This window comes from Hymenobacter sp. BT18 (assembly GCF_012273015.1).
Taxonomy (GTDB): domain Bacteria; phylum Bacteroidota; class Bacteroidia; order Cytophagales; family Hymenobacteraceae; genus Hymenobacter; species Hymenobacter lutimineralis.
In genome coordinates, this window is sequence record NZ_CP050954.1 from 2,552,606 (window position 1) to 2,778,405 (window position 225,800).

The 225,800-nt window shown below is 60.9% G+C and carries 207 protein-coding genes, 2 tRNA genes and 1 pseudogene (1 of these 210 cut by a window edge); 108 read left to right on the forward strand and 102 right to left on the reverse strand.

Going from position 1 to position 225,800, the window contains the following annotated elements; translation table 11 throughout:
- The 5 genes from pgmB to HER32_RS10765 form a co-directional block, all read left to right on the forward strand.
- Positions 1–92, forward strand: the 3' portion of a protein-coding gene (gene pgmB, locus HER32_RS10745) for a beta-phosphoglucomutase (protein ID WP_168681872.1). It extends 571 nt beyond the left edge of the window; the window shows 92 of its 663 coding nt (coding positions 572–663); its start codon lies beyond the left edge, outside the window; its stop codon occupies positions 90–92.
- A gap of 41 nt (positions 93–133) precedes the next feature.
- The gene (locus tag HER32_RS10750; protein WP_168681873.1) at positions 134–2,437 is read left to right on the forward strand and encodes a glycoside hydrolase family 65 protein; all 2,304 of its coding nucleotides are present in this window, start codon (positions 134–136) and stop codon (positions 2,435–2,437) included.
- 98 nt (positions 2,438–2,535) lie between these two features.
- The gene (locus HER32_RS10755) at positions 2,536–3,243 is read left to right on the forward strand and encodes an SDR family oxidoreductase (RefSeq protein WP_168681874.1); all 708 of its coding nucleotides are present in this window, start codon (positions 2,536–2,538) and stop codon (positions 3,241–3,243) included.
- A 134-nt stretch (positions 3,244–3,377) separates the two neighbouring features.
- Positions 3,378–5,216, forward strand: coding sequence for an alpha-amylase family glycosyl hydrolase (locus tag HER32_RS10760; protein ID WP_168681875.1), 1,839 nt, complete (start codon positions 3,378–3,380; stop codon positions 5,214–5,216).
- Positions 5,217–5,269: 53 nt separating this feature from the next.
- Positions 5,270–6,892 (forward strand): MFS transporter, encoded by a 1,623-nt coding sequence (locus HER32_RS10765; protein ID WP_168681876.1) that lies wholly within the window; start codon positions 5,270–5,272, stop codon positions 6,890–6,892.
- A 79-nt stretch (positions 6,893–6,971) separates the two neighbouring features.
- Here HER32_RS10765 and HER32_RS10770 read toward each other — a convergent pair whose 3' ends face one another.
- A complete protein-coding gene (locus HER32_RS10770) occupies positions 6,972–7,385 on the reverse strand; it encodes an STAS/SEC14 domain-containing protein (protein ID WP_149070201.1) in 414 nt (137 codons plus the stop codon).
- A 305-nt stretch (positions 7,386–7,690) separates the two neighbouring features.
- Here HER32_RS10770 and HER32_RS10775 point away from each other — a divergent pair, with 305 nt between their 5' ends.
- Together HER32_RS10775 and uvrA are read left to right on the forward strand one after the other, a co-directional pair.
- On the forward strand, positions 7,691–10,744 hold the full coding sequence (locus HER32_RS10775; protein WP_168681877.1) for a M16 family metallopeptidase: 3,054 nt from the start codon (positions 7,691–7,693) through the stop codon (positions 10,742–10,744).
- Positions 10,745–11,021: 277 nt separating this feature from the next.
- Positions 11,022–14,099, forward strand: a complete 3,078-nt coding sequence (gene uvrA / locus HER32_RS10780) for an excinuclease ABC subunit UvrA (RefSeq protein ID WP_232066230.1) — start codon at positions 11,022–11,024, stop codon at positions 14,097–14,099.
- A 77-nt stretch (positions 14,100–14,176) separates the two neighbouring features.
- Here uvrA and HER32_RS10785 read toward each other — a convergent pair whose 3' ends face one another.
- Both HER32_RS10785 and HER32_RS10790 read right to left on the reverse strand, forming a co-directional pair.
- Complete coding sequence (locus HER32_RS10785) at positions 14,177–14,842, reverse strand: DUF4142 domain-containing protein (RefSeq protein WP_149070198.1); 666 nt, start codon at positions 14,840–14,842, stop codon at positions 14,177–14,179.
- Between the two features lie 49 nt (positions 14,843–14,891).
- On the reverse strand, positions 14,892–15,485 hold the full coding sequence (locus HER32_RS10790; protein WP_168681878.1) for a DUF4142 domain-containing protein: 594 nt from the start codon (positions 15,483–15,485) through the stop codon (positions 14,892–14,894).
- 160 nt (positions 15,486–15,645) lie between these two features.
- On the opposite strand from HER32_RS10790, the gene HER32_RS10795 reads away from it, so the two are divergent.
- Positions 15,646–16,494: a hypothetical protein gene (locus HER32_RS10795; RefSeq protein WP_168681879.1), complete on the forward strand. Its 849-nt coding sequence runs from the start codon at positions 15,646–15,648 to the stop codon at positions 16,492–16,494.
- Between the two features lie 74 nt (positions 16,495–16,568).
- On the opposite strand, the gene HER32_RS10800 is transcribed toward HER32_RS10795, so the two are convergent.
- From HER32_RS10800 to queA, 3 genes are all read right to left on the reverse strand, one after another.
- Positions 16,569–17,369, reverse strand: coding sequence for an enoyl-CoA hydratase-related protein (locus HER32_RS10800; protein ID WP_168681880.1), 801 nt, complete (start codon positions 17,367–17,369; stop codon positions 16,569–16,571).
- 54 nt (positions 17,370–17,423) lie between these two features.
- On the reverse strand, positions 17,424–18,149 hold the full coding sequence (locus HER32_RS10805) for a 2-C-methyl-D-erythritol 4-phosphate cytidylyltransferase (RefSeq protein WP_168681881.1): 726 nt from the start codon (positions 18,147–18,149) through the stop codon (positions 17,424–17,426).
- Positions 18,150–18,274: 125 nt separating this feature from the next.
- Positions 18,275–19,324 carry a tRNA preQ1(34) S-adenosylmethionine ribosyltransferase-isomerase QueA gene (gene queA / locus HER32_RS10810; protein WP_149070193.1) on the reverse strand — a complete coding sequence of 350 codons (1,050 nt, stop codon included), beginning with the start codon at positions 19,322–19,324 and terminating at the stop codon, positions 18,275–18,277.
- 187 nt (positions 19,325–19,511) lie between these two features.
- Between queA and HER32_RS10815 the strand changes: the two genes are divergently transcribed.
- The 3 genes from HER32_RS10815 to HER32_RS10825 all read left to right on the forward strand — a co-directional run bounded on the left by HER32_RS10815 (position 19,512) and on the right by HER32_RS10825 (position 23,254).
- Positions 19,512–20,774: an ABC transporter permease gene (locus HER32_RS10815; protein WP_149070192.1), complete on the forward strand. Its 1,263-nt coding sequence runs from the start codon at positions 19,512–19,514 to the stop codon at positions 20,772–20,774.
- Positions 20,775–21,005: 231 nt separating this feature from the next.
- Positions 21,006–21,869 carry a TIGR00730 family Rossman fold protein gene (locus HER32_RS10820; RefSeq protein WP_149070191.1) on the forward strand — a complete coding sequence of 288 codons (864 nt, stop codon included), beginning with the start codon at positions 21,006–21,008 and terminating at the stop codon, positions 21,867–21,869.
- Positions 21,870–22,060: 191 nt separating this feature from the next.
- Positions 22,061–23,254, forward strand: a complete 1,194-nt coding sequence (locus HER32_RS10825) for a lycopene cyclase family protein (protein ID WP_168681882.1) — start codon at positions 22,061–22,063, stop codon at positions 23,252–23,254.
- A gap of 37 nt (positions 23,255–23,291) precedes the next feature.
- Here the strand turns inward: HER32_RS10825 and HER32_RS10830 are convergent, their stop codons facing one another.
- The 3 genes from HER32_RS10830 to HER32_RS10840 form a co-directional block, all read right to left on the reverse strand.
- Positions 23,292–24,035 (reverse strand): ABC transporter ATP-binding protein, encoded by a 744-nt coding sequence (locus tag HER32_RS10830; protein WP_168681883.1) that lies wholly within the window; start codon positions 24,033–24,035, stop codon positions 23,292–23,294.
- A 77-nt stretch (positions 24,036–24,112) separates the two neighbouring features.
- Positions 24,113–24,334 carry a DUF2795 domain-containing protein gene (locus HER32_RS10835; RefSeq protein ID WP_019948259.1) on the reverse strand — a complete coding sequence of 74 codons (222 nt, stop codon included), beginning with the start codon at positions 24,332–24,334 and terminating at the stop codon, positions 24,113–24,115.
- A 120-nt stretch (positions 24,335–24,454) separates the two neighbouring features.
- Positions 24,455–25,768, reverse strand: a complete 1,314-nt coding sequence (locus HER32_RS10840) for a DUF349 domain-containing protein (RefSeq protein WP_168681884.1) — start codon at positions 25,766–25,768, stop codon at positions 24,455–24,457.
- 328 nt (positions 25,769–26,096) lie between these two features.
- Between HER32_RS10840 and ettA the strand changes: the two genes are divergently transcribed.
- The gene (gene ettA / locus HER32_RS10845) at positions 26,097–27,764 is read left to right on the forward strand and encodes an energy-dependent translational throttle protein EttA (RefSeq protein ID WP_168681885.1); all 1,668 of its coding nucleotides are present in this window, start codon (positions 26,097–26,099) and stop codon (positions 27,762–27,764) included.
- Between the two features lie 88 nt (positions 27,765–27,852).
- Here the strand turns inward: ettA and HER32_RS10850 are convergent, their stop codons facing one another.
- The 6 genes from HER32_RS10850 to HER32_RS10875 form a co-directional block, all read right to left on the reverse strand.
- On the reverse strand, positions 27,853–28,335 hold the full coding sequence (locus HER32_RS10850; protein WP_168681886.1) for a hypothetical protein: 483 nt from the start codon (positions 28,333–28,335) through the stop codon (positions 27,853–27,855).
- A gap of 140 nt (positions 28,336–28,475) precedes the next feature.
- Positions 28,476–29,174, reverse strand: a complete 699-nt coding sequence (locus HER32_RS10855; protein ID WP_168681887.1) for a DNA-binding domain-containing protein — start codon at positions 29,172–29,174, stop codon at positions 28,476–28,478.
- Between the two features lie 136 nt (positions 29,175–29,310).
- Complete coding sequence (locus tag HER32_RS20230) at positions 29,311–29,946, reverse strand: response regulator transcription factor (protein ID WP_168681888.1); 636 nt, start codon at positions 29,944–29,946, stop codon at positions 29,311–29,313.
- 214 nt (positions 29,947–30,160) lie between these two features.
- Positions 30,161–30,475: a hypothetical protein gene (locus HER32_RS10865; RefSeq protein ID WP_168681889.1), complete on the reverse strand. Its 315-nt coding sequence runs from the start codon at positions 30,473–30,475 to the stop codon at positions 30,161–30,163.
- A 54-nt stretch (positions 30,476–30,529) separates the two neighbouring features.
- Positions 30,530–31,960, reverse strand: a complete 1,431-nt coding sequence (gene nrfD / locus HER32_RS10870; protein WP_168681890.1) for an NrfD/PsrC family molybdoenzyme membrane anchor subunit — start codon at positions 31,958–31,960, stop codon at positions 30,530–30,532.
- A 343-nt stretch (positions 31,961–32,303) separates the two neighbouring features.
- On the reverse strand, positions 32,304–33,926 hold the full coding sequence (locus HER32_RS10875; protein WP_168681891.1) for a Na+/H+ antiporter: 1,623 nt from the start codon (positions 33,924–33,926) through the stop codon (positions 32,304–32,306).
- 223 nt (positions 33,927–34,149) lie between these two features.
- On the opposite strand from HER32_RS10875, the gene HER32_RS10880 reads away from it, so the two are divergent.
- From HER32_RS10880 to HER32_RS10895, 4 genes are read left to right on the forward strand one after another with little or no spacing between them, the layout of a single operon-like run.
- Positions 34,150–35,481, forward strand: coding sequence for a hypothetical protein (locus tag HER32_RS10880; protein ID WP_168681892.1), 1,332 nt, complete (start codon positions 34,150–34,152; stop codon positions 35,479–35,481).
- 2 nt (positions 35,482–35,483) lie between these two features.
- Complete coding sequence (locus HER32_RS10885; RefSeq protein ID WP_168681893.1) at positions 35,484–36,485, forward strand: SPFH domain-containing protein; 1,002 nt, start codon at positions 35,484–35,486, stop codon at positions 36,483–36,485.
- A gap of 12 nt (positions 36,486–36,497) precedes the next feature.
- Complete coding sequence (locus tag HER32_RS10890) at positions 36,498–36,737, forward strand: hypothetical protein (protein WP_168681894.1); 240 nt, start codon at positions 36,498–36,500, stop codon at positions 36,735–36,737.
- Positions 36,738–36,782: 45 nt separating this feature from the next.
- Positions 36,783–37,727 carry an HNH endonuclease gene (locus HER32_RS10895; RefSeq protein ID WP_168681895.1) on the forward strand — a complete coding sequence of 315 codons (945 nt, stop codon included), beginning with the start codon at positions 36,783–36,785 and terminating at the stop codon, positions 37,725–37,727.
- A gap of 67 nt (positions 37,728–37,794) precedes the next feature.
- Here HER32_RS10895 and HER32_RS10900 read toward each other — a convergent pair whose 3' ends face one another.
- The 6 genes from HER32_RS10900 to thrA all read right to left on the reverse strand — a co-directional run bounded on the left by HER32_RS10900 (position 37,795) and on the right by thrA (position 45,684).
- A complete protein-coding gene (locus tag HER32_RS10900) occupies positions 37,795–39,066 on the reverse strand; it encodes a protoporphyrinogen/coproporphyrinogen oxidase (protein WP_168681896.1) in 1,272 nt (423 codons plus the stop codon).
- Between the two features lie 127 nt (positions 39,067–39,193).
- Positions 39,194–39,868 carry a phosphoribosylanthranilate isomerase gene (locus HER32_RS10905; protein WP_168681897.1) on the reverse strand — a complete coding sequence of 225 codons (675 nt, stop codon included), beginning with the start codon at positions 39,866–39,868 and terminating at the stop codon, positions 39,194–39,196.
- A gap of 33 nt (positions 39,869–39,901) precedes the next feature.
- A complete protein-coding gene (locus HER32_RS10910; RefSeq protein WP_168681898.1) occupies positions 39,902–40,576 on the reverse strand; it encodes a DUF3365 domain-containing protein in 675 nt (224 codons plus the stop codon).
- A gap of 70 nt (positions 40,577–40,646) precedes the next feature.
- The gene (gene thrC / locus HER32_RS10915) at positions 40,647–41,972 is read right to left on the reverse strand and encodes a threonine synthase (protein ID WP_168681899.1); all 1,326 of its coding nucleotides are present in this window, start codon (positions 41,970–41,972) and stop codon (positions 40,647–40,649) included.
- A gap of 168 nt (positions 41,973–42,140) precedes the next feature.
- On the reverse strand, positions 42,141–43,082 hold the full coding sequence (locus tag HER32_RS10920; RefSeq protein ID WP_168681900.1) for a homoserine kinase: 942 nt from the start codon (positions 43,080–43,082) through the stop codon (positions 42,141–42,143).
- Between the two features lie 157 nt (positions 43,083–43,239).
- Positions 43,240–45,684: a bifunctional aspartate kinase/homoserine dehydrogenase I gene (thrA, locus tag HER32_RS10925; protein ID WP_168681901.1), complete on the reverse strand. Its 2,445-nt coding sequence runs from the start codon at positions 45,682–45,684 to the stop codon at positions 43,240–43,242.
- Positions 45,685–46,256: 572 nt separating this feature from the next.
- Between thrA and prfA the strand changes: the two genes are divergently transcribed.
- From prfA to HER32_RS10945, 4 genes are all read left to right on the forward strand, one after another.
- The gene (gene prfA / locus HER32_RS10930) at positions 46,257–47,327 is read left to right on the forward strand and encodes a peptide chain release factor 1 (protein ID WP_168681902.1); all 1,071 of its coding nucleotides are present in this window, start codon (positions 46,257–46,259) and stop codon (positions 47,325–47,327) included.
- 141 nt (positions 47,328–47,468) lie between these two features.
- A complete protein-coding gene (locus HER32_RS10935) occupies positions 47,469–48,980 on the forward strand; it encodes a right-handed parallel beta-helix repeat-containing protein (protein ID WP_168681903.1) in 1,512 nt (503 codons plus the stop codon).
- Between the two features lie 4 nt (positions 48,981–48,984).
- Positions 48,985–49,407, forward strand: a complete 423-nt coding sequence (locus HER32_RS10940) for a secondary thiamine-phosphate synthase enzyme YjbQ (RefSeq protein ID WP_197748832.1) — start codon at positions 48,985–48,987, stop codon at positions 49,405–49,407.
- A gap of 106 nt (positions 49,408–49,513) precedes the next feature.
- Positions 49,514–50,098, forward strand: coding sequence for a hypothetical protein (locus HER32_RS10945; protein ID WP_168681904.1), 585 nt, complete (start codon positions 49,514–49,516; stop codon positions 50,096–50,098).
- 10 nt (positions 50,099–50,108) lie between these two features.
- Here HER32_RS10945 and HER32_RS10950 read toward each other — a convergent pair whose 3' ends face one another.
- Positions 50,109–50,675, reverse strand: a complete 567-nt coding sequence (locus tag HER32_RS10950) for a hypothetical protein (RefSeq protein ID WP_168681905.1) — start codon at positions 50,673–50,675, stop codon at positions 50,109–50,111.
- On the reverse strand, positions 50,668–52,215 hold the full coding sequence (gpmI, locus tag HER32_RS10955) for a 2,3-bisphosphoglycerate-independent phosphoglycerate mutase (protein ID WP_168681906.1): 1,548 nt from the start codon (positions 52,213–52,215) through the stop codon (positions 50,668–50,670). The genes HER32_RS10950 and gpmI overlap by 8 nt, the downstream gene beginning before the upstream one ends.
- 137 nt (positions 52,216–52,352) lie before the next feature.
- Here gpmI and HER32_RS10960 point away from each other — a divergent pair, with 137 nt between their 5' ends.
- The 7 genes from HER32_RS10960 to HER32_RS10990 all read left to right on the forward strand — a co-directional run bounded on the left by HER32_RS10960 (position 52,353) and on the right by HER32_RS10990 (position 56,837).
- Positions 52,353–52,754, forward strand: coding sequence for a DUF4783 domain-containing protein (locus HER32_RS10960; protein WP_168681907.1), 402 nt, complete (start codon positions 52,353–52,355; stop codon positions 52,752–52,754).
- A gap of 195 nt (positions 52,755–52,949) precedes the next feature.
- On the forward strand, positions 52,950–53,810 hold the full coding sequence (nadC, locus tag HER32_RS10965; protein ID WP_168681908.1) for a carboxylating nicotinate-nucleotide diphosphorylase: 861 nt from the start codon (positions 52,950–52,952) through the stop codon (positions 53,808–53,810).
- Positions 53,811–53,928: 118 nt separating this feature from the next.
- Complete coding sequence (locus HER32_RS10970; protein ID WP_149071008.1) at positions 53,929–54,549, forward strand: hypothetical protein; 621 nt, start codon at positions 53,929–53,931, stop codon at positions 54,547–54,549.
- Between the two features lie 55 nt (positions 54,550–54,604).
- On the forward strand, positions 54,605–54,952 hold the full coding sequence (locus HER32_RS10975; RefSeq protein WP_168681909.1) for a hypothetical protein: 348 nt from the start codon (positions 54,605–54,607) through the stop codon (positions 54,950–54,952).
- A gap of 25 nt (positions 54,953–54,977) precedes the next feature.
- Positions 54,978–55,235, forward strand: coding sequence for a heavy metal-binding domain-containing protein (locus tag HER32_RS10980; RefSeq protein WP_168679485.1), 258 nt, complete (start codon positions 54,978–54,980; stop codon positions 55,233–55,235).
- A gap of 38 nt (positions 55,236–55,273) precedes the next feature.
- Positions 55,274–56,014: a class I SAM-dependent methyltransferase gene (locus HER32_RS10985; RefSeq protein ID WP_308418675.1), complete on the forward strand. Its 741-nt coding sequence runs from the start codon at positions 55,274–55,276 to the stop codon at positions 56,012–56,014.
- Positions 56,015–56,108: 94 nt separating this feature from the next.
- A complete protein-coding gene (locus tag HER32_RS10990) occupies positions 56,109–56,837 on the forward strand; it encodes a ZIP family metal transporter (RefSeq protein ID WP_149071011.1) in 729 nt (242 codons plus the stop codon).
- A gap of 7 nt (positions 56,838–56,844) precedes the next feature.
- On the opposite strand, the gene HER32_RS10995 is transcribed toward HER32_RS10990, so the two are convergent.
- Both HER32_RS10995 and HER32_RS11000 read right to left on the reverse strand, forming a co-directional pair.
- Positions 56,845–57,168, reverse strand: coding sequence for a chaperone modulator CbpM (locus tag HER32_RS10995; protein WP_149071012.1), 324 nt, complete (start codon positions 57,166–57,168; stop codon positions 56,845–56,847).
- 53 nt (positions 57,169–57,221) lie between these two features.
- Complete coding sequence (locus HER32_RS11000) at positions 57,222–58,139, reverse strand: DnaJ C-terminal domain-containing protein (RefSeq protein ID WP_168681910.1); 918 nt, start codon at positions 58,137–58,139, stop codon at positions 57,222–57,224.
- A gap of 184 nt (positions 58,140–58,323) precedes the next feature.
- Between HER32_RS11000 and HER32_RS11005 the strand changes: the two genes are divergently transcribed.
- A complete protein-coding gene (locus HER32_RS11005; RefSeq protein WP_149071014.1) occupies positions 58,324–58,746 on the forward strand; it encodes a DUF6799 domain-containing protein in 423 nt (140 codons plus the stop codon).
- 67 nt (positions 58,747–58,813) lie between these two features.
- Here HER32_RS11005 and HER32_RS11010 read toward each other — a convergent pair whose 3' ends face one another.
- From HER32_RS11010 to HER32_RS11020, 3 genes are read right to left on the reverse strand one after another with little or no spacing between them, the layout of a single operon-like run.
- A complete protein-coding gene (locus HER32_RS11010) occupies positions 58,814–59,011 on the reverse strand; it encodes a hypothetical protein (RefSeq protein ID WP_149071015.1) in 198 nt (65 codons plus the stop codon).
- A 15-nt stretch (positions 59,012–59,026) separates the two neighbouring features.
- Positions 59,027–59,392, reverse strand: coding sequence for a septal ring lytic transglycosylase RlpA family protein (locus HER32_RS11015; protein ID WP_168681911.1), 366 nt, complete (start codon positions 59,390–59,392; stop codon positions 59,027–59,029).
- Positions 59,393–59,412: 20 nt separating this feature from the next.
- Positions 59,413–60,246 (reverse strand): glycoside hydrolase family 25 protein, encoded by an 834-nt coding sequence (locus tag HER32_RS11020; RefSeq protein WP_168681912.1) that lies wholly within the window; start codon positions 60,244–60,246, stop codon positions 59,413–59,415.
- 118 nt (positions 60,247–60,364) lie between these two features.
- Between HER32_RS11020 and HER32_RS11025 the strand changes: the two genes are divergently transcribed.
- The 3 genes from HER32_RS11025 (at position 60,365) to HER32_RS11035 (ending at position 61,576) form a co-directional block, all read left to right on the forward strand.
- Entirely contained in the window at positions 60,365–60,637 is a 273-nt protein-coding gene (locus HER32_RS11025; RefSeq protein WP_149071018.1) for a VF530 family DNA-binding protein, read from the forward strand.
- Between the two features lie 144 nt (positions 60,638–60,781).
- The gene (locus tag HER32_RS11030) at positions 60,782–61,165 is read left to right on the forward strand and encodes a hypothetical protein (protein WP_149071019.1); all 384 of its coding nucleotides are present in this window, start codon (positions 60,782–60,784) and stop codon (positions 61,163–61,165) included.
- A gap of 87 nt (positions 61,166–61,252) precedes the next feature.
- The gene (locus HER32_RS11035; RefSeq protein WP_149071020.1) at positions 61,253–61,576 is read left to right on the forward strand and encodes a hypothetical protein; all 324 of its coding nucleotides are present in this window, start codon (positions 61,253–61,255) and stop codon (positions 61,574–61,576) included.
- 93 nt (positions 61,577–61,669) lie between these two features.
- On the opposite strand, the gene HER32_RS11040 is transcribed toward HER32_RS11035, so the two are convergent.
- Positions 61,670–62,053: an Hsp20/alpha crystallin family protein gene (locus tag HER32_RS11040; RefSeq protein WP_149071021.1), complete on the reverse strand. Its 384-nt coding sequence runs from the start codon at positions 62,051–62,053 to the stop codon at positions 61,670–61,672.
- Positions 62,054–62,353: 300 nt separating this feature from the next.
- On the opposite strand from HER32_RS11040, the gene HER32_RS11045 reads away from it, so the two are divergent.
- Together HER32_RS11045 and HER32_RS11050 are read left to right on the forward strand one after the other, a co-directional pair.
- Positions 62,354–63,610, forward strand: a complete 1,257-nt coding sequence (locus tag HER32_RS11045; protein WP_149071022.1) for a TCR/Tet family MFS transporter — start codon at positions 62,354–62,356, stop codon at positions 63,608–63,610.
- Between the two features lie 21 nt (positions 63,611–63,631).
- Positions 63,632–64,138, forward strand: coding sequence for a GNAT family N-acetyltransferase (locus tag HER32_RS11050; RefSeq protein WP_168681913.1), 507 nt, complete (start codon positions 63,632–63,634; stop codon positions 64,136–64,138).
- A gap of 117 nt (positions 64,139–64,255) precedes the next feature.
- Here HER32_RS11050 and HER32_RS11055 read toward each other — a convergent pair whose 3' ends face one another.
- Positions 64,256–65,113 (reverse strand): pirin family protein, encoded by an 858-nt coding sequence (locus HER32_RS11055; protein WP_168681914.1) that lies wholly within the window; start codon positions 65,111–65,113, stop codon positions 64,256–64,258.
- Between the two features lie 123 nt (positions 65,114–65,236).
- Here HER32_RS11055 and HER32_RS11060 point away from each other — a divergent pair, with 123 nt between their 5' ends.
- The 3 genes from HER32_RS11060 to HER32_RS11070 all read left to right on the forward strand — a co-directional run bounded on the left by HER32_RS11060 (position 65,237) and on the right by HER32_RS11070 (position 68,368).
- Positions 65,237–66,304, forward strand: a complete 1,068-nt coding sequence (locus HER32_RS11060; RefSeq protein ID WP_149071025.1) for an NADH:flavin oxidoreductase/NADH oxidase — start codon at positions 65,237–65,239, stop codon at positions 66,302–66,304.
- A gap of 163 nt (positions 66,305–66,467) precedes the next feature.
- The gene (locus HER32_RS11065) at positions 66,468–66,836 is read left to right on the forward strand and encodes a BlaI/MecI/CopY family transcriptional regulator (RefSeq protein ID WP_168681915.1); all 369 of its coding nucleotides are present in this window, start codon (positions 66,468–66,470) and stop codon (positions 66,834–66,836) included.
- Positions 66,833–68,368: a M56 family metallopeptidase gene (locus HER32_RS11070; RefSeq protein ID WP_168681916.1), complete on the forward strand. Its 1,536-nt coding sequence runs from the start codon at positions 66,833–66,835 to the stop codon at positions 68,366–68,368. The genes HER32_RS11065 and HER32_RS11070 overlap by 4 nt, the downstream gene beginning before the upstream one ends.
- Positions 68,369–68,449: 81 nt before the next feature.
- Here HER32_RS11070 and HER32_RS11075 read toward each other — a convergent pair whose 3' ends face one another.
- Complete coding sequence (locus HER32_RS11075) at positions 68,450–70,024, reverse strand: alpha/beta fold hydrolase (protein WP_149071028.1); 1,575 nt, start codon at positions 70,022–70,024, stop codon at positions 68,450–68,452.
- A gap of 112 nt (positions 70,025–70,136) precedes the next feature.
- The gene (locus HER32_RS11080; RefSeq protein ID WP_168681917.1) at positions 70,137–71,108 is read right to left on the reverse strand and encodes a fasciclin domain-containing protein; all 972 of its coding nucleotides are present in this window, start codon (positions 71,106–71,108) and stop codon (positions 70,137–70,139) included.
- A gap of 173 nt (positions 71,109–71,281) precedes the next feature.
- Between HER32_RS11080 and HER32_RS11085 the strand changes: the two genes are divergently transcribed.
- Complete coding sequence (locus HER32_RS11085) at positions 71,282–72,172, forward strand: hypothetical protein (protein ID WP_168681918.1); 891 nt, start codon at positions 71,282–71,284, stop codon at positions 72,170–72,172.
- Here HER32_RS11085 and HER32_RS11090 read toward each other — a convergent pair.
- Positions 72,169–72,777, reverse strand: coding sequence for a DUF4269 domain-containing protein (locus HER32_RS11090; RefSeq protein WP_168681919.1), 609 nt, complete (start codon positions 72,775–72,777; stop codon positions 72,169–72,171). The two genes, HER32_RS11085 and HER32_RS11090, sit on opposite strands and share 4 nt — an antisense overlap.
- A gap of 9 nt (positions 72,778–72,786) precedes the next feature.
- Complete coding sequence (locus HER32_RS11095) at positions 72,787–73,146, reverse strand: VOC family protein (RefSeq protein WP_168681920.1); 360 nt, start codon at positions 73,144–73,146, stop codon at positions 72,787–72,789.
- 153 nt (positions 73,147–73,299) lie between these two features.
- On the opposite strand from HER32_RS11095, the gene HER32_RS11100 reads away from it, so the two are divergent.
- Positions 73,300–74,955, forward strand: coding sequence for an MFS transporter (locus tag HER32_RS11100; protein ID WP_149071033.1), 1,656 nt, complete (start codon positions 73,300–73,302; stop codon positions 74,953–74,955).
- 155 nt (positions 74,956–75,110) lie between these two features.
- Positions 75,111–75,416, forward strand: a complete 306-nt coding sequence (locus HER32_RS11105; RefSeq protein WP_149071034.1) for a hypothetical protein — start codon at positions 75,111–75,113, stop codon at positions 75,414–75,416.
- Positions 75,417–75,511: 95 nt separating this feature from the next.
- On the opposite strand, the gene HER32_RS11110 is transcribed toward HER32_RS11105, so the two are convergent.
- Positions 75,512–75,910 (reverse strand): hypothetical protein, encoded by a 399-nt coding sequence (locus HER32_RS11110; protein ID WP_149071035.1) that lies wholly within the window; start codon positions 75,908–75,910, stop codon positions 75,512–75,514.
- A 390-nt stretch (positions 75,911–76,300) separates the two neighbouring features.
- Here HER32_RS11110 and HER32_RS11115 point away from each other — a divergent pair, with 390 nt between their 5' ends.
- Positions 76,301–79,177, forward strand: a complete 2,877-nt coding sequence (locus HER32_RS11115; RefSeq protein ID WP_168681921.1) for a PAS domain-containing protein — start codon at positions 76,301–76,303, stop codon at positions 79,175–79,177.
- Positions 79,178–79,277: 100 nt separating this feature from the next.
- Here the strand turns inward: HER32_RS11115 and chrA are convergent, their stop codons facing one another.
- Both chrA and HER32_RS11125 read right to left on the reverse strand, forming a co-directional pair.
- Positions 79,278–80,615: a chromate efflux transporter gene (chrA, locus tag HER32_RS11120; RefSeq protein ID WP_149071037.1), complete on the reverse strand. Its 1,338-nt coding sequence runs from the start codon at positions 80,613–80,615 to the stop codon at positions 79,278–79,280.
- Between the two features lie 103 nt (positions 80,616–80,718).
- Positions 80,719–81,576, reverse strand: a complete 858-nt coding sequence (locus HER32_RS11125) for a chromate resistance protein ChrB domain-containing protein (protein WP_168681922.1) — start codon at positions 81,574–81,576, stop codon at positions 80,719–80,721.
- A gap of 82 nt (positions 81,577–81,658) precedes the next feature.
- On the opposite strand from HER32_RS11125, the gene HER32_RS11130 reads away from it, so the two are divergent.
- On the forward strand, positions 81,659–81,889 hold the full coding sequence (locus HER32_RS11130) for a hypothetical protein (RefSeq protein ID WP_168681923.1): 231 nt from the start codon (positions 81,659–81,661) through the stop codon (positions 81,887–81,889).
- A 261-nt stretch (positions 81,890–82,150) separates the two neighbouring features.
- Here HER32_RS11130 and HER32_RS11135 read toward each other — a convergent pair.
- From HER32_RS11135 to pheS, 4 genes are all read right to left on the reverse strand, one after another.
- Positions 82,151–82,224: transfer RNA gene (locus HER32_RS11135), tRNA-Asn, on the reverse strand.
- 96 nt (positions 82,225–82,320) lie between these two features.
- Positions 82,321–82,749 carry a hypothetical protein gene (locus HER32_RS11140; protein ID WP_232066231.1) on the reverse strand — a complete coding sequence of 143 codons (429 nt, stop codon included), beginning with the start codon at positions 82,747–82,749 and terminating at the stop codon, positions 82,321–82,323.
- Positions 82,736–83,620: a 3-hydroxyacyl-CoA dehydrogenase family protein gene (locus HER32_RS11145; RefSeq protein ID WP_168681924.1), complete on the reverse strand. Its 885-nt coding sequence runs from the start codon at positions 83,618–83,620 to the stop codon at positions 82,736–82,738. The genes HER32_RS11140 and HER32_RS11145 overlap by 14 nt, the downstream gene beginning before the upstream one ends.
- 52 nt (positions 83,621–83,672) lie before the next feature.
- The gene (gene pheS, locus HER32_RS11150) at positions 83,673–84,707 is read right to left on the reverse strand and encodes a phenylalanine--tRNA ligase subunit alpha (protein WP_149071041.1); all 1,035 of its coding nucleotides are present in this window, start codon (positions 84,705–84,707) and stop codon (positions 83,673–83,675) included.
- 235 nt (positions 84,708–84,942) lie between these two features.
- On the opposite strand from pheS, the gene HER32_RS11155 reads away from it, so the two are divergent.
- On the forward strand, positions 84,943–85,476 hold the full coding sequence (locus HER32_RS11155; RefSeq protein ID WP_168679487.1) for a hypothetical protein: 534 nt from the start codon (positions 84,943–84,945) through the stop codon (positions 85,474–85,476).
- Positions 85,477–85,795: 319 nt separating this feature from the next.
- Here HER32_RS11155 and HER32_RS11160 read toward each other — a convergent pair whose 3' ends face one another.
- Both HER32_RS11160 and HER32_RS11165 read right to left on the reverse strand, forming a co-directional pair.
- Positions 85,796–86,944 (reverse strand): S1C family serine protease, encoded by a 1,149-nt coding sequence (locus HER32_RS11160; protein WP_168681925.1) that lies wholly within the window; start codon positions 86,942–86,944, stop codon positions 85,796–85,798.
- Positions 86,945–86,994: 50 nt separating this feature from the next.
- Positions 86,995–87,582 (reverse strand): RNA polymerase sigma factor, encoded by a 588-nt coding sequence (locus tag HER32_RS11165; RefSeq protein WP_168681926.1) that lies wholly within the window; start codon positions 87,580–87,582, stop codon positions 86,995–86,997.
- A gap of 135 nt (positions 87,583–87,717) precedes the next feature.
- Between HER32_RS11165 and HER32_RS11170 the strand changes: the two genes are divergently transcribed.
- Entirely contained in the window at positions 87,718–87,954 is a 237-nt protein-coding gene (locus tag HER32_RS11170; protein ID WP_168681927.1) for a hypothetical protein, read from the forward strand.
- A 125-nt stretch (positions 87,955–88,079) separates the two neighbouring features.
- Here HER32_RS11170 and HER32_RS11175 read toward each other — a convergent pair whose 3' ends face one another.
- The 5 genes from HER32_RS11175 to HER32_RS11195 all read right to left on the reverse strand — a co-directional run bounded on the left by HER32_RS11175 (position 88,080) and on the right by HER32_RS11195 (position 95,647).
- Positions 88,080–89,876, reverse strand: coding sequence for a hypothetical protein (locus tag HER32_RS11175; RefSeq protein ID WP_168681928.1), 1,797 nt, complete (start codon positions 89,874–89,876; stop codon positions 88,080–88,082).
- Positions 89,877–89,884: 8 nt separating this feature from the next.
- Positions 89,885–92,110: a DUF4175 domain-containing protein gene (locus HER32_RS11180; protein ID WP_168681929.1), complete on the reverse strand. Its 2,226-nt coding sequence runs from the start codon at positions 92,108–92,110 to the stop codon at positions 89,885–89,887.
- Positions 92,107–93,627, reverse strand: a complete 1,521-nt coding sequence (locus tag HER32_RS11185; protein ID WP_168681930.1) for a BatA domain-containing protein — start codon at positions 93,625–93,627, stop codon at positions 92,107–92,109. The genes HER32_RS11180 and HER32_RS11185 overlap by 4 nt, the downstream gene beginning before the upstream one ends.
- Positions 93,628–93,693: 66 nt before the next feature.
- On the reverse strand, positions 93,694–94,569 hold the full coding sequence (locus HER32_RS11190) for a DUF58 domain-containing protein (RefSeq protein ID WP_168681931.1): 876 nt from the start codon (positions 94,567–94,569) through the stop codon (positions 93,694–93,696).
- Between the two features lie 100 nt (positions 94,570–94,669).
- Positions 94,670–95,647 carry an AAA family ATPase gene (locus tag HER32_RS11195; protein ID WP_149071050.1) on the reverse strand — a complete coding sequence of 326 codons (978 nt, stop codon included), beginning with the start codon at positions 95,645–95,647 and terminating at the stop codon, positions 94,670–94,672.
- 173 nt (positions 95,648–95,820) lie between these two features.
- On the opposite strand from HER32_RS11195, the gene HER32_RS11200 reads away from it, so the two are divergent.
- Entirely contained in the window at positions 95,821–96,483 is a 663-nt protein-coding gene (locus HER32_RS11200) for a hypothetical protein (protein WP_149071051.1), read from the forward strand.
- An 827-nt stretch (positions 96,484–97,310) separates the two neighbouring features.
- Here HER32_RS11200 and HER32_RS11205 read toward each other — a convergent pair.
- Positions 97,311–97,937: a DUF4159 domain-containing protein gene (locus HER32_RS11205; protein ID WP_149071052.1), complete on the reverse strand. Its 627-nt coding sequence runs from the start codon at positions 97,935–97,937 to the stop codon at positions 97,311–97,313.
- Between the two features lie 196 nt (positions 97,938–98,133).
- Here HER32_RS11205 and HER32_RS11210 point away from each other — a divergent pair, with 196 nt between their 5' ends.
- Positions 98,134–98,772, forward strand: a complete 639-nt coding sequence (locus tag HER32_RS11210; RefSeq protein WP_168681932.1) for a porin family protein — start codon at positions 98,134–98,136, stop codon at positions 98,770–98,772.
- A 73-nt stretch (positions 98,773–98,845) separates the two neighbouring features.
- On the opposite strand, the gene HER32_RS11215 is transcribed toward HER32_RS11210, so the two are convergent.
- The 7 genes from HER32_RS11215 to HER32_RS11245 form a co-directional block, all read right to left on the reverse strand.
- The gene (locus HER32_RS11215) at positions 98,846–100,171 is read right to left on the reverse strand and encodes a TldD/PmbA family protein (protein ID WP_168681933.1); all 1,326 of its coding nucleotides are present in this window, start codon (positions 100,169–100,171) and stop codon (positions 98,846–98,848) included.
- A gap of 159 nt (positions 100,172–100,330) precedes the next feature.
- The gene (locus tag HER32_RS11220; RefSeq protein WP_232066232.1) at positions 100,331–100,654 is read right to left on the reverse strand and encodes a four helix bundle protein; all 324 of its coding nucleotides are present in this window, start codon (positions 100,652–100,654) and stop codon (positions 100,331–100,333) included.
- Between the two features lie 87 nt (positions 100,655–100,741).
- Complete coding sequence (locus tag HER32_RS11225) at positions 100,742–102,388, reverse strand: TldD/PmbA family protein (protein WP_168681935.1); 1,647 nt, start codon at positions 102,386–102,388, stop codon at positions 100,742–100,744.
- Between the two features lie 167 nt (positions 102,389–102,555).
- Positions 102,556–103,890 (reverse strand): TldD/PmbA family protein, encoded by a 1,335-nt coding sequence (locus tag HER32_RS11230; RefSeq protein WP_168681936.1) that lies wholly within the window; start codon positions 103,888–103,890, stop codon positions 102,556–102,558.
- Positions 103,891–103,997: 107 nt separating this feature from the next.
- A complete protein-coding gene (locus tag HER32_RS11235; RefSeq protein WP_168681937.1) occupies positions 103,998–105,644 on the reverse strand; it encodes a TldD/PmbA family protein in 1,647 nt (548 codons plus the stop codon).
- A 108-nt stretch (positions 105,645–105,752) separates the two neighbouring features.
- Positions 105,753–106,784 (reverse strand): 5-methylcytosine restriction system specificity protein McrC, encoded by a 1,032-nt coding sequence (locus tag HER32_RS11240; protein WP_168681938.1) that lies wholly within the window; start codon positions 106,782–106,784, stop codon positions 105,753–105,755.
- A 68-nt stretch (positions 106,785–106,852) separates the two neighbouring features.
- Entirely contained in the window at positions 106,853–108,133 is a 1,281-nt protein-coding gene (locus tag HER32_RS11245; RefSeq protein ID WP_168681939.1) for an AAA family ATPase, read from the reverse strand.
- A 297-nt stretch (positions 108,134–108,430) separates the two neighbouring features.
- Between HER32_RS11245 and HER32_RS11250 the strand changes: the two genes are divergently transcribed.
- Entirely contained in the window at positions 108,431–110,911 is a 2,481-nt protein-coding gene (locus HER32_RS11250; RefSeq protein ID WP_168681940.1) for a M1 family metallopeptidase, read from the forward strand.
- A gap of 75 nt (positions 110,912–110,986) precedes the next feature.
- On the opposite strand, the gene HER32_RS11255 is transcribed toward HER32_RS11250, so the two are convergent.
- Complete coding sequence (locus tag HER32_RS11255) at positions 110,987–111,130, reverse strand: hypothetical protein (protein ID WP_168681941.1); 144 nt, start codon at positions 111,128–111,130, stop codon at positions 110,987–110,989.
- Positions 111,131–111,237: 107 nt separating this feature from the next.
- On the reverse strand, positions 111,238–113,343 hold the full coding sequence (locus tag HER32_RS11260; protein WP_149071063.1) for a sigma 54-interacting transcriptional regulator: 2,106 nt from the start codon (positions 113,341–113,343) through the stop codon (positions 111,238–111,240).
- A gap of 209 nt (positions 113,344–113,552) precedes the next feature.
- Here HER32_RS11260 and HER32_RS11265 point away from each other — a divergent pair, with 209 nt between their 5' ends.
- From HER32_RS11265 to HER32_RS11280, 4 genes are all read left to right on the forward strand, one after another.
- Complete coding sequence (locus HER32_RS11265) at positions 113,553–114,881, forward strand: TolC family protein (RefSeq protein ID WP_168681942.1); 1,329 nt, start codon at positions 113,553–113,555, stop codon at positions 114,879–114,881.
- A 101-nt stretch (positions 114,882–114,982) separates the two neighbouring features.
- Positions 114,983–115,417 (forward strand): universal stress protein, encoded by a 435-nt coding sequence (locus tag HER32_RS11270; protein ID WP_149071065.1) that lies wholly within the window; start codon positions 114,983–114,985, stop codon positions 115,415–115,417.
- Positions 115,418–115,465: 48 nt separating this feature from the next.
- Entirely contained in the window at positions 115,466–116,584 is a 1,119-nt protein-coding gene (locus tag HER32_RS11275; RefSeq protein WP_187632081.1) for an HlyD family secretion protein, read from the forward strand.
- 93 nt (positions 116,585–116,677) lie between these two features.
- Positions 116,678–118,249: a DHA2 family efflux MFS transporter permease subunit gene (locus tag HER32_RS11280; protein ID WP_149071066.1), complete on the forward strand. Its 1,572-nt coding sequence runs from the start codon at positions 116,678–116,680 to the stop codon at positions 118,247–118,249.
- 189 nt (positions 118,250–118,438) lie between these two features.
- Here HER32_RS11280 and HER32_RS11285 read toward each other — a convergent pair whose 3' ends face one another.
- From HER32_RS11285 to HER32_RS11295, 3 genes are all read right to left on the reverse strand, one after another.
- Positions 118,439–118,723: a hypothetical protein gene (locus HER32_RS11285; RefSeq protein WP_168681943.1), complete on the reverse strand. Its 285-nt coding sequence runs from the start codon at positions 118,721–118,723 to the stop codon at positions 118,439–118,441.
- 378 nt (positions 118,724–119,101) lie between these two features.
- Positions 119,102–121,825, reverse strand: a complete 2,724-nt coding sequence (locus HER32_RS11290) for a PAS domain S-box protein (RefSeq protein WP_149071068.1) — start codon at positions 121,823–121,825, stop codon at positions 119,102–119,104.
- A gap of 123 nt (positions 121,826–121,948) precedes the next feature.
- The gene (locus tag HER32_RS11295) at positions 121,949–124,996 is read right to left on the reverse strand and encodes a CheR family methyltransferase (protein ID WP_168681944.1); all 3,048 of its coding nucleotides are present in this window, start codon (positions 124,994–124,996) and stop codon (positions 121,949–121,951) included.
- Between the two features lie 225 nt (positions 124,997–125,221).
- On the opposite strand from HER32_RS11295, the gene HER32_RS11300 reads away from it, so the two are divergent.
- Entirely contained in the window at positions 125,222–126,235 is a 1,014-nt protein-coding gene (locus HER32_RS11300) for a chemotaxis protein CheB (RefSeq protein ID WP_168681945.1), read from the forward strand.
- 39 nt (positions 126,236–126,274) lie between these two features.
- Here HER32_RS11300 and HER32_RS11305 read toward each other — a convergent pair whose 3' ends face one another.
- Both HER32_RS11305 and HER32_RS11310 read right to left on the reverse strand, forming a co-directional pair.
- The gene (locus tag HER32_RS11305; RefSeq protein WP_149071072.1) at positions 126,275–126,922 is read right to left on the reverse strand and encodes a response regulator transcription factor; all 648 of its coding nucleotides are present in this window, start codon (positions 126,920–126,922) and stop codon (positions 126,275–126,277) included.
- A 217-nt stretch (positions 126,923–127,139) separates the two neighbouring features.
- Complete coding sequence (locus HER32_RS11310; RefSeq protein ID WP_197748833.1) at positions 127,140–128,177, reverse strand: hypothetical protein; 1,038 nt, start codon at positions 128,175–128,177, stop codon at positions 127,140–127,142.
- A 397-nt stretch (positions 128,178–128,574) separates the two neighbouring features.
- On the opposite strand from HER32_RS11310, the gene HER32_RS11315 reads away from it, so the two are divergent.
- Positions 128,575–129,789 carry an alpha/beta hydrolase family protein gene (locus HER32_RS11315; protein WP_410503876.1) on the forward strand — a complete coding sequence of 405 codons (1,215 nt, stop codon included), beginning with the start codon at positions 128,575–128,577 and terminating at the stop codon, positions 129,787–129,789.
- Between the two features lie 89 nt (positions 129,790–129,878).
- Here HER32_RS11315 and HER32_RS11320 read toward each other — a convergent pair whose 3' ends face one another.
- The 3 genes from HER32_RS11320 to HER32_RS11330 form a co-directional block, all read right to left on the reverse strand.
- Positions 129,879–130,262 (reverse strand): hypothetical protein, encoded by a 384-nt coding sequence (locus tag HER32_RS11320; RefSeq protein WP_149071073.1) that lies wholly within the window; start codon positions 130,260–130,262, stop codon positions 129,879–129,881.
- 23 nt (positions 130,263–130,285) lie between these two features.
- The gene (locus tag HER32_RS11325; RefSeq protein ID WP_168681946.1) at positions 130,286–132,724 is read right to left on the reverse strand and encodes a penicillin acylase family protein; all 2,439 of its coding nucleotides are present in this window, start codon (positions 132,722–132,724) and stop codon (positions 130,286–130,288) included.
- 155 nt (positions 132,725–132,879) lie between these two features.
- Complete coding sequence (locus tag HER32_RS11330; protein WP_168681947.1) at positions 132,880–133,689, reverse strand: septal ring lytic transglycosylase RlpA family protein; 810 nt, start codon at positions 133,687–133,689, stop codon at positions 132,880–132,882.
- Positions 133,690–134,041: 352 nt separating this feature from the next.
- On the opposite strand from HER32_RS11330, the gene HER32_RS11335 reads away from it, so the two are divergent.
- Together HER32_RS11335 and HER32_RS11340 are read left to right on the forward strand one after the other, a co-directional pair.
- Positions 134,042–134,950, forward strand: a complete 909-nt coding sequence (locus HER32_RS11335) for a DUF72 domain-containing protein (protein ID WP_168681948.1) — start codon at positions 134,042–134,044, stop codon at positions 134,948–134,950.
- Between the two features lie 90 nt (positions 134,951–135,040).
- Positions 135,041–137,155, forward strand: coding sequence for a matrixin family metalloprotease (locus HER32_RS11340; RefSeq protein WP_168681949.1), 2,115 nt, complete (start codon positions 135,041–135,043; stop codon positions 137,153–137,155).
- A gap of 3 nt (positions 137,156–137,158) precedes the next feature.
- Here the strand turns inward: HER32_RS11340 and HER32_RS11345 are convergent, their stop codons facing one another.
- Positions 137,159–138,106, reverse strand: coding sequence for a 3-oxoacyl-ACP synthase III family protein (locus HER32_RS11345; protein WP_149071078.1), 948 nt, complete (start codon positions 138,104–138,106; stop codon positions 137,159–137,161).
- 156 nt (positions 138,107–138,262) lie between these two features.
- On the opposite strand from HER32_RS11345, the gene HER32_RS11350 reads away from it, so the two are divergent.
- Complete coding sequence (locus tag HER32_RS11350; RefSeq protein WP_168681950.1) at positions 138,263–138,835, forward strand: hypothetical protein; 573 nt, start codon at positions 138,263–138,265, stop codon at positions 138,833–138,835.
- 66 nt (positions 138,836–138,901) lie between these two features.
- Here HER32_RS11350 and HER32_RS11355 read toward each other — a convergent pair whose 3' ends face one another.
- The 3 genes from HER32_RS11355 to HER32_RS11365 form a co-directional block, all read right to left on the reverse strand.
- Positions 138,902–139,957, reverse strand: coding sequence for a DUF3667 domain-containing protein (locus HER32_RS11355; RefSeq protein WP_168681951.1), 1,056 nt, complete (start codon positions 139,955–139,957; stop codon positions 138,902–138,904).
- Between the two features lie 139 nt (positions 139,958–140,096).
- On the reverse strand, positions 140,097–140,810 hold the full coding sequence (locus HER32_RS11360) for a head GIN domain-containing protein (protein WP_168681952.1): 714 nt from the start codon (positions 140,808–140,810) through the stop codon (positions 140,097–140,099).
- 121 nt (positions 140,811–140,931) lie between these two features.
- Positions 140,932–141,333: a winged helix-turn-helix transcriptional regulator gene (locus HER32_RS11365; RefSeq protein WP_149071082.1), complete on the reverse strand. Its 402-nt coding sequence runs from the start codon at positions 141,331–141,333 to the stop codon at positions 140,932–140,934.
- 179 nt (positions 141,334–141,512) lie between these two features.
- Here HER32_RS11365 and HER32_RS11370 point away from each other — a divergent pair, with 179 nt between their 5' ends.
- The gene (locus tag HER32_RS11370) at positions 141,513–142,421 is read left to right on the forward strand and encodes an NAD(P)H-binding protein (protein WP_168681953.1); all 909 of its coding nucleotides are present in this window, start codon (positions 141,513–141,515) and stop codon (positions 142,419–142,421) included.
- A gap of 74 nt (positions 142,422–142,495) precedes the next feature.
- Here HER32_RS11370 and HER32_RS11375 read toward each other — a convergent pair whose 3' ends face one another.
- Positions 142,496–144,553: a M13 family metallopeptidase gene (locus HER32_RS11375; protein ID WP_168681954.1), complete on the reverse strand. Its 2,058-nt coding sequence runs from the start codon at positions 144,551–144,553 to the stop codon at positions 142,496–142,498.
- Positions 144,554–144,647: 94 nt separating this feature from the next.
- Here HER32_RS11375 and HER32_RS11380 point away from each other — a divergent pair, with 94 nt between their 5' ends.
- From HER32_RS11380 to HER32_RS11390, 3 genes are all read left to right on the forward strand, one after another.
- The gene (locus tag HER32_RS11380) at positions 144,648–145,079 is read left to right on the forward strand and encodes a hypothetical protein (protein ID WP_149071085.1); all 432 of its coding nucleotides are present in this window, start codon (positions 144,648–144,650) and stop codon (positions 145,077–145,079) included.
- A gap of 131 nt (positions 145,080–145,210) precedes the next feature.
- On the forward strand, positions 145,211–145,618 hold the full coding sequence (gene arfB / locus HER32_RS11385; RefSeq protein ID WP_168681955.1) for an alternative ribosome rescue aminoacyl-tRNA hydrolase ArfB: 408 nt from the start codon (positions 145,211–145,213) through the stop codon (positions 145,616–145,618).
- 98 nt (positions 145,619–145,716) lie between these two features.
- Positions 145,717–146,130 carry a hypothetical protein gene (locus tag HER32_RS11390; protein WP_149071087.1) on the forward strand — a complete coding sequence of 138 codons (414 nt, stop codon included), beginning with the start codon at positions 145,717–145,719 and terminating at the stop codon, positions 146,128–146,130.
- A gap of 73 nt (positions 146,131–146,203) precedes the next feature.
- Here HER32_RS11390 and mgtE read toward each other — a convergent pair whose 3' ends face one another.
- The gene (gene mgtE, locus HER32_RS11395) at positions 146,204–147,589 is read right to left on the reverse strand and encodes a magnesium transporter (RefSeq protein WP_149071088.1); all 1,386 of its coding nucleotides are present in this window, start codon (positions 147,587–147,589) and stop codon (positions 146,204–146,206) included.
- 244 nt (positions 147,590–147,833) lie between these two features.
- Between mgtE and HER32_RS11400 the strand changes: the two genes are divergently transcribed.
- From HER32_RS11400 to HER32_RS11420, 5 genes are all read left to right on the forward strand, one after another.
- On the forward strand, positions 147,834–148,673 hold the full coding sequence (locus tag HER32_RS11400; RefSeq protein WP_149071089.1) for a cyanophycinase: 840 nt from the start codon (positions 147,834–147,836) through the stop codon (positions 148,671–148,673).
- Positions 148,674–148,754: 81 nt separating this feature from the next.
- The gene (locus HER32_RS11405) at positions 148,755–150,020 is read left to right on the forward strand and encodes an OmpP1/FadL family transporter (protein ID WP_149071090.1); all 1,266 of its coding nucleotides are present in this window, start codon (positions 148,755–148,757) and stop codon (positions 150,018–150,020) included.
- 20 nt (positions 150,021–150,040) lie between these two features.
- A complete protein-coding gene (locus HER32_RS11410; RefSeq protein ID WP_168681956.1) occupies positions 150,041–151,405 on the forward strand; it encodes an SGNH/GDSL hydrolase family protein in 1,365 nt (454 codons plus the stop codon).
- A 247-nt stretch (positions 151,406–151,652) separates the two neighbouring features.
- Positions 151,653–152,135: a hypothetical protein gene (locus HER32_RS11415; RefSeq protein WP_149071092.1), complete on the forward strand. Its 483-nt coding sequence runs from the start codon at positions 151,653–151,655 to the stop codon at positions 152,133–152,135.
- 149 nt (positions 152,136–152,284) lie between these two features.
- Positions 152,285–152,770 (forward strand): hypothetical protein, encoded by a 486-nt coding sequence (locus HER32_RS11420; RefSeq protein ID WP_168681957.1) that lies wholly within the window; start codon positions 152,285–152,287, stop codon positions 152,768–152,770.
- Positions 152,771–152,782: 12 nt separating this feature from the next.
- On the opposite strand, the gene HER32_RS11425 is transcribed toward HER32_RS11420, so the two are convergent.
- The 3 genes from HER32_RS11425 to folP form a co-directional block, all read right to left on the reverse strand.
- Positions 152,783–153,802, reverse strand: coding sequence for a YpdA family putative bacillithiol disulfide reductase (locus HER32_RS11425; RefSeq protein ID WP_168681958.1), 1,020 nt, complete (start codon positions 153,800–153,802; stop codon positions 152,783–152,785).
- Between the two features lie 148 nt (positions 153,803–153,950).
- Complete coding sequence (gene cdaA / locus HER32_RS11430; RefSeq protein ID WP_149071096.1) at positions 153,951–154,787, reverse strand: diadenylate cyclase CdaA; 837 nt, start codon at positions 154,785–154,787, stop codon at positions 153,951–153,953.
- Positions 154,784–155,575, reverse strand: a complete 792-nt coding sequence (gene folP / locus HER32_RS11435; RefSeq protein ID WP_232066234.1) for a dihydropteroate synthase — start codon at positions 155,573–155,575, stop codon at positions 154,784–154,786. The genes cdaA and folP overlap by 4 nt, the downstream gene beginning before the upstream one ends.
- A 220-nt stretch (positions 155,576–155,795) precedes the next feature.
- On the opposite strand from folP, the gene HER32_RS11440 reads away from it, so the two are divergent.
- The 6 genes from HER32_RS11440 (at position 155,796) to HER32_RS11465 (ending at position 160,832) form a co-directional block, all read left to right on the forward strand.
- Positions 155,796–156,350, forward strand: a complete 555-nt coding sequence (locus tag HER32_RS11440) for a DUF1599 domain-containing protein (protein WP_149071098.1) — start codon at positions 155,796–155,798, stop codon at positions 156,348–156,350.
- A 204-nt stretch (positions 156,351–156,554) separates the two neighbouring features.
- Positions 156,555–157,655, forward strand: a complete 1,101-nt coding sequence (locus tag HER32_RS11445; RefSeq protein WP_149071099.1) for a BT_3928 family protein — start codon at positions 156,555–156,557, stop codon at positions 157,653–157,655.
- A 126-nt stretch (positions 157,656–157,781) separates the two neighbouring features.
- The gene (locus HER32_RS11450) at positions 157,782–158,837 is read left to right on the forward strand and encodes an ABC transporter permease (RefSeq protein WP_168681960.1); all 1,056 of its coding nucleotides are present in this window, start codon (positions 157,782–157,784) and stop codon (positions 158,835–158,837) included.
- Positions 158,838–158,869: 32 nt separating this feature from the next.
- Positions 158,870–159,520 (forward strand): HAD family hydrolase, encoded by a 651-nt coding sequence (locus tag HER32_RS11455; RefSeq protein ID WP_168681961.1) that lies wholly within the window; start codon positions 158,870–158,872, stop codon positions 159,518–159,520.
- 69 nt (positions 159,521–159,589) lie between these two features.
- Positions 159,590–160,111, forward strand: a complete 522-nt coding sequence (locus tag HER32_RS11460; RefSeq protein WP_168681962.1) for a shikimate kinase — start codon at positions 159,590–159,592, stop codon at positions 160,109–160,111.
- Positions 160,112–160,181: 70 nt separating this feature from the next.
- A complete protein-coding gene (locus tag HER32_RS11465; protein WP_149071103.1) occupies positions 160,182–160,832 on the forward strand; it encodes a sterol desaturase family protein in 651 nt (216 codons plus the stop codon).
- A 69-nt stretch (positions 160,833–160,901) separates the two neighbouring features.
- On the opposite strand, the gene HER32_RS11470 is transcribed toward HER32_RS11465, so the two are convergent.
- The 3 genes from HER32_RS11470 to HER32_RS11480 all read right to left on the reverse strand — a co-directional run bounded on the left by HER32_RS11470 (position 160,902) and on the right by HER32_RS11480 (position 164,172).
- Positions 160,902–161,078, reverse strand: coding sequence for a hypothetical protein (locus HER32_RS11470; RefSeq protein WP_168681963.1), 177 nt, complete (start codon positions 161,076–161,078; stop codon positions 160,902–160,904).
- A 114-nt stretch (positions 161,079–161,192) separates the two neighbouring features.
- On the reverse strand, positions 161,193–162,122 hold the full coding sequence (yedA, locus tag HER32_RS11475; protein WP_149071104.1) for a drug/metabolite exporter YedA: 930 nt from the start codon (positions 162,120–162,122) through the stop codon (positions 161,193–161,195).
- 76 nt (positions 162,123–162,198) lie between these two features.
- On the reverse strand, positions 162,199–164,172 hold the full coding sequence (locus HER32_RS11480) for a sialate O-acetylesterase (RefSeq protein WP_168681964.1): 1,974 nt from the start codon (positions 164,170–164,172) through the stop codon (positions 162,199–162,201).
- Between the two features lie 157 nt (positions 164,173–164,329).
- Between HER32_RS11480 and HER32_RS11485 the strand changes: the two genes are divergently transcribed.
- From HER32_RS11485 to lpdA, 3 genes are all read left to right on the forward strand, one after another.
- On the forward strand, positions 164,330–165,991 hold the full coding sequence (locus tag HER32_RS11485) for a M1 family metallopeptidase (protein ID WP_168681965.1): 1,662 nt from the start codon (positions 164,330–164,332) through the stop codon (positions 165,989–165,991).
- 66 nt (positions 165,992–166,057) lie between these two features.
- On the forward strand, positions 166,058–167,587 hold the full coding sequence (locus HER32_RS11490) for a dienelactone hydrolase family protein (RefSeq protein WP_168681966.1): 1,530 nt from the start codon (positions 166,058–166,060) through the stop codon (positions 167,585–167,587).
- Between the two features lie 222 nt (positions 167,588–167,809).
- A complete protein-coding gene (lpdA, locus tag HER32_RS11495; RefSeq protein ID WP_168681967.1) occupies positions 167,810–169,216 on the forward strand; it encodes a dihydrolipoyl dehydrogenase in 1,407 nt (468 codons plus the stop codon).
- A 151-nt stretch (positions 169,217–169,367) separates the two neighbouring features.
- Here lpdA and HER32_RS11500 read toward each other — a convergent pair whose 3' ends face one another.
- On the reverse strand, positions 169,368–170,216 hold the full coding sequence (locus HER32_RS11500) for a DUF5694 domain-containing protein (RefSeq protein WP_168681968.1): 849 nt from the start codon (positions 170,214–170,216) through the stop codon (positions 169,368–169,370).
- A 270-nt stretch (positions 170,217–170,486) separates the two neighbouring features.
- The gene (locus tag HER32_RS20430; protein WP_410503898.1) at positions 170,487–170,666 is read right to left on the reverse strand and encodes a hypothetical protein; all 180 of its coding nucleotides are present in this window, start codon (positions 170,664–170,666) and stop codon (positions 170,487–170,489) included.
- Here HER32_RS20430 and HER32_RS20235 point away from each other — a divergent pair.
- Positions 170,601–170,798, forward strand: a complete 198-nt coding sequence (locus HER32_RS20235) for a hypothetical protein (protein WP_232066235.1) — start codon at positions 170,601–170,603, stop codon at positions 170,796–170,798. The genes HER32_RS20430 and HER32_RS20235 overlap by 66 nt on opposite strands.
- Before the next feature lie 231 nt (positions 170,799–171,029).
- Here HER32_RS20235 and HER32_RS11510 read toward each other — a convergent pair whose 3' ends face one another.
- Both HER32_RS11510 and HER32_RS11515 read right to left on the reverse strand, forming a co-directional pair.
- Positions 171,030–172,508, reverse strand: coding sequence for a TPM domain-containing protein (locus HER32_RS11510; protein WP_168681970.1), 1,479 nt, complete (start codon positions 172,506–172,508; stop codon positions 171,030–171,032).
- 337 nt (positions 172,509–172,845) lie between these two features.
- Positions 172,846–173,730, reverse strand: a complete 885-nt coding sequence (locus tag HER32_RS11515; RefSeq protein WP_168681971.1) for a hypothetical protein — start codon at positions 173,728–173,730, stop codon at positions 172,846–172,848.
- 236 nt (positions 173,731–173,966) lie between these two features.
- Between HER32_RS11515 and HER32_RS11520 the strand changes: the two genes are divergently transcribed.
- From HER32_RS11520 to HER32_RS11530, 3 genes are all read left to right on the forward strand, one after another.
- Positions 173,967–174,575 (forward strand): YdeI/OmpD-associated family protein, encoded by a 609-nt coding sequence (locus HER32_RS11520; protein WP_232066236.1) that lies wholly within the window; start codon positions 173,967–173,969, stop codon positions 174,573–174,575.
- A gap of 118 nt (positions 174,576–174,693) precedes the next feature.
- A complete protein-coding gene (locus HER32_RS11525; protein ID WP_168681972.1) occupies positions 174,694–175,092 on the forward strand; it encodes a hypothetical protein in 399 nt (132 codons plus the stop codon).
- 92 nt (positions 175,093–175,184) lie between these two features.
- Positions 175,185–175,457 (forward strand): hypothetical protein, encoded by a 273-nt coding sequence (locus tag HER32_RS11530; protein WP_149071115.1) that lies wholly within the window; start codon positions 175,185–175,187, stop codon positions 175,455–175,457.
- A 99-nt stretch (positions 175,458–175,556) separates the two neighbouring features.
- On the opposite strand, the gene HER32_RS11535 is transcribed toward HER32_RS11530, so the two are convergent.
- The 3 genes from HER32_RS11535 to rlmF all read right to left on the reverse strand — a co-directional run bounded on the left by HER32_RS11535 (position 175,557) and on the right by rlmF (position 178,404).
- Positions 175,557–176,528 (reverse strand): phosphatidylglycerol lysyltransferase domain-containing protein, encoded by a 972-nt coding sequence (locus HER32_RS11535; RefSeq protein WP_168681973.1) that lies wholly within the window; start codon positions 176,526–176,528, stop codon positions 175,557–175,559.
- Between the two features lie 191 nt (positions 176,529–176,719).
- Complete coding sequence (locus HER32_RS11540) at positions 176,720–177,103, reverse strand: DUF805 domain-containing protein (RefSeq protein ID WP_149071117.1); 384 nt, start codon at positions 177,101–177,103, stop codon at positions 176,720–176,722.
- A gap of 308 nt (positions 177,104–177,411) precedes the next feature.
- Positions 177,412–178,404 carry a 23S rRNA (adenine(1618)-N(6))-methyltransferase RlmF gene (gene rlmF, locus HER32_RS11545; RefSeq protein ID WP_168681974.1) on the reverse strand — a complete coding sequence of 331 codons (993 nt, stop codon included), beginning with the start codon at positions 178,402–178,404 and terminating at the stop codon, positions 177,412–177,414.
- Between the two features lie 209 nt (positions 178,405–178,613).
- Between rlmF and HER32_RS11550 the strand changes: the two genes are divergently transcribed.
- Positions 178,614–178,988, forward strand: coding sequence for a hypothetical protein (locus tag HER32_RS11550; RefSeq protein WP_149071119.1), 375 nt, complete (start codon positions 178,614–178,616; stop codon positions 178,986–178,988).
- Between the two features lie 90 nt (positions 178,989–179,078).
- Here the strand turns inward: HER32_RS11550 and HER32_RS11555 are convergent, their stop codons facing one another.
- The 4 genes from HER32_RS11555 to HER32_RS11570 form a co-directional block, all read right to left on the reverse strand.
- Positions 179,079–179,537, reverse strand: a complete 459-nt coding sequence (locus tag HER32_RS11555; RefSeq protein WP_149071120.1) for a cold-shock protein — start codon at positions 179,535–179,537, stop codon at positions 179,079–179,081.
- A 314-nt stretch (positions 179,538–179,851) separates the two neighbouring features.
- Positions 179,852–180,061, reverse strand: a complete 210-nt coding sequence (locus tag HER32_RS11560; RefSeq protein ID WP_168681975.1) for a zinc ribbon domain-containing protein YjdM — start codon at positions 180,059–180,061, stop codon at positions 179,852–179,854.
- Between the two features lie 79 nt (positions 180,062–180,140).
- Complete coding sequence (locus HER32_RS11565) at positions 180,141–180,755, reverse strand: pseudouridine synthase (protein WP_168681976.1); 615 nt, start codon at positions 180,753–180,755, stop codon at positions 180,141–180,143.
- On the reverse strand, positions 180,742–181,329 hold the full coding sequence (locus HER32_RS11570; protein WP_149071123.1) for a phospholipid scramblase-related protein: 588 nt from the start codon (positions 181,327–181,329) through the stop codon (positions 180,742–180,744). Before HER32_RS11570 ends, HER32_RS11565 begins: the two co-directional genes overlap by 14 nt.
- 133 nt (positions 181,330–181,462) lie before the next feature.
- Here HER32_RS11570 and HER32_RS11575 point away from each other — a divergent pair, with 133 nt between their 5' ends.
- Positions 181,463–182,326 (forward strand): SDR family oxidoreductase, encoded by an 864-nt coding sequence (locus tag HER32_RS11575; RefSeq protein ID WP_168681977.1) that lies wholly within the window; start codon positions 181,463–181,465, stop codon positions 182,324–182,326.
- Positions 182,327–182,473: 147 nt separating this feature from the next.
- Complete coding sequence (locus HER32_RS11580) at positions 182,474–183,562, forward strand: M23 family metallopeptidase (protein ID WP_168681978.1); 1,089 nt, start codon at positions 182,474–182,476, stop codon at positions 183,560–183,562.
- A 75-nt stretch (positions 183,563–183,637) separates the two neighbouring features.
- On the opposite strand, the gene HER32_RS11585 is transcribed toward HER32_RS11580, so the two are convergent.
- Genes HER32_RS11585 through HER32_RS11595 form a run of 3 tightly spaced genes read right to left on the reverse strand, consistent with a single transcriptional unit; the run spans position 183,638 to position 186,868 of the window.
- Positions 183,638–184,960: a serine hydrolase domain-containing protein gene (locus HER32_RS11585; RefSeq protein ID WP_168681979.1), complete on the reverse strand. Its 1,323-nt coding sequence runs from the start codon at positions 184,958–184,960 to the stop codon at positions 183,638–183,640.
- A gap of 32 nt (positions 184,961–184,992) precedes the next feature.
- Positions 184,993–185,697, reverse strand: a complete 705-nt coding sequence (locus HER32_RS11590; protein WP_187632092.1) for a LytR/AlgR family response regulator transcription factor — start codon at positions 185,695–185,697, stop codon at positions 184,993–184,995.
- Between the two features lie 58 nt (positions 185,698–185,755).
- Entirely contained in the window at positions 185,756–186,868 is a 1,113-nt protein-coding gene (locus HER32_RS11595; protein ID WP_168681981.1) for a sensor histidine kinase, read from the reverse strand.
- Positions 186,869–187,095: 227 nt separating this feature from the next.
- Between HER32_RS11595 and HER32_RS11600 the strand changes: the two genes are divergently transcribed.
- Positions 187,096–188,421, forward strand: coding sequence for an erythromycin esterase family protein (locus HER32_RS11600; protein WP_168681982.1), 1,326 nt, complete (start codon positions 187,096–187,098; stop codon positions 188,419–188,421).
- A 181-nt stretch (positions 188,422–188,602) separates the two neighbouring features.
- On the forward strand, positions 188,603–189,262 hold the full coding sequence (locus tag HER32_RS11605; RefSeq protein ID WP_168681983.1) for a T-complex 10 C-terminal domain-containing protein: 660 nt from the start codon (positions 188,603–188,605) through the stop codon (positions 189,260–189,262).
- A 130-nt stretch (positions 189,263–189,392) separates the two neighbouring features.
- On the opposite strand, the gene HER32_RS11610 is transcribed toward HER32_RS11605, so the two are convergent.
- Both HER32_RS11610 and HER32_RS11615 read right to left on the reverse strand, forming a co-directional pair.
- Entirely contained in the window at positions 189,393–190,472 is a 1,080-nt protein-coding gene (locus HER32_RS11610) for a hypothetical protein (protein ID WP_168681984.1), read from the reverse strand.
- 55 nt (positions 190,473–190,527) lie between these two features.
- Positions 190,528–191,379 (reverse strand): helix-turn-helix domain-containing protein, encoded by an 852-nt coding sequence (locus tag HER32_RS11615; protein WP_149071132.1) that lies wholly within the window; start codon positions 191,377–191,379, stop codon positions 190,528–190,530.
- 143 nt (positions 191,380–191,522) lie between these two features.
- Here HER32_RS11615 and HER32_RS11620 point away from each other — a divergent pair, with 143 nt between their 5' ends.
- Positions 191,523–191,915, forward strand: a complete 393-nt coding sequence (locus HER32_RS11620; RefSeq protein WP_149071133.1) for a hypothetical protein — start codon at positions 191,523–191,525, stop codon at positions 191,913–191,915.
- Positions 191,916–191,938: 23 nt separating this feature from the next.
- On the opposite strand, the gene HER32_RS11625 is transcribed toward HER32_RS11620, so the two are convergent.
- Together HER32_RS11625 and HER32_RS11630 are read right to left on the reverse strand one after the other, a co-directional pair.
- Positions 191,939–192,361, reverse strand: a complete 423-nt coding sequence (locus HER32_RS11625) for a hypothetical protein (RefSeq protein WP_168681985.1) — start codon at positions 192,359–192,361, stop codon at positions 191,939–191,941.
- A gap of 133 nt (positions 192,362–192,494) precedes the next feature.
- The gene (locus HER32_RS11630) at positions 192,495–193,076 is read right to left on the reverse strand and encodes a DinB family protein (protein WP_168681986.1); all 582 of its coding nucleotides are present in this window, start codon (positions 193,074–193,076) and stop codon (positions 192,495–192,497) included.
- 57 nt (positions 193,077–193,133) lie between these two features.
- On the opposite strand from HER32_RS11630, the gene HER32_RS11635 reads away from it, so the two are divergent.
- The 9 genes and pseudogenes from HER32_RS11635 to HER32_RS11670 all read left to right on the forward strand — a co-directional run bounded on the left by HER32_RS11635 (position 193,134) and on the right by HER32_RS11670 (position 203,062).
- Positions 193,134–194,582: an aldehyde dehydrogenase family protein gene (locus tag HER32_RS11635; protein WP_168681987.1), complete on the forward strand. Its 1,449-nt coding sequence runs from the start codon at positions 193,134–193,136 to the stop codon at positions 194,580–194,582.
- Positions 194,583–194,978: 396 nt separating this feature from the next.
- A pseudogene (locus HER32_RS20435) lies at positions 194,979–195,443 on the forward strand (Kelch repeat-containing protein); the annotation flags it as partial.
- Between the two features lie 405 nt (positions 195,444–195,848).
- A complete protein-coding gene (locus HER32_RS20240) occupies positions 195,849–197,090 on the forward strand; it encodes a hypothetical protein (RefSeq protein ID WP_232066237.1) in 1,242 nt (413 codons plus the stop codon).
- Positions 196,985–197,719: a T9SS type A sorting domain-containing protein gene (locus HER32_RS11645; protein WP_168681989.1), complete on the forward strand. Its 735-nt coding sequence runs from the start codon at positions 196,985–196,987 to the stop codon at positions 197,717–197,719. The genes HER32_RS20240 and HER32_RS11645 overlap by 106 nt, the downstream gene beginning before the upstream one ends.
- A gap of 443 nt (positions 197,720–198,162) precedes the next feature.
- A complete protein-coding gene (locus HER32_RS11650) occupies positions 198,163–200,169 on the forward strand; it encodes an FAD-dependent oxidoreductase (protein WP_168681990.1) in 2,007 nt (668 codons plus the stop codon).
- A 69-nt stretch (positions 200,170–200,238) separates the two neighbouring features.
- Entirely contained in the window at positions 200,239–200,676 is a 438-nt protein-coding gene (locus HER32_RS11655; protein ID WP_168681991.1) for a hypothetical protein, read from the forward strand.
- A 61-nt stretch (positions 200,677–200,737) separates the two neighbouring features.
- Entirely contained in the window at positions 200,738–201,841 is a 1,104-nt protein-coding gene (locus HER32_RS11660) for a DUF3616 domain-containing protein (protein WP_168681992.1), read from the forward strand.
- Positions 201,842–201,888: 47 nt separating this feature from the next.
- Entirely contained in the window at positions 201,889–202,413 is a 525-nt protein-coding gene (locus HER32_RS11665) for an acyl-CoA thioesterase (RefSeq protein WP_149071141.1), read from the forward strand.
- Positions 202,414–202,507: 94 nt separating this feature from the next.
- A complete protein-coding gene (locus HER32_RS11670) occupies positions 202,508–203,062 on the forward strand; it encodes a type 1 glutamine amidotransferase domain-containing protein (RefSeq protein WP_168681993.1) in 555 nt (184 codons plus the stop codon).
- 71 nt (positions 203,063–203,133) lie between these two features.
- Here HER32_RS11670 and HER32_RS11675 read toward each other — a convergent pair whose 3' ends face one another.
- Positions 203,134–203,835, reverse strand: coding sequence for a porin family protein (locus HER32_RS11675; protein WP_168681994.1), 702 nt, complete (start codon positions 203,833–203,835; stop codon positions 203,134–203,136).
- A 197-nt stretch (positions 203,836–204,032) separates the two neighbouring features.
- Between HER32_RS11675 and HER32_RS11680 the strand changes: the two genes are divergently transcribed.
- Together HER32_RS11680 and HER32_RS11685 are read left to right on the forward strand one after the other, a co-directional pair.
- Positions 204,033–204,107 (forward strand) — tRNA-Val (locus tag HER32_RS11680).
- A 120-nt stretch (positions 204,108–204,227) separates the two neighbouring features.
- Entirely contained in the window at positions 204,228–205,136 is a 909-nt protein-coding gene (locus HER32_RS11685) for a histone deacetylase (protein WP_168681995.1), read from the forward strand.
- Positions 205,137–205,141: 5 nt separating this feature from the next.
- On the opposite strand, the gene HER32_RS11690 is transcribed toward HER32_RS11685, so the two are convergent.
- The 3 genes from HER32_RS11690 to HER32_RS11700 all read right to left on the reverse strand — a co-directional run bounded on the left by HER32_RS11690 (position 205,142) and on the right by HER32_RS11700 (position 208,135).
- Entirely contained in the window at positions 205,142–205,849 is a 708-nt protein-coding gene (locus HER32_RS11690) for a methyltransferase domain-containing protein (RefSeq protein WP_232066238.1), read from the reverse strand.
- Positions 205,842–206,954 (reverse strand): type III polyketide synthase, encoded by a 1,113-nt coding sequence (locus tag HER32_RS11695; RefSeq protein ID WP_149069981.1) that lies wholly within the window; start codon positions 206,952–206,954, stop codon positions 205,842–205,844. Before HER32_RS11695 ends, HER32_RS11690 begins: the two co-directional genes overlap by 8 nt.
- A gap of 65 nt (positions 206,955–207,019) precedes the next feature.
- Entirely contained in the window at positions 207,020–208,135 is a 1,116-nt protein-coding gene (locus tag HER32_RS11700) for an NAD(P)/FAD-dependent oxidoreductase (RefSeq protein ID WP_168681996.1), read from the reverse strand.
- 177 nt (positions 208,136–208,312) lie between these two features.
- Between HER32_RS11700 and HER32_RS11705 the strand changes: the two genes are divergently transcribed.
- Complete coding sequence (locus tag HER32_RS11705) at positions 208,313–208,687, forward strand: T9SS type A sorting domain-containing protein (protein WP_149069979.1); 375 nt, start codon at positions 208,313–208,315, stop codon at positions 208,685–208,687.
- A 468-nt stretch (positions 208,688–209,155) separates the two neighbouring features.
- Here the strand turns inward: HER32_RS11705 and HER32_RS11710 are convergent, their stop codons facing one another.
- Both HER32_RS11710 and HER32_RS11715 read right to left on the reverse strand, forming a co-directional pair.
- The gene (locus tag HER32_RS11710; protein ID WP_168681997.1) at positions 209,156–209,356 is read right to left on the reverse strand and encodes an Hpt domain-containing protein; all 201 of its coding nucleotides are present in this window, start codon (positions 209,354–209,356) and stop codon (positions 209,156–209,158) included.
- Positions 209,357–210,107: 751 nt separating this feature from the next.
- Positions 210,108–210,683, reverse strand: a complete 576-nt coding sequence (locus HER32_RS11715; RefSeq protein WP_149069978.1) for a DUF4468 domain-containing protein — start codon at positions 210,681–210,683, stop codon at positions 210,108–210,110.
- A gap of 744 nt (positions 210,684–211,427) precedes the next feature.
- Here HER32_RS11715 and HER32_RS11720 point away from each other — a divergent pair.
- The 13 genes from HER32_RS11720 to HER32_RS11780 all read left to right on the forward strand — a co-directional run bounded on the left by HER32_RS11720 (position 211,428) and on the right by HER32_RS11780 (position 225,213).
- Positions 211,428–211,649 (forward strand): hypothetical protein, encoded by a 222-nt coding sequence (locus tag HER32_RS11720; RefSeq protein WP_149069977.1) that lies wholly within the window; start codon positions 211,428–211,430, stop codon positions 211,647–211,649.
- Positions 211,650–211,864: 215 nt separating this feature from the next.
- The gene (locus HER32_RS11725) at positions 211,865–212,713 is read left to right on the forward strand and encodes a dihydroorotate dehydrogenase (RefSeq protein WP_149069976.1); all 849 of its coding nucleotides are present in this window, start codon (positions 211,865–211,867) and stop codon (positions 212,711–212,713) included.
- Positions 212,714–212,777: 64 nt separating this feature from the next.
- Positions 212,778–213,539 (forward strand): orotidine-5'-phosphate decarboxylase, encoded by a 762-nt coding sequence (gene pyrF, locus HER32_RS11730; RefSeq protein ID WP_149069975.1) that lies wholly within the window; start codon positions 212,778–212,780, stop codon positions 213,537–213,539.
- Between the two features lie 149 nt (positions 213,540–213,688).
- Positions 213,689–214,312 carry an orotate phosphoribosyltransferase gene (gene pyrE / locus HER32_RS11735; protein ID WP_232066239.1) on the forward strand — a complete coding sequence of 208 codons (624 nt, stop codon included), beginning with the start codon at positions 213,689–213,691 and terminating at the stop codon, positions 214,310–214,312.
- A gap of 124 nt (positions 214,313–214,436) precedes the next feature.
- Positions 214,437–217,472 carry a phosphoribosylformylglycinamidine synthase subunit PurL gene (locus HER32_RS11740; protein ID WP_168681998.1) on the forward strand — a complete coding sequence of 1,012 codons (3,036 nt, stop codon included), beginning with the start codon at positions 214,437–214,439 and terminating at the stop codon, positions 217,470–217,472.
- Positions 217,469–218,530 (forward strand): phosphoribosylformylglycinamidine synthase subunit PurQ, encoded by a 1,062-nt coding sequence (locus HER32_RS11745; protein WP_197748834.1) that lies wholly within the window; start codon positions 217,469–217,471, stop codon positions 218,528–218,530. Before HER32_RS11740 ends, HER32_RS11745 begins: the two co-directional genes overlap by 4 nt.
- Before the next feature lie 46 nt (positions 218,531–218,576).
- Positions 218,577–219,506, forward strand: coding sequence for a phosphoribosylaminoimidazolesuccinocarboxamide synthase (locus tag HER32_RS11750; protein WP_149069972.1), 930 nt, complete (start codon positions 218,577–218,579; stop codon positions 219,504–219,506).
- A 13-nt stretch (positions 219,507–219,519) separates the two neighbouring features.
- A complete protein-coding gene (locus tag HER32_RS11755; RefSeq protein WP_149069971.1) occupies positions 219,520–219,903 on the forward strand; it encodes a nuclear transport factor 2 family protein in 384 nt (127 codons plus the stop codon).
- 18 nt (positions 219,904–219,921) lie between these two features.
- Positions 219,922–220,419, forward strand: coding sequence for a GNAT family N-acetyltransferase (locus HER32_RS11760; RefSeq protein WP_149069970.1), 498 nt, complete (start codon positions 219,922–219,924; stop codon positions 220,417–220,419).
- A 4-nt stretch (positions 220,420–220,423) separates the two neighbouring features.
- A complete protein-coding gene (gene purD, locus HER32_RS11765) occupies positions 220,424–221,701 on the forward strand; it encodes a phosphoribosylamine--glycine ligase (protein WP_232066240.1) in 1,278 nt (425 codons plus the stop codon).
- A complete protein-coding gene (gene purN / locus HER32_RS11770) occupies positions 221,685–222,404 on the forward strand; it encodes a phosphoribosylglycinamide formyltransferase (RefSeq protein WP_232066241.1) in 720 nt (239 codons plus the stop codon). The genes purD and purN overlap by 17 nt, the downstream gene beginning before the upstream one ends.
- Positions 222,405–222,465: 61 nt before the next feature.
- Positions 222,466–223,971 (forward strand): amidophosphoribosyltransferase, encoded by a 1,506-nt coding sequence (purF, locus tag HER32_RS11775; protein WP_168682001.1) that lies wholly within the window; start codon positions 222,466–222,468, stop codon positions 223,969–223,971.
- 144 nt (positions 223,972–224,115) lie between these two features.
- On the forward strand, positions 224,116–225,213 hold the full coding sequence (locus tag HER32_RS11780) for an AIR synthase-related protein (RefSeq protein ID WP_168682002.1): 1,098 nt from the start codon (positions 224,116–224,118) through the stop codon (positions 225,211–225,213).
- The last annotated feature ends 587 nt before the right edge of the window (positions 225,214–225,800 follow it).

Consider the following 225,800-nt stretch of genomic DNA (forward strand, 5'->3'; position numbering starts at 1 on the left):
ATGTAACTATCTTAGCAGAAGCCGATTTTGTGATTCCCGGCTTTGAAGATATGACGGTAGCGCGCCTCCACGAATTAGAAGTCTGCCACTAGCCCCTTCCACTGAAAACTCTCCCCTTACTTTCCCTTATCCAATGAAAGATTACATCAAAATAGACGAGTGGCGGATTATTGAAGAAGGCTTCGATCCGCACCTCAACAAAGTGTCTGAAAGCATTTTCTCGTTGGGCAACGGGCGGATGGGGCAGCGCGCCAACTTCGAGGAGCAGTACTCAGGGCCTTCCCTGCAGGGTAACTACGTGGCCGGTGTGTACTACCCCGATAAAACCCGCGTGGGCTGGTGGAAAAATGGCTACCCCGACTACTTTGCCAAAGTGCTGAACGCCGCCAACTGGATTGGCATCGGCGTAGAAATCGATGGTACGGAAATCGACCTGGCCAAGCTGCCCGTAGAGGATTTCCGCCGCGAGCTGAACATGCGCGAAGGCTACCTGCTGCGCACCTGCACCGTGGTGCTGGAAGAAGGCCGCAAGCTGAAAATCGAGGCTAAGCGCTTCTGCAGTATCGTGGATGATGAAGTAGGGGCCATCCGCTACGCCATTACGCCCCTGGGCTTCTCGGGCAAAGCCACGCTCACGCCCTACATCGATTTCGATGTTAAAAACCAGGATGCCAACTACGATGAGAAGTTCTGGGAAGAAGTAAGCCGCGAAATGGAAGACCAGGCTGCCTACGTGACGGCCCGCACCCGCAAAACGGGCTTCGACGTGTGCACCGGCATGACCTTCGCCCTCACCCAGGCCGGCACGACGGTTACGCCCCGCACCATTCCCATCGAGAGCGAGAAATACACGGCCCACATCTTCACGGTGAGCATTCTGGATGGGGAAGAAACCGTGCTGACGAAGTTTGCCGCCAACATTTCCTCCGAAAACCACGACCGCAGCCTGCTGCAGGAAGTGTGTCAGCGCGCCGTGGAGCAGGCCCACACCAAGGGCTTCGACAAGATGCTGGAAGAGCAGGCCGCGGCCTGGGCTGCCAAGTGGGCCGAGAGTGACATCATCATCGAAGGCGACGCGGCCGCCCAGCAGGCTATTCGCTTCAACATCTTCCAGCTCAACCAGACCTACACCGGCGAAGACCCGCGCCTGAACATCGGGCCCAAGGGCTTTACGGGGGAAAAATACGGCGGCAGCACCTACTGGGACACCGAGGCGTACTGCCTGCCCTTCTACCTAGCCACCGCCGACCCGCAGGTGGGCCGCAACCTGCTGCTGTACCGCTACAAGCAGCTGGGCAAAGCCATTGAAAACGCGCAGAAGCTGGGCTTCACGGATGGGGCCGCGCTCTACCCCATGGTGACCATGAACGGGGAGGAGTGCCACAACGAGTGGGAAATTACCTTCGAAGAAGTGCACCGCAATGGCGCCATTGCCCACGCCATCTACGACTACGTGCGCTACACCGGCGACGAAAGCTACCTGGCCGACTACGGCGTGGACGTGCTGGTGGCCATTTCGCGGTTCTGGGCCCAGCGCGTGAACTTCTCCGAGGAGAAAGGCCAGTACGTGATGCTGGGCGTAACCGGCCCCAACGAGTACGAAAACAACATCAATAACAACTGGTACACCAGCACCATTGCCCTCTGGACGCTGAACTACACGCTGGAAGTACTGGAGAAGATTAAAGCTGAAAACCCGGCCCGCTACGCCGTGCTCGACATGGAGCTGGGCCTGGATGAAACCCGGGAGTTTGGCACCTGGCGGGCCATCATCGGCAATATGTTCCTGCCCGAGGACCCCAAGCGCGGCATCAAGCTGCAGCAGGAAGGCTACCTCGACAAAGAACAGATTCTGGTAAAAGACCTGCCTGCCTCCGAGCGGCCCCTCAACCAGAAGTGGAGCTGGGACCGGATTCTGCGCTCCTGCTTTATCAAGCAGGCCGATGTGCTGCAGGGCATGTTCCTGCTTGAAGATCAGTTCGACATCGACACCATCCGCCGCAACTTCGAGTTCTACGAGCCGCGCACCGTGCACGAGTCGTCTCTTTCGCCGTGCGTGCACGCCGTACTGGCGGCCCGCCTGGGCATGGAGGAGAAGGCCTACGAGATGTACCTGCGCACCGCCCGCCTCGACCTCGACGACTACAACAACGACACCGAAGATGGCTGCCACACCACCAGTATGGCGGGCACTTGGATGGCGGTAGTACAGGGTTTTGGTGGCATGCGCGTGCGCGACGGGCAGCTCCACTTCCGCCCCATGCTGCCGGCCAAATGGTCGGGCTTCAGCTTCCGTATCCGCTTCCGGGGCGCTGTGGTGAAGGTGCACGTGGGCCGCGACGGGGTGCACATTGAGGCCGATAAGCCGCTGACTGTGTTCGTAAACGACGAGCCCGTGGCCGTAGGGCAAACCTCGGTGACGGAGCTGGTAAGCTAACTAGCCGCCGCCCGGCAGCCCTGGTGGTTGCCGGGCGGCTACTTAGGCTCGTTGCCCGGCCGGTATGATTTGCGTACGTTAAACTAAACGACCTAGCTATGACAGATCTGACCAACCAGGTAGCCATTGTAACCGGCGCAAGCCGGGGCATCGGGCGCGCCATCACGTTGCTGCTGGCTATGCAGGGAGTGCGCGTAGTCGCCCTCGCCCGCGGGGCCGAGGAGCTGGACGATGTAGCGCAGTCGGGGCAGATTTTGCCTTTGGCAGCTACCGTCACCGATGAGGCCGATGCCCAGCAGGCCGTAGACATTGCCTTACAGCATTTTGGCCGGCTGGATATCGTGGTGTGCAACGCTGGTGTGGGGTCGTTTAACCTGCTGGAAAACATTGCCGCCACCGACTGGGACCAGATGTTTGACGTGAACGTGAAAGGCACCTTTCTGCTGTGCAAAGCGGCCGTGCCCCACTTCAAGGCACAGAAGCGCGGCCACATCGTGGGTATTACCTCCGACGTGGCCCGCCGCACCTTCGAGCATGGCACCGCCTACGGAGCCAGCAAGTACGCCCAGGATGCCCTGCTGGGCTCGTTGCGCAAGGAAGTGCGGCCGTTTGGCGTCAAAGTCAGCACCATTTACCCCGGCTTGGTTGATACCTACTTCAACAACTCCCGGCCCGGTAGTGCTGAGGCCGAAGCCACCCACCTGCGCCCGGCCGAGGTGGCTCAGGCCGTGCGCTACGTGCTGGAAGCCCCAGCCCATGTGGTGATAGATGAGCTCATGCTTCACCCGCTTAGCCAGGAGTGGTAGGATGGGAGGAAGACTGCATGGGAACCCGGCATTAGCGCCTTCGGTTTGGCAGCCATGCCCCTCTGTGTAGGTTCGCTGAATCGACCACTAAAAATACCGCCTCTAACCGGCAACTGCCTATCTTAGGCCACCCTATGAAGAAGTTCCTGCCGGCTGCCGGCGTTTTCCTGGCATTAGCCTCTTTTCAATCTGTTTCTCCGGCCGATCCGGCCCGTGCTGTGTCTACCGTTTCTTTCTCTGACCCCAATACCACCGACGAAGTCCCGCAGGACAACAAGATCATCATCTACCAGATGATGACGCGCCTGTTCGGGAACAAGTCCACCACCAACAAGCCCCACGGCACCATTGCCGAGAACGGGGTAGGCAAGTTCAACGACATCAACAGCACGGCCCTGCAGGCTATTAAGCAGCTGGGCGCTACGCACGTGTGGTACACCGGGGTGCTGGAGCACGCCACCATGACGGACTACACCAAGGAAGGCATTCCGCTGGACGATGCCGACGTGGTGAAAGGACGCGCCGGCTCGCCCTACGCCATCAAGGACTACTACGACGTGTCGCCGGACCTAGCGGTGAACGTGAAAAACCGCATGCTGGAGTTTGAGGGTTTGGTGAAGCGTACCCACGCCAACGGCCTCAAGGTCATCATCGACTTCATTCCCAACCACGTAGCCCGCACCTATAAGTCGGACGCCAAGCCCCTGGGCGTGGTGGACCTGGGCGAGCGGGACGACAAGACGAAGGCCTTTGCACCCAACAACAACTTCTACTACCTGCCCGGCCAAAGCCTGGTAGTGCCGAAAGCCAACAACCCCTTGGGCGCGGCCCAGGGCCCGAAGGAAGATGGCAAGTTTGCGGAAACACCCGCCAAGGTGACCGGCAACGACGTTTTCTCGGCCACGCCCAGCATCGACGACTGGTTTGAAACCATCAAGCTCAACTACGGGGTCGACTACCAGAACCACCGCCAGCTCCACTTCGAGCAGGTACCCGATACCTGGGTGAAGATGCGCGACATTCTGGTGTACTGGGCCAAGAAAGACGTGGACGGCTTCCGGTGCGACATGGTGGAAATGACGCCCGTGGAGTTCTGGGCCTGGGTGATTCCGGAAGTGAAGAAGGTGAAGCCGGACATCCTGTTCATGGCCGAAGCCTACAATCCCAAGGAGTACAAGACCTACCTCGAAAAAGGCCACTTCGACTACCTCTACGACAAAGTAGGCCTCTACGACGGGCTGCGCCGCCTCATGCGGGGCGAGGGCAATACCGAAGACATTTCCCGCGTGTGGCGCGAGGAAAGTCGCGGCTTCTCCTCCCACATGCTGCGCTTCCTGGAAAACCACGACGAGCAGCGCATTGCCTCCAAAGACTTTGCCGGCGACCCCCGCACCGCTATTCCGGCCATGACGGTAACTGCCACCTTGGCCTCGGGCCCCGTGATGGTGTACTTTGGCCAGGAAGTAGGGGAGCCCGCCCACGGCGCGGAGGGCTTCTCGGGCGAGGACGGCCGCACCACCATCTTCGACTACTGGGGCGTGCCCTTTCACCAGCGCTGGGTGAATGGCGGCAAGTTCGACGGGGGCAAGCTCGACGAGGGCCAGAAGGAGCTGCGCAGCTTCTATGCCCGCCTGCTTAACCTGACCGGCTCCAGCGACGCCATCCGGCGCGGCAAGTTCTACGAGCTGCAGGACGCCAACAACCTGGGCCGCGAGTACGACCAGAAGCAGGTGTACAGCTACCTGCGCTACACCGATAAGCAGAAGCTGCTGATTGTGGTCAACTTCAGCCGCGACAAAACCCTGCATCCTACCCTGCGCATCCCGGTCGAAGCTCAGGCAGCTATGGGCCTCGACCCCAACCGTGTGTACACCTACACCGACCTGCTCAACAACACCCCCGCCGTTACGTCGCTGGCCCTCACGCTGGCCCCGCTCAGCGCCCACGTGTTCGAGATTCAGCCGCGCAAATAGACCGGCCTTTTCTATTCTCTGATCTTCCCCTTTATTCTCCCACGCACAAGCGAATGGCAACGACCGTAGCGCCCGTCAGTACCCGCGAAAAACCCCGGCTGAGCTTCTGGCAAATCTGGAACATGAGCTTCGGCTTCCTCGGCATTCAGTTTGGCTTCGAGCTGCAGAACTCCAACGTTAGCCGGATTTTTGAAACCCTGGGCGCGAACAAAGATGACATTCCAATTCTGTGGATTGCGGCCCCGCTTACCGGTCTGCTGGTGCAGCCCATCATTGGCTATTTCTCCGACCGCACCTGGCATCCGTTCTGGGGCCGACGGCGGCCCTACTTCTTCATTGGTGCTATTCTGGCCACGCTGGCGCTGTTTGTGATGCCAAACTCCTCGGCACTGTGGATGGCCGGTGGCATGCTCTGGATTCTGGATGCCAGCATCAACATCTCCATGGAGCCTTTCCGCGCTTTTGTGGGCGACAAACTATCGAGCGAGCAGCGGACAAGCGGCTTCGCCATGCAGAGCTTCTTTATCGGGGTGGGGTCGGTTATTGCGGCCCTGCTACCCTGGGTGTTCACCAACTGGTTTCACCTGAGTAATACGGCCGCCAACGGGGAAATCCCGCCTTCGGTGAAATGGTCGTTCTACGTGGGGGCCCTGGCCTTCCTGGCCGCGGTGATGTACACGGTGTTTACCACCAAGGAGTTTCCGCCGGAAGACATGGAGGAGTTCCGCAAGGAAAACGCCCAGGCCGGCATCTGGGACGGCATGAAGGAATCCTTCCTGGGAATATTCCGCATGCCCGTAGCCATGCGCCAGCTGGCCCTAGTGCAGTTCTTTACCTGGTTTGCGCTCTTCTCCATGTGGATTTACGCAACCAACGCCGTCACGAGCAACATCTACAACATGCGGGTGACGACGCCCCTCTACCAGCGCATTACCAGTTACATTGCTACGGCCGCCCAGCAGGAAACGGATGCGAAAAAAAGCAAAACGCTGGCTTCCCTGCAGAAAGACATTGATGAAATCAACCAGTTTCAGGCCGGCAACCCTGACAAAACCCTCACCCTGAACCTGGCCAACTACTACCTCGACAGTGCCAAGCCCACGGGCGCGGATGCGGTGGATCTGAAGCGGGTAAAGCAGCAGTATAACGATGGCGCCGACTGGCTGAGTTTGGCCTCTTCGGTACGCAACGGGGTGGCCGCCATCTTCGCGTTTATCATTCCGCTGATTGCCAGCCGCACCAGCCGGCGCCGCACCCACATGCTGTGCCTGCTCACGGGCGGGGTAGGGCTGTTATCATTGAAGTTTATTCAGAACCCCGACCTGATCATGGTTTCTATGGCCATGGTGGGCGTGGCCTGGGCCAGTATCCTGTCTATGCCCTACGCTATTCTGGCCGGCTCCCTGCCCGCCAACAAAATGGGGTATTACATGGGCGTGTTCAACTTCTTCATTGTAATTCCGCAGATTGTGGCTGCTACCATCCTGGGCTATTGCACCATGCACTTCTTCCACGGCAATACCCTCAATACCCTGGCTCTGGGTGGCGCCTCCATGATTCTGGCCGGCGTGCTCACGCTGTGGGTGCGCGACGACGAGAACGGGGCCAAGGCCGCGCTGCTGCCCGCTGATGCTCCCGGCTACGATACGCCCACAGTAGTGGTGCCGCGTACCTGAGTATGCTCCTGCGCAAGTACAACGCCCCGTCGATGTCTGTTTCGGCGGGGCGTTGTGTGTTAATAGGAATAAGCAGGGCTTACGCCTGCAACCATTCCAATGCCGTATGCTCTTCCGTAAAAATGCGGAAGGCCACCGCCGTACGCACGGCGGCAGGAATATCGGGCTCCAACTCCGCGAGGCGGCCCAGGATAGTAGGCGCGTTGTTGGGCGTGACGAGGTAAGCAATGCGGTGCTCGGCCCCGGCAACGCCCTGCGCCAGCCGCGCCCGTACGTCGTGCACAATCCAGGCGAAATCCGCGGGGTCGGCCAGGCTGCGGCGGCGCAGGTCGATAAGCCAGCGGCCGGCCTGCTCCTGCCGGGCCAGCTCCAGGGTTTGGTCATAAGCCGCCCGCAGCTCCTGCGAAGTGGTTTGCCGCGTCCAGCGCAAAAACAGTACGCGCAGATCGGGGCGGTAAGCCAGGTCCATGTACGCGGGAGAGAGGTTGCTCATGCAAGGAGAGGACGTAAGAGTTGGGGCCGCGTCATCAAGGAGTGTGCCCGAATAGAAAAAGAGGGGCGCCGCCGGGAAAAAGTAGCGCCAATTCTGTTTTTCCGGGGCACCAGCATCCCACCGCCGAGGCCTTCGGGCCAGGGGCTGCCAGAAAGCCCGACCGTAAAACCAAATTCAATGCAAAAATGGCAGCCAGCCCCGGAAAAAATTAGGGCAATGCGTGGCGCTCAGCCAACCTCGGCACGCGTGGTGTGTCTGTTGTGCTTACATTCACCCCATCCATTCTCTTACCTCTTCCCCTTCGTATGAAGCTAAAACAGTTAGGCTTGCTCGGGCTAAGCGTGGCGCTGGCCATGCCGGCCGCTCTGGCTCAGCAAAAAACCGCTCCCAAAACCACGACCACCAAAGCCACCGGTGGCACGCGCCTGGTGGAAAAAGTAACCGCCAAGCCCGGGGAAGTGGTTATTCCCTACGAGAAGTACGTGCTGCCCAACGGCCTCACGCTGGTCGTGCACGAAGACCACTCCGACCCCATTGTGCACGTAGATGTGACCTACCACGTGGGCTCGGCCCGCGAAACCATCGGCAAGTCGGGTTTTGCCCACTTCTTCGAGCACATGATGTTCCAGGGCTCCGACAACGTGGGCGACGAGCAGCACTTCAAGCTGGTATCGGCCGCCGGGGGCACGCTCAACGGCTCCACCAACCGCGACCGGACCAACTACTTCGAAACCCTGCCCAACAACCAACTGGAAACGGCCCTGTGGCTGGAAGCCGACCGCATGGGCTTTCTGCTGGATGCTGTAACGCAGACCAAGTTTGAAAACCAGCGCTCCACCGTGAAAAACGAGCGGGGCCAGAACTACGACAACCGCCCCTACGGCCTGGCCGGCGAGATGGTGTCGAAGAACCTGTACCCCTACGGTCACCCCTACAGCTGGATGACGATTGGCTACCTCGAAGATCTGGACCGCTCCGACGTAAACGACCTCAAAAACTTCTTCCTGCGCTGGTATGGCCCCAACAATGCTACCCTGACGGTGGGCGGCGACGTGAAGCCCGCCGAGGTGGTAAAGCTGGCCGAGAAGTACTTTGGCTCCATCAAGCGCGGCCCGGCCGTGCAGAACATGAAGCTGCCCGCTCCCAAGCTCACCCAGGACCGCTACGTGAGCTACGAGGACAACGTGCGCTTTCCCATGCTGCGCATGGTGCTGCCCACCGTGCCCCGCTACCACCCCGACGAAACGGCCCTGGACGCCCTGGCCGAAATCCTGGGTGGCGGCAACAACTCCCTGCTCTACCAGAACCTGGTAAAAAATCAGAAAGCCATTCAGGCGAATGCCTCGCACCCCACGGCCGAGCTGGCCGGCGAGTTTTCCTTCACGGCCGTAGGCTTCCCCGGCAAAGGCCTCGACAGCCTGGAAATGGTGGTGCGCCGGTCTTTGACGGAGTTTGAGAAGCGCGGCGTAACCGACGAAGACCTCCAGCGCTTTAAAGCGACCCGCGAAGCCCAGATCATCGACGGCCTGGCCAGCGTGAGCGGGAAGGTGTCGGAGCTGGCCGCTGCCCAGACGTTTTCCGGCTCGCCCAACCGCATCACCCAGGACCTGAAAGAGCTGCGCGCCCTCACCAAAGCCGACGTGCTGCGTGTGTACAACCAGTACCTCAAAGGCAAAAAGGCCGTCATCCTGAGCGTGGTGCCCAAAGGCAGCAAAAACCTCGTAGCCCGCGCCGACAACTACACCATTTCCAAGGACGGCTTTACCATGCCCAAGGACGAGTACGCGGGCCTTACCTACGTGAAGCCCACCGATACCTTCGACCGCAAGCAGCAGCCCAAAGCGGGTACCAACCCCGTGGTGCAGGTGCCCGCCTTCTGGCAGCAGACGATGCCCAACGGGCTGAAGGTAATCGGCTCCCGTAATGCCGAAATTCCGAAGGTGACCATGCAGCTCACCATTCCCGGCGGCCACCGCCTGGCCCAGCAGAACCCCGGCAAGGCCGGTCTGGCTGGTCTCACGGCGGCTATGCTGGGCGAAGGCTCGCAGAAATACACGCCCGAGCAGTTTAGCGCAGCCCTGGAAAAGCTGGGTAGCTCCATCGACGTAGTGGCCGGCGACGACAACACGACCATCTACGTGGAGTCGCTCACCAAAAATCTTGATGCCACGCTGGCCTTGCTGGAGGAAAGCCTGCTGCACCCTCGCTTTGACGCCCAGGATTTTGCCCGCGTGAAAAAGCAAACCCTGGAAGGCATTGCCAACCAGAACGTGCAGCCTGTGGCCATTGCCAACAACACCTTTGCTCGCCTGATTTACCCCAGCGGCGACATTATGCGTGTGCCCACCAGCGGCTCCGTGGCTACCGTGCAAGGCCTCACGCTGGATGATGTAAAGCAGTTCTACCAGCAAAACTACGCCCCCAACATCTCGAACCTGGTAGTGGTAGGCGACGTGGCCGAGGCGCAGGTACTGCCCAAGCTCAAGTTCCTGCAAACCTGGGCCAAGAAGGACGTGGCTCTGCCCGCCCCCGCGGCGGCAGCTATGCCCACCGAAAAGACGCGCATTTATTTCGTGAACAAGGACGGCGCTGCGCAGTCGGAAATCCGCATTGGCTACCTGGGCATGCCCTATGATGCTACCGGGGAGTACTACCGCGCCGGCCTGGCCAACTACCTGTTGGGGGGCGCCTTCAACTCGCGCATCAACCTGAACCTGCGCGAAGACAAAGGCTACACCTACGGGGCCCGCTCCGGCTTCCGGGGCAGCAAGTACGCCGGGCCATTCACGGCCCAGGCCGGCGTGCGTGCCGATGCCACGGCCGCCTCGGTGAAGGAGTTCATGAAAGAGCTGCAGAACTACCGCAACGGCATCTCGGACGAGGAGCTGCAGTTTGTGCAGGCCTCCATCGGGCAGAGTGACGCCCTGCGCTACGAAACCGGCCGGCAGAAAGCCGCTTTCCTGGGCCGCATTGTGGAGTATGACCTCGACAAAGGCTACGTGCAGCAGCAGAGCGACATCCTGCGCAACCTGAAGAAGGAAGACGTGCAGGCCCTGGCTCAGAAGTACCTGCCTACAGACAACATGTACATCGTGGTAGTCGGCGACCGGGCCAAGGCTTTCCCCGGCCTCAGCGAGCTGGGCTACGAAGTAGTGGAGCTGGACCTGGAAGGTAACCCCGTAGCTTCGGCCGCCCCGGCTGCCGCTCCCGCTGCTGCTCCTGCCGCCGCCCCGGCTGCCGACCCTTCGACCACCATCAAGAAGGCAAAAAGCAAAACCAAGGACGAAGACGGCAGCAAGAAAAAGCGCAAGCAGAAAGCCGACGAAAACAGCGAAAAAATCAAGGAGAAGAGCGAATAGTTAATCGGCCTTCCACTTATTTGACAGCCCGGTTCCGCGAAGGAACCGGGCTGTTTGCATGATGGTTATAGCAGACTGCCAAGCGCCGCGCCGCCAAACCGTGTCTTGCGTTGTTTAGCAATTCTCTCCCCTCTTAAGTTACGTGTTCAGCACCTATGTTCCGGGGGCCTTTCGCGCTGTTGGGTTTCCTCGTGCTTCTCACCAAGGTCTTTCGTGATTGGCTAGCCGCCGGGGGCTGATTTACGTACCTTTGCAGACTTATTCGCTTCGCTTTTGCATGGCTAAAAAATCAACGGCTACTTCTTCTGTTTCTTCTTCGGCTGCTGCCAAGCCCAAGTCTGCTCCCAAGGCAGAACGTGCGGCAAAAACGGCCAAGCCTAAAAAAACGGCCGCTGCCGTGGCCGATAACGCCACCGAGCAGGCCACGGCCGCTGTGCAGGCGGTGCCCCTGGCCGAGCAGGTAAACGAAACGGTAGTGGAAAACTACGTGGCCACCCGTGGGCAGCTAACGGGCCCCGCCGACCTGGAAGCCCCCTACATTGAGGTGTATGGGGCCCGGGAGCATAACCTTAAGAATGTTTCCGTTCAGATTCCGCGGGGGCGGCTGGTGGTGTTTACCGGCATTTCGGGCTCGGGTAAGTCGTCGTTGGCTTTCGATACGATTTACGCCGAGGGGCAGCGCCGCTACATGGAGACGTTTTCGGCCTATGCCCGCTCCTTTATGGGCGGCCTGGAGCGCCCCGACGTCGATAAGATTGAGGGCCTGTCGCCGGTGATTAGCATCGAGCAGAAAACGACCTCGCGCAACCCCCGCTCCACGGTGGGCACCATCACCGAGATTTACGACTTCCTGCGCCTGCTCTACGCCCGCACGGCCGAGGCCTTCAGCTACGCCACGGGCCAGAAGATGATCCGGCAGAGCGACGACCAGATCATTAACTACATCCTGAAGGAGTACGACGGCCGCAAGCTGGTGGTGCTGGCGCCGGTAGTGAAGGGCCGCAAAGGTCACTACCGGGAGCTGTTCCAGCAGGTAGCCAAGCTGGGCTTCACCAAAGTGCGCGTGGATGGCGAACTACTCGACATCACGCCCAAGATGCAGGTGGACCGCTATAAAATCCACGACATCGAAATCGTCATCGACCGGCTCGTGGTGAAAGAGGAAGACCGGTTCCGCCTTTCCGGCTCGGTGCAGAATGCGCTGACCCAAGGCAAAGGCACTATGCTGGTGCTCGATGCCGACAAGAAGAAAGACAACACCCAATTCTTTTCCCGGTTCCTGATGGACCCGGCCACCGGCATTGCCTACGACGACCCGGCGCCCAACACGTTCAGCTTTAACTCGCCCTACGGCGCCTGCCCTACCTGCAACGGCTTGGGCGAAGTGCAGGAAATAACCGAGGACTCGGTGATGCCCGACAAGAAGCTGAGCATCAGCCGCGGCGGCATTGCGCCCCTGGGCGAGTACCGCGACATCTGGATTTTCCAGCAGCTGGGCCTCATCGTGAAAAAGCACAAAGCCAGCCTGAGCACGCCCATCGAAAAGCTGCCTGCCGAGCTGGTGGAGCGCCTGCTACACGGGGTGCCCGAAGAAGAAGAAGCCGACCCCAAAAAGGCCAACTACGCCGAGCCCTTCGAGGGCATCATCCCGTTTCTGCGCCGCCAGATGGAGTCAGACTCGGAGAACATTCGGGAGTGGATTCAGCAGTACACCCAAGCCCAGGAGTGCCCTGAATGCCAGGGCTACCGCCTCAAAAAAGAGTCGTTGCACTTCAAGATTGCCAACCACCACATCGGGGAGCTGTCGGTGATGGACCTCAGCGACCTGGCGGCTTGGTTTGAGGGCCTGGAAGCCCGCCTCTCCGAGCGCCAGAACCTGATTGCGCGCGAGCTGCTGAAGGAAATCCGCAAGCGCATCGGCTTCCTGCTGGAAGTGGGCCTCGATTACCTGAACCTGCACCGCTCGGTGCGCACGCTCTCGGGCGGCGAAAGTCAGCGCATCCGGCTGGCTACGCAGATTGGTACCCAGCTGGTCGGTGTGCTCTACATCATGGACGAGCCCAGCATTGGCCTGCACCAGCGCGACAACGAGCGGCTGATCAAGGCTCTGCAGCACCTGCGCGACCTGGGTAACTCGGTGATTGTGGTGGAGCACGACAAGGATATGATCATGCACGCCGACCACGTGCTGGACATTGGCCCCGGCGCGGGCATTCACGGCGGGCAGATTGTGGCGGCTGGTACGCCCACGGAAATCTTCAGCAGCGGCTCCCTCACTTCCCAATACCTCAGCGGGCAAAAGCATATTGAGCTGCGCAAGAAAAAGCGCACGGGCGAAGGCAACGAGCTGGTACTGCGCGGGGCCAAAGGCCACAACCTCAAGAACGTGACGGCTAAGTTTCCCTTGGGCAAGCTCATTGCCGTCACGGGCGTGTCGGGCTCCGGCAAGTCGAGTCTGATTCACGATACGCTGTACCCCATCCTCAACCAGCACTTCTTCAACGCTAAGCGCGAGCCGCTGGCGTATGACAAGCTTGAGGGGCTGGAGTTCATCGACAAGGTTATTGAGGTAGACCAGTCGCCGATTGGGCGCACCCCGCGCTCCAACCCGGCCACGTACACCGGCGTGTTCACCGAAATCCGCCAGCTGTTTTCTTCGCTGCCCGAGGCCAAAATCCGCGGGTATGGGCCCGGCCGCTTCTCCTTCAACGTGAAGGGCGGGCGCTGTGAAACCTGCGAGGGCGCCGGCATGCGTACCATCGAAATGAACTTCCTGCCCGATGTGCACGTGCCCTGCGAAACCTGCAAAGGCCGCCGCTACAACCGCGAAACGCTGGAAGTGCGCTTCAAGGGCAAGAGCATTACCGACGTGCTGGACATGACGGTCGAAAAGGCCGTGGAGTTCTTTGAGTTTCAGCCCCGCATCCTGCGCAAGATTCAGACCCTAAACGAAGTGGGCCTGGGCTACCTTACCCTGGGCCAGCAGGCCACTACGCTGTCGGGCGGCGAAGCCCAGCGCGTGAAGCTGGCTACGGAGCTCAGCAAGAAGGACACCGGCAAGACATTCTACATCCTCGACGAGCCCACCACCGGCCTGCACTTCGAAGACATCAACCACCTCTCCGTCGTCCTGCACAAGCTCGCCGACAAGGGCAACACCGTCCTCATCATCGAGCACAACCTCGACCTCATTAAGGTGGCCGACCACCTGATTGACATCGGGCCGGAAGGTGGCGCGGGCGGCGGCACCATTGTAGCCCAGGGCACGCCGGAACAGGTTGCCAAGTCGGGGAAAGGTCATACCAGCCGCTTCCTGGCCGAGGAGTTGAAAATAAGTAAGTACGCTGAGGCATAACCACGGCTACAAACACAGAAAACCCGCCGGAGAGCTTCTCTCCGGCGGGTTTTCTTATTATCCAGCAGGCTGGCAGCTTACATGGCCGCGTGTTGCTTGAACATGTTCAGGTGGCTCTGTACTACGGGCGTTACCTTCTGAATAAAGCCCTGCAGGTCCGCATCCTTGGTCATCTGGGCGTGGGCCTGTAGTGTGTTGAAGGTCTTCTGGTGGTCGGCCAGCATCTGCTCCATATACTTTTTCTCGAAGTCCTTGCCCGAGAGCTTACGCATGTCGGCGGCTATGGTCTTGTGCTCGGCGTCCATGTCGGTGGGCAGGGTCACGTTTTTCTTCTGGGCAATGGGCTTCAGGTCGGCCGTCGACTTGGTGTGGTCCTTAATCATCATGTTGGCGTGGTCTTTCACCATGCCCGTTACGCCTTTTTCAAGGGCCAGCTTGCTGAGCTGAATTTCGTTCTGGTCGCTATGCGCCGCCGACTGCATAAACTCGGGGTCGGTGGAGTGGGGGGCCGTAGGGCCCGCAGCGGCAGCGCCAGCTGAGTCGGTATCGGCCGTCACGGTGGGGCCGGCATTGTTGTCGATAACGGTGGCATCGGCCTGGACGCCGCCGTCTTCTGCGGCTTTGTCCATATCACTCACGGCTTCACCGGCTGTTCCATCGGTGCGGTTGTTGGCGTCGCCGCAGCTGGTGTTCAGGGCTAGCAAGGCTACCAGGGGCAGCGTAGCAAACAGGGTCTTTTTCATGTTGGTTGTGTTGTGGTTGGAGGTAGAATAAAAGAGAAAGAGTAAGGCGCTAGGGTAGCTTTTCGGTCTGATCTGCCAGTTGCTTGGCCTGGGTAAGATGGTCGTTCAGCAGGGGGTAGTACTTAGCGGCAAAGCCGCGGATGTCCCCATCATAGGCATCTTCGCGCATGTCATCGAAGGCATCTTCCTGCTTTTCGTGCAGCTCGGTCAGCAACTCGGCATACTGCTTATCGAAGGCCGAGCCGGACGCGGCCGTCAGCTGCTGGTACTCTTCCTGCTGCTCACTGCCGAGGGCCTGGGGCACCGTAATGCTTTTTTGCTGGGCTACCGTCTGCAGGCTTTGCGTGACGGCTACGTGCTCTTTCAGGAGCTTGGCCGCGAAGTCGCGCACGGCCGGCACGGTGGCTTTCTGCTGGGCCAGACGGCTGGCCTCTGTGATAAGCTGGCCACGCACCGCCGCCGTTACCAGAAACTCGGCGTCCTGCTCCTGCTTGCGCGTCACGTCGGCCTCGCCAATGCGGCGTTCATTCTCGAAGCGGGCCGCCGCCACGGGGTCCTGCTGGCTGCTATTGGAGGAACATGCTCCCACCAAAGCCAGGCTGGCTAGGGCTACAAGCGCGTGGGCAGAACGGCGCGCTAGCATAGGTAGATGATACAACATGAGCTCCTATACGCGCTGGCCGGCTGGTTGTTATTTTGGAGCTTTGGCGGGAGGTAAGAAAATTCGGGCAGGGTGATTAAACCAAGCCGCCTAGTGTCATTCCAAAGGCCGAAAAAAGTTCCTCACTCCTAACCTTTTGTTTATGAAACTGCTTACCCTCCGCGCCGCTCGTTTCTCGGCCTTCGCCGCTGCCCTCCTCCTTACGGCCAGTTGCGCCAAAGACAGCGACCAGGCGGCGCCGCTGGAAAGTACCGTTTCGGCCGAAGACCACGGCGCCGCCGAAGAAAGCTCCGCCGATTTGTTGGACCTGGTTAATGCCGCGGCCCCGGAAACTGCCGCTAACGCCACCGGCACCGAGGCGGAAGCCGACGACCTGGCCCGCGTAGCCGGGGGCTGCCTTACCCGCACCTACGACCCCGCTACTCGCACCCTTACCCTCGACTTTGGCCCGGTAAACTGCGCCGGCCCCAACGGCCGCCTGCGCCGCGGAAAAATCGTGGCCGTGTTCAGCCCCCAGCTGCGCCAGGCAGGTGGCACCATCACGGTTACGCTGGTTGATTACTACGTAAACGACCGGCAGCACACTGGCACACGGCTGTACACCAATTTAGGCCAGGGCTCCTACTCCCTGGAGGTGCAGGGCGCCAGCATCATCACGCCGGAAGGCACCGCTCAGTGGACTTCGCAGCGCACGTATACCCGCACGGCTGGCTTCGGCACCCGCGCCCTGCGCGATGATGCCTACTCTGTTACCGGCACCGCCACGGGCACCAACCGGAAGGGCGTGAGTTACACGGCCACTATAGAGCAGCCCCTGATGAAATCATTTGCCGAAGGCTGCGCCCGTCACTTTGTGGCCGGCACCGTGCGCATCACCAACAGCAAGGGAAAGGAGCTGCTACTAAACTACGACCCGGCTGGTACTGCCACCTGCGACAACCAGGCCAGCGTAACCGTCAACGGCCAGACCCGCGTGATTACACTGCCCTAAGCACCATACCGCGTGCATTTACCCACAAAAAAGGCTCCCGCAGGAGCCTTTTTTGTTTGGTTGAAGCGTTAGGACTACTGGCCCTTGAAAGCGGGCTTGCGCTTTTCGGCAAACGCCCGCACCCCTTCCTGGTAGTCCTCCGATTCGCCGGCAATCTGCTGGCACAAAGCCTCGTAGTCCAGCATCTGATCCAGGGTAGCGGCTCCCGATTTATTCAGCATCTGCTTGATAAGGCCGATGGATTTGGTTGGGGCCGCGGCGTAGCGGGCAGCCAGGCCGTAGGCGGCTTCGTCCAGCTGGTCGGCCGGCACCACCTGGTTTACGAGGCCCAGGCGCAGGGCTTCATCGGCGGGAACTTTGGAGCCCAGGGCACAAAGCTCAAATGCCTTCAACGAGCCTACTAGTCGCGGCAGGAAGTAAGACGAGCCCGAATCCGGCACTAGGCCAATGTTAATGAATACCTCAATCAGGGAAGCTTCAGCCGAAGCGACAATGGCGTCGCAGGCCAGGGCCAGGGAGCAGCCGGCGCCGGCAGCCACGCCGTTGAGGCGGCAGATGATGGGCTTCGGCAGGGCCCGCATGGCCCGAATGATGGGGTTGTAGCGCTTGTGCAGCGAGTCGTAAAACGAGCGTTTTTCGCCGCTGGTCGCACTTTTCAAATCCTGACCCGAGCAGAAGGCCCGGCCGGCCCCGGTCAGCACCACCGCCCGCACGCGCGCATCGCGAGCCACTTGTTTAAGCGCATCCTGCAGCTCATAGCTCTGCGGGTCGTTGAAGGCGTTAAAGACGTCGGGGCGGTTTAGGGTGATGGTGGCCACGCCGTCGGGGCGGACGTCGTAGAGCAGGCAGGTATACGTGGGCAGGGTGTCGGGCATGGGTAGGAAAGAGTGTGGAGCCGGCAAAATACGCCGAATAGCTTAAACCCGCCGCTACTCCGTCGGCTGCTCGGCCCGCAGAATGGCCTCCGCCACCAGCAGGTCCTCCGGCGTCGTGATTTTCAGGTTGCGGTAGTCGCCCTCCACCAAGTAGATGGGATGTAGGTCTTCCACCACGCTGGCGTCGTCGGTGAAAGTCGTTAGCTCGGGCAGCTGGTAGGCGCGCTGGAGCAGCTCCAGGTCAAAGCACTGGGGCGTCTGGACCAGGCGCAGTCGGGCCCGGTTCAGGGCATAGGAACCCTGCTGGTTCAGGCCTCGCACCGAGTCTTTGGGCACTACGGCGGCCACGGCGGCTCCGTGGTTGTGGGCCGCCTGAAACGTAGCCTCAATAACCGAGCGGGGCGTGAGGGGGCGCACTCCATCGTGTACCGCTACCACGCCGGCCGGCTGCCCCGCCAGGTGGGCCAGCCCATTGCGCACCGAGGCCCAGCGGGTAGCTCCCCCGGCCACGATGGTGTGCGGAATCTGCACCTGGTGCTGGGCGCAGAGCTGGTGCCAGGTGGTAAACTGGTCCTGCGGCAGCACCAGCACGCACTGCTGGATGCCCAGGGCGTGCTCCGAGAAGCGCCGCAGGGTGTGCAGCAGCACCGGTTCTCCCAGCAAGTTCAGAAACTGCTTGGGCTGGCTGGCCCCCATGCGCGTACCGCTGCCGCCCGCCACCAGGATGGCATATCTCGGAGGCTTGGAATCTTGAGGTCTTGGGGTCTTGGGGTCGTTCATACCGGGGCGGGAAGACTGAAGGAAGGTTCGCGTAATGATAGGGCAATAAAAAACGCCGGATGCGCTAATGAAAGAGCATCCGGCGTAATCAGTAAGCCAAGTAAAACCTACAGCTAAGTCCCCTACTACAAAATTAGCATGGCGTCGCCGTAGCTGAAGAAGCGGTATTTCTCCTTGATGGCCAGCTTGTAGGCTTCAATGAGGAAGTCGTAGCCCGCGAAGGCGGCCGACATCATCATGAGCGTGCTTTCCGGCGTGTGGAAGTTGGTGAGCAGGCAGTTGGCAATCTTGAAATCATACGGAGGGAAGATAAACCGGTCGGTCCACCCTTCCGTGGGCTTCAGGCGCGCATTGGCCGACACCGACGACTCCATGGCACGCATAGAGGTGGTGCCGATGGCACAGACCCGCTTTTTGTTATCGAGGGCCCGGTTCACGATGGTGGCCGTACCGGCCGGCACCACAAAGTTCTCCGAGTCCATCTTGTGCTTGGTCAGGTCTTCCACGTCCACGGGCCGGAACGTGCCCAGGCCCACGTGCAGGGTTACCGGGGCCATGTCTACCCCCTTGATTTCAAGGCGCTTCATCACCTCGCGGGTGAAGTGCAGGCCAGCCGAAGGGGCCGCTACGGCGCCGGTGTTCTTGGCGTAGATGGTCTGGTACCGCTCCTTGTCGGCGGCTTCCGTATCCCGCAAAATGAACTCCTTGGGAATGGGCGTTTCGCCCAGGTCGTGCAGAGCCTTGTAGAACTCTTCGTCGGAGCCATCGAACAGGAACTTGATGGTACGGCCGCGGGACGTGGTGTTGTCGATTACCTCAGCTACCATATCCGACTCGCCGAAGTACAGCTTGTTGCCCACCCGGATTTTACGGGCGGGGTCTACGAGTACATCCCACAGGTGAATTTCCTTGTTAAGCTCCCGCAGCAGGAATACTTCAATTTGTGCCCCGGTCTTTTCCTTGTTGCCGTAGAGGCGGGCCGGAAAAACCTTGGTGTCATTCACGACCATCACGTCGCCATCCTCAAAATATTCAATGATATCTTTGAATACCCGGTGCTCGATTTTGCCCGTGCTGCGGTGGAGCACCATGAGGCGCGATTCGTCGCGGTTTTTGGTAGGATGCTGGGCCACGAGGGCCTCAGGCAGGTCAAACTTGAACTCGGACAGTTTCATGGGCCAAAAAGGGCAATAGGAGGGGAACCTAACGAAAAATTTGAGGGTGCGAAAGTACACACAATGGCTGGATAAATCGTTACTTTCCGCCCGAAAACGCTGAAATGGAGTAGGGGCAAAGCGGAGAAGTTATATTCTGTTGTCCAGCACCGCCCATTTCGTTCTGCACCCCCGCCACACGCCTGCTATGAAAACCATACGTCTGACATTTGAAAGTTTCCGGTTTGCTTGGCAAGCCCTTCGCGCCAACCTGCTGCGTACGGTGCTGTCGTTGCTGGGCGTCACGGTGGGCATCTTCGCCATCATTGCCGTGTTTGCCGTCGTCGATTCGCTGGAGGCCAACGTGCGGCAGAGCATGAGCTTTGTGGGCGACAAGGTGATTTACGTGCAGAAGTGGCCCTGGGCGTTTGGTGGCGACTACCCCTGGTGGAAGTACTTCAACCGGCCCAATCCGTCCGTTCAGGAGTTTCGGGAGCTGCAGCGGATGCTGTCGACGGAAAACCAGCGGGGCGTGGCCCTGTTTGCGGCCCGGGGTGGCAATACGCTCAAGGCCGGCAACAACAGCGTGGAAAGCATTGCCCTGCAGGGCGTCACCTTCGATTACCGTCTGGTGTCGGATGTGCCCGTGCAGGAAGGGCGCTACTTTACGGCGCAGGAAATGGATGCGGCGCGCAACGTGGCCGTGGTGGGGTACGATATTGCCCACAACCTGTACCCCAACGGCTCGGCCCTGGGCAAGGAGTTCCGCACCCACGGGCAGAAGTTCAACATCATTGGGGTGATGCAGAAGGAAGGCAAAAAGCTGCTGGACACGCCCAGCAACGACACCAACTGCCTGGTTCCGCTCTCAGCGTTTACGAAAATATTTGCCCTAAGCATCGGTAACTCGGGTGGGGCCCAGGCCACCATCGGCGTGAAAGGCGTTGACACCGACCCCGGCATGCTGAACCTGGAGTCGGAAATCCAGGGGGCTATGCGCACCATCCGGGGGCTGAAACCCCGCGAAGAAGACAACTTTGCCCTGAACCGCCCCGAAATGCTGGCCAATGCCATTTCCCAGCTGTTCTCCATCATCGGGGTGGCCGGGGCCGTTATCGGCTCGTTTGCCATCCTGGTGGGGGGCTTCGGCATTGCCAACATCATGTTCGTGTCGGTAAAGGAGCGCACCAACATCATCGGCATTCAGAAGTCCCTGGGGGCCAAGAATTACTTCGTACTGTTCCAGTTTCTGTTTGAGGCCATATTCCTGTGCCTGCTCGGCGGCGGCGCCGGTATTCTGCTGGTGTACCTCATCACGCTGATTCCGCAGGACGCCATGCCTATCTTCCTCTCGGCGGGCAACATCGCGCTGGGCCTTACCGTGTCGGTAGTAATCGGGGTGCTGGCGGGTATTATTCCGGCGGTGCTGGCCTCCAACCTCGACCCCGTTATTGCCATCCGCTCGAAGTAATTGGCTGGCCTGGTACGTGGCCGGGCCAGCGTAATAATTTGATGATTGTGCTAGCGTGATGTTAACAAACTGTTAACTTGCGGGTCGCTACTTTTGGTCGCCTTCCTTCCGTGAGGCGGCTTTTTTTTGCCTTTTTCTTTTTCCATTTACCGGGTGCCGGCCATTTCCCCCCTGCCGTTCCGAGCCGTTGGCCGGTGGCAGCCGGCACCTTATTTCCCCTTTGTAGCTCCTATGGCGAAGCTCAAAAAAACCAGCAGAACCAAAATAGCTGACCAGGTGCTGAATGCCGGCAGTGGCCAGACCATTGTGCAGCCCAACGTCAACGACAACAAGGTTAAAACCATCAGTGATATCCGGGAGCAAACCCATGGCAAGCGCACGGTGCAGGTCGACGACGAGCAGCGCATCCGAAAGGCGTTTGTTGATAAAGACTGGAATGAAATCAAGATTGCCGACTCCTGGCAGATCTTTAAAGTAATGGCCGAGTTCGTGGAAGGCTTCGAGAAGCTGACCAAGATCGGGCCCTGCGTATCTATTTTCGGCTCGGCCCGCACCAAGCCCGAAAACCCCTACTACCAGATGGCCGAAGAAATTGCGGCCAAGTTGGTGCGCCACGGTTACGGCGTGATTACGGGCGGTGGCCCCGGCATCATGGAAGCCGGCAACAAGGGGGCTCACTCCGAGGGTGGCAAGTCGGTGGGGCTCAACATTGAGCTGCCCTTCGAGCAGTTCAACAACATCTACATCGACCCCGACAAGATCATCAACTTCGACTACTTCTTCGTGCGCAAGGTGATGTTCATCAAGTACGCCCAGGGCTTTGTAGGCATGCCCGGCGGCTTCGGCACCCTCGACGAGCTGTTTGAAGCCATTACGCTCATTCAAACTAAGAAAATTGGTCGTTTCCCCATCGTGTTGGTGGGCTCGGCTTACTGGAATGGCCTATTTAAGTGGATTGAGGAAGTGATGCTGCACGAGGAGCACAACATCTCGCCCGAAGACATGGAGCTGGTGCAGATTGTGGACGATGCTGAGTCGGCCGTCAAAATCATCGACGACTTCTACAGCAAGTACCTGCTCTCGCCGAACTTCTAGGGTTGCTTTGGCTGCAGGCCATCTTGCTACACGTGGTATCCTCAACAGCCTAGCTAACGTCAAAAAGCCGCCTCCCAGGAAGCGGCTTTTTTGTTTACAACTGCTGAGACAGTTTGATATAAGAATTGTTAATCCTGCGGGCTGTATCATGCTGTCGTGTAGCTTCGCTCAACGAACTATCCCTGGAATCCGTGCAATCCAATAAAACAGAGCCAAGCCGTGAGTATGACTACCTCATTGTAGGTGGTGGGGCGGCGGGCCTGAGCCTGGCCTACCACATCAGCCAGGCCCCGGCCCTGGCCGATAAGCGCGTGCTGTTGCTCGAGCCGGAGGCCAAAAGCCAGAATGACCGGACCTGGTCGTTCTGGGCCGATGCGCCTACCTTGTTTGATGGAATTGTGGCGCACGACTGGGAACAGCTGGCGTTCCGCAGTCCGGGCTTCGAGCAGGTTTTTCCTCTGCAGAACTACCGCTATAAGATGATTCGGGGGCTGGATTTCTACCAGTTTGTGCAAGCGGCCTTAGCTGGCAATTCCCAGTTTACCCGCCTGCAGATTACCGTAGAGCACCTGGAAAACACGCCGGATGGGGCCCGGGCCACCACTGCCCTGGGCACATTCTCCGCCCGCTACGCCTTCGATAGTCGGCCTCCTAACCTAGCGCAGCAGAAACAACCAGAAAGGTACTGCTACCTGCTACAGCACTTTGTGGGCTGGGAAGTGGAAACGGAGCAAGACGTGTTCGACCCGGCAACAGTGGAGTTTATGGACTTTCGCGGCGAGCAGCACCAAGAGGCTCGGTTCATGTACGTGCTGCCGTTTAGTCCCCGCCGGGCCTTGGTGGAGTACACACTTTTTTCGGCCGCGCCGCTGCCCCAGACTGAATACGAAGCAGCCATTCGGACTTATCTACGCGATACGCTGGGCGTTACGGAATTCCGCATTGAGGCCGTAGAAATAGGGGCCATACCGATGACGGACCACCCGCTGCCGGCTCAGGATGGGCCGCACATCATCAACCTGGGTACGCGGGCGGGGCGGGCCAAACCCAGCACAGGGTATGCTTTTCAGCGCATTCAGGCACACTCGACGCGGTTAGTAGAGGGGCTTGTTGCTACGGGCCAGCCTCCGCACGACCCAACCGGCGACCAGTGGCAGTTTCATATGTTTGATACCTTGCTGCTCGACATCATGCAGCGGCAGGGCGAACGAACCAGTGCCATTTTCACGGAACTGTTTCAGCGCAACCCCGTCGAGCGGATTTTCCGGTTTCTGGATGAGCGCACGTCCGCCTGGGAAAATTTCCAGATCATGAATTCCGTGACGCCCTGGCCCTTTCTGCGCTCTATCTGGCACGTGGTGCGGGGCCGCCCGGGGCAAAGGTGAGATGTGTGAAGGTGAGTTGAGGGTAGAAGTCACTCCTTCACCCGTGTACCGCGAGGCTTTCTTCGCTTTCCAGAAACGCACGCTCCGCCTCCACCACAGCCGCCGATAACACCTGTAGTGTGGGCACGGGCCGTGAGAGGTTCAGCAGATAGCCGGGCAGTGAGGTAAGGTTATCCAGGTCGTGGGTGATGCAGAGGACGGTTTTCTGCTGTTCCGTAACCCAGCGGTGCAAGAGGGAGAATACCCGTCGCCGGTAGTACACGTCAAGCTGCTGGGTGGGCTCATCGAGCAGGTACACGTTGGCATCCTGCAAACTCAGCTGGGCCAGCCATACCAGCTGCTGCTCCCCGCCGGAGAGCAGGGTAAAGTCGCGGTGAGCGAGGTGGCCAGCACCCACGCCCGCCAGAGCTTCAGTTGCCAGCGCATAGTCGTGAGCGGAGTAGCCACCCAGGAAACGGTGGTGGCGGTAGCGCCCCATCACTACCAGCTCGCGCACCGCAATCGAAAAGCCCACCACATTGCGCTGGGGCAGGTGAGCCAGCAGCCCCGTAGCCGCCGGGCGCCGCAGGGTACGCAGGTCGTGGCCCGCCAGCTGCACCGTACCCTGGTACGGCAGCTGGCCGGTGAGCACGCGAAAGAGCGTGGTTTTGCCGCAGCCGTTGTGGCCGATAACGGCCACGAAGGCCGGCTCGGGCAGGCACAAAAAAAGGTTGCGGAGCAGAACACGCTGTTCATACCCCGCAACCAGATTGTCAATCTGTAGAACTGAGAGCTTAGACATCAGAACTGAGAATTAGGATAAAAGCACCTTCGACCAGATGGTCTAAGTTCTAAGCTCTGAGTTCTAGGCTCTTATTTCTAGTATTCGTCTTCGTTGAACATGAAGTCTTCTTTCGTCGGATAGTCGGGCCAGACTTCTTCAATATTCTCATACGGTTGGCCGTCGTCCTCCAGCGCCTGCAGGTTTTCTACCACTTCCATCGGGGCTCCCGAGCGGATAGAGTAGTCAATCAATTCGTCCTTGGTGGCGGGCCAGGGTGCGTCTTCCAGATATGAAGCCAGTTCCAGCGTCCAATACATAGTCGTGTGTGCTACAAAAAAAGGGTTGGCAAAAGAAGAAGTTCGTAAGCAGCTTCCTAACGGAAGGTAGGGGTTTTTGCTGCTTAACGACGACAACGTAAAATAACGTGCAAAGTTGGACTATGCAACCAAGCGCTGCCGCAACAGGTCAATTAACTCGGTCTTGGTGCGGATTTTTCGCTGGAAGGTGCGGATTTTCCCCTGCAACATCGTGCGGAAGGCGTCGTTGCCGGGGGCGTTGCTCAGCTTATCCAGGTTTTGCTCCAGCACTTCCTGCTCCTGCTTGTCCGACTTGATGAAGTCACGCAAAGCCTGGGCCCGCACATTGTACTGCTCTTCGGGCGTGCTCACATCAAGGCCGCTGGCTTGGCGCTTGCGCACGAAGTGCTCCAGGGCGCTGAGCTCAAACACTTTGTCGCAGGCGGCCAGGAACTGCTCCCACACGCGGTCCGACTCTTCGCCTCGCACGGGGCCCACCTGCTTCCAGGCGGCCTGCAGTTCCTTGGCCCGCGTCACGGCTTGGGACATGGGCTGGTCGAGCAAAGCGGTGGCTTCGGCTACCAGGGCCCGTTTGCGGGCCAGGTTGTCTTCGGCGCTGCCACTCACGGCCCCGGTGGTTTCGGGGCGACGGGTGTTGATGTGCACCTTTAGCCGCTCGAAGAAGTGGTTGTGGGCCGCCCGGAAGCGCGTCCACAGGTCGTTGGCCTGCTTGCGGGGTAGGGAGCCTTCCACTTCTTTCCACTCCTGTTGCAGCTGCTTGAGCTTGCGGGTAGTTTCCTCGAAGTCGTTGGAATTTTGCAGCGCCTCCGACTTATGAATCAGCTCCTTGTACTTGTCGTACACGCGGTTGACCATGGCCTTTTTCTCGGCCTGGAACTGCTTGCGGGCGGCAAAGAAAGAGTCGACGGCGGCTTGGAATCGGGTTTCCAGTTCCTCAGTGTGCTGCTTTTCTACTGGCCCGGTCTTGATCCAGATCTGGCGTAACTCCTTCACCTTCTCACTCGCCCCGGCCCAGTCCACGGTGTTTTTCAACTCGCCGGCTTCCTGAATCAGGTTGATCTTGGTGGCCAGGTTTTTTTCGCGGTTGCGGTTCACCGTCACCTTCACGCCTTCCTCAGCCTCGGTGAGGCGGCGGTGTAGGGTTTCAAAGTCACCGAGGGCATCGTAGCTGGCTACCTGCTCTTTCAGGTGCTGGGCCTTCATCAGGAAGGAGCCTTTGTTTTCGGCTTCTTCTATTTTCTGGAGCAGGTCTTCCACCTTGCCCCGAAACAATTCAAAGCGCTGTGCAAAGTAGACCAGCGAAGCGTCGGCCGACTCTTTTACCTGGCCTACGCGTCGGGCCGGGAGCTGCATAAAGGGGCGCAGCCACACTTCTTCGCCTTCAACGTAACCGTAGCGACGAGCTTCGGCCAACAGGTACTCTTGTGATTCCATAAATGGGATGAATAGCGCGCGAGCGTATAGGTGGGGGTTCAGGAGTTCAGGGCAAAAAGTACTACAAGTTTACGGCTTGCCACGCAAAGTCGGCGCGCAAACCTGGGAGAGGCTGGCCTGGGAAAGCCGCCGGGGCCTGCCTACCTTTGAGCTACCGGGCCCGCGGACCCGGTACGCCTCCTTCGAGTAGCGCCTGCCCCTGCTACGCGCCCGGCCCACCGGCGGTTATGCCCCCGGCAGCCGGCCGCTACTGGGAGAGACGCCTTTCAGCTATGTAACCGTTGCAACGACCCGCCGCAAGGTCCGCGCTTTTTGTTCTTCTTTCCCTATGTCCGACCAGCCCACCATCATTTTCTCCATGGCCGGGGTTACCAAGGTGTACCCGCCCCAGAAACAGGTTCTCAAAAACATCTACCTCTCGTTTTTCTACGGCGCCAAAATCGGGGTGCTCGGCCTCAACGGCTCGGGTAAGTCCTCGCTGCTCAAGATCATTGCCGGGGTAGATAAACAGATTCAGGGCGACGTGGTTTGGTCGCCGGGCTACTCGGTGGGCTACCTGGAGCAGGAGCCCCAGCTCGACGCCACCAAAACGGTGCTGGAAGTCGTGCAGGAAGGCACTGCCGAAACCGTGGCCCTGCTCAAGGAGTTCGACGAAATCAACGAGGCCTTCGGGGCCGAGGATGCCGACTTCGACAAGCTGCTGGAGCGCCAGGGCACCGTGCAGGAGCGCCTCGACCAACTCGACGCCTGGAACCTGGACAGCAAGCTGGAGCGCGCCATGGATGCCCTGCGCACCCCCGCCCCCGACGCCATCATCGGCAACCTCTCGGGTGGGGAAAAGCGCCGCGTGGCCCTCTGCCGCCTCCTGCTGCAGGAACCCGACGTGCTGCTGCTTGACGAACCCACCAACCACCTCGACGCCGAGAGCGTGCTGTGGCTGGAGCAGCACCTGCAGCAGTACAAGGGCACCGTTATAGCCGTTACCCACGACCGGTACTTCCTCGACAACGTGGCGGGCTGGATTCTGGAGCTGGACCGCGGCGAGGGTATTCCGTGGAAGGGCAACTACTCGTCCTGGCTGGAGCAGAAGGCTTCGCGCCTAGCCCAGGAAGAGAAGACGGAGAGCAAGCGCCAGAAAACCCTGCAGCGCGAGCTGGAGTGGGTGCGCATGGCGCCCAAGGCCCGTCAGGCGAAGAGCAAAGCCCGCCTCGCCGGCTACGACAAGATGGTGAACTCCGACGCCAAGGAGAAAGAGCAGAAGCTGGAGCTTTTCATCCCCGACGGCCCGCGCCTGGGTGCCCAGGTGATTGAGGCGGAAGGGCTGACCAAGGCATTTGGCGACAAGCTTTTGTTCGAGAACCTGTCGTTCAACCTGCCCCAGGGCGGCATCGTGGGCATTATCGGGCCGAACGGCGCCGGCAAAACCACGTTGTTTCGCCTCATCACCGGCCAGATGGAGCCCGACGCGGGCACCTTCGTGGTGGGCCCCACGGTGCAGACGGCCTACGTAGACCAGCAGCACGACACGCTGGAGCCCAACAAGTCGGTGTTCGAGACCATTTCCGGCGGCACCGAAACCATGCTGCTGGCCGGCCGCCAGGTAAACTCCCGGGCCTTTGTCAGCAACTTCAACTTCCGCGGCGGCGACCAGGAAAAGAAAGTCGGCTCGCTCTCGGGCGGTGAGCGGAACCGCGTGCACCTGGCCACCACCCTCAAGCAGGGCGCCAACCTGCTGCTGCTCGACGAACCCACCAACGACCTGGACGTGAATGCCATTCGGGCCCTGGAAGACGCGCTGGAGAACTTTGCCGGCTGCGCCGTTATCATCAGCCACGACCGGTGGTTCCTTGACCGCCTGGCCACCCACATCCTCGCCTTCGAAGGCGACTCGCAGGTCGTGTGGTTTGAGGGCAACTTCTCCGACTACGAGGAAGCCAAGAAGAAGCGCCTCGGCGACGTAGAGCCCAAGCGCGTGCGGTACCGGAGTTTGGGGTAACAGCGGGAGTTATAGTAAAAATATTAAAAGCCTCGGTCGCGGGAAGCGCGGCCGAGGCTTTTTAGAAATTGGATTTAGACCAGCACATTTAGGCTGGGCAAGCTGCTTGGATTCCCGCTTTAATTAATAAGGCGACGAACCCAATTAAAATTCCGATGGCGATACCCGGTAAGCCGCCCGCGCCAAAAGCAGGAATTAACCCCACCAGGACAGCTTTAATGACATCTTTGATTTCGGCATCCTCTATAGAAGTTACTACCTCACAGAATACACGTTTGATGAGCTTCTTGAATTTTTTAAATCTAAAGCGCAGCCAGTTGGGCCAATTGGGCGCAAGGAAGGCTTTTTCCTGAGCAAAAGTGAGGCTCAAGGGAGAGTTGTCCATACCATCGCCGAAAAGCTGCGCCGCCTCCGGAGAATTTAGATAAGCTTGTACATCGGGGTTGAACGCCTCACGATCAATGAAGTTTTCAATCGAGAAAGTATCCCGCTGGGCCAAAGACAAGGCCTCATTTTGGATGTAGAAAGCTAGTTCGTCACTAACTTCCTGTGTGCTGGTGATGTAGGGCATAAATAGTTAGAGATGGAGTGGTCCTACTCGTATGGCTTTTCGGTTACGCCCCTTTTTTGGTAAGTGGAGCTAGGTATCCACTGAAATATGCAAGCCTAGTCGACCCGACGGACTAGGTTAGTCCGTCGGGTCGACTAGGCTTAGGCAACCGTGAGCGTATCCCCGAGGCTACCGGTTTTCATGTCGGTGCTGTTCTTGGCCCGGTTGCGCACCTCCACCCGGTAAGTGCCGACCGCCAGGGTAGCCGGAACCAGAAAGAGCTGCTCACCTGGCATATTCGTTAGCACCCGCGCTACCTTGGTAGCGGTACCGTTGCTGGCTACCAGGAAAACGCCCTGCTGGGCGTCCTTTGCATCGAATTTGAGCCGCTCGCCGGTGAGACGGGCGGTGCCGCCTTTGGTGAGCTTTTCGTTGCGGGTGTCGGAGGTGAAGTCTTCCAGGTCTTCGAGCAGGGGCAGGGTAGAGTCGGCGCGAACCTGTTCCACTGTTAGGCCTTGCTCGGCCCGGCGGAGGCGAGTGCCGGGGGCTAGGCGCACCCTCAACTGGTGGCGAGTGGGGTCGAATTGGTCTTGAGCGCCGTCGAAAGTGCCGGTCATAGTCAGGCTTACCACAAACAGGTCGGAAAGAAACCGGTTGCCGGCCTGCACTTCCGCTACTACGGCTTGGCTTAGCTCTTCCCAGAAGGCCAGGGCTTCGGCGGCCGTTACGGTAGAGCCGGGTCGGGCAATCTTCTGCACTACTTCTTCAATGGTGACGGTGGTATTGTGCTGCACACGGCCCCGGTAATCATCGGGGTCGGTGGTGAGTTTGTTTTCGATAAGGGCGTAGCGGATGGGCATAGCAAGAGAGAATAAACAGTTGAGCTATAGGGCAAAGCTGCCGATTCTGAGGACGCCGCGCATCAGTGCCAGCACTGAATTTTCATGCGTTAGGATAGCCTACGCTACTTCCTGAAAGCTTGCACCGGCGCTTGGGTCAGGGCGTCACCCAGCCCTGGCGTACGGCTTGCACCGCGAGGCCTACCAGGGTGCGCACGCCAGCTTTCTGCAGCAGGGCCCGGCGGTGGCTTTCCACGGTGCGCACGCTTAGGCACAGCTTATCGGCTATTTCTTGGTTGCTGAAGTCGCCTACCACGAGGCGCAGTACTTCTACCTCGCGCCGACTAAATGGGATGGACAGGTGGGAGGTAGGCGGCAGGGCTACGCCAGGCATTGTGCCCCCGGCCGCGCCACTGAGCAAAGCGCTAATAGTGGCTACCGCGGCGGCCGGGTCGGCGCTCTGGCGCAGCAGGGCGTGGGCCCCGGCTTGGAGCAGCTGCTGGCGGAGCAGAGGTGCTAGGCGTGGGCCCGTGAGGACCAAAACGAGCTGACTACCGCGGATAGTGTGCAGCTGGCGGAGCAGGGGCACGGCCGGCCCGCAAAAGGTACTATCCAGCACCACCAGCCCAAAGGCTTGCTGCCGGAGCAGCGCCTGCAGCTGCCCGGCATCGGCCGTGACGGTACAGGCCAGAGCAGGCCATTGCGTTTGCAGGGTAGTCAGGAGCCCCTGTCGGTGCAGGGAAGGGGGCGCCGCTACCAGCACGGTAGGAGGTCCCATAATGGATAGGGCCATACAGACGAAGTGAAATAAACCACACGTGGATAGCGGCCGCCCAAGAGCGGTCCGGTACTGCTGGCAATAGGTAGTAATAGGAAGGCGCGGTTCGTAACAGGCAGCGCCAGAGCGGAATAATCGAATGTAGCGGTTTCAGCTCCCGCTGTCAATACCTGGAAGTGGGTATATTAAGAAAATAAAGTATTTGCCGGTGCACCCTGCCGGCACCAGGTCAGCGGTGGGCCGACAGGGGCGGCTGGCGCAAGCCGGTAGTGCTGGTAAGGGGGCTCAACTCCTGCCACAGGCGGCTTTCTTCCTCGGCCGCGGAAGCCAGGATTTCCCGGGCCTCCGCCAGCAGCCGCTCCCCGGGCTGCATTTCCTTGCGGTGCAGCAGGACGGCCAGCACCACCAGGGAAGCAACCGGCAGCAGACAGCCCAGAACAAACCACAGCCAGAACGAGCGGCCGTAGCTGCAGGCGCAGTAGCCGGTTACGAGGGGTATCAGCAGGAAAAGGCTAAGGGCCGCCAGCAGCAGATCAACAAACATGGCTAAGATAGGATAGGAAGTGAAGGGACACCAAGGAAAGGGCGTCGGGCTTGGTTAGTGACTGGCGGTTGCTGCCTCGGTTGACAGGGTGGCTTGCGGAGTGTCTTTGGGGAGCTGCCGGTACGTGGGGCCATTATCGACGGTGTACTTGAGCACGGACTTGACCTCGGCCATGTTGATGACGGGGAAGAACTTGGCAAACAGCAGGAACAAGGTGAAGAACAGGCCCAGCGTGCCCACGTAGATGCCGATGTCAATCCAGCTCGGGGAGAACATGGCCCAGGACGAGGGCAGGTAGTCGCGGTGCAGGGACGTAACGATAATCACGAACCGCTCGAACCACATGCCGATGTTGACGATGATGGACAAGATGAAGGTGGCCGGAATCGAGTAGCGGATGCGCCGGATCCAGACCAGCTGCGGGGTAATCACGTTGCAGGTCATCATGGACCAGTAGGCCCACCAGTAGGGACCCGTGGCCCGGTTGATGAAGGCGTACTGCTCGAACTCCACCTGCGAGTACCAGGCAATGAAGAACTCGGTGATGTAGGCCACGCCCACAATCGAGCCGGTAATCATCATGATCTTGTTCATCAGGGCAATGTGCTCGAGGGTGATGTAGTCCTCCAGCTTGAACACCACCCGGGTGATGAGCATCAGGGTGAGCACCATGGCAAAGCCCGAGAAGATAGCCCCGGCCACGAAGTAGGGCGGGAAGATGGTCGTGTGCCAGCCCGGTACAACCGAGGTGGCAAAGTCCATCGATACGATGGTGTGCACGGAGAGTACCAGCGGGGTAGACACGCCAGCCAGGATCAAGGACACCGTTTCATAGCGGGACCAGTGCTTGGCTGAGCCTTTCCAGCCCATGCTCAGCAGCGAGTACGCCACTTTGGCAATGGGGCCTTTAGCACGGTCGCGGATGGTGGCAAAGTCCGGCACCAGGCCCGTGTACCAGAACACGAGCGAGACGGTGAAATAGGTGCTGATGGCAAACACGTCCCACAGCAGCGGGGAGTTGAAGTTGGTCCAGAGCGAGCCAAAGGTGTTCTGGAGGGGAAACACCCAAAACATCAGCCAGGGCCGGCCAAGGTGCAACACCGGATACATGGCCGCGCAGATTACGGCGAAGATGGTCATGGCCTCGGCGGCGCGGTTGATGGAGGTACGCCACTTCTGACGGAAGAGCAGCAGCACGGCCGAGATAAGCGTGCCGGCGTGGCCGATGCCCACCCACCACACGAAGTTGGTGATGTCCCAGGCCCAGCCCACCGTTTTGTTCAGCCCCCACTCCCCGATGCCGTACCACAGTGTCCGGTAAACTGAGTAGAAGAAGATGCCCAGCAGCAGCAGGGCGGCCGTGAGAGCCAAGGCCCAGCGGCGGTTGGGTTTGGCCTCCACGTGGCGGCTCACGTCCTCAGTAACGTCGTGGTAGGTTTTGCCTCCCGTAACCAAGGGCAGGCGAACGGGCGATACGTGCTGCATAACACAAGCGAATTGGTATGCCGCAAAGCACGCTCCCGCTCACCCCCAAATCCTTGATTGTACGCAAGGTTTACAACCCCTCCAACGCCTTGGCGCCTTGTTAGCGTATAGCTGTCGAGGCCACTGTAGAGTATGCACAGTAAATAAAAAGACCGTCATTCTGAGCGGAGTCGAAGCATCTCTAGCGCTTCGTTGCAAGGCCAATTAGTTAGCCAGAGGTAGAGATGCTTCGGCTCCGCTCAGCATGACGGTTACTTTGGCAATGTCAGTTCGCGAGGTGCTTCGACACGTTCAGTATGACGTTCTGAGGCGCTAAAACTTGTGTTTGCTCACTATGCGCGCCTTAGTGGGGCATGTGGCTGATCTTGGCCTCGTCGAGGTCGAGCTGGGCTTCCTGGTGGCGGAGCATTTCTTCTTCAAACACATCCTCGGCCCGTAGCACAAACAGCTCCTCGCGCTGCACCTGCAGCACGTCCAGCAGCACCTGGTGGTAGCGCTGCAGGGCCTGGCGCTTGTTTTCGTCGTAGTCGAGGGCTTCGAGCAGGTTGCCGGTGCGCTGGGCCTCGGCCTGCATGCGCTGCTGCAGGGCGGCTATCATTTCGTTGGCCTGAATATCGGAGGTGTAGTGCCGGGCCAGGTGGGCTAGGGCCACGTGCCGCAGCCGCAGTCGGATACCGGCTTCCTGCTCGTCGGTGGGCATACGGTCCTCAATGTCGGCCACGCCCGTGAGGCGGATAATGGCCGGCAGGGTGAGGCCCTGAAACACGAGCGTGACCAGAATTACCACGAAGGTGATAAACAGAATGAGGTTGCGCTGCGGAAAGGGTTGCCCGTTGCTCAGCAGCAAAGGCACGGCCAGAGCCGAGGCCAAGGACACCACCCCGCGCATGCCGGCCCACCCGATGATAATGGGGCCCTGCCAGCCGGGGCTGGTTTCCTGGGTGCGGATGCTGCGAAACAGCAGGCGCGGCACAAAGGCGGCCGGAAACATCCACACCAGCCTGATCAGGATAACGATGGCGCTGATGATAAGGCCGTAGCTGATGGCCTGCCCAAGCGAATAGGAGCCCAGCCCGTGCACCGCCACCGGCAGCTCCAGCCCAATGAGAATAAACACCAGCCCATTGAGGGCAAACCCTACGCTGGTCCACACGCTGTTGGCCTGCAGGCGGGTATCGGCATCGAATACCCGATGGGAGTGGTAGGAGAGCATCAGCCCCCCGCTCACCACGGCCAGCACGCCCGAGAAGTGAAATTCCTCGGCCAGCAGGTACATCACGTAAGGGGCAATAAACGTGAGCACCGTATTGATGCTGGGCGTAGTAGGCAGGTACTTGTGAATGAGGTAGAAGCCGTAGCCCACCGCCAGCCCTATAGCCAGCCCCAAGCCGCTGGCCAGCAGAAACGAAGTAGCCGCCTGCTGCCACACAAACGTGCCCGACACCACGGCCGCCAGGGCAAACCGGAAGACAATCAGGGAGCTGGCATCGTTAATCAGGCTTTCCCCCTCCAGGATGCTGGTCACGCGGCGCGGCACCTTGATGCCCTTAAGCACGGAGGTGGCCGCCACGGCATCGGGTGGGGAGATAATGCCGCCCAACAGGAACCCCAGCGCCAGCGTGAAGCCCGGAATCATGGCCCGGCTCACGTAGGCTATGATGATGGAGGTAAAGAACACCAGCCCGAACGCCAGCAGGGCAATAGGGCGTTTCCACCGCCAGAAATCTTTCCAGGAAGTGTCCCAGGCGGCCTGGTAGAGCAGGGGCGGCAGGAAGATGAGGAAGATCAGGTCGGGGTTGATGGTGATGGGCGGCAGCCCCGGCACGAAGCTGAGCGCCAGCCCGGCCAGCACCAGAAAGATGGGGTAGGAGATGCGCAGCTTCTGGCTCAGCATCACGAGCAGCAGCATGGCAAACAGCAGGCCCAGGACCAGAAGTATTGTTTCGTGCAGCGCGGTGTCGTGCATGAGTAAAAAGTAGTTTTAGCGGCGGGCGGCCAGCACCCGCAGCCGGAAGGTAGTGGCTCGATGGTAAAAACGCTATTCCGGGCAGCCCGGCGGCTTCCGTAGGCCCGGGGGCAGGCAATAGACTACGTTTAGGCAACTTGCGCCGAAACCACCAACTACCGCCTAATTTGCGGCGCGCCCCGCCGGTAGCTTCCTGCTGCCGATCAGATTATCCGGGTACTATATGGCCAAAGCAATAAAAGCAATTGAGTGCCCCAAGTGTGGCAGCACGCAGAAGGCCCTGGTGAGCCCCGAGGTGTTCCGCTGCGAGAACTGCGGCACGGAATACTTTCTCGACAACGACGACATCAACATCAACTACACGGTACGGCAGGTAGCGCCGCCCACCGGCCCGGCCCCAAAGCTGCGCGTGCTGGCCGGTGTGGTGGCAGTGGTGGCCTTACTCCTGGTTTTCGGAGTCCGGCAGCTGTTCACCCGGGATGCGCCCCAGCCCGTGTTCGTAGCGTCCGTGCCGGCTGCGCCGGCCGAGGAAGAAAAGAGTAGCAAGTTTAGCTTCAGCAGCCGCGAAGCCCTGCTTTACCTTGCGCCTACGCAGAAGCCCGTGCTCTTCCAGGTGGGCACGCGTAGCTACGACGGCGAAACCCAGGATAGCAGCTACGCGGTGTTTGCCGATGCTACTACCGGGACGGCGCTGAAAAGTGTGCCCGTGCCCATTCCGCCCGGCGCTTCTTCCCCCGATTTCGACCTCAAGCAGTTTTCGAACGGCGACCTGTACCTGATTGCCAACAAAACGGCCGTGTACCGCGTGGACAAAGCCGCCAACAGCCTGAAAGAGGTAACCAAGCCCCTGTTTCAGGGGCAGCCGAAGCTGACCAGCGGCATTGCCACCGTAGAAGCCGGCGACGACGACTACGGCGACTACTTCGCCCTGTTCACCAACGACGGCCGCAACCTGATGTACTTCCCGCTGATTCATCAGGTGTACACCCAGGATGATTTTTACGAGGCCCGGCACGGCTTCAAGACCCTGCAGCCCCGGGCCCCTACCAAGACGGCCTTCATCTTCAGCCGCAAAAGCACCACCTACCCCGAGGATAAAATCCAGCTAATCAAGTACCAGTACCGCGACAATGGCGGCGGGGCCCGGGACCTACCCCGTTTTGAGTGGAGCGACGACTACGGCGGCTCGGGCATTTTCACCGACGCCGACCCGCACGTGAAGCGCCTTATCACGCCCTACGAGCTGAAAGAAGCCCGGGTGCTTTCCTACACCGACTTCACCCCGGGCCGGTTGTACTTCGACCCCAGCCTGCTGTACGCCGACGCCGACTACGTGCTGATTTCATTTAAGCCCACTGCCTCGCCCACCATTCCAGTCTCCGTCCAATGCCTGGATGCCCGCACCGGCGCTATCCGCTTCACCCAGCCCCTGGCGGCGTCCGACAGCCCCGACCGGGCCATCCGCTATGCGCAGGGGTTTGCGCTGCAGGACGGCCGTCAGACGTATACCCTCAGCCTGAGTGGGCAACTCCAGAAATACCCTGAACTTCCGTAGCTATGGCTTTTCGCTTTTTTCGCAACCAGCTGGCCTCCGTCATTGAGTGGGCCAACCCGCAGCCGGGGGTGCTGCTGGCGAAGTTTCCCGCCGAGCACGACGAGCTCAAGAACGCCAGCAAGCTCATCATCGGGCCGGGGCAGGGGGCTTTGCTGGTGTACGAAGGCCGAGTGGCTGATGCGCTGACCACGGAGGGTATCTACAACCTCGAAACGGAGAACACGCCCTTCATTACCACGCTCACCAAGCTGCGCACGGGCTTCGAGAGCGAGCATAAGGTGAAGGTCTACTTCTTCCGGTGGGCCGAAAACGTGAACCAGGGCTGGGGTACCGCCATGCCCATCAAGTACGTGGACCCGGTGTACCAGCTGCCCGTGGAGCTGGGCGCCAACGGCAGCTTTTCCTTTCGCCTCGACGATGGGCAGCGGTTCTTCGCCGAAATAGCCGGCCAGCAGGACCTCTACACCGTGCAGCAGGCCCGGGCGCTGCTGCAAAGCCGTATCCCGTCGGTGCTGGCTACCGTGCTGGCCTCGGCGCAGTTTTCTTACCAGCAGATTGACGCGCACCTCGGCCCGCTCTCGGCTCAGCTCCAGGAACTGCTGATCCCCGAGTTTGCCCGCCTCGGTTGCGCGCTAACGGACTTCCGCATCAACGGCACCGTCTTCGACAAGGCCTCTCAGCAGCGCATTGGCCGCATTTCCGACGTGTCGGCCGACGCCCAGGCCGCCGCCGCCGGGGGGCTCAACTACGCCGAGCTGGAAAAGCTGAAAGCCCTGCGCGACGCGGCCCGCAACGAAAGCGGCTTGGCCGGCGCGGGCCTGCAGCTGGGTGCGGGGGCCGAGCTAGGCCGGGTTTTCGCCACCGAAAAGCAGGAAGCCACCAGCACCCCCACCAGCGTCGACCCGGTGCAGCAGCTCCAGAAGCTCAAGCTCCTGCTCACCGAGGGCATCATCACCCAGGAGGAATTTGACACCAAAAAGAAAGGCTGGCTTGACCAGCTCTAACCCTACTTCCTTATGAAAAAGCTACTGGGCGCGGCCATCGTGCTGCTTTGCCTGACTCTGGCCGTCCTTGGTGTGTTGCGCGTCTGGGGTGTTTCGGTGGTCAGCTCCTCTACGCTGCTCCGTAGCGGCCTCACGCTAGGCATTCTGGCCGCTACCCTAGTGGTGCTGGTTGTCATTCGGTTTGCCTTCTTCTCGAACCCTGCCGCGGGTTACGATGCGCAGCGGGGCAACCGGGCCCATCCCAAGCGGTAGCCAAGTGTCGGCAAGAGCAGTTCAGCACGTACCTTGGGCCTTGCCATGACCGACTTGCCCCACTACCTCACGCGTTTTCGCAAGCTCAAAACCAGTAGGCTGAGTGGGGAGGAAGCACCGTATAAGCCCGCCTTGCTGCTGGCCGTGCTCGAAGGCATCGAAGAAGGCGCTATTCAGGACAACCAGATCATCATTACGCCGGAATTGCTGGCCGCCTTTCAAAGCAACTGCCGCGACCTGAGCGTGTCGGGGCGGTTTCGGGCCAACAACTTTGCCCTGCCGTTCTACCACCTCACCGGCGAGAAGTTCTGGCACCTGCACACCCACTTCGGCCAGCCTCTGGTGCTCACGGCTTCCGGCTCTCCGCGCAGCCTGGGCCACCTGCGCCAGGTAGTAGCCTACGCCGCCCTCGATGAAGCCCTCTGGCGGCTGCTCCAGGACCAGGCCACCCGCCACGTGTTCCGCGACGCCCTGCTGGACCGCTACTTTCCGCAAACCCGCTTCCGTTACCGCCCCACGGCCGGCCCCGAGGCGTTGCAGGCGCTGGGCCGCCAGATGCTGGAGGAGCCGGCCGCTGTCTATCGGACCCATATCAACCTCGCCGATGAAGTAGAAACGGCGGTGCGCAGCGCTGTTTTTAAGCGGGAAGTGCTGCGGGTGTACAACTACACTTGCGCCATTTCGGGGCTGCAGCTCATCAGCACCGGCACCAGCGCCGTCGCGCCCCTGCTCGATGCCTGCCACATTGTACCCTGGTCTATCAGCCACGACGACACCATCGGCAACGGCCTGGCTTTGACGCCCACCCTGCACCGTGCCTTCGACCGCCACCTGCTCCGCATCGACCAGGACTACCGCGTGCGCATAGCGGCCTCCTTCCGCGAGCTGCGTGGTGCCGAGCATGGGCTCCTGCAGTTTGAGGGCCAGCCGCTGCGGCTACCCGAGCGCGCGGAGTGGTGGCCCCGGCGGGAAGGATTTGGAGGCAGGTGAGCTAAAACGACAGAAGGCTACCCCGAGGCCTTTCCTGTATATGATGCTGAAAACGGGCGTTGGTGCTTCACCGGGCTAGCAGCTGCTCGGCTACTTCGCGGCCGGTTTGCATGGCGGCGTTCAGGGAAGGATAGGCCGTGTAGTCGCCGCAGCGGTAGAGCGTATCAGAGAGTCGCAGCGGCTGCCGCGGGGGCTGACCGGCGGGATACACGGGCAGCGCCTGGGGCAGCACGTAGGTGCGCAGGTGCTGCCACTGCAGGGCGTCGGCCCCAAACCAGTCGGCCAATTCCTGGCGCAGCTTTTCCGTGAGGGCCGCCTCGCTCAGCCCATGCTCCCCGTGGGTGCTGACGGATACCAGCGCGGCCCCGGCCGGAGCATACTCGGCGCTGACGTTGGCCGGAAACGCCACGTTGTGCGCTAGAGCATCCGGGGAAGCATTGAGGTGCAAAAGGCGGGTCGGGCCCGAGGGGGTAAAGCCGGGCGCCGCAAAGTACGTGCAGGTGGTTTGCCGCCAGCCAGCCTCGGCGGCGGGCAGCTGGGACAGCAGCTTGCGGGCAGTCTCCCCATCTACGGCCACTACCACGGCAGCAGCTTCCAGGGTTTGGTCGGTCCAGAGGCGCACGGTGGTGCCGTCAATAGCCTCTACGGGCGTATTCAGGCGCACGGTGCCGGCGGGCAGGCGGGCGGCCAGCTGCTCGGGTATCTGCTGCATGCCTAAGGCCGGCACCACAGCCTCGCCCAGGGCAAATTGCTGAAATACGAACTCGAAGAAATTGGCCGCTGTGCTCAGGCCGCGGTCCAGGAATACGCCCCCGAAAAAGGGGCGGAAGAAGTTGATAATCATCTGCTCGCTCCAGCCATAGTGACGCAGAAAGCTCAGGGTATCTACATCGTTGGGCACGGGGCGCTCCAGCAGTTCCTGAGCCGGTACGAGGCTTACGTGGCGGGCCAGGCTGGCAATCCGCACCTTGTCGGGGAGGCTGCCTACCCGGGACGTGAGGGCGGCCAGGGCCCCCGAGGGCTGGCGCAAGGGGTTTAGCAGGGTGGTCTGCTGGCCATCGGGCAGGCGGATGATGGCTCCCGAGCGGAAGGGTTTCAGGTTGAGGGCGCCGTAGTCGAGCAGGCGCTGCACCTCGGGGTAGCGCGTGAGCAGGACCTGAAAGCCGCGGTCGAGGCGGAAGCCTTCGGGCGTCACGTCGGTGCGCACGCGCCCGCCCACAGCGTCGGCGGCTTCCAGCACCAGCACGGGCCGGCCGGCGCGGTGCAGGTAGTTGGCGCAGGTAAGGCCGGCCATGCCAGCGCCGATGATGATGATGGGTTTGTCGGGAGCAGCAGTCATACCTGCCCAAACTGCGAAACCCAACGGAAGGTTGGGCCAACAGGTGTTCACCTCGCCCTGAAAAATCTCCGTGAGAAGCTGCGCCCAAAGGAAGACAGGGCGTGAAAGCCTTGATTAAAAGGGGCGCCTACCCTTCAAACGTCCGCACGGCCTGCACGAAGCGGCGGAGCTTGACGGGGTCGAGGTGGCCGTTGGTACGGATACCGCTGCACACGTCTACGGCGAAGGGGCGCACGGCCGCCAGCGCGTCCTGCACGTTGTCGGGGGTGAGGCCGCCGGCCAGAAACACCGGCATGTTCAGCCCGTCGCGGATGCGCCGACTGATGGCCCAGTTGTGGGTACGGCCGGTGCCGCCCAGCTCCTTCACGGCTAGGCCGGGGTTGCCGCTGTCCAGCAAAATAGCATTCACGTGCGGGGCCACGCGGTGCGCTTCCTCCTCGGCCCGCTCATCTACCACATGGATTACCTGTACCAGTTGAATACCGGGCAAGGCCGTGCGCAGATCCTGGTAGGAGCCCGTGCTGAGGCGGTCTACAATCTGCAAAGTAGAAGTGCCCGTGCGGCACTGATGCGCAATAATGGAGGTCGTATCGGTTTCGCTGGTGAGCAGGAAAGAGCCTACGGCCGGGGGCGTGAGCTGGGCCAGCCGCCGCACCTGGTCGTCGGGCAGGATACCGGGGCCGGAGGGCATGCGGGCTACCAGGCCCAGGGCGTCGGCTCCAGCGGCTACGGCCAGCGCCAGTTCCTGCGGGGTGCTGATGCAGCAGATCTTGATGCGCGGGTGGTAGGTGGGAAGGGCCATAGAGGCGTTGGTACGTAACGGAAAAGCGGGCGTCTAAAACAGCTTGCGCCGCTTCATGATTTTGCGGGTTTTCATGGTGTAGAACTCCGCCACGCCCGCCCGCTTCAGCTGCACCTGCCAAGCCCCCATCACCTGGCCCAGGCGGTAGCCGGTAGCTTGGTCCTGGGGGTATTGTTTTTGAATCAGCGCGTAGTCCGCCATGGCCACGTCCTTGCCCACCTCGCCGTGGCAGCGCAGGCACTGGGCATCGCTGAGCACGATGGGCCGCTGGTAGAAAAACACTTCCGTAGAAGGCCGCCGCACGGTGCGCAGGGTGTCGGGCGTGAGTTCAGCTGCGACCAGCTTGGCTTGGTGCGCGGGGTTGCGGGGCTTAGCGGTTACCCGCCGGGGCACGGCCTCCAGCACCCGCGCCAGCGAATCGACGGCGGCGTAGGTTTCGGGCTGGCAGTACGGGAGGGCTGCCGCTACCCCACCTTCCTGCAGCTTTTGCGCGAGTACGCGGTTCAGCTCCCGGTCGGCGTAGCCCGTGAGGGAGTCGCCGGCCCAGCGGGTGGCACGCAGCAGGTCTTTGGGAAGAATGCGCTTCACCTGCCAGTTCTCGGCTTCCACGGCCAGCTCTTTCGTGTTGCGCAGGTGCTCAATCTGGTCGGGCCGGCAGCCGCTCAGCACGCCACCGGCTACCACCAGAAGGCAGAATAAGAAACGCATAGGCAAAGACGCTAGATCAGGCCGAAAATACTGCTCCCGGCCCGCTCCCCAAAGATAGGGGTAGATCCTGTCAGGCCGTCACTGAGCTTTCCTGGAGCTGGCCCGTTAGGTACTCCCGCAGCTCCTCGTAGGCGGGCGCCAGCACCACACTGCGCTTAGGCTGTTGCATGAGGGTTTGCAGCTCTGCGGGCACGGCCACTTCCCGGCCTGTAGCAGCCTCCACCACGTCGGGGAACTTCACGGGGTGAGCTGTTTCCAGAAAGACCCCCGCCGCCTCGGGGTTGCGGGCCAGGTAATGCTCCAGGGCGAAGTAGGCTACGGCTCCGTGGGGGTCGAGCACGTAGCCCGTTTGCTGATGCACCCGCCGGATGGTAGCCGCCGTTTCGTTGTCCGATACGGAGTAGCCGCTGAGCTTCTCCCGGATGCTGGGGTACTCATTGCCGAACAGCTCCAGAATGCGGCCAAAGTTGCTGGGGTCGCCCACGTCCATGGCGTTGGAGAGGGTGGCTACAGCGGGCTGGGCCGCATACCGGCCCGAGGTAAGATAGGCGGGCACTACGGCATTGGCATTGCAGGCCGCCACAAAGCGCGCTACCGGCAGTCCCGAAACGTGGGCCAGCAAGCCGGCGCAGAGGTTGCCGAAGTTGCCGCTGGGCACGGCCACCACCGGGGGGTTGCCGGTCTGGGCCAGGGCCTGGGCCACGCCGTAGCAGTAGTACACCTGCTGGGGAAGCCACCGTGCCACGTTGATGGAGTTGGCCGAGGTGAAGCGCCGCTGCTGCATGAGCTCCTGGTCGCGGAAGGCCTGCTTTACCAAGCGCTGGCAGTCATCGAAGTTGCCGCGTATTTCCAGGGCCGTTACGTTCTGGCCCAGGGCCGTAAGCTGCTGCTCCTGCACGGGACTCACCCGCCCCGAGGGATACAGAATAACTACTTCTACGCCCGGCACGCCCAGAAAGCCACTGGCTACGGCCCCGCCCGTGTCGCCGGAAGTAGCCACCAGCACCGTTACGGGTCGGGTTTCACTGCGGGAGAAGTAGCCCAGGCAGCGGCTCATAAAGCGGGCCCCCACGTCCTTGAACGCCAGCGTGGGCCCGTGAAACAGCTCCAGGGCGCTGATGCCGTTGGCCACGGGCACCAGCGGAAACGGGAAGTTCACCGTTTCGGCGCAGATGCAGCGCAACTCCGCCTCCGGAATAGCCTCGCCCACGTAGGGTGCCAGCACGGTGTAGGCAACCTCCGCCGGTTCCAGATGCGGGAGCTGCTCCACAAAGCCCGCCGGAAACTGCGGAATGGTTTCGGGGAAATACAGGCCGCCATCCGGGGCCTGCCCGGCAATGGTAGCAGTCCGGAAGTCCACGGTTTCAGACTGGCGGTTGAGGCTGTAGTAGCGCATGCTGGTTGAGGTTAGTCGTTTCTATTCGTTTGTTTTCTGTCATCCTGAGCTTGCGAAGGACCTTATGACCGTCGAACGAGCCCAGCTCAAGCGTTTTTAGCCCGCAGAAGCCGCAGCGGTTTGCGCAGAGGGCGCAGAGCACGCTAGGATCCTGCTGAGGCTTAGGAATCAAGGGTTATTCACGATCTGGCAGCCGTGGGGGTTGATGCTCGTCAGGTAGATATGATGTTCCAGCCCCAGACGCTGGTAGGTTGCGCGCATCACCGCTTCCACGGCTTGGGCCGTGGCCTCATCCTGGCTGAGCATGAACAGAGAAGGCCCCGAGCCGGAAATGCCCCCGCCCAGCGCTCCTGCGGCCCGACTGCCTTCTTTCACCTCCCGGAACCCCGGAATGAGGATGCTGCGCACAGGCTCCACAATCACGTCTTCGAGGGAGCGGCCGATGAGGGCGTAGTCGTGCTTGAGCAGGCCGGCCACCAGCCCGCCCACGTTGCCCCACTGCCGGATGGCGTCCTGCAAACTCACCTGCCGCTTCAGAATCTGGCGAGCATCGGAGGTCTTCACCTCAATCTGTGGGTGCACCACCGTCACGAACAGGGGCGGAGCGTCGAGCGGCACCACGTCGGGTGTGGGCGTGGTCGACCGAATCAGGGTGACGCCCCCGTAAATGCCGGGCGCAATGTTGTCGGCGTGGCGCACCCCGGAGGCTACTTCCTCCCCATACATGGCAAACTCCACCAGCTCGGCCTTGCTGAACCGCTCGTGCAAAAGGCGGTTCAGGCCCACCACGGCCCCGGCGGCGCTGGCGGCGCTGCTGCCAATACCGCTGCCCGGCCGGATGGCTTTCCGAATCCGCACTTCCACGCCCAGCGGCTCGGGCACGGCCCGCAGCATGGCCAGCAGCGCCGCCCCGGCCACGTTGCGCGTAGGCTCCGTGGGCAGGCCAAAGTCGTCGTCGTTGATGATGACGACGCCGGGCTGCTCGGTCAGGCGCAGGCGCATTTCGTCGTTGGGGGCGGCCAGCGCAAACCCCAGCACGTCGAACCCGCATACCACGTTGGCCACGGTGGCGGGAGCAAGCACGGTAACGGTTTCAGGAGAAAAAGGCATGTAGCAAATCTGAAATAGCGTGTTTGGGGGCTTATAAAAATGACGTTTTCGTCATGCTGAGCTTGTCGAAGCATCTCTACCGCTTCGTTGAATTACGACCGCAACGAAGCGGTAGAGATGCTTCGACAAGCTCAGCATGACAACTCCCAAGCATGCTCTAACTCTGCACGGCGCGGAGTACGTCGGCAAACACGCCCGAGGCAGTTACCTCGGCCCCGGCCCCAGCGCCTTTGATGACAAGTGGCTGCTCTACGTAGCGGTTGGTGTAAAACAGTACGGCGTTGTCCTTGCCTTGCAGGGAGTATAAATCGTGGCTGGGCGGCAGGGCCTGCAGGCCGACGCGGGCCTGCCCATCGGCGAAGCTGGCCACAAAGCGCAGCTTCTTGCCTTCGGCTGCCGCCGCATCAAACAGGCCCCGGAAGTGGGGCTCGTGCACGGCCAGTTGCTCGTAGAACGCCGGTACGTCGCCTTCCAGGCACGAGGCCGGCAGGAAAGACTCGTTGGCTACCTCGCTCATCTCCAGCGGGTGGCCGGCCTCGCGGGCCAGGATCAGGATTTTGCGGGCCACGTCTACGCCCGTGAGGTCGAGGCGCGGGTCGGGCTCGGTATAGCCCTCGTCCTGGGCCTGGCGCACCACCTCCGCGAAGGGCCGCGTGCCGTCGTAGTTGTTGAACACGAAGTTGAGCGTACCCGACAGCACCGCCTGCATGCGCTGTACCTCGTCGCCGCTGCGCAGCAGGTCGCCCAGGGTACCAATAATGGGCAAACCAGCGCCCACGTTCGTTTCGAACAGGAAGTGGGTGTTGAACTCCTGGGCCAGGGACTTCAGATGGGCGTAGCTCTGGTACTCCGAGGAAGCCGCTACCTTGTTGCAGGCCACTACGGCCACGCTTTTCGCCAGCAGCCCGGCGTATACCTGGGCCACATCGGCGCTGGCCGTCACGTCCACAAACACGGTATTACGCAGGTTCAAGGCCAGCAACTGCTCGGTGAAAGTCGTCAGGTTTAACGCCTGCCCACCTTCCAGCGCGGCCTGCCAGTTGCTGAGGTCGATGCCTTCTTCGTCGAGCACGAACTGCTTGCTGGTCGCCAGGCCCACCACGCGCAGGTTCAGGCGCAGCTTTTCCAGCAACCAGGGTTGTTGCCGATTCAACTGTTCCAGGAGCTTGCGGCCCACGTTGCCCACGCCCGTCACCACCACGTTCACCTGGCGGGCCGTGGCTTCGAAGAAGCTTTCATGCAGCACGTTAATGGCTTTGCGCACATCCTGCTGCCGGATGACGGTGGAAATATTCTTCTCCGAGGAGCCCTGGGCAATGGCGCGGATATTGACCCCGTTCTGGCCCAGCGCCGCAAACATGCGCCCACTGATGCCGGGGTGGTTTTTCATTTGCTCGCCCACCAGGGCCACAATGGCTAAGTCGTCTTCCCGGTACAGCGGGTCGAGGCGGCCGGCCTGAATTTCGGGCGCAAACTCCTCGTCGGCGGCCTGCTGGGCGCGGGCGGCTTCTGGGGCACTTACGGCCACGCAGATGGAGTGCTCAGAAGAGCTTTGGGTAATGAGAATCACGTTGACCTGCTCCCGAGCCAGGGCCGCAAACAGCCGCCGCGAAAAGCCCGGAATGCCCACCATGCCGCTGCCTTCGAGCCGCAGCAAAGCCACCGGGCCAATGCTCGACAATCCCCGCACAAAGGCGTGGTTGGCGGGCGGCCCCACTTCTACCAGCGTGCCGGCATCTTCGGGGGCAAAGGTGTTCTTGATCCAGAGCGGAATACCCTGGCGCATCACCGGCTGGATGGTGGGCGGGTACAGCACTTTGGCGCCAAAGTGCGAGAGTTCCATGGCTTCCTGGTAGGAGATGCGCGGGATGGGGCGGGCAGCGCGCACCAAGCGTGGGTCAGCCGTCATCATGCCGCTCACGTCGGTCCAGATTTCCAGCTGCGTGGCGCTGAGGGCGCCGGCAAAGATGGCGGCAGTATAGTCGGAGCCGCCCCGGCCCAGCGTGGTGGTGCTGCCATCGGGGGCCGAGGAGATAAAGCCCGGGGCTACGTAGAGCGGGGCCCCGGCCTGCTGCACGGCGGCCTGGATACGGTCGTTGGTGGCGGCAAAGTCCACGGCGGCGTGGCCGTAGCGGGCGTCGGTGCGAATCAGCTGGCGGCTGTCCAGCCACTGATGGGCGGCCCCGCGGGCACCCAGCCCGGCCGCTACCACCTTCGAGGAAAGCAGCTCCCCGTAGCTTACCAGCTTGTCGAGAGTGCGGTTGGACAGCTCGCCCAAGGCAAAAATTCCGTCGCAGAGGCTTTCCAGCTCGTTGCAGTGAGTTTTCACCACGCTCAGCACCGCGCTCTGCCCCGTGATGGGTAGCAGCTCGCGCACCACGGCCAGGTGGCGCTGCTCCAGTTCCTGCAGCAGCTCCCGGTACGTGGCATCGGCGGCGGCGGCGCGGCGGCCGGCCCCAATGAGGGCATCCGTTACGCCGCCCAGCGCCGATACCACCACCACGGCGGGCTGCTGCCGGGCAGCCGCTTCGGCCAGGTCCAGTACCCGTCCGATGTTTGCGGCATTGGCTACCGATGAGCCCCCAAATTTCAAAACCTGCATAGCCTGTGCATTCATTAAGTAGACAAGAAAAAACCCGCTTCACTCGGTGGCTTCTCAGGAGAAGCGTACCGGCGAGGCGGGCGGCGAATCAAGGGTGAAAGAGGATTCCGCGGCCCGCTAGCGGGTTGTAATCACGGTTGCCCCGGTACCAATCTGCGTGATTGGCAGTGCGTGGAAGAAAGCCTTGGTAGCACGAAGCAGGGCCATGAGCGCGGAGTAGATGGCCGCAAAGTAGAAACTTTTCGAAACGGCAATGGCTTTCGTATAAAATTATCTACGATTTCTACCGCCCTCTTTACGGCGCGTTTTGCCCCATGTGCTCCGCCCCGCCGAAATGCTGGGTTTAGGCTTCCAGGTTGATAATCAGCGGGTAGGTGGTGAACCGCGCCGGAAGCTGACAGTGTTTGGCCGGGTAGCGCAATTACTATGGCTACGCCGCAGCGCCAGGTTTTATCGGTGGGCCGCCTTGGGGTTTAGGGCCGGGCAGCCACTTAGCAATCAGGTGCTTCCACGGCATTTATCGTCGGCGGCGTTTGCGTACCTTTGCACTCCCAATACATTTCTGAAGTAAGATGCTAGACAAACTGGAGGCCATTCAACGGCGCTTTGAGGACGTGAGTGAGCAACTCACCCAGCCCGACGCCATGAGCGACATGAAGCGCTTTAAGGCCCTCAATAAAGAGTACAAGGACCTGGGCAAAATCGTGACCGAATACAAGGCCTACCAGAACGTGCTGGCCAACATCGACAACGCCAAGGAGGTCATTGCCACGGAAAAAGACGAGGACTTCCGCCAGATGGCCAAGGATGAGCTGGAAACGCTCTACCCCGAGCAGGAGCGCCTGGAAGTCGTTATCAAGGAACTGCTGATTCCCAAGGACCCCAACGACAGCAAGGACGTTATCATGGAAATCCGGGCCGGGGCCGGGGGCGACGAGGCTGCCATCTTCGCCGGCGACCTGCAGCGCATGTACATGCGCTACGCCGAGCGCAACGGCCTGAAAATGGATTTGATTGACGCCACCGAAGGTACCAGCGGGGGGTACAAGGAAATTATCCTGGCCGTGAAGGGCGAGGATGTGTACGGCAAGCTCAAGTTTGAATCGGGCGTGCATCGCGTGCAGCGCGTACCGGCCACCGAAACCCAGGGCCGTATCCATACTTCGGTAGCCTCTATCGTGGTGATGCCGGAAGCCGAGGAGCTGGACGTGCAGATCGACATGAACGACGTGCGCAAGGACCTGTTTATGTCGTCGGGCCCCGGTGGGCAGTCGGTAAACACTACCTACTCGGCCGTGCGCCTCACCCACTTGCCTACCGGTCTGGTGGCTCAGTGCCAGGACCAGAAGTCCCAGCTTAAAAACTTCGACAAGGCCCTGCAGGTACTTCGCTCGCGCCTCTACGAAATCGAGCTGGCGAAAAAGAACGAAGCCGAAGGTGCCCAGCGTAAGAGCATGATTGGCGGCGGCGACCGGTCGGACAAAATCCGCACCTACAACTACCCCCAGGGCCGCGTGACGGACCACCGCATTGGCTTCACGGTGTACAACCTGGCCAGCGTGATGGAAGGCAACATCGACGAGTTTGTGGAGCAGCTGCGCCTGGCCGAAAGCGCCGAGCGTCTGCAGGAAGGCGTAGGCTAACCGCACTAACTGTTAGCTTCACCACGTTTGTCATGCTGAGCGGAGTCGAAGCATTTCTCCCGCTTCGTTGAACAATTCAAACGAAGCGGGAGAAATGCTTCGACTCCGCTCAGCATGACGCTTTTTATACGATTGTCTGCTATGCGCTTTCTGCTCCCTTTCCTTTTGATTCTCTCGGCGGCGGCCACGCTGCTGCCCGGCTGTGAGCCTAAGGAAGACCTGCTCACCACGGACCGCAGCGCCAAGCTGGAGTTTTCGACGGATACTGTGCTGTTTGATACCGTTTTTACGCAAGTAGGCACCGTGTCGAAGCGGCTGTGGGTGTACAACCGCAATGCCCGCGCCGTGCGCGTGGAGCAGCTGCGCTTGGCCGGTAAAGCGCCCGGTACTTACTCGCTCATCATCAACGGCGACGACCAGCCCACGGCCGATGGCCTGGAAATCCGGGGCAAGGACAGCGTGCAAATTTTGGTGAAGGCCGTGCTGGGTCAGGTGGCCAAGGACAAGCCTTTTCTGGTAGAAGACGAGTTGCAGTTCCTCACCAATGGCAATGAGCAGCAGGTGAAGCTGGTGGCCTACGGGCAGAACGCCTACTTCCACACCGAAGAAACCCTGAAGTGCGAGGAGGTGTGGCGTAACGATAAGCCCCACGTCATCTTCGGCTACGCACTGGTAGACAAAGACTGCCGCCTGACCATCGAAGCCGGCACGCGCGTGTACAGCCATGCCGGCGCGGCCCTGGTGGTGCGCGGGCAGCTGCGCATCAACCCCGACTTGCAGCCTACCGCCGAGCTCAAGCCCAACGATCCGCGCTTCGTGCGCTTTCAGGCCGACCGCCTGGAGCCCTTCTACAACGACATCCCGGGCCAGTGGGCCGGTATTCAGCTCGACGCCAGCAGCCACGACAACGTGGTGCGCTACACCGAAATCAAGAATGCCGCCTTTGGGCTGGTGGTCTTGAACCTCGAAAACGCCGCGCCGCGCCCAGGGGTGCTGGTAGAGAACAGCATCATCAAGAACATATCGGCGGCCTCGCTGCAGTTTGGCAGCACTACAGCGCCATTCGGCGGCGGCATCCTCAGCTTTTCCGGCGACGTGACGGTGAACAACAGCCTGTTTACCAACTGTGGGGAGTTTGCGGTAGCAGGCTTCCAGGGTGGCAAGTACGTGCTGCGCCACTGCACCGTGGCCAACTATACGCCCCAGTTCAACCGCCGTGAAACGTCCTCGCTCACCTTCTCCGACGAGCTGCCGGTGCAGAGTCCGCCGCGGCGCGTGAGTCCCGAGGTGTCGGTGCAGAACAGCATCGTGTGGGGCTCCTTCGATGATGAGCTGTTCTTTCAGAACGCCGAGCGGTACCTGGGCGCCATCAGCGTGACGAACAGCCTGCTGCGCACGAAAGCCTATAGCGGGGCGGCCAATACGGCCACCAAACCCGGGCTAAATAACCAGGGCAATGTCCTGAACCAGGACCCGAAGTTTAAGCTGACGTACCTGAACAGCACCCCGGATAAGTATGATTTCCGGCTCGACACGCTTTCCCCGGCCAGCAACAAGGCCGTGTCGCTACCCGGTCTGGAGTACGACCTGCTGCACGTGCTGCGCGACCCGGCCACGCCGGACATGGGCGCTTACGAGCGGAAAAACAAGTAAGCTCATGATCTTCATTCAGAAACGACTGCGCCTGCCGGCCGTGCGCCGGGGCTTCCACCTGATTACCGATCTGCTGGTGGCCGAGCTGCCCGAGCTGGAGCAGCTGCAGGTGGGCACGGCGCATTTCTTCATTCAGCATACTTCCGCCAGCTTAAGTATCAACGAAAACGCCGACCCCACCGTGCGTCACGACTTTGAGGCGTTTTTCAACCGCGTGGTGCCCGAAAACGCGCCCTACTTCCAGCACACCCAGGAAGGCCCCGACGATATGCCGGCCCACCTCAAAGCCAGTTTGCTGGGCCATGCCGTGAGTGTGCCCATCAGCCGGGGCGAGTTGGCGCTGGGTACCTGGCAGGGCATTTATCTAGGGGAGCACCGCAACCACGGCGGCCGCCGCTGGGTGGTGGCTACGTTGATGGGAAAGTAGCTCACTAATAGCACCGCGCAAGGCTATGGCGCGGCTAAATGCTTTGTTTCCAGTGGGCCGCTTGCGGCAGGTTTCCGTATAGAGGCAACCATCTACTGGTTTGCTAATGCTTCCTTCCCTGTTTTCGTCTGCTAAAGCTGCTCTCAGCGCTGCCATCTATGCGGCTTTGCTGTTGAGTGCATGCAGCGCAACGCCAGCGGAGGAAGAAGTTGCGAAGAATGTTGTGCGCAAGTCGGCCGTGGCTCGTCGGGTAATACCGCCAGCTGTTCCGGCAGCTTTACCTACCCGCACGTTACGCATCACCAACGATACGCTGGCTGGTGACCCATTCGGGCAGGAACTGACGGTGGAACAATTGGTAGCGGCCGGGGCCCGGGTAACCACCCGCAAGCCTTTTCAGAACCGCCATGTGTCCGGTCAAACCGACACCATCGTGGTGCTGCGCCACCAGGGAAACGTATTCGAGTTTTACCGTACTCCAGAGAAGGACTTGCTGCAGGATGCTAGCGTCACCAACTTCCAGCCTGCCTACGGTCAGCGCTTGAAACGCCGCCTACAAAAGGCCCACCGTGCCGGCCGCCAATCTATCGACAAGGTCCGAATCGGGGATACGGAGCGGGCCAACTACGTGTCGGTGACCTTTCAGCAGGGCCGCCTGAGCGCTGTGCATGTAGAACCCTACGTGGATTGACTATACGAAGCTACTGCACCCGGCTGCTCACGGCGTACCGCACCGAGTCGAACAGTACTAGCTTCTGCACGCCATTTACCCGGTAGCTGGCTACCTGACCATTCTGGCAGCGCAGTTCTATAGTTTTATTGGAATACACCAGCGGGTTGTCCTGGGTGATGACGGCTTCCACGGCCACCACCTGCTGACCACTGGATAGCACAGTAAGCTGCCGTACCGGGTGCTCAATACCCGGTCGGCGCTGGTAGCGGCGTCGCAGAATGCCATTTTCCACGGTAGAGTCAACGGTATACGCGCCGCGCAACGCAGGCTTGGTGATATCAGCCTGCTGGAAAATCTGTAGCTCCTTGCTCCAGTCCAGTTGTTTTACCTGGGTTGTTTCCTGGCCGCCCGTGCGCAGGCGCACCTGCTTAGTAACGCCGGGCTGCCGTTGGTTAAGCTGTTTGGCTTGCTCTTCCAGAAAGGAGTTCAGAGCAAAGTAGCGGGAGCGGGGCGCGGGCTGGCCGGGCGTAGTTCCCATATCGGAACTGCACGCCGCAGCCAGCCACACCAAGCCCAGCAGCCAGGCCTTACGCATTCGGGCTGGTCTGGGGTTGAAGCAAACTTACGCCGCCCATTTCCTGGGGCTGCGGCAGGCCCATCAGCTGCAATACCGTGGGGGCAATGTCGCCGAGCTTACCATCATTCAGCTTGCCGCGGTAGTCGTTGTCGGCCAGGATGCAGGGCACCAGGTTGGTGGTGTGCGCGGTGTTGGGCGTGCCGTCGGGGTTCACCATCATATCGGCGTTGCCATGGTCGGCAATGATGATACAGGCATAGTTGCTGGCCAGGGCCGTTTCCACCACGTCGCGGGTGCAGGCATCCACGGTTTCCACGGCCTTCACGGCGGCTTCAAACACGCCGGTGTGGCCCACCATGTCGGGGTTGGCGAAGTTCAGCACCACGAAGTCCGCCGATTTGGCTTGCAGCTCCGGCACCAGGGCGTCGCGGAGCTCGTAGGCACTCATTTCGGGCTGCAGGTCGTAGGTAGCCACCTTCGGGGAGGCGCGCATAATGCGGGTTTCGCCCTCAAACTCTACCTCGCGGCCACCCGAGAAGAAAAATGTAACGTGCGGATACTTCTCCGTCTCGGCCATACGAATCTGCTTTTTGCCATTGGCCGCCAGCACTTCGCCCAGGGTCTGGTCGAGGTTGTCCTTCTCAAAAATCGGCGTGACGCCCACAAACGTGGCGTCGTAGTTTGTCATGGTCAGGTAGTGCAGGTTCAGCCGGTGCATGTTGAAGGCGTGAAAATCCTGCTGCGTAAGGGCCTGCGTGATTTCGCGGCCCCGGTCGGTGCGGAAGTTAAAGCACAGCACCACGTCGCCTTCCTGAATGGTAGCCAGCGGCAGCCCGTCGGCGCCCACCTTCACAATGGGCTTCATGAACTCGTCGGTCAGGCCCGCCTTGTACGAGTCGAGCATGCTCTGGATCAGGTTCTGGGAAGGCGTGCCCTTGCCGTTCACCAGCAGGTCGTAGGCTTCCTTTACCCGCTCCCAGCGGTTGTCGCGGTCCATGGCATAGTAGCGCCCCACAATAGACGCAATTTTGCCGCTGGCCCCGCGCTGCAGGTGCTGCTCCAGGTCGTTTACGTAGCTCACGCCGCCCTTGGGGTCGGTGTCGCGGCCATCGGTGAAGGCGTGGATAAACACGTTGTGCACGTCGGCGTCGTGGGCCAGGGTGCACAGGGCTTTCAGGTGCTCGATGTGGGAGTGCACGCCCCCGTCCGACAGCAGCCCGATGTAATGGACGTTCTTGCCGTTGGTGCGGGCGTAGTCGAAAGCTTTGGTGAGAGCGGGCATGGAGCCCAGCTTCCGCTCCCGGATGGCTTTATTGATGCGCACCAGGTCCTGGTACACCACGCGGCCGGCCCCAATGTTCATGTGGCCTACCTCGGAGTTGCCCATCTGCCCATCTGGCAGGCCTACGGCCTCGCCCGAGGCTTGCAGCTTGCTGTGCGAAAACCGCTGAAACAAGGAATCAACGTACGGCGTGTGTGCTTTTGCAATGGCCGAAACCTCCGGGTTCGTGCCCAGGCCCCACCCGTCCAGAATTACCAACAGTACCTGTTTATTCATGCTGCAAAGATAGCGGGGCGTGCTGAACCGCGCGGATTTTCTTAGTATTGTCTGAAAGAAGAATGCTTGGGATTATTTCCTTCCTTTTAAGGGGTTGGCATAATTTTGGCCTATCGGCGAGCATTCCACTGATAGATATGAAAACTTCCTTTTTCCGTACGCTTCTGCTGGTTGGTCTGCTGCTCGCCGCAGTAGTAGGGGCCCAGGCACAAGGCGACGCGTTTGGGTCCGTACGCGGGGCCATCCGCAGCGGCTCTTCCCGCGGGGTGGCGCAGTCCTTTGGCTCTACCGTAGAGCTGGGCTTCGACGGCGACAAGCAAAGCTACAGCGCTACCCAGGCCGAGTTCGTGCTGAAGGACTTCTTTGCTAAGAACGCCCCCACTAGCTTCGAGTTTATTCACCAGGGCTCCTCCGAGGGCGGCATTCAGTACGCCATTGGCAAATACGTTGGTAAAAACGGCACCTACCGGGTGTTTATCAAAGTAAAGCCGGCCCAGGGCAAGCAGCTCATCGACACCATTGACTTCACGAAGGAGTGACCCGTCAACTCCTTTCATGCTTTATAGAAAAGCCCCGGCTGTTTTCGAAACGTCCGGGGCTTTTTGTGCGCTGTGCTTCTCCCGGAGCAAAACGGCAGGAGGGGAGTGTAAGCGTAGGGCTGCCTGTTACCGTTTGATTTTACAAACTCCGGCCGGACCTCACGTTGGGGCCTTTTTCTTTTCTATTTTTGCACCGTGCAAGCCGCCCCCTACCTCACCCCCGAAGCCCTGACCACGTTTATCCGCACCGCCCTGGCCGAAGACCTCGGCGACGGCGACCATTCCTCGCGGGCGTCCATTCCGGCTACGGCCCGCAAGCGGGCGCGCCTGCTAGTGAAAGGGGAAGGTGTGCTGGCGGGGGTGGAGCTGGCCCAACTCATCTTTGCGGAGGTGGATGAAACTCTGCAGGTGGAAGTTCGGCTCCAGGACGGTGCCCGCGTGCAGCACGGCGACGTCGCGTTTGTGGTAGAAGGTCCGGCGCGCAGCATCCTGACGGCCGAGCGGCTGGTACTCAACTGCATGCAGCGCATGAGCGGCATTGCTACCTACACGGCGCACCTGCAAGAGCTGCTGGCCGGCACCCGGGCCCGCCTGCTCGACACCCGCAAAACCACGCCCAACTTCCGCCTGTGCGAGAAGTGGGCCGTGCTAATTGGGGGCGGTACCAACCACCGCTACGGCCTCTTCGACATGATTATGCTCAAGGACAACCACGTGGACTACGCGGGCGGTATCCGGCAGGCTATTGAAGCCACGCACGCCTACCTGCGCGAGTTGGGCCGTCAGTTGCCCATCGAAGTAGAAACCCGCACGCTGGCCGAAGTGCAGCAGGCCCTGGAAGTAGGCGGCATCGACCGAATTATGCTCGACAACATGAGCCCGGCCCAGCTGCGGGAAGCCGTGGCCCTGGTAGCCGACCGATATCCGCTCGAAGCCAGCGGGGGCATCACCGAGCAAACCATTGCCGAGGTAGCCGCCACCGGCGTCGACTATATCTCCGTGGGGGCCCTCACGCACTCGGCCGATAGTCTGGACATGAGTTTGAAAGCGTTTTAGTTTAATGTGAAGAATGTGAGGGAATGTGCTCAGGTGCTCAGATAGCACACTTCACTGGCGCAGAGCACATCCATCAGCACATTAGCACATTCATCCACATTAGCACATTACTTACCCAATGCAACAACCCAATCAACGCGGATTCCGACAGGCGCAGGGGGCTTCCCCGCTCGCCATTCGCACCAAGAAAAATCAGCTCAGCTCCGAGACCTACGTGCGCATGGCCCTCACGGAGGTGTGGAAGCGCGAGTGGTGGTACGCCCTGATTCCGCTGGTGGTCCTGCTGCTACCGGCCATCTTCGTGTTTTCGTGGTGGTGGGTGGTGGCCGCGGGGCTCGTAACGCTGTTGTTTGTGGTGCTGCGCTCGGCCCAGGTGCAGGCCCTGGCCCAGCACGAGCAAAGCAAAGCCTTGTTTGAGCGCGTCAACTTCGAAATCGACCAGCGCTACGTGCTCATGAAGCTCAATGACAAGCAGGGTATGAACATTCCCTGGGAAATGATTGACCGGGTGCACTTTAAGGACGCTGCCTACCAGCTGTACCTGAAAACGCCCGAAAACGCGGAAATGCCCACGGGTTGGCGCGGCTGGGTGGCCCGTACGTTTCAGGTGCCCATGTTCCTCTACATCCCCACGCGCATTTTCAACTCACCCAACGACCTGAAGCTGTTTGAATCAATGCTGCGGCGCAAGAATCTGCTGCCTGCCGAAGTTAAAGCGGCTCCGACTGCCGCTGCATAACCACGAGCCGTTCCTGTCTCGTACCTTTGTTGAACGTCCTTTGCTGAATATTCATATGAACTCAAAACATCTGCTCTTCTGCCTGGCAGGTAGCCTGGCCCTCGCTTCGTGCAGCAGCGAACCTTCCGACTGGCGCCCCGATAACAAAGTGTCGGTGGATATGGTAGCGCCCGGTACTCGTTCCAGCCAGAATTTCGACGTGGTGGAAGACCAGGCCGAAGCTAAAGCTCACGACAACGGTGGCGTAGTAGAGCGGCCCATCAGCTCGCACGTACCCCTGAACAAGCAGGCCAAGCCCACGGCTGAGCAGGCTACCACGGCCAAAGGCGAGAAAGTGGAGGCCACGAAAAACGTGGAGGAAGACCCGGACGCTGTGCTCAAGCAAGACGGCGGCAAGGAGTAAGCTCCACGGCTAAGTTTGCCTACCCATGATGTATGCAGTAAAAAAAGCTGCGGCTAGCCTGGTGCTGGCCGCAGCTATTGCTTTGGCTGGCTGCCAGGGCAACCCCACTGCTTCGGAGGCCAGCGCCACCGAAGTTCCGTCGGCGCAGACGGCGGCTTACCTCTGCCCCATGGGCTGCGAAGGCAGCGCCAGCAACGAGCCGGGCAAGTGTCCGGTGTGCGGCATGGATCTGGAGCACAACCCGGCCGCCAAGGCCGGGGCCGCCGCCTCGGATTCATTGTAAGCAGCCCCGTCTTATCTTGATCTTAGCTTTGTTTTCGCATGATGCAGCCTGACCCGGAGTGGTTTAGTACCTGGTTTGACTCGCCGTATTACCACTTGCTTTACCGCAACCGGGACCAGCAGGAGGCCGAGCGTTTTATTGATCAGCTACTGCTGCACCTGCGGGCCAAGCCTTCGTCGCGGCTGCTGGATCTGGCCTGCGGCAAGGGCCGCCATGCCATTTACCTCAGCGAGCAAGGCTACGATGTGACCGGGGTGGATTTGTCGCCGCAGAGTATTGCGCACGCCCGGCAGTTTGCCGGGGAGCACCTGCGCTTTCACGTGCACGACATGCGCGACCCGCTGCCCTTCGGACCGTTCGATTTCATTTTCAATCTGTTCACGAGCTTCGGGTACTTCCTGCAGGAAACGGAAAACGTGGTGGCGCTTCGCTCGGCCGCACAGGCCCTCAAGCCCGGCGGCAAGCTGGTTATCGACTTCCTGAACACGGAACGCACGGTGCGGGAGCTTGTCGCGCAGGAAGAGAAAACTGTGGAGGGCATCCCGTTCGACATCCGGCGGCACCTCGACAGTGACTTCATCGTGAAGGATATTCGCTTTACGGATGCTCAAGGCCAGCCGCAGCACTACCAGGAGCGGGTGCGGGCCCTGAGCCGGGAGTCGTTCGAAGAATACTTTGGCATGGCGGGGCTGCGCCTGGTAGAAGTGCTCGGCAACTATCAGCTGGGGCCCTTCGAGCCCGCTACCTCCCCCCGAATGATTTTTATCCTGAAAAAATAAGGCTGGATCTGAGCGGCTTACCGCTGCTTCCTAAACCTGAAGCTAGCCTGTGTGCTTTGGGCCGCTGCCTTACTCCCTACCTCACTATCTGCCCATGTGGATTGCCCTGTTCGTGCTGTTTGCCACCGTGCTGGGAGCCGGCTGGCTTACACGCTTTGTGCCCACGGCCCATACCACCTGGATGAAGCCGTTGCTGGCATTCAGTGGCGCCTATTTGTTTACGCTCACCATCACGCACCTGCTGCCGGAGGCCCTGCAAATGTCAACTGACTCGCACCGGGTAGGGTATTTTGTGCTGGCTGGCTTTTTTGGGCAGCTGGTACTGGAGGTGTTTTCGCAGGGCGTGGAGCACGGCCACATGCACCATCATACCTCCCACGTGGGGCGCGTGCCGTTTCTGCTGCTGGGGGCCCTCGTGGTTCATTCCTTCCTGGAAGGCAGTATTATGGTGCCGGGCTCAGCTACCGGGGAAGTGGGGCAAAACTTCTACCTGATTATGGCAGGAGTAGCCCTGCACCACATTCCCGCCGCCTTTGCCCTGATGGCTACTCTGTTGCTGCGGCTGGGCAGCTTTCGGCGGGCCCTGCCTTTTCTGGTATTGTTTGCGCTGGCGTCTCCCGCCGGGGTGCTGGTGAGTAACTACGTGGTGCTGGAAGAACTCCTCACGGGCGGCTGGTACGCGGCTCTGCTAGGCCTAGTAGCCGGCAACTTCCTGCATGTTTCCACTACCATTCTGTTTGAGACCAGCCCGGAGCACCGCTTACCCTGGCCAAAGCTGCTGGCTACGGTAGCCGGCACCGGCCTGGCCCTGCTGGTAGCCTAACTCGGGGTCAGAGCACGTCGAAGGTGGGGGCGCCGCCCTGGAGAAACCGCTCCAGCTGGGCTGCCCGGGCCTGCTGCCGGCGCAGCTCACGCTGCAGCTGCAACACCCGCTGCCGGAGCAGGAGTACTACGTCTATACTTTCGGTGCCCAGGCCCAGGTCGTGGTGCAAGCGGGCTAGGCGGGCCAGGTGCTCGGGTTCCTCCTCGATGGTATCGGGGGCAGCCGCCAGACGTACCAGACCCAGTTCAGCAAATTCGCGCACAACGGCCTCGTTCAGGCCATAGCTGACGGCGCACTCGTGGTAGGTGATGGTAATGAGGTGAGTTTCCATGGCAGGTTCGTTGGGGCATTGCCAGTGCAGGATCTTACGAAAAAACGGGTGCGCTACGCTGATTTGCGGAGCGCCGCCAATTGTCGGAAAAGGTCTTTTTCCGGCTCGGTCAGGTGCTGGGGCAGCGTCAGGGTCAGCCGCAGGTACAAGTCGCCGAACTGCCCGGGCTGGCGGTACACCGGGAAGCCCTTGCCCCGCAGCCGCAGGCGGGTGCCATTGGGGGTTTCGGGCTTGATGGTGATTTTGACGGGCCCCGAGAGCGTGTCAATCTGCTGCTCGCCGCCCAGGGCCGCGGTGTACACGCTCACGGGCACATCCATGGTAAGGTCGGCTCCGGTGCGGGTATAGCGGGCGTCGGGCTTTAGGCGGAAGGTGATGTACAAGGACCCGTTGGGGCCACCATTGCGGCCGGGGGCCCCCTGGTCGCGCAAGCGGATGGTCTGCCCGTCTTCCACGCCCGGCTGAATGGTGATGCGCAGTTTCCGGTCGTTTACCGTGAGCGTGCGGGGCCCGCCGTGGTAAGCTTCTTCCAGGGATAATTCCAGCTCGGCCTGGTAGTCCTGCCCGGCCCGGGCACGGGCGTTGCCGCCCCGCTCGCCCTCCATGTTGCCGAAGATTGAGCTGAAAAAATCGGAGAAGTCGGCCTCGTCGCCGAAGGGGCTGCTCCCACTGAAACCACCACCGCCCGGTTGCCCGTACTGAGACCAGTCGAAGCCTCCACCGCCCCGGCTGCCCGCCTGCTGGTAGCGTTGCCAGTCGGCCCCCAACTGGTCATACTTTTGCCGCTTTTCCGGGTCGCTCAGCACCTCGTTGGCCTCGTTCACTTCCTTGAAGCGCTGCTCAGCTTCCGGGTTGTTGGGATTCACATCGGGGTGATGCTGACGTGCCAGCTTGCGGTACGCCTTTTTAATCTGCTCCGGGGTAGCAGTTTTCTCTACACCCAGTACTTTGTAGTAGTCTTTGTAGTCCACTTCGTAAGAGATATGCCGCAGAATGACCGAAAAACTAACCCGCGCCGGAGCGGGCTTGGGCCTTGCACAAACGTAGCGCTATCCTCAAAGTTGTGCGCAAACGGCTGGCCTAGTTTTTGCCTTCCCGCAAAAATCGTAATTTACTTGCTTCCCACCTTGTTTTCCACCCCTTACCTTCGCTGATATGAAACGTATTATGCTGACCACTACGGCCCTGCTGCTGGCCCTTGGCTGTTGGTCGTCTGTGCAGGCTCAAACCAAACTGCCACCCCGCCGCACGGTAGCCCCCAAGCCCAAAGCAGCTGCACCTAAGGGTATTACCTTGAAAGAAGGCTATGCCATGAAGGATGGCAAGCTGATGGTAACCCGCAATGGCCACACCGACCCGGTTTCCCGCACGGAGCAGCTCGTGAATGGCACCACCATCAAAGCCGATGGCACCGTTATCATGCGCGACAGCACGCGTGTGATGATGAAAGAGGGCGATATTATGTCCTTGAGCGGCCGCCTCACCACGGTAGCCATGAAAGCCGAACAGGATAGCCTGATGAATGTGGTGAAAGAAAACACCAAAGTAAAGCTGAAATCCAAGCGCAAAGGCCGTTAAGCCAATTGGGCTTCTGGAAGCTTTTCTGGCGGGGTACTGCGGCTGTCATGCCGCAGTACCCCGCTTGCTATTGAGGCAGGGTGTAATCCTGCAGGATTTCGCGGGCTTCGGCATCAGAAGTGGCTTCTACTACTTCGTTAATCACGAACTGCACTTCCGCTTCCGTCCACTTCTGGGCTTCGGCGGCTTTCACGAAGGCCCCAAGTAAAGCAAACCGGCCGGCTGATGGGGCGGGTACCCACTGCACTTTCTTACGAATTCTCATCTTCTGAGGGGATAATTATGGGTGGGCAGCGCGCACCACTTTCAGCTGCACCGGGGCCACCCCAGCCTCCACAATGCCAATCTTGCGGGCTGCCTTGCGGGATAAGTCAATGATGCGGCCTTTGGCATGCGGGCCCCGGTCTGTGATGGTAACTTTCACGGAGCGGTGGTTACGCGGGTTGGTCACGCGCACGATGGTGCCGAAGGGCAGCGTATTGTGCGCCGCCGTGCGCTTGCTTGCCCGGTACACAGTGCCGCTGGCGGTTTTTCGGCCGTTAAATTTATCGGCGTAGTACGAGGCCTGCCCGGTTTGGGTAAAAGCCCGGGAGCCGGCACAGCCGGCAAGTGCACTCAGGAAAAGGCAAAAAATCAACAAACGCATACCGGCAATAATAGGCAAAGCTAGTGAGAGGCCGCCGGGCGGGGCCGGGAGGCCGGAATGCGCAGGGCCAGCAGGTTCTGGAAATTTCCCTGCAGCACATTGAAATCTACGGTGCCTTTGATGCCCGGAATGTAGGATTCATCGGAGTGCTGCCAGATAATCCACTTCTCACGGCCCAGGGCCGGTTTTTCTACCTCGTAGTGGGCCAGCCAGAGTGGGTATTGGTCGAAGTGCCCGGCCAGGTAGCGGCGGTAGAAGCTATAGTTGGAATACAAAATGGGCCGCACGCCGTAGTGCCGCTCCACCAGGCGCAGCCAGGTAGCAATGCCGCGCCGCATCTGGGCCACATCATGAAACTCCTGGGCTTCTACATCCAATACCGGCGGCAGGTCGCCGGGCCGCAAGTCGGCGGTTTTTACGAATAAGTCGGCCTGCTGGCGCCCATCGTAGTTAGGCTGAAAGTAGTGGTAAGCCCCGCAGTAGATGCCCGCGCGCCGGGCCTCTCGCAGGTTTCGCTGAAACCGGGCGTCGCGCAGGGTTACGCCTTCCGTGGCTTTCAGGAAAGCAAAGCGGACGTTGTTTTCGGCTACCCGTGTCCAGTTGATATGCCCTTGGTAGGCCGACACGTCGATGCCATGCACTGTGTAGCCCGTGAGCAGGGGTGTGCGCTCCTGCCCGGTGAGGCGGTGGCTGATGAGCGTAGCGTAGGCCCGGCGCGCGTAGCGATGCACTTGGCGCTGGTAGAGCAGGTAGAAACCCAGTGCGCCTAGTAGCAGGAGCACAGCCAGGCTCCGCAGCGCCAACCCCCAGCGGGATTTGTGGCGGCGCGTAGCAGCAGGGCGGGAACGGCTCACAGACGGTTGCATAGCCGAAGTAACGCAGGAAGCATGGTTTCTGATGCCCGAAGCGCCAACAAATAGCCGACCAGCGTACCTGAATACCGTACTTTTGTGCGAAACCAATCCTTTGCTTATGGCTTCTACCGCTGATGATGCCCGCGACGAATCAGGGCACTTAATTCGTGAGCTGCACGGCGTCACGCTGGCGCAAATCCTGGAGTATCTGGTATTGCACTACGGCTGGGCCGAGCTGGACAGCCGTATCCGCATCAACTGCTTTGCCGTGAACCCCAGCATCAAGTCCAGCCTCACATTTCTGCGGCGCACGCCCTGGGCCCGCGCCAAGGTAGAGGCCCTGTACGTGCAGGCGCGTACGGCCGAAGTGCTGGGTAGGAAGAAGCCGTAACTGCTTGTTTAATATAGATTTATTTCTATAACACAAAATTTTATTCTACGTACAGGGGCTCATTCCACCCCGCGTGCCGGTTCCTGGTACGCGTCTTGCAACCACTCCGGCAGCAAGACCTTTTCACCTTTCACCCCCTGTGTTATGAACGCCTTCCTTCGCAATATTTCCGCCCTCACCCTGTTTGCCGGCTCTTTTGTAGTGAGCACCAACGCTACGGCCCAGGCCGTGCAGCAAGGTAATGGCGCCCTCGTGCAGAAAACCGACCGCTCGGTGTGTATGACGGCCGACCTGACGGGCCTGAGCACCTGCGTAAACATGAACCAGACGCAGTACCTGATTACGCCTTCCGGCAACGAAACCTCCGTTTGGAAAGGCACGGTACCCGCCGAGCTGCGTCCCGCCAAAACCCTGGTGAAGGACGCTACCTGGCAGGAGCGGGGCCGCACCTTCGATACGCACTCGGTAACCACCCCCGATGGTAAAATCTCCCTGACGCTTCACTACAAGGCCAACGGCGCCAAGTAAGCGCTGCAACGGCAGTAAGTCGTATTTTCGAAGCCAGCCGCCTCCCGCGGCTGGCTTTTTTGTGGGCGTTGCCGTTTAGGAATTTTTATGAAAGACATTGCCGAAAAATCGGGGCCTGGGGCTTTGCTGCTGGGGCTGCTGGGGTTTCTGACCTTCGAGACGGGGGCATTCTACGTGCTTCGGTTCCTTACGGCCAGCTTGGGCGAAACCAACCAGTATCAACCCGAAAATACCATCGTCAGCAACTGGGTGAAAACGGTGGTGTTTCTGCTGCTCTACCTCGCGCTGCTGATTGGGGCAATGCTGCTGCTGAGCAACCGCCTGCCCCGGCGCTACCGCGGACAGGTGATGGGCTGGTTTTACCTGGCCCTGCTCACGGGCTTTGTACTGCTGATACCGCTGTTTAATTAAGCTTACGGCAAAAAAAAGCCACTGCCTGGGGCAGTGGCTGGGAAACCTGAGGCCGGTCGGTCCCGGCGGTATATAGAGCCGCAGAACGGCAGGTTACTGACGACGGATATTTATTTCGCGGGGCTGGTTGGTGGCATCCTGGTACGGAATGCGGACCAGCAGCTCCGGGCCTTCGTGCACCGCGTCAATGCGCGACAGGTCCAGGGTATCGGGCAGCTCCAGGGAGCGGATAAACAGGGGGGCTGCGAGCGTGGCCTCTGGTTCGTGCCGGTACTCGGCATACACGGTGAGCTGCTGGTTGTGCAAGACCACGTGAAAGTTTTCGGGATGCACCGATGGCGCCGCTACCCGGATAACGACGCCCTTCTCGCGCTTATCTACGCGCATCGTAGCCTGCGCAATGCCTCCACCCAGCGTGTTCAGCAGGTCGAGTTGCGGAGCTATGGTGCGAATAAATTCTGGGCTGATGAGCTTCATGGGTTGGTTCCTTTCTTGGTTCGCATACCCTTATGCAAAGGGCATACCAGCCCCAAAGCCTGAGCTTTTTTGCGCCAGAATGACGGCCGGTAACTGGCTTATAAACGCCCTTTTACGCCATAATGGCGGCTATGCCGCGGTTTCTCTCTGCAAACAGGATTGGGAGACTCACCGAAAAAGCTAAAACGGGTAGCAACCCCCGGCCATATGCCGGTATCTTTGTCTGCGGCGCAGCCCGCCGGTACGTTTGGCGGCCGGGCTGGTTGGTATATATCCCGTAGCATCATCTGTATACTGTATATGGACAAAGGAAAAAAAGCCCTGATTTTCATCTTCATCACGATTGTGGTTGATGTGATTGGGCTGGGCATCATCATTCCCGTGTTGCCGCGGCTGATTGAGCAGCTCACGGGCGAGGGTCTGAGCGAGGCAGCGCAGTATGCGGGCTGGCTCACCTTTGCCTATGCCGTCATGCAGTTTTTGTGCTCTCCCGTGCTGGGCGGCCTCAGCGACCGGTATGGGCGGCGGCCGGTGCTTCTGTTTTCTTTGCTGGGGCTGGGCATCGACTACCTGTTTCTGGCCCTGGCCCCTTCCATTGCCTGGCTGTTTGTGGGGCGCCTGATTGCGGGCGCCGCGGGGGCCAGCTTCACTACCGCCACCGCGTACATCGCCGACGTAAGCACCCCCGAAAAACGGGCGCAGAACTTTGGCCTTGTGGGGGCGGCGTTTGGATTGGGTTTCACTATTGGGCCGGCTCTGGGTGGATGGTTCAGCCATCTGGGGCCCAGGGCGCCCTTTGTGGTAGCAGCCGTATTGAGCCTGCTCAACTTCCTGTACGGCTACTTTGTGCTGCCCGAGTCGTTAACGGCGGTCAACCGACGGGCCTTTGAGTGGAAGCGCGCCAATCCTGTGGGCTCGTTGCTACAGCTGCGCCGCTACCCGGTGGTGGCCGGGCTGGTAATTACCCTGGTGCTCGTGTACATAGGGGCCCACGCCGTGCAGTCTACCTGGACGTACTACACTATGCTCAAGTTTGGCTGGACGGAGGCCTGGGTGGGCTATTCGCTGGGGGTGGTAGGCCTGCTCACGGCGCTGGTGCAAGGCGGGCTTATCCGGGTGCTGCTGCCGCGGCTGGGGCAGCGCAACGCCGTGTACGTGGGGCTGCTGCTGTACGTCATTGGGCTGACCCTCTTTGCTCTGGCCGGGCGCAGCTGGCAGATGTTTGCCTTTCTGGTACCTTACTGCCTGGGCGGAATTACCGGGCCCGCGCTGCAGGGCATTATTTCCGGGCAGGTGCCGGCCAATGAGCAGGGCGAGCTGCAAGGCGGCCTGACCAGCCTGATTAGCCTCACTTCCATCATCGGGCCGCTGCTGATGACGAATCTGTTTGCTTACTTCACCCGCGCTACCGCCCCGGTCTATTTCCCCGGCGCGCCCTTCGTGCTGGGCTCCCTGCTGGCCCTGGCGGGGCTGCTGTTTTCGCTCCGCTCCCTGGCCCAATACCGGCAGCCCGAGTCCGCCGCAGTGCCCGGCGCCGATGCCCTACCGGTACACTAACCCCTTGTCCACTTACTGACGATGCTTACCGTTCGCCTCGCCCAGGAACCCGACTTGCCCGCTATTGAGCAGCTTATCCGGCGCGTAGTGCCCCTGATGCACGCCGCGGGCAACTTTCAATGGGAAGCTTCCTATCCCAATGCAGCTGTATTCCGGCAGGACATAAGCCGCGGGCAGCTCTGGGTAGCGGAGTGGGAAGGCCAGGTCGCCGGCGTAGCCGCCCTCACCACCGACCAGGATGCCGAGTACGCCCAGGCCAACTGGGATGCTGCCGAGGAAGCGCTGGTTACCCACCGACTAGCCGTAGACCCCGCCGCGCAGGGCCGGGGCATTGCCGCCGCCCTGCTGCAGCAGGCCGAAACGTTGGCCCGGGCCCGGGGGCTGCACAGCCTGCGCGTCGATACTAACTCCGAAAACCAGGCTACGCAGCGGCTGTTCCCCAAGCTGGGCTACCGCTTTGCCGGAGAAATTACCCTGGCCTTCCGGCCGGGCCTGCGGTTCTACTGCTACGAAAAACGCCTCGACTAGCCAGGCGCTACTGCCTGCTTTGAAACCAACCGGGGTTAGCTGCGGAGCCCGGAATTGAGCGGCCCGCGCCCTGTCCGGAAAGCCTCGTTGATGGCTTGCGCAAGGCGGCTGAATACTTTACTCTTGCCAGGTGCCAAACTTGCCGGCCTGGTAATCGGCGTAGGCTTGGTGAATTTCGGCTTCTGAGTTCATGACAAAGGGGCCGTAAGCAACAATCGGCTCCCCAAACGGGCGGGCGTGGCCCAGCAGCAGCACGGCATCCGCGCTCTGGGCTTCCACGTGCAGGTCGTTGCCGTCGTAGTTGAACTCCACCAGTTGCCGGGCCTCGGCGGACTGCCCATTTACCTGGAGCTTACCCCGAATGACGTAGCAGAAGATAGTGTGCTCGGCCGGAATGGAAAGGCTGAGCTTGCCTCCCTGCTGAAATTGCACCGTAGCCAGGGCTACCCCCGCCGGCGACTCAACCGCGCCCTGGGTGCCACTCCAGGTGCCCGATACTGCCTGCAGCTGCACCCGCCCTTCGTCCAGCGTGACTACCGGAATCTGACTGGCCTGCAGGCCGGTGTAGCGCGGTGCCACCATCTTGTCCTTAGCCGGCAGGTTCACCCACAGCTGCAGAATTTCCAACGGGCCGCCGGTTTGCTTGAACGCGTCCGAGGAAACTTCGGAGTGAATCAGGCCGCTGCCCGCCGTCATCCACTGAATCCCGCCCGCTTCAATCACGCTCTGGTGGCCGCCGCTGTCCTGGTGCATAATGTCGCCTTCCAGAATAAACGTCACGGTTTCAAACCCCCGGTGGGGGTGGGGCCCAAAGGGCAGCCCGCGGTTGCTGGGCGGATATACCTGCGGGCCGTGGTGGTTTAAAAACAAAAACGGTTCGAGGTGCTCGACGCTGCGGGTGGGCAGCGCCCGGTACGTGATGAGGTCGGCAATGGGCGCGCTCTGGGCACGGTGCAGCTGTTTGATGGTGCGCATAGAAAGGAAAAAAGGCTGGCTTTCTGCATACCGCCTCCCCGGCCAGATAGTTTTGCCGCCGCCTGGAAAACCTGGCGGCCCGGCCCGGAGTTTATCCACCTTCATCCCACTGTTCCACCTGTCATGCCTGCTTTATTTTCTCCGTTCACGCTTCGCAGCCTCACCCTGAAAAACCGGCTGGTGGTATCCCCCATGTGCATGTACAGTGCCCAGGACGGGTTTGCCAACGACTGGCACCTCGTGCACCTGGGTAGCCGGGCCGTGGGCGGGGCCGCCCTTATCATTCAGGAAGCCACCGCCGTTTCAGCCGCCGGGCGCATCACCCCCGACGACCTAGGCATCTGGCAGGACGACCATATTCCCTTCCTGCGCCGCATCACCGAGTTTATCAAAGCCCAGGGCGCCGTGGCCGGCATCCAGCTGGCCCACGCCGGCCGCAAGGCCAGCCACGCCAGCCCCTGGAAAGGGGGCGAAGCCCTGCCCGAACAAGCCGGGAGCTGGACCACGGTAGCCCCCAGCCCGGTCCCGTTCACTGCAGCGGAGCCCACGCCGCAGGCTTTATCCGTGGCTGAAATCCAGCAGGTAGTAGCCAATTTCCAAGTGGCCGCCGGGCGGGCCCTGGCGGCCGGGTACCAGGTAATTGAGCTGCACGCGGCCCACGGCTACCTCCTGCACGAGTTTATGTCGCCGCTCAGCAACCAGCGCACCGATGCCTACGGCGGCTCCTTCGAGAACCGCATCCGGCTGCTGGTGGAGGTAGTGCAGGCCACCCGCGCTGTGTGGCCGGCCGAGCTGCCGCTGTTGGTGCGTATTTCAGCAACCGATTGGACCCCGGGCGGCTGGACGGTCGACGACTCGGTGGCGCTGGCGGCAGTATTGCTTAACCATGGGGTAGACTTGCTGGACTGCTCTACGGGCGGCAACGTGGCCCAGGCAACCATACCTGTCGGGCCACTCTACCAAGTGCCGTTTGCGGAGCGCATCCGCCGCGAAACCGGCATGCCCACCGGGGCGGTAGGGCTCATTACCTTGGCCCAGGAAGCCGAAGCCATTATAGCCCGCGGGCAGGCCGATCTGGTGCTGCTGGCCCGGGAGCTGCTGCGCGACCCGTATTTCCCGCTGCACGCGGCCCAGGCGTTGGGCGCCGAAGTGCCCTGGCCCGATCAGTACCTACGAGCCAAACCCCGCTAACTTTTAGATAATAAGCAGTGGCTAGAGCTACTCATAAAACGTTAAAAAGGGCTGTTTCCAAACTGGAAACAGCCCTTTTTGAAATTAGAGAAAATAATTCTCAGCCAATAGCCACACTTATTACGAAATATTCGTAGAATTACGAAAGATTCGTAATAAGGCTATGGAACGACTGACTTCCCCCGAAGAAGAGGCCATGCGCGCCTTCTGGCAGCTACAGGGTGGCTTCATCAAAGATGCGTTGGAGCTACTGCCCGAGCCCCGGCCGCCCTACACTACGCTGGCTTCCACTGTGCGCAACCTGGAGCGCAAAGGCTACCTGCGGAGCGAGAAGCTGGGCAACACCTTCCGCTTCACTCCCCTGATACCGGAGGAAGACTACCGGAAGCGGTTCCTGGGCACCTTTGTGGGCGACTATTTCCGCAACTCCTACAAAGAGCTGGTGTCGTTTTTCGCGCAGGAGCAGCAAATCAGCGCCGAGGAGCTGAAGGAAATCATTGCCATGATTGAAAAGCAGCCTCCCCAGAAATGATACCGGACCTGCTGCTTTACTTACTGAAGGCCAACGGGGTGCTGTTGCTGCTGCTGGGGCTGTACTACGCGCTGCTGCGCCGGCTTACCTTTCACCAGCTCAACCGGGCCTATCTGCTGGGGGCCGGCGTTTTCTCGCTGCTGTACCCTGTTTTGGATGTAGCTGTGCTGCTGCCGGCTCCGGCGGTATTGCGCGAAGTAGTTTTCCCTGCCTGGGCTGTCGATAGCCAACAGGCTGATGGTGTGCCCGCTCACTTGGCTCCCGATTATGGTAGCTGGCTGCTGGTCCTGTACTGGGCGGGCGTGGTGGTGCTGGCGCTACGCCTTCTGGTGCAGGGGGCCTCATTGGCGGGCATGCACCGGGCTTCCCGGCCCGCCGTCATCGTGGGCGTGCCGTTTCGCCAGGTAGCGGCCGATGTGAATCCTTTCTCGTTTTGGCAAACCATCTACCTGAACCCGGACCAGCACGGCCCTGCAGATCTTCCGGCCATTCTCTTGCACGAGCGGGTGCATGTGCGGCAATGGCATACGCTGGATGTACTGGCTGGCCACCTGCTGCGCATCATCGGTTGGTTTAGCCCCGGCGCGTGGCTGCTGCTCCGGGCCATGCAGGAAAACCTGGAGTTCATCACCGATGAGGAAGTGCTACGCACCCATCAGCTTGATGCCAAGCAATATCAATACAGCCTCGTGCGGCTGAGCACCCTGGCGCCGGGCCCAGCGCTGGTAACACCCTTTTCCTTTATCACGCTCAAAAACCGAATTCAAATGATGAATGCTCACCAATCTTCCCGTAAACAGGCGGCCCGGTACCTGCTGGTGCTGCCCCTGGCCCTAGGGCTGCTAAGCTTCTCCTCGCCCGCCGCTACCTCGGCCGTGTTGGCACCCGTTGCGGCACCGGCTTCTTCCGGCCCGGACGTGACCACACCGACGACCATCAGCGCCCTGCCGCCCAGTGCCCTGGCCTATATTGTGCAGCAGTACCCGGGCTACCGCCTTATCGGTGTATCGGAGGTGCGGGCCGCCGATGGCTCCAATCTGCGCTACAAGGCCGAAATTGCCATTGGCCGCCGCCCCGAGCATGTGCTGTTTGACCCCAAGGGCGCACCCGTAGCGGAGGTGGCTGCCGTCGAGCCCCTGTACTACCTCGATGGCAAAGCCACCTCCAAAAGCGAAGTGGATAAGCTTGATCCTAAAACCTTGGCCGATATGCACGTACTGAAAGGGGAGCCCGCCCGCGCCCTGTTCGGCGACCAAGCTGCCGATGGCGTAGTGTTGATTACCACAAAGGCCAATGCCAACTCGGCGGCCGTGCTGGCCCTCAACAAACGGGTAGAAGCGGTAGCGCCCAAGGAAAAGCTCAACATGGGCGAAGCTCTTATTCTGGTGAATGGCAAAGAAACCACGGAGGCTGACCTACGCAAAATTTCAGCTGCCAGCATTAAGGAAATGCGCGTGCTGAAAGGAACCGAAGCGGAAAAGCAGTATGGTGCCAAAGGCAGCAAAGGCGTGGTCATCGTCACCACGAAATAGCCTGCCCAAGTGGTGGTATAAAGCAAAGGCCCGCTGCCGGATGGCAGCGGGCCTTTGCTTTGGTGCTAAAGACTGAGCCGGTTACTTAGCCGCGGCAGTCGGGGGTAGAATCCAGTCGTGAATGGTTTCCAGAGCCAGAGGGGAAAACACGGGCTGTGACTGGCCGCCCACTAAGGGCCATTCTACCATGGGCGGCTGAAACTGGTGGTTTACGCCTTCCAGGCGCTTGGTGGTCAGGTCGCCATTATTTTTCAGGGCTTTTTCGAGGGGAGGCAGGTTGGTGGCCGGGTTCACCTGGGCATCTTCGGTACCGTGCAGCAGCAGTACCGGGCAGCGCACCCCGCCCAGCCCCTGCAGCGGACTGAAGTCAAGGTAATAGCGGTACCAGGGGGTGGTCATCCACTCGGCTGTGGAGAGTACCTGAGCCGCGGGCATCTCGGGATAGAACTGGCGGAGCATATTTTCCAGAATGGCGCGCGCCTGGGTATTGTCAGCCGTCTGCCGCACGACATCAATCAGCGTCTGCTGCTTTTTGAGGTTAGCCTCCACCTGCTTTTTCTGGGCGCTGCGCTGGCGCATCTGCTGCTGGGCCAGGAAGGTTTCAATCTGGGCGGAGTTGGCGCCCGTGGCACGCATTTTCTCGGCCTGCCGCCGAATGTCCTGCTGGGCTATTTCCTGGCGGCGGGCCTCGGCGGCCTGGGCCGTATCGGGCTGGCCATCGGCCCGGCCCAGGGCCTGCTGGTAAGCTAGATGCTCCCGGCCAACTACGCCCGTTGCCGCGAGGGAAACCACGAAGGCCGGGGGCAGGGGCTGCGCCGCCGCGAGCAGGGCTACGTTGCCGCCCTCGCCGTGGCCCAGCAGCCCCAGCCGCGTAACGTCGAGCAGGGGGCGGGTGCGCAGAAAGTTGAGGGCTGCCTGGGCGTCCTGCACGCGCAGGGGCGTGGTAATCTGGCGCGAGTCGCCGGTGGAGCGGCCCGTGCCGCGGTCATCAAAGCGCAGCACGGCCACGCGGTGCCGCGTCAGGTAATCGGCCAGGCTGCCAAACAGGTTATAGTCGACGAATGGGGCGTCGCGGGTTTGCAGGCCCATGTCGGAGAGCAGAACCACGGCGGGGAAGGGGCCTTCCCCGGCCGGCGTGGTGAGCGTGCCGCTCAGCTGGGTGCCATCGGACACGCTGATGGTTACTTCCTCGATGCGGTAAGGCGGCTGAAACTTGAAGTTCTTGGGCGGAGGCGGCAGAGGAGAGTAGCGCAGCGTGAGGGCCGTCTTGTACCCGGGCTGCTCCCACTGGCCCGTGAGCTGGGGACCGTCGGGGAGGCGGCGGCTGACGAAGCGGCACCCCACCTCAGCCGAGGTAAACGTAACGGTGTCGCCCTTCACCAGCACCTCCATGGGCACGCGGTTCAGGCGCTGCTGCGGCACATCGAGAGAAGCAAAATAGGCGTTGTTGGCCAGCTCCGTAATGGCAATGCGCACCTCCAGCTTGCCCCCGGGTACGGGCAGCGGGCCCTGCCACTGACCTTCGAGGCGCAGGCGGGCCGAAGCCCCCGAAGCAGCAGGCGCGGGAGAGGGCGGAGTGGTTTGTGCGGAGGCCAGCTGCGCGACCAGCAGGCACAACAGGCAGCCCCAACCCAGGCGGGTAAAAAATAATTTCATTCCGGCAAAAGCAACAGAGGTGTATTAGCAACGTGTAAGGTAGCCACCGTCACGCTGGTACACAAACGGCGTAGCGCCGCGCAGCTACTGTGCAGGTTGATGAAGGAAAAAGCTAGGGCAGCAATACCCGGTCGATGACGTGTACCACCCCGTTGGTGCACTGCACATCAGGAATAACCATGGAAGCAGCGGTGGGGTTGCTGGCCCCCTTTACGGTGAGCACACCATTGGTGAATGGCCCAAAGGTGAGCGGGCTGCCGCCCAGGGGGGTAGCCGAAGCCGGCAGCTGCGGGGTAAACTGCCCGCCCGGCACCACGTGGTTGAGCAGCACGTTGGTTACCACGTTCTTGGGCAGTTTGCGGATATCCGCCGGCTTATCCAGGGCCACGCCTAGGGTGCGGCCCAGCTCCTGAAAGGCCGCATCGGTGGGGGCAAACACGGTGTATTGCGGGCTACCCTCCGAAAGGGCACCGGCCAGCTCGCAGTACAGCACGGCCTCTACCAGGTAGGTCAGCTCCGGCTTCACGAAAACCTGCCCCTGGCTCAGGGCCACGGCCGACTGCACAATGTCGGCATTGGTGGCCAGCAGCACTTTATCGATGACGTGGACCGTGCCGTTGGCCGTGACAATGTCGGTGCTCAGAATGCGGGAGCCGTTCACGTAGGTGTCGTTGCCGCGCTTGAAGTAGCGCCGCGCTACGCCCAGGGCCGAACCCGAGGAGCCCCCCGCCTGCAGCGTACTGCCCTGAAGGGCGCCATTGGCCACGTGGTAGTAAAGGGTGTTTTGCAAAAATGGCCGCTGCAGAACCAGCAGATCGGCTGCCTGCCGCAAACCGAGCCGGGCAAAGGCATCGTTGGTGGGCGCGAAGACGGTGAAAAATCCGTTGCTCTGCGGGGCCGGGTTTTTGTTGGACAGCAGTTCTACTACGCCCCCGCGCACGGCGGCGTCTTCCAGCATCTGGAAGTCAGGGTTGGCTACGGCCAGCGCGGCAATAGAGGGGTCGGTATCGGGGGAAGAGCAGCCCAGCAGCAGAAGACCGCCGCAGAGAAGCCCGCCCAGGCGGGAGCGTAAAGAGTAGAACATGCAATAGAGGGAAGAGGAGTGGCAGAACAAGCAGTCAGACTCAGCAGAGCGTGGTCGGCTAACTAACGAAAGCAGCTGCCCGGCGGATTTGTTTGGCAAAACAATCCGGGGGGTACGGCGCTTCGTACATCGCCTGCTTTAAATATATACTGCTCTTCTCGTTACCACACCTCATGTCACACTCCTACTCCCTGGCCGCCCTGGCCACTTCCGTTCTGCTTGCTGCGGCCCCGCGCGCGCAGGCTCAAAGCATCATCACGGGCTTTATGGCTGGTAAAGGCCACGGCTCGGTAGCCGTAAGCGGCACGCTGGAACGGTACACGGCAGTGTACCTGGTACCGGAAAAGGTGGATGCCGTGCCGGTTTTCAAAAAAATCAATGTTTCGTCCATCAACCTGTTTGCCAACTACGGCCTTAGCGACAAGGTGGAAGTGGTGCTCAGCCTGCCCTACATTCGCTCGGAAGGGCAGGCCGATGACCAGGTAGTGCAGGCTCAGGGCTATACCAACCGCCGCCAAGGCTTTCAGGATATTTCGGCTTACTTGAAGTTTAAGGGGTACTCTACGGAGGTGGGCAGCAGCCAGCTCGATTTGCTGGGCGCAGTGGGCGTAAGTACGCCGCTGAGTAATTACCAGTCGGCTCAGGGGGTGCAATACATCATTGCCATTGGCAACCGCGCCACTAAGGGTACAGCCCTGGGCGTGGCGCACCTGAAAACGCCGATTGGGGTGTTTCTGACCGGGCAGGCCGGCTACAGCCTGCGCAGCGGCCGGGTACCCAACGCGTTTTTGGCGGAGGCCAAAGCCGGCTATGCTGGGCTGAAGCTGTACGTGGAAGGATGGATTTCCTTTCAGAATTCGGACAAATCCGGCACCGATATTCTGCAGCCTGGCTTTGATGGCAACTTCACCGCTACCCGGGTAGACTACGCTCGTGTGGGGGGCAGCATTTTCCGCCCCTTGGCTAAGGGCGTGGGCGTAGTGCTGGGCGCTAGTACCTACGTAGCGGGCCGCAACATTGGGAAGTCTACGGCAGGCTCCCTGGGCGTAGCGTACAACTTCTAGCTTCCGGGCAACAGGTCGCCGATATGCGCCGTGCGCGCCATCACCAAGGCGTGCAGCTGCGCTTCGGATAGGTCTTCCAGGGCCAGCAGGGCCGCGTAGGGGTTGCCGGGCAGCTCAAGAAGGCGGGCAAATGCTGGCTCTGTTTTCATGCCTTGCTGCTTGAGCTGGCGTACGGCTGTCCGCCACGCGGGTCCGCCCAGTTGGAGGATCCGGTCTTCAACCAGCAGGTGCCGAAACCCGTTCTGGGCCGCAACGGGCCGAGCCTGCCCGAAGATTTCTACGGCAAAACCAGCTTGTTGAAACTGACACAACGTGGTGGAGAATCCATCGATTACCGGCTGCGCCAGCGCGAAACCCGGCTTGGTGCCGAAGTGCCGACGGAGTAGTGCCTGAAAAGCTGCCGTGGCCGGGGTGGGTACTTCGCACAACACGTCTAGGTCGCTGCTAGCTATGTCCACGTCCAGCGGTACGGTGCCGGCCAGCGTGGGCCTGAACTCGTTGAGCAGACTCCATATCCCCGCGCTTTGCAGCGCAGCGTAGGCCTGCTGCTGCCGGGCCGGGCCAGTGCGCAGATAGTCCAATTCATGCCAGTTGCGGGGCGGCATTGCAGAAATTTAAGAAGGAAGCTGGAAGTGCGGGTTCTGAATAATACCCAGCACATTGGCGAACGGGTCTAGCACCGTGCCCAGCAAAATGCCGCCGCCCACGTCATGCACCGCCTCGTGCGGCGTAGCCCCCAGCGCCAAAAGTCGGGCAAATGCCGCTTCGGCGTCGGGCACGCCCCAGTAGGCTACCTGCCCACCCGTTCCGGTAGGGCCGTCGGGTATCAGGCCCAACTCGTAGCCACCTACGTTGAAGCCCGCGTAGAATGGCTCGTTGAAATAAGGCTCCTCGCCCAGCACGGCGCGGTACCAGGCCACGGCTTCGGGTAGGTTACTGGCGGTATAAACGATGGTGCGCAGCCCTAGGAGCATAAGAAACCGGGAAAGAAGTTGGCTGGCAAGATAGCGCATTCCGAAGCTGCGTTGTTCTGCTAATAGTGGTTTGCAACCCCGGGCCGGCCGTGCGCCGTAGGCAAAAGGCTGCCGGCTCCTTCGTTCACCGCTGGTCTTTTCTTTTGTGCTGTTATGTCCGTTGCTACTGCTGCCTCTCCCGAGCCCCGGCCTTCCCTTACCACCCCGTTCACCTACGCCGTATTTCGGGCTATCTGGCTGGCCTCGGTAGTTTCCAACATTGGTACCTGGATGCAGAACGTAGCCGGGGTATGGCTCGTCACTACCCTGACCACCTCGGCCCTGCTGGTAGCCCTGATGCAGACGGCCACCAGCCTGCCTTCCTTCCTGCTCAGTATGCCCGCCGGCGCCATCGGCGACCTGATTGACCGGCGCAAGCTGTTGCTGGTGTCCCAGAGCTTTATGGGGGTAGTGGCCTTTTTGCTGGGGGGGCTTACCCTGGCCGGGGAGGTATCGGCGCTGGGCGTGTTGGCCTTTACTTTCCTGCTGGGCTTGGGAGCGGCGGTAAACGCCCCCATCTGGCAGACTGTAACCACGGAGCTGGTGCCGCGCCCGGTGTTGCCCTTCGCCATTACCCTGAACGGGGTAAGCAACAACATTGCCCGGGCTATTGGCCCCGCGGTAGGTGGCGTTATCATTGCGTACTACTCACCAGGCTACGTATTCCTGCTGAACGGCCTCTCGTTTGTGGCTACCTGGGTGGTGGTGTACCGGTGGAAAAGAGCCGAAACCGTAACGAATGGCCCCGCCGAAAACTTCACGGGGGCCCTGCGAGCCGGGCTGCGCTACGTGCAGTATTCTCCCGCCATTTACGCCGTGCTGGTGCGCACCTTTGCTTTCTCCTTCGGGGCCAGCGCTATGTGGGCCCTGCTCTCGGTGGTCACGGCCCGCCGCCTGCTGCTGAGCTCCGGCTCCTACGGGGTGCTGCTTTCCTGGCTGGGAGCCGGCGCCATCACGGGGGCTTTCCTGATGGGGCGGGCTGGTCATCGGCTGTCGTTCAACCAGCGGGTGCTGCTGGGCACCCTGGTGTTTGTGGGCACCAACGTGGGCCTGGCCCTGATTCCTTCGGTGTACTGGCTGTATCCGCTCATGTTTCTATCGGGTATAGCTTGGCTGATGGTGATGACCAGCCTGAGCACCACGGTGCAGCTGCACGTGCCCAAGTGGGTACAGGCCCGTGTGGTGAGCATCTACATGCTGGTGTTTCAGGCGGGCTTGTCGTTGGGCAGCATTGTGTGGGGCGAGCTGGCCGACCGGGCCAATCTGCCGCTGGCCTTGCTGCTGGCCGCCGGCTGGATGCTGCTCAGTCTGCTGCTGGCGCTGCCGTTTCCGCTGCGGCCGGCCGAAAACCTCGACTTCACCCCCGCGGGCACCTGGCCCGTGCCCAACGTTCATCCCGATATTGACCCCGACGACGGACCCGTAGTAGTGATGGTGGAGTACCAGGTGGCCGTAGCCAACCAGCCCGCCTTCCGCCAAGCGGCGGCCCAGCTCACCCGCCTGCGCCTGCGCGACGGGGCCCTGCGCGCCGGCGTGTTCACCGATTTGGGGCGGCCTGAGTGCATCATCGAGTTTTTTTACGTGGCTACCTGGGGCGAGCATGAGCGCCAGCACCAGCGCTTCACCCGCGACGACGCGCAAATTCGGGCGCAGGTGCGCCAGTTTCATACTGGAACGACCCCGCCGCGCGTTACCCATTTCCTGGCTTTCCCGAAGTCGGCCAACGTGGAGGTGGCTACCAACGTGGAAAACATGCAAGGGCAACAGTAGCCCCGGAGGTGCCGGCCACTTGGTCTTACTTTTGCTGTGGCGGGCCAAGTACACGCCAAGGCGGCGGACCCTCTTCCGTTGGTCTTGGAAATTTTCTCACCTTCGTACTGCCTGGGCTGGGCCCCGGCTGCGTAACCACCCCATTCCCTCGGCCTATGCCTAAACTAGTTTTCCTGCTGCTGTTGGCGCTGCTGATGGTAGTCTCCCCCGAAATGAGCTCGGCAGAACCCACTGCCAGCGCCAGCCCCGAGGCCGCCACGCTGGGCCCGCCCAAAGTGCACCGCCCCAACTACAAGCGCTACCGCGGCAACAGCCGCAGTAAAAAACGCCGTCGGGGCTTGTTCAAACGGTGGGCTGCCCGTCGCAAGGCCAAGCGCCAGCAGAAAGCCGCGCCGCCGCGCCGGGGCGTTATTCGGGTAGATGCTCCCGATGTGAAGATGCCCCCCAAGCCCCAGCCATAATCCGGCCGGAGCGAAAGACAGAAAGTCCTCCCGCTGCAGCACCCATTCGGGAACTGTAGCGGGAGGACTTTCGCGTTTAAATCAGGGCTGCAGGGCTAGCGCCGTACCTGGGCAGTGGCGTTGGCCGGCACTACGGCTTGGTAAGCGCTGGGCGACAGGTTGAGCGGGTAGCGGTAGGTATTGGCGCCTAGGCTCACCAGTACTTCATACTGCTCACCCACCAGGTTTTGCACGTTCAGCTTGTAGCCGAAGGAGGCCTCGCTGCTGCGGCCCACGGAAAGGCGGGCGCCGTCGCGCATGCGTACAATCTGCACCCGGCCCTTTTGCTGAGCTGGATTGCTGATGCGCAGCAGATACACATTTTCATCTAGTTTGCTGACGTAGGTGGGAGCCGACGCCGCTACCACCTGGGCTTGGGCAGCGGAAGAAAAACCCAGAGCAGCAAGGGCGCCAAGCAGCAGAACACGGGAGGGGGTTGACAAAAGCGTTTTCATAGAAAAGTAGGAAAAGGTTGGAGGTTGGTAACGTGCTGACCTTCGCGTTTCAGCTCTGCATCAGTACTGCCTATTAGGTGCTTATTTTGCTTCAACCGTTGCCTGGGCATACCTACATAATGATGTGATAGCGCTTGCAGGTGGCCCTGGAGCCAGACTGGCGGCCCTGTATGAGTTCAGATAAGGCCTGGGGGCGGGTTTATGGGGCCGGAGGGCTTCGGGAAAGCAACCACCCGCGCTGGCGTGCGTTAGGGGCAGGGAGTTGGGTTGCCGGCTTCTTCCGCTTACTTATCTGTTTACTTAGAGGAATATTCACGCCCTCCGGCGGCTGGCCCCTGGTGTTTTCCAGAGCTTTGCCCTGTTTACTTTCCCGACCAGCTGCTCTGCTTCATGGTGTCTGCCCTGCCCTTGAGCGTGTTCAATGCCCTGCCCGACGCCGGCTTGCTCCTGGCGCCCGATCTGACCGTTGTGGCGGCGAACGACGCGTATCTGGCCGCTACGCACACCCGGCGGGAAACTTTGGTTGGGCAAAACATCTTGGCGGCTTTCCCCGATAACCCCGCCGCGCCCGAGCTGGCGGCGTCTCTGGCTCAGGTGCAGCGCACGGGCCAGCCCCACCAAACGGCCCCCCTGCGTTACCCGTCTGCTCCGGCTCGCTACTGGCAGGCCCGCCACGTGCCGGTGCCTGACGAGCAAGGCCAGTTAGCCTATATTCTACACCTGTTAAGCGAACTGCCGGCCCAGGTCTCGCACCTGCCGCCAGCCGATGCCCGGGAAGTGCGGGCCCAGAAGGGCAATGAGGAGCTACGGGCCGCCAACGCCGCGCTGGAGCAAGCGGGGCAGGCCCTGCGCGAGCTGAATCAGCAACTGGAAGCCCGGGCCGAGGAGCGTACTCAAGCCCTGCAGGAAGCCCTGCGCGAAGCCCAGGCCCAGCGTGAGCAGGTGCAGGTACAGGAACTTACCCTGCAACAGATTCTGGGTCAGGTGCCGGCGGCGGTGGCCACCTTGCTCGGCCCGGAGCACCGCTACGCGTTTTTCAACAAGCCATACCAGGTGCTGGCGGGCGGGCGGCCCCGCCTGGGCCACACCGTAGCCGAGGTACTGCCCGAAGTGCTGGCGCAGGGTTTCGTGAAGCTGCTCGATGAGGTGTACAGCACCGGCAAGCCTTACGTGGGCGTAGAGGTACCGGTACAACTCCTGAATGCTGCCGGCCAGCCGGAACAGCGCTACGTGGATCTGGTATACCAGCCCATGATTGACGAGGGCGGGATTATCCAGGGTATTCTGGCCTTTATTGTGGATACCACGCAGAAAGTAAAAAGCCAGCAGCAGGCGGCCCAGGCTGAGGCCGATGCCCAGGCCACCACGGCCCAGCTGGCCGCTCAGCGGGAGAGTTTTTTCCAGGTGTTTGCCCAAACGCCGGCTTGCATCGCCATTCTGCGTGGGCCCGAGCACCAGTTCGAGTTCGTGAATGCTCCTTATCAGCAGCTCTTCCCTGGCCGACAGCTGTTGGGCCGGCCCCTGATTGAGGCCCTGCCAGAGACAGCAGAGTATGGCTTTCTGAAACTCCTGGACCAGGTGTACCAGACCGGAGAGCCTTACTTCGGCGCCGAAATGCCCCTGCAGATAACGGCCGAAGATGGTAGCCTGCTGCCCGAAGCCTTTTTTACCTTCACTTACCAGGCCTACCAGGAACAAGGACAGCCAGTGGGCGTGTCCATTTTCGCATTCGACGTAACCGAGCAGGTGCGGGCCCGGCAGGAAGCAGCCGTGCATCAGGCGCAGCTACAGGCCCTGTTTGAGCAGGCGCCCGTAGCCGTTGCTATTTTTCGCGGCCCCGATTACCTGATTGAGGTAGCCAACGTGCTGGTGGCCCAGCTTTGGGGCCGGACCCCGGAAGAAGTGGTGGGCCGGCCCCTGCTTGAGGCGTTGCCGGAAGTGCGCGACCAGGGGTTCAAGGAGCTGATGGACGAAGTAGTGGCCACCGGCTCACCTTTTGTGGCCCAGGAAGTGGCCGCCCAGCTGCTGCGCAATGGCCGCATGGAAACGGTGTACCTCAACTTTGTGTATCAGCCCCTGCGCGATGCCAGTGGCCACATCAGCAGCGTGGCGGTGGTGGCCACGGAGGTAAGTGGGCAGGTGGCCGCCCGCAAGGCCAGCGAAGCCAGTGCCCGGCAGCTGCGCCTGCTAACCGATGCGCTGCCCGTGCTTATTGGCTACCTCGACCTGGAGCGCCGCTATCGGTTTGCCAACCGCGCCTACCAGGCTTGGTTCAGCCTCGACCCCGCAGAGTTGCTGGGCCGCCCCGTGTGGGAAGTAGTGGGGGAGGCTGCTTACCAGGCCACGCAGGGCTACATGGCGCGGGCCCTGGCGGGGGAGCAGGTAGACTTTGAAGCCCGCATGCCCTACCGGGAAGGCTTCGTCAGGCATATCCGCACCAGCTACATCCCCGATGTGCAGCAGGATAAAGTGGCGGGCTTCTATACCCTGGTCACCGATATAACGGAGCAGGTGCTGGCCCGTGAGCAGGTGCAGGCCGCCAACACCGAACTGGCCGCCGCCAACCAGGAGCTTACGCGCACCAACCAAGACCTGGATAACTTCGTGTACGCCGCCTCCCACGACCTGAAGCAGCCTGTTAATAACCTGAGTGGCCTGTTTGAGGAGCTCTACCGCAGCATCCGGTTTATAGAGCCCGAGGAAGAGCAGGTGTTGGTTCCCCTCATTCAGCAGGCTCTCCATCAGCTCAGCGTCACCATCGACGACCTGGCTATGCTGGGCCAGACCCAGCAGGCCGGCAAGGCTCCGGGGGAGCTGGTGCTGCTGGCCGAGCTGACGGAGGAAGTGCTGAATGTGCTGGAGCCGCAGGTGCGGGCCGCCCAGGCACGCATTACTACCGACTTCGCGGCCTGGCCAACCCTGGCGTACCCGCGGGCCAACCTGCGCACGGTGCTACTCAACCTGCTGGGCAACTCCCTCAAGTACGCCGACCCGGCCCGCCCGGCCCGCATTCATCTTTCGGTGTGGGTAGATGCTGGCCAGCCCGTGCTGATGGTGGAAGACAATGGCCTGGGCTTCGACGCCGAAAAATACGGTGCCGAGTTGTTTCAGCTGTTTCGACGGCTGCATCAGCACACTTCCGGCTCGGGTGTAGGTCTTTACCTGGTCAACCGTATCGTGCAGGCCAATGGAGGCCGCATTGAGGTGGATAGCCAGGAAGGCGAGGGCGCTACCTTCCGCATTTGGCTGGGCCGGTCGGGCGAGTAAGCCTCAACCAATAAAGTGCCGTGGGCCCGAGTAAGGCAGCGCCTCTTGCCGAAAAATGCCCGGGCAGCTCCTGGAAACAAGCTGACCCCAGGCTAGGCAGCTAGTGCCCAGCCTGTGCGAAGTAATACAGCAGTCCCGCCACCGCGCTGATGCCAATCCATAAAATCAGATTCAGCTTAAAGCGGTAAAGCCCAACCAGCGACACCAGCACCCACACCAGACTGGGCCAGTGCAGCTGCGACCAGTGCAGTGGCCCGGCCGGAAAGAGGACACTGCGGCCCAGGTACACCGCCAAGTTGAGGATGACGCCCACCACGGCGGCTGTGATAATGCTGAGCACGGCTTTGAGCTGGGGGTTGTGCTGGGTGCGCTCAATCAGTGGGGCGCCTACCAAAATGAACACAAAGCACGGCAGGAAGGTGTAGTACGTAGTGGTGAGCAGGCCCAGCGCACCAAAGGCCAGGGAGCCGCCAAAGTGCGTGTAGCCGCCCATAAAGCCCACGAAGGCCAGCACCATAATGAGGGGGCCCGGCGTGGTTTCGCCCAGGGCCAGGCCGTCGAGCATCTGGCTCTGCGTGAGCCAATGCAGCTTTTCCACGCTCACCTGCGCCACGTAGGGTAGTACCGCGTAGGCGCCCCCAAAGGTAACCAGCGCGGCCTGGGTGAAGAACAGCGTGAGCATGCGCCAAAAGGAAAAATCGGGGGTGGTACCGGCCAGCACCCCAAGCGGCAGTGCCCACAAACCCAGGGCGGCCCCCAACTGTCGCAGCAGGCGGGGCCAGGCAAAGCCAGTGCCGGGCACCATGGAGCGGGTAGTCAGAAAATAGCCCTCTTCGGCCTGGGTAGCGCGGGCGTGGGCAGCTTCCGAGGAAGGGCGTACCGGGAAGAACCGCTGCGCCAGCAGGGCTACCACGGCCGCCCCGATGATGAGCAGGGGAAAAGGAATGTTCAGCCAGAAAATCCCCAGGAAGCTGGCTGCCGCCACGGCATAGTGTAGCGGGCTCAGCAACGACTTCTGCCCGATTTTCATCATAGCCAGCAGTATAACGGCCACTACAGCGGGCTTCAGCCCCAGAAAAACGCCTTGCAGGGCCGGCAGCGTACCTACCGTGACGTAGAGTAAACTCAGCGCGAGCAGGATAAACACCGAAGGCAGCACAAACAGAATGCCCGCTGCCAAGCCACCCCGCGTGCCGTGCAGCAGCCAGCCAATGTAGGTGGCCAGTTGCTGGGCTTCGGGGCCGGGCAGCAACATGCAGTAGTTCAGAGCGTGCAGAAACTTGGCGTCGGAAATCCAGCGCTTCTCCTCTACCAGCACCGTGTGCATAATACCAATCTGACCAGCCGGTCCGCCGAAGCTGATAAAGCCCAGCTTCAGCCAGAAGCGCAGTGCTTCCGCGAACGTAGGCTTAGACACCGGGATAAGAACCTGTTGCATGAAAAGGACCGCCCCAGGAAAGGTGTGCTGCGGGCTGTGGAGGCGCAATGCTAAGGCAGGAAAGGCGAAGAAGATAGCACAGAATTTTCTCCTGGAAGAATCTTTACCCTGGGCTTACGCGGCCCCGGGAGCTTTTACGGTAGGCGGCGGGGCTCTGGCCGGTCTGCTGCCGAAAGATTCGGGTGAAGTGGCTCTGGTCCGAAAATCCCGTCAGGTAGGCTATTTCTGCCAGGGAGTAAGCAGGGTTTTTCAGCAGCTGCAAGGCCTTGTCGATGCGCAGCTTGCGGCTGTATTCTCCAAAGGAGAGGTTGTCGAAGTAGCGGGCAAACTCCCGCGACAAATAGGTGGCGTTAACCTGGAGGGCGTCGGCCACGTCGGTGAGGCGCAGGGTGAGGTTAGTATCTACGTGGTCCTGGATCAGCTCCCGCAGCTGTCCGGCCCAGGCTGGCGGCGCGCTGCCCCGGTCTTTACTGCGCCGCAGGTAAGCTGTGTAGGCCTGAACCAGCAGCTGCTCTTCGCCGTGCTGGGTGTGGGGCTGCCCTTGCAGGTGCCGGGCCCAGCTGTACAGGGCATCGTAGATCAGCAAGCCCTGCTGAAGCAGTTGCTGGTCGTCCCGGATGTTGTAGGCCAACCCCGCCGAAATAGCCCAGAGCCCGGCCGCCTCTCGGGCCAGGGCGTGGTTGTCGGTATCGGCACCGCGCACAATGGGGGCCAGCAGGTGCAGGGCCGGATCGGTAAGCTGGTATTTGCGCAGGAAATAATCGAAGGTGCACTCGGCCCCGTAGTGCGTAAACTCTACACCCGGTACGTCGAAAGGCGTAGCTCCAATGCGGGCCGCGGTGGGTACCACCGCATTGGCGGGGACGTACAGAATTTCAGCGGCGGGGTCGATGAAGCGCAGAATAAGCCAGGGGCAGGCTAATCGGTCAATCTTAGGATGCTCGCGGGTTATCCACTGCATAAGTCAGAAAAAGGCGTGGCAGATGCTACCAGAAGAAGCATAAGGTAGCATTTCCCGGGCCTGTTCAGAGTCCGAGCAGCAGTTGATTGTCCGGCAGTTCTGCACGGCCGAGGAGCGCTACATCAACCTGCTACCCCAGCATCCACACCTGCTGCACCGCGTGGCGCTGGGCCACGTTGCCTCTTACTCAGGCATTACGCAGGTCACGGTGAACCGCGTACGGGCCAAGCTTCGTCAGGCCAATCAGTCTTGTTGTGCCCTGACTTTCAGCCTCAGCACGGAGCCAGCCAGCGTGCGTGCCGCATCCAGGTAGAAGGCAACTTTGAACTGGGAAATAAGAATACAACGGAGGGAGGCATGGCCAAAACAGAAGATAGAACGGCAAAAGTCAGTACCCAAGCCTACGTTTCTATTTACCAATGTTATAAACGACTAGTACCTAAGCTGCGCCAAGTAGCTCCTCCTACTCAAACGCCCGGCTAGCCAACAACTCAATAGAGGCAGCGCCCTGAGAATGCGGCAAGCCTGAAAACGAAGAAAGCCGCCCGGTTAAGGCGGCTTTCTCACGTTTGTGCGCTCCCTCCTGGGCTCGAACCAGGGACCCTCTGATTAACAGTCAGATGCTCTAACCGGCTGAGCTAAGGAAGCGGTTATGGCGGTAGTTGGCTACCGTTGCGGGTGCAATATTAGGTCAGAAAACCACTTTGTGCAAGAATATGCTCTAATTATTTTTTTGCGCGGAGCCTAATTTGTGATTGTCAGGGTATTGCCGGAAAGGGCAGTGCCATATTGCCGCAAGGGGCGCCGGGCGGGACCAGCCTGTACTTGGCCTTTCAGGTCAAACTGGGAGTTGCAGCATTTATCCACCAGGAAGAGGCGAGAAGCATCTATTTCAACCTGGGCGCAGGCGTCGTAGGGCTGGAAGGGGCAATTTCGCTCGAAAGCCAGGTACACGCTGGCACTTTGCCGTATAATCAGCAGGCCGCGTACGCCGCCGGGATGGTAAATCATGCCCCCGTCAAAGCGCAGGGCGGTGTATTCCTGCTGGGTGAGCAGCAGGCTTTCGTTGACAATGGCCAACGGAATCTGCGGTTCAGCGTCCGTGCCTGAATCGGAGCAGCCGGCTAGCAGCCCCACCAGTAGCGTAGCGCGCCATGCCTTACGAATAGTCATAAAATCCTTTGCCCGTTTTGCGGCCGTGGTGGCCGGCATCAACCTTTTGCTGCTGTATACGGCTAGGGCGAAATTTGGCGTCGTAATGAAATGCTTCGAACATGGCCGAAGTCACCGAAAAGTTCGTGTCGACCCCAATCAGGTCCATCAGGCGGAACGGGCCCATCCGAAAGCCTGAAGCTTCCAGCAGTTCATCTACTACTTCAAAGGAGGTGACCTGCTCCTCCGCAATTTTCAGGCTCTCTACGTAGAAATGCCGCGCCACCCGGTTCACAATAAAGCCAGGCGCATCGGCGGCGTACACAGCTGTCTTGCCGAGTTGCACGGCCAACTGATACACCAACTCTGCCACGGCCGGGCTGGTAGCGGCCCCTTTGATAACCTCCACCAGCGGCATCAGCGGAGCCGGGTTGAAAAAGTGCATACCGACCACGCGCTCCGGGTGCGGCACGGGCGCAGCCAGCCGCGTAATGGGCAACGACGACGTGTTGGAGGCCAGAATGGTGTTTGGGGAGTTAAGCATGGCCAGCTCCCCAAATAACTGGTGCTTTACCGCTAGCTTTTCCACCACGGCCTCAATAATGAGGTCGGCCTGAACGGTGGTAAGGTCGGTAGTGGGGCGCAAGCGGGCCAACGCCTCGTCGCGGGCTTCCGGGGCCAGTTTGCCTTTTTCCACCAACTTACCCAAGCCAGTTGCAATAGCCTGCTGCGCTTTGGTGAGAACTTCCTCGTTCAGGTCGAACAGCACCGTGGGGAAGCCGTGCTGCACGCACAGCTGCGCAATGCCCAGGCCCATGGTACCGGCCCCTACCACGGCAATTGTGCGGATGGCAGATGAAACAGCTAAGGCAGGTTGGGCAGAGGCATCCATAAGAAATGTTGGTTTGCGCGAAGAGAACAGTGTTGACCGATGAGCCAGCTACTTAACTGGCCTCGAACTGCCGCAAAAAGCGCATGTCGTTTTCCGTGAACAGGCGCAGGTCCTTGATCTGGTACTTGAGCATGGCAATGCGCTCTATACCCATGCCCCAGGCGTAGCCAGAGTACTTCTCCGGGTCGATGCCCGACTGCTCCAGTACAGCAGGGTCCACCATGCCGCAGCCACCGATTTCTACCCAGCCGGTGCCTTTGCAGATGTTGCAGCCTTTGCCCTTGCAAATCAGGCAAGTGATATCAATTTCGGCTGAGGGCTCGGTAAAGGGGAAGAACGAAGGGCGGAAGCGCACCTGCATATCATCCCCAAACAACTCCTGCACGAAGTAGTACACGGTCTGCTTCAGATCGGCGAAGCTCACGTTTTCGTCCACGAACAAGGCTTCCACCTGATGAAACATCATGTGGGCGCGGGCCGAAATAGCCTCGTTGCGGTACACCCGGCCGGGCATGATGCTGCGGATGGGCGGCTTTTGGGACTGCATCACCCGCACCTGCACGGGGCTGGTGTGCGTGCGCAGCACCCACTCCGGCTGACCGGGCGTGCGGTGTACAAAAAAGGTGTCCTGCATATCCCGGGCCGGATGGTTTTCCGGGAAGTTCAGCGCCGTGAAGTTGTGCCAGTCGTCCTCGATTTCCGGGCCTTCTTCCACGTTGAAGCCGATGCGGGCCAGAATGCGCACAATTTCTTCGCGCACCAGGCTCAGCGGATGGCGCGTGCCCAGGGCGTTGGGAACGGTAGGTAAGGTATAATCGAAGGTAGGGTCGGCGGGGGCGTTGGCGGAGGCCGCTGCTAATTCCTGCTGGCGCTGCTCAAATTTTTGCTGGGCGTATTGCTTGAGCTGGTTGAGCTGCTGACCCACGGCCCGGCGCTGGTCGGGAGCTACCGTTTTCAGCTCGTCAAACAAGTCAGCCAGCTGCCCTTTGCGGCCGGTGAAGGCCACGCGAAATTGCTCCAGCTGCTCGGCGGTGGTGATATCAAAGGCGTCCAGCGCTGCCTGTAATCGGGTGATATTCTCCTGCATAGTAGCGCAAAGGTACATGCTCCCTGCGAAGTCTTCATGCTGCGCTGCAGTACATTGGCAAGAGAGAAAATAGTTGTTTTAAGAAAAGAACTAGCGCGCTGGCGGAACCCCCTGAAACACCGTATTGTTGCAGCCGGAACATTCTTTCCAGGCCGGGGCACACCGCCCGCCGGAAATTTTCGTAGTAGCTCCAACCGAACAAGTTTATTCAGTCTACTTTTTCTTCCCCTTCGTCATGCACCGTTCATTTTCTTCATATATCGTAGTGGCTGCCTTGCTGGCGGGCACTCCGGCGCTGGCGCAGCAGAAAGCTGCTCCCGCGAAGCCGAAGCCCGTAGCTACGGCTGCTCCTGCCGACACTACCCGTAAAGCCGCCACCGGTGCCGATTGGAATGCTGCAGGTGGGGGAGGCTCTACCCAGTCCATGAACCAGACGGAAGGCATCCAGATTGCCCCCGGGTTCACGGCAGCGCCTTCCATGCGCGTTTCTACCGACTACCAAGGTCGCCCACTCGGAAAGTATGTGCGTCGGCGCGTTAGTGCCCCCGACCCAGTGGCAGCCCCTGCTCCTGCTTACGTAGAGGCCACTCCGGCGCCAGAGCCCACTCCGGTAGCGGAACCAGCACCCGCCGCCGTAACAGCTAGCACTTCTTCAACCAAGAAAGCTACTACCACGGCTACTGCCAAGAAGACGACAACGCCAGCTAAGAAAGCACCGGCCAAGAAGAAAGCCGATGATGGCTGGGGCTCGGGTGGCAGCGGCTGGTAAGCCAAGCCGCGCTAAGCAGCTTCATCCAGAATCATGCAAGGAAGCTTATTCATTGCCTGCTCCTACAAAAAACGCCGACCAGGAGGTCGGCGTTTTTTGTGCGGCATATTTTCTGTTGTGGAGAATTTGCCTGCATTCCATATATACGTATGGCCTGTGTCCATGACTGGACTGGTACAGGCGAAGAAACAGCATCGTTTGAATTAGCATGGGTAAAAAGAAGAGGGCTGCTTATCCAGTAGGCAGCCCTCATTTATGTTATTCCCTTAGCTCAATTCGGCTGAAGAGGCGCATTGTCTGCCTCTACGGCAGGACTTGGCTATTCGTATACTTTTACTACAAACACAAAGTCCTGCAGCTTGCGCACCTGCTGGGCGCGAGAACTACCCGTAAGTTGGTTGTTGCGGGAAATGGTCCCCAGTCCGCCGGGAGTAGCTGAAAGAGAGTCAACCAAACGCATTAGGTAGGATGATTTGGTAGCAAAGGCGGCACTCTGCACGTCCATTTGCCGTCCGCTGATTACGCCAATCAGGTTGCCCCGATCATCCAAGAGGGGGCCGCCGCTGTTGCCGGGGTTTACGGGGATGCTGATTTGGTAAAAGGCCGTATCTCCTTCAAAACCCGAACGGGCGCTGAGCGAGCCTTCACCAAAAACGACATCCTCGCGCGGGTAGCCCAAGGTATATACCCGCTCCCCCAGGTCGGCGGAACCCCGCTTAAAGGAATAGGGCAGGCGGCCAAAGCCTTTGAAGTCTTTATCGTTGATGCGCAGAATGGCCAAGTCGTGCGCTACGTCGCTGAATACAGGCTCGGCGCGGAAGCGCTGCCGGTCCCGGCTTTCAATCAGCAAGGAGTCAGCTCCTTGAATTACGTGGTAACTGGTCACCAGGTAGCCGTCGGCCGTGAGGGCAAAGCCCGTTCCGCCAAACTTGCCCGGGTTGAGCTCCTCCGGCGACTTCACCCCATCAATCTGGTTGAGCGTGCGGTTGATAGCCCGCTGGTTGCGCTTGATACGGTCCATCTCCCGCCGCAGTACCGTGTAGCCGTAGGAAGAGGGCTTCTGCACAGCCCGCCACCACTCTATGCCTAGCAGGGTAGCAAACACGGCCAGCACAGCCACCGAGGCCGCTACGGCAATAGTGGCCCGGTGCGAGCCCCAGAATTCGCGCAGCCGGCGCTCTACCGGGGAGATGTAGAGCGTAGGCATGGTGGGCACGCCCGTATCCTGGGTAGTCCCTTGCTGGGTTTCAGCATCTAGCTCTGCCTGGAGCGCAGTCAGTTTGCCGCGCAACGTCCGGCGCTGGCCATACGCCTGCAACGACTTGGAAAGAGAATCAAAGTCAGCATAACGACGCGCCATCACGGGGTCGGCGGCGAGGCGGGCTGCTAGCTCGGCCCGACTGGGCTCGGGCAACTCGCCCCGTTGGTAGGCTTCAAATAGCTCGTAATAGTCGGCTTCCGTTTTCATAGCTGGTAAGGCGGCTGGGTGAGGTCCGCCATCGGAGGGCTGTTGCGGTATTAGTACTGCTCTTCTTCCTGGTAGTGGTTGAAAAACAGTTTTTTAAGTCGCACCAAGCACTTGTACTTTTGGTTTTTTGCGTTATCGGCGTTGGTGTAGCCAAAGTCGGCAGTGAGTTGCTGCATCGATTTATCGAGCAGGTAATAACCTTCCAAAAGTGAACGGCAAGGCTCCCCCAGCTGACTCAGGGCCTGCTCCATAAGGGCAAACTGCTGGTCGCGCTGTTCGGCCAGTACCAAATCGGCTTCGGCACCGGTTTCGAGGTAGGGTTCGTGGTCGTCGAGCCGACCGCCGTAGCGGCCTTTCTCAGCTAGGCGCTTCAGCCAGAGGCGGCGGCACACTGCGTAGAGGTACGTTTTAATCTGGCAGCTAAGTTCCAAAGAACCATCACGTACCTTCTCATAAAACACGATTACGCCCTCCTGGTAGATATCCTTGGCCTCGTCCTCAGTACCGCTGTTTTGCTGTACTAAGTGAAGGACCATCGGAAGGTGCAGGCGGTAGAGTTGTGCCAGCGCCCGGTCGTCGCCGAGGCGGATGGCCGCCACGAACTCTTCATCGGTATAGGAAGGTTGACCCTTGCCCATTCGCTTTGCTTGTTAATACGTTAGGCCCACCGGGGTAACCCAGTGAAAAAAGTTTTTTCTTCTAGGGTTACCTTTTCACTGTTCAGGTATGAAGGGCGTTTTTCAGACTTTTTACTTTTTCAAACCTACACCAAAATGAAGAATCTCCTGAAAGTTTCTGCTGTTGCCGTTCTGTTCGCTGCTGGCCTCGCTTCTTGCGAGCAGAAGTCGACCGAAACCACCGAGACGACCAACGTAGAAGCTCCTGCTACGGCTGACACGACCGTTGTTACGGAGTCGACCACTACCGCTCCTGCTGACACCACGGCTGCTGCTCCTGCTGCTACCACCGAAGCTACCACCACGACTACGACGACTGCTCCTGCTCAGTAGTTAAGTCAACCCTGACGAGCTGTTTCGGCAGCTCTAGGGTACTAGCAGCCCGGTTTCCACTCGCTGGAAGCCGGGCTGTTTGGTTTTCGGCAGTGTACGCGCTAGCCCGACAGCAGTTGGCAGAACTACAGCTTTTCTTCCAGCCATAGAAAGCCAGTACACAGCACAAAGACCCCAAAAAGATAAGCCAGCGGCCAAGGCTGCCGATGGATGGCCTTGGCCGCTGGCAGAATAGGTGGCCGTTGAATACCTGCGGCCCGCTGCTGCCAGGCAGCCTGCTGCGGGCCGCGCCAAGCGTGCGAGGGGTACACATAAAACGAGTGCGGAGGCTGCCCGGGAAGCTGTAGCGTATGCCAGCCGCTTTGCCTGGGCCAGAACTGCGCCATATACCACTCAGTCAAGCCAACGTTTTGTTGCAGGGACAGCGGAGTAGACGTTCCGCCCGGGCCCAGCACTGTAGGCAGCCCTATGGGAGCCGTAGCACTAAAGCGCAAATCAACGGAATAATGAGGCTGGGGGAAGGGAGTAAGTACCTGCCAGCGCGTAGGGACCGACAAGGGCCGGGCAGCTGCCGTGAGCAGCCGCGCCCAGTAGGCGTCGTAGCCCACAGCGGCATTTTGCAGAAGCCAGGGAAAGGTTTCGGCTACAGTCGTAACTACCAGTTGGCCCGCACCCCACCGCCGGCTGGCGGCCACCGGTAGCTGCGCGGCCGTCAGCAAAGAAGTAGCATTTGTCGTCGGGCGTAGGCTCGCCAGCAGCGACGCCTGCAGCGGCCGGGGCATGTCTGGCCAGCGCAGGAGCTGCTTTGCGGTACGGTTGGCCGGGAGGGCGGTGAGGCCAAAGTCACCTTGCTTAGCAAGAGAGGCGGGCAACGGCTTTTCATCGGCCAACACCACGAGGCCTAGCCCTTGCCCAGGTATGGCTTGCAGCAGGGCCCTCAACTCCGCCGCGGGCAAGCTGCGCAGGGTGCCGGCATCCAGCACCACTACATCGTAGCGCCGTAGCACGGCAGAGGTGAGGGCCGTAAGCGGGTGAGGCGGCTGATTTAAAAATTCGGTTTGCACCAGCTGCTGGCTCACGCCGCTGCGGATGGCTACCGTATGCTGGCGCGCGGCTAATTGATTCTTTAAAAAACGAAACTCGAAAAAAGGCGCGGCACTAAGCAGCAGCACGTGTAAAGGCCGGGTGGCCCGCACTTCTACGGGAACTGGCTCGGTGGCCAGCACTTGCCCGCCAGCCCGGGCCCGTAATTCGTACACCGCTAGCCCGGTGACTTTGGGCACGTAGCGCAACTGGAAAGGGCCACTCCCAGTGGGGAGCTTGAACGAGTCCTGCGGTGCCCCGGCGGCGTGCAGCACCACCCAGGTTTCTTGCCGGGGGCCGGAGTTGGAGAAGCGGCCCGTCAGCTGCAGGGCCTGCCCCAACTCTACGCGCCGGGGCCACTGCGCGAACACAAAACCCGTGGCCCGCCCGGAGGCGTGCAGGTGCAGCCGCGCTGCTGTAGCCGGGTGCAAATCAGTTAAGTCGGCAACCGGACCTACTATATGCAGGGCGGCAGGCGCCGGATGCTGCTCGGCCCAGGCCTGCAGGCTGTGCACGATTGAGGTATCGGCAGAAAAGGGCCGGGCTGGGGAGAAGAGGGCGGGCCGTTTGGTGCTGCCCAGCCGGCGCTGCAGGGCCCGCACCGAATCGGGCTGATAGCCGGGCATGAGCAGAATAGCCGCCGCTGGCTGCTCAGGCACTTCGTACGTGGGAGGGCACACCATGGCCCAAAGTGCCGCTACCGCCAGCCAGCCAGCCACCACCCGCGCCGCGCGCCACCGGCGGTTGGGCCGGCGCCAGGCCAGCACCGACAAGCCAAGCACGAGCAGCCCGCAAACCAGCAAAAAGAACAAAGTAAAACCAGTGGGGAGTAGTAGCATACGGTAACTCAGCGAAGCTCTTGCAGGTAGCGTTGGGCTAGCCGGGAGGTGCCAGTTGGGCGGGCGGGTGCCGCGGGAGGCGCCGGCAGTAGCCGGGTGAAGGCCCGCTCAACAACGGATAAGTCGGAAGCCGGCAAGGCTTTTCCCGCTTTCAGCCCCGCCGTCAGCCGCCGCAGGCTGCGCAAGGCGGAGAGGTAGGCGCCGGGCTGATTCTGAGCCGCCTGGGTCAGGACCTGCCCCCCAAGCTCCAGAACGGCGGCATCGGTGCGGGCCGGTGCCCGGCCCTGCCGTAGCTCGGCTACGGCACGCAAGGCCGCACGGAGAGCCGGCTGCCGGGCAGGGGCCGGCTGGGTACTTTGGCGCGTAACCGGGGCCGCGCCGGCCAGGTCGCCGCTGAGGCGAAGCGTGGCCTCGGGCAAAGGTGGTGGCTCAAACCCCGATTTTCGCACGTAGGCACGGGTTTGTTGCTGCACTTGCTTGAGCAGCCGCAGGGCTTTGTACTCGAAAGGCAACGCTTCTTTCGCCCGGCCGGTGCGCAGCCGCAGCTCGGCTTCCCACATCTGGCTGAGTACAATGCTGAGCTTGGCTTTCACGGCGGGCTCCAGAAAATCGGCCGTTTCGGCGTCGTCATGGCTGTGCACATAGGCCTCCATCAGAGCCGCGGTTTCGGGGGTGTTAGCCGCGCTGGTGGCTGCCCCGGAAGGCGGCGCGTGCGCATGGTCGTGGTCTTCGGCGCCGGGCTCCTCATCGTGGTGCTCGGCGCCGGCTGCCTCGGTGGGCACTTCGCCAATGGCCTCCGAAAACTCCTCACCCATGAACTTGCCGTAGCGCAGGCGCAGGATTTTCTGGTCGTGCCCAATGTCATTGCCCCGGGAAACAAACTGCTCGGCGCTTAAAGCTGCCTTTTCCGCCAGCAGCTTTTCGGTGTCAATAATAATCTGGCGCTGACTGCGAAAGTAGGCTGGCACCGTGGTGACGCCCAGGGACACGTCGAGGTTCGAGTCGTCGACGGTCGTGTCTTCCCACTGCACCAGGTAACTATCGGAGCGGGTCATCTGCTGGTGGTTGTCCCACACCCGAATCTGAAAATACACTTCGTCGCCGTAGGTGAGGCCGAGCTTGGGTAGGTTCAGCACGTGCGCGAGCGTGGCCTGCGTGGGCTGACCAGCCAGTTGGGTAGTCAGATCCTGCGTCACCTGCCGGAACTTGACGCCTTCGCCCTGCCCCTGGGCCACCGTGGCAACTAAGCTGGCTTTGGTGAGGCCGTAATCGTCGTGCACGGCCACGCGCACCGGGATGCGGGGTGGGGTGCCAAACTCCACCAGCGTATAAGGTCGGGGCGTGCGCAGTTGCAAGGAGGGGGCGTGGTCGGGTATGGCCTCAATGGCGTAGTCGTTGGAGGTCTGCCCCGCATACCGCACCCGGTACAATACCGACTTGGTCACCAGTAATTCTGCCTGGTAGGTCACCGGCTGCCCCTCCACGGCCCGAAAAGCCAGCTGCTGACGCCCAACTTCCAGAACGGGCGCTGAGCTACGTGGGCCGGCTACCGCAACCGTCCAGCGTACCCGGGAGCCCGCCGGGCAACGAAATGAGGGCTCGGCTGCCGTAAAAACCGCCCGGTGTGTGTAGGCCGGGGGTTGAATGAAAACCCGCGTTTCAGCAATGATGCTGGCAGCCGGAGGGCCAGGGTTGGTGGAGACTGGAAACTCCAGGGGGCTGGTACGTGACATGGCAGGAGCTACCGCCCGCCCTTCACTCCAGAAGTCTACCCCCACTGCTGCTACCAGTAAAGCCAGCATAAGCAGCAATGGCCCGCGCCACGCAATAGGCAGCAAGGGGCCTCGTTGCGCCAGCAGCTCCAGCAGCGCAGCGCAGGTGCGCCCCAGCTGGAGTTTTTCCAGCAGCTGCAGGTCTTCGGCCGGTCGTAGCAGCAGGCCGCTACTGTCCTCCAGCGCCGGGTACTGGCGGTCGAGCTGGCCGGCAAAGAACGAAAGGGGCCGGTGAGCAAGGCGCCAGCAGTATCCAGCCATCAGCAGCCCTGCTACTCCCAGCGTGGCCCACATGGCCCAAGCCGGGGCAGCCTGTTGTAGTGCTACCAGTAGCGCGCTGGCTCCCGCTGCTACGGGCAGAAAGGAAGCGAACAGCTGCCGTCCCACCTGCCGCCGCCAGGCCCGCTGAAGCAAGGCATAGGGTACCTCGGCTGTTGCCAATGAGCGGCTAGTAGTAGTCATAGGGCATTGCTCGATTGGGAAGTTGCCGCCTGCCGGCTGGACAGCCAGCGTTCCAGGCCCAGCAGAAATGCTGCGGCTACTGCCAGCCAGGGGCGCAAGTCCAGGTAGTGCGCGCTGGCGGGTAGCTCACGTACGGTGGTTGGCGTGCTGTCTACTACGCTGATTTGGCTGCTGGGCAATAAGCGCCGGTCGTAGCGCAAGGGTACAGAGGATGGTTGCTGGAGCAGGGGGAGGAGAAGCTCCGGTAGTTCAGGGGTGTTGCCCAGGGTGCTCCAGCTTGCGTGCAGACGCGTGTAGCAGCGGTAGTGCTGTTGGTGGCCCTGTTGCTCCACTGTCAGCAACGGACGGGCTGCACCATCAGCCCAAAGTACTTGCTGGGTGGAAGCAGCCGAGACGCGGCTCACCCGCGTGAAGGAAATTTCCGGGGCATCGGGGAAAGGCTGAAAGCGGCCGGTAACCGCGCGGCCGGCATCGGTCGGAAACTGCCAGGTCTGCACTGCTTGAGCCCGGGGAAGTGGGGCGGTGCTGAGCCAGAAAAGCCAGTCCAGCTCCATAGCCGCCGGTGGGTCTTGGCCCGACACGGTAAGCTGCAGCGGGGCTGTTAGCCCTATGGCGGCGGCCCGAAGGGCCGCCCGCAAAAAACGCGCATCTTCCCCAAAGGCAGCATCTGCCCGAAGCCAGGCGCGGATGGGGCGTTGGCGAATGAGAACCGTATCGGTGGCCGAAAGCAGGTATGCGCCTCCTTGGTAGGGCTGACGCCGCCAGGCTCCCAGCCCCGGCACGCGGAGCGTACCAGAGGCTGGGAAAGCCAGGCGTAGCGGCCGGAACGTCACCTGCTCGTCGGTACTACGTCCCAGCACCAGGTAGAGGCTGTCGGGCCGGGGCTGGTAGGCCGACTGGAGCCAGGTACTGGAGTCGGCAACCGGCACCAGCTGCCACTGCACTTGGGGCGGTAGCAGCGGCCGCCGCCCCTGAAACTGCCCACGGGTGGCGGAGGTAAACACGCGGAGTGGTCGGTTGGGAAAAGAATCCACGGCTTGCTGCACGCGCATCCAGGTGTTTTCGGGCTGGCGGGGCAGCTCCGCTACCACCGTGAGGCCGGAGTCGAGCCGGGCCCAGGCCGCCGGAGCAACGAGGGGAAATCCAGCCCGCAGCATTCGGGTTTCGTAGCCGCGCTTGCGTAGAGAATCAAGCGAAGCCCGTACGGCCGGCAGGGTCTCGGAGGCCAGGAGTTCCGGGCTGATCAGCAGCTGACCACGCACGGGTGGGGGCGGCTGTTGCCAGCGCAGGCCCGCCACGGCCAGGGCGAGCAGCGTCAGCAGCAGCGCCCGCAGCAGAAACAAGGGTAGCTGCTCCGGCTTCAGGCTTCGCAGTCGTTGGTTGGCCCCGGTTTCCAGCCAGCGGAGGCTGCCCACCCGCACCGTGCGGCCAGGACGCCGGTTCCAGAGGTAGATAGCCAGCGGAACCAGCAGGCCCAGCAACGCTATGAATCCGGATGGCGACGAGAAGCTAAGCATGCGGGAAAAATCGAGCGGCTAACGGATGACCAGGTGAAAACAAAACAGAAAGAGCAACGGGGGACTTTATAGCGCCGCTTGTCGTCGCTGCAGAAACACGCGCAGGGCTTGGTCGAGAGGCTCCGCGGTGTCCAACAGATGATAGTCGAAGCCCTGGCGGCGGGCGGCAGTAGCCGTTTCCCGCAGCCACTGCTGCTGCCGGCTAAGCCAGCCGGCGCGCTGCTGGTCGGCGTTCAGCTGCACGGCGCGGCCCGTTTCCAGGTCTTCGAAGGTAAGGGCGCCGCGGTAGGTGAAGCGTAGCTCGTTTCCGGCCAGTACGTGCAACAGCAGCACTTCCGCGCCCGTGGCCCGCAACCGGGCGAGCAGGCCCCGAATCTCCGACTCTTCCTCGTACAGGTCGCTCACGCACACCAGCAGCCGCTTTTGGGCGCGGGCTGTGAGGGACTGCAGGTCGGCTGGGGCGGGGAAGCGGCCGGCGGCAGTAGTTTGCTCCAGGGCGTGAAACAGGCGCGGCAGCTGGCGGGTATCGGCGCGGGGCGGCACGTGCTGGTGGCCGCTGGCGTGCAGTACCGTCAGGCCCACGGCATCGCCCTGCTGGCGGGCCAGGTAGGCCAGGGCAGCCAGGAGCAAGCGGGCATAGTCGAGCTTGGCAAGGCCGTTGTCGTCCTGGTGGTTCATGCTGGCGGTGGCGTCCAGCAGCAGGTGTACCGTGAGGCTGGCCTCTACCTCCGACTCGCGCAGGTAATACCGATCAGAACGCGCCGCCAGCCGCCAATCGAGGCGGCGCAGGTCGTCGCCGGGCTGATAGGGGCGGTACTGGCTGAACTCCAGCCCGGCGCCCCGCTGCCGGCTGTGGTGCTGACCGTGCAGAAAGCCCTCCACGGCCTGGCGGGCGGCCAGGGGCAGGTTGCGCAGCGCATGCAGGACTTCAGGGGAAAGCATTCTTGGGTGTTCGTTTTTAGGTGTCAGTTGCTGGCTGCTCGTTGCTCGTTGTTCTTGAAGCTGTCCTGACAACTAACAACTAAAAACGAACAACTAGCCCCTACACGGGTACGGCCTTCAGCAGAGCGGCTACGGCGTCGTCGGGGGTGAGGCTGTCGGCTTCGGCGTTGAAGTTGAGTAGCACGCGGTGGCGCAGCACGGCTGGGGCCAGGGCGTGCAAATCGTCCAGCGTAGCGGCAAAGCGGCCTTGCAGCAGCGCCCGGGCCTTGGCGCACAAAATGAGGGCCTGCCCCGCCCGCGGTCCGGCCCCCCAGCGGCCGTAGTCCTGAATAAATTTGACGGAAGATGTGGCCGGCCGCGTCGCCCGCACCAGCCGGTTCACGAAGGCCAGCAGCTCGGGGCTAATGCTTACCTGTCGCACCAGCTGCTGCAGCTGCCGGATGTCTTCGCCGCCCAGTACCGGGCGTACCTCGGCGCGGCCCGTGCCGGTGGTGCCACTGAGCACGGCCAGCTCCTCCTGCTCGGTGGGGTAGCCGATGCGGATGTACAGCAGGAACCGGTCGAGCTGGGCCTCGGGCAGCGGATACGTGCCGCTTTGCTCGATGGGGTTTTGGGTAGCCAGCAGGAAAAACGGCTTCGGCAGCGCGTGTTCCTGCCCCGCGTAGGTAACGTGGCCTTCCTGCATGGCCTCCAGCAGCGCCGCCTGGGTTTTGGGCGGGGTGCGGTTGATTTCATCGGCCAGCACTAAGCTGGCGAAGATAGGCCCGGGCTGAAAAGTGAAGGTGCGGCGGCCGGTGCCGTGGTCTTCCTCCAGGACTTCAGTGCCCAGAATATCCGTGGGCATCAGGTCGGGGGTGAACTGAATGCGGCGGAAGGGCAGGTCGGTGGCCTGGGCTAGGGTGCGCACCAGCAGGGTTTTGGCCAGGCCCGGCACACCTTCCAGCAGGGCGTGGCCCCCGGCCAGCAACGCCACCAGCACTTCATCCAGCACGGCCTCCTGGCCTACAATGACTTTGGCTATTTCCTGCCGGAGAGGGGGCAGCTTTTGCAGCAGGCGGTGTACGTCTTGTTCGGTCACTGGCGGTGTTGGAAAGTCAGCAGGAAGGGAAGGGTAAAGGTTACGCAAAGTCAACGGAAAGCAGCAAAAGGCTGCTTGCTGGGGAATATTTTCGCATTTTTTTGCCTCGGCTAAAGTCTGATATGGTCTTCGAATAGTTTGCTGCCCGGTGGCCAATCTATCTACTTCGGGCCATGAAACACAACCGCACCCACCGTCTTCCGCTATTTCCCCGCGCTACTTTTCTGTGGCTGATGGGCGCTATGCTAGCTAGCCAACTTGCCCAAGCGCAGTCTGAGCCCGCCCCGGCGGCCACTCCCCAGCCCGGTTTACGCAATGCCGTGCGCATCGATTTAGGCGGAATTTTAACCCGCAATGTGGCCTACAACGCCCTCAACTACGACAACCGCTTTCTGCTGCCGATACTGGTGGGCTACGAGCGGCAGGTGGGCCAACGCACCAGCGGCAGCATAGAAGCCTTGGTGAACGGCGGTTCCCCCAACGAGCGGTTGACGGGCCTGGCCCTGCAAGGCCGCTACTATGCTTTTCAGGGTAAGCAAACGGGCCTGGCCGGTCTATACGTGGCGCCCACCATGAGCTATCGGGCCGTGCGGCAAACGTTCGGCTATGAGGTCGACTATAAGTCTAAGCTGGGCGGAGTAGGTGCTCTGCTGGGCGCTCAGTGCCCAATTGGGGCATCCGGCCGGCTGCTGCTGGATATAGCCGGGGGCGTTATGACTTGGAAGCGGCTGGATGCCCGGCCGACTGCGGGGCAGGAGTACCACAGTACCGAAACATTCTACGAGCGGAATGAGACAGTCTTCGACGGCCGCTTAAGCCTTGGCTACCGGTTTTGAGGCGGTAAAGGAGTAAGATAAGCTCGCCTTCTGCCTTATGTCGGCAACTCAGACAAAGTAAAGTAGCATACCTATCGTTCCACGCTGGAAATAGAATAATACGTCCATGCTATGTCGAGCTGAGCATTACTACTTCCTGCTGTGCAAGAAAGTGTTTGCGTTGGGGCTGACGCTCAGTGCCACTAGTATCGGCGTTCAGGCGCAAGTTGCGCCCGATGCGGCTGGCTTGGCTTCCTCAACATCGACTAGGGTGAAGCGCAATATTGTTCGTGTAGACTGGGGTACAGTTCTAGGCTATAACATCTCCTATAATTTCTGGAAAAACCACGGACTGGTGTTACCATTACTGGTTTCGTATGAACGCTCTTTGAGCGGACAGTGGAGCGCGGGAGGGGAGGTGCTGATTAACGGTGGCGACCCTACCCAGCGGCGACGTGGTGTGGGGGTGGCAGCGCGGTATTATGCCCTGCCAGCAAGCCGGTATGTCCTACCATTAGCGGGGAAATATGTGTCGCCGTTTGTGCAGTACCGTGCCCTGCGCGTTACGGAGGGGTATTGGGGCAGTACACCTGCCATAACTTATGCCAGGCGCGTGGCCGCTGGTCTGCTACTGGGCTGGCAACAACCCGTTGGCAAACAGGACGACTCTCGCTTTATTTTGGACTTGGCAGCTGGCGCATGTTATCAGGTGCGGACGGGAACTGATCGAACGCATGATCTTTATGCGTATTATTCTTCTGGTGATGGCAATAAAAGAGGAAGTCTTCGAACCGGCTTCAGGCCCGATTTACGGTTAGGCGTTGGCTGCCGACTCTAAGCCTGCTGCTTCAAGCCGTTAACGCATACAGCAGAATATTTACGCCGAACTTGGTGTTGTCCTCGGCCAGGAAGCGTTTGTTGCGGAAGTCGTAGTCCCACTCGCAGCCGTAGTCCTTATTGGAGTAGAGCACGCCCAGGCGCCCATTGAACTCGATGCCTTTCAGGTAGTCGTGCACCAGGTCGTCGCCCCAGCCGTTGAGCTCGAAGGCCGTGGGCGGCGGCCCTTCCGGAAACTTAAAAAACTGCGAGTAGAGGGCGTGGGTCTTGGGCAGTTTCCGCAGGGCCCCGGCCCCGAAGCACTGGCGCATCTGCTCCTCAAAGGAGCGCGCAAACAGCCCGTCGATGTCGTGGTTGCAGTCGTCCACGAACACGAAGCCCCCGGCCTTCACGTACTGCTCGAAGTTCTTTTTTTCCTGGGCCGAAAACTGCACGAGCCGGTGGCCGGAAAGGTAGCAGAAGGGGTAGTTGAACAGCTCGGGCGAGTCCAGGGCCACCACTTTCTCCTTCTGGTTCACGGGTACTTTCGTGTACTGAATCAGAGAGTGCAGCAGGTTAGTGGGCATCCGCTCGTCCACGCCGTCCCAGTCGCCGGAGCGGTATTTTAGGCGGACGAAGGTGAACGGGGTAGCGGGCATCAGCAGGAAAACGTGGGGCAAAGACGGCAAAGCCCGGCCAGGGTGGCACGGCGAGCCGCAAAATCAGCCAAAAAAACGAACCAGCTTATACGGCGGGCCATGGTCAGGGCGTTGTAGCCGGCAATAAACCAAGAGCTCGGCGGTTGAATCTGCCGTGCTGGCCGCCTACCTTTACTTTTCTACTCCCTTTCTCTTTATGAAGAAGCTACTATTTACCTTGCTGGGCGCCCTGCTGACCCTCAGCGCGGCCCAAGCCCAGGTGGGCATCAAAGGCGGCCTGAACGCGGCCGTGCTCGACGGCCAGGATATCAACCAGAAAACCGATTACCAGTTCACCTACCACGCGGGGCTGTTCTACGTCTACAACGTGGTGGGGCCGCTGTCCATCCGGCCCGAGCTGTTGTATTCCGTGCAGGGCTCCGAGTTTAAAAATGCCCAGGAAGACTACGCCACCAAGCTACAGTACGTGAACCTGCCCATCCTGCTCGACCTCAAAATCAGCAAGCTGCACCTGCAGGCCGGCCCGCAGTTTGGGCTCCTGCTCACGGCTCAGGAAGCCGGCACCGTGGTCACAGGTTACGATTTCACCACTTCGCCGCCCACGCCCACCGGCTACGGGAAGGTAAGCGGACAGGTGAAAGACAAATACAACGACAAGGACTTCAGCCTCTGCGCCGGCCTGGAGCTGGAGCTGGTGGCCGGGCTGCGCGTGGGTGGCCGCTTCAACGCCGGCCTCACCGACATTGCCGACTACAAAGACGTACGCAGCGCCAACGATGCCCGCCTCAAAAACCGTGTAATTCAGGCCTACGCTGCGTTTCAGCTGGGTAAGTAATTTCTTGAGTTTTAATATAGCAAAAGCCCCATCGAATGGTTCGACGGGGCTTTTGTTATAATGACTACGCTGGCTATACGGCGTCGGAGAGGCTAGTGAAGGTGAAGTCCCGAATCTTCAGCGGGGGCACCAAGTTGCCACCAAGGCGCTGGGGCTTGCCCATGGCTTCAATGTTGTTGAGCATGATGATGGGCGACTCGTTGAAGCGGAAGTTCTTGATGGGGTGCTTGATCTTGCCGTTCTCGATGTAGAACGTGCCGTCCCGGGTCAGGCCCGTCACCAACAAGGTCTGCGGATCCACGTCGCGGATGTACCAGAGGCGGGTGACGAGGATGCCCTTGGCCGTGCCCTTGATCATTTCTTCCAGGCTCTGCGTGCCGCCTTCCATGATGAAGTTGCCGGAAAAGGCCGTGGCCTCGGCCTTGCTTTTCTCGGCCCAATAGCGGGAGTAGTACAGGTTCTTCACCACGCCTTTCTCTATCCAAGGCATGCGCTTGACGGGCAGGCCCTCCCCATCGAACACGCTGCCGGGGGCTTGGTCATTGAGCGGGTCGGAGTAGATGGTCACGCGGGAGTCGAAGAGCTTTTCGCCTTTCTTGGTGCCGCCGCCTTTCTTGCTCAGGAAGGAGCGGCCCTCGTCGGCCTCGCGGGCATCAAGGGCGTACACCAGGCGGTTGAGCAGGCCTTCATCCGACACCAGCGCCGCCGGCTCCAGAATCACGGTGTACTTGCCCGGCTCCAGGGCCTTGGCATTCACCGAGCCCGCGGCCTTATCGGCGGCGCGCTTGGTAAGAGCTTTGGCGTCGAAGGCCTTTACGTCGGTGAAGTCGGCCACGGCGTAGCCCGAGCCCTTACCATCGGGGGTGCGCACCGTCACCGAAAAATCAACGTTGGTGCTTTGCTCGTAGGCTTCGAGTCCTTTGCTGTTGCGCAGGGCCGTAAAGCTGGCGCCATCCTCCAGGAAGCCTGCTGCCGTGAGCTTACGGGCCTCGCACATCGTGATGCTGTCGGCGGCGGCCTGGGCGCGCACGTCGGGCGTGATGGCGGCGGTGCTGGCCGCATAAGCCTTCGGTACTAGGTATTGCTGCGGGCCCAGCATGGCTACGTACTCGGGGTCTTCGGGGGCCAGGCGGGCAATTTCCTCGGCCCGCTGCACGCAGCGGCGCAGGGTCGCGTCGTCGAACTGATTGCAGGTGGCCGTGCCGCTGCGCTTGCCAAAGCGCGACTCTACGGCTAGGGACACGTTGTCGGACTGGCCGGCGGTGCTTACCGTGTTGCGGGCGTAGCGGATGTTGCCACTGGTGCGCCCACGCAGGGTGGCGGCGCACTCATCGGCCTGCGAATAGCTCAGCACCTTTTTCAGGATAGCCTGAGCTTCATCTTGGGAAAGTATGGGCATCGTCGTTGAATGTGCTAATGTGTTGGGGATGTGGGAAATGTGGGGGATGTGGGAAATGTGGAAAATGTGTTGGAAGTGTGCTGATCTGGAGGCATGTGCTGAGGTACTAATGGTCGTTCTTGCATTAGCACATTTTCCACACTCTTCCACCTTAGCACATTATCCATTGGCTTTGCTGGTCAGGATGATGCGGGCCAGCAGGTGTCTTACCTGTTGCTGGGTATCCAATACCTGCGGTGGCGGGCTTGGGTAATTTGGGGCCTTCTCGCACAGAAGCAACCAATAGTCGGTTTCCTCTGCTTCCTTGGCGGCTATTTTGCATTTGTGAATGAAGTCGGCCCGGCTTTCGGCGTGCTGAGCTTCTCGCACACTGGCTCCGATGGAGGTAGCGCTACGCAGCACCTGCTGAGCCAGTATGAAGCGCCGCTGCTTTTCCAGTTCCTCCACAAATTCCATCACCTGTAACGAAAGCTCCAGGGTCAAGCGAACAACCGGGTTATCCACCGCATCTGCCATTGTCAGGAATCGATCAGCCAAGCCACATTTGCCATATCTCTCACATTCTACACATTAAATTTTCCGGGCGGTATTGATGACGTTCACGCCGTTGAAGCGGGTGGTGCTGGAGCCGTGGCTCACGGCCGACACTTGCCCGGGCTGGCCCTTGCCATCGAAGAAAGTGCCCAGGAAGCGGTAGTCCGACTGGTCGCAGATGGCCGCGCAGCTACCCCAGAACTCCTGGGTGTTGGCCTGGTAGGCTACATCTTCAATCATCCCGGCAATTTTGCCTTTCTCAATGGCGTAGAACACCTTACCCCCGAACTGGAAGTTGTAGCGTTGCTGGTCGATGGAGTAGGAGCCCTCCCCGGCAATGTAGATGCCCTTATCCACGTTCTTGATCATGTCGTCCACGCTCAGCTTGGCGGTGCCGGGGCGCAGGCTGATGTTGGGCATGCGCTGAAACTGCACGCTGCTCCAGGAGTCGGCGTAGCAGCACCCGTCCGATTCCTGCTGACCTACCACGTGCGCCTGGTCCCGGATTTTCTGGTAGTTCACCAGCTGCCCGTCCTTGATGATGTCCCACTCCTTGGTTTTCACGCCCTCGTCGTCGTAGCCCACCGCGCCCAGGGTGCCGGGCTGCAGCTTGTCGGCCACAATGTTCACCAGCTTGGAGCCATAGGGCTGACCTTTGGCTTTCCAGTCAAGGGTGGCGAAGGAAGTGCCGGCGTAGTTGGCTTCGTAGCCCAGCACCCGGTCCAGCTCGGTGGGGTGCCCTACCGATTCGTGGATGGTGAGGCCCAAATGGCTGGGGTCCAGCACGAGGTCGTACTTGCCGGGCGTTACGGATTTGGCCGTCAGCTTCTCCTTGGCCTGCTTGGCGGCCAGGGCCGCATCTTCCAGCATATCGTAGCGCTGCTTGTAGCCGATGACGCCGGTTCCCTGCGGACCCATCAGCTTGTCGCTGGCGCGGGGCGTGAGGTACTCGTAGCCCAGGCCCATGGGCGAGGCCATGGCGTCGCGGGAACGGAACTTGCCGGTGGCGCGGTCAATAACTGTGACGTTGAACGTGGGCCAGATGCGGTGCACGTCCTGGTCGATGTAGGAGCCGTCGGTGCTGGCGAAGTACTTCTGCTCATTTACCTGGAACAGCGCAGAGTTGACGTAGCTGGCGCCGTTGTCCAGGGCCTTGGCGTTGGCGGCTAGCAGCAGATCCACCTTCTCCTTCACCGGCACCTCGAAAGCGTTGCGCTCAATGGGCGTTTTCCAGCTCACTTCCCCGTAGCCTTTCTGCGCGGCCAGCTTCACCGGTTCCTTCTGCACGCGCTGGTTAGCCTTAGCAATGGCAGCAGCGTTTTTGGCGGCCTGCACAATGCCCGCTTCCGTGACAAGGTTGGTGGAAGCAAAGCCCCAGGCTCCGTTCACCAAAGCCCGCACGCCCACCCCGAAGCTCTCGGTGCTGGTAATGTTCTGCACCTGTTTTTCGCGGGTAAACACGTACTGGTTGAGGTAGCGCCCGATGCGCACATCAGCGTAGGAAGCCCCCGCCGATTTGGCGGCGTTCAGAGCGGCGTCGGCCAAGCGCTTTTTCAGGGCCGGGTCGATGGTTTCGAGCAACTGCTCGGGGTTTACCAGCACGCCGCCCATGCCGGGCAGGCTCGGTAAGAACAGCGCCCCGGTAGCTAAGCCCGTGAGGCCAACAAAATCTCGTCTTTTCAAAGTGGTAGGGGTTGGGGAGTGGAAGAGAAACGCGTGGGCAAGGGCAAAATGGCCGCCCGGCTAAGCAGAGAGAAATAGCGGGGCCGCGGTTGCCTGAATATTCAAAAAACAAGTCAGAACCCAATAAAAAAACCCGTTTGCTCGCACAAACGGGTTTTTGATGGCCCTTACACCGCGTCGGAAAGGCTGGTGAAGGTAAAGTCCCGAATCTTGAGCGGGGGCACCAGGTTGCCCGCCACGCGCTGGGGCTTGCCCAACGCCTCCAGGTTGTTGAGCATGATAATGGGTGACTCGTTGAAGCGGAAGTTCTTGATGGGGTGCTTGATTTTCCCGTTCTCGATGTAGAACGTGCCGTCCCGCGTTAGGCCGGTGTACAGCAGGGTCTGTGGGTCTACGGGGCGGATGTACCAGAGCCGGGTGACTAGGATGCCTTTGGCCGTGCCCTTGATCATCTCCTCCAGGCTCTGCGTACCGCCTTCCATGATGAAGCCGCCGGGAGGGGGCAGATCCGGAATGCCTTGCTTCTGGGCCCAGAAGCGGGAAGAGTACAGGTTTTTGACCACGCCTTTTTCCACCCAGGTGGTTTTCTGGCGGGGGCGTCCGTCGCCGGCAAAGGTGAGGTCCGCAATTTCGGGGTGGGTGGGGTCGGAGTAGATGGTTACCCGCTCGTCGAAGAGCTTTTCGCCTTTCTTGTTGCCGCCGCCCTTCTTGCTCAGAAACGAGCGGCCTTCGTCGGCGGAGCGGGCATCCATGGCACTCATCATGGCGCCCAGCAGCGAGGCGTCGGAGTTGGCAACCAGGGCGGCCGGCTCCAGAATCACGGTGTACTTGCCCGGCTCCAGCGCTTTGGCCTGCCGCGACATGGCCGCTTTATCGGCGGCGGTTTTGGCCAGGCTGGCGGCGTCGAACTTGCTGGCGTCGTTGTAGTCGGCCGTGGCGTAGCCGGAGCCCGTGCCGTCGGGGGTGCGCACCGTAATGCTGAAGGTGAGGTCGGTAGCCTGCTGGTAAGCTTCCAGTCCTTTGTTGTTGCGCTTGGCTACAAAGCCGGCCGAGTCTTCGAGGAAGGCGGCCGAGGACAGCTTGCGCTGCTCGCACAGCTGCAAGGTAGCCGCCATCTGCTGGGCGCGGTAGTCGGGCGTGATGCCAGCCGTGCTTTGGGCAAACGACAGCGGCGACGCCAGGTACTGCTGCGGGCCGAGCAGGGGCACGTAGTCGGGGTTTTCGGGGGCCAAGCGGGCAATTTCCTCGGCCCGCTGCACGCAGCGGCGCAAGGTCGCGTCATCGAACTCGTTGCAGGTGGCTACGCCGCTGCGCTTACCAAACCGCGACTCTACGGCCAGGGACACGTTGTCGAGGGCGCCACTGGTGCTGATGGCGTTGCGGGCCGAGCGCACGTTGCCGCCGGTGGTGCCGTTCAGCGTCGCCTCGCACTCGTCGGCGGTGCTAAAGCTGAGGACCTTTTTAAGTATGTTCTGGGCTTCGTCTTTGGAGAGAATAGCCATGTATTTAATGTGCTGATGTGGTGGAATGTGGAGAATGTGAGAAATGCGTTGATATGCTAACAATGGTTTGATTAGCACATTCAACCACATTTCTCACATTATCCGCATTAAATTTTCCGGGCAGTATTGATGACGTTCACGCCGTTGAAGCGGGTGGTGCTGGAGCCGTGGCTCACGGCCGACACCTGGCTGGGCTGGCCCTTGCCATCGAAGAAGGAGCCAAACATGCGGTAGTCGGACTGGTCGCAGATGGCCGCGCAGGAGTTCCAGAATTCCTGGGTATTAGCCTGGTAGGCCACATCCTCAATCATGCCCGTGATTTTGCCTTTCTCGATGGCGTGGAACGTGGTGCCGCCGAACTGGAAGTTGTAGCGCTGCTGGTCGATGGAGAACGAGCCGCGGCCGGCAATGTAGATGCCCTTGTCCACGTTCTTGATCATGTCGTCCACGCTCATCTTTTGCTTGCCGGGTTGCAGGCTGATGTTGGCCATGCGCTGGAACTGCACATCCTGCCACGACTGCGCGTAGCAGCACCCATCGGAGTGGTCCTGGCCTACCATGGCGGCCTGGTCCCGAATCTTCTGGTAGTCTACCAGCTGACCCTCCTTAATGATGTCCCACTGGCCCGTTTTCACGCCCTCGTCGTCGTAGCCCACCGCGCCCAGGGAGCCGGGCTGGGTTTTGTCGGCCACGATGTTCACGATTTTGGAGCCGTAGGGCTTGCCCTGCTTTTTCCACTCCAGGGTAGCGAAGGAGGTGCCGGCGTAGTTGGCTTCGTAGCCCAGCACCCGGTCCAGCTCGGTGGCGTGGCCCACGCTTTCGTGGATGGTCAGACCCAGGTGGTTGGGGTCCAGCACGAGGTCGTACTTGCCGGGCGTCACGCTCTTGGCGGTGAGCTTTTCTTTGGCCTGCTTGGCGGCCAGCGCCGCGTCTTCCAGGATGTCGTAGCTGTTTTTATAGCCCGTGAGGCCCGAGCCAGCGGGGCCGGCAATTTTATCCTGCGCTTTGGGCACCATGTACTCGTATCCCAGGCCCATGGGCGAGCTAAGCGCCTCCCGGGTGCGGAACTTGCCGCTGGCGCGGTCTACGGCCGTCACACTGAACGTGGGCCAGATGCGGTGCACGTCCTGGTCGATGTACGAGCCGTCGGTGCTGGCAAAGTACTTCTGCTCGTTTACCTGAAACAGCGCGGAGTTAACGAACGAGGCGCCGTTTTCAAGGGCTTTGGCGTTGGCCGACAACAGCAGGTCCACTTTCTGGGCAATGGGCACCTCAAAGGCACTTTGCACGATGGGCGTTTTCCAGCTTACTTCGCCGTAGCCTTTCTGTGGAGCCAGCTTCACTTGTTCCTTCTGCACTTTGGCGTTGGCCTTGGCAATGGCTACAGCCAACTGCGCCGCTTTGGCCAGGCCAGCTTCCGTCACGGTGTTGGTGGCCGCAAAGCCCCAGGTGCCGTTGGCAATAACCCGCACGCCAGCCCCGAAGCTTTCCCCGCTGGCAATGTTCTGCACCTGCTTTTCGCGGGTAAAAATGCTTTGATTCAGGTAGCGCCCGATGCGCACGTCGGCATAGGAAGCCCCCGCCGATTTAGCCGCGTTCAGGGCCGAGTCGGCCAGGCGTTTTTTTACGGCGGGGTCCACGGTTTCGAGCAGCCGCTCGGGGTGCACCAGAGTGCCGCCCAGGCTGGGGAAGCCGGGCAGGAACAGAGCCCCGGTCGCCAGACCGGTCAGCCCTACAAAGTCGCGTCGTTTCAAGCAGGTAAAAGTTTAGGGAAATAGGCCAAAGAATGGGTGAATGTAGGCAAAGGACGAAAGGAACATCGGATAGATGCACCGCCATTACCGCTAAAATTCGGGCATGATTTACCGCACCAACGCCAGCAGGTCGGCCGCAATAGTGGGCCAGGGCTGGGCCAGGTTGATGGTGACGATGCGCACTGGGTGCCCGCCCAGGGTGTAGCGCAGGTCTACCTCTTGCTCGGCGGCCGGATACAGCAGTACGCCCTCCAGCTGCTGGCCCGGCAGCGGCCGCTGGTTCTGGAGGTAGGCGTAGAGCTGGTAGAGGTGGGGCGTAATCAGCCGCTGCTGGTCGTAGCGGGTGCGCAGGGCCGCAGCGTAGTACTTGGTGTCGAGGATAATTTTGCGGTCCGGAGCTTCCAGGCTGGTGTCGGTAATCATGCTGGGCAGCAGGGCCAGGTGCTCGGGCTGGTCGGCGGCGGCCTGCCAGGCAATGGTTTCACTCTGCACGCGGTAGCGGCGCTGCTCGAGCCGGTAGAAGTTGCGCACAAACTGCTCGAAGAGCTTTGCCATCACCACCTCGTCGCGCCGGAAGTCCCGGAAACGGGGGCGTCCACCCGCCGTAGGCTCCGGCAGCTGGCTGAGGTGCAGCAGCTCACAGATGTTGAGCAGCATGGCACCTGTGCCCGTGGGCCGCTGCCGCCGGGCCTGCCGCAGCGTATCGTTAGTCAACTGCAGCGGCATAATATCCGCGGGAAACTGGCGCTGCACCCGGCGTAGCTCCTGGCGCAGGCTGCCCGGTATTCGAGCGGTACGGCCCAATTCCCGGACTGTGCCCAGCAGCAGGCCGTGTAGTAGACCATCGTAGCCCAGCTCATCATAGCGGCAGACGGCCCGGCCCCGGGGCAACAGGTTACGCGTGAGGCTGGGCGCCAGCAGCACCCGCCCGCGCAGCTCCGGCAGTTCGGCTTCCCGCTCCTGGTACGCTGGTGGCAGCCCCGCCCGCAAATACCGCCGCAGGTGTAGCAGGAGCAAATGCCCCAGCAGCTCCACCGGCCGCTCAAAATCCTGCCCATCCGCCGTCAGCAGCGCATGGCGCTCCGGCAGCCGGTTCCAGGCGTAGCTGAGCAGGTAGTACAGGTTTTGGATCGGGACCACGGATTCGCGCGGATTAGTCGGATTTCACGGATTTTGCGGACAACATCGCCTGAAACACTCCGGCCGGGCTAAGCCAGTAGCCGTCGTCGGGCAGCCGTGGCTTTGGTCGGCTCATCGAGCCAGTACTCTGCAAGCAGGGGCGCAATTTCCTGTTCCAGAATGAGGCGTAGCCAGGCGGGGTGTTCCTGCGGCTGAGCTGGGGGCTGGCAGAAGTAGCTGTGGCCGATGCGGAAATCCACACCTAGGTCGGGGTCGTCGGCTATGGTTTGATTGAGCTCCGTCAGGCGGGTGGCTATCTGCTGGATGATTTCCGCTCCCATGCCCTGCCGGCGCAGAAACTCCTGAAACGCGGGCCCAAACTCCGGCTCCAGCTCCACGAAAGCAAACCGCCGCCGCAGGGCATAATCCAGGGGCGTGAGCGACCGGTCAGCCGTGTTCATGGTACCGATGACGTACAGGTTTTCGGGCACGTAGAAGTGGGTGCCCGCGGGGGCGTAGGGCAAGGCCACCGCGTGGGCCGGGCCGCGCTTATCGGCTTCCAGCAGCAGCAGCAGCTCCCCGAAGATGCGGCTCACGTTGCCTCGGTTCAGCTCGTCAATCAGCAGAAAATAGGGCCGTGTGGGGTCCTGGGTGGCCCGGCGACAGAGCTGGACCAGCAGGCCGTCGGTGAGGCGGAACTTGCCGCCGGCGTCGGGCCGGAAGCCCTGCACAAAGTCCTCGTAGCTGTAACTGGGGTGAAACTGCACCAGCTCCGTGCGGGCCGCGTCCTGAGTACCCAGCTCCAGCCAGGCCAGGCGGCGGGCCAGAAACGTTTTGCCGGTGCCGGGCGGGCCCTGCAAGAGTAGGTTCTTGCGTCTTCGGAGTCCGGCCAGGGCCGCATCCAGCTTTTGGGGAGCCAGAAATACTTCCTGCTCGGCCTGATGCCGCGTGTAAGTCGGACTGGAGCCATAGGTTGCGGCGGGCTCGCCGACTATGGCCCCCTTGGCGGCCCGGAGCGGCTGCCGGCTTGGCCGGCCAGTGTAGAGGTCAGCAAGTTGCTCCTGGGCGGCCACGTCTCCGTCCAGGGAGGAGTTGGCCAAGGTAGGCCGCTTGGTGGTGATGGTGAAGTCCAGCTTTTCGAGCAGGCGGTTGGTGGGCGCCCCGCTGCCGAGCGGCCACGTCGCCGTAGCGTCGTCGGTAGCCAAGCGGTAGGCCAGCTGGGCCACGGCTCGCGGCGGGTAGCGCCGGCCCCGGTATACAAGGTCATAGACGGTGCTGGGTGGGAGCGGCTGGTCGTCGCGCTCCAGCTGCCGCAGGGCGCGCAGTACCTGCTGGCGGGTGAGTAGGGGAGGCGAGGTAGATGAGGACATTAGGGGGAAAGTACGCGCAAAACACCGCTACGGCCAAATAAGTGGCTGGGGCACCCCTCTATTGCGGGGCACCGAACAACCAGCACACTGCTTATCAGCGGTAGCAGCTTGTCGAGCATACCCTATAAGTTATCATTAATTTATTTTGTATAGTACCTTGTATTGCATAATAGTATTTTTATATTTGCTCTATGCTGGCTGGGTTGCTGGCCTGTGGAAGTCATTCATGGAATCTTTGCCATGCGCTTGCCGCCTTTTCTGCTTTCTTTGCCCGACTTTTTTTCTCTTCCCCACTCTATGAAAACAACCCTTACCGCCTTTGCCTGCTTTCTAAGCACCCTGGGCCTGGCTCAAACCCCCGCTCCGGCCCCTAGCGCGCCGGAATCACCTTACCGCGCTTCGGCCACGAAAGTGAACAACCTGGTGCATACCAAGCTGGATGTGGGCTTCGACTACGCCAAGCGCCACCTCAACGGCAAAGCCTGGCTGACGCTCAAACCCCACGCCTACGCCACCGATTCTCTGCGTCTCGATGCCAAAGGCATGGACATCAAAACGGTGGCCTTAGTGAATGGCGACCAGCAACAGCCCCTGAAGTACGACTACGCCGACCAGCAGAACCTGCGCATCAACCTGGGCAAGACGATAGCGCCCGGCACGGCCTACACCGTGTACATCGAGTACACGGCCAAGCCCGATGAGCTGAAAGTGAAAGGCTCCCAGGCTATTACCGATGCCAAGGGCCTGTACTTCATCAACCCCGACAGCGCTGTGGCCGGCAAGCCCGTGCAGATCTGGACCCAGGGCGAGACCGAGGCGTCTTCGGTGTGGTTCCCCACCATCGACCGGCCCAACCAGAAAACCACGTCCGAAATCAGCATGACGGTGCCCAGCAAGTACGTGACGCTGAGCAATGGTGCCCTCGTAAGCCAGAAACCGGCCGGTGCGGGCCTACGCACCGACACCTGGAAAATGGATTTGCCCCACGCGCCCTACCTGTTTATGATGGCCGTGGGTGACTTCCGCATCACCAAGGACACCTGGCGCGGCAAGGACGTGACGTACTACCTGGAGCCCAAGTACGCGCCCTTTGCCAAGCAGATCTTCGGCAACACCACCGACATGCTGGAGTTTTTCTCCACCCGCCTGGGCGTGGAGTATCCCTGGAACAAGTACGCCCAGATTGTGGTGCGCGACTACGTGAGCGGGGCCATGGAAAATACCTCGGCTACCCTGCACGGGGACTTCCTGCAGAAAACCGACCGGCAGCTCCTGGACCGCGAATACCAGACCGAGTCGGTTATTGCCCACGAGCTGTTTCACCAGTGGTTTGGCGACTACGTGACGGCCGAAAGCTGGAGCAACCTGACGGTAAACGAAAGCTTCGCCGACTTCTCCGAGGGCCTGTACGCCGAGCACAAGTACGGAGCCGATGCCGCCGACTCGCACAACCACCGCAACCTGCGTAATTATCTGCGCAGCCCCAAGGATGCCCAGAAGCACCTCGTTCGCTTCCACTACGACGACAAGGAGGACATGTTTGACCTGGTGAGCTACCAGAAGGGCGGCGCCATTCTGGACATGCTGCGCACCTACCTCGGCGACGATGTATTCTTTGGTGGTCTGCAGAAATATCTGCAAGACAATAAGTTTGGTAACGGTGAAGCCCACCAGCTGCGCCTGGCGCTGGAAGCCGTGTCGGGCCAGGACCTGAACTGGTTTTTCAACCAATGGTACTTCAGCACGGGCCACCCCGTAGTAAGCATCGACTACGCCTGGGATGCTGCCAAGAAAGTGCAGTCCGTCACGCTCAAGCAAAATCAGCCCGGCCAGGTGTTTCAGCTGCCCATGGCCATCGACTACTGGGTGAACGGCAAGCCCCAGCGCCAGCGTGTGATGATGACCCAGGCCAGCCAGACCTTCACCATGCCTCTGGCCTCCAAGCCCGATCTGGTGGACGTGGATGCCGAGAAAACCCTGGTGTGGCAGCAGACCGACAACAAGCCCCTGGCTGAGTTTGCCTACCAGTATGAGCACGCCCCGCTCTACGTAGCGCGCCGCGAGGCCCTGCTGGCCGCCGAGTCCAAGCAAACCACCGATGCCGCCGCCCGCAAGCTGCTGGTAGCCGGCCTCAACGACAAGTTCAACAACCTGCGGATGGTAGCGGCCGAGCGCCTCAAGCTTGACAACAAGGAGGTAGCCAAGCTGGCAGCCCCGGCTCTGCGCAAGCGCCTGAGCGTGGAGAAAGACCCGGTGGCCACGGCTAGCCTACTCACGGTTCTGGCTAAGCTGGGGGATAAAAAGGACGAAAAGATCTTCACGCAGCAGCTCAAGGCGCAGTCGTACGCCGTGCAAGGGGCCGCGCTGAAAGGCCTGGGCAACGTAAACGCCAAAGCAGCCCTGGCCAAAGCCAAGGAGTTAGAAGCCAGCGACGAAGCCAGCATCAGTCAGGCCGTGGCCGGGGTATATAGCCAGCACGGCGGCGACGCCCAGTGGAACTTTGTGCGGACCCGCTTCGACGCGGCCAGTGAGCAGGAGCGGTTTGGCTACTTCGAAGGCATGGGTGCCATGCTCACCCGCCTCAGCGAGCCGAAAGCCTTTGCCGAAGACGTGGAGCGTCTCCGCGGCCTGGGCGTGAAATACAAGCAGTACGGCGCCGATGAGCCCATTATTGGCATGCTGCAGGCAGCCATCAAAGCTCAGGAAGGCAAGCCCAACGCTGCTGTCAATAAGCCCGTAGCCGAAAAGGCCATTGCCGATATTCAGGCCGCAAAGTAGCGTGACCTGAAAGCAAAAAAAACGGCCCCGCAATCCTTGGAATGCGGGGCCGTTTTGTTTTTGAGTACGGTGCGGTTACCGCTGTGGGTCGTGGGCTTTATCGGGCGTTATGGTTTTGCCCTTGTTGGTGTCCTGGTTGGTATTGGGGCGCTGATCTTCCTGCTTTTTGCGGGCTGGATCATCGTGCTGGGGAGTTTTAGGAACGTTGGTAGCAGGCATGGCCGTAGTCAGTTACGAAGTGAAACCATAGGGGCTTGTACGCAGGCCGGGAGGCCACGGGCGGGTTGCCCAAAATGATGCACGCTCGTCTGTGCCGAGAAACTTGGCTATTCCACCGTGTGCGCCCGTCGGATGCCGAGCTTCTTCATGCGTGCCTCCAGGGTTTTGGCATTGATGTCCAACAGGACGGCCGCGCCCTGGGGGCCACTCACGCGGCCACCCGTTTGGTGCAGGGCGGCCAGGATATGGTCGCGCTCCTGCTCCCGCAGGGTTTTGAGCGGACCGGGCACGGGGGCCGCCACCGGCACTGCCGCGGCTGCATTGGCCGAAAAACCCGCAAACTCTAACGACGGCCCAGTAGAAGCAATAACGGCCCGCTCCACCACGTGCTCCAGCTCCCGAATGTTGCCCGGCCACGGGTAGCGCTGCAGCGCCTTGAGGTCGCGGGGGCGGAGGGTACGCACGGGGCGGCCCAGCTTCTTGGTGAACCGCTCCAGAAAGTGGCGCACCAGAGGCTCCACGTCCTCAGGCCGCTCCCGCAGGGCAGGTAAGTGAATCGGGAACACGTCGAGGCGGTAATAGAGGTCGGCGCGGAAGCGGCCAGCGGCTACTTCCTCCTCCAGCACGCGGTTGGTGGCGGCTAGCACCCGCACGTTGGTATGAATGACGCGCCGTCCGCCAATACGCTCAAACTCCTTTTCCTGCAGCACCCGCAGCAGCTTGGCCTGCAAATCGAGGGGCAGCTCCCCAATTTCATCCAGGAAAATGGTGCCGCCGTCGGCCAGCTCAAACTTGCCGATGCGCCGGTCGTGGGCCCCCGTAAAAGCACCTTTTTCGTGCCCAAAAAGCTCACTTTCTATCAACTGAGCCGGTAGGGCCGCGCAGTTGATCTTTACCAGGGCCCGCTCCTTGCGGGGGGAGAAGTTGTGCAGGGCCCGGGCTACCAGCTCTTTGCCGGTGCCGGTTTCACCGGTGATGAGCACGGTGCTGTCGGTGGGGGCTACCTGCTCCACGCGCCGGAACACTTGCTGCATGCTGGGGCTGCCGCCCACAAAGTCGCCGAAGCGGGCGGCGGCCGTGGTGTTGATTTCGTCGATGAGGTAGGTTCGCTCCCGCTCCAGCTGGGTGCGCAGGGCTTCAATCTGCTCAAAGGCCAGCACGTTCTGAATAGCCAGCCGCACCTGGGGCACGAGCGTCAGAATGAGCTCTAGCATCTCCGGGGTGAAGGCCAGCGGCTGGTGACTGGCCATGATGAGGGCCGCGGTTTGCTCATCGCCCAGGTCGAGAGGCGTACACAGCAGGGACTGTGTGCCGCGCCGCTCCCGAATGTAGCGCAGCATGGTGTAGCGCTCGGCCAGGGCGTCGAAGTCGGCCCCCACGTACACACCCGGCCGCATAAACAGCTCGGCCGCACCTAGCTTGGCCTCCTCAAAGTCGGGCACGTCGTCCCAGCGGTTTTCCTCAAGGGCGGCGAAAGTGCCATCGGGCTGCTTTACTAACTCTGCAAAGGCCCGGATGGGCGAATCAGGCAGGCGCAGGCGCACCCCGAAAAAGTCGCAGGGCACTACCTGGTTGATTTCGGTAGCTATGGTACGGAACAGCTCGCCTCGGTCTTTAATGCTGAGCAGGGCGTTGTTGAGGGCTAGCTGCATGGTTTTTTCCTGCTCCCGGCGGGCTATGTCCTCGAAAGCCAGCGTGTTGGTGACGGCCACCGCCACCAGGCTGCCAATCTTTTCCAGCAGGTCCACGTCGTTGGGGGCAAACTCTGGTCGGCGCCGGGCTACCAGGGAAAGCAGCCCGATGAGCTGCCCGCCCGTGCGCAGAGGCACTACCACGAAGTAACGCATGCCTTTATCGAGCAGGGCGCAGAAGGGCTGATACTGCGGAAACTGTTCAATCAGCTCCTGCAAATCGTACTGGTGCAGGCGCGGCTGGCGGACGAACAGCTCGACGGGCGTGCCCTCAATAAGGCCACGCGTAGTTTTGGCGCCACTGGCATCAGTCTGTTCGGGCAGCAGTATCTCCCCCAGGTAGTCGCGCAGAAACACGCGGCGGTACTGGTGCTCGGAGTCGAAAGTGAGAATGGTAATAGCATCGAAGGGGAAGATCAGCCGCAGCTTTTCCGTGACGGTGCGAAACAGCGTCTCCTTGTTGCGGGTCGTGGCAATGGCGTCGTTCAGGTACAGCAGGAGCGAATCGTCTTGGTCGGGCATGTTTTCCTCAAATAGCAGGAGATGATAATAGGAAATCCTGAAATATCAGGAACAACTCCTGCCTGCTCGCAATGTTTTTCATTATCGGGATTAAAATAAAAATGCCGTTTTTGAACCATTGAACCACATTTTGTAAAGAATTTTTAATCCGCGTAACCACTTGGCACAGGCTTGGGTACTAGCAGCACGACCTTCATCAGGCATACTCTATGTTCTCTCGCTTCACTTTAGCCGTACCGTTCTTGTCCTTGCTGGGGCTGCTTGGCAGCCAGGCTGCCTACGCGCAGCAGGGCCCGGTACTTTCCGACTCGCTGACGTTGGATGGCACTATTCGCTCGGTGCTTGATGCCAACCCCGCCATAACCTCGCTGGAAGAAGAGGTAAATGCTGCTACCAGCCGCGTGCAGCAAACCCGCGGGGGCTTCCTGCCCCAGGTTACGGGCACGGCCACCTACACCCGCATCGACCCCGTGGTGAAACTGCAACTCGCGCCCGATGCCCCGGTTTTCCAGTTGGCCCCCAACAACAACTACGACGCACACCTCACCCTGCAGTACGGCATTCTGGACTTCGGGAAAAAGGAGGCCACCTACAACCTGGCGGAAAGCCGCCGGCTGTCGGCCCAGGACCAGATAGCCGTTACGCGCCGCGACCTGGCTTATTCGGCTGCTCAGGTGTACTACAACATTCTGTTCGTGCGGGAAAGCATCAAAGTGCAGGACGCCCAGATTGCCTCCCTGCGCCAGCATGAGCGGGAAATGGCCAAGCGCGTGGAAGGCGGCGTAAGCACCCGCTTCGACGTGACGACCACCCAGGTGCGCATCACCCAGGCCGAGAATACCAAAATCGACCTGCAGAACCAGCTCAACAACCAGCAGGTGCAGCTGGCTCGCCTGCTGCACAAGCCCGAGTACGCGCAGGTTCCGGTGCGGGGCACGTTTGCCTATCAGCCCCAGGCCGTGGATGTGGAAGCCGCCCTGGCCCGGGCCACCGAAAACCGCCCCGAGGTGAAGCTGGCCCGTGATGCCGAAGCCGTAGCCGCCAACAACCTGAAGCTGGTGGAGCGGAGCAACATGCCACTGCTGGGGGTGGGCGCGCAGCTGGGCGCCAAAAATGGCTACCTGCCCAACCTCGACAAGATCCGGCCCAACTCGGTTGGAGTAGTACAGTTGTCAGTGCCTATCTACGATGGCAATAAGAACAAAAACCAGCGGGTAGAAGCGCAAGCCAACATTCGGGGAGCTCAGGCCCGCATCCAGGATACCCAGGAGCAGGTGCGCGCCGATGTGCGCCAGGCCGCCAACAACCTGCAGTCCAGCGCTGCCCGCTACGACAATGCCGTGCTGCAGGTAAACCAGGCCACCGACGCCCTCACCCGCGCCAAGGCCCGCTACCGCTACGACGTAGGCACCAACCTCGATGTACTGGATGCCGAAACTCAGCTGGCTCAGGCCCGACTGGCGCGTCTGCAGGCCATTTACAACTACACTCTCGGCCAGTACCAGCTCAAGCGCGCCACCGGCGAGCAGATATGGTAGCGGAGAAGAAGCAAGTGGGTAAACAAGCACGCTAGCCTAACCGCCGCGTTGCTCTTACCGCGCTACTACTTCACTTCTTCACCCATTTACTCCTTTGCAGTATGCACCTGTCCAAGATTCTCTGCCCGCTGGATTTCTCGGGAGCCGCCGTGCCCTTGCTGGCGTACGCAGCGGCTATGGCCGAGGCCACCGGCGCCGAGCTGTGCCTGCTGCACGTGCAGGAACCGCAGCTGGCTTTGAATGGCAGTATGCCCGTGCCCGATGCGGCCCTGGAGCTGGCCCGCTACCGGCTGCTGGCCGAACAAGCCGGCGCCCGGCGCGTAACTACGCAGCTGTGCCAGGGCGACGCCGACCGCGAAATTGTGCGGGTGGCCCAGCGCAGCGGCGCCGACCTGATTGTGATTGGGTCCCACGGCCACACCGGCCTCACCCGCTTCCTGATGGGGAATACCGCCGAACACGTCGTGCGCCATGCGCCCTGTGCTACTCTCCTCGTAAAACCCCACGGCGACGCTGCCTACCGGCAGTCGGCCTAACGCCTCAGTTTTTCTCCCAGACTTTTCACTTCAACGATTTAATACGAAATGGCAACGCAAGAACCGGTGGTAGAACGCCAAATTTCGCAGCCAGGCGGCCCCGCCCAGCCCGCCGTTCCTTCCGCCTACGAGGAAGAGCCGCAGGCTAGCTCCAAGCGGCCGATTATCATGATTATCCTGGCCCTGGTGCTGCTGGTGGGCGGCTACTTTGGCTGGCAGCGCTACCAGTTTGGCCAGACCCACGAAGAAACCGACGATGCCCAGGTAGAAGGCGACGTGTACCCGGTGCTGCCCCGCGTGGCGGGCCCCGTGCTGGAGGTGAAGGTGGAAGACAACCAGCCCGTGAAGAAGGGCGACGTACTCATCAACCTGGACCCCGCCGACTACCAGCAGCGCGTGAATGCCGCCCAGGCCGCCTTGGCCGCCGCCGAAGCCAACGTGGTAGCGGCCCGCGCCGCCGTAGGTACCGCCCAGGCCAACGTGCGCTCGGCTCAGTCGTCCATTGGGGTGAGTGACGCCAACCGCGCCCGCCTCGAAAAGGACCTGAAGCGCAGTGCTTTCCTGCGCAAGGAAGATATCATCCCACAAAGTGAATATGACGCCGTGCAGGCCAACCTGCGCGCTACCAGCGCCCAGCGCGCTACCGCCGCCGACCAGGTAGGCGTAGCCCGCCAGCAGGTAGCTGCGGCCGAGCAGCAGGTAGCCGTAGCCCAGGCCGTAGTAAAGCAGCGCCAGGCCGACCTGGAAAATGCCCAGCTACAGCTCAGCTACACTTCCCTCAAAGCTCCCGTTGATGGCATTGTAAGCAAGAAAAGCGTGCAGCCCGGCCAGGTGGTAGCGCCCGGCCAGCAGCTGCTGGGCCTGGTAGCCAGCAACCGCACCTGGGTTGTGGCCAACTTCAAGGAAACGCAGCTGGAGAATATGCAAGTAGGCCAGCCGGTGGAAGTGGAAGTGGACGCCTACCCGAACGAAGATTTTGCGGGCCATATCGAGTCGTTGTCGGCAGCTACGGGGGCGCGCTTTGCCTTGCTGCCCCCCGATAACGCCAGCGGCAACTTCGTGAAAGTAACCCAGCGCGTGCCCGTGAAAATTGCGCTCGACAAAGCTGACCCGCAGCACCCGTTGCGCGCTGGCATGAGCGTGACGGCCACCGTGAAGGTGAAATAGTCAATCAGTGGTCAGTTGCCAGTGGGCAGTTGCCGGGTCGTGCAAGCGGCCCCAACTGGCAACCAGCAGCTGACCACTGGCAACTGAAATTACATGGAAACTGGATTTACCAAGTGGATTATCGTCATCACCGTGGTGATGTGCTGCCTGCTGGAGCTCATCGACACGAGCATCGTGAACGTGGCGCTTACGCAGATGATGGGCAACCTCTCGGCCACACAGCAGGAGGTAAGCTGGGTGGTAGCCTCCTACGCCATTGCCAACGTCATTGTGATTCCCATGACGGGCTTTCTGGCCGAGCAGTTTGGGCGTAAAAACTACTACCTGTTCTCCGTCATCCTGTTCACCGTGGCCTCCATGGCTTGCGGGCAGAGCACCAACATCTGGGAGCTGGTAGCCTTCCGCTTTATTCAGGGCATTGGCGGCGGGGCCCTCATGGCTACCTCACAGGCTATTCTCATCGACACCTTTCCGCCCCAGCAGCTGGCCCTGGGCCAGGCACTATTTGGTATGGGCGTCATCATCGGTCCTACTATCGGCCCTACCCTGGGCGGCTACATCGTCGACAACTACGACTGGCCCTGGATTTTCTACGTGAACGTGCCGGTGGGCGTCATGGCAGCCATCTTCACTGTTCTCTTCATCCGCGACCCGGAGCGCATCCGCAACGCCGTGCCCCGACCGTTACGGGAAATAGACTGGGCCGGCATTGTGCTGCTGATTGTGGGCGTGGGCTCCTTGCAGTACGTGCTGGAGCAGGGCGAAAGCAAGGACTGGTTTGAAGATCAGAACATCCTGCTGTTCACGGCCCTCACCGTGATTGGGTTGGTGGGCTTTATCTGGCGGGAACTCACGGCGCGCCAGCCCATTGTGGACCTGCGGGTGCTGGGCAAAAGCCGCAACTTGGCCGTAGGCTCCTTCCTCTCCTTTATTCTGGGCTTTGGCTTGTTTGCCTCGGTCTTCGTGTTTCCCATTTTCTGCCAGCGTATCCTGGGCTTCTCGGCCGCGCAAACTGGCTACATTCTGCTGCCAGGCGCCTTGCTTTCGGGGTTCATGATGCCGGTAGTGGGCAAGTCCATTCAGGCGGGGGTGTCGCAGAAGTTCATTCTGCCTATCGGCTTCATTGTCTTCTTCATCTTCTCTTACTGGATGAGCACCCAGATTTCGCCCACGGCCGGCGAAAGTGACTTTTTCTGGCCTTTGCTGCTGCGCGGGTTTGGGCTAGCCCTGCTCTTTCTGCCCATCACCACCATGTCGTTGGCCGGGCTGAGCGGCAAGGATGCCGGGCAGGCAGCGGGCCTTACGGGTATGATCCGACAGCTGGGCGGTTCCTTCGGCGTGGCCCTGGTGGGTACGTATCTGGAGCGCACTACCATGCAAAACCGCATCGGGCTGCTGCCCAATATCTCCCTCTACGACCCCGAAACCCAACAGCGTCTGCAGGGACTGATAGCCGGCTTCATGGCCAAGGGGGCCAGCGTGCTGCAGGCGCAGCAGCAGGCCTATGCCGCGCTGGAAGGCATGGTGATGAAGCAAACCGCCCTGATAACCTACGCCCAGACTTTCCTGATGATCGGGACGTTCTTTCTGCTCTGCGTCCCGCTAATCTTTCTGATCAAACGGGCCCGGCCCGGCGAGAAGGTGGACCTGAACGCCGCGCACTAACGTGTCCTTGGCCAGTAAAAAAGACCCGGTAGCAGTAGTTGCCGGGTCTTTTTGCTGGCTGGGCAAACCTGGCTACGCAGCCTCAACCGTGGACAGCGGCGCGTCACCATCGGCGAGCGGGCCAGCCGTTGGATACCAAGCGGGCAGCAGGGACAAGGACGAGCCTACAACCACAAGAAGTAAGCGCGGCTACGGCTGCGAAAGCCGTAGCCAGCAAGTGCGCGTGGGAATACCCTCAGGCGCTGAGGTTACCACGGTAGAACAGCTCACCAGGCCATTCTGCGCGTCGCGGTACTGTATGTAGTACTCGGCATTGGTATCCAGGGGGGGACGGTCCAGGTAAGGGCTGCAGGCGTGGTGGGCCACGCATTCCCAGGGCTGGTTGCCAATGCGCCGGTATACGTCGGCGTAGTGGCCGCTGGGCGTTGGAAAATCCAGGCGCCGCCCGGCTGGCACCAGGTAGAGCGTGGGCAAAGCAGGACGAGCTGATAACATGAGGGGCAGTGTTTTGGCAAGTGCAGCAAGGAAAAGCCAGCCAGCGGGCAGAAGGCCACCAGGTAGCTAAGCTAACGATGCCCACCGCCAGTTAGCTCCCGGATAATTACGGGTTCATGATGCGCTAATCTGGTATTTTACCCCGGTGAAACTCCGAAACTAGCTGGTTTTTTGCTGCTTGCCGAGTGCTTTTTCGGAATCGACAAGCACTGCTTTGCGCGCCGCTGCCCTATGTGCAGTCGACAAAGCCCGCCCCGACAGAAGCCGGGGCGGGTTTTCTTGTTCCAGAAGCCTTTCTGTACCTAGCCTGCTCCGCGGCGGGTAGGTACGCGGCATGTCACCGCAAGGGCTGGCATATCAGGTGGTGAGCGGCAGCGTAATGCTAACGGTGGTGCCTTTGCCGGGGCGGGCTCGGAGCGTGAACGTGCCGCCCAACAGCTCTACCCGCGTGCGGATGCCAGCAAGCCCAATGCCCTTCGGCTGCTTTACCTCATGCACATCGAAGCCCACGCCATCATCTTCCACGCTCAGGTGCAGCTGGTCGTCGGCGCAGGCCACCTGCACAAACACTTCCCGCGCACTGGCGTGCTTCATCACGTTGTTGAGTAGCTCTTGCATAATGCGGTACACGGCTATTTCCAGCAAGGGGGGCAGCTGCTGGTCGAGACCGGCCAGGTTCAGGTCTACGTCGAGGCTGTGGGCCGGAATACGCGTGGTAAGCTCCCGCAGCGCCGCTTTCAGGCCAAAATCCTCCAGAATGCTGGGTGTGAGCTCAAAGGAGATGGTGCGCGTCAGGCGGATAGCTTCGCTCAGCAGCTTCTGGCTGGCTTGGGTAGGTTCCGTGGCGGGCAGGTTATCGAGGTGCAGCTTGGTGGCGTAGAGCAGCTGGCCCACGCCGTTGTGCAGGCCTTCGGCAATGCGGCGGCGCTCCTCCTCCTGGGTAGTAAGAATGGCCGATAGCACTTCCTGCTGCTGGCGTAGCCGCAGGCGGGCCGTTTCGGCCAGCAACGTGTTGCGCTCCGTCACGTCGCGGGCCACTACCAGCACCCCACTGATGGTGCCCAGCGTGCGCAGGGGCACAAAGTTCAGGTCGTATGTCATGGGCTGGTGGTAGCCCGCCCAGTTGAGGTGCTGAGAAGGCTCCCCGGTGAGGGCGCGGTGGAGCAGCTCCAGGATGGTAGGGTCCCGGGCCAGGCCCGGCAGGGTTTCCTCCAGAGAGCGGCCCAGGGCATCGGCCTCGGAGCGGCCCAGCAGGTAGGCCAGGCGCGCATTCCAGGCCGTCACGCACAAGCTCAGGTCCAGGGCGGCCACGGCGTCGATGGTGTTGTTGAGCAGGTTCTGGGTAAACTCCTTTTCCTGCTGCAGCTGCAGGCGTCGCTCTTCCGACTCGGTGATGTCGATGGAAAAAATCACGGCCTGTTTTCGCTGCTGATCGAAGAAGCCATAGTTCTGGAAATACACGGGCCGCCCCTGGTGCACCGCCGAGCTCACAAAGGCTACCTGCTCCCCGGCCAGCAGGCGGCTAAGCTCGGTGGTAGCGCTCAGCGAGGAGGCGAAGGGACACGTGTGGGTCAGCTCCGGGTGGTGGGGGGCCAGGCGGCGCAGGCCGTCTCCCACCACATCCAGCAGCTGGCCGCTGGGGGCAATGCGTGCCAGGATAACGGGCAGGTTGGCCAGGATGTGCTCCAGCAGGCGCGTCTTATAGTTGAGCTCCTGTTGGGCTTCGTGGCGGGCCGTCACGTCGCGCATGAGGCCCACAAAGCGTAGCCCCGGGCGCCGGCCATCCGAGAGCAGCTTGCCTTCCACCGATACGTACCGGATGCTGCCATTGGGCCAGGCCACGCGGTGCTCCAAGTCCAGGGCCGTATTCCGGCGCATAGCTTGCTCCAGGGCCTTGGTCACGTGCGGGCGGTCTTCGGGCACTACGGCGTCTAGCAGTACCTGCAGGTCGGCTGGGCCGGGTACGTACGCACGTCCGAATATCTGCTGGGCGCGCTCGTCCCAGTGAAGCTGGCGCGTGGCGTAGTCTACGCTCCACACCCCGCTGCCCGAGGCCTGAAGCGCCATTTGCAGGCGGGTTTCGCTTTCGCGCACCTGAGCAGCGGCGTGCTTTTCGGCGGTGATATCGCGCCAGGCGGCGTGCACAATGGTGCCGCGGGCCTCCGGTACGGCCGTGAGCAGCACATCTTCCCAGAACTCTTCGCCCGATGCCCGGTAGCGGCACCACTCAAAGCGACAGTGCCCCACCCGCAGTGCCTGTAGCCAATACTGCTGGGCCAGCACCTCGGAGTGCTGCCCGTTTGGCTGAACCGCGGGCGAGAAAGCCGCGCCCGACTTGCCCAGCAGCTCGCTTTTCTGGGTGAGGCCCAGCAGCCGCAGCGCCGAGGCATTGCAGTCGATAAACTGGTTGTCGCGCATGAGCAGCATCCCGTCTTGGTTGTGCTCAAACAAAATGCGGAAGCGCCGCTCGCTGAGCGTGAGTGCCTGCTGGGCGTGGTACTGTTCCGTCACATCCAGCAGGGCCAGGTGGCAGCTGCGGGTTTCGGCCCCGGCGGGGCTATGGCTGGGGGCCGGGGAGGCTTCGAGGCGGGCGAAGAAGGGCGTATCGTCTTCGCGGCGCATTTCCAGGGTAATGGTCTGGCGCTTGTCCTGCTCCAGCACGCTTCGCAGAAATCCGGAGAAGGCATGGCGGGAGCCGGCGGCTATAAACAGGGCGAGCCGGCGACCCACCAGCAGGCGGCGCACCGAGCCCAGCTGCTCGCAGGCCCGCAGGTTCAGCTGCTGCAGGGTGCTGTCGGGTGAGAGGGTGCAGTAGCCAATGGGCGCAAACTCGTAGAGGTTGACATAGGCCGCCCGGCTGGCTTCGGCCTCGGCTTGGGCCAGCAGGAGCTCTTCGTATTGCATTTCCAGCTCAATCTGGTGCACCTGCAGCTCCTGCACCAGGCGCTGTACCTCGGGGGGCGTGTTGGCTGGCAGGCTCTGCGCCGACAGGTGACGGCGTTCAGCCCGCACCCGCAGCTCGTGCAGGGCGGCCTGGGGGTCAGGCAGGAGAGGAAAAGAGCTGGCGTCGGGCTCGTTCATGGCAAAAACTACTATGGGCGGGCTATAGTCAACACAGGCAGGTACGCGGGCGGCCGAAAGGTCGTTGTGGGTTTCTGGGGGCCGGCCACCGCCCGGGCCCCGCGGCGTGGCCCGGCCGCCGGGCTAGGCCAGGGGCTTCACCTGCTCTATGCCCAGCAGCACGTACTCCGTAGGCGCGCCCAGCAGCAGGAGCCGGCGCCCGTAGAGCCCCACCCGGCAGCGGCCCTGGTCGGGCAGGTCAAGGTCCAGCTTTAGGTTGCTGAAGTTGAACGTATCGGCCGAGGTGCTGAGCAGCTGCTGCAGGGCATCCAGCAAGGTGGGCTGGTTAAGGCCGCCGTCGGCCAGGGCCACCAGGGGCTGCCCCGCCAGCTCGGCGGGCGTGGTGCCCAGCATCCGGGCAAAGGCTCCGTTGCAGAAATGCACCTGCAAGCTGGCGTTGAGGGCCACCACGGGCTCCAGCACTGTTTCCTGCATGCTGGCGGCAAAGCGGGCATTGTCCTGGAGCTGGGCTTCCAGGTTTTTCAGCTCCGTAATTTCGGTGAAGGTGATGACGGCCCCGCTGATGTAGTTATCGAGGGTGCGGTAGGGCAGGATGCGCATGTTGTACCACTCGCCCGCGGTAGTTTGGATGTTGGCCTCTTGGCTGATGAGGCGGTCCAGCACCTGCTGAATGTCCTCGGCAAGCCGCTCGTGCCGCAGGTTGGAGGCAAAGTGCGCCAGGGGCCGCCCTACGTCGCTGGGCAGCAGGTTGATGATGCGGGCCACCGGTGGGGTAAACCGCTTGATGATGCTGTCGTTGTCGAGGAAGATAATGGCTATTTCGGTGGCATCCAGCAGGTTTTTCATGTCGTTGGCTGCCAGGGAGAGTTCCTCCGTCTTGGCCAGGTACTGCATGTTCAGGGTCATCAGCTCCTCGTTCAGGCTCTGCATCTCCTCCTTGTTGGTCATGGCCTCCTCGTTGGTGCTTTGCAGCTCCTCGTTGGCGCTCTGCAGCTCCTCGTTGGTGCTTTTGAGCTCCTCCAGGGAACTTTCCATTTCCTCAATGGTGGTTTGGAGCCGGTGCTTGGTGTACTGCAGCTCCTTGTCGAGGGCGGCCACGGCGGCGTCGCGGTTCAGGCCGCCCTCCGAGTTGTCTTTGGCCAGGCGCACCCGGCGCGGGGTGGGCTGGTCTTCAAACACCACCAGCAGCAGCCCGGCTAGTGCCTCCGGCGCCTCCAGGTAGCGCACCGTCAGGCGCAGCAGCTGCTGGCCGGCATCCGTTTTCACCCGCAGGTTTTCCACTTTTATTTCCTGGCGGTTTTGCAGGGCCCGGTGCACCGCCCCGCTGATTTCGTAGCTGAGCTCCTCGCGGGCCATGTCGAAGATGTTCATGTTGCCCAGGCCCGGGGCTGGCTCCAGGTACTTGCCCGTGCGCCCGTTCACGTACAGGATTTCCCCCTTGGCGTTAATGACCACCGCGGGCGGGGAAAAGGAGTGCAGCAGCACCCGCTGCACAATGGAGGCGAAAGGCCCGCCTTCGCGCCGGGTAGAAATGGAGGGCAGCATACTGGGAGAGGAGAGCGGCGCCACGGCAATGTGGCGGGCCAGCGAAAAGGAAAAGTTGAGGAGCCGGGGCAGCGACGCGGCCGTTTCGATGCGCCGCGAAATCTTCCATTTCAGGTCCAGGGGCTGAAACAGGTCCTGAAAGCCGGTGATGTTTTCACTGGGGCCCAGGAAGAGCAGCCCGTTGGGGTTCAGGGCGTAGTGGAAGATGGGCAGCAGGCTTTTCTGCAGGTCGGAGTTCAGGTAAATCAGCAGGTTGCGGCAGCACAGCAAATCCAGCTTGGTGAAGGGCGCATCCTTGTTGATGTTGTGCAGGGCAAACACCACTACGTCGCGCACTTCCTTGCAGATCTGGTAGTGCCCATCCGTCTTCACGAAAAAGCGCTGCAGCCGCTCCGGGCTCACGTCGGCGGTTATGTTTTCGGCGTACAGCCCCGCCCGGGCAAAGTCTACGCCCTCGGCCAATATGTCGGTGGCGAAAAGCTGAATTTTGAGGTGGCGGTCGGGGGCCACTTCCTCTATCACCTCCAGGAGCAGAATGGCCAGCGAGTAGGCCTCCTCGCCGGTAGAACAGCCCGGGGCCCACACCCGCACGGTGGTGTGGGCGGGCTTGTCGGCAATGAGGGGCCGCAGGTGCTGCTGCAGGTTCTCGAAGGCTTCCTGGTCGCGGAAAAACTTGGTGACGCCAATCAGCAGCTCCTTGAACAGCTGCTCTACCTCGTGCGGGTTTTCCTGCAGGTAGCGCACATAGTGCGTGAACTCGGCAATCTGGTGGGAGTTCATGCGCCGCTCAATGCGCCGAAACACGGTATTGCGCTTGTAGTGGCTGAAGTCGTGGCCGGTTTGGGCCCGGATGAGCAGAAAGATTTTCTGCAGGGCATGCGCCGGCTTCGAAGCCGACTCCTCGGGGTTTTCGCGCGAGAGGCGCGCCAGCATGGGGCGCTCTACGTACTCCAGCAGCTTGGCCGGCATCAGCTCCGGGGCCAGCACAAAATCCACAAACTCGGTGGCCAGGGCCGCGCGCGGCATCGAGTCGAAGGCGGCGGTATCGGGGTCCTGCACCATCACCATGCCGAAGTTCTCCATCACCAGCTTCAGCCCCACGCTTCCATCGGAGCCCAGCCCCGAGAAGATGATGCACACGGCCCGCTCCCGGGCGTCCTTGGCCAGGGTTTGCAGGAAAAAGTCGATGGGCATGCGCCGGCTGGGCGGCAGCGTAGGCTTGAGCAGAAACAGCGCCCCGTGCATCAAGCTCAGGTCGCAGTCGGGCGGAATCACGTACACCTGGTTGAGGCGCACTTTCAGGCCGTCGGCGGCCAGGTGCACGGGCATGGGCGTGAAGCGCTGCAGCACATCCGAGGTCAGCTCCTCGGCCTGCGTGGGCAGCAGGTGCGTCACCACCACGAAAGCCATGCCCGAGCGGGGCGTGAGGTGGCGGAAAAACTGCTCATAGGCTTCCATGGAGCCCGCCGAGCCCCCCAGCATCACTATCGGAAACTTCTCGGGCTCGGCATACGCCTGCCGCAGCTTGGGGGCGGCCGTGGGCCGCGCCGGAGTAGGGCCGGCAGCAGAAGACGGTAGGGAGGAAGACGCGGAATTTTCCGGCTCCGGGGCGGCGGCAGCTGACATGAAACGGAGAAAACGGAAAGCGGCTGAGCGAAGTAAGCAGCCGCTTAGGCAGCACGCCAGCCAGTAGGTTCACTACTTCAAATTTACCGAAATACTGGCAGCATGGTATTGCGGAGCTAGTTTTTTGCCCGAAAAACGAAGCGCGACCAAGTACCCAGCCGGTGCCCTTACGTATGTGGGAGCCGAGCTCCGGCTCTTTTGTGTCTTCTTTAATGCAGCTACTGCATGTCTGCTCCCACGTCTTTAATTGTCATTGGTACTTCGGCCGGCGGCATGCCTGCCCTCACCCGTTTGGTAGAACAGCTGCCCCGTACGCTGCCCGCCGCCGTGCTGGTAGTGCAGCACCTGGGCCCCGACTCCACGGGCGAGCCACTAATTAGCCGCCTCCGCCAGCACACCGAGCTGAAGTGCCAGCTGGGAGAAAACGAGCAGCCCCTGGAGGCCGGCAGCCTGTACCTGGCCCCACCCGACCGTCACATGCTGGTAAAGGATGGCAAGCTGCTGATCACCAAAGGGCCGCGCGAAAACAACTTTCGTCCCGCCGCCGATTCCCTTTTTCGCTCGGCCGCCGTAGCCTATGGAGCCAACGTAATTGGGGTGGTGCTCACGGGCATGCTGCACGACGGCACGGCCGGGCTGGAGTACGTGAAGCGGTGCGGGGGCATCACGCTGGTGCAGGACCCCGCCGAGGCCGAGTTCCCAAGCATGCCCGAAAGCGCCCTGCGCGCCGGCGTGGTCGATTATGTGATTCCGCTCGACCGGATGGGGGGCGTGCTGCTGGATTTGGTAGCAAGGTCGGGGCCTGTGCTGCAGAAAAGTGTTATTCCCGATGACTTGATCATGGAAGCCTCAATAGCCGAACGCGTTGTGGGAACTACCCAGGAAGTAAACCAGATAGGCCGCCAGGTGCCCCTCACCTGCCCCGACTGTGGCGGCGCACTTTGGGAAATACAACAAGGTGCCGTGCTGCGCTACCGCTGCCACACCGGCCACGCCTTCACTGCCGACTCCCTGCTGGACAGCTCCCATCATGCCCTAGAAGAAACACTGTGGGTGGCCCTGCGCATGATGGAGGAGCGCAAAAACCTGTACACCAGTATGGCCAGCCGCGGCGAAGGCAGCTGGAGCGTGCAGCAGGAGGAGCGCATCGAGGAAATCAAGGTGCACATCAACCGCCTGCGGGAGTTCCTAATCAACGGCAAAGACCCCAATGGCACCACTACCGCCCACGTGCACTAGCCCCAGGTTTTGCCCCGAAGTACCAGCCCGGCAGCGACGTTAAATCAGGCCCTGGGTGGCGGCGTATTTTATCAGCGCGGCCGTGTTCTTCACCTGGGCCTTCTCGATGATGTTCTGGCGGTGGGTTTCGATGGTGCGGCGGCTGGTGAAGAGCTTGTCGGCTATTTCGTTGGTGGTCAGGCCCTCGGCCAATAGCTTCAGCACTTCAATCTCGCGGCGCGAAAACCCGCCGGGCTTGGTGGGCGGGCCGCTTTGCGGCTCCGTGCTAAACGACAGCACTTTGCTCAGCAGCATAAAGCCCAGTTCCGAGCACAGAAAGGGCCGCCCCGCCGCTACCGTTCGGATGGCAAACGTAATTTCGTCTTTGCCCGCATTCTTAAGCACGTAGCCCGTGGCCCCGGCCGCCAGCATGTTCTGAATGTACTCCGGGTGGTCGAGCATGGAAAGCACCAGCACCCGGGTGTCGGGGTATTGCTCCCGCACCAGCTGGGTAGCCGTCAGCCCGTCCATTTCCGGCATGTTGATGTCCATCAGCACCACGTCGGCGGGCGTGGTTTCCAGCAGCGCCAGCAGCTCCCGGCCATTGTTGGCTTCGCCTACTACCGTAATACCGTCTTCGTGTACCAGCAAAGAGCGGATGCCTTCCCGGATAATAGCATGGTCGTCGGTGAGCAGAACGCGAATCATAGCAGGGCGTGGAAGAAAGTAGAGGATAGAAGAAACCGTGGGCCTTTGTAACGACAATTAGCCGACGAAGATGCACGGTTTTTCTCCTTCTCTTTGGCTTACGTCCTTAAGCTCAACCATATAAGCTCCTGCTTTTCCGGCATCCTACAAATGCCAACGGCCTCGGCAGCAAAGTGCTACCGAGGCCGTAGAAGTAGGCCGGGGCCCACCGGAGTTTTTATTGATACTGGATGTAGAGCGGCTTGGGCGTAAGCTCGGTCAGCACTTCCTTGGGCGTCATGATGTGGTGGGGCTTGGGGCGGGCATCGTACTCGTAGAACAGCTTGAAGCCCGTGTACTGTACTGGCTCCGTCTGGATGTAATCGTGGTAGGAATCCTTTTTCAGCGTCGGTTCGCCGTGGCCGTCCATGTGCATCACCACCTGCACCCGCGGGTCCAGCTTAATGTTTTTGTAATTGGTCAGCATTTTCCGGGTGAAGCGGTGCACCGTCAGCACTTTCGGCGGCAGCTTGTTTTCGCTCACGAGGCGCGCCAGGTAATTGATGGTCCAGTTCACGTCCTTGGCGTCGAGGGTACCGATGCGCTGGTTGGGCCGGACGCCGGGCATGGTGGACAGGGAGAACTCGGGGTCGATGCCGAGGTGAATGTCGGGCTGCTTCAGGTACTGTTCTAGCTTGGGTACTTCTACCTGCAGGGTGCTGTGGCCGGGCTGCACGTCGAGGAACAGAATGCAGTTGTGCTCCCGGGCCCAGGAAATTACCTCCTCGATGGTGGCCTTGGAGTTCATCAGGCGCCACTTGCCATCCTTGCCGGGCGTGCCCTGAGCCGTGATGGTAACGTTGTGCAGGGCGGCCTGCACCGGAATGCTGGGGTCGGCGGCCTGCCACTCCTTCAGCACGCCCTCAAACTTGCGGAACATCTGCTCCTTGGGCTCCCGGCCCAGAATGCCCATGCCTTTCGAGCGGATGTTGCCATAGAACGCCACAATGCGGTGGCCCGGCAGGATGGCCCCGGGCAGCTGCCCGTTTTTCCTGGCAATAGAATCAGCCTTGAGCGAGTCGCGGCGCATGGCCTGCTTTTTCAGGGCTATGGTATCCACTACCACAGGTTTCTGGGTGGTGCTGTCGGCGGTGGCCGTGGCGGTTTCGCCTTCCTGGCGGGCGCCGCAGCCGGGTAGCATAGTCAGGGAGAGGGCCAGGCCCAGGGAAGCAAGCACGGGCGCGGTGAAGCGCGAAGCAGTCCGGAAATAAGACACTGAAAGAAAAAGAATTGAGGGCGAATGGAGCCCCGAAGGTAGGGGGTTTTTTGGGGAAAACCGGAAGCCCGTTTTCCCGAATGCGGGTCGTAAGTCCGTTTTTAATGAACCTTTAATCTAGCCGCCTGGGCCCTGCGGCAACCTCCAGTGCTACTTGGCTCCGGCCGCCTAGAGCTTGCTGGCATACTACGGCCGGGGCCAAAGGCGGCCGGAAACTGAGCAGTAGAAGGGTAGAAACTAACCCGGGAAAACGAGGGCTGAAGCAGGAGGCTGGTCTCGCTATAGCGGGCCCGCAAGGCTGCGCACAAGGTGGCTTGACAGGTTTTTTTGGTTACCCGGAAATATTTCGGCGACCTGGTTGTTGTAGAATTATTCGTCACCTGAATTTCCTGTCACTGTGTTGATTACCAAATTATCCTTTCGCGCCCTGCGGCTAACCTGGATGCTCTGGGCGGCCTTGCTGGTACTGCCTGGCGCGGGCTGCAAGTCCGAAGCCGCCGAGCCGACCACCCAACCCGAGGCACCCGCCGCCACCTACCTGCAAAGCAGCACCCTGCTGGGCGAGTACTCCACCAGCGCCGTAGCTGCCCGGGTGTCCGACATCCCCTTTGTGGGGGCGCTGGCGAAGTACCCCATCAAAGTATACCGGCTTACCTACCGTACTCACGATGCTGCCGGCAAGGAAGTAACAGCTTCTGGGGCGCTGCTGGTGCCGCAGGTAGCGCAGGCGCTGCCCTTGCTCAGCTACCAGCACGGCACTATTTCTCCGGCCCAGGAAGACCGGGCGCCTTCGTACTACAGCTCCCGCAGCGAAATCTGGTCGGCGGTGTCAGTGCTGGCGGCTAGCGGCTACATCGTGTCGGCCCCCGACTACCTGGGCTACGGGGCCTCCAAGGCGCTGGCGCACCCTTACGAGCATGCCGCTACCCTGGCCTCGGCCTCGGCCGATATGCTGCGGGCCGCCCGGGAGTTCTGCGCGCAGCAAAAGGTGAGCCTCAACAAAAAGCACTTCCTGCTGGGCTACTCCGAAGGCGGCTTTGCTACCATGGCCCTGCATAAGCTGCTGGAAGAACAACATGCCAGTGAGTTTACTGTGACAGCCAGCGCGCCCGGGGCCGGGGCCTACCACAAAACGGCTTTTGCCAAGTACATTCTGGAGTCGCAGGAGCCGCTGGATTTTCTGAGCAGCTACGTGTGGGTGCTCAGAACCTACAACCAGGTATATGGCTTGAACCGGCCGTTGACCTATTACTTCAACCAGCCCTACGCCACCCAGCTGCAAGCCGACCCCTTCGGCAATGTGCCCAAGCTACCGGCCCAGCTGTTTACCAGCCAGCTGCGCACGAGCGTACTCAACGGCACCGACCAGCCCCTGCTCGCCGCCTTCCAGGCCAATGATATCTACGACTGGCAGCCCAAAGCCCCGCTGGCCCTGTTTCACGGCACCGCCGACGACTACGTGCCGTTCTTCAACTCGGAGGATGCCTACAAGGCCATGCAGGCCCGGGGCGCCACCCAGGTAGAGCTGCGGCCCATTGAGGGCGGTGACCATTTCTCCTCGGCCGCTACGTACACGCTCGGAGCCTACGCCTTCATCTCCCAGTACTACTAGTCAGTAGGGCATACTTTATAGAAAGTCGAAGCGGCCCTTTTCGCACGAAAAGGGCCGCTTCGACTTTCTATACCAGCCTGAATAGCCAGCTAGGGCTGCCTCCGCGCAGCACCCGAAACTGGGGCAGGTGGGCCATTCCAGATAGCCCTCCGCAGCCAGTACCCGGACAAGGAACTTAGGCCGCCGATAAGCCCGATCAGCAGGGCTGCTACCAAGGCCAGCAGCCAACCATTACCGCCGAGGGGCAAGAGCGTCGCTACGCGTTGGCTGAGAATGCCATCGGTGCGCAAGTGCAGCCAGGCGGCGGGTAGCAGCCAGCTTAGGGCCAGGCCTGCAAAGCCTGCCAGGAAAGCCCGGCCACTCCGGGTCCCGCGCCAAAAGCCCAGCGCCACTGCTACGGGCACCACGCTCCACCACGGTAGGAAAAGTTGGGCGCCGGTCGCGGCCAGAAAAATCAGCAAAAAGAGAAGCATAGAGCGCAAACAGGAGGGTAGAATTACTTGCCCTGGAGCATCCAGGCGGCGTGTACGCGGGGGTGCTGCTGATTAGGAGAAGCCAGGTAAACCAGCTCGTCGAGCTTGCCTACCCGCCAGGTTTCAATCATGTCGTCGTAGAAGCGGGAGCCGGGGTTGCCGGATTCCCCGCCCGGAAATACGCCGTAGGCTTTGGGCTGGGGTCCCAGGGCTACCACCATGCGCCAGGAAGGCCCGTTGCGCTGAGAAGTGGCATTCACGATGCCAGCCCCGCCCCCGCAGTCAATGTCCATGCGGCCGAAGCCCGGGAGCTGAGCCAGGTGCAGGATGTCGGTACTTTTCTGATTGGCCCAGCGCCACTCCGGGCCCAGCGGGCCAAACTTGCGGGTAAGCGAGTCGGCAGCCCATTGCAAGGACTCCAGGGCCAGCTGCTCCAGGGTTTCGGTTTGGGGCGTGCGCTGGTCGTCTATCCAGCGGGAGGTTGGCTCTTTCAGGAGCAGCGTGGTGGTTCGGTCGCGGGAAGGATAGCGCAGGGGCCGAACCGGGGTAGAGCCGAACTCATCCTCCCAGATGCGCTTAACCAGGTTCGGGTACCACAGCTCAAAAATACTGGGGTTGATGGCATTTGCCGCGTAGCGGTAGTTCCAGCGGCTGAGCTCCTCGTACACGCGGCGCTGGGCGGCGGGCAGCCGCTGGGGCTGCACCAGGGAAAGCAGGCGCGGCAGGATGGTGCGGGCATTCACGCCCACGTCGTCGTTCTGGAGCAGGCGCAGGGAGTCTACCGTCACCTGCGTCATGCGCGTCAGCCGCTCGTTGATGCGGTGTCCTCGGTCCCAGGGCGCAAAGTCCCAGCCAATGTAGTAGGGGTACTCCGGTCCCGCCGAAAACTGGTTGGCCGACGACACGAAGCCCCGCGCCGGATTTTTCACGTGGGGGTTGTGGGCCTGCGGAATCCAGCCTTTCCAGTCGTAGGCTGAGTCAGTGCCATCCAGCACGAACTTGCCCTGGTTGCGCCATTTCAGGGGGAAGCGGCCGTTGGGCCAGATGGCAATATCCTGCTGAGTGCTGGCGAAGATGAAGTTCTGGGCCGGCGAGGCGTAGGAGCGCAGCGCGGTGGTATAGTCCTGGTAGTTCCGGGCGCGGTTGAGGCGGTAGAAGGTCAGCACTTCGTTGCCGCCCTCGTGGGCCGTCCAGCGCAGGGCGTGGCGGATGGGCGTTTCGGCCAGGAAAGGCTTCTCGTCGTGGTCGTACACTACCGGGCCGTGGTGGGTGTAGAGCACGGTGTCTACCCGGTCGGGGCGGCCGCGCACGTGGAAGGTCTCCAGCTGGCGGCGCACGGGTTTCCAGCGCCCGTCGTGCCAGTACTCCCGCTTCGAGGCATCCCGAAACTTGAGCTGGTACCAGTCGAGCACGTCGGCGCCCACATTGGTAACGCCCCAGGCTACCTGCTGATTGAACCCGATAATGATGGTGGGAGCCCCCGGAATGGTCACGCCGTACACGTTCACGCCCGGAGCCACCAGCTGCATCTGGTACCAGATGCTGGGCAGGTTAAGCTGCAGGTGCGGGTCGTTGGCCAGAATGGGGAAGCCCGTCGCCGACTTGGCTCCGCTCACGGCAAAGTTGTTGGAGCCCAGCTCGGCATCGGGCTCCTGCTGCGGCACCTTGCCCGACTGCGCAGCCCGGAAGGAGGCGGGGGTTTCCGGCACCGCTACCGGGGTAAAGTCGCGGGGGGCGCCCACGGGCACAATCGGGTCTTCGCGCTGGGGGTAGTCCGGGAACAGGTCCTTCACTACCTCCGGCCCAAACTTGCCCAGGATGTTCGACATGCGCAGGTCGTCGGAGCGGCCGCTCAAATCGAAGGCCATGAACTTGAGCAGCAGGGCCGACTTCAGGGGCTGCCAGGGCTCAGGCGCATAGTTGAGCAGCTTGTACTCGAAGGGATAAGTGCGCGGCGTCAGGGACTGGATGTAGGCATTCACCCCGTCGGAGTACGACTCCAGCACTACTTTAATGGTTGGGTCGGCCATCATCACCCGGAGTGACTGTTCGGCGCCGTGCTTGAGCCCCATGCGCCGGAAAAACCGGTCGGTTTCCAGGCGGCTTTCCCCCACAATTTCCGACAGGCGGCCGGCGGCCACGTGGGTCTGAAACTCCATCTGCCAGAGCCGGTCGTGGGCCGTGAGGTAACCCTGGGCGTAGTACAGGTCGTGGTCGTTCTGCGCAAATACGTGGGGCACGTGCCGGTCGTCGAAGCGCACCTGCACGGGCTGTTGCAGGCCGGGCAACCGGAGGGTTTGACTAACGGGGAAGTCGTTGGGCGCTTCGGCGTTGCGCCAGAAACCCTGGTAAGGACTCAGAAACTTGCCCATCGGCGGAATATCCCCCTGCTTGGTGTTGAGCACCCAGGTGAGGACCCCCGTGAGAGCAAGCAGCAGCAATGCCCGGATATAAAGTAGCATAGGCAGGAAAAGCAGAAAGCCAGCCCTGAACATCCGATAAAAAAAGGCCCCGCGCAAGTCAGCTCCAGAAGAAGCAGGCCTCAGATCTTAAATGCCAACGCCCGGCATGATGGACATGCCGGGCGTTGGTGATATTCGGTGCCTTGTGGCGGAAGCTACAGGTTTTCCTTCTGCCGAACCAAGCCGGCAATACCCCATTGCTGCAGCTTCTTTTGTACCAGCTCGGCGCTGGCGCGGTCGGTCAGGTTATCCACGATAACGCGGTTGAGCGGCTTGCCCGCCTGCACGTTGGTGGCTACGCGCACATTCAGCGTCTTGTCGAGGGCCAGAATCCGGTTCTGCACGGCTTCGGCATTACGCACGTCGCCGAAGGTGCCGGCTTGTACAATAAAGGTGGGCGCGGGCTCGGCTACTTTCACTACATCGGCAGCTTCAGTAGTGCCCGGCTCAATGCTGGTAGCCAGAGCCACCGTGGTAGAGTCGCTGGCCAGCGCGGCCAGGTCAGCCGGGGCGTCGGTGGGGCCCAGGGGCGTTTCCGCCGATACCACTTCCGCTATTACAGAAACGGCGCCGTGCGTAACGATGCCCAGCGGACGGGCGGCAATTTCGGAAAGGTCCAGAATGCGCTGGTGGCGGAAGGGGCCGCGGTCAGAAACGCGCACCACCACGGCTTTGCCGGTCTGGGGGTTGGTTACCCGCAGGCGGGTGCCGAAAGGCAGGGTTTTATGAGCGCAGGTATACTTGTTGCGGTCGAACCGCTCCCCGTTGCTGGTGCGGTGTCCTTGGTGTTCGCGGCCGTACCACGAAGCGCGGCCACGGAGCACAGTTTTCTTGCGGGTTGCCTTGGCGGGAACCTCCTCGGCGATGCTGGTGCGGGCCCAGGCCCCTGTCATCGGGGCAGAGAGTAGCACTATCAGTAGCGCTATCATCAAGCCCGATACATCCATTCGGTAAAAGAACTTCATAGCTGTTCGTTGCATTGGTGAGCGGGACAAAACTACTGGCAGTGTGCAAAAGCTTTTGGCAATGCCCAAATTGGCATACCTACTTCATGAGTTGTTTTTGTCCTTTTTATAGAAAATTTGCACAAAATATATGTACTGCCGAGTAAATAAAATAGCGCTTTGCATTGGACAGCGCGTTTTTTTGCATTATATGCAGGCCTCTCCCGTTGGTAAGGAAAAATAAGATAATCCGACGGTTAAAAAATTTTGTCATTTAGGAGGGCACTACAAGAAACGGTTGGTTGCACAGGTCGCCAAAATTGCCTATGGAAGTAGCCACAGTCGTTCCGCGCTTTTTGCCGTAAGTTGCTGCATGGATTTTGGCCGTCTTTCTGACCTTCGCTACGTTGATTTTCGTCTTCCCCCCACGCACCCTGGCACGGTAGCTACGCTGGCGCGCACAAATGCTCCTGGCCCCCCGGCCATCTACGTGGGTTGCCCTATCTGGACCAACAAAGCCTGGCTGGGCAGCTACTTCCCGGCGGGTATCAAAGACGCGGAATTTCTGAGCTACTACGCCCGGCAGTTCAACAGTATCGAGCTGAATACTACCCACTACCGCATTCCCGATGCCCCTACTGTGCGCAAGTGGAAGGCTGCGGTGCCGGCGCACTTCCGCTTTTGCCCCAAGCTGCCGCAGAGCATCAGCCACGAGCGGCAGCTTTATAATGCCGACGACCTGACGCTGACGTTTTGCCGGGCCATTGAGGAGCTAGGGGAGAACCTGGGTACCGCGTTTCTGCAGCTGCCGCCCACCTTCGGCCCCGAAAGTCTGCCACGCCTGGAACGCTACCTGCTCGATTTCCCTTCCTCCGTGCCCCTGGCCGTGGAGTTGCGCCACCCGGGCTGGTACACCGATGCAGGCCTGCGCGAATCGGTGATGGAAATGCTGGAAGCCCTGGGCAAGACCCTGGTGCTGACGGACGTGGCCGGCCGCCGCGACGTGCTGCACATGCGCCTCACGACCTCCACGGCCTTGGTGCGCTTCAACGGACATGGCTTGGTGCCCAGCGACTACCGGCGGGCCGAGGAGTGGGCCGCGCGCCTGGCCGACTGGCTGGCGGCCGGGCTGCATACGGTTTACTTCTTCATCCACCAGAAAGATATCCTGCACTCCCCCCTCTGGACGCAGTACTTCCTGGAGCAGCTCACGGCCCGCACGGGACTGGAGCTGGTGCCGCCCCGCATCATTCCCCAGCCCGTACAAGGGAGCCTGTTTTAAGCTGAACAAGAAAGTGGTGCTTGCCTCACCCGCTACCCCCGTCAACTTCGTACGGAAGACGAGTCTCTACCTGTCAGGCGTTTCTTTGCTATGATTTCACGTTTCCTGTTGCGGCTGCTTGCGCTGCCTTTGCTTACGTTGGGGGCGCTGCCCGTTGCTGGCCAGGCCCTGCGCACCCCCCCGGAAGACCCCACCGCTACGCAGTGCCTGCTGCTGCCCCTAGACCCGGTGCGGCGGGCCGACCGTTCCGGCCTCATCGTGGAGGGCGAAGTGCTGGATGCCCGCGGCTTCTGGGACGCCAACCACCAGCGCATTTATACCGCCCACCGCCTGCGCATATATAAGGTGTGGAAAGGTGCCCCTGGGGCTACTGTGACGGTTATTACAGAGGGCGGAACGGTAGGCCTCGACCGCCAGGACCTCACCAACACCCTACGCCTGACTCCGCACGAGCAAGGGGTTTTTTTCCTGACGAAGGCGACCTTTGCCGGGGTTGAGCAGGCTGGTGTTTGGACGCCCTATGGTAGCCAGCAGGGCTTCATCCGTTACGCCCTGAGCGAGGGTACCGCCGCGGAGCCTTTCCGCAAGTACGGGCGCATCACCCCCGCGTTCTACGCTGCAGTAGAGGAGGCCGCCGGCGGGCGCGTTAGTCGGGAGGTGCAGCCCAACCAGCCCCTGACGGCGGCCCTGCAGGTGCTAAGCCGCCGCCAGGCTCGCCGTCAGCTGGCCCTGATTTCGGATCTGGGGCCGCTGAGCATCACGGCGGGAACCGGCGAAATTCTGACCATCAATGGCACGGGCTTTGGCAGCAGCCGGGGCACGGGGTACGTGGCGTTCCGAAACGCCGACGACGGCGGCGCCACGGAAGTGAAGCCCCAGGATTCAGACTATGTGAGCTGGAGCGATGCGCAGATTCGGGTGCGCGTACCCACCTACGGGCTGGAAGGGAAAACGGCGGGTAGCGGCCCCGTGCGAGTTGTCACGGCGGCGCAGGAGGAGGCTACCAGCGCCGCACCCATTACGGTGGTGTACGCCGTGAGCACCGTGCAAACCAACGGCACCAACGAAATTGTCCGGCCCAACCACATCAACACCAATAACCGGGGCGGCTACACCTTTCAGCCAGCGGCCAACTTTACTAGCCGCGCCGGGGCCCCCGAGGCCTTTCAGCGGAGCCTGACTACCTGGCGCTGCCAGACGGGCGTAAACTGGGAGTTGGGCGCCGAGCGTACGGGCACCGTGGCTGCCGACGACAACGCCAACGGCCTGGGTTTCGACTCGGGCAGCCAGTTGCCCGACCGGGTGCTGGGGCGCACCACCAGCTACTACCAGGGCTGCCGCCGGGCCGATGGCACCGTGGTCTTCACCGTCAAGGAAATCGACATGGTGTTTGACGGGGAGCAGCGCTGGCAGTTCGGGCCCGACCAGCCCACCGCGGGGCAGTACGATTTTGAGTCGGTAGTGGTGCACGAGCTGGGCCATGCCCAGCAGCTTTCCCACCTCATCCTGCCGGGGGCCGTAATGCACTACGCCATTGGCGCCCGGCAGGTAAGTCGGGAGCTAAACCCGGCCAGCGAAATTGCGGGTGGCCGCTTCGTGCTTAAAACGCGCAGCTTCCGGGCCCTGGGCTGCGGAGCCCGTCCCATGCTGCCCGCTCCCCTGGTGACGGTGGCCCCCAAAACCATTACCGCCGGCCAGGTAAGTGTAGAATGGACTACCACCGCCGAGTGCTTCGTGCAGGAGTTCATCGTGGAGCGCAGCCAAGACACCAGTAGCTGGACCACGCTCGACCGGGTACCGGCGGGGGGAGCATCCTACCGCCTGCTTGATGAGCAGGCCCCCGAAGGACGGCTCTATTACCGCCTTGGGCTGGTGCGCCCCACCGGGGAAATTGACTATACCGGCCCGCAGCTGGTGACGGACGGTAGCCTGGCGCTGAATAAGCTGGAGTTGTTTCCCAACCCTGTGCGCTACGGCACCCCTGCGCAAGTACAGTTCCTCACGGATACAGATGCTATACTGGTGCTGCGGCTCTACGACTCGGTGGGCCGCGAAGTAGGGCAGCAGGTAGCGGCGCTGCAGGCCGGATACAACGTAGTAGTGCTCCAGCTGCCGGCCGGTCTGCGTAGCGGGTGGTACATGGTGCGCTGGAACGACCAAAGCGGCCACCGCGGAGCCGTGCCCTTCGTGCTGGCCGGGCAGTAGCGCCTACCGCTCCAGCAGCATGGCCCCAAACGAATAGCCCCCGCCAAATACCGTGACTACCACCCGGTGGCCAGGCTGTAGCTGCGGCAAGGTGTCGGCTAGGCCGATGGCGGCCCCGGCGCAGCCGGTGTTGCCCAGCCGCTCGATGTTGGAAACCGCGCACTCTTCGGGGAGCTCCAGGTTTTGGAGCACGTTGTTGGTAATGCGCTGGTTGGCCTGGTGCGGAATGAGGTAGCGGATATCAGCCACGGTGAGCTGGTTGCGCTCCATGATTTCGCGCGTAACCCGGGCCATATACTGGCAGGCGTGGGTGAATACGTCGCGGCCGTGCGGCATGATCAGGCCCCGCTCGATGGGCTTGAGCGTAACGCTCACGGTGGCCTTGCCCATGGTGGCGGCGCCCCCCGTTTTCACGTCCACAATGCGCAGGTCGTTTTCGTGGAGGCGTTCCTTGGAAATGAGCAGGGCGGCCGCGCCGTCGCCCCACAGGTGGCCGGCCATGGTGTCTTCTTCGTTGTTGTAGGCCGTGTTGTGCTCGGAAACCACCACCAGCGCCCGGGTGGCCTTGCCCATGGCAAAGTATCCTTCCACAATCTCCACCGCGTTCAGCAAGGAGGAGCAGGCTGAGGAAATGCTCACCACCGGAATATCGGCGACATCCACGGCGTGCTGCACGGCGTGGGCCAGCGTCACAATCGTGTCGTGGGGCGTGTAGGTCGCGCCCACAATCAAGTCAATCTGCTCGGCCGGAAACGCGGGGGCTTCGGCCAGGGTACGGCGCGTAGCCTCAATGGCCATGGTATTGGTATTCTCCCCGGGGCCCGCTTTGCGCCGTTCCCTGATGCCGGTGCGCTCCATAATCCACTCGTGGGAGAGGCCGTTGAGCGTGGTGAAGTGCTGGTTGGTAACTACCTGCGTGGGTAGGTAATAGGCAAGATGGTGGAGATACACAGAAGAGAAAGGAGCAAGTGAAAAGCGGGCGGCAAGGTACGGGCTCTGCCGCACACTTGGCTAAATGCTACAAGTGGCGCGTACTTTGCACGCGTCGCACTCGTTCAACGGTACACGCGCAATTGAGTTTTGTCTTTCATCTGATCCTGATTTAGTATGCACTTGTTTCGTTCGTTGGGCCGCCTGGCCGCCCTGGTTATTGTTGGCTTATTGCTTGCCCCGCCAGCGGCGCAGGCCCAGAAATACCGCACGGCCGGGGGAGTGCGCTACAGCACCGGAAGCTTGGGCCTTACGCTACAGCAGAAAATTCTGGAAAAAGCCACCCTCGAAGGCATTGCCCTGGCCAGCAGCCGCGAAGTGTCGGCGACGGTACTGGCCGAGCGGCACTTCCCAGTGCTGGGCCCCAGCCTGAACTACTACCTGGGTGCCGGAGGGCACCTGGGCACGCACAAGGACAACGGCGGCTTTGGCGGCTTCGATGGTATGCTGGGCGTGGAGTATAAAGTGGCCTTCACCCGCCTGTTGCTGTCGGCCGACTTCAAACCCAGCATTGAGTTTGGGGGCGAAGACTGGGCGCGCTTTCCCGTGGGCTTCTCCTTGCGCTACGTTATTGTGCAGGACAAGTCCAAGGGCTTCCTGGGCATCTTCGGCTCCGATGACGACAAGAAGAAATCAAAGAGCAAAGAGGGTAAATCCAAACAAAAAGGCAGCGGCATCTTCGGCCTGTAAGTGTGTTGGGCGTTGTCGGGTTAGGGCTGAAATCAGTGGTGCCCCGACTAACGGGCAACGACCAACTTAAAATACAACTACACCCAGCAGAATACTGCCCACCACGCACAAGGCTAAGGTCAGGAAGTAGGTGGCACCCAATAGCACACTTTTCACCAGGGTCTTGCCCCAGCTCTGCTCGTAGAAGGTGCGCAGGGCCACTATAAAATACACCGCCGGCACCAGCCAGAGCCAGTCGGCAAGGCTGCTCAGCCAGGGCAAGGCGCTGACGCCCAGCCAAAGGGAGAACAGCAGGAAAAGAAAGCAGTGTAGGTGCACCGTAAAAATGAGGTGGCTCACGTACCGCCGCTTGCGCCGAATGTACGCCCCCTTGAGCAGCAAGGCCGCCAGCGGCATGAGCAGAAACATCATGATGGAGCCGGCCCGCACCAGCTGGTGCACTACCTCACCCGTAGTAGCATCGCGCCAGCGCACGGCCCGCTTCACGGAGAGCCGCGTCAGAAACGAGGGGTGGCCGCCCTTGCTACGAATAAGGCTGTCTATTTGCGCCTGAGTTGGCTCTTCCGGCAGGCTCCTGATGTCGGCTGCCGTTAGTGAGATATTCCCGATGGGAAACTCCAGGTGAAAGTTGCCGCTGGATTTCTTGAGGGAATCGGCGGCGCGCGTGAGGGCTGCCCGCTTGCCGGCCGAGGCCAAACTGGCATTGGCCCGCAGCAAGGAATCTAGTTTCTGCTGGTTTCGGGCATCGGCCGCCAGCGTATTCTTTTCCGAGACGTCCAGCACCTTCTCCTGGGAATGCGGCCCCAGGTAGGAAAGCAGGAAAAAGAACACGAAGCTGATGAAAATGTACAGCCGGATGGGCGGCACGTAGCTCACGCGGTGCCCCTGCATAAAGCGGCGCGTGAGCTGCCCCGGCCGGAACAAAAGCAACCCAGCCGTGCGAAACACCTTGCTGTCGAAGTGAAAGATGCCTTCCAGCGTTTCTTCCACCACGTGGCCAAACGACACGTTCAAGTCGTGGTTCTGCTGCCCGCAGCTGGGGCAAAATTCGTCGGGCTGGTTGGGCTGGAAGGTGTGCCCGCAGTTTGCGCAGGCCGGAAGTTTGATACTGGAGTGCGCCATGGCAAAATAGGCGAGGCCCGCCGCGTAGCTGGCCCCGGGCTGCAAGTAAGCAGATAGCGCCCACTCCAAAAAATACCGGGCTGCCCTGCCATGCGCAAAGCAGCCCGGCTACGTCGGGTTAGTTTAAAAGAAGAAACGCTTAGCCGCGGCGCACGGTGCCCGAGCCGCTGATGCGCGACGATACCTGCGGGCTGCCCTGGTACGTAACCGAGCCCGAGCCGCTGATGCGGGCATCGAGGGTTTTGCTGGCGTACACGCGGCAGTTTCCCGAGCCGCTGATGCCTATGCTGGTAGTATTGGTGCGCAGCTCAGTGGCCTCAATGCGGCCTGAGCCGCTGATGGAGGCAGAGTTGCTATCGGCGCTGCCCGAAACCAGAATGCGGCCCGAGCCCGAAATGGAGGTGGTCAGCGCATCGGTTACTGCGTTTACCTGCAGGCGGCCCGAGCCGCTCATGCTCAGCTTGAGCGTGCTGGCCTTGATGGGCGTTTCGGCTACGATGGCGCCCGAGCCACTTACGCTCAGCACCCGCACGGTGGGCATGGTCACGTACACTTTCACGGGCTGCTTGAACCTATAGTCGTCCGTCCAGCGGCTGAGGCCGCCTTTCTCGGGGCGCCGGATGCGCAGGCGACCGTCTTTCACCGTGGTTTCAATCTGCTTAAGATCTTCGGGGGCAGCTTCTACCTCCACGCGCTGCTCCGGGCCCTGGCGCAAAATAACTTCCGCTGGCAAGCCCAGGGCAAGTTCCTGAAAAGACTCTACCACCCGCACGTCGCGTTGGAAAGCCAGCAGTTGGAAGGGGCGCAGCGCGGCTACAGTGAGCAGCAGTAAGAAGAGGCGTAACGTTTTCATAAGCAGGAAGAGGTTGGAGAAAAGAAAGTAAGGCTTGCTGGGGTACAGATGCGCCGGGCCGCCGAAGGGTTGCCTGCCTGATGAATACAACTCCCTAGAGGGAAGTGATAGGGCTGCCAGCTCAGCTCTCTGCGGCGGCAGGAACACATGGGGCGGAACGCGTAAGGTAGCCCTGGCCCCAGGCCACCAAAGAGTTAAGCAGAGGCTGCACCTGTTGGCCGTGCTCCGTAAGCAGGTATTCCACCTTCGGGGGCACTTGCTGGTAAACCACGCGTTGTACCAAACCATCCTGCTCCATTTCGCGCAGTTCCTGAATCAGCATTTTCTCCGTGATTTCGGGCATCAGACGCCGCAGCTCCCCGTAGCGGCGGGTACCCTCCAGCAGGTAAGAGAGAATGAGGAGCTTCCACTTCCCACCCAGGACGTTCAGCGTGGTGCGCACGGGGCAGAAATCAAAGGGGCCGGGTTCGGCTTTGCCCCGCCACTGCGCTTCGGCTGCTTGCTGTTTGGTGAACTTCTGCATAAAATTTACTGGCTGACTATCAGCAAATCTGTGATAAAAGTAAGTAGCCTACTTTTTGGTAGGTACTTGCGAAAAGCGAAGTAAGCAATTTCCTTTGATTCGTGGTTGCTTTCTGCTCAGAATCCGCCCACAAGCCGGCTGCTTTTCAGCGGCTTCACTTTCTCTTTACCAATCTTCCTATGAACATTGTCATCACAGGGGCCACCGGCAACATTGGCACCGCCCTCACGCACGAACTACTGAGCCAAGGGCACCGCGTTACGGCCGTAGCGCGCCCCAGTGCCCGCCTCGATGCACTGGCTGCGGCCGGGGCGCATCCTCAGGCCGGCGACCTGCACGACGTGGCTTTCCTCACGCAGGCCCTGCGCGGGGCCGACGCCGCTTTTCTGATGATTCCGCCCAACGTTACGGCTCCCGACGTGCTGGCGCACATGCAGCAGGTAGGCCAGGCCATAGCCGAAGCGGTGCGCGCCGCCGGGCTGCCCGCGGCGGTGCACCTGAGCAGCATTGGCGCCGATGAGCCGGCCGGTACGGGACCAGTCGTAGGCTTGCACCACCAGGAGGCCCGCCTCAACCAGGTTCCGGGCCTGCGCGTGGCCCACCTGCGCCCCGCTTATTTCATGGAAAACCTGCTGGCCAACATCGGCCTGATTCAGCACATGGGCATTACGGGCTCGGCCATGCGCCCCGATCTGGCTTTCCCGATGGTGGCTACCAAGGATATTGCCGCCCGGGCCGCCGCGCTGCTCACCCAAAGCTTCGAGCCGGGCTCGGTACACTACGTTCTGGGGCCGCAGAACTATACGCTCCCGGAGGCTGCCCAGGCCATTGGGCAGGCTATTGGCCGCCCGGAGCTGCCGTACGTGCCATTTTCTTACGAAGACGCTAAGCAAGGTATGATGCAGGCGGGCCTTTCCGAGAGCATGGCCAGCCTCTACGATGAAATGACGCGGAACATGAATGCCGAAAAAGTGATGGTGAAAGAGGCACGCACCGCAGCTAGTGCTTCGCCCACCACGCTGGCGGAATTTGCCCGCACCGTCTTCGCGCCGGCTTTTGCTGGAGCTACGGCGGCTCAGGTTGCTTAAGGGGGCCGTACAGGCTAAAGAAAAAGGCCGCTCACTGCATCCAGTGAGCGGCCTTTTTAATCTCTATCCGCGAGCTACCAGATTTTTACCCGGGCGCTGTCGGGGCGCCAGAGCTTGTTGGTCTGCCGCACGTTGAAGGCCTCGTAGAACTCCGGCACGTCGGCAAAGGGTCCGTTGATGCGGTACTGGGCGGGCGAATGTACATCCGTCAGGATGCTTTGAGCCAGCCGCTCGTCGCGCTGGTGCACCTGCCAGCCCAGGGCATAGCCCAGAAAGTAGCGCTGGGTAGGCGTGAGGCCCCCTATTTTCTCGCCTTTCTTGTACTGCTCGGTTTTCTTGAAGGCATCCAGGGCAATGACGATGCCGCCCAGGTCAGCAATGTTTTCGCCGGCCGTAGCTTTGCCGTTGATGTGCATGGAGTCGAGCACGGTGTAGCCGTTGAACTGGCGCACAATGCCGTTTACGCGCTGCTGGAACAGCTGCCGGTCTTTCTTGGTCCACCAGTTGCGCAGGTTGCCTTTCTCGTCGTACTGGCTGCCTTCGTCGTCGAAGCCGTGGGTAAGCTCGTGACCAATGGTGCTGGCCCCCGCGTAGCCGTAGATGATGGCGTCGTCGGCATTGGCATCCTTCAGGCCGGGAATGGCGAAGATGGCGGCCGGCAGCACAATCTCGTTGTTCGAGGGGTTGTAGTAGGCGTTGTACGTCTGGGGCGTCATGCCCCACTCGGTGCGGTCTACGGGCTTGCCCAGCTTGCTCAGCTCGAAGCGGTAGCGCCACTGGTTGGCGCGCATCACGTTCTGAGCGTAGGAGCTGCGGTCAATTTTCAGGGAAGAGTAATCCTTCCACTTGTCGGGGTAGCCTACTTTGCGGGTGATTTTGGTGAGCTTGCTCTGGGCTTTCTGCTTGGTGGAGTCGCTCATCCAGTCGAGCTGCTGGATATGCTCCCGGAAGGAGGTCATGATGTTGGCCGTGAGCTTCTCGTACCGCTCCTTGGTGGCCGGGGGAAAGTATTCTTTCACAAACAACTGGCCTAAGGCTTCGCCCAAGGCACTTTCCTCGGCATCGAGCACCCGTTTCCAGCGGGGGCGCTGCTCCTTGGCTCCCTGCAGCACCGTGCCGTAGAAGCGGAAGTTCTCCTGGTCGAAGTTGCGGCTGAGGGTAGGAGCGTAGGCGTGCACCAACTGCCACTGCAGGTAGGCTTTCCAGTCGGCCAGCGGGGCAGTTTTGAGCAGGCGGCCGGCCTCGCGGTAAAACTCCGGCTGCCCTACGATTACGGTGTCGGCTTTGGTCAGCTCCATTTGGGCCAGCCAGGGCTGCCAGCCCAGCCCCGGCGTGAGCTGGTCGAGCTGGGCAATGGTCATTTTGTTGTAGTTGGCGTACGGGTCGCGCAGGGCTTCGAGCTTGCGGGAAGAAGCTGCCAGCTTGGTTTCCAGCTGCAGCACGCGCTGGGTGTTCTGCTGAGCGGTGGCGGCATCCTGGCCCAGCAGGCCAAACATGCGCGTCAGGTGCTGCTGGTATTCCTTGCGGATGTTGCTGGTGCGGGCGTCTTTGTTGAAGTAATAGTCGCGGTTGGGCAAGCCCAGGCCAGACTGCCACAGCTGCAGCGCCATTTTCTCACTGTTCTTGGCATCTTGGCCTACATACAGGCCCAGCAGGGCGTTTACGCCCAGTGGCTGCAGGCGGGCAATGGCGGCCTGCACATCCGCCACCGACTGAATGGCGGCAATGCGGTCCAGCTCGGCTTTGAGCGGGGCCACACCCTGCTTATCAATGGTGGCGCTGTCCATGCCAGCGGCCCAGAAGTCGCCGATTTTCTGCTGGGTGCTGCCCGGGGTGGCCTGGGCTTTGGCGGCTTCCTCGCTCAGGCTGCGCAGGCGGGCATATATCTCATTCTGTACTTCCTTACCAATGCCCCAGTTGCTTTCTGAGGCCGGAATGGGGTGCTGCTTAAACCAGGTGCCGTTGGAGTAGGCGTAGAAGTCGTCGCCGGGGTGCACGGTGGTATCCAGGTTGGCCTGGATGAGGTCGGGGCCGGTGGCCGTAGACTTGCCGCCGGGCTGGCAGGCTGTAAACACGAGGCCCAGCAGCGGCGCCGCCAGCAGCCAGGGCCGCAGAATAGGGGAGAGGGTCATGGGAAATTGCGAATGGAAGAGGACGAATATAGCTCGAATGAGTTGTTTCGCGTAGCGGCAAGGACGCTGCTACCGTACCAGTTGTTGCCTGACCATGAAACTACCGCATTTACTCCTGCTCAACTTTGCCCTGGCCGCCTACCTCACCGGTCTCATCTGGACGGTGCAGCTGGTGCATTACCCGAGTTTCGCGCAGGTTGCCCCCGAGAAGTTCCAGGCATTCCATCAGCAGCATTCCACCCGCATCAGCTGGCTGGTAATGGCCCCGATGGTGCTGGAGTTGTGCCTGGCCGGGTGGCTGGCCGGGCAGGCCCCGGAACTGGGAGTGGCCCGCTGGTGGCAACTGGGGCTGGTGCTGCTGGTGTGGGCCAGTACGTTCTTCATCACCGTGCCCTTCCACAACCGCCTGGGGCAGGGCTACGACTACGTGGCCATCGACGGGCTGGTGCGCACCAACTGGCCCCGCACCCTGGCCTGGACTTTTCGCTCCGGCCTGCTGGGCTGGCTGCTGTGGAGAGGAATGTGAAAGGCAATGTGGGTAAATGAGTTGAATGTGCTTCGTCACTCTTTTATTTCCTGCTGTCCTTCTTCATTCAAAACACGCTCTCGTATTCAGCACATTCTCCCCACATTCACCACATTCACCACATTTGCCCCATGCTGCCCGCCGCCGATGCCTTCCTGCCCGAACTCCAGTTCCAGACCAGCCGCAGCAGTGGCCCGGGCGGCCAGAATGTGAACAAGGTGGAAAGCCGGGTGGAACTGCGCTTCCGCCTGCTCGACTCCCAGCTCCTGACGGACGAGCAAAAGCAGATCCTACTCCAGAAGCTGGCCTCCAAACTAACCACCGAGGGCGAGCTGCTGGTCGTAGCTCAGGAAGACCGCAGCCAGCTGCGCAACAAGGAAACGGCCCTGCGCAAGTTTCATGAGCTCCTCCGCCAGGCTTTGCATAAGCCCAAGGCCCGCCGGGCCACCAAGCCCAGCGCCGGTGCCGTGCGCCAGCGCCTAGAATCCAAGAAAAAACACAGCCAGAAGAAAGCCAGCCGGGGGCGGGTGCAGGACTGAGTGTTGCCCCCGTAGCCAGGCCGGGGCCAACGCTTCGCCCTCAGGCTGCGTACTGCCCTCTGATTGTATTCTGGAACAGCTTTCTTTTTCCTTGCTGTATGACGACTACTGCCATCAACGACTACCTGACGCTCACGCACCGCCCCGACCTGGGCATGGTGACGGCCCGCTGGACGCGGCCGGCCACTTCAACCGAGCTACGGGCAGGCTACCAGGAGCTACTGCGCTACGCCAGCGGCTGCGAAGCCTGCCGCCATTGGCTGATTGACTCGCGCCGTCGCACCCAGGTAGATGCCCGGGATGTGCACTGGCTGGCCGAAACGTTTTATCCCGCTTTGCGGCACCACCTGCATGGGCAGGCTTATCTGGCCTTCCTGATTGCGCCCTATCAGCTCGACGACGTGCAGGACGACACCCTGCCCCCGCTGCCTCACACCTACGGCGACAACTGCTCCATCAACCAGTTCGTGGATGAGGCCGAGGCCGTAGCGTGGCTTAGCGCCCAGCCGTAGCCACGGCTACCAAAAAAGAACGGTCCGGCTGCAGCGTGCAGACGGACCGTTCTTTTTTGGTATAGGAGCCTGATTACAGCAGCGTGCCGCGCAAAACCAGCGTAGCTACCGAGAAGTAAATGATGAGCCCGGTCACGTCAACCAGCGTAGCCACAAACGGGGCCGAAGCAGTGGCCGGGTCGAGGCCCAGGCGCTTGAGCAGCATGGGCAGCATGGCCCCCGACAAGGCGCCCCAGAGCACAATGCCCAGTAGGGATATGCCCACCGTTACGGCAATCAGCGGCCAGAACGGCCCGAAGTAGCCCGGATCAATGACCTTGGCCCAGAGTACGATGCGCAACGAGCCGACTACGCCCAGAATAGCGCCCAGCAGGGCCCCCGAAACCAGCTCTCGCCGCATCACCAGCCACCAGTCGGATAGCGTGAACTCGCCCAGGCTCATGGCCCGGATAATGAGCGAGGTAGCCTGGGAGCCTGCGTTGCCGCCCGCCGAGATAATCAGCGGGATAAACAAGCCCAGCACCGCGGCCCGCTGCAGGTCGTCCTCGAAGTGGTGCATGGCCGAGGTGGTGAGCATTTCCCCGATCAGCAGAATCACGAGCCAGCCGGCCCGCTTTTTCACCATATCCAGCACGGGCGTATCGAGGTAAGGCTCGTCGAGAGCCTCCGAGCCGCCCAGCTTCTGGATGTCTTCGGTGTCTTCTTCCTCCCGGATGTCCAGAATGTCGTCGATGGTTACGATGCCGAACAGCACGCCTTCGTTGTTGACCACGGGCAGGGCCACCCGGTCGTTGCGGCGGAACACCTCAATGGCTTCTTCCTGGTCCTGCATGGCCTTGAGCGACACAAACCGGCGGTCCATGATTTCGCTCACGCTTTTCTGCGGGTCGGCCAGCAGCACCTCCCGAATGCGAATATCGTCGATGAGCACGCCCCGATGGTCGGTCACGTAAAGCACGCTCAGCGTTTCCGACTGCCCGCCGTGCCGCCGGATGTAGTCCAGCACCTGCTGCACCGTCCAGCTTTCCCGAATGGCAATGTAGTCGGGCGTCATCAGGCGGCCCACCGAGTACTCGGGGTAGCCCAGCAGCTCCAGCGTTACTTTGCGCTCGGGCTCCGACAGGGTCTGAATCAGCTCCCGCACCAGCTCATCGGGCAGAAACTCCAGCAGGGCCGTGCGGTCGTCGGGCGACATCTCGTTCAGGATGTCGGTCATCTTCTCCTGCGACAGGTTGGCCAGGAAATGCTTCTGGATGTCGAGGCTCAGGTACTCGAACACTTCCGTGGCCAGGCGCAGAGGCAGCAGCCGGAAAATGATGAGCTGCTCCCGCTCTTCCTCCTCTTCGAGCAGGGCCACTACTTCGGCCGGCTCAAAGTGCTTGAGGACTTCCTTGAGCTTAAAAAACTCACCCTCCTGAATCAGGGACGTGATGGTTTCCGAGGTTGGCGTTTGAATCATCGGAACTGAGGGCGGTTATGCTTCGCTAGGCAAGCGGGTAGGTGTGAAAAATAGGCGCGCAAAAATAGGAGAAATGCCGGGGGCTTCCGCGTATCCAGCCTATTTTTCCGCCAAACAAATAGACTTCCTCCGCGAAATAAAACGGAAATAGAAGCGGGTAGTTCCCGGTTCAGCTTCCAAGTCTTTTTCGCTTTTAGGTTTCGAATGGGCTATACCTTGCAGTTGAACTGACGTACGTGCCTACATGGCTGATAATCCCCTAGGAACCCTTGTCGCGCTGGGCGGCGGCGACGATGACTCCCTGCTTTCCCTGCTCTGCGCGCAGCTGGCCGACGCTGACGCCGTCATCGAAATTATTTCGGTTGCCTCGCAGGAACCCCGGCGCACGGCCCAGGCCTACGTGCGCGCTTTCCAGGAGCAGGGTTGCGCCGGGGCCCGCTACCTCCAGATCGATGAGCGCCGCCCCGCCGACACGCCCGCCACGCTGCGCCGCCTGGCCCAGGCCCGGCTGGTGTTTCTCACCGGCGGCGACCAGGAGCTTATTACCGACTTTCTACAGGGCACCGAGTTTCTGCGCCAGCTGCAGGCGCGCTACCGCACCGACGCCGCCTTCGTAGTGGCGGGCACCAGTGCCGGGGCCGCCGCCTTGCCCGACAACATGCTCGTGAACGGCTACGGGTGGCGGGCCCTGCGCAAGGGCGGTATCGAGATTCAGCCGGGTTTGGCGCTGGTGGCGGATCTGCTGATCGACCAGCACTTTGCGGAGCGGGGCCGCATGGGCCGCCTTCTGCACGCCGTGCTGAAGCACCCGCAGAGCCTGGGGCTGGGGCTAGCGGAGGAAACCGGCGTTATTATCCGGCAAGGGCATCTGGCCGAGGTATTTGGCGACGGCGGCGTGATGGTCATCGACGGCCAGCACCTGCGCCACGGCAACTTGGCGCATATCCGACGGGGGGCGCCCATTGGCGGCCAGGAGTACCGGGTGCACCTGTTGGTAGCCGGTCAGGTTTTCAACTGCCGTACCCGGGAGGTACTGGCTACGGTGGAAACAGCCCCGGAAAACCCGGACGAAAAGGCGGAATAATAGTCGGCTAGCCTACTACCGGATGATTTTTTCTCCCTACATTTAGCTCCACAACCTCACATTCTCACCCTTACTTTTCTTATGAAGCTAAAATCTCTACTCCTGGTAGGTGGCGCGCTGCTTTCGGGCTCGGCCGCCTCGGCGGGTGGCTTCCAGGTATCCCTGGCCGGCATCAAAAACAACGGCATGGGCGGTGTAGGGACGGGCCTAGCCCTGGACCAAGCTGCTATGTTCTACAACCCCGGGGCCCTGGCTATGGTACGGGAGCGGGGCGTTCAGATAGGAGCCAATGCCACGTTTGCCCGCCAGTCCTTCCGGGGGCAGTTTGGCAGCGAAGAGCGTACCCTGCGCAATTCCGTCGTCACGCCGTTTAGCCTGTTTGCGGGCTTCGGTCCCGCCGAGGGTAAGTGGAAGGCCGGTATTGCCGTGTATACTCCCTTCGGCAGCAAGCTGCAGTACGCCGATGGCTGGGAAGGGCGCTTTGCCCTCACCGATATCGACCTCAAGTCCATCTTCGTGCAGCCGACGGTGAGCTACGCTCTCACGGAAAACCTGAGTGTGGGGGTAGGCGTGGCGGTGCTGGCCTATGGCGCCGTGAACCTGCAGCGCGATATTCCAGCCCAAAACGCCCAGGGCCAGTTTGGCCACGTAGAGCTGGACGGCAAAGCCGAAAACAAAGTCGGCTTCAACGCGGGTATCTACTTCAAGCCTTCTGAAAAGCTGAGCGTGGGTGTATCCTACCGCTCCAAGATTGACGCGACCGTGAAAGGGGGCGACGTAACCTTCTCCAACCTGTCGGCTGCCGCTACGCCCAGCTTCCGGGCTACCGAATTCGATGTAACCATTCCGCTGCCCGCTACCACAACCATTGGTATCGGCCTGATGCCCACCGAGAAGCTCACGCTGGCCCTCGACGTGAACCACGTGCAGTGGAGCCAGTACCGCTCCCTCGACTTTAAATTCAACAACAACGTGGGTGGGGCCGGCATCACCAGCTCCAGCTCCAAGCGCTTCTACGAGGATGCCCTCACGTTCCGCCTGGGTGGGCAGTACGCCCTCACCGACGCCTTCACGGTGCGGGCCGGTGGCGCCTACGATATGTCGCCGGTGAAAGACGGGTACGTGACGCCGGAAACGCCCGATGCCAACCGCGTGAGCGGCACGCTGGGCGTATCGTACAAGGCCGGGGAGCATTTCTCCGTGGATGTTTCGACGCAGTTTGTGAGCCTCGCGAAGCGCACCCAGACCCAGAGCGACCTGCTGAATAACGGCACGACGGACCGGGTGGCGGGAACTTACAAGACGAACATTGTGATTCCCGGTATCGGCTTCAACTACAACTTCTAAGCTTCCCTCCCCTGATTCCCATGTATAAGATCTTTAAAAATACGCTGCCAGGCCTGGCGTTGCTGGGGCTGGTGCTCGGGGGCTGCCAGCCGGAGCTGGAGGCGCCCAAAGCCGACAAAGGCTCGGCTGATTTCTCCAAGTACGTGGCGGTAGGCAACTCCCTCACGGCCGGCTACCAGAGCGGGGGCCTTTCCAACGCCTCGCAGGCCAACTCGTACCCGGCAATGCTGGCTATGCAGTTCAAGAAAGTAGGCGGCGGCGACTTCGTGCAGCCCTCGTTTAAAGCCGGGCAGGAAAACGGCAGTGGCTACCTGTCCTTGGCGGGCTTCAATGCCAATGGCACCCCCCGCCTCGTGCCGGTTACTACTTCCCTGGCCTATACCGGGCAACAGCTGCCTAGCGGCCAGAACCAGCTTACCGCTTACGAAGGGGCTCAGCCCAATAACCTGGGGGTGCCGGGCATTTCGGTAATTTCCAGTGTATCGGCCCTGACGGGTGGTTTAGCGCCGTACGGCGCTATCAACCCGTTCTTTAACCGCCTACTGTCCGGCACGGAGGTCCTGACGACCGACTACCTGACCTACATCGGGCGGGCTACGCCGACGTTCTTCACGTTCTGGCTCGGCAACAACGACGTACTGACCTATGCCACCAACGGGGGCGTGGCCAGCGCAACCAATCCCTTCAGCGGCCTGTCGGATACCACGCGCTTTGGTATTGGCTACCGGGCCCTGCTGGGCACCATCTCCAAGAATGGCACGGTGAAAGGTGCCGTGGCCAACATCCCCGGCGTAACGGCCCTGCCGTACTTTACCACGGTGCGCGTGGCGGCCATCAATGCCAGCATCAAGGCCAACCCGGCCCTGCCCAATGCCGCTTTGGCCGGGCTGTACATCACCACGGGTAAAGGCGAAGTACGGGCCGCTACGGCCTCGGACCTGCTCGTGCTGACTTCGACCAGCGTGATTGGTACGCCTTCGACCGACGCCAACAATCCGTTCCCGGTAGGCGTGGGCTACGCGCCTACCCAAAGTAACCCGCTGCCCAGCCAGTACGTGCTGGATGCCGACGAAATCAGCGCTATTACCACCCGCACGGCCCAGCTCAACAGCATCATTGCCAAATCGGCCCGGCAGTACAAACAGCCGCTGGTGGATATGGCCACCCTCTTCACGGGCATCTCGGCTAATGGCATTGCTACCAATGGCGTGACCAACACCACGAGCTTTATTTCCGGCAACCTGTTCTCTCTGGATGGCGTGCACCCCACGCCCCGTGGCTACGCCGTGGTAGCCAACGAATTCATCCGGGTTATCAACCAGACCTACGGAGCTTCGGTGCCCTTCCTGAACCCGAACGAATACCCCGGCATTCCGCTGCCATAAGTAGCGGCCACGCCTTTTCGAAAATCCCCTCTTTCCAGCAGAAAGAGGGGGTTTTCTGCTTTAAGGCCGTTCCTACCAGAATATGTGAGGCCGCTAGGGGGCGTTTCCGGGAGCAGCCCCCCGATGATGTGAGGTCCCGCGATTGGAGGCGGGCCTGGGGGTAAGGTACCTTTGTAGTGTTCTGATAAAGATAATGTTATCGGACGCGCTTCTTTCTTTTCTGCTCCTGCCAACCTCCCTCACTACTATGAAAACATTGCTGAACACGCCCTTGCTGGCGGCCCTGTTGCTGGCCGGAACCTTTGCTGGCTGCGAAAAAGCCGGGCCGGAAGTAGCCCCCGCGCCATCCAGAACCGACCTGCTCACGGAGAAAGACTGGAAGCTGGCCGCCGAAACCGTGTCGCCGGCTTTCCCTACCGAGGAAGGCGAATTGATTACCGACGTATTTGCCTACATGCCGGAGTGCGACCGGGACGACCTGATGCACTTCGACCGCGCTAAAACCTGCGCGTTGCGGGAGGGCGCTTCGCAATGTGCCAGTGGCCCCCAGCAGTTCGCGGGTACCTGGGCGTTTGAGGCCGATGATACCATTCTCCGCACCAACCTGCAGACGCTCGGCGCCAGCAGCTTCAACGTGCTGCGGCTGTCGGAAACTACCTTGCAGCTTAAGGGCATCCGCACCATCGATGGCGTAGATTATACTTACGTGTACACCTACGCCAAGCAGTAGCGCCCGGGGTGCCACAGCTCCTTTTTCAGCCGCTTTGCCCATGGAAAAACGGCCGGGGAAGGACTTGATAATGAGAAAAATATCCGTAACATAGAGCAGCGGGCGGCCGGTTAGTGGCTGCCCGCTGCTACTGCTTATTCTATACGGCTATGGGGTGGATATCTGAGCATATCCAGGATGCTGGCTACGGCGGGTTCCTGGCTTTCCTGCTCTTGTCGGGGTGCCAGGCGGCAGAGGAACTGCCGCGCCCGCTGACGAAAGCCGACTACCTGATCGGGAAAGACTGGGCGCTGGCCAGCGTGCAGGTGGATCCGGGCTTTGAGCGCGGGCCCGATATCATCACCGATTTGTTGCCCTACTACGAGGCGTGCCGCCGCGACAATAGCTGGCGGTTTGAGGCGACAGGACAGTTTTGCTTCGACGAAGGGACCAGCCGATGTACCGCCTACGACCCCCAGCGCATAGCCGGGCATTGGGCCTTGACCACCGATGAGCGCAAGCTGGTGCTGACGGTGCACGACGATAACGTGGTCCTTAACCTGGGGGCCGTAACCAGCCAGCGTCTGCAGCTGCTCAGCACCCTCCGGGAAGACGGGGAAGTCTACACCGTTACGGAAACCTACCTACCCCGCTAGCCCCGCGTGGGGCTAGTAGGCAATGGGCTGTTGCACGGCCGGCAGTGCGGGCGTAGCTTCCCCGGCCAGCCGGGCGGCAATTACCTGCGCGTGGTAGCGGCCATTCTCAATAAACCAGCGGCTGGTGTTGAGGCCGCCACACACCGTGCCGGCCAGGTAGAGTCCCGGACGGTTGGTTTCCAGGGTATCGGCGTCGTGGGTAGGGGTCTGGGCGGCGTCGCCCTGGCAGCTGATGCCCAGGGCCGTCAGAAACCGGAAGTCGGGGTGGTAGCCGGTGAGGGCGTAGACGTGCTGGGCCGGCAGGCTGCGCAGCCCCTCGGGCGTGCGCACTTCCACCGTGGTAGGCGTGATGCGCTCCACGGTAGTGTTGAACAGGGCTCCGATGCGGCCTTCTTTGATTCGGTTGAGCAGGTCGGGCCGAATCCAGTACTTCACCGAGTCGCTGATTTGGGCGCCCCGCACGACGAGAATCGGACGAGCACCCGCACGCAGCAGCTGCAGGGCGGCTTTGGCGGAGGAGTTTTTAGCCCCCACCACTACCACGTCCTGGTCGGCGTGGGCGTAGGGTTCTTTGTAGTAGTGCGTTACATGGGGCAGCTCCTCGCCGGGCACGTTCAGGTAGTTAGGCACATCGTAGAAGCCCGTGGCCACAATCACGTAGCGGGCCCCCAGGCGGCCTTTCTCCGTGACTACCTCGTAGCGCCCCACCTCTCCTTCCAGCCCCGTCACGCGCTCATACAGGCGAAGGGTAAGCTGCTCGGCAAAAGCCACGCGCCGGTAGTAATCGAGGGCGTCCTCGCGCAGGGGCTTGTAGTGCAAAGTTGTCATGGGGTAGCCGCCTATTTCCAGCAGCTCGGGCGTGGAGAAAAACTCCATGTTGGTCGGGTATCCAATCAGGGAGTTGACCAGGGCGCCTTTATCCACCACGCAGGCTGTGAGCCCGCGGCGCTGTACCTCAATAGCACACGCCAGGCCTACCGGCCCAGCGCCAATTACCACTACATCAAAAGAAGAAAAAGAAGAATCAGCCATACGCAGCTACTACCACGAAGTGGCGGGTTGGGTTTGGAGAAGTTTCGGCTCCGCTAATCAGTTTACATGCCTGGGCGCACGTTGGCATACCACTCCGGCTGGGTGAAGCCAAGAAGCAATAGTATGTCGTCTTCCTAGTGTCCGGCTTCTACGCTGCTACCTCGGCCGCCGAAGAGGCGGGTGCGGCGGCTTTGGGCGCCGCATCAAACAGGAACTCGTTGAGGCGGGCACGTAAGTCGGCTGGGGCCAGGTTGCGGAACACTTCCCCGCTGCGCACCAGCGAAATCTGGCCGGTTTCCTCGCTCACCACCAGCACCACGGCGTCGGTTACCTCGCTCAGGCCAATGGCCGCGCGGTGGCGCAGGCCCATCGAAGCCGGCACGTCGGGGTTTTCGCTCACGGGCAATATGCAGCGGGCTGCCTGCAGCCGGTTGTTGGTAATGATAACGGCCCCGTCGTGCAGGGGACTGGTTTTGTTGAAAATGCTCATCAGCAGGCGTTTGCTGATGGTGGCATCAATCAAGTCGCCGGAGTCGGCGTAGAGCTGCAGGTCAGAGCCCAGAGTGAAGGCAATGAGGGCGCCGGTGTTCTTGCTGGCCAGGCTTTTGGCCGCTTCCACAAACGGGGTGATGTTCATCTTCTCGGCGGCCGGGTCGCGCCGCCACGCAAACATGCGCATGCGCTCAAAGGTGGTAGCCTTGCCAATGGTGAGCAGAAACCGCCGGATTTCCTGCTGAAACAGGATGATGCTGGCCAGCACGCCCACACTCATAAACTGCCCCAGAATGGTGGTCAGCAGCTCCATCCCCGCCGCCCGCACTACTAGGTAGAGCAGGTAAATCGACATCAGCCCCAGGAATACCTTGAGCGCCACGCTGCCCGTGAGCAGCTTGTAGAGCTGGTAAAATAGCACCGTCACCAGCAGCACGTCTACCACGTCCAGCCAGCCGATGCGCAGGAAGCCGATGGAGAAGGAGCCAATCACGAGGAGGAGGGAATAGGGTAGGAGTTCAGCACCAGCTTGATGGTTTGTACGGCCTCGGCCACGTCGTGCACGCGCAGCAGCCGGGCTCCATTGAGCAGGGCCATGGTATGGACGGCAATGGTACCCGTCAGGGCTGCATCGGGGGTGAGGCCAAGCGGCTTGTACACCATCGATTTGCGCGAGACGCCCACCAGCAGCGGCAAGCCCAAGATGTTTAGCTCGGGCAGGCGGCGCAGCAGCTCGTAGCCCTGCTCCGAGGTTTTGGCAAAGCCGAAGCCAGGGTCCAGCACCACATCCACCACGCCCGCGGCGCGCAGCTCGGCCAGCTTGGTGCGGAAGAAGCGTACCATCTCCAGCAGCAAGTCGCTAGAGTAGTGGGTGTGCTGGGTCATGGTTTGGGGCGTGCCGCGCAGGTGCATGAGCACGTAGGGGACGCCCAGGCGCCCGGCCGCATTGAGCAGCTCCGCGTCGAGGGTGCCGGCGCTGATGTCATTGAGGATATCGGCGCCCAGGGCCACGGCTTCGGTAGCCACGGCGGCCCGGAATGTATCGACTGATAAGAAGGCTTCGGGAAAGGCTTCGCGCACGGCCTGGATGGCGGGCAGTACGCGGCGCTTTTCCTCGTCCTCGGCTATATCCTCGGCGCCCGGGCGGGTGCTGTAGCCACCTAGGTCGAGTACGGCGGCCCCGGCCTCGAGCATCTGCTCGGCCCGGCGCAGCAGGTCGTCGGTAGCTTGCACGCGGCTGCCTTGGTAGAATGAATCCGGGGTTAGATTGAGGATGCCCATGACCTGTGGCCGGCGCATATCGAGCACACGGCCGCGGGGGCAACGCAGGGTTTGCCTCGCCGAAAAGCACGTATCTTGCGCAACTGTCGGGTTCATGAGCACGGGGATGGAGTACGGCGCTGAAACGGCCGCTACGGCCGCAAAGTTGGTAGATCTGCCCGAAACTGCCGGACCCGGAAGCCCGGTATGATCCTAAGTTTTTAAATCTAGCCTGAAAATCTTGCACAACCAAACCCAGCACGAGTACGACCAGGTAATCAGCCAGTGCCGGGCGCTGTTTCTGGCCAAAACCCACGACTACGGTACCGCGTGGCGCATTCTGCGGCTGCCTTCCGTTACCGACCAGATCTACATCAAAGCCCAGCGCATCCGCTCCATTCAGGAGAAAGGCACCCAGCTGGTGGATGAAGGCATCGAAGGCGAGTTTGTGGCCATTGTGAACTACTGCCTGATTGCGCTGATGCAGCTGCGCCTACCCGCGGATGCCCCTCTGGAGCTGGACGTAGCCGAAGTAACCGCCGCCTACGACCACGAGGTAGAGCTTACCCGGCAGCTGCTGTTTGCCAAAAACCACGACTACGGCGAGGCCTGGCGCCAGATGCGCATCGAAAGCATCACCGATATTATCCTGATGAAGCTGCACCGCACCAAGCAGATTGAGGATTTGGGTGGCCGCACGCGTGTGTCGGAAGGGGTAGAGGCCAATTACCGCGACATGCTGAACTACGCGGTGTTTTGTTTGATAAAGATGGGTCTTGGGGGCTTGGGGTCTTAGGATCTTGGTTTTGTTCTGATCACCAAGAAAACCGGGTAGCCCCGGCGCTGGGTGTGTGGGGCTGGCCAATGTTTTGGCGTACTTTGTCCCGAAAAGTCTGCGAAGGCTGCTGTTCAGGAAAACACAGACCGTGCGTAGGCAGTATGTGCACCGGGCAGCTGTCCAACCCAAGACCCTAAGACCCCAAGATCCCAAGACCCTACTATGAGACAAATCACGCGCATTTGCTGGCTGCTGCTGGGAGTGCTGTTTATCTTTTCGGGGCTGATCAAGCTAAACGACCCGGTGGGCACGGCCCTTAAGCTGGAAGAGTACTTCGAGGTGTTTGCCCAGGACTTCGGGCGGTTTTTTCTGTCTTTCAAGCCCCACGCCCGCACCCTTTCCCTGGTGCTTAGCTCCCTGGAAGTGATTCTGGGCGTGGCCCTGCTGCTGCGCTGGCACCTGCGCAAAACGCTCTGGACGCTGCTGGTGCTGCTGGTGTTCTTCACCTTCCTCACGTTCTATTCTGCGGCCTTTAACAAGGTTACCGACTGCGGCTGCTTTGGCGACTTTATCAAGCTCACGCCCTGGACCTCGTTTAGCAAGGACCTGTTCCTGCTGCTGCTCTGGGCCGTGGTGTTCTTCAACCAGAAGCACCTGCGGCGGGTATTTGCCAAAGGCACGCCCGGCGTCATCTACATTACCGTGGCGGCGGCCGTTTCCGTGGGCATTGGCGTGTATGCCCTGGGGCACTTGCCTTACTTCGACTTCCTGCCTTACAAGGTGGGCAACGACATTGGGAAGCTGATGAAACCCTCGGCGGCGCTGCGCTACAAGTACATTATGGAGCGCGGCGGCCAGACCCAGGAGTTTACCGACTACCCCACGGACACTACTTGGAAGTTCAAGCAGATGGTGACGCTCAACCCCGAGGCCGCGCCGAAAATCACCGACTTCCGGGTGTGGAACGACGAGGGCGACTTTACGCCCCAGCTGCTGCAGGGAAATAAGCTGGTGCTCGTGATTCAGAACACCGACCACGCCGACCGGGACCGGTTTACCACCATCAACCAGCTGGTGCAATCGGTGGACTCCTCGCGCAAGAAGATTGATTTCCTGGTGGTGACGAGCAGCAGCCCCGCCGAGTTTGATGCTTTCCGCCACGAGGTGAACTTGGCGGCTCCGTTCTACTATGCCGACGCTACCGTGCTCAAATCCATGATTCGCTCTAACCCGGGCTTCGTGTTGCTGAAAGACGGCGTGGTGAAAGGCAAGTTCCACTACCACGATATTCCCAGCCGCGCCAAAGTAGAGGAGCTGTTGTAATAGGGTCTTGGGGTCTTAGGGTCTTAGGGTCTTGGTTTTCGTTTAATAAAACAACGAGTCGTTGTCAATCGGAACGTAAACCAAGCCCCCAAGACCCTAAGACCCTAAGACCCCAATCCTGAAAAGATGATTGGATTTCTGTTTCGGCGGGTGTGGCAGGGGGCGCTGGTGCTGATTGGGGTGGCCCTCACGGTATTTTTCCTGTTCAACGTGCTGCCCGGCGACCCAGTGGCCCTGCTGGCCGGGCAACGCTCCGATGCGGCCACCCGGGCGGCCATTGCCGCCGACCTGGGCCTTGACCAGCCTCTGCCGCTGCAGCTAGCGGGCTACCTGAACGACGTGTCGCCGCTGGGCCTGCACCCCCACGACTCCGCCGGCGTGGCCAAGTATGGGGGCTTGGGCTTGCTGCCCCTGGGTGAGAAGACACTGGTCTTAAAGCTGCCGTACCTGCGCCGCTCGTTTCAAAGCAACAAGGAAGTACTCAGCATCCTGGTCGACCATTTCACGGGCACGCTCTGGCTGGCCGTGGCGGCCATGGTGCTGGCCGCGGTGGTGGGCATTGTCTTGGGCATAGTAGCGGCCCTGCGCCCGCACTCCTGGCTTGATCGGGCCCTGATTTCGGTGTCGGTGCTGGGCATTTCGGTGCCTTCGTTTGTGGCGGCCATTCTCATTGCCATGACGTTCGGGTTCTACTGGAGCCACTGGACGGGCCTCAACCTGACGGGGCAGCTCTACGAAACCGACCCCTTTACCGGGCGTCACCTGGTGCTGCGCAATTTGCTGCTTCCCGCTTTTGCCCTGGGCATCCGGCCGCTGGCCGTGATTGTGCAGCTCACGCGCAGCTCCATGCTGGAGGTAATGAGCCAGGACTACATTCGAACGGCGCGGGCCAAGGGCCTGTCCGGCTACCGCGTGGTGGTGGGCCACGCCCTGCGTAATGCCCTCAACCCGGTAGTCACAGCCGTATCGGGCTGGCTGGCTTCTCTCATGGCGGGGGCGTTTTTCATCGAGTACATCTTCAACTGGAAGGGACTGGGCACCGTCACGCTGCGGGCCGTCGAAAACCTCGACTTCCCGGTGGTAATGGGGGCCACCATCTTTATTGCGGCCATCTTTGTGGTGGTGAATATTGTGGTAGACGTGCTCTACGCTGTGCTGGACCCCCGCGTGAAGCTGAGCTGACGCGGCCTTCTTTCTGACTCCTGACCCCTCGTATGAAAGCCTTTATCTTCGACCTGAACGGTACCATGATTCACGACATGGACTACCACACCCAGGCCTGGCAGCAGCTGCTCAACGATGAGCTGGGCAGCGGCCTGACCTGGGAAGAGGTGAAGCCCCAGATGTACGGCAAAAACCAGGAGGTCCTCGGGCGGCTGTTTGGGCCGGACCGCTTCACTGCCGAGGAAATGGACCGGCTGGCCCTGGCCAAGGAAAAACGGTACCAGCAGGCGTACCGCCCGCACCTGGCCCTGCTGCCAGGCTTGGGTGAGTTTCTGGAAAAAGCCCACCAGCGCGGCATACCCATGGCCATTGCTTCAGCGGCTATTCCGTTCAACATCGACTTTGTGCTGGACAACCTCAACATCCGGCACTACTTCCAGGCCGTGGTCAGCGCCGATGACGTGACCTTTAGCAAGCCCCACCCCGAAACCTTTCTGAAAGCCGCCGCCCAACTCCAGATAGCCCCGGCCGAGTGCCTAGTGTTCGAGGACGTGCCCAAAGGCGTAGAAGCGGCGCAGCGGGCCGGCATGCCCGCCGTGGTGCTTACTACTACCCATCAGGCCCAGGAGTTTGAGCTCTTGCCCAATGTGCTGCATTTCTCCCCAGATTTTCAGGATGCCTTTTTCCAGGGCCTCGTGTAGGGCCTTTTAGCTGCCCGGGGCTACCTTCGGCCCCCTTGGTTTTCCTTCACTCTAGCCTTTTCCTACGCTATGCGCCTGTTTCTGATTGGGATGCCCGGAGCCGGTAAAACTACCCTGGGCCGGGCACTGGCCGTGCGGGGCGGCCTGCCTTTCCGGGATCTGGACGAAGAAATTGTGCAGCGGGAGCAGCGCACGGTGGCGGAAATCTTTGCGGCCGAAGGAGAGGACTATTTTCGCGAGGTGGAAGCGCGGGTAGCCCGCGAGCTGATAGCGGAGCACCCCCGGCTGGTGCTGGCTACCGGCGGCGGGGCGCCTTGCTTTCACGGAACCATGGACGCCCTGAAAGCGGCGGGCCTAACCCTGTGGCTGGATGTGCCCGTGCCGGAGCTGGTAGCCCGCCTGCAGCACCAGGCCGCTTCCCGGCCCTTGCTGGCCGCCTTGCCCGATGCGGAGGCCCTGAAGCTGCGCCTTTCTGAAACCATAGCCGCCCGTACAGGGTTTTACGCCCAGGCCGAGCTTCGGTGTACGCCCCCGGCCTGCACGCCCGAAGCGGTGTGGGCGCTGGTGCAGCGCTATACCGCCACGGCATAATTCAATGGCCCCGGTGCGCATGTGCGCGCTGGTGGCTACTTTTGCGTTTTGAAACCTTCGTTGCAGTACCATGGAACAGAAAGCTGCCCCAACCTCGGGACAACTGCATAAACCCAAGCACAAAGGCTCTGCCCAGCTGTTTGAAAACCCGCTGCTGGAGCGCCTTACCCATACCCACATTGCGGCTCCCCTCAGCATTTTCTTTAGCGTAGCCGCCGTGAGCCTGTACTACAGCCTGAGCCAGGGCCTGTTATCGGGGCTTTCGGCCTTTGGGCTGTTTTTGGGCGGCTGGTTTCTCTTCACGTTCGTGGAGTACCTGATGCACCGCTACCTCTACCACCTGAAGCCCACTACGCCTAGCCGGGCCAAGTTCCAATACACCATGCACGGGGTACACCACGAGTTCCCGAAAGACAAAACCCGTCTGGCCATGCCGCCTATCCTGACGGTATTCGTCACCTCGCTGCTGTTCTTTATTTTCCGGTTCACCTTCGGCAATGCCGGGTTTGGGGTGCTGGCGGGCTTTGTGTTTGGCTATGCCTTGTACTTGTTTGTGCACTACGCCATTCACGTGTACTCGCCGCCCAAGAACTTCCTGAAGTTCTGGTGGCACCATCATGCCCAACACCACTACCGCCAGGATGAAGTGGCCTTCGGCGTATCGACCACACTCTGGGACCACATCATTGGCACCATGCCGGAAACCCGGAAAGCCAGCTAACCAGCCAGATGGAACAAAGAAAAAGGGAGCCGATAGGCTCCCTTTTTTTGTGGGTATGGGTGCTGCGAGCTACCGGCGGCGGATTTTGTTTAAAAGCCACCAGATGAGCAGCACGAGGAGTACCGCGCCGATAATGCCCGTCAGGGCGCCGGCTTTAAAAATGTCCCCGATAACCTCGCAGCTGCTCAGGGAAAAGGTCAGGACGATAAGCAGGCTCAGAGCCAGCATGGGACGAAAGGAGTTCATAGGGGAGTGGTTTCGGGAGAGAAGAGAACGGGGCTGCCCGCGTGGGCTGCTTTCTTTCCTGATACTGCCCTTGGGCGCGAAAAGTTGACTTAGTACTCTTGCGAGTGTTGCTTCCTACTTACCAGCTACGTCCTTTCTGGGCCGCCCGCCCAGTACCACCAGCACCACGGCCACCACAATCAATGCTGCCCCGCCCAGCATTTGGGCGTTCAGTGTTTCGCCGGCAAAAGCCCAGCCCAGCAGCACGGCCACTACGGGGTTCACAAAGGCGTAGGTACCGGCCAGGGCAGGCTCTACGTGGCGCAGAAGCCAGATATAGGCCGTGAAGCCGACGATGGAGCCGAACGTGACCAGGTAAGCATAAGCCAGCCAGGATTTTTCCGTCACGGCCCCCAGGCTGAACCCCGCGCCCTCGCCCCGCAGCAGCCCCACCACCACCATCACCAGGCCCCCACAGAGCATCTGCATCCCGCCCGACACAAAGGGAGAAGGGGCCGGCTGGTGTTTCTTGGAATACAGGGAGCCAATGGCCCACACTAGGGCAGCTGTCAGCACGCAGATAATGCCGATGCCCTCGTGGCCGGGCAGGGCTACGTGTGAGGCCCCCGGGGTACGGGCCAGCAGGTACACGCCGGCCAGTCCGCAGCCCAGGCCCAGGGCCACCCAGGGCGTAGGCCGCGCCGAAACCCCGCTTAGCCAGCCCAGCAAGGCCAGAAACATGGGTACGGTGGCCACCAGCAGGGCTGCCAGGCCAGTGGGAATGTATTGCTCGCCTACCGTTACCCCGCCATTGCCAAAGCCCAGCAGGCAGGTGCCGATAACCACCGCCGTGCCCCAGCCCCGCCACGTGGGCGCCGGCTCGCCCCGCCAGCGCATAAAGCCATAGAGCAGGGCCCCCGCCAGGGTATAGCGGGTGCCGGCCATCAGGAGGGGCGGAATGGAGTCGATGGCGAACCGAATGCCCAGGTACGTGGAGCCCCAGATGATGTAAAGCGCCGCAAAAGCCAGGAGAAGGGAAGCGCGGGAAGGTGAAGAATCAGGCATGAGAAAGGCGGCGGCAAAATACGCACCCCCAAACCTACGGCAGAACGCGCTGAGCGGCTACGAACAACGGGTGCGTTTACTTCACGCCCTCGGTAATGCCGGGCCAGGTATCGGTGCGAAAGGGCGGGGCCGGCAGACCTTCCTGGTTGTAGAGGTTGGCAAACGGGTTGTTGCTCCAGCCATAGCGCACGGCTACCGGCGCCGCTACCTGGGGGCTCGAAAGAATGAGCGTGTTGCCTTCCAGCCGCCCCTGGGCCCACACAAACTTGCGGTCGGCCCCGGCAATGGCAAAGCTCCGGAGGGTAGGGCCGCTGGCGTCTTTCAACACCAGTCCGCTGCCCGTGTTTTTGAACGTGATGCGCACTTCCTTGCCCTGCACCTGCAGCTTATCGAAGGTGGGTCCAGCGGCTAAGACTTGCTTATCGGCGTAGGCTACCTGCCGAGCTGCCAGGGCCAGGCGGCGGCCTACTTCCTGCTTGTTGCGGGGGTGAATGTCCGTTGGGTTGCCAATGTCGATGGCGGTGGCCATACCGGTGCGCGGCAGGCTGAGCGTGCGGGCCTGGGCTTCCCGGAGCTCAGCCCACTCGTAGTCGGCGGGCTGGGGCTGGTCGGGCATAAAGTTGGCCAGCTGCACAAACAGAAATGGAAAGTCGCCCTGGCCCCAGCGCTGCCGCCAGTCCCGAATCATCGTTGGAAACAGGGTGCGGTACTGCGCGGCCCGGCCTGCGTTGCTTTCCCCCTGGTACCAGATAGCGCCTTTGATGGCATACGGGAGCAAGGGCGCAATCATGGCATTGTAGAGCACCATGGGGCTATTCTGGGCGCCGGCCGGGAAGGGGTTGCGGGGCATGGTCTGCTGATCGTAGGCTACCTGATAAGCCCAGTTGCCGGCCAGCGGCACCGTGCGGCGGCTGGTTGTGAGGGTCATGTCCTTGGCCTCCCCCCAGATGCCTCCCCCCGCGCCGTTGTCCACCACGCGCACCGTCAGCACATTGCGGCCGGGCTTTACCAGGGCGGCTGGCACCGGGTAGCGGCGGGGCTCGTTGTAGCCGTTGGTGCCGCCAATGAAGGTGCCGTTAAACCAGGTCGAGTCGTTGTCGTCTACCTGGGCCAGGCTAAGCTGAGCGGCCTGGTTGGCTTCCTCGGCCGTGAGGGTTACTTCCTGGCGAAACCATACCACCCCGTCAAACGCCTGCAGGCCTGGGGTGGCTTCCCAAACGCCGGGCAGGGGCATAGTAGGCCAGCTGGCCGCCGGGTAGGTCACCTCGAACCAGGCCGGGGCACCGGGCCGGTGGCCTTTATCCTGACCAGCCGGGCTGCGCCGCCAGGCCGCCACCTGGGCATCAAAGTCGGCTACCTGCTGGCTGATATCGCGCGGGTTGCTGCGGAGCTTCTCCACGGCCGGCGTAAACTCGGGCAGAGCCTTCAGAGCCTCCGCACTGGTCCACGACTCAGCGGGGGTGCCGCCCCACTCGGCCGTAATCAGCCCAATGGGCACCTGATAGCGCTGGTGCAGGTCACGGGCAAAAAAGTAGGCTACCGCCGAAAAGCCGCCGGCAGTGGCCGGGCTGCACACCTGCCAGCCGTTGCCGCCAAACTCCGCCTGCGGCCGCGAAGCCATTACGTTGGGCACGTCAATCAGCCGAATCTGCGGGAAGGTAGCCGCGGCAATTTCCTGGGGGCCGTTGTTGGCGTCGCGTAGGGGCCACTCCATGTTCGACTGCCCCGAGGCCAGCCACACGTCGCCCACCAGAATATCGGTTAGCTCCAGGGTGTTGGTGCCTTTAATGGACATGGTGTAAGGGCCGCCGGCGGGCAGGGCGGGCAGCGTCAGTGTCCATTTGCCGGTGGCGTTGGGCTGGGTGGCGTACGTTTTACCCTGGAAAGTGAGGCTGACTTTCTCGCCCGGGGCCGCCCAGCCCCAGAGCGGCAGGTGGGCGTCGCGCTGCAGCACCATGTGGGAACCCACCAGCCGGGGCAAACGAACGGTGGCCTGAGCCGCGGAGCTTACTGCACCCAAACCAAGCAAGAGCAACAGACTACGAATCATCAATGGAAGAGCCTTTTGAACGTGGACAAACCTTTGCGCGGCCAATAGTAAGAAAAAAGCCGGCCCGCCGGCTTCGGTACCACGCAACGGGGCGCGGACGCGGGCGTCTGTTGGCGGCGCAGTACCTTGGCTGCTATCCTTTCTTTCGTCGCTTTCCATGTTCCGATACTTCCTGCCGCTGCTCCTGCTGCTGAGCCTGACTCAGGGTGCCGCGGCCCAGCTGCTCCAGCCCAAGCCCGTGGCCTCCCGGGCCGATTCCCTGCGCGGCTACCTCACGCCCCTGCGCACCTGCTACGATATCAACTACTACCACCTCGAGGTGAAGCTGGACGTGGAGAAGCGTTTCATCAGTGGCTCCAACCTGTTTCGCTTCACGGCCACCCAGGACTTCACCCGCCTGCAGTTTGATTTGTTTGCCAACCTAGCGGTGGACAAAGTGGAGTACCGGGGCCAGGCGGTGCCGTTCACCCGGGAGTTCAACGCCGTGTTCGTCACGTTTCCGCAGCCCATCCGCCAGGGGGCCAAAGACGAGTTTCGGGTGTACTACTCCGGCCAGCCCATTGTGGCCAAGAAAGCCCCCTGGGATGGGGGCTTCGTGTTCACGCAGGATGCCGCCGGCAAGCCCTGGGTAGCTACGGCCTGCCAGGGCGTGGGCGCCAGCATCTGGTGGCCCACCAAAGACCACCAGTCCGACGAGGTGGATTCCATGCTCATCAGCATCTCGGTGCCCAAGGGCCTCAAAGACGTGTCGAATGGCCGCCTGCGCAAAGTCACGAAGCTGAAGGACGGCTACACGCGCTACGACTGGTTTGTGAACAACCCCATCAACAACTACGACGTGGCCCTGAACGTGGGCGACTACCGGCGCTTCAGCGGGGGCACCTACACCGGGGAGAAGGGCCCGCTCACCCTCGACTACTGGGTGCTGCCCGAAAACCTGGCCAAAGCCAAAAAGCACTTCGCCGCCAACGTGCCGCCCATGTTCAAGGCGTTTGAGTACTGGTTTGGGCCCTACCCGTTTTATGAAGATGGCTACAAGCTGGTGGACGCGCCCCACCTGGGCATGGAGCACCAGAGCGCCGTGGCTTACGGCAACAAGTACCAGAATGGCTACCTCGGCCAGGACCGCTCCGACACCGGCTACGGCAGCCAGTGGGACTTCATTATCATCCACGAAAGCGGCCACGAGTGGTTTGGTAACAACATCACCAGCCAGGACATTGCCGATATGTGGGTACACGAAGGCTTCACCACGTACTCCGAGGCTATGTTCGTGGAAAGCACCGCCGGCCCGGCCGCGGCCGCCGACTACATTCACGGCTCCCGCAAGTGGATTCGCAACGACCAGCCCATCATCGGGCCGTACGGGGTAAACCAGGAAGGCTCCGGCGACATGTACCCCAAGGGCTCGGCTCTGCTGCACATGCTGCGCCTCACCGTAAACGACGACGCAAAGTGGCGCCAGATGCTGCGCGGCCTAAGCCAGACGTTCTACCACCAAACCGTGACCACGGAGCAGGTGGTGAGCTACCTCAACCAGCAAAGCGGCCAGAACCTTACGCCCATCATCAACCAGTACCTGCGCCACCCCAACGTGCCCACCCTGGAAGTGCGCTTCACCCCCGACGGCAAAACCCTGGCCCGCTGGATTGCCGACGTGCCGGACTTTGCCATGCCCGTGCGCGTGCGGGCCCGCGGCGGCGAGTACCGCACTATTACGCCTACCCGCAACTTCCAGCCCGTGGAGCTGCCCGGCATCACCCGCGAAAACCTCGAAGCCGACACCCAGAACTACTACATCGGGGTGCTGGTGGAATAGGTTGAGGGGCGGGCGGCAAGCCGGCAGAAGTTGTAGTATTGCCCCCTCGTTTCCCTTACCCTTCCGATGATAAGAACTGCTTTACTCGTTGTTCTGTGCTTTTGCACCGCCGTGGCCCAGGCGGCTTCCGGTTTTGCCAACCTCAAGCAAGGCCCCCACGGCGTGGGTTTCCGCGTGGTGCAGCAATTCGATTACGCCCGGGCCTATAAAGACCTTACCGATGCCGTAACCGGGAAACCGACCACCGGCGAGCTGGCCCGGCCCATCCAAACGCTGGTGTGGTATCCTGCCCAGAAAGGCGGCACCGCCATCCGCTACGCCGATTACCTGCGCACGGAAGCCACCGACGAAACCTTTACCCGTACCGATGCCGAAACCGCCGCTTTCTTGGCCGACAAGCTGCAGTGGGCCGCCGCGCAGGTAGGCCAGAAGCAAGCCCAACAGCTCTTCGATCAGCGCATGTGGGCCGTGCGGAATGCCCCAGCCGTGGCGGGCAAGTTTCCGGTGGTGATTTATGCGGCCGGCGGCGGGGGCACGGCCCACGAAGCTGCCGATCTGTGCGAATACCTCGCCAGCCAGGGCTACGTGGTGCTGGCCAGCCGCAGCTTGGGTACGCACACCAAGGATATGAACTTCGACGCCGAAGGACTTGGCACACAAGCGCGGGATATTCAATTTCTGCTGTCGTACGCTCACACCCTGCCGCAGGCCGATATGGACCACGTGGCCGCTGCCGGCTGGAGCTGGGGCGGCCTGGCCAACGCGCTGGCAGCTACGCAGGATGCGCGCATCAGCGCCATCGTCAGCTTTGATGGCACCAAAGCCCAGGAGGATACCAAACCCGTGTCCCGCGTGCGCCTGACCATACCGTGGCTCTACGTGCAGCGCCGCTCCGAGTCGGTGCGCGAGCTGAGTGCCAAAGGCATGGAAACGACGGGCATCCTGCTGAACGAAGCCAGGTATGCGGACCTCTATCACATGGTCATGAACCCGATGGAGCACATCGACTTTTCTTCCATTGCCCTGCGCGTAGCCGGACCGGCGCACTTCACAGAGTACTCCCGCGCTGAGGTAGAAGCCGCCTACCACTGGACCTGCCGCTACACCCTCGAATTTCTTAACGCCACCCTGAAAGACGACGCCACCGGCCGCCAGTTTCTGGACCGTACACCCACCCAGAACGGTGTGCCGACGCATATGGCCCGCCTCGACCACCTGCCCGCCCGCCGTGGTCCCCTGCCCACGCAGGCTGGCTTTGCGGCGGCCCTGGCCCAGCAAGGTTTCGACAAAGCCCTGGAAATCTACCACCGCCTGCAGCAGCAGGAACCTGCATTTGCCTTGTCGGAAGGTACGCTGAATAGCTGGGGCTACCAGCTTATGCGCGAGGCCCGCGACCTGCCCGCCGCCCGGGCCATCTTCGCCCTGGGCACGGAGCTCTACCCCAACGACGCCAACCTCTTCGACTCGCTGGGAGAAGCCGATGAAAACAGCAAGGACATCCAAGCGGCCATTACGCACTACCGCCGCTCTCTGGAGCTGAACCCCGCCAACCACAACGCCCGCCAGCGCCTGCAGGCCCTCGGCGGGCCCCGGTAAGGTGGAGTGGACCAGGTAAGCAAAACCGGAAAAAAGGCTGTTGTCCTGAGCGCAGCGAAGGACCTTATCCCGGTAGCACAGGTCGTTGTTACGTCTTATGTTTGGCTGGTATAAGGTCCTTCGCTGCGCTCAGGATGACAGTTGTTTTTAAAAACGCGACACTTCCCAAATTCACCTTCCGTACCTTCGCCCGTAGTTGATTCTCACTGAATTCATCGTAGCATGAACCAATACGACGTCACCGTCATCGGCTCCGGGCCCGGCGGCTATGTAGCAGCCATCCGCTGCGCCCAGCTGGGCCTCAAAACCGCCCTCATCGAGAAGTACGACACCCTGGGCGGTACCTGCCTCAACGTAGGCTGCATTCCCAGCAAGGCCCTGCTCGACTCGACGGAGCACTACCACAACGCCGCGCACACCTTCAAGGAGCACGGCATTGAGCTGAGCGACCTGCAGATCAACATGAACCAGCTCATCGACCGCAAAAACGGGGTGGTGAAGGCCAATACCGACGGGATTCAGTTCCTGATGAAGAAAAACAAGATTGACGTCCTGCACGGCGTCGGCTCGTTTGTCGATAAGAACCACATCAGCATTGCGCCCACCGCCGGCGGTGAGGCCCAGCAGATTGAGACCAAGAACGTCATCATTGCTACGGGCTCCAAGCCCACGGTGCTGCCCTTCATCCAGCAGGACAAGCAGCGCATCATCACCTCCACCGAGGCCCTGAATATCCGCGAAGTGCCCAAGCACATGATTGTGATTGGCGGCGGCGTCATCGGGCTGGAAATGGCCTCGGTGTACGCCCGCCTCGGCGCGAAAGTGTCGGTGGTGGAGTTCCTGGACTCGCTCATCCCCACCATGGACCGCGGCCTGGGCAAGGAGCTCAAGCGCATCCTGGGCAAAATCGGCATTGAGTTCTTCCTGAGCCATAAAGTGACCGGCGCCACCCGCGAGGGCGACACCGTGACGGTAACCGCGACCAACCCCAAGGGCGAGGAAGTGAAGTTTGAGGGCGACTACTGCCTGGTAGCCGTGGGCCGCTCCCCCTACACCGCGGGCCTGAACCTGGAAGCTGCCGGTGTGCAGATGGAAGAGCGCGGCCGCATCAAGGTCGATGAGCACCTGCAAACCTCCGTGCCCGGCATCTACGCCATCGGCGACGTGATTCGCGGCGCTATGCTGGCCCACAAGGCCGAGGAAGAAGGCGTGTTCGTGGCCGAAACCATTGCCGGCCAGAAGCCCCACATCAACTACCTGCTCATCCCCGGCGTGGTGTACACCTGGCCCGAAGTAGCCGGGGTGGGCTACACCGAAGAGCAGCTGAAGGAGCAGGGCAAAGCCTACAAAACCGGCTCGTTCCCGTTCCGTGCCTCGGGCCGCGCCCGCGCCTCCATGGACCTCGACGGCTTCGTGAAAGTGCTGGCCGACAAGGAAACCGACGAAATCCTGGGCGTACACATGATTGGCCCCCGCATTGCCGACCTCATTGCCGAAGCTGTAACGGCCATGGAGTTCCGCGCCTCCGCCGAGGACGTAGCCCGCATGAGCCACGCCCACCCAACCTACGCCGAAGCCATGAAGGAAGCCTGCCTCGCCGCCACGGAGAACCGGGCCATTCACATGTAAGCCCAAAACGGCTCAGCATTGCAGAAGAACGTCATGCTGAGCGGAACGTAGTGAAGCCGAAGCATCTCTACCGCTTCGTTGCTCAATCAAAAAAGCGGCTGAAACTCCCGGGAGCTTCAGCCGCTTTTGCGTTGGCAGCAGGCGGGCGGTGCTACTTCAGCACGTCCTTCAACTCCTTGAGCTGGAAGCGCGAATCGTACTGGGCAAATTCGCGCATCATGGCGGTGTGGGCCGAGCCCGCCAGCACCAGCACGCGCTGGTCGGTGGGCTCCACGGTTTTCTGCACCACCGAGTACATGTAGAGGTTGCGCCGGTACCACTCCGACACCAGCCAAGACCCGGCAAAGCTCTCCACGCTGCCGGCTTTGTTGAGCATGTCCAGGTAGGCGCCTTTGTTTTCACGCATGCTGGCGGGGGTATTGAAGTCGAGCAGGAGCTGGGTGAGGGTGAGCGTGCTGAGCTTCCGGTTTTGGTCGGCTTCCACTTTTTTGAATAGCTCGCCGATGCGCTGCTGCAGGGCTTCCTGGTGAGCCTGCTGCATAGCCTTCTGCACGCTATCGAAGGGGAACGTGGTTTTCAGGTAGTCGAAGGCGTACACGCGGCGCAGGCCCGCTTTCTTGGCGGTGCGGAAGGCCAGCTGGATAATCTCGTTTTTCAGGTAAAAGTCGCGCTGACCGGGCTGGGGATATTTGGCTTGAATGGCCTGCTCGTACTGCCCGCCCAGGTAGAGCTTGTAAAGCGCGTCGAGCTCGGCCTGGTTGTTCCAGTCCCACTCCACAAACACCTTATCGGGGTGCCACTGGCTGAGGCGGTTGGTCATGGTCTCCAGCTCGGCCTGGGCCTTAGGCGCCAGCACATCGAAGGATTTCGTCTTGACGATATCGGCACCGGGGTTGTGGAAGTGGAAGGTGCCCAGCAGCAGCAGCTCGGCGGGCTTGTTTTGGGCGGTGGCTCCCAGGGCCAGGAAGAGGCTGCTGAGCAGGAGCAGAAGTGTTTTCATAGCTTGTCTTAAAGAGGCTGCAAGGTAGAGCCCCTTCGGCAGATGCTTGATTTCCAGCAAGCCACATAATGATGTAGTTAAGGGACTATTCAGGGGTAACTGTGCTGGATAGAAGCGGTGCTTTGTCAAAAAATCAGCTTGACTACGTGCAGTAATTTGTTCGGTCCACGCGTCATCTACGGAGTTCAGGTTGTCGGCCAGGGTTTTGCCTTCGCTCTTCAGCGGGCCGTAGTCGGCCCCGATGATGATAGTGGGGGCAGGCGCTGCAGGTTAGCGGCCACCAGGTTGATGCACGGGTCTTGGCCATCGGCAGGGGGGGCGCAGGTAGTTTTTGAAGAACCACTCCATGCCGGCCTTGTTGAGCGGCGCTGTTTCTTGGCTGGCTTGGTACGAGGGCCTGTTGGTAGTGGCACCGGCAGTGGGGTAGACCAGCAGCTGGTACTTGGGCAGGGCTACTTTCTGGTCGCGGGCCTGCCGGCTCACGGCGCAGGCCAAGCCACCGCGCTGGCACTTTCGCCCGTCACCGCCAAACTGTTGGCGTCGCCCTTGATGCTGGGGGCATTCTTCAGCGCCCACGGGTAGGCGGCAAAGGCGTCGTCGTGGGGGCCGGGCACTTATGCTCGGGGCCTTTGCGGTACGCCACCGCCACCACTACGCCACTGCCACCACTACGCCAGCCTACTGCCCCGGCACCGATAGCCTCTCCCGAAACTGCCGGTAGTGTGCCTCCCCCATTTTGGCACCCGCCACTGCTCGCCGTGCTTTTTTGCGGAAGGCGGTAGCGCGGAGCTTGGCGGCTTTTGGACGCTGGGCCTACCAGCTGCTGCCAGCCCCGCCGCCGCCCGAGCTGCCCCCGCTGCTGCTGGAAAACGACGACCCACCCGACGATGAGCCCGACGATGACCCACTCGACGACGACGACAGCTGGGCGGTGGTGTACTTTTCTTTTTTGATGTGCTGGCAGAAAGCGCAGGTGTGCACGTGCCAGCCCCAGCCGCCGTGGGAGGTGGTTGCGGCCTGCACTTCCTCGTCGGGCTGGGGTTCCAGGGTGCGGTGGTGGCACTTGGGGCAGGGTTCGGCGTCGGAGCTGAGGTTGGCGTAGTCGAGGGTGAGCCGGTGCTGGCAGGCGGGACACTGCCACACGTCGTAGTCGATGGCGTGGATGCGCTCCTCTACCTGCTGGCCCGGCTGCAGGGCGGCATCGTCTTCGGTTTCGGAGAGGCGGTGCATGGGCGTGGCGCAGGCGGGACAGGCGTAGGGGGCATCGCGCAGCAAGGCCAGGCGCTGCCGGTACCGGGGCCAGTAGAAGGCCATACCCAGCGGAAACAAGTACCGCAGCCAGCCCAGGCCGTGGTGGGTTTCGCTCAGGAACTGGTAGCGGGCGTGGCGGCTCTTATCGGCGTAGCGGCTCGCCAGCAGCCGGTTTACCGCCCGCAGGTAGCCGTGCAGGTACAGCCCCGGCCAAGCGTAGCAGAGCCCCATGAGCAGCAGGGGCGGCAGGGGCCAATCCAGGGCCGCGGCACCCAGCGCCAGCACCACAATTCCCCCAATACCTACAACCAGCACCCAGGGCCTGGCCGCCGGCTTTTTGCTGCGCAACCCCAGCACCAGCCCGCACACCGCCAGCAGCGCCAGCGCCGCTACCACGCCCACGGCTTCCAGGTCGCCCCACGCGTTGGGGTCGGCGGTCAGCTCCTCCGTCAGGTAAGCCGCGTCGTCCGGGTAAGTCTGGGCCGTCTCCCCGGCCAGGGCCGCGGCCGAATCGGCGGGCTCCAGGCGGCCGGTGGCCAGCTGGCGCAGCAGGGCCGCCACGCCGGCCCGCACGGCCGCGTCGTAGTCGCGGGCACGCAGGGCGGGCAGCATATACCGCTGCTGAATGCGGTAGCAAATCACGTCGGGCAGGTCGGCTTCCAGGCCGTAGCCGGTTTCAAACTCCACCCGGCGCTGGTCCAGCACCAGCAACATCAGCAGGCCGTTGTTCTTGTCCTTGGCGCCGATTTTCCAGCGGTTGAACAAGGCTGTAGCGGCGGTTTTGGGCACTTCCTCCCCAATGCTGCGCGTGAGCACCACGTCGATGTGGGCCCGGCCGCTCTGGTCGAGGGTGCGCAGGAGGAAGTTCAGGTCCTGCACCGTGGCGGGCTGCAGCAGGAGGTCGGGGTCACTCACGTAGCCTTCGCCCAGGGTCTTGGGGTCGGGGATGGTGGTGAGGTAGTCATCCTGGGCAACGGCAGCCAAGCTGCCCGCGGTTCTCAAGGCCAGCAGCACCAGGATCCGAAAAAATAGGCTACGCATCAGTAGAACAGGTGTCATAGGCCGAAAAGCGGGTTGTTTGGCCAAGAAAGGTAGATCTGGTGTATGCCTGCGCGTTGAAGCTGGTTGCACCCTGCCTGATTAAGGTCGTTTGTATTGTTGTTCTGGGCGAAGCGAAGAACCTGGGGTGGCGGCTTCGCAGTGTCCGTCTGAAACATCAGGGCAGTGCTGTTCTTCCCAGGTTTCGACACTATTCAGCATCACGTTCTTTTCAACTTCCCAAAGGGTTTACGTAGATTCCCCGCTTCGCTCGGACGGGCAGAGGGCTACGGGTTCTTGTGGTAGCAGAAGCAAGTCGGTATGCCTACAAGTAGCAGCGTTAGTGCGCACGGCCGCGCACGTAGGCGCTGAGCTGCTCGTGGGCGTCGCGCACTTGCAGGGTGAGCTGCTTGTTGGCGTAGGGCTGCAGTACCTGAAGCTCCCGGGCCACCTGGCGGCGCCAGAAAAGCAGGCGGGTCCGGTTGGCGTACACCTCCCGGTCAAACTGGTCCTGGCGGGCGTTGGCTTCAGCCATAAGCTGGCGGAAGATGCGGCGGTGACGCCGGGTGAGCTCGGGGGTAGTGGTAGCCTCAGCCTGCAGGCGCTGGGCCAGATGGCGGGCGTAGAGCTCGGTGATGTCGAAGTGCAGCTGCTCGTGAGCCAGCGTCTGGCCGGGCGTGCGCGAAGGATGAAAGGAAGAGTGGCGGCAGTCGAAGTAGGCTTCGATGGTAAGGCGCGTGGTGCGCTGCCAGGGCTGACTGCGGCAACGGTAGCGGATGCCGCTGTGGGTAGCGGCTTCGCAGCGTCCACCCCGGGCGCGGCCCTTAAAATCGGCGGGCGTAAGGCGGCGGGCCGGGTGCCAGAGGATTTCCTGTTCGTAGGGGCGCAAGCTGGTTGTTTGGAAAGCCCGGGCCTGCAAGCCGGCCGTTGGACTGGTGGGTTTTTCGAGGCGTAGCAGGTTGGCTCCCAGCTGACGGGCTTGGGTGGTAGCCAGCTGCAGGAGGGCCACCGAGTCGGTGCCGAACGAGAGCAGGGACGGGCGCACCTGAATGCAGGCCAGCTCCCGGGCCGAGGCTTCAACGGGCTCGGAAGCCGCCAGCACCAGCACCGTTTGGGCGGGGGCTGGGCAACTGGCTGGCAAGGGCTCGGGGCGCTGCACCGCCACCTGGGGCGCGCAGCCCGCCAGGGCCAGGCTTAGTCCTATCCACGTACGCAGGGGCATCATCGGCGGCAGATTGAGTGAAGCGGTACCCGGAGCCGCCCTGCGAAAGTTAGGCGCTTATTTGTTTCCGGCAAGGTAGGCCAGCTGGTTGCCGCAAGGGCCGCAAGCGGCTCATTGTCAAGGTAGGCAAAAACTGTTTTGCCGTATCAGTAGGACGTCCGCGTGTAGACACGCATACTTGCGTCTCGTCGGCCGCGCCGTATTAATGATTGTTGTCCAACGGCAAGCGGCAAGTAGGCATGTCCACTTCTTCCCCCTCTATGGCCCGCACCGATGCCTACGCCCAGGTTCAGCCCGCCAGCCGCGCCGAGTGGCGGCAGTGGCTGGCCGAGCACCACGCTAATAGCCCCGGCGTATGGCTGGTCTATTTTAAGAAGCACGCCGGCCAGCCCAGCGTAACCTACCCGGAGGCCGTGGAGGAAGCCCTGTGCTTTGGCTGGATAGACTCGCACCCGCGCAAGCTCGACGCCGACCGCACGCAGCTACTGTTCACGCCGCGCAAGCCCAAAAGCGGGTGGATCAAGGTAAACAAAGAGCGGCTGGAGCGACTGGAAGCGGCCGGGCTGCTCATGCCCGCTGGTCTGGCCGCCATTGAACGGGCCAGGCAAAACGGCGCCTGGGAGTCTCTGGATGCTGCGGAAGCCGGCACCGTGCCCGGCGACCTAGCCTCAGCTCTGGCTGCTAATGCCGCGGCGGCCCAGTGTTTCGCCGCTTTCTCGCCCTCGGCCCGCAAAATGCTGTTGACCTGGGTACTGGCCGCCAAACAGCCGGCCACGCGGGCCCGGCGCGTGGCCGAGGTAGTGCGCATGGCCGCCCTGAACAAGCGCGCCAACTTCGACCAGGCCTGACTTCCGGCGGCTGCAAAGCTCTCCTGATGATTTTCCGGCAACCCTGGGCCCCGGCCTTGCGAATACCTGGGCAGGACCTCTGGGTAGGGCCCGCGCCGCACGCTTCAGCCAGCACGCTATGGGTAAGCACAAACACAAGCACTCGAAAAAGGAAACCGTATCCGATGATATCTTGGATGCGGCGGCTATTTCCATCAAGAAGTACCGGAAGGTGACTAATGAACTAGCCAAGCTCAGCTCCGGACAGAAGCTGGTAGGTGGCCTGATGTTGCTGGCGGCCGGCTACTTCTACCTGGATAAGGTGAAAAACGACGCCAACGACTCTCTGTTTGCGGGGCTGGATGCTCACCTACCCTGGCTGAACAACGCCAAAAAAACGGCGGCCCCGGCTCAAGAGAAAGCAGCGGATGAACAGCCCGCAAGCGCCCCACCCCGGAAAGAGCGCAAGCATGCTAAGCCTGCCAAGGCAGCCGGCTCATTCGACCAGCGCCCCGCTGCCAGCCCCGACGACGAGTAGACTAACCAAGTATTCGGAGGAAATGCAGGTGCCCAGTCAGCCTTAGACGAACCTGTTTCCAATAGATTTTTCCACGCAGTAACCACCGCATCATGAAAAGCAAAAAGAAAAGCAAAGCCAAAGCACCCAAGAAGAAATCCTTGTTCGGTGGGGCCGCTAAGTCGTTGAAAAAGCTGGGCAAAGGCAGCGGCCTGCGCAAGCTCACCACCACGCAAAAAGTGGTAGGCGGCACGGCGCTGGTAGCATTGGGCCTGGGGTACCTGGCCACCCGTCGCGCCGGCTCTGCCAGCTCCGAAACGGCTACCACGGACATCGACCCGAACACCGGGGAAAGCCTGCTCTCCACGGAGGGCGCCAGCATTTAGCCCCCGCAAATCTGGCAAGGACATAAGCGGCCTTAAGACGTTCTAACCGGCTGGTGCTTCCAAAGTGCCAGCCGGTTTGCGTAGGGAGAGCCGACGTACTTACAAAATGTGGTTGGCCCGGGCCAGGCGCACCAGCGGAAGAAGGGGCAGCCGATGCGGGGCGGCCAGGTAGCGGTTGAGGTCGGCGCCGGCAAACTCTCCTTTGCTCTTCGAGAGGTTGGTGAGGGGGTGGTAACGGTCAATCAGGCGGAAGGTCACGTCCCGGCAGTAGTCGTAAACCGTGGAAACGGGCAGCTGCTGACCTGTCGCCGCCGTGGGCCCGATACAGCCGCCCAGGGAAAAGCACTGGTAACCTTCGGTTTGGAGCTGCTCGGCCAGCAAAGCCACTACCGACAGATAAACGCCCCAGATCTTGGTTGGCAGCAGCCGAAACTGGTGCAGCTGATACCCTTTCAGTTGGGCCTGCTCATACCAGGGGTCGAGCACGCAGAAACCCAGGGGTTGCTGTTGTGGCCCCGCCTGAATAAGAAAGAACCGCACGTCGGGCTCGGGGGCGAGCTGTAGCAGCCGGGAAATAAAGCTGATTTCGCGCTGGGCCGGGGAATGCTGAATGAATACTTGGTTGATGGCCTGCAGCTGGACAAGCTCGGCCGCATCCAGCGTGGCCAGGTTGCGCTCAACCAAGGTAAGCCGTGCTTTGCGGGCCTTCTTGAGGGCGCCGGAGGTGGCCGTCGAAAAAGCCAGGGGCGCGGTAAGATCCAGGCAGCGTTCTGTACCGATGCGCACAAACTGCATGCGGCGGCTTACCTGGAACAGCGCGGCGGCTCCGTCTTCGCTCAGGTAGCTGAATATGCTCTTCGGGTACGTGCGCAAATATGCGGCTAGCAGATCAGGCCGCTCGTGGGGCGTGGCAATAGGGTCGCCAAGCACCACGTTGCCGGCCAGGGTGCGGCGGTAAGCCACAAAGCCCAAAGGATGGTCGAAGTACTGCAGGCCGGGCTGCAAGGCGGCGTAGGCGTTGGGGTCGGAGGCACACCGGCGCAGTGTTTCAAATCGGGTGGCAGTGGTCATACAGGAGGTTGCCGGCTTAGGCGGGATACTACCTGCAAGCTAGCAGAAGGTCGCCCTGTGCTGCAATCCCCTGATCATGTGATGAAGCAAGGTCAGATGCCTGCTAAGCAAATACCCCAACCGATAGGGCCAGGCAGGCGCTACCGGTTGGGGTGCTACTATTAGGGCGCGGTTAAGCGGCTGGCCCGAGCCTAGTAAGCGGGTACTTCCTGGCCTTTGGGGTCTTCGCCGTACTGGTTTGGGCCGCGGGTGCCCTCGGTGCAGGCGAGAATCAGAATCCAGATGCCCCCGATGATAGGCACGAGGCCCACTAGCAGAAACAAACCGCTTTTATTCACGTCGTGCATGCGGCGAACAGCCAAAGCCAGGCCCGGCAGGATCATGGCGAAGCTGTAGGCCATGTAGATGTAGCCGGGGCCACCTACACCACCCATCGTGGTGCCCAAGAGGTTGTCGAGCAACATGGCTGCTATGGCAAAGATGAGCTGGAACAGCACGAACATCCAGTATTCTTTGCGGCGGGACCGGCCGGAGAACTTGGCGAAATTTTTCAGCCCCAGTAAAAAGTATTGCATACGTGAAAGGGTATAGGTTTCCTACTCGTAAGGCTTTTCGGTGTCGCCCCGTTTTTTTAGGTGGTTTCTGAACTCCACGCAGGATAGAATAAGCGTTGCCGCCTGGGCAACCGGGCGTCAGGCGGATTGCCGGTGAATATAGGGGCCGTACCAGAAATTCGGCGCAGTCATATGTTAATTTATTGAAACTATAAGATGCTATAATACCACGAGCTGCCTTAAAAGGACTGAGCGGGGTCCGCTGGTTTATCGGTGGGGCTTCCGCTAAAAACCAGTCGAATCAGGACGTGAAGGCCGAAATTGCCGGCTCACTCAGCAGCCGGTGCAGTTGGGGCCGGGGCCCACCGCTTTTCGCGCCAGGCTTGCTGCTGTTCCGCATCCAGAAACGTCCAGGCCACCATGCGGCTGATTTTGTGGCCCTGGGTCATGGGAATGGTGCGCACGTCGGTGGCTTGCAGCTTTTTCAGTGACTTGTAGAGGCCGGGCAGGGTTTCTTTTTTCGATACCAGGGTCGTGAACCAGAAAAAATTACGCCGGTTCAGGGCGCTTTCCTCGGCCATGCGCCACAGGAAGGTACCCTCCCCGCCCGGGTACCACAGCTCCGTCGACTGTCCTCCGAAGGTAGGCTCGGGCTGCGGGCCTTTGCTCGTGCCCAGGTTGCGCTCCTTGCGCTGCCCGGCCGCTTCGGCCTCGGCCGCCGACCCGTGGAAAGGCGGGTTGCAGATGGTCAGGTCGAACACCTCGTTGGGCTTCACCATGCCGCTGAAGATATCCGTGGACTTGGGCTGCAGGCGTACTTCCACGGCCCCATTGAGCGCAGGGTTGCTGGCCACAATCTGCTTGGCCATGCGCACGGCTACCGGGTCTACGTCGGAGCCCACAAACTTCCAGCCGTACTCGCGGTGGCCGATAATGGGGTAAATGCAGTTGGCGCCCACGCCAATGTCCAGCACCCGAATGTTTCTGCCGGTGGGCACGGCACCATCATTCACACTGGCCAGCACATCGGCGGCGTAGTGCAGGTAGTCGGCGCGGCCCGGGATGGGCGGGGTCAGGTACCCCGCCGGAATGTCCCAGTGCGCTATGCCGTAGAACTGCTTGAGCAGTGCCCTATTCAGCGTCTTCACCGCTATAGGGTTAGCAAAGTCGATTGTGGTGGTCTGGTATTGATTTACCGCTATAAAGGGTGCCAGCTCGGGCGTGGTTTGAATGAGCCGGGCAAAGTCGTACTGGCCCTGGTGGCGGTTGCGCGGGTGCAGTCCTTCTTTCTTAGGGGCAGGATTGGGGGGAAATTGGCTCATAAGGCAGCAGGAAGAAAAAATGAAGAAGGCCGGCGGTCCGGCCCACCGTCAAAGCTACCCAGACTTCCCGCAACCACCGCCACGGCTGGGGTTGGGCAACTAACTGGGCCGCAGGAAACCTTCCCGGCGCTGGTTGCGAATAACCAACCCCGGGACGGCCGCGTACGTGCGCTGTTTCTCCGGTGGGCCGATTTAAACGTTAGGTACTTATGGCAAAAGACAAAAAGGCTTCCGCCGGCAAGAAAAAGCAGGGGAAGAAAAGCCGGAAAGCGGATGGCCTGCTGGATGACGCGGCTAAGTCGCTGAAGAAATTTCGCAAAGTCACCCGGCACGTGGGCAAGCTCAGCCCGGGCCAGAAGCTGGTGGGTGGCATTGCCTTGGTAGCGGCCGGGCTTACCTATTGGGCCAAAAAGCAAGCCGCCGATGAGGCCGCCACGGCGGCCCTGCCCGGCGCCCAGGCCGCCGAAGCCCACCTGGCTACCCTCACCGAAACCACCCCGGCACCCGCACCTTCGCTGGACTGGGCGGCTCCCGAGGAAGCCGCTGCGCCTGCCCGCCCCCGCAAACCCCGAAAAAGCAAGTAGCCCGCCTTATAGGCCAGCGCCCCGCCGCAGCCGCTCCTGGTAGAAGCAGCCGCGGCGGGGCGCTGGTAGGTTGTCGGTAAGCGAAGGAGGCTAGCTTTCCAGCTTTACGCGTACGGCCGCCGGACCCTTGGGGCCCATTTCCACCTCAAAGGAAACCTTGTCGTTTTCCTTGATCTGGTTGATCAGGTTGTTGGCGTGCACGAAGATGCTTTCCTGGGTTTGCTGGTCTTTGATGAAGCCATAGCCCTTGGAGTCGTTGAAGAACGACACCACACCCTTGCGGATAGGATCTTCCGGCGCCATGTCTTCCTGCTTCATCACGTTGATGCGGATATCCTCTACCTTGATTTCCTTTTTCTTCTTGGTAGGGTCCGGGGGCGTGCTCGTGATGTTGCCGTCATCATCTACGTAAGCCAGCATATCTTCCAGGTTCTGGCCTTTCTTGGCGTTGGCCTGGCGCTCTTCCTTCTTTTCTGCCTTATCGTTACGCTTTTTCAGGCGCTTTTTTTCGTTTTCCTTTTTGCCAAAGGTGGCTTGTGATCTGGCCATGTGGTGCTGTCGTCGTGGGGTCTATCCGCTTAGTCGGGCAAAGCTGGGAGGAAGGGGCAATAGATAATTAAAATAGACAATAGCCGGGGCGTGAAGGTTCACCGGGCACCCGCAATATATTGAATAGTAGATAGAATAGCGCCGCGCCTTGTTTCGCACCTGACCCCGCCGGGAAAGCGGGCCGCGAAATGCAGGTGTTGAGCGGCGGCAGCGTAAAGCTACGGGTAATTCTGGCAAGTAAGCAGCGCGGCCTATTTAGCAGAGACTAAAAGCCGACACCCACCTGTTGCGCCAGCCCCGACGAAGGCCAAAACCTACGCCTTTTTCACAAAGGAGGTCTTGAGTACCATCATCGTGCCGCCGGCCCGGCCTTCAATTTCCTCGGCGCTGTTGGTAAGGCGAATGTTCTTCACCACGGTGCCGCGCTTGAGCACGGTGGAGGAGCCTTTCACTTTGAGGTCTTTGATGATGTGTACGGAGTCGCCATCCTGCAGGAGGGCGCCGTTGCTGTCCTTTACGTCCATGAAAAAAAGGTGATTTCGCGCCAGGTAGCCCGGGCGTGTGGGGCAAATATCGGCAAAGTTGCGCGGGTGCCCGGCCTGACTAAGGCACCAACCGAAAGTCGGGTACTTCCTGGACCTGGCCGGGACCCAGCCCCAGCAGCTGCGTAGCCCCAATCCGGACGCGCACCAGGCGCAGGGTCGGGAACCCGACGGCGGCCGTCATGCGGCGCACCTGCCGGTATTTCCCTTCCGTAACGGTAATGGACACCCAGCTGGTTGGGCCGTGCCGGTCGGAGCGGATGCTGCGCCCCCGGGCCGGGAAGTCGGGCGGGGTTTCCAGGCGGAAAGCCTGGCAGGGCAGGGTCTGGTACTTCTCGCCCTGCCGCCCGATTTCTACTCCTTGCTGCAGCTGCTGCACGGCTTCGTCGGTGAGCTGGCCGTCTACCTGGGCGTAGTATTCCTTTTCTACGTGGCGGCTCCGCACGTATTCGCTCATTTTGCCGTCGGTGGTGAGCAGCAGCAGGCCTTCACTGGCTTCGTCGAGGCGGCCAATGGCCATGATGCCCGCCGGGAAGTCGTACAGCTCGCCCAAAAACCGCTTTTTCCGGGCTTCGCGCGGAGCCTCACTCCGAAACTGGCTGAGGTAGCCGTAGGGCTTGTGCAACAGGAAATGCCGGTGTGCCGCCGGCGAATCGGCCTCGCTAGTGCTGCTCATTAAACACCGCATCAATGGCCAGCCCGGCTGCCAGCAGCAAGGCCGCGGAGGCCGCCTGCATAGAGCCCATGTCTTCCAGGCTGATCATGTAGTTGTCAGCCGTGGTAAACAGCTCCTTGCCCAGGCCCGCCCACTTTTTGGTAACGGTGCCGATGGTCTGGCCCGTGGCACTGACGAAGGTGAAGTCCCAGCCCGTCCAGTTGCCTTTCACCTCCGCCACCCGCACGTCGGCGGCCGTGTACACGTGAAAGCCGCCCCCGAGAGAGAACAGCTTGCTTTTGAAGTAGCCGATTTTGCTGTTCTGGGCATCAAATACGTTCACGGTAGAGCGCAAAAACGTCCAGCCCCGTTCCAGGCGCAGCACGGGCCGCTCGTCGTTGAGGGGGCGTACGACCAGCGAAATGGGCGTGTTGCGCTTTTTGGTGAGCAGCCGCAGGTACTGAATCCACTTGGGCGTGGTTTCGGTAGCGTAGCCCAGGTGCTCGTTCTGCTCGGGGTCCAGGATATCGTAGGTGTCGGTGAGCTTGAAGTGGCCGACATGTTCGCGGATAAAATACGTGCGCCGATTAAGCATAGGTAGGGGAGAGAAGAAGGAGCCGCAAAGAAAGCGAAAGAAGCGGGATGCGGCCCGGCGGCTACCTCTGCCATAACTCCAACCGAAAACCCCGCGTTAGGAATACCTCACCATTGCGTTGCCTTGACTAGCTATGTCCGACAAACCGTCTCTTTTTCCGCCCCAGCACCAGGACGAACAACCAGGGCTGGAATCAAAAATGACTCCCCAACCCGAGTACATCCGCCCCGGCTACCAGGGCGCCAATAAGCTCCGGGACAAAATTGCCCTCATCACGGGCGGCGACTCCGGCATTGGCCGGGCCGTGGCCGTGCACTTTGCCCGCGAGGGTGCCGACGTGGCCATCGTGTACACGCCCCGGGAAGAGGAAGACGCCCGGGAGGTGCTGCACCTGGTAGAAGCCGAGGGCCGGCGCTGCGTGCTGCTCCCCGGAGACCTGAAGGACCCTTCCTTCTGCGAGGAAGTGGTGCGCCGCACCGTGCAGGAGCTGGGCGGCCTCAACATTGTGGTCAATAATGCCGCCGAGCAAAACTGGCACGACTCCCTCTCGGACATCAAAGACCCGGAACTGGACTCGATTTTTGAGCTGAACATCAAGTCGTTTTTCCGTGTGACGCGGGCGGCGCTGGAGCACCTGCGGGAGGGCGACTCCATCATCAACACCTCGTCGGTGAATGCGTTTGCCGGGCACGAGCAGCTGCTGGACTACACCTCCACCAAGGGCGCCATTACGGCCTTCACCCGGGCCCTGGCTCTGCAGCTGGCCTCCAAAGGAATCCGCGTTAACTCCGTAGCCCCTGGGCCCATCTGGACGCCGTTTATTCCTTCCACGGCCAGCGCGCTGAAGGTGCCGCTGTTTGGGCGCGATACCCCGATGGGCCGCGCCGGGCAGCCCTCGGAAGTGGCGCCAGCCTACGTGTTTCTGGCTTCGGAAGACGGCTCCTACTTCACCGGTCAGACGCTGCACCCCAACGGCGGCAAGGTGGTAAATGCCTGATCGTGCTTAAAACAGCATTTTGCGAAAGCGCCGCGTGGAGGTACTGCGCGGCGCTTTTTAGTGGCTTTGCTGAAGTTGGGGTAGGCCGCAGGCAACCCTCGGCGGTAAGGCCGCATCTGCCGGAAACACCTTCTCGTTTTCCGCCCCATGCTGTTTCCCTACCTTTTGGCCCTGGCCGCTGCTATGACGGCCCCCGCCACCCAACCTCAACCCGTGACCGTAACCGTGGCGCCCACCCGCGTGCTGCTCGAAGAACGCGCCGGCTCCCGTCTCAACTTCGACTTTCAGGTGCAGGCCGGCACCGATTCGCTCTGGCTGCAGAAAGTAGAAGTTTCCGTCTATGATAAAACCGGCGCTTTGGTAGTGCGCAAGTTTGTCGACAACAACGGGTTCAGTCCCAGCGTGCAGAGCCTCTCGCACCGGGTGTTTGCGCCGGGGCAGCCAGCCCTGGTATTCAACCCCTTCCACACGTTCTCGGCGGACATCGACGTGGCCCGGCTGCGCTACACCTTCGAGTTTCAGACCAGCAAGCGGGCTGAGGTGACGCAAACTGTGGACGTGAAGCCGGAGCGCTACCAGCCCAAGGCCGCGCTAACCATTCCGGTAGCGGGCCGCCTGCTCATCTGGGACGGGCACGATGAGCATGCCCACCACCGCCGCCTCGACTTTCGCCACCCCGTGGCCCAGCAGTTCGGCATTCAAAGCAACTTCATGCGCTACGCCCACGATTTTGTAGTAGTAAATGAGCAGGGCGAAAAGCATACCGGCGACGGCAAAAAGAACACCGATTACTTCGGCTTTAACCTGCCCGTGCAGGCCCCGGCCGCTGGCCGCGTGGCAGCTGTGTATGCCCAGCAGCCCGACAACGACAACGGCCAGGACTTTTTCAACCCGCAGGAAATGGTGGGCAAAGACCCGCTGCTGCTCTACGGCAACTACGTCGTCATCGACCACGGCCAGGGGGAGTTCAGCCTCATGGGGCACCTGCGCCAGGGCAGCGTGCAGGTGAAAGTGGGCGACCAAGTGCGCGCCGGGCAGGTGCTGGCGAAGGTTGGCTCCTCGGGCAGCTCCTATTTTCCGCACCTGCACTACGAGCTGCGCACCGGCCCGGCCCTGAACGTGGAAGGCCTGCCCGCGTATTTCCGCAAGTTCCGGTTGTTGCGCGGCAGCCAAAGCCGCCCCGTCGCCCAAGGCGCCCTCGACAGCGGGGATATTGTGCTGCAGGAGGGCAAGTAACGAATCCGTTTAAACAGCAAGCGGCTGAAGGTCGGGTAGCTTCAGCCGCTTTTTTACGTAGGGAAATCTAGTCGGCTATTCTCGCTTAAACAGGTAGGTGTTGCCGGCCTGGCGCAGCGTGAACGTGTGCTGAGCGGCGTCGAAGTCCATCTGCAGACCCGCTTCGGGGTATACAAACTGCGTTTTGGACTTGGGCGTGAGCGGGAAGGCGCCCTGGCCGGTAGCCTGGGCCATGAGCGTGTTGCCCGCTACCGTCACGTTGATTTTCAGCGGCATCTGGGCGCTGGCGTAGTTGCCCACGAAGGGGCTTAGGTCGGCCGCCGAGAGGGTAGCGGCGCTGAAGTCGGGCAGGCGGTAAGGCAGGTTGAAGTAAATGGAAAGCACGCCCAGCAGCACGTCGTTGGTGGGGTAGGGCGTGTTGCTGGTGTAGGCCACCGTCAGCTTCTCGGCGGGGAAGTGCGACAGACCGGCCCGGAACCCATCAATGATGCCAAAGTGGCCGTAGCTCTTGTGCCCCGCGAAGGGCAGCATCATCAGCCCCAGCCCGTAGCCGTCCTGCGCGGCCTGCATTTGCTCCAGGGTGGCTGGCTTCACCAGCTTGCCCGAGTACAGACCTTCCATAATGCGCGCCAGGTCCTGGGAGTTGGATACCACGGCCCCGGCCCCGCCCGGAATGCTCATATCGGTTTCGGGCTGGGCTTCCCAGCTGGTGCCGTTCCACTTGTAAGAAGCCGCCTCTTGTTTCTTAGCGTCGATGCGGCCGCCGTAGTACGTGTCTTTGAGCTTGAGCTTATCGGCAATGCGCTTTTGCAGCACCTGGGCGTAGGGCTGTTTGGTTACTTTTTCCACGATGTAGCCCAGCAACACATAATTGGTGTTGCTGTAGCTGTACTTGGCGCCCGGCTCAAACTCCACCGGCGCGGCCATCAGCGTCAACATTTCAGCCTGCGTTTTGGGCTTGGTCATGTACTGCACGTACGCCTCATCGGCGGTGAAGCTGTGCAGGCCGCTGCGGTGCATGAGCAGCTGCTGCACCGTGATTTTGGCGGCATTGGGCAGCTGCGGAAACCAGGTAGCCAGGGGCGTGTCCAGCTTCAGCTTGCCTTCTTCTACCAGCTGCATCACCAGCGTAGCGGTAATAAGCTTGCTCACCGAGCCTATGCGGTAGCGCGTGCCTGCTGTAGCGGGCACCGCGGCCGGGGCAGTCTGGGCCAGGCCCGTAGTGCGCTGGTAGATTACCTGGCCATTCTGCACCAGCGTGAGGCTGCCCATGGCTTTGTGGCTGGCCTCCAGGGTGGTGAGCAGGCTGTCGAGCTTGGGCTTATTTAGCGTCTGGGCCAGGGTGGTGCCTGCCCATAGCAACGGCAGCACCAGCAGAGAAAGTGTTTTGCGGAACATAGAACGGTGAGGATATGGTAGAAAGTGAAGCACTACTTTTTAAAGAAAGCTAACAGCTCGGCGCGGTAAGAGCTGCCGATGGGAACCAGGGTGCTGTCCTGGAGCAGCACGTTGTCGGGCTGCAGCATTCTGATGTGGGCCGCGGCTACAATAAAGGAGCGGTGCACCCGCAGAAACGGGCGGCCCAGCACCTCCGTCATTTCCTTCATGGTCTGGTGCAGGAGGTAGGTTTTGATGGCTGTGGTTATTTTCACGTAGTCCTTGCAGCCCTCCACATACACAATGTCGCTGTGCGGCACTTTCAGCAGGCCCTGGCGCTCCTTCACCAGCAGGTACTTCTCAGCGTCGGCGTCGGCGGGTGGCGCGGGCTGGGTGGCGGGCAGGCGTGAAATGGCCTTCATGAACCGCTCGTAGCTGAAGGGCTTCAGCAGGTAGTCGAGCACATCCAGCTCGTAGCCCTCGTAGGCATACTCGCGGTAGGCGGTAGTGAGGATGGTTTTGGGCGGCTGCTGCAGGCTTTTGAGAAAGTGCAGCCCCGTCACCAGCGGCATTTCGATGTCCAGAAACATCAAATCCACGGGCTGCTGGGCCAGGTACTCGTAGGCCTCCATGGCATTGCGGCACTTACCGGCCAGCGTTAGGCCGGGCGTCTGCCCAATAAACTGGCTGAGCACCTGATGGGCCAGGGGCTCATCGTCCACAATTAGGCAGCGAATGGGCGCGGGCGTGGTGGTCATGGTTTCAGGGGTAGAGTCGGCAGAAGAAGAAACAGTTGCAAGGGAGTGCGGCAATAGGCTAAGCAAGCCGCAGGGTAAGCTCGGCGCGGTAGCGGCCATCCTGCTCAGATAGCTGAAGCGTGTAGGCGCCGGGGTAGTACAGCTCCAGGCGCTGACGGATGTTTTGCAGGCCAATGCCCCCGTTGCGCTTGGGTGAGGCCGCCGGTGCTTCGGGCAGCATGTCATTTTCGATGAGAAAGTGCAGGCGGCCGGGCGTGGCGGTAAGGGTGGCCGCTACCGAGGCGTCGTCGGAGAAGTGGTGGCGGCCGTGCTTGAAGCTGTTCTCTACCAGCGGCAGCAGCAGCAGCGGCGGCACCTGCACGCTACTTACGTCGCCCACGGCCCGGAACTGCACCCGCGCCCCGGCATACTTGCGCTGCTCCAGTTCGAAGTAGTTTTCCAGAAAGGCTACTTCCTCCGCCAAATCAATGCTGGCCTTGCCGCTGTCGTAGAGCACGTAGCGCATCAGTTCCGAGAGCAGCAGGATAAAGCGCGGCGTTTCGGGCGAGCCGGCCAGGCTCAACCCGTAGATGCTGTTGAGGGTGTTGAACAGGAAATGGGGCTGCAGCTGCGCCTTCAGCTGCTCCATTTGCAGGGCCAGGTGGTCTTTTTCGAGGTGACGGCGGCGGTATTCCTGCTGGAAGGCCAGGCGCACAAATGCCACGCAGCTAAACGCGAGCAGGTCGGTAAACAGCAGGCTGAGGTAATACTGGGCCCGGTGGAGCAGAATAGCGGCCTGCTCCAGGTAATTCTGGTGGTAGTAAGCGGCTAGCTTGGGCGGGCTGGGCAGATACTGAAACAACCCGTGCGCCAGTACCATGTTCAGCTTGATGCCCCACCACAGGTATACCAGCGCCCCCAGGCCCAGCAGCGCATAGCGCCGGCGGCGCAGCAGCCACGGCAGCAGCCCCCGGTAAAACGGAAGGATGTAGAGCGTAGCCAGCAGCGCAAACAGCATCAGCTGGGGGTAGGGCAGGTTGGTACGCTCCCGGATGGGCAGCAGGCGGACGGCCTCCTGCATAAACACATTGTACTTATACAGCCCCACGTACAGCGCCCACACCAGCCCCTCAAATACGAGTGGGAAGCGGCTGGGCCGGTCGGTGGCCGGTGGGGAGGTGGGCGTTTTCATGGGGCCAAGTTGGGGAGTTTTCATATGCCCGGCCGCATGCCTGGCGGCTGATTTCGACTAATCGGGGCATTTCTTCGACCAAAAAAAGCGGCGGCCGGCTTCGTCGGGCGGTAAGCTGCCGTGGTCGAAAAACGCGTGAAACCGCCTGGGCCGCGCTCTTCCTTTGTGTCGTTGCCAGTCGCTGAGTGGCTGACTCTTACCCTTCGACACCCTTTCTTCTTTCCCGTATGAAAACCCTGTTCCGCTCCCTGCTTGCCGCCACGCTCCTCGCCGCTCCAGTGGCCGCCTCGGCCCAGGCCCCCGCTGCTGCCACGGCCGCCGACACCGCCCGCATCGAGCTTAACCCTGCCCTCATCAACGCCGTGAATACCCAGAGTTTTGAGCAGTTCCGCGAAACGGTGCGGCCCCTCATTGCACAAATGGCCGATAAGAAAGTGGTGGCCCTGGGCGAAGGCACCCACGGCACGGCCGAGTTCTACCAGGTGCGCTTCTGGCTCACGCGCATTCTCATGGAAGAGCATGGCTTCCGGCAGGTGGCCCTGGAAAACACCTACGGCGGCGCCCGCCTGGTAGATGAGGCCCTGCACCAGCACGGCGCCCCGGCCCTCAAGCCCCGCATGCAGAAGCACCTGCTCAGCATCTGGCAAAACCAGGAAATGGCTGCCATGCTCAACTGGATGAAGGAATACAACCACCGCCACAACCGCCGTCACCACGTTAGCCTCACGGGCATTGATGCCATGTTCGGGACCGACGATGCCCTGCTGGTGCAGGCGGGGCTGAGCAAGCGCAACCCCACCCTGCGCCCGCACATTGAGCAGCTGGTGAAAAGTGCCGCCTTTCAGGATGCCATGTGGCTGCACATAAACGATGCGGGCTTCAAATTCGACCGCAAAGGCTGGTTGAGCAATGGCCTGGCCGGGTACGCCGCCGCCGATGAGCTCCTGAAGGCCCTGCCCACCGCCCGCTTGCCCCGCGCCGACCGCGAAGCCCTGGAGCTAACCTTGCAAAACAGCCGCATGGTGTTCGACTACCCCTACCAGGTGCAGTTCCATAAGCGCGACTCGTCCCGCGACAGCCTGTTTGCGGCCATGGCCCAGCTGCTGGTGCGCCAGCCGGGGAGCAAGCTCATTATCTGGTCGCACAATGCCCACCTCTCGCGCCAGTCCATGGACCCCACCGACAACAACGGCGGCGGCACCGGGGCATTCCTGGAGCGGATGTTCCCCGGTCAGTACTTCGTGCTGGGTACCAGTACCGCCTTTGGTACGTTTGCCGCCACGCCGCAGGCTTTTATATCGCCGCTCAGCCCCATGGCCGCCTATCCGCTGCCCACGCCCAAAGCTGGTTCCTGGGAGGCCTCTTTGGCTCAGGTGAGCAGTCCGGCGTTTTTCTTCAACACCCACCAACTGGGCAGCCAGGACGTGCAGCGCCCCCAGCGCCTAGTGGGTCAGACGCCCACCAGCACCGATCAGTACGGCAACTATCGGCTTAGCAAGGCCTACGACGCACTGCTGTTCCTGCGCACCACCACGGCGGCTACGCCCTTGTAACCGAGAACTGCTAGCCAAAGAGGCCCGGGTATTGCCGGAAGCAGATTTCGGTAGTCCGCGGGCCTGCGCTGCCGTCCGTCTGCCCCAGCCGCCCACGCAACCTCTGCCGGAAAGCCGCCGTATCAGGCCCCAGTATAGCCAACGGGCTATATCTGATACTTTCCTCTGATGTTCTTTCTCCATGAATAAGACCTTGCTTCTCCTCTCAGTAGCCGCGGCCCTTGGCGCCGCCGCCTGCACCCAGGATAAACCGGCGGCCGTAGACGCGGCTACCACCCCTTCGGCCGACACCGCCGTTGTTGTGCGCGACAACCAGCTTGCCAGCGACACGGCCGCCTACGGCGCGGATGCCGACCGCCTAAGCCAGCGCGTTGCCCAGGACCTGCGCCTGACGGACACTGTAGTCGTTACGCGCATCGAAAAGACCTACTACACCCGGGGGCGCCGCCTCAATGAGGTAAACACCCGGTACGCCACCGACACCACCGGCCGCTATGCCGCCCTGCGCCAGGTGAATGATGATACGGACCGCGAAGTGCGCACCATCATCACCAACCCCGAGCAGTACCGCACCTACGAGACCAACCGCAACGCCTACTACGCCGGCACGCCCTACACCTACCGCGAAACCCAGGAGGCAAGCACCAGCCAGGCGCCGGCGCGTCGTCGGGGAGCAGCCGTTGTGAAGTATGAGCAGAAGCAAAACGGCGAAACTAAAATCAAGTACGCCAACGGCACCACCGTCAAAATCGACAAGGACGGTGACCGGAAAGTAGAGTACCCCAACGGCATCAAGGTAAAGCGTGATGCCGATGACGGGCAGCGCAAAGTCAAAGACTAGCTGTACCTTACATCCTCACAAAAAGGCCTGCCCCAATACAAGGGCAGGCCTTTTTTATGGTAAGTGCTGGCGCAGGAATACGAAAAACTCCCCCGCTGCTTTTGCTAATTGTCAAATGCTAGCAATTGCGTTAACTAGGCTTTACCCCAAAGGCCCGTAGTTCCGCGTCGATGCGCTGGTTCCAGCGCTGTTGGGCGGCCTCGTTGGTGCCGTGTTGGGTTTCGGCTTCGTACTGCTCCTGCACACGGTTCATTTCCCAGTAAGAGCGCAGGTACTGCAGCTGAATGATGCTGTTGTAGTCGGCCACGGTGAGGGAATCGGGCTGGACTTTGCGCTTAAACCGTTCCCCCACCAGCTTCACTAAGTCGAAGTGGCGCTGCTCGTGGTTGAGGCTGTAGGCATCCTGCGTGGCCGTCCAGGAGGAGCTGCGCACCACAAAAACCTGCAGCGTGAGGTCCAGGTGCAGGGTACCATTAACCACCTGCGGACGGCCCGTGTAGGCAAAGCTGGGAAACACCGCCGCCGCAAAATTACCGGCCGAGCGGCGCGTCCCGCTAAAATCGGCCCACACCAGGGGGCGCTGCGGCTGGTAGAATAGCGTGTCACCTTCCATTGCCCGTGCATCGTCCTGGAAGCGTACCTGAACGCGGCGGGCCAATGCCACATTGCGGGGGGCCTGCTGCGTTACCCAGGCATCGAAGTACGTGAGGGCACCTACCAGCGCCTGCCGCAGGGCTGGCTCTACGGCGGCCCGCTGGCTGGGCAGGCGGCGGTACCGCGCGCCGCCGCGGTACTGGGTGAGCGGCACTGTTTCGCCTTCGCGCTGCCAATCGAAGCCAAAGGCTACGGTAATCTGGCCCTCGATGGTGCCGCCCGCACCCGCGGTTTCCTGGATGCGCAGTTCCTGCACGCGCAACGTTACGGGGCGCAGGACCGGGTTGGCGGGTACGCTTTGCCGAACAAATGCGCGCAGTGCCGGGAGTGCCCCGCCCTGCAGATCCACTGCTTCCGCGCGGCCCCCGGGCGTGGGAGACAGCAGCACCGCCACCGGTCCGGGCTGGGGCCGCGCTTCTGCCACAGTCGCGAAATAATACTCGCGCGGAGTAAAGGCGAGTTTGGCGGGCTGCAGCACCAATGGCTGGGGGGCGGCCACCGCGGGCCAGAACCAGCCGCCCAGCAGCTGCCAGAAGGAAAAAACAAGAACAAGCATAGCCAAGTATCTGCCCTACAGACACGGGCATGCGGCCGCAGGTTCCGCTGCCAGCTTAGTGCAGGCGCTGCAGGCGGTATTCGCTGGGGCTCTGCCCGGTATGCCGCCGGAAGGTTTTGTTGAAGTGCGACACGTTGTTGAACCCACTGCCGTAGCAGGCCTGGGTAATGGTCAGGTTCTCATCCATGAGCAACCGGCAGGCTTGGCTTACCCGGTACTCCTGTAAAAAGTCGGTGAGCGTGTGGCGGGTCATCTTCTTGAAGTAGCGGCAAAAGGCCGGCACCGATAGGTTGGCCACATCCGCCACCTCATCTACGCCAATAGGGCGGCGGTAATTTTCTTCCAAGTAGTGATACACCTTGCTGAGGCGCTGCTGCTCACGCCCGTGCAAGCCCAATCCCCCGTTGCCGGCCTGCAAAGGCAGTACATCCGTGGTTTCGGCCAGCTGCTGCAGTACGCGCAGCAGGGTGAGCAGGCGCGGTAGGGGCGGTTCCACCAGCAGCTGGCGCAGCAGCGGGTCGAGGGCTGCCCGGGTGGCGGGGCCAAAGGAAAGGCCCTGGTGCGAGCGGGTGAGCAGCTGTTGAATGGCCGCCAGCTCGGGGCGCTGCCAAAACGTTTCCCCCATAAAATCGGCGCGGAGCTGCACCACAATTTCTTCGAAGGCACCCTGCTGCCCGTAACTAAAGGTGAGATGGGGCAGGTTAGGGCCGATCAGGGCCAGCTCCCCCTGCTCGAAGCGGGAAATGTGCTGCCCGATGTGGCGGCGCCCGGTGCCCTGCGGGATGTACACCAGCTCGTACTCGGGGTGATAATGCCAGAGCAGGCCGCCGTTTTGCACCTCGGTGTAGTGCAGGAGCGTGAAGGAGCTATCGGTGGTGGGGTGGATAGACTCGTACTGGAGCTGCATAATCGATAATCTATGCCGGGCAGGCATCGGCGTACTCTCAAATATACACGATAAGTCAACATAGCACCAGAACTGGCAAATACTGCGGTTGCGCTATATTTTTTTGGGTAGGACCTTGAGGTCGGACCTTTGACCTCTCTTCAATGCGACACGTTTTTTCACGCTTCACCAGTCTGTTTGCTGCCGCCGTCCTGCTGTCTTCGGCTGGCGTAGTAGCCGGACCAACGGGCCCGGCTACCGACCAAACCCAGGACACCATCCAGCAGCGGGCCAAAAACCTGACCGGTTACTACGCCTTTGCGCTGCACCTTTCAGGCCGGCAGCGGCGGGCCGTGCAGGCCTGCACCTATCGGCACCTGCAGCAGTTGGATTCTATTAAGCAGATATCCGTTGTGTATGCCGACCGGACTGGACCCGGCGCCACCGGCCTGCCGCCGCAGGATGCAAACCAGATCCACGCGCGGTACGAAGCTACGATGAGCCGCATCCTCACGACCGGGCAGTTCAGCACATTCCACTGGCTTCTTAGCCAGTAGCTATCTGGCTTTTCGGTTTGGGGCTAAGCCAGGCTTTCCAGCCAGGCCGCGGCCGCTGGCCGCGTGGCAAAGCGCTGAAACCGGAAGCCCGCCGGGGCACCCGCCACAATCGTCTGCGTGGCTAAGCGGTGCAAAGGATTGTGGCCTTCCACAATAGCGCAATAGTGGGTGTTGCTTTCGCGCATGGCCCGCGGAATCCAGTTTTGCGTTATCCACGTCTGGGCCTCGGCCGACAAAGGCTGCCGCTGTCCATGCTCGGATATAATTTTCCCGGTACGCGTGCTGCGCAGCAGCTGCAGCGTGTGCTCATACAAGTGCTGAATATCGCCGAGCCCTACGCGTTCCGATGACCAGATGAGCTGCACATAGCCCTCCGGTGAATAGCTTACTTGCCCGGCCGCATTCTGGTAATAAGGTCTGGGGTGAATTGCAAATAGGGGAGGCATACGGGCAGAGAGAAGAAGGTCCGCCACCGCAGCTGCGGCGCAACGGGCAAGAGGGCGGAAAGATAGCAGGGTGCGGGGCAGGCCCGTAAGGAAATTTTACCCGCTTGTATTTTTGATGGACCTGGTACGGCGCCTATTGCTGCAAAATCTGGCGCACGTGGTGTTCCAAATGCATGGCATAGTCCTCAATAAGCCACCCCAGCGTCACGGTATAGCCATTTTCGAAAATTACCTGATTGCTTAATGCCTCCGCCGGAATCTGCGCAATCAGGCGCATTAGCTGCTGGTTGTACAGCGTCCAGAAGGTAAGCAGATCGGCCGCGGGCGTAGCCTGGTAAGCGCCTAGGCGTACCCAGTCATCCTGCTGATAGGCGACCATGCGGTGGGGGCCGTCTTCCGTCTGACATAGCACAAACCGCCGGTGGTTGTTGGCCGCCGAGTCGAGCAAGTGACCCAGCAGCTGTTTGCGCGACCATTTTCCGGGGGCAGAAGCCTCTTCCAGCTCCGTGGGGCTGAAGCTCAGGAAGTGGGTATTCAGCAGCGAGACCATTTCCTCAAGGCGCTGCAAGGCTTCCGGGATGCCGGCCCGGGAAGTAAGAGAATCAGAAAACACGCCTGCGCTACCGTATAAAAGCCCCGTAACCAACTGCCCGCCACGCTCCAGGGCGCGGCTGCCGGCAAAGGTAGCTATTTTCAGTAGCCCTTTACCGGGCATATTGTAAGTAAATCCCGCTATCTTAGGTGGATTCTTTGCGCCGTCATTTTGTACGATATGGCTGCTCCCGCCGCTTCCCCTGTGTCCGCCACCGTTTCCATTACGCCCGCCCGTGCTGCTTTCGAGCGGCTGCGGATACAAGCCCCCCTGCTGCGGCGTGAAGATGCCGCGGCCCGCATCGTGCGCCTGCGTCGGCTGGCGGCTTGGCTTACGGCCAATCGGGTGGCTATTCAAACGGCCTTATATGCCGATTTCCGGAAGCCCGCTGCCGAAACTGACCTCACCGAAATCTGGTCGACGCAGGCCGAAATCAAGCACGTAATTGCCCATCTCAAGCAGTGGATGGCCCCCAAGCGCGTAGGCACGCCGCTTTCCCTGTTTGGCACCCGGTCCTGGGTGCAGTATGAGCCCAAAGGCGTGTGCCTGATTATTGCCCCCTGGAACTACCCCTTCTACCTGGCCGTGGGCCCTTTGGTATCGGCACTGGCGGCTGGCAACTGCTGCGTGCTCAAGCCCTCGGAGCTGACCCCGCACGTAGCCACCCTGCTCCGCCGCCTGGCCGCCGAAGTATTTGACCCCGCCGAGGTAGTGGTGGTGGAAGGCGACAAAACGGTGGCTACCGAGCTGCTGAGCTTTCCCTTCGACCATATCTTTTTTACCGGTAGCCCCGAGGTAGGCAAAATAGTGATGCGCGCCGCAGCGGAGCACCTAAGCGGGGTGACGCTGGAGCTCGGGGGCAAGTCGCCGGCGGTGGTGGATGCCACGGCCAACCTGCGCGATACGGCCGAAAAGCTGGTGTGGGGCAAGTTTTTGAATGCCGGCCAGACCTGCGTGGCCCCCGACTACGTGCTGGTGCAGGAGCCCGTGCAGGAGGCACTGGTACGCGAAATGGAGGCGGTTATCCGGCGGAGCTACAATCCCGCCGGGGCGGGCGTAGAGGCCTCCGAGTCCTTTGCCCGCATTGTCAACCGGCAGCATTTCAACCGGCTGGCGGGTTTGCTGGAAGAAGCTCAGACCGCAGGCGCCTCGGTAGCCATCGGGGGCGAAATTGACAGTAGCCACTGCTTTATTGCGCCCACAGTGCTTACCCAAGTACCACCGGAGAGCCGCCTCATGCAGGAGGAAATCTTCGGCCCTTTGCTGCCGCTGGTGCCTTTCCATACGCTCGCGGAGGCCGCCGACTTCATCAATAGCCGGCCCAAGCCGCTGGCCCAGTACATCTTCACCCGCAACGCCGAAAACCAGCGCTACCTGCTGCAGAACGTGTCGGCGGGGGGAGCGGCCGTCAACGAAACCATTGTGCACTTAGGGCACTCAGAGCTGCCGTTCGGGGGCGTGGGCAACAGTGGTGTGGGCAAAGCCCATGGCCATTATGGCTTCTTGGCTTTTTCCAACGAGAAAGCGGTACTCAAGCAGCGGGTGGGCCGCACAAGTATTAAGTTGCTGTATCCGCCCTACACGCCCAAAGTGCAGAAAATGCTGGACCTGCTGCTGCGATATTTGTAAAGTGCAGACTGGAAAAGGTCGATTATGAATTGGTGTATACAAAAGACATATAACCTCAGTAGGTAGGTGAATATTAGTAAGTTGTAGATAATGTGAGTAATTGATTATATGTTGTTTTTTGTAAAAAATAAATAATAAACGATACTGATAATTTTGTCATATAATATAATGGCCTGTGCTGAAAAATAAATTTTGTAAATTGATTTATAGTTTTCTTTTAAAATGAAAAAAAGGATAGTTTTAGTAATAGTGCTTGCATATAGCTTGTGCAAAATGTCGGTAATTGCACAAGTATCTGATCCAGTATATGGATATAATAAAGCATTAGTTGATTTAAGAAACCCTAAACCCACTTTAGTAGCTCGTCCTAATTCTTCTTGGACAACGTTGACTTCTATGAGCACTGCACGGGCTCAGGCGGGAGCAGTTGCTCATCCAAATGGTAAAATTTATGTATGGGGCGGCTACAAGGGAAATAATTCTAATATCATGGTTTCTGCTGAAGCGTATGATATAGGCAACGATACCTGGGAGGCTATTGCCAATGTACCTCAACGTCTAAGCGGGCCTACTGCTGCTTTGGGTCGTGATGGTAAGGTATATTCTTTTGGGGGATATGTTGGGTCAAGATATACAGAAGAGAGTTTTTCGTACGACCCAGTCACAAATACTTGGGCTTCCATTGCACCAATGCCAGTAGCTAGATGGAAAGCCAAAGCACTAGTAGCTGCCGACGGCCGAATCTATGTTTTTGGTGGCTGGAATTCTTCGTTTGCGACGGAAGTAGGAAACGAAGTGCAAATCTATAATCCAAAGACGAATACTTGGGCTGTTGGTGCTAATATGCCAACAGGGTTATTAGGGGCTGGAGCTGCTGAAGGTGATGATGGGCTAATGCATGTTTACGGAGGAATTACGAAGACTAGTTGGTTCTATCCCTCGCGGGTTCATATTGTATATGACCCTGCCAACAATACTTGGTCTACTGCTGCTAGTCTCCCCAATCCAGCTCGAGCGTATGTAGCTAGTGCTAAAGGCTCTGATGGTGATTTTTATATATTAGGAGGCGACAATGATATTCCCGTCGGTTCAGCATCATATTACTACAGCCAAGTTGATTATTACAATCCAACTACGGCCTTGTGGCAAAATGCACCTGATCTTCCTGTGCCATTAACTGAGGCGGCAGCAGTATCATTTGGAAATTATATATATGTACTAGGGGGATTAATAGGGTTTGAAACACAGCATAGTACTGTGTATCGGATGGCAACTATTCCATCACACACCAGCACGACCTGGACGGGCGCCGTGAGTAGCGACTGGTTTACGGCCGCTAACTGGTCGGATGGGGTGCCCACGGCCACGCTGGACGCGACTATTCCAGGCAGTGCCCCCCGTATGCCCACCGTGACGGTGGGTACAGCTACTGCCAAGGCGCTTACCATCAATGGTGGTGCCACGCTAACCCTGGCCGGGGGCATGCTGGACGCGAAAGGCGATGTGAGTAATGAGGGCACGCTCACCGCCAGCGCCGGCACGGTACGCTTAAGCGGCGGTGCAACCCAAGCGCTGGGCGGCACCGGTTCCACCATGCTCTACGACCTAACGGTGGGCTCAGCCGGCGCTTCCCTTGGTGGGCCAGTGCAGGTGCAGCGCGTGCTTACCCTGAACGGTAACCTGAATAGCGGTGGGAAACTCATGCTTCTTTCCACGCCTTCGTTGAGCAGTATGGTGGTGGATGCGGGAGGGAAGGTGCAGGGTACTCTGGCCGTACAACGGGCGGTGGCTGGGGCTACGGCCGGCTACCGCCATTTCAGCCCGCCCGTGCAGGGAGCCACGGTGGCCCAACTCGGCACCGGCGGCTCGCCCGTTACCGTAAATTCGGACTATAACTCAGCCCCCGACCCAGGCAAGGTCAAGCCCTTTCCTACCATCTTTGCCTATGATGAGGACCGGTTGAACAACGCCACCACCGCGTCGTTTAGCGGCGGCTGGGTTTCTCCCGGGGCTACTTCCGACGTGCTTACGCCCGGGCAAGGGGTAACCGTGCAGACCGCCGGCAGCCAAACCGTGACCTTTACGGGAACGGCCGTAGCAGCGCCCGTCACGATGAGCGGCTTGGGCAATGCCGGCCTGGCCGACGCTGGCTGGCATCTGCTGGGTAACCCTTTTCTGGCTCCGTTGAATCTGGCCGACATGCGCACCGGCCTGCAAACCGGGGGGCTGGCCGACGCGGTTTACGTATTCCGCCCCAGCGGTACCTACACGGGTAGTTTCGACCAGTTTGTGAACAATGTGGGTACCGGCGACTTGGCCGATGGACAGCTGGCGGTTGGGCAAGTTTTTTCGTGCGCAACCTCACGCCGGAGAGCACCGCCTCGTTCACGTTCACGTCTGCCATGCAGGCCGAGAGCTATGCCAATCCCGTTTTCCGCCGACCCGCCGCTGATGTACGACCCCGCCTCGACCTGCAAGTGGCCGGCCGCGGTGCCTCCGATGTGGTAGTGTTCTACGCCGAAGAAGGGGCCACTACCGGCGCCGACGCCCGCTATGATGCCTGGAAAATTCCCACTAGCTCGCTGTTGAGCATTTCCACCCTGGCCGGCCCCGAGCGGCTAAGCATTCAGGGCTTACCAGCGTCGCTTGAAGCCCAGCTGCTACCACTGACGCTGACGGCTAACCAAGCGGCTACCTATACTTTTTCAGCGGTCCGCCTGCTGAATTTGCCTGCTACGGCAGTGGTTGAATTACAGGACCGCCTGACTGGCAAAGTTCATGATCTGCGCAGTGGTGGTGCCTATTCGGTGCAACTGACGGCGGGTACCACGCGGGACCGGTTCTTCCTGCTGCTGGATACCAGCTTAGTAACCAGCAGCACCACTGGCCGCAACCGGGAGGTACTGCTGTACCCAAATCCGTCCCAGGGACTGGTGCACCTGAGCGCGCCGGCTACTGGCCGCGTCACAATTACTGTCCTGAACAGCATCGGGCAGGTAGTGCATACGCAAACGGCCCTGGCTAGCAACGGAGTAGCTGCCACGGACCTGCGTACCAATAGGCTACCCGGAGGTATGTACTCCGTGCAGATTTCTTCCGCAGCGGGAATAGTCACCAGCAAACTGGTCGTGCGCTAATTCAGCCGACTCAGAAGGTTAAACGCCCGCTTGGTTCTTTGGCCAAGCGGGCGTTTTCGTATCTGTTATCATGAACCAAAGACGGTTCACGTCAGTGTACAAGTTCATATAGCGGGCCGGTGAAACAAATGAAATTCCTGTCCTGTGCTGCACAGCATATCGTCAGGCTGGGCACCAGAAGCCTAGCCTGAAAGTGGATTAGCTGACGATGAAGAAGGTTGGGCATAGTTGATGAAGCTGTATCCCCTACCAAATAGTAGCTGCTCCCGCGCTAGCTCTACTTCAACTATATCTAGCTCAGGAGCTAGTAGTAAGGAATGAGGCCCTGCTCCAGGAAAAGCTGAGCGTGAAAAAAGTAGGCAAGCCGAATTCTTTTGCCGATATTTTCCGGCACCAAGCTGCCATAGTTGGCGGTTTTGGGCGTCCTTTCCGCTCTTGCTCTCATGACGTTTACTCCCGCCCAAGCCGCCCTTCTACGCGCGGTTGCTGATGCCTTCATTCCCGTAATACCCCAACCAGCCGACAGCGGAACTGCCGGCTTTTGGTCGCGCCGCGGCTCCGAGGGCTTAAACCTGGAGCAACTAACTATCATGCTGGCGGGGCAGCCTACGGGTGTGCAGCAGGAGTTTCGGGAGCTGCTGGGGCTGCTACAGTCGCCGCTGCTGGGCCTCACGTGGCTGGGTCAGCTTCGGTCCTTCGACCAGCTGACGCCGGCGCAGCGGGAGAAGCTGCTGCAGAGCTGGGCCGGAAGCCGGATTCCGCAGCTGCGCAAGGCCTTTCACTCCCTGCGCAAGCTCACCATGATTCTCTACTACGGCGGCTCGGTTTCGGTGCCCGACAACTCCGTGTGGGCGGCCATGGGCTACCCCGGCCCACAGCCCGATGATTTGCCTGTCGACACGGAAAAGCCCATCCGCCCGCTGCAGCCCACTGCCGATACGGAGTATGACTGCGACGTGCTGGTGATAGGCAGCGGCGCCGGCGGGGGCGTGGTAGCCGGGGAGCTGGCCGCGGCCGGCCACCAGGTGCTGGTGCTGGAAAAAGGCCCTTACTGCCACGGCTGCGACTTCACCCAGCGGGAGGTAGACATGCTCAGTAAGCTCTACGATGGGCACGGAGCCCTCACCACCCGGGATGGCAGCATTGCCCTGCTGGCAGGCAGCTGTCTAGGCGGGGGCACCACCGTCAACTGGGCCGGGGCCTTCCGCACGCCCGACTATATCCTGCAGGAGTGGGCGCGGGAACACCAAGCGCCGCACTTCATTACCCCGGAGTTTGCCCGGAGTATCGAAGCGGTAAGCCAGGCCATCAGCGTCAACACCGAGTATACTCGCCACAACGGGCAAAACCAGGCGTTGTGGGATGGGTCGAGGAAGCTGGGCCAGGAGGTGAAGCTGATTCCGCGCAACGAAAAGCACCTCACGGCTTCGGAGGAGCATTTCCGGAGCCTGGGGTTCAGCCCCCTCGGCGACCGGCACGGCATCAAGCAAGGTACGCTCAATACCTACCTGCAGCGGGCTTTCGACCACGGGGCCCGCATCCTGCCCGATACGTACGTGACGCGGGTGACCACGGCGGCGGGCCGGGCTACCGGGGCCGAAGCCGTGCATACCACGGCCGCCGGGCAGCGGGTGGCTATCCGGGTGCGGGCCCGGCGGGTGGTAGTAGCCGGCGGGGCCATTCAAACCCCCGCGCTGCTGCTGCGCAGTGGGCTGCAGCATCCGCACCTGGGCCGGCACCTGCACTTGCACCCCACCGTGGCCGTTTCGGGGGCCTACGCGCAGCCTATGGAGCCCTGGTACGGTCCCATGATGTCGGTGGTGAATGACACATATACCCGCATCGAAGGCACCAACTACGGCGCTAAGCTGGAAACCCCGCCCGCCCACCCCGGCCTCATGGCCATGGTGCTGCCCTGGCACTCGGGCGCCCAGCACAAGCAGCTCATGCAGAATGCCCGGCACCTCGGCAATTTCATAGTGCTGACCCGTGACCGGGACGGCGGCCGGGTGCGCACCGACAAGCAAGGGGCTCCGCGCATCAGCTATGCGCTAAGTGAGTTTGACCGCCACCATCTGCTACAGGGCGTGCGGGCCGCCGCCGAGATTCACGTGGCGGCCGGCGCCCACACGGTATATCTGCCGCACGGTACCTTGCCTACGGTGCACGCCAAGGACGGTGTAATGCAAAACCCGGAAGTGCTGGAGCGCCTGCCCAGGCTCAGCTGGAAAGCCAACCAGTTTGGCCTCTACAGCGCCCACCAGATGAGCACCTGCCGCATGGGTGGCCACCGGGCTACTCACCCGGTTTCGCCCACCGGGGAGACGTACGAAGTGCGGGACCTGTTCGTGGCCGATGCTTCGGCTTTTCCTACCTGCAGCGGCGTGAATCCTATGCTCACTATCATGGCGCTGGCTCACTTTACGGCTCAGCAGCTGAAGGCTGGCTGATGGGGCTGACGCCAGAGGGGAACAGATAGCTGTTTTTCTCGTATCAGGGGGCGCACTAACTTACGGGCTATGACGGTACTCTCTTCTCGCTTTCTGCTTCAACTAACGCTCTGTGCGGCCCTGCTGGGTGGCAGCAACTGCGCCCGCCGCAAGGAAGCGGCCCCCGCCCCAGTGGCCGAAACCGTGAAACCGGCCCCAGCTGCCGCGCCTATCAAGCGCACCGCCGCCCGCGACCTGACCGACGTAATGGCGGAGGAGCTGCTGCTCTCCGATGAGCAGCAAACCAAAGTGCGCACCCTGCTGCGCGCCACGGTGCAGCAGGTAAACGAGGCCCGCACCCAGTTTGCGGCCGACAAAACGGCCCTGAACAAAGAGCTGATGCGCATCAATACCGAATCGGAAACGCAGCTGCGGCAGGTATTTTCGGCCGAACAGTTCAAGCAGTACCAGTTGAAAAAGCGCAGCATGCAAGCCAAAATGCAGGCCCGCCGCACCGCCGAGAAGTAAGGCAACAGCTCAACTTTCTGGGGTGCCCGGCGTTTGAAGGTCTCTTCCCTTTCTTTCCGGTATGCGTCCTCAGCCTTATACTCTGCGTTTCAACCCCAAGCTTAGCCTGAACCAGGCCGGCAAGCACGTACGCGACGGCCTGTCTACGGCCCTGCGCATGGGCAACAACTTGTGGATCAGCTGCGATGAGCGCACCACCATCGAACGATTGCGCCTCACCAGTTCCCGTACCTTCGCCGAACATTGCTCCTACGAGCTGGCCAAGCTGCTGGACCTGCCCGCCGATGAGGCCGCGGAAATTGACATTGAAGGCATGGGCGAGGCCGGCCACTACCTGTGGATCATAGGCTCCCACAGCCTCAAGCGCAAGCAGCCCGACCCCGACCACGCCGACGTGGCCAAGCAGCTGGACAAGCTGGCGAAAGTAAAATCCGACCCCAACCGCTACCTGCTGGCGCGCATTCCGCTGGTGCTGAACCCCGAAACGGGGGATTATGAGCTGGTCAAGGAAGCGCCACACCCTACCAAGCCCGGCCACCTGCTACGCGCCGCCCAGCTGCACGGCAGCACCAGCAGCAACGAGCTGCTCGACGTGCTGGGCCACGATGCCCACCTGAAGCCTTTTCTAGCCATTCCGGGCAAAGACAACGGCTTCGATATTGAAGGCCTGGCCGCTACCACCGATGGTCGCCTGTTCATTGGGCTGCGGGGGCCAGTACTGCGCGGTTGGGCCCTGGTGCTGGAGGTAGTGCCACGCGAAGACAAGCACGGCCGCCTCCGCCTCGACAAAGTGCCGGGCAGCACCAACACCTACTACAAAAAGCACTTCCTGGAGCTGGGCGGCATGGGCCTGCGCGAGCTGCGCCAGCTGGGCTCCGACATTCTGCTGCTGGCCGGACCCACCATGGACCTTGATGGAACCATTGCCGTGTACCGCTGGCCCAATGCCCTGCAGCTGCCTCAGGATAGCCTCATCAGCGGCAAGCAGCTGCAGCGCTTGTTCGACGTGCCCCACGGCGCTGGCCCCACAGCCGGGCAAGACAAAGCCGAAGGCATGGCTCTGCTCGACGACACGCAGGTGCTAATCGTGTTTGACAGTCCTACCGACGCCCGCAAGGCCAAGCCCCATCACGTGCGCGCCGATGCCTACCAACTGCCAGCCTAGCGTGCGGCTTTCCTCTACCTTTGGGCCTTACTTTCCCGCAACTACCTATGGCTACTGCCTCCCTGGTGCGCACCCCCGAAACCACGCACCGCATCTATTTCCAGGACTGCGACATGCTGGGCCACCTCAATAACGCCCGCTACCTCGATTATTTTCTGAACGCCCGCGAAGACCAGGTAGCCCAGCACTACGCCCTGAACATGGGTGAGCTGGCCCGCGAGCAAAACGCCAGCTGGGTTATTACCAAGCACCACCTGAGCTACCTGCGCCCCGCCCGCCAGGGCGAGACCGTGCGCATCCGCACCCAGCTTATTCACTTCGACAACTCCAATCTGGTGGTGGAGATGCAGATGCTCAGCGAGGATGCCCAGCGCCTGAAGGCGGTGCTCTGGTCGGAAATGGCTTTTGTGAAAGTAAGCTCCGGGGCCCGCACCGACCACTCCGATGAGCTGATGGATATGCTGGAGCAGCTGGACGTAGAAGACGTAAACTACGATGCCGACGGCTTTGACGAGCGGGTGCGCGCCTTGCGCAAAGCCCTGAAGCGCCAGCGCGCCGAGGACGAGGAGTAGCTAACCCTAGCGTCCAGCTTACGTTAGATGAAAAGCCGGAGCCGCTCGAGCGGAGCTCCGGCTTTTTGTACTTACTACCAAAACCCTACACCCCATGAGCATCTTTGGAAGCGACGCCCTGAAAGGCAAAACCATAGCCATAGTAGCCACCGACGGCTTCGAGCAGTCGGAGCTGGAACAACCCAAAAAGTATTTGGAAAACGAAGGCGCTACTACCCACGTCATCTCCCTGAAAAGCGGCTCCATCAAAGGCTGGGACCAGAAAGACTGGGGCGATAAAGTAGACGTAGATAAGGTAATCGGGGACGTGAAAGTAGCCGAGTACGACGCACTGGTGCTGCCCGGCGGCCAGATGAACCCCGACGTGCTGCGCACCGAGCCGGAAGTGGTTAGCTTTATTGGAGAGTTCGTGCGCTCGGGCAAGCCCGTCGCCGCCATTTGCCACGGCCCCTGGACGCTGATTGAGGCCGACGTAGTACGCGGCAAGCAGCTCACCAGCTGGCCCAGCCTGCAAACCGACGTGAAGAATGCCGGTGGCCAGTGGATTGACGAGACGGTTGTAGTCGATGGCAACATCATCACCAGCCGCAACCCCCAGGACATTCCGAACTTCAACGCCAAGATCAAAGAGGCCCTGGTGGGCAAATAATCCTTGCTTCTCCACAAAAAAGCCCTGCCGCACAACGCGGCAGGGCTTTTTTTGTGGGGAAGCAAATGGGCTTAGTTGGTGATGCCGATGCCCACGTACACCTGAAAAGCTCCGTTCTTGATGTCGGTTATCGACTGGCTGATGCCGGCCTTGGGGTCTTTAATGATTTCATTGAAACCAGCCGTATAGCGGCCCCCTACCCGGGCAGGGCCTACGCGGGCCTCAATCCCGGCAGCCAGCCCGTAGTCCAGGCTGTTGTAGCTGTAGTTGTACAGGTCGGTGCCGTTGCTATCCTGTTCATTAGCAATTTTCCGGTCGAGGTCGCCCTCCTTTACTTTGGTGAGCAGCGACACTTGTGGGCCCACGTGCACACTCACGTTGTCGAGGAAATTATACACCAGCAGTACGGGTACCTGCAGGTAATCGAGGCGGGTGGTAGTGCTGGAAGAAGCGTTGGGCAAAGTACCCTTGAAGCCCTGGCGGCTGTAGAGAATTTCGGGCTGGAGGGAGAACTTATCGGAGAAGCTGAACTGGGAATAAAACCCGGCATGGAAAGCCGTGTAATTCTTCGTGTCGCCGTAATCCTTTTTGCCGTCGCCGCGGATGTCGGCAAAGTTCACGCCGCCCTTAATGCCGAACCCGCCGTTGCGGGAGTCGCTGGAGCTGCCGGAGGCGTAGTCCGTGGACTTACGGACGCCAATCGGGCCGTCCTGCGCTACGGCTACGGATACCGAAGTGAGGGCGCAGGAGAGAAGGAGCAAAAGCTTTTTCATAACAAGATGAGTCTGATGAGGAAAAAAGCCCGGCCGTTCAGCCACGGGCTGGTTTTATAGGCAGCTATACTTACATCCGAAAAGAATGTTGCGGGCGCGACGAGGGGTGACGGAAAAATAGGCGCGTTTTTTATTGCAAAAATCAAACGACTCAGTATATTTGGCTTTTTACGGCCGCCACCAGTACGGGGGCTTGCGGGGTATTAGCTCAGCTGGTTTAGAGCGCTACCTTGACAGGGTAGAGGTCACTGGTTCGAACCCAGTATACCTCACTACTTCCCCCTCTATGGGCTGCCGCTAGCGGCAGCCCATAGCTCAAGTCCCGAATCCGAAAATAACCGCCTGAGAGAGCGGTTATTTTTGTATCCGGCCTCCGCTATTCTGCCCGCTACATGATTGCTATTGCCTGGGCCCCCATCTATGCCCACCCGCTACCCGCAGGCCACCGCTTCCCGATGCTGAAGTACGAGCTGCTGCCGGAGCAGCTGCTGCGGGAAGGCACGATTACGTCCGCCAATCTATTCCAGCCCCAGCCCGCCACCCCCGCCGACTGCCTACGTGTACACGATGCGGCTTACTACCACCGCTTGGTGCGGGGGCAGCTGACCCGCCAAGAGGAACGAGCAACCGGATTTCCGTGGAGTCCTCAGCTGATAGAGCGGGAGGTAACCATTCTGGGCGGCACGCTGGCCTGCGCCCGCCACGCCCTGCAGCACGGCGCGGCCCTGAACATAGCCGGGGGCACGCACCACGCCTTCCGGGACCGGGGCGAAGGGTTCTGCCTGCTCAACGACCAGGCCGCTGCTGCTGCCTGGCTGCTGGCCGAGCCGGTTTTGGGCGTGCACAAGGTGCTGATCGTAGATCTGGACGTGCATCAGGGCAACGGCACGGCGGCTATTTTTCAGGATGACCCCCGCGTGTTTACCTTTTCCATGCACGGGGCCCGCAACTACCCCCACCGGAAGGAAACATCCGACCTCGACCTAGCCCTGCCCGATGGCACGGACGATGCCACTTATCTGGCCCTACTGGCGGATACGCTGCCCCGCCTGCTGGAGGAAGTACAGCCGGATTTTGTGTTTTACCTCAGCGGAGTAGACGTGCTGGCCACCGACAAGCTGGGCCATCTGGGCCTCACCCGCGTGGGCTGCCGCCAGCGCGACGAGTACGTGCTGGGGTTGTGTCATCGGCACCGCTTACCTGTGGTCGTGTGCATGGGCGGCGGCTACTCCGAGCGTCTGGTGGATATTGTGGAAGCCCACGCCAATACCTTCCGGGTGGCGCAGGACTTATGGGGCTGATTGATTTAACCTTCAGCCGGAATCAGCAGCTGCCAGCGGAAGGCCCAGCGCCAGCGAAGCGTGTAGCGGGTGATGCCCGCGCGTGCCAGTAGGTTTTCCCAGTCAGCGCGGCTAAAGGCGCGGGCCACGGAAAGCGGGGCATCGTGCCGGACCAGGTAAGAGCCGCCCAGCAGCCGGGTAAGCCACTTGATGCTGTAGTAAGCCAACGGGTGCCGGTGCAGGTCGTTGATGACCACGGCCACGCGGGCTTGCTGCCGCCAGTTGCGCAGAAACTGCACGAGGTCGTCGTCCGAGAAATGGTGGCAAAACAAGCTGCACGTAACTACATCAAATTGCTGCTGCTGGAATTCGGGCGCGAAGATGTCGTATTGAGCGTAGCTGATTTCGGGGTAGCCACCGCTATGCTCCCGGGCATAGTCGAGCATAAAGGCATTGGCATCGATGCCCGTAAGCTGCACGGGGCGCTGGCGGCGGCGGGCCCAGCGGGCTACGTAGCGCAGGGTGTCCCCGCCGCCGCTGCCCAGGTCGGCCAGTTGGAGGGGCCGTTGGGTGGGCCAGGGCAGTTGCGCCAAGGCTTCCGTCACTACGTTGTGGCCCCCCAGCCGGGCGTTGATGATGGCCAGCTCATCCAGGTTGCGCCGCAAAGCCTCGGAAGCCAGCGTGAGGTCGTCCATGAGTTCCGGCTGCGTGGCTCGGTGGGTAAAATCAGGCATAGACCACTTGTAGCAGCATGGATTCCAGCGTAAGCCCCGGCCCGAAGGCAAAGCTCAGGACCGGCGCGCCGGCATCGGTGGGCGCAAACGAGGCGAGCAGGTCGCGCAGCACAAACAGCACCGTCGCCGACGACATGTTGCCGTAGTTGCGCAGCACCTCGTACGCAAAGCGGTTGTCGTGGCGGGAAAGTCCCAGCTCCTGCTCAATGGTTTCCAGAATTTTGCGGCCGCCCGGGTGAATGGCAAAAGCATGGATATCGGCCAGCTTCACCGGGAGCCGCTCCAGCAGCTTCTCCGTGAGCTGGCGAATACCCTTCTGAATCATGCGCGGCACGTACGACGACAGCGTCATCTCGAACCCAAAGTCGTTTATGTGCCAGGCCATGTCGGCGTGCCCATCGGGCTCCAGGTCGCAGTGAAACGCGGTGAGGGCTAGGCTAGGGCCAGCGGCGGCCGGTACGGCCTGCACCAGCGCTGCCGCCGAACCATCCCCAAATAAAGCATTCGAAACCAGGTGGTCGTCTTCCGTGCTCTTCTGGAAATGCAGGGTGCACAGCTCCGTACACACGATGAGCACGCGCGCCCGGGCATCGGCCCGGCAGAAGGCATCGGCTACCTTCAAGGCGTTGAAGGCGGCATAGCAGCCCATAAAGTTGATGCAGGTGCGCTGCACGTCCGGCGCGAGGCCCAAGGTATGCACCAGCTCAATATCCAGTCCAGGGGCGTACATGCCCGTGCAGCTCACCGTGATGAGGTGCGTGATGTCGGCAGCCTGAAGCTCCGGTAGCTGCTCCAGGCAGCTTCGGGCCGCCTCAGCGGAGAGGGGCAAAGCGTGCTGCCGGTAGGAAGCCAGCCGCTGGCCTACGGTTGGAAACGGCTCCAGCCCAGCCGTATTCGGGAAAAAAGTGTAGTCCCCGTTCGTGCGGCCATAGTCGGGCAGCACGGAATGGCGGTGCTCAATGCCCGAAACCCGGTAGAGGGCACGCAGCTTGCGGGTATCGGCATCACCCAGCTGCAGCGCCTGGGCCATGAAGTCGGCAATCTGTGGCTGGGCAAGGCGGTGGGATGGGGTGGCAGTGCCAATGGCACACAGGTAGCTGGACATTCGGTGCAGTTTACGCAAAGTACGCCTACGGCGCTGGTATAGTTAAGCTAATGGGGCAGCCAGCCTTAAAACGGCTGGCCGTGGGTGCCCTTCATGAGGAGGCGCACCGCTGCTGGCCAGTAACGTAACCCCCCAATGGCAATTTCGCTTAAAAAAGGCCGCCCAAATAGCCGCTGCACGGCCCGGCCCACTTGCAGGCGGGGGCCAAACTGCCGCCGCCAGGCGTGCTGGTAGCGGCTTTCCAGCGCGGGGCGGTCAACCTTCCCCGCCAGGAAGGCCGCAATATGCCCAGCAGCCAGGGCCGCCCCGTGCAGGGCCATGGCCATACCATTGCCGCAGAGCGGGGTAATGAGACCAGCCGCATCCCCGCACATCAGCACGTGGTCCTCGATGGGCGCCTTGGGGGCAAACGATATTTCGTTGATGACCTCGGGCTGCGGATACAGGAACTCGGCTTCGCCCAGCACCTTTGCCAAAAAAGGGTTGCGGGCCAGTACCCGCTCCTCCAGCGCCGGAATGGTTCCCTGCTGCCGGAGGTTGCGGCGGGTGGTGAGGTAGCAAAAACAATATTTCCCGTCTTCGATGGCGGACAGGCCCGCGTACCCGTCGGCGAAGTTGTGCAGGGCAATCAAGTCACGCGGGAAGTCGTAGCGCAGGTGGTATTTCACGGCCAGATACGGGGAGCGTTGCTGAAAGAAAGGGCGGTGAAACTGACGGTCCAGGTTGGCGCGTTTGCCATAGGCTCCCAACACCACCCGGGCCGTCAGTTGGCGACCATCGGCGAGGGTGATGCAGTGGGCATTGGCGCGGCCATCAAAGGTCACCTCTGTTACCGTTGCGCCGGTCTCTACCCGCACCCCGCGGGCCAGGGCCAGCTGGTAGAGGTGATAGTCAAGCTGGTAGCGGCTGATGCCGAAGCCTCCCAGATCCAGCGGGGCCTGCACCACGCGCCCGGCCGGGGAACTCACCAGCAGCCGGCTGATGCGGGCCGGCTGAAGCACCGCCGGCCCGGCCCCCAGGCGCTCCAGGTAAGGCAGTACCTCGTTGGAAATGTATTCGCCGCACACCCGGTGAAAAGGATACTGCTTCCGCTCGATCAGCGTCACGGAAACCCCACGGGCCGCCAGGTCGAGGGCGGCCGCCAGCCCGGCTAGCCCACCCCCAATGATCAAGGTGCTCATGGGGAAAATATCAGAAAAGTCATACAAAAAGAGCAGGCTATATAGGTTTTTTCTTAAACAATGGATATATAGCTAACCAGATTCAGCAATAGGATGTTACCTTTGCAAACCTAATCGAATACTTCACGTTTAGTAGTCCTGGAAGAACTACTCTTCGTTTTGGCCGCGCCTGCTCCTATGATAAAACTCCTACGCTTCGCTTTCTGTCTCCTTCTGTTCGGCCTGCTGCCCGGTTCGGCGCTGCTGTCGACGGCGGCGGCCCAGCCAACGGAAAAGGTTGGCAGCAAACCTCAGCTAGAGGAAAAAAACCTCCTGGTTTACCCAAACCCGAGCACGGGTATCGTGCACGTTTCGGTGCTGGGCTTCGAAGGCCGCAAGCTGGAGCTGCGGGTGCTAAACATCATTGGCACAGTAGTCTACCGGGAAACGGTAACCGAGCTTTCCGACCGATTTACCCGCACGCTGGACTTGAGCAAATTCGCCAGCGGCCTCTATTACGTGAAGCTGGATACCGACAACACCAGTACCATGCGCAAGCTCGTTATCCGCTAACGCAATCGTCTGATATTATCCTGTGTGCGGCTGCCCTTTCCGGGGCAGCCGCACGGCTTTTCCGGGGCCACTGCTATACCTATAAATCCCCAAATCCTGTTCAAAAAAAAGCCCTCCCGGTGGGGAAGGCTTGCTGGGAATCGACGGAAAGCGGGCGACTTAGCGCCGGACTGGTACCCTAACCGGCTGCAACGCCGGCTGACGCGTGGACCAGGTAGCCAGCGTAGCCAGACCGGCCACTAGGCTAATGCCAAAGGAAATGAGCAAAATCATGCAGTAAGGTCGTTAAAAATACTCGCAACCATGGCGCCTGCCGGCTGGCAGGCGGAGTTGCTACTGGTTGAACCCCAAAACCTCGTACGAAGTTTCGGCCTGTACACCCAACTCACGCTGCTCTGGCTTCCAACTGCTGGCTTAGCTGTGCCAGCACGGTTTCGGTTACCTGCCGGATGTTGGCTGCCAGCGTGCTTATGCGGCCGGTATCGACGAGGGGCTGGCGGCCGATTCCAACTCCCGAATGGGCTCTTGCAGGCTGCGCACGTTGAGGCGGTAAAAGCTGCTTTTTATGGGGTGCGCTACTTCGGCTACCCGGAGCCACTGCTGGTCGGTGTAGGCGTGGGTTAGCTCGTCCAGGGCCGGTGGAGCAGTAGCTACAAATAGCGCCATCATGTACCGGATAAAAGCCTTGTCGCCCTGCGCGACTTATTCAACATTCCTTAGGTCAATTAGCTGCTCCGTTACCAGCGCGGCGGGCAGGTGCTGTTGTAGCAAGACGTAAAGCTGCTGGTCAGTAAAAGGCTTGGATAGGTAGGCCTGGAAAACTGCTACCTGGTGCAACTGCGTCTGGGCGGTCAGCACGTTAGCCGTAAGGGCTACTACCGGCGTAGGTGTCGCGGAAATATTCTAAAATGAGACTAACGGACGTTAGCTTATTATGGGGCAAAAGCAGCGCGCCGAAATAAGTGAAAAATAGGTTGCTCGATATAATGTTAACCTATATATTAGTTGTCTCGTAAAATTCAGTGAGTGAGTGAAGTGAGAGCCTTCCCAAGGCAAAATAGAAAGTCGCGCTGCAACGCGGCTTTCTGTGTTTTTTAGCCTATTTGAACCAGTGAAGTGACCTGTTCCGGTACTCCGGCCTTTACAGGGCATGCTGAAGGTCCGCTGCTTACTGGCTAGTATGCAGTATTTTGGCGGCTCGCTGTTTTTCGGAAGGAAGCGCTGTTATTCTTTAATTAATCTAATTTTAATTCTGGCTGACAAAAGGCCTAAATAAGATAGGCTTCTCCCCACCTGAGCATATCAGGTGTTTCGCGTAGCACTTCTTTCGGCAATGCCTGGCTTTGCTTAGGCGCACGTCACTAGCCCACCTATCGATAGGTGGGCTAGTGACGTGCGCGGCGGTTTCCTCTAAAACAGCTTAGTTGCTATCCTGGGCTGGCAGTCCTACTAAGCTGTCGTCGGTCACGGGCAGGCTGTTCATGTAGGAGCGAAACGCCATGGCTACTTCACTAGCCAGCGACATAGCCTGGGCCCGCAGGCGCCGGTCGTTGTGCGTCCGTTCCGTGGCTTTCAGCTGGCTTAGCTGGGTAAGGTAGTCTTCCAGTAAAACCAGTTCGGTAGGGTTAGCCGGGTCGGAAATGTAGCGGAAGTTATCTACCCGGTAATCATACCCATCATCGGTACAGTGGAAAGTAAAATCAAACCGTACGGCGCGCTCTTCTACTTTACCAGCCGGAGTCACTGGGCGCATCTTGGCTGTGCCCGTTATGCGGAGCGTGCCGGTAGATGCATCGTTAACGGCATCAGACTTGGGCCCGAAGGCAAACCGCTTGTCTATCCAGTCGGCCGCGCGGCTGAACAGCACGGCTTTGCCAGGCTCGGGGGCTGCTACCGTTTCAATGTACTGCATAGGCTCGTGGTCCTGGGCAAAGACGCGGCCGGATGATGCCGTCAGCAGGGCTGCGGTCATCAACATGAGAAAAGTTTTTTTCATGGCTTTAGCTAAGGAGGTGAACAGAGCGGAGCAATAGGCAAGCGGGGCAATTACAAAATAACGGCCTTTCGCAGGATTGAATATTACGAAGGACGTTATGAGTTCGTTAAGTTATGCAAAAATTGTGTTTTGCGAATAGGGTGGCACGTAAATAACTGTTCGTGCAGCCAAAAGGTTATGGCCGATGAATAATTTCTAGTCCTCATTTCAAGCGTTTTACCCACGGGTTTATCCCAGCCTTGCCTATTGCCTGTAGCCTAGTGGGTATTGGCGCCGACCAACAGGATACACTATTTTTTGGAGTTCAATTATTTCATGGATTACTACCCGGTTGATGGTACTATAAATACATTAATGGTCTGCACTCGTTTGCAGGTCAGTTAGATACGGGGGCTAGTAGCGCACGTGGGCGCTGCTTAAAGAGCCGCAGCAGCAGTGGTAGAGTATAATATTTTGACAATCGAAACTTAATTCTAAAGCAGTATTGCGGCGTGAAAAACTATCCGTAGCTTTGCATCATGCTTCACCTCATCCAGCAGAACTGATGAAGCGCGGGACTCAACAATACGCTGTCCTGCGAAAAGACCGCAAGGTCTTTTTCCACATTGACTCTTTTATTTTTTCTGGATTTTCCCGTTTTGCCGCTTCGGTTTTTGAAGCGGTTTTTTTGTGCCCAGCCGGGTCGGTCAGGACTTGGGGTAAGCAGTGCACGACCATTCTCCACCCTTCACTTATCCAAGGGTAATGCTTGTAAACGACACCACCACGCGCGCTGAGCAGATGGTAGCCGCCGTACCTGCCGCCACCCGTAACGTGCGCGGCAACCATGAATACTTAGCGGGAGAAGCCTTCCTCGCCATCCTTAACGTGTTCCAACTTATCGGTGTAGAAGCGCCGGTTATTCCCCGCCAGAAAAACAGCCGGGAGGCCATACCTTCCCCAGGCACCCGCGACAACGCCCTCTAGTACCTGCTTTACTTAAGCGCCCGGTAGCTTACCGGGTGCTTTATTTTTTATGCTGGCTTAAACGCCAGTAATGGAAATCCTGCCCTGGGGCAGGACCGGGTGGTTCACAGCTTGGACCTCTGAATCAGGGGAAAATTGGTGAAGATCCAAGCCCGTGAGCCACCCACTTCCAGTTCAACCAGAAACCTCCAAGCACTTTTGCAGCAACCCATCCTATGCAACTCGGCCCTCTTACTTTACAAAGCCCCGTATGCCTGGCGGCGGCCCCCTGGCAACTGCCGGCCGGGCCGGCTTACGACCGCCTGGGCGCTATTTTTACCCGCACCGTGACCATGGAGCCCAAACCCGGGCTCTACGAAGAAGGCATTTGGCAGGTGAACGAGCAGACCTTGCTCAACGCCACCAACATGCACACCGAAAGCGCCGAAATCCTGGTGCAGGAGCATTTGCCTCATCTGCTCAGCTACGGGGTGCCAGTGTTGGTGAGCATCACGGCGCCCGGCATACCGGGGTTTCGCAAGATTGCGCGCTTTCTGGCCCGGGAAGTTGGTTCCCAAATAGCCGGAGTAGAAGTTTACATCACCCAGCCTGACACCGAAAAAGGTGCGGAGCTGAACGCCAAGTTTGTGCGAGAAGCCACCCAGGCCGTGCGTAACGAGCTGGGCCCGGAGTCCGTCATCCTGGTAAAGCTGCCGCCGTGGCCTGAGCACATCCGCGGCCTGGGACTGGGCGCCCAGGAGGGTGGCGCCACCGCCCTGGCGGCTACCAACCTGCTTAAAGCTCTGCACCTGCCCGAAAATGCTGCCGATATGCCGGTAGCGGGTGGCCTCTCCGGCGAAGCGCTGCGGCCCGTAGCCCTGCGCTGCGTGTGGGAGTTAACCCACGATGCGCGTATTACCCTGCCCGTCGTTGGTACCGGCGGCGTATTCACGGCCGGCCACGTCACCGATTATTTGCGTTGCGGCGCCGTAGCCGTGCAGGTAGCCAGTGGAGAATGGCTGGAGCCCGGCCTCTCGGCGCGCCTGGCTGCCGAGTGCGGCCACCTGGTGCCGGTCAATTCCTAGTGCGCTGCCCGACGTTGTATTAACTCTCTCCCAAACTAGCTGCTTTACGCTGACTACCCCACCCATGCAAAAGCTTATTCAACGCACCGAAACCGCTAACACCCTGCTCTGCGTCGGCCTCGACCCCGTGGGCGACGACGCCCAGGTAGCCCGCCGCCTGGCCGAGGTTATCGACCAAACCAGCGAGTACGCCGCAGCTTTCAAGCCCAACCTGGCCTTCTTTCTGAGTCGGGAAAATGGCGTGCAGCTGCTGAAAGAAACGGTGCAGCGCATCCCGAAAGATATTCCGGTGATTCTGGACGGCAAGTTCGGCGACATTGCCAACACCGCCGACCACTACGCCCGCTTCGCCTACGACGTGGTAGGGGCCGATGGCGTAACGGTGAACCCCTACATGGGCGACGACGCGGTGCGGCCGTTTGTGCGGGAAAACAAGCTGGTGTTTGTGCTGGCCAAAACCTCGAATAAGTCGCAGTACTCCATGCAGGACATGGCCCTCACCCGGGGCGGCTCCCTCGCCGATGGGGTAGCCAAAGTAGCCAGCCGCCTGGATTCCGAAATCGGGGGTATTGGGTTGGTAGTAGGCGCCACTAATGCCGAAGCGGTGGGCCGCCTGCGTACCCTCTGCCCAGGTCTCTGGTTTCTGGTGCCCGGCGTGGGCGCCCAGGGTGGCGACCTGCAGGCCACGTTGAAAGCAGGCCTCCGCCCCAATGGCTCCGGCCTGCTGATTAATACGTCGCGCGTGTTGTGGCAAGCAGCCGATGCCGGCGCCACGGCGCGGGAGCTGGTGGCGCAAATCAACCAGTTTCGGGCGGTGCCAGCCTAGGTAATTCCTCATTTAGGGCTGGCCAAAGAATGCCGCGTGCTTGGTTGGAAGCAATACGCCGTCAAATGCCTGCGGTAGAGTTGCTTCGGCAAGTTCAGCCTGACGAATCTTTTGAAGAAAACTTCTTTTCTCTACCTCTTAATACGATAGTGTCACGCTCCACCGCTACCCAAACCACCTTCACCTCCGAAGCGCTAGAACAACAGCTCCTGCAGGAAGACGCGCTGCTGCGCGGCCACTTCCGCCTTTCCTCGGGCCTGCATTCCGATACCTACGTGCAGTGCGCCCGTTTCCTGCGCCGCCCCGACTTGGCCGCACCAGCCGCCGCGGAGCTGGCCCGGCAGATTCAGCAAGCCGGTTTGCAGCCCGATGTGGTAGTTGGGCCGGCTATGGGCGGCGTGGTCATCGGCTACGAGCTGGCCCGGCAGTTGGGCGTACCCGGCATCTTCACGGAGCGGGATGATTCGGGGCAGATGACCTTGCGCCGCGGCTTTACCATTGAGCCGGGGCAGACAATCATTATTGCCGAAGATGTGGTGACTACGGGCAAGAGCACCAACGAGGTAGCGCGGGTACTGGAAGGCCTGGGTGCAAAAGTTTTGGCTGTGGCCAGTTTAATTGACCGCACGGGTGGGAATGCTGCGCTGAATTTCCCGAACTTTGCCCTGCTGCCGGTCACGGCGGCTACCTACGCACCCGATGATTGCCCGCTGTGTCGGGCAGGTATTCCGGTGGTGAAACCGGGCAGTCGGCCCGATAAAGCGTTTTCTTGAACCTACTGCGACGTAATCGGCGCTGCGGCAAGGCATTTTCGGCGTACCCTGCGTGGGTATGCTTCCTCACGATAGCAAGTTCGCTAGGCGTGGGAAACCCGAAAAATAGATAACCAACCTCCTTTTGGACTCTACCCAAAGAACCATACAGCTTCTGCTCAAGCCCGGCCAACACGATGGCGAGGGCCAACGCGTAGCCGAAGCTGCCCAACGCCACCTAGGCCTCTCTACCGGCCGGGTGCAAAGCACCGCTCTCTACACGGTGCGCTACCCCGTGAGCGACGAGCAACTGCGCGACTTCGCCACCCACTGCCTCCAGGACCCCGTGCTGCACGACGTGGCCCTCGACGAGTTCCGCCACGGCGCCGAATACAAAAGCTACATCCTGGTAGCCAAGCTGCCCGGCGTAACCGACGACGAAGGCATCTCGGCCCAGAACGCCCTCGGCGACTTCCTGAACCAGCCGCTGGACACCCATACCCAGCACATCTTCAGCAAACGGCTCTACTTCCTGGAGCACGAGCTGCCGGAGAGTAGTCTGCGCCGCCTGGCCGAAGACCTGCTCGGCAACAAAATGATCAACCGCTTCGAGGTCGGCCCCATAGCCCAGATTCGCGACTATACGCCGCGGCCGGGCGGTGGGGCCGAATCTATTACGGACACAGTGCCGCTGGTAGGCCTCTCGGATGAGGAGCTGGTGAAGCTGTCGAAAGACAACCTTTACGCCCTGAACCTGGAGGAAATGCGTGCCGTGCGCGACCATTACACCAGCATCTCCGAAGCGCGCCAAGCTGCCGGCCTGCCCCAAGACCCCACCGACTGCGAGCTGGAAATCATCGCCCAGACCTGGTCGGAGCACTGCAAGCACAAGGAGTTTAGCGCTGTTATTAAGTATACCGATGCTGACACCGGCGAGGAGTTTGAAGTAGACTCGTTGTTCAAGACGTACATCAAAGACGCTACCTCCGAGGTAGACCGTCAGCTCCGCGCCAACGGCAACGACTGGCTGATCAAGGTGTTCAGTGACAACGCTGGCGCTGTGCGCATCAACCCCGAGTCGTTGTTTGTGTGGAAGGTGGAAACGCACAACTCGCCCTCGGCCATTGACCCCTACGGCGGAGCTATTACCGGTATACTGGGCAACAACCGCGACCCACTGGCTACGGGCATTGGCGGCGCACGGCTACTGTTCAATACCAACGTATTGTGCTTCGGCAACCCTGAGTTCAACGGCACCTTGCTAAGCAACCAGCTGCACCCACGACGCATTTTTGAAGGCGTGCGCAAGGGCATTGAGGATGGTGGCAACAAGTCGGGCGTACCGACGGTGAACGGCGCCATTGTGTTCGATGACCGGTACGCTGGCAAACCGCTGGTGTACTGCGGCACCGGCGCCGTGATGCCTATGCAGCTGGCTGGTCTCGACTCGTGGGAGAAGAACATTGACGCTCAGGACCGCATCATCATGGCCGGTGGTCGGGTGGGCAAAGACGGCATCCACGGCGCTACCTTCTCCAGCATCGAGCTCGACGAAACCTCGCCCGCTACGGCAGTGCAAATCGGCTCGCCGATTACCCAGAAGCTGGCCATGGACTTCCTGATCCTGGCTACCCGTCGCGGCCTCATCAAGTGCAGCACCGACAACGGTGCAGGCGGCTTGTCTTCCTCCATTGGCGAACTGGCTACCATCAGCGGCGGCGCCGTGGTGGAGCTGGAGAAAGTGCCCCTGAAATACCCTGGCCTACGTCCCTGGGAAATTTTCGTGTCGGAGTCGCAGGAGCGTTTCTCGCTGGCGGTGGAGCCGAGTAAGATGGCCGAGCTGATGACCCTAGGCCAGGAGATGGAAGTGGAGCTGACCGACATCGGTTACTTTACTTCCGATGGCAGCCTCGACGTGCGATTCGACGGGGAATCGGTGGCCCGCATTGACATGGAGTTCCTGCACAACGGCGTGCCGCGCAAAGTGCTGGAAGCCGAGTGGACCAAGCCTACCGCCCAAGAGCCCTCACTGCCCGCTGATCTCGACTATACCGACGTGTTGAGCCGCTTGCTCGGTAGCCTCAACATCTGCTCCCGCGAATCGGTGATTCGGCAGTACGACCACGAGGTAAAGGGCCGCACGATTATCAAGCCGCTTATGGGCGCTACCGGGCAGGCGCCGCAGGATGCCGCCGTGGTGCGCTTCAACTTCGAGAGCTGGGAAGGCGTGGCCGTGAGCAACGGTATTCTGCCCCGCTTCGGCGATTTGGACGCCTACGATATGTCGGCCGGCGCGTTTGACGAGGCTGTGCGCCAGATTGTAGCGGTGGGAGGGAAGCTGCCCAACCTGAGCTACGGCGACGGCAACTTCTGGTCGGTGAACGACAACTTCTGCGTGCCCGATTCGGTGTACGACCCCGCGACCAACCCCGACGGCAAGCACAAGCTGGCCAAGCTGGTGCGCATGTGCCAGGCCCTGCGCGATGCTACGGCGGCCTACTGCATTCCGCTCACCTCGGGCAAGGACTCTATGAAGAACGACTTCAAGGCCGATGGCGTGAAGATTTCGGTTCCGCCCACGGTCCTGTACTCCATGACCGCCAAAATCGAGGACGTGCGCCGCACCATCACCTCCGACTTCAAGCAAGCCGATGACGTGGTGTACCTGCTGGGCGAAACCTACGACGAGCTAGGCGGCTCGGAATTCTACCAACTCTTTGGTGAGCTAGGCGCCAACGTACCCAAGGTGCGGTTCGAAGAAGCCAAAGCCCTCTACATGCTGATGGGCCAGGCCAACGACAACGGCCTCATTCAGTCTTGCCACGACTTATCGGATGGTGGCCTAGCGGTAGCCTTGGCGGAAGCCACGTTTGGGCATGGGTTTGGCGCCGATGTGGAGCTGCCCGCTACTGGCCTAGGCCTGTCGGCGCAGCTGTTCTCGGAGTCGCACTCCCGCTTCGTGGCCACGGTGGCGCCAGAAGATGTGGTGGCTTTTGAGCAGCACTTCGGCGCCCGCGCTACCCGCCTCGGCGTGGTGACACAAGACAGCCAGCTCACGGTGCGCCACAACGGGCAAACCGTTATTTCGGCCAGCACGGCGGCCCTGCGCCACGAGTGGACGAATGGCCCAGTAAACAGAATTATCGGCTTCGGCCAGCACGAAGCGGCTCAGATATCATGAACGAGAAACCATTATTTCCGGATCTGAATTCGCCGCCCATGCCGCAGCGCGACGAAACGGGACCAGCGCAAACCAACGCCGACGGTTCCGTGACGGTGCTCGGCTATAAGAGCATTGACGGCGGCCACGAAAGCACCGAGCCCCTGAAATCATCAGGAGAACAACCTGGCAACTGGCAATTGGCAACTGGCAACTCAAACGTGCGCGCCCTCATCCTGACGGGCTTTGGCATCAACTGCGAAGAGGAATTTGCCGCCGCCTACAAGCTAGCCGGCGCCGAGCCAACCATCGTGCACCTGAACCAAGTGCTGCACGGCCACGTCAGCATTCACGACTACGATATCCTGAACTTCCCCGGCGGCTTCAGCTTCGGCGACGACCTGGGTTCGGGCGTGGTGCTGGCCAATAAGCTGCGCTACCGCAAAAACGCCGAGGGCCGTACTCTACTCGACGACATCAAGGAGTTCATTGCCAACGGCAAGTTCGTGATGGGCATCTGCAACGGCTTTCAAGTGCTGGTGAAGCTAGGTTTGCTCCCCAACCTGAGCGGTAACGTAACGCCCGAAGTAACCCTGACGCATAACGCCTCGGGCCGTTACGAAGACCGGTGGGTGCGCCTGAAAGTCAACCCGAAGTCGAACTCGCCTTTCCTGAAAGGCATCGACTCAATGGAAGTGCCCGTGCGCCACGGCGAAGGACGCCTCATTATCAAAGGCGAAGAGACTTTGGCCGAAATCGAAGCCCGCGCCCTGAACTGCCTGGCCTACACTGATTTCGACGGCTCGCCAACGGACGTGTACCCGCACAACCCCAACGGTGCGGACCTGAACTGCGCCGGCCTGACCGACACCACCGGCCAGGTATTCGGGCTGATGCCGCACCCCGAGGCCTTCCTCTCGCTCTACAACCACCCCGACTGGGCCCGGCGCAAGCGTGTGAACCCAAATCTGAGTGAGGAAGGAGACGGCCTGCGCTTGTTCCGCAACATTGTGGAGCACGTGCAAAGCCAGCGTCAAACCACCGCTACACCCCAGGAAGCCCGCCAGTTTTCATCCTAGACACCTCCGCAAGCTGCTGGCCTAGCGTCGGCTGCTAACTCGTTGTATGAACACCCTCAACCACTTCGATACCCCCCAGCTCGAACTTCTGCACCGCGGCAAAGTTCGTGACTCGTACCGCGCCCCTTCCGGTGAGCGGCTTATCGTGGTAACTGACCGCCTCTCGGCGTTTGACTCGGTGCTGGAAACGCCCGTGGCCCACAAAGGCGCGGTGCTGAACGGGCTGGCCGCTTTCTGGTTCGACAAGACCCAGCACATCATCCCGAACCACGTGATTTCGCTGCTCGACCCAAACGTGACGTTGGCCAAGGAGGCCGAGCCCATTCGGGTGGAGATGGTGGTGCGGAACTACCTCACGGGCTCGATGCTGCGCGGCTACCAGCAGGGCCAGCGCACGTTCTCGGGCGTAACCGTGCCGGACGGCCTGACCAAGCACCAGCAGTTCCCCGAGCCCATCGTGACGCCGACCACGAAAGAGGAGTCGGACCGCGAGATTACGCCGGAGAACCTGGTGTCGGAAGGCTGGGTGACGGCGGAGCTGTACGAGAAGATGCGGGTGAAGGCGCTGGAGTTGTTCAACTTCGCTTCGCAGTGGATGGCCGAGCGCGGCATTATCCTGGTAGACACCAAGTACGAGTTTGGCTTGCTGGACGGGGAGCTGATTCTGATTGACGAAATCCACACGCCCGACTCGTCGCGGTTCTGGAGCGCCGAAGACTACGCCAAGAACCCCGAGACGGCCGAGCAGATGGACAAGGAGTACGTGCGCCAGTGGCTGATTGCCAACAAGCAGGACGGCCAGTACCCCCGCGCCCTAACCCCCGAAGTATCCGCCGAAGCCACCCGCCGCTACCTCGATATCTACGAGCGTATCACGGGCGCCCCGCTACCTACCAGCGACGAAACTACTGGCAACGACGTGCAAGCCCGCCTCATCGGCAACCTGGTACGCGCCGGTATCATGAAAGGTGCCTGATAAGACGAAGCGAATGAAGAGTGCGAAACACAAACAACTAGTGCAAGACTACATCGAGGCGTACAACCGTTTCGATGCAGACGGGATGGTGCGCCATCTGCACGAGGACGTGGTGTTCCGCAATATTTCCGGGGGCGAAGTCAGCCTGACAACTAACGGCAAGGAAAGCTTCCGTCAGCAGGCTGAGCAAGCCCGGCAGTACTTCACGCAACGGGAGCAGCGCATCACCGATTGGCAAATAGCGGACAACCGCGTGGAAGTGCTGATTGACTACACCGGCGTGGCTGCCATCGAGTTTCCCAACGGCCTCAAACCGGGCGACACGCTGCAGCTGCAGGGCAAATCCGTTTTCCAGTTCGCTGACGGGCTAATCAGCTCCATCGACGACATTAGTTAATCCTGCGCTAACGCTTATATGCCCACCGCCACCGCCATCCAGCTCGACGTTTCCTCGCCCCAGGCGGCGGAGGCGCAGCCCTTGCTCGACGCCTTGTCGGAGCAGCTGGGCACGCGCTTCGGCAGCGACGGGCGGGCCTCGTTTACGGAGTGGCACGCGGCTGACCCGCGCTATATTTTCCTGCTGGCCCGCCAGGATGGGGAAGCCGTAGGCTGCGGCGCAGTGCGACCCATAGCGGAGGGTATTGGCGAAGTGAAGCGCATGTTTGCCAAGTACGCTCGACAAGGCATTGGCGAAGCGGTGCTGCACCGGCTCGAAACCGAGGCCCGCCGCGCCGGCTACACCGAGCTGTGGCTGGAAACCCGGGTAGCCAACACCGAGGCCTGCCGCTTTTACCTCAAGAACGGCTACCAGCGCCGCCCCAACTACGGCCAGTACCATGGCCGCGAAAACTCTGCCTGCTTCGGCAAGCATCTGCCTTTTTCTGACGCAGCCGACCTACCTACTTATGACTAGTCTTTTGCCTAAACCCATAGTACTCCTCGGCGGCGGGGCCCGTGAGCACGCCATGGCCTGGAAGCTGACCCGCGACGGGGCCACCGTGCACGTGCTGCCCGGCAACGCCGGCATTCCCAACAGCCACCCCGACATCAGCGCCACCGACTTTCCGGCCATTCAGCAGTTCTGCGAGCAGCACGGCGTCAAGCTTATTGTGGTGGGGCCCGAAGCTCCCCTGGCGGCGGGTGTGGTGGACTACTTTGCCGGTTCCAATATCCGCGTGTTTGGCCCTTCGCGGGCCGGGGCGGTGCTGGAAAGCTCCAAGGTGTGGAGCAAGGACTTTATGCGGCGGCACGGGGTGGCCACGGCTATGTCGTGGCAGTACCGCAGCGATAAGCTGGCCGAAGCCCGCGCCAAAGCCAACGAGCTGAATGGGCAGGTGGTGGTGAAGTACGACGGGCTGGCCGCCGGCAAAGGCGTGTACGTGTGCTCTTCCGTGGAAGAAGCCCAGGCCGCCCTCGACGATCTGCAGCTCCAGCACACCGGCTGGTTTAGCTTCTTGCTCGAAGAAAAGCTCATGGGCCCCGAAATCAGCATCATCGGCGTGACGGATGGTAACCGCGTGCGGCTGCTGGCCCCATCGCAAGACCACAAACAGCTGCTGGCCGGCGACCAAGGTCCCAATACCGGCGGCATGGGCGCCTATTGCCCCGTGCCCTTTGCCGACGACAACGTGCTGGCCGCCATCCGCACCAGCATCGTGGACCCCACGTTGCGCGGCCTGCAAAACGAGCAGTTCAACTTCAAAGGCTTTCTGTACTTCGGCATCATGCTCACGGCCCAGGGCCCGAAGCTGCTGGAATACAACGTGCGCCTCGGCGACCCGGAAGCGGAAGTACTGCTGCCGGCTATGGAAAGCAGCCTGCTCGAACTTATTGAAGCGACCCTGGATGGCAAGCTGCAGCAGACGACAGTACGCCAACGGCGCGGCTGCTACGTGGGCGTGGTGCTGGCCTCGGGCGGCTACCCCGCTGCCGACTTCCCCACAGGTTTTCCCATCACCGGCCTCGACGAGCTTCACCCCAGCATTCTGGCCTTCCACGGCGCTACCCGGCGCAATGCCGCGGGCGAGCTGGTAACCAGCGGCGGCCGGGTATTGGTGCTGGTTGGCGCTGGTGATGAGCTGGAAGAGGCTGTGGCCCATGTGTATCGGGAAGCAGAAAGAGTTAAATTTAAGGATGCCTACATCCGTACCGATATCGGCCAGCGGCCGGAACCTACCCTTGCCGGCAACTGGTAATCAACGCACCCGCAAAGCGCGCCTGGCCATTTTGCTGTCGGGGCGGGGCTCCAATATGGTGGCCCTGGTAAACGCTGTGCAGACCGGTGTGCTGCAAGGGCTGGCTGAAGTAGCCGTGGTATTCAGCAACAAGCCCGATGCCCCTGGGCTGGCCACGGCCGCCGCTATGGGCTGCCCTACGGCCTCCCTCAGCAGCCAGGGCCGCAAGCGCGCCGAGTTTGATGCCGAGGTGGTTGAAGTGTTGCAGGCCTACCAGCCCGACTACGTGGTGCTGGCCGGCTATATGCGCATTCTCTCCCCCACGTTCATTCGGGCGTTTGTGGGCCGCATTCTCAACATTCACCCCGCCGATACGCACCAGCACCAGGGCCTGCACGCCTATGAGTGGGCCTTCGAAAACCAACTTCCGGAAACCAAAATCACGGTGCATCTGGTTGATGAGGGCCTGGATACCGGCCCCATTCTGGCCCAGCAGCCAGTGGACCTGCGCGGGGCCGATACCCTGGCGGAGGTAGAACGCCGCGGTCTGGCGGTGGAGCATTTTCTCTACGCACATACCTTGGCTCAGCTCATTCAGGAAAAACCGCTTACCCACCCCGAGGCGGGGGCCTCTGTTGCCCCGGTCGCGCATTCGGCGCTGCTGTCGCCTGGCTCACCTTCTCCGTTTTCGGAGAAGCGGCCGGGGGGCAAGGCGCTTCAGTAGTACCACCCACCACCCAATCGCAGCGGCCCCAGGACAGGTCACTGGCAACTGACAACTCAACATGTGCGGAATAGTAGGTTTTTACGGCCCCGATGACGTTGCGCACGACATCGTATTTGGTCTGACGGCGCTTCAGCACCGCGGCCAGGATGCCGCCGGCATAGCCACCTTCGACGACAACTTTCACCTCTGCAAGGGCAACGGCCTTATCTCCGACGTGTTCCGGCCCAAGCAGCTCAAGAAGCTGAAGGGCAACATCGGCATCGGGCATGCCCGCTACACCACCCAGGGCTCCAGCGACGCCGAGCTGGCCCAGCCCTTCACGACCAGCTACCCGTTTGGGCTGGCCATGGTGCACAACGGCAACGTCATCAACTTCCGCCAGGCCGCCAAGCGCCTGCACGAGAAGTACCACGTGCTGCCCAAGACCAGCAACGATCTGGAGCTGATCATGTACACCTTTGCCTCGGAGCTGCGCCTGAAAAACCTCGACAACCTCTCGGTGGTCGATATTTTCGACTCGGTAGAAACCACGCAGGAGCTGGTGAAAGGCGCCTACGCCACCATTACCGTGATTGCCGGGCACGGCCTGCTGGCCTTTAACGATCCGCTGGGCATCCGGCCGTTGGTACTGGGCCGTCGCCAGACCCAAAAAGGACCGATTTATGCGTTTGCCTCCGAAAGCACCTGCTTCGATTACCTCGGCTTTGAATTCATTAAGAATGTAGGGCCCGGGCAAGCGGTGTTCATTGACAAGGACTTCAAGGTTCACTACAAGAACCCCTACAGCCTGCCCAAAAAATTCTGCGTCTTCGAGCACATCTACTTCGCCCGCGAAGATTCCACCATTAATGGCCGCCTGGTAGCCCGGGAGCGAGTGCGGCTGGGCAAGCTGCTGGCCCGCAAGGTTATTGAGTCGGGGATACAGCCCGATATGGTCATCGACGTTCCTTCGTCGGGGTACTTTGCGGCCTCTGGTCTGGCCGAGGCCATTGGGGTGCCTTACCGCCGGGCTCTGGTGAAAAACAACCACATGGGCCGCTCCTTCATTGTGAGCAGCCAAGCTGGCCGTGAGGACATCGTCAAGAAGAAGCTCAACCCCATACGGGAGTTCGTGGAGGGGAAGAAAATTGCCGTGGTCGACGACAGCATCGTGCGCGGTACTACTTCCCGGCGCATTGTGCGCATTCTGCGCGAGGCTGGGGCGTTGGAAGTGTACTTCATCAGCAGCGCCCCGCCCATTATCTCGCCCTGCATCTACGGCATTGATATGGCCATGAGCACGGAACTGATTGCCGCCAACTATACGGAGGAGGAAATCTGCCGCTACATCGAGGCCGATAAGGTTATCTACCAGTCTATTGAGGATTTGCAGGAGCTGTTTTCGGAGGACAAAGGCCACGGCGGCAACTGCTTTGCTTGCTTCACTGGCAACTACCCTACCGGCGACGTAACCAAGTACCTACGCCACATCCAGGAGGAGCGCCAAAGCCACCGCAGCGACAAGAAAGGCGCCGACGTGATTCCCTCCGTGAGTGCCAAAGCCCCCGAACCAACCGAGCATTGATAGAGAGCTAAGATCTGAGAGCTTAGAACCTAGAACCGAAAGGCAACCCGACGGCTCTTCTTCAGGCTATATCCTCTAGGCTCTATTAGCTCAGTTCTCAGTTTTAAGTTCTACTATCTAAGCTCTAATTTCTAAGTTCTACAGATGAACGACCTCAAAGCTACTGCCGGCTATTCCATCGAAGAAGGCAACGCCGCTTCCAAGAATGCTTACCACTGGGCCCAGAAAACCTTCTCCACCCGCGCTGGCAAGCCCGGCGAGCCGGCCCAGGATCTGCAAGGCGGCTTCTCCAACGAAATCCGCTTTGGGGCGGAGCGCCTGGGCATCGGCTCCGACGGCATCGGGACCAAGATTGAAGTAGCCGAACGCTTGGACCGCTACGACACGCTGGGCTACGACCTGATTGCCATGGTGGCCGACGATCTGGTGGTGGCTGGCTTCATTCCTACTAACCTGTCGAACATCATCGACGTGAACACGCTCAACTATGAGGTGGTAGATGAGCTCATGCGCGGCCTGCACGACGCGGCCCAGTTCAGCCAAGTGGCCGTAACGGGGGGAGAAATTGCCGAACTAGGCAACCGCATCGGCGGCTACCCCGGCGCCAAAATGAACTTCAACTGGTGTTCTACCGCCGTGGGCGTATTGCACCCTAGCTTGGAGCGCCCCCTGAGCGGGGCCAACGTGCGCGCCGGGCAGGCCGTGGTAGCCCTCCGCTCGCCTTCCTTTCGCTCCAATGGCTACTCCCTGGCCCGCCGCGCCCTCACCAAAGCCTTCGGCGAAGCCTGGCACCATGCCCCTTACACCGGCCCCGATGCGGCCGAAATGGGGCAGACCTGGGGCGAAGTGATGCTGGCGCCTTCGCTTATCTTCGCGCCCGGCGTGGCAGCGGTGCTGGATGCTGGGCTTCCCGTGCACGCAGCGGCTCACATCACGGGCGGCGGCATTGCCGACAATTTTAAGCGCGTACTCAAAAACGGTGTAGGCGCCGAGCTTGATAACTTGTTCGAGCCCCTGCCGGCTATGCAGGAGTTGGCTAATCTGGCCGGCATCACGCCTACCGAAGCCTACCTCTACTGGAACATGGGCAATGGCATGCTGCTCGTGACCGACGAAGAACGAGTTGAAGCGGTAGTAGAGGCCCTGCAGGGGAAAGGCTATCAGGCCCAGGTAGCTGGGCGCATCACGGCTGACCCAGTAGTAGTGCTGCGGGTGGACGCTGGCGAACTGCGCTATGCCTGATCGGCAGTAGCCATACTATAAGGTAAAGGGAGCGGGATGTATTCTCGCTCCCTTTTGCGTAGCAGAGGACGCATACGCAGCGCCCTCCGGTGAAATGTGCCTTCCGCAAGTCGCAGATTGGCCGCAGGCAGCTTGGTGTGCCACTGGCAAGTTTCTGCTGTTCTTCCTGGAGACCGTTACGGGCATCATGGAGGTCTTGGGCCCCCGGCTATAAAAAGCCGGGGGCTTTTCGTTCATAGCCCCCCGGTATGCTTGTAGCAGCTGGAATTATTGAAAAACGTTTGCATAGTTAAAATGCCTTTTTTTGAAGGGGGTATTTTCAAATAATGATAGTAATTCAGAAAAATGACCTAAAAATCTATAGGGTAGTATTGCATATATGTATTCAGTGTTTATATATTGGCATCAGATTATAAGGGGCTGTGTATTGCAGCCGTGCCCCCTGGGCTTCCGCTCTGAATTAGCTGCTCTTGCCTGCCAACTCCCCCCGCGGCAAGCGAAATCTTCCCTTCGGACTACACTGGTACTGCAGGACCGGTTAGCAATTTTTTTGAACAGGATACACCGACTGTACTCAGCCATACCTC

What these genes read in the sequence shown, in the direction of transcription:
- HER32_RS10750 (WP_168681873.1), top strand. Translation starts at nt 134, where the DNA reads ATGAAAGATTACATCAAAATAGACGAGTGGCGGATTATTGAAGAAGGC.
- HER32_RS10755 (WP_168681874.1), top strand. Translation starts at nt 2,536, where the DNA reads ATGACAGATCTGACCAACCAGGTAGCCATTGTAACCGGCGCAAGCCGG.
- HER32_RS10760 (WP_168681875.1), top strand. Translation starts at nt 3,378, where the DNA reads ATGAAGAAGTTCCTGCCGGCTGCCGGCGTTTTCCTGGCATTAGCCTCT.
- HER32_RS10765 (WP_168681876.1), top strand. Translation starts at nt 5,270, where the DNA reads ATGGCAACGACCGTAGCGCCCGTCAGTACCCGCGAAAAACCCCGGCTG.
- HER32_RS10770 (WP_149070201.1), bottom strand. Translation starts at nt 7,385, where the DNA reads ATGAGCAACCTCTCTCCCGCGTACATGGACCTGGCTTACCGCCCCGAT.
- HER32_RS10775 (WP_168681877.1), top strand. Translation starts at nt 7,691, where the DNA reads ATGAAGCTAAAACAGTTAGGCTTGCTCGGGCTAAGCGTGGCGCTGGCC.
- uvrA (WP_232066230.1), top strand. Translation starts at nt 11,022, where the DNA reads ATGGCTAAAAAATCAACGGCTACTTCTTCTGTTTCTTCTTCGGCTGCT.
- HER32_RS10785 (WP_149070198.1), bottom strand. Translation starts at nt 14,842, where the DNA reads ATGAAAAAGACCCTGTTTGCTACGCTGCCCCTGGTAGCCTTGCTAGCC.
- HER32_RS10790 (WP_168681878.1), bottom strand. Translation starts at nt 15,485, where the DNA reads ATGCTAGCGCGCCGTTCTGCCCACGCGCTTGTAGCCCTAGCCAGCCTG.
- HER32_RS10795 (WP_168681879.1), top strand. Translation starts at nt 15,646, where the DNA reads ATGAAACTGCTTACCCTCCGCGCCGCTCGTTTCTCGGCCTTCGCCGCT.
- HER32_RS10800 (WP_168681880.1), bottom strand. Translation starts at nt 17,369, where the DNA reads ATGCCCGACACCCTGCCCACGTATACCTGCCTGCTCTACGACGTCCGC.
- HER32_RS10805 (WP_168681881.1), bottom strand. Translation starts at nt 18,149, where the DNA reads ATGAACGACCCCAAGACCCCAAGACCTCAAGATTCCAAGCCTCCGAGA.
- queA (WP_149070193.1), bottom strand. Translation starts at nt 19,324, where the DNA reads ATGAAACTGTCCGAGTTCAAGTTTGACCTGCCTGAGGCCCTCGTGGCC.
- HER32_RS10815 (WP_149070192.1), top strand. Translation starts at nt 19,512, where the DNA reads ATGAAAACCATACGTCTGACATTTGAAAGTTTCCGGTTTGCTTGGCAA.
- HER32_RS10820 (WP_149070191.1), top strand. Translation starts at nt 21,006, where the DNA reads ATGGCGAAGCTCAAAAAAACCAGCAGAACCAAAATAGCTGACCAGGTG.
- HER32_RS10830 (WP_168681883.1), bottom strand. Translation starts at nt 24,035, where the DNA reads ATGTCTAAGCTCTCAGTTCTACAGATTGACAATCTGGTTGCGGGGTAT.
- HER32_RS10835 (WP_019948259.1), bottom strand. Translation starts at nt 24,334, where the DNA reads ATGTATTGGACGCTGGAACTGGCTTCATATCTGGAAGACGCACCCTGG.
- HER32_RS10840 (WP_168681884.1), bottom strand. Translation starts at nt 25,768, where the DNA reads ATGGAATCACAAGAGTACCTGTTGGCCGAAGCTCGTCGCTACGGTTAC.
- ettA (WP_168681885.1), top strand. Translation starts at nt 26,097, where the DNA reads ATGTCCGACCAGCCCACCATCATTTTCTCCATGGCCGGGGTTACCAAG.
- HER32_RS10850 (WP_168681886.1), bottom strand. Translation starts at nt 28,335, where the DNA reads ATGCCCTACATCACCAGCACACAGGAAGTTAGTGACGAACTAGCTTTC.
- HER32_RS10855 (WP_168681887.1), bottom strand. Translation starts at nt 29,174, where the DNA reads ATGCCCATCCGCTACGCCCTTATCGAAAACAAACTCACCACCGACCCC.
- HER32_RS20230 (WP_168681888.1), bottom strand. Translation starts at nt 29,946, where the DNA reads ATGGCCCTATCCATTATGGGACCTCCTACCGTGCTGGTAGCGGCGCCC.
- HER32_RS10865 (WP_168681889.1), bottom strand. Translation starts at nt 30,475, where the DNA reads ATGTTTGTTGATCTGCTGCTGGCGGCCCTTAGCCTTTTCCTGCTGATA.
- nrfD (WP_168681890.1), bottom strand. Translation starts at nt 31,960, where the DNA reads ATGCAGCACGTATCGCCCGTTCGCCTGCCCTTGGTTACGGGAGGCAAA.
- HER32_RS10875 (WP_168681891.1), bottom strand. Translation starts at nt 33,926, where the DNA reads ATGCACGACACCGCGCTGCACGAAACAATACTTCTGGTCCTGGGCCTG.
- HER32_RS10880 (WP_168681892.1), top strand. Translation starts at nt 34,150, where the DNA reads ATGGCCAAAGCAATAAAAGCAATTGAGTGCCCCAAGTGTGGCAGCACG.
- HER32_RS10885 (WP_168681893.1), top strand. Translation starts at nt 35,484, where the DNA reads ATGGCTTTTCGCTTTTTTCGCAACCAGCTGGCCTCCGTCATTGAGTGG.
- HER32_RS10890 (WP_168681894.1), top strand. Translation starts at nt 36,498, where the DNA reads ATGAAAAAGCTACTGGGCGCGGCCATCGTGCTGCTTTGCCTGACTCTG.
- HER32_RS10895 (WP_168681895.1), top strand. Translation starts at nt 36,783, where the DNA reads ATGACCGACTTGCCCCACTACCTCACGCGTTTTCGCAAGCTCAAAACC.
- HER32_RS10900 (WP_168681896.1), bottom strand. Translation starts at nt 39,066, where the DNA reads ATGACTGCTGCTCCCGACAAACCCATCATCATCATCGGCGCTGGCATG.
- HER32_RS10905 (WP_168681897.1), bottom strand. Translation starts at nt 39,868, where the DNA reads ATGGCCCTTCCCACCTACCACCCGCGCATCAAGATCTGCTGCATCAGC.
- HER32_RS10910 (WP_168681898.1), bottom strand. Translation starts at nt 40,576, where the DNA reads ATGCGTTTCTTATTCTGCCTTCTGGTGGTAGCCGGTGGCGTGCTGAGC.
- thrC (WP_168681899.1), bottom strand. Translation starts at nt 41,972, where the DNA reads ATGCGCTACTACAGCCTCAACCGCCAGTCTGAAACCGTGGACTTCCGG.
- HER32_RS10920 (WP_168681900.1), bottom strand. Translation starts at nt 43,082, where the DNA reads ATGCCTTTTTCTCCTGAAACCGTTACCGTGCTTGCTCCCGCCACCGTG.
- thrA (WP_168681901.1), bottom strand. Translation starts at nt 45,684, where the DNA reads ATGCAGGTTTTGAAATTTGGGGGCTCATCGGTAGCCAATGCCGCAAAC.
- prfA (WP_168681902.1), top strand. Translation starts at nt 46,257, where the DNA reads ATGCTAGACAAACTGGAGGCCATTCAACGGCGCTTTGAGGACGTGAGT.
- HER32_RS10935 (WP_168681903.1), top strand. Translation starts at nt 47,469, where the DNA reads ATGCGCTTTCTGCTCCCTTTCCTTTTGATTCTCTCGGCGGCGGCCACG.
- HER32_RS10940 (WP_197748832.1), top strand. Translation starts at nt 48,985, where the DNA reads ATGATCTTCATTCAGAAACGACTGCGCCTGCCGGCCGTGCGCCGGGGC.
- HER32_RS10945 (WP_168681904.1), top strand. Translation starts at nt 49,514, where the DNA reads ATGCTTCCTTCCCTGTTTTCGTCTGCTAAAGCTGCTCTCAGCGCTGCC.
- HER32_RS10950 (WP_168681905.1), bottom strand. Translation starts at nt 50,675, where the DNA reads ATGCGTAAGGCCTGGCTGCTGGGCTTGGTGTGGCTGGCTGCGGCGTGC.
- gpmI (WP_168681906.1), bottom strand. Translation starts at nt 52,215, where the DNA reads ATGAATAAACAGGTACTGTTGGTAATTCTGGACGGGTGGGGCCTGGGC.
- HER32_RS10960 (WP_168681907.1), top strand. Translation starts at nt 52,353, where the DNA reads ATGAAAACTTCCTTTTTCCGTACGCTTCTGCTGGTTGGTCTGCTGCTC.
- HER32_RS10970 (WP_149071008.1), top strand. Translation starts at nt 53,929, where the DNA reads ATGCAACAACCCAATCAACGCGGATTCCGACAGGCGCAGGGGGCTTCC.
- HER32_RS10975 (WP_168681909.1), top strand. Translation starts at nt 54,605, where the DNA reads ATGAACTCAAAACATCTGCTCTTCTGCCTGGCAGGTAGCCTGGCCCTC.
- HER32_RS10980 (WP_168679485.1), top strand. Translation starts at nt 54,978, where the DNA reads ATGATGTATGCAGTAAAAAAAGCTGCGGCTAGCCTGGTGCTGGCCGCA.
- HER32_RS10985 (WP_308418675.1), top strand. Translation starts at nt 55,274, where the DNA reads ATGATGCAGCCTGACCCGGAGTGGTTTAGTACCTGGTTTGACTCGCCG.
- HER32_RS10990 (WP_149071011.1), top strand. Translation starts at nt 56,109, where the DNA reads ATGTGGATTGCCCTGTTCGTGCTGTTTGCCACCGTGCTGGGAGCCGGC.
- HER32_RS10995 (WP_149071012.1), bottom strand. Translation starts at nt 57,168, where the DNA reads ATGGAAACTCACCTCATTACCATCACCTACCACGAGTGCGCCGTCAGC.
- HER32_RS11005 (WP_149071014.1), top strand. Translation starts at nt 58,324, where the DNA reads ATGAAACGTATTATGCTGACCACTACGGCCCTGCTGCTGGCCCTTGGC.
- HER32_RS11010 (WP_149071015.1), bottom strand. Translation starts at nt 59,011, where the DNA reads ATGAGAATTCGTAAGAAAGTGCAGTGGGTACCCGCCCCATCAGCCGGC.
- HER32_RS11015 (WP_168681911.1), bottom strand. Translation starts at nt 59,392, where the DNA reads ATGCGTTTGTTGATTTTTTGCCTTTTCCTGAGTGCACTTGCCGGCTGT.
- HER32_RS11025 (WP_149071018.1), top strand. Translation starts at nt 60,365, where the DNA reads ATGGCTTCTACCGCTGATGATGCCCGCGACGAATCAGGGCACTTAATT.
- HER32_RS11030 (WP_149071019.1), top strand. Translation starts at nt 60,782, where the DNA reads ATGAACGCCTTCCTTCGCAATATTTCCGCCCTCACCCTGTTTGCCGGC.
- HER32_RS11035 (WP_149071020.1), top strand. Translation starts at nt 61,253, where the DNA reads ATGAAAGACATTGCCGAAAAATCGGGGCCTGGGGCTTTGCTGCTGGGG.
- HER32_RS11040 (WP_149071021.1), bottom strand. Translation starts at nt 62,053, where the DNA reads ATGAAGCTCATCAGCCCAGAATTTATTCGCACCATAGCTCCGCAACTC.
- HER32_RS11045 (WP_149071022.1), top strand. Translation starts at nt 62,354, where the DNA reads ATGGACAAAGGAAAAAAAGCCCTGATTTTCATCTTCATCACGATTGTG.
- HER32_RS11050 (WP_168681913.1), top strand. Translation starts at nt 63,632, where the DNA reads ATGCTTACCGTTCGCCTCGCCCAGGAACCCGACTTGCCCGCTATTGAG.
- HER32_RS11055 (WP_168681914.1), bottom strand. Translation starts at nt 65,113, where the DNA reads ATGCGCACCATCAAACAGCTGCACCGTGCCCAGAGCGCGCCCATTGCC.
- HER32_RS11060 (WP_149071025.1), top strand. Translation starts at nt 65,237, where the DNA reads ATGCCTGCTTTATTTTCTCCGTTCACGCTTCGCAGCCTCACCCTGAAA.
- HER32_RS11065 (WP_168681915.1), top strand. Translation starts at nt 66,468, where the DNA reads ATGGAACGACTGACTTCCCCCGAAGAAGAGGCCATGCGCGCCTTCTGG.
- HER32_RS11070 (WP_168681916.1), top strand. Translation starts at nt 66,833, where the DNA reads ATGATACCGGACCTGCTGCTTTACTTACTGAAGGCCAACGGGGTGCTG.
- HER32_RS11075 (WP_149071028.1), bottom strand. Translation starts at nt 70,024, where the DNA reads ATGAAATTATTTTTTACCCGCCTGGGTTGGGGCTGCCTGTTGTGCCTG.
- HER32_RS11080 (WP_168681917.1), bottom strand. Translation starts at nt 71,108, where the DNA reads ATGTTCTACTCTTTACGCTCCCGCCTGGGCGGGCTTCTCTGCGGCGGT.
- HER32_RS11085 (WP_168681918.1), top strand. Translation starts at nt 71,282, where the DNA reads ATGTCACACTCCTACTCCCTGGCCGCCCTGGCCACTTCCGTTCTGCTT.
- HER32_RS11090 (WP_168681919.1), bottom strand. Translation starts at nt 72,777, where the DNA reads ATGCCGCCCCGCAACTGGCATGAATTGGACTATCTGCGCACTGGCCCG.
- HER32_RS11095 (WP_168681920.1), bottom strand. Translation starts at nt 73,146, where the DNA reads ATGCTCCTAGGGCTGCGCACCATCGTTTATACCGCCAGTAACCTACCC.
- HER32_RS11100 (WP_149071033.1), top strand. Translation starts at nt 73,300, where the DNA reads ATGTCCGTTGCTACTGCTGCCTCTCCCGAGCCCCGGCCTTCCCTTACC.
- HER32_RS11105 (WP_149071034.1), top strand. Translation starts at nt 75,111, where the DNA reads ATGCCTAAACTAGTTTTCCTGCTGCTGTTGGCGCTGCTGATGGTAGTC.
- HER32_RS11110 (WP_149071035.1), bottom strand. Translation starts at nt 75,910, where the DNA reads ATGAAAACGCTTTTGTCAACCCCCTCCCGTGTTCTGCTGCTTGGCGCC.
- HER32_RS11115 (WP_168681921.1), top strand. Translation starts at nt 76,301, where the DNA reads ATGGTGTCTGCCCTGCCCTTGAGCGTGTTCAATGCCCTGCCCGACGCC.
- chrA (WP_149071037.1), bottom strand. Translation starts at nt 80,615, where the DNA reads ATGCAACAGGTTCTTATCCCGGTGTCTAAGCCTACGTTCGCGGAAGCA.
- HER32_RS11125 (WP_168681922.1), bottom strand. Translation starts at nt 81,576, where the DNA reads ATGCAGTGGATAACCCGCGAGCATCCTAAGATTGACCGATTAGCCTGC.
- HER32_RS11140 (WP_232066231.1), bottom strand. Translation starts at nt 82,749, where the DNA reads ATGACTATTCGTAAGGCATGGCGCGCTACGCTACTGGTGGGGCTGCTA.
- HER32_RS11145 (WP_168681924.1), bottom strand. Translation starts at nt 83,620, where the DNA reads ATGGATGCCTCTGCCCAACCTGCCTTAGCTGTTTCATCTGCCATCCGC.
- pheS (WP_149071041.1), bottom strand. Translation starts at nt 84,707, where the DNA reads ATGCAGGAGAATATCACCCGATTACAGGCAGCGCTGGACGCCTTTGAT.
- HER32_RS11155 (WP_168679487.1), top strand. Translation starts at nt 84,943, where the DNA reads ATGCACCGTTCATTTTCTTCATATATCGTAGTGGCTGCCTTGCTGGCG.
- HER32_RS11160 (WP_168681925.1), bottom strand. Translation starts at nt 86,944, where the DNA reads ATGAAAACGGAAGCCGACTATTACGAGCTATTTGAAGCCTACCAACGG.
- HER32_RS11165 (WP_168681926.1), bottom strand. Translation starts at nt 87,582, where the DNA reads ATGGGCAAGGGTCAACCTTCCTATACCGATGAAGAGTTCGTGGCGGCC.
- HER32_RS11170 (WP_168681927.1), top strand. Translation starts at nt 87,718, where the DNA reads ATGAAGAATCTCCTGAAAGTTTCTGCTGTTGCCGTTCTGTTCGCTGCT.
- HER32_RS11175 (WP_168681928.1), bottom strand. Translation starts at nt 89,876, where the DNA reads ATGCTACTACTCCCCACTGGTTTTACTTTGTTCTTTTTGCTGGTTTGC.
- HER32_RS11180 (WP_168681929.1), bottom strand. Translation starts at nt 92,110, where the DNA reads ATGACTACTACTAGCCGCTCATTGGCAACAGCCGAGGTACCCTATGCC.
- HER32_RS11185 (WP_168681930.1), bottom strand. Translation starts at nt 93,627, where the DNA reads ATGCTTAGCTTCTCGTCGCCATCCGGATTCATAGCGTTGCTGGGCCTG.
- HER32_RS11190 (WP_168681931.1), bottom strand. Translation starts at nt 94,569, where the DNA reads ATGCTTTCCCCTGAAGTCCTGCATGCGCTGCGCAACCTGCCCCTGGCC.
- HER32_RS11200 (WP_149071051.1), top strand. Translation starts at nt 95,821, where the DNA reads ATGAAACACAACCGCACCCACCGTCTTCCGCTATTTCCCCGCGCTACT.
- HER32_RS11205 (WP_149071052.1), bottom strand. Translation starts at nt 97,937, where the DNA reads ATGCCCGCTACCCCGTTCACCTTCGTCCGCCTAAAATACCGCTCCGGC.
- HER32_RS11210 (WP_168681932.1), top strand. Translation starts at nt 98,134, where the DNA reads ATGAAGAAGCTACTATTTACCTTGCTGGGCGCCCTGCTGACCCTCAGC.
- HER32_RS11215 (WP_168681933.1), bottom strand. Translation starts at nt 100,171, where the DNA reads ATGCCCATACTTTCCCAAGATGAAGCTCAGGCTATCCTGAAAAAGGTG.
- HER32_RS11230 (WP_168681936.1), bottom strand. Translation starts at nt 103,890, where the DNA reads ATGGCTATTCTCTCCAAAGACGAAGCCCAGAACATACTTAAAAAGGTC.
- HER32_RS11245 (WP_168681939.1), bottom strand. Translation starts at nt 108,133, where the DNA reads ATGTCCTCATCTACCTCGCCTCCCCTACTCACCCGCCAGCAGGTACTG.
- HER32_RS11250 (WP_168681940.1), top strand. Translation starts at nt 108,431, where the DNA reads ATGAAAACAACCCTTACCGCCTTTGCCTGCTTTCTAAGCACCCTGGGC.
- HER32_RS11255 (WP_168681941.1), bottom strand. Translation starts at nt 111,130, where the DNA reads ATGCCTGCTACCAACGTTCCTAAAACTCCCCAGCACGATGATCCAGCC.
- HER32_RS11260 (WP_149071063.1), bottom strand. Translation starts at nt 113,343, where the DNA reads ATGCCCGACCAAGACGATTCGCTCCTGCTGTACCTGAACGACGCCATT.
- HER32_RS11265 (WP_168681942.1), top strand. Translation starts at nt 113,553, where the DNA reads ATGTTCTCTCGCTTCACTTTAGCCGTACCGTTCTTGTCCTTGCTGGGG.
- HER32_RS11270 (WP_149071065.1), top strand. Translation starts at nt 114,983, where the DNA reads ATGCACCTGTCCAAGATTCTCTGCCCGCTGGATTTCTCGGGAGCCGCC.
- HER32_RS11275 (WP_187632081.1), top strand. Translation starts at nt 115,466, where the DNA reads ATGGCAACGCAAGAACCGGTGGTAGAACGCCAAATTTCGCAGCCAGGC.
- HER32_RS11280 (WP_149071066.1), top strand. Translation starts at nt 116,678, where the DNA reads ATGGAAACTGGATTTACCAAGTGGATTATCGTCATCACCGTGGTGATG.
- HER32_RS11290 (WP_149071068.1), bottom strand. Translation starts at nt 121,825, where the DNA reads ATGAACGAGCCCGACGCCAGCTCTTTTCCTCTCCTGCCTGACCCCCAG.
- HER32_RS11295 (WP_168681944.1), bottom strand. Translation starts at nt 124,996, where the DNA reads ATGTCAGCTGCCGCCGCCCCGGAGCCGGAAAATTCCGCGTCTTCCTCC.
- HER32_RS11300 (WP_168681945.1), top strand. Translation starts at nt 125,222, where the DNA reads ATGTCTGCTCCCACGTCTTTAATTGTCATTGGTACTTCGGCCGGCGGC.
- HER32_RS11305 (WP_149071072.1), bottom strand. Translation starts at nt 126,922, where the DNA reads ATGATTCGCGTTCTGCTCACCGACGACCATGCTATTATCCGGGAAGGC.
- HER32_RS11320 (WP_149071073.1), bottom strand. Translation starts at nt 130,262, where the DNA reads ATGCTTCTCTTTTTGCTGATTTTTCTGGCCGCGACCGGCGCCCAACTT.
- HER32_RS11325 (WP_168681946.1), bottom strand. Translation starts at nt 132,724, where the DNA reads ATGCTACTTTATATCCGGGCATTGCTGCTGCTTGCTCTCACGGGGGTC.
- HER32_RS11330 (WP_168681947.1), bottom strand. Translation starts at nt 133,689, where the DNA reads ATGAAGTTCTTTTACCGAATGGATGTATCGGGCTTGATGATAGCGCTA.
- HER32_RS11335 (WP_168681948.1), top strand. Translation starts at nt 134,042, where the DNA reads ATGGATTTTGGCCGTCTTTCTGACCTTCGCTACGTTGATTTTCGTCTT.
- HER32_RS11340 (WP_168681949.1), top strand. Translation starts at nt 135,041, where the DNA reads ATGATTTCACGTTTCCTGTTGCGGCTGCTTGCGCTGCCTTTGCTTACG.
- HER32_RS11350 (WP_168681950.1), top strand. Translation starts at nt 138,263, where the DNA reads ATGCACTTGTTTCGTTCGTTGGGCCGCCTGGCCGCCCTGGTTATTGTT.
- HER32_RS11355 (WP_168681951.1), bottom strand. Translation starts at nt 139,957, where the DNA reads ATGGCGCACTCCAGTATCAAACTTCCGGCCTGCGCAAACTGCGGGCAC.
- HER32_RS11360 (WP_168681952.1), bottom strand. Translation starts at nt 140,810, where the DNA reads ATGAAAACGTTACGCCTCTTCTTACTGCTGCTCACTGTAGCCGCGCTG.
- HER32_RS11365 (WP_149071082.1), bottom strand. Translation starts at nt 141,333, where the DNA reads ATGCAGAAGTTCACCAAACAGCAAGCAGCCGAAGCGCAGTGGCGGGGC.
- HER32_RS11370 (WP_168681953.1), top strand. Translation starts at nt 141,513, where the DNA reads ATGAACATTGTCATCACAGGGGCCACCGGCAACATTGGCACCGCCCTC.
- HER32_RS11375 (WP_168681954.1), bottom strand. Translation starts at nt 144,553, where the DNA reads ATGACCCTCTCCCCTATTCTGCGGCCCTGGCTGCTGGCGGCGCCGCTG.
- HER32_RS11380 (WP_149071085.1), top strand. Translation starts at nt 144,648, where the DNA reads ATGAAACTACCGCATTTACTCCTGCTCAACTTTGCCCTGGCCGCCTAC.
- arfB (WP_168681955.1), top strand. Translation starts at nt 145,211, where the DNA reads ATGCTGCCCGCCGCCGATGCCTTCCTGCCCGAACTCCAGTTCCAGACC.
- HER32_RS11390 (WP_149071087.1), top strand. Translation starts at nt 145,717, where the DNA reads ATGACGACTACTGCCATCAACGACTACCTGACGCTCACGCACCGCCCC.
- mgtE (WP_149071088.1), bottom strand. Translation starts at nt 147,589, where the DNA reads ATGATTCAAACGCCAACCTCGGAAACCATCACGTCCCTGATTCAGGAG.
- HER32_RS11400 (WP_149071089.1), top strand. Translation starts at nt 147,834, where the DNA reads ATGGCTGATAATCCCCTAGGAACCCTTGTCGCGCTGGGCGGCGGCGAC.
- HER32_RS11405 (WP_149071090.1), top strand. Translation starts at nt 148,755, where the DNA reads ATGAAGCTAAAATCTCTACTCCTGGTAGGTGGCGCGCTGCTTTCGGGC.
- HER32_RS11410 (WP_168681956.1), top strand. Translation starts at nt 150,041, where the DNA reads ATGTATAAGATCTTTAAAAATACGCTGCCAGGCCTGGCGTTGCTGGGG.
- HER32_RS11415 (WP_149071092.1), top strand. Translation starts at nt 151,653, where the DNA reads ATGAAAACATTGCTGAACACGCCCTTGCTGGCGGCCCTGTTGCTGGCC.
- HER32_RS11420 (WP_168681957.1), top strand. Translation starts at nt 152,285, where the DNA reads ATGGGGTGGATATCTGAGCATATCCAGGATGCTGGCTACGGCGGGTTC.
- HER32_RS11425 (WP_168681958.1), bottom strand. Translation starts at nt 153,802, where the DNA reads ATGGCTGATTCTTCTTTTTCTTCTTTTGATGTAGTGGTAATTGGCGCT.
- folP (WP_232066234.1), bottom strand. Translation starts at nt 155,575, where the DNA reads ATGGGCATCCTCAATCTAACCCCGGATTCATTCTACCAAGGCAGCCGC.
- HER32_RS11445 (WP_149071099.1), top strand. Translation starts at nt 156,555, where the DNA reads ATGAGACAAATCACGCGCATTTGCTGGCTGCTGCTGGGAGTGCTGTTT.
- HER32_RS11450 (WP_168681960.1), top strand. Translation starts at nt 157,782, where the DNA reads ATGATTGGATTTCTGTTTCGGCGGGTGTGGCAGGGGGCGCTGGTGCTG.
- HER32_RS11455 (WP_168681961.1), top strand. Translation starts at nt 158,870, where the DNA reads ATGAAAGCCTTTATCTTCGACCTGAACGGTACCATGATTCACGACATG.
- HER32_RS11460 (WP_168681962.1), top strand. Translation starts at nt 159,590, where the DNA reads ATGCGCCTGTTTCTGATTGGGATGCCCGGAGCCGGTAAAACTACCCTG.
- HER32_RS11465 (WP_149071103.1), top strand. Translation starts at nt 160,182, where the DNA reads ATGGAACAGAAAGCTGCCCCAACCTCGGGACAACTGCATAAACCCAAG.
- HER32_RS11470 (WP_168681963.1), bottom strand. Translation starts at nt 161,078, where the DNA reads ATGAACTCCTTTCGTCCCATGCTGGCTCTGAGCCTGCTTATCGTCCTG.
- yedA (WP_149071104.1), bottom strand. Translation starts at nt 162,122, where the DNA reads ATGCCTGATTCTTCACCTTCCCGCGCTTCCCTTCTCCTGGCTTTTGCG.
- HER32_RS11480 (WP_168681964.1), bottom strand. Translation starts at nt 164,172, where the DNA reads ATGATTCGTAGTCTGTTGCTCTTGCTTGGTTTGGGTGCAGTAAGCTCC.
- HER32_RS11485 (WP_168681965.1), top strand. Translation starts at nt 164,330, where the DNA reads ATGTTCCGATACTTCCTGCCGCTGCTCCTGCTGCTGAGCCTGACTCAG.
- HER32_RS11490 (WP_168681966.1), top strand. Translation starts at nt 166,058, where the DNA reads ATGATAAGAACTGCTTTACTCGTTGTTCTGTGCTTTTGCACCGCCGTG.
- lpdA (WP_168681967.1), top strand. Translation starts at nt 167,810, where the DNA reads ATGAACCAATACGACGTCACCGTCATCGGCTCCGGGCCCGGCGGCTAT.
- HER32_RS11500 (WP_168681968.1), bottom strand. Translation starts at nt 170,216, where the DNA reads ATGAAAACACTTCTGCTCCTGCTCAGCAGCCTCTTCCTGGCCCTGGGA.
- HER32_RS11510 (WP_168681970.1), bottom strand. Translation starts at nt 172,508, where the DNA reads ATGCGTAGCCTATTTTTTCGGATCCTGGTGCTGCTGGCCTTGAGAACC.
- HER32_RS11515 (WP_168681971.1), bottom strand. Translation starts at nt 173,730, where the DNA reads ATGATGCCCCTGCGTACGTGGATAGGACTAAGCCTGGCCCTGGCGGGC.
- HER32_RS11520 (WP_232066236.1), top strand. Translation starts at nt 173,967, where the DNA reads ATGTCCACTTCTTCCCCCTCTATGGCCCGCACCGATGCCTACGCCCAG.
- HER32_RS11525 (WP_168681972.1), top strand. Translation starts at nt 174,694, where the DNA reads ATGGGTAAGCACAAACACAAGCACTCGAAAAAGGAAACCGTATCCGAT.
- HER32_RS11530 (WP_149071115.1), top strand. Translation starts at nt 175,185, where the DNA reads ATGAAAAGCAAAAAGAAAAGCAAAGCCAAAGCACCCAAGAAGAAATCC.
- HER32_RS11535 (WP_168681973.1), bottom strand. Translation starts at nt 176,528, where the DNA reads ATGACCACTGCCACCCGATTTGAAACACTGCGCCGGTGTGCCTCCGAC.
- HER32_RS11540 (WP_149071117.1), bottom strand. Translation starts at nt 177,103, where the DNA reads ATGCAATACTTTTTACTGGGGCTGAAAAATTTCGCCAAGTTCTCCGGC.
- rlmF (WP_168681974.1), bottom strand. Translation starts at nt 178,404, where the DNA reads ATGAGCCAATTTCCCCCCAATCCTGCCCCTAAGAAAGAAGGACTGCAC.
- HER32_RS11550 (WP_149071119.1), top strand. Translation starts at nt 178,614, where the DNA reads ATGGCAAAAGACAAAAAGGCTTCCGCCGGCAAGAAAAAGCAGGGGAAG.
- HER32_RS11555 (WP_149071120.1), bottom strand. Translation starts at nt 179,537, where the DNA reads ATGGCCAGATCACAAGCCACCTTTGGCAAAAAGGAAAACGAAAAAAAG.
- HER32_RS11560 (WP_168681975.1), bottom strand. Translation starts at nt 180,061, where the DNA reads ATGGACGTAAAGGACAGCAACGGCGCCCTCCTGCAGGATGGCGACTCC.
- HER32_RS11565 (WP_168681976.1), bottom strand. Translation starts at nt 180,755, where the DNA reads ATGAGCAGCACTAGCGAGGCCGATTCGCCGGCGGCACACCGGCATTTC.
- HER32_RS11570 (WP_149071123.1), bottom strand. Translation starts at nt 181,329, where the DNA reads ATGCTTAATCGGCGCACGTATTTTATCCGCGAACATGTCGGCCACTTC.
- HER32_RS11575 (WP_168681977.1), top strand. Translation starts at nt 181,463, where the DNA reads ATGTCCGACAAACCGTCTCTTTTTCCGCCCCAGCACCAGGACGAACAA.
- HER32_RS11580 (WP_168681978.1), top strand. Translation starts at nt 182,474, where the DNA reads ATGCTGTTTCCCTACCTTTTGGCCCTGGCCGCTGCTATGACGGCCCCC.
- HER32_RS11585 (WP_168681979.1), bottom strand. Translation starts at nt 184,960, where the DNA reads ATGTTCCGCAAAACACTTTCTCTGCTGGTGCTGCCGTTGCTATGGGCA.
- HER32_RS11590 (WP_187632092.1), bottom strand. Translation starts at nt 185,697, where the DNA reads ATGACCACCACGCCCGCGCCCATTCGCTGCCTAATTGTGGACGATGAG.
- HER32_RS11595 (WP_168681981.1), bottom strand. Translation starts at nt 186,868, where the DNA reads ATGAAAACGCCCACCTCCCCACCGGCCACCGACCGGCCCAGCCGCTTC.
- HER32_RS11600 (WP_168681982.1), top strand. Translation starts at nt 187,096, where the DNA reads ATGAAAACCCTGTTCCGCTCCCTGCTTGCCGCCACGCTCCTCGCCGCT.
- HER32_RS11605 (WP_168681983.1), top strand. Translation starts at nt 188,603, where the DNA reads ATGAATAAGACCTTGCTTCTCCTCTCAGTAGCCGCGGCCCTTGGCGCC.
- HER32_RS11610 (WP_168681984.1), bottom strand. Translation starts at nt 190,472, where the DNA reads ATGCTTGTTCTTGTTTTTTCCTTCTGGCAGCTGCTGGGCGGCTGGTTC.
- HER32_RS11615 (WP_149071132.1), bottom strand. Translation starts at nt 191,379, where the DNA reads ATGCAGCTCCAGTACGAGTCTATCCACCCCACCACCGATAGCTCCTTC.
- HER32_RS11620 (WP_149071133.1), top strand. Translation starts at nt 191,523, where the DNA reads ATGCGACACGTTTTTTCACGCTTCACCAGTCTGTTTGCTGCCGCCGTC.
- HER32_RS11625 (WP_168681985.1), bottom strand. Translation starts at nt 192,361, where the DNA reads ATGCCTCCCCTATTTGCAATTCACCCCAGACCTTATTACCAGAATGCG.
- HER32_RS11630 (WP_168681986.1), bottom strand. Translation starts at nt 193,076, where the DNA reads ATGCCCGGTAAAGGGCTACTGAAAATAGCTACCTTTGCCGGCAGCCGC.
- HER32_RS11635 (WP_168681987.1), top strand. Translation starts at nt 193,134, where the DNA reads ATGGCTGCTCCCGCCGCTTCCCCTGTGTCCGCCACCGTTTCCATTACG.
- HER32_RS20240 (WP_232066237.1), top strand. Translation starts at nt 195,849, where the DNA reads ATGGCAACTATTCCATCACACACCAGCACGACCTGGACGGGCGCCGTG.
- HER32_RS11645 (WP_168681989.1), top strand. Translation starts at nt 196,985, where the DNA reads ATGCAGGCCGAGAGCTATGCCAATCCCGTTTTCCGCCGACCCGCCGCT.
- HER32_RS11650 (WP_168681990.1), top strand. Translation starts at nt 198,163, where the DNA reads ATGACGTTTACTCCCGCCCAAGCCGCCCTTCTACGCGCGGTTGCTGAT.
- HER32_RS11655 (WP_168681991.1), top strand. Translation starts at nt 200,239, where the DNA reads ATGACGGTACTCTCTTCTCGCTTTCTGCTTCAACTAACGCTCTGTGCG.
- HER32_RS11660 (WP_168681992.1), top strand. Translation starts at nt 200,738, where the DNA reads ATGCGTCCTCAGCCTTATACTCTGCGTTTCAACCCCAAGCTTAGCCTG.
- HER32_RS11665 (WP_149071141.1), top strand. Translation starts at nt 201,889, where the DNA reads ATGGCTACTGCCTCCCTGGTGCGCACCCCCGAAACCACGCACCGCATC.
- HER32_RS11670 (WP_168681993.1), top strand. Translation starts at nt 202,508, where the DNA reads ATGAGCATCTTTGGAAGCGACGCCCTGAAAGGCAAAACCATAGCCATA.
- HER32_RS11675 (WP_168681994.1), bottom strand. Translation starts at nt 203,835, where the DNA reads ATGAAAAAGCTTTTGCTCCTTCTCTCCTGCGCCCTCACTTCGGTATCC.
- HER32_RS11685 (WP_168681995.1), top strand. Translation starts at nt 204,228, where the DNA reads ATGATTGCTATTGCCTGGGCCCCCATCTATGCCCACCCGCTACCCGCA.
- HER32_RS11690 (WP_232066238.1), bottom strand. Translation starts at nt 205,849, where the DNA reads ATGCCTGATTTTACCCACCGAGCCACGCAGCCGGAACTCATGGACGAC.
- HER32_RS11695 (WP_149069981.1), bottom strand. Translation starts at nt 206,954, where the DNA reads ATGTCCAGCTACCTGTGTGCCATTGGCACTGCCACCCCATCCCACCGC.
- HER32_RS11700 (WP_168681996.1), bottom strand. Translation starts at nt 208,135, where the DNA reads ATGAGCACCTTGATCATTGGGGGTGGGCTAGCCGGGCTGGCGGCCGCC.
- HER32_RS11705 (WP_149069979.1), top strand. Translation starts at nt 208,313, where the DNA reads ATGATAAAACTCCTACGCTTCGCTTTCTGTCTCCTTCTGTTCGGCCTG.
- HER32_RS11710 (WP_168681997.1), bottom strand. Translation starts at nt 209,356, where the DNA reads ATGATGGCGCTATTTGTAGCTACTGCTCCACCGGCCCTGGACGAGCTA.
- HER32_RS11715 (WP_149069978.1), bottom strand. Translation starts at nt 210,683, where the DNA reads ATGAAAAAAACTTTTCTCATGTTGATGACCGCAGCCCTGCTGACGGCA.
- HER32_RS11720 (WP_149069977.1), top strand. Translation starts at nt 211,428, where the DNA reads ATGCTTGTAAACGACACCACCACGCGCGCTGAGCAGATGGTAGCCGCC.
- HER32_RS11725 (WP_149069976.1), top strand. Translation starts at nt 211,865, where the DNA reads ATGCAACTCGGCCCTCTTACTTTACAAAGCCCCGTATGCCTGGCGGCG.
- pyrF (WP_149069975.1), top strand. Translation starts at nt 212,778, where the DNA reads ATGCAAAAGCTTATTCAACGCACCGAAACCGCTAACACCCTGCTCTGC.
- HER32_RS11745 (WP_197748834.1), top strand. Translation starts at nt 217,469, where the DNA reads ATGAACGAGAAACCATTATTTCCGGATCTGAATTCGCCGCCCATGCCG.
- HER32_RS11750 (WP_149069972.1), top strand. Translation starts at nt 218,577, where the DNA reads ATGAACACCCTCAACCACTTCGATACCCCCCAGCTCGAACTTCTGCAC.
- HER32_RS11755 (WP_149069971.1), top strand. Translation starts at nt 219,520, where the DNA reads ATGAAGAGTGCGAAACACAAACAACTAGTGCAAGACTACATCGAGGCG.
- HER32_RS11760 (WP_149069970.1), top strand. Translation starts at nt 219,922, where the DNA reads ATGCCCACCGCCACCGCCATCCAGCTCGACGTTTCCTCGCCCCAGGCG.
- purF (WP_168682001.1), top strand. Translation starts at nt 222,466, where the DNA reads ATGTGCGGAATAGTAGGTTTTTACGGCCCCGATGACGTTGCGCACGAC.
- HER32_RS11780 (WP_168682002.1), top strand. Translation starts at nt 224,116, where the DNA reads ATGAACGACCTCAAAGCTACTGCCGGCTATTCCATCGAAGAAGGCAAC.